Annotated in this window: 209 protein-coding genes, 3 tRNA genes and 7 pseudogenes (1 of these 219 cut by a window edge); 141 read left to right on the forward strand and 78 right to left on the reverse strand. The window is 58.6% G+C overall.

The window, feature by feature from the left end; genetic code table 11:
• The 9 genes and pseudogenes from F568_RS22375 to F568_RS0106630 form a co-directional block, all read left to right on the forward strand.
• A pseudogene (locus F568_RS22375) lies at nt 1-379 on the forward strand (aldehyde dehydrogenase (NADP(+))); the annotation flags it as partial.
• A 398-nt stretch (nt 380-777) separates the two neighbouring features.
• On the forward strand, nt 778-1695 hold the full coding sequence (gene kdgD, locus F568_RS0106595) for a 5-dehydro-4-deoxyglucarate dehydratase (RefSeq protein WP_019017924.1): 918 nt from the start codon (nt 778-780) through the stop codon (nt 1693-1695).
• Nucleotides 1696-1729: 34 nt separating this feature from the next.
• Nucleotides 1730-2731 carry a TRAP transporter substrate-binding protein gene (locus tag F568_RS0106600; protein WP_051087932.1) on the forward strand — a complete coding sequence of 334 codons (1002 nt, stop codon included), beginning with the start codon at nt 1730-1732 and terminating at the stop codon, nt 2729-2731.
• A gap of 66 nt (nt 2732-2797) precedes the next feature.
• Nucleotides 2798-3340, forward strand: a complete 543-nt coding sequence (locus F568_RS0106605) for a TRAP transporter small permease (protein ID WP_026300370.1) — start codon at nt 2798-2800, stop codon at nt 3338-3340.
• A gap of 4 nt (nt 3341-3344) precedes the next feature.
• Nucleotides 3345-4625 carry a TRAP transporter large permease gene (locus F568_RS0106610; protein ID WP_019017927.1) on the forward strand — a complete coding sequence of 427 codons (1281 nt, stop codon included), beginning with the start codon at nt 3345-3347 and terminating at the stop codon, nt 4623-4625.
• A gap of 33 nt (nt 4626-4658) precedes the next feature.
• Nucleotides 4659-5795, forward strand: coding sequence for a mandelate racemase/muconate lactonizing enzyme family protein (locus tag F568_RS0106615; RefSeq protein WP_019017928.1), 1137 nt, complete (start codon nt 4659-4661; stop codon nt 5793-5795).
• Nucleotides 5792-6661 (forward strand): amidohydrolase family protein, encoded by an 870-nt coding sequence (locus F568_RS0106620; protein ID WP_019017929.1) that lies wholly within the window; start codon nt 5792-5794, stop codon nt 6659-6661. The genes F568_RS0106615 and F568_RS0106620 overlap by 4 nt, the downstream gene beginning before the upstream one ends.
• A gap of 54 nt (nt 6662-6715) precedes the next feature.
• Complete coding sequence (locus F568_RS0106625) at nt 6716-7519, forward strand: NAD-dependent epimerase/dehydratase family protein (protein WP_019017930.1); 804 nt, start codon at nt 6716-6718, stop codon at nt 7517-7519.
• A gap of 100 nt (nt 7520-7619) precedes the next feature.
• Nucleotides 7620-8375: a FadR/GntR family transcriptional regulator gene (locus F568_RS0106630; RefSeq protein WP_019017931.1), complete on the forward strand. Its 756-nt coding sequence runs from the start codon at nt 7620-7622 to the stop codon at nt 8373-8375.
• Nucleotides 8376-8417: 42 nt separating this feature from the next.
• Here the strand turns inward: F568_RS0106630 and F568_RS0106635 are convergent, their stop codons facing one another.
• Nucleotides 8418-9362 (reverse strand): AEC family transporter, encoded by a 945-nt coding sequence (locus F568_RS0106635; RefSeq protein ID WP_019017932.1) that lies wholly within the window; start codon nt 9360-9362, stop codon nt 8418-8420.
• Between the two features lie 255 nt (nt 9363-9617).
• Between F568_RS0106635 and F568_RS22380 the strand changes: the two genes are divergently transcribed.
• Nucleotides 9618-10505 (forward strand): alpha/beta fold hydrolase, encoded by an 888-nt coding sequence (locus tag F568_RS22380; protein WP_019017934.1) that lies wholly within the window; start codon nt 9618-9620, stop codon nt 10503-10505.
• Entirely contained in the window at nt 10498-11523 is a 1026-nt protein-coding gene (locus F568_RS22385) for a patatin-like phospholipase family protein (RefSeq protein WP_019017935.1), read from the forward strand. Before F568_RS22380 ends, F568_RS22385 begins: the two co-directional genes overlap by 8 nt.
• A gap of 15 nt (nt 11524-11538) precedes the next feature.
• On the opposite strand, the gene F568_RS0106655 is transcribed toward F568_RS22385, so the two are convergent.
• Complete coding sequence (locus F568_RS0106655; RefSeq protein WP_019017936.1) at nt 11539-12111, reverse strand: Smr/MutS family protein; 573 nt, start codon at nt 12109-12111, stop codon at nt 11539-11541.
• 105 nt (nt 12112-12216) lie between these two features.
• Between F568_RS0106655 and prmB the strand changes: the two genes are divergently transcribed.
• Both prmB and aroC read left to right on the forward strand, forming a co-directional pair.
• Nucleotides 12217-13212, forward strand: coding sequence for a 50S ribosomal protein L3 N(5)-glutamine methyltransferase (gene prmB, locus F568_RS0106660; RefSeq protein WP_051087933.1), 996 nt, complete (start codon nt 12217-12219; stop codon nt 13210-13212).
• A 10-nt stretch (nt 13213-13222) separates the two neighbouring features.
• The gene (gene aroC, locus F568_RS0106665; protein ID WP_019017938.1) at nt 13223-14308 is read left to right on the forward strand and encodes a chorismate synthase; all 1086 of its coding nucleotides are present in this window, start codon (nt 13223-13225) and stop codon (nt 14306-14308) included.
• A gap of 17 nt (nt 14309-14325) precedes the next feature.
• Here aroC and F568_RS0106670 read toward each other — a convergent pair whose 3' ends face one another.
• Nucleotides 14326-14859 (reverse strand): hypothetical protein, encoded by a 534-nt coding sequence (locus tag F568_RS0106670; RefSeq protein ID WP_019017939.1) that lies wholly within the window; start codon nt 14857-14859, stop codon nt 14326-14328.
• Nucleotides 14860-15033: 174 nt separating this feature from the next.
• On the opposite strand from F568_RS0106670, the gene F568_RS0106675 reads away from it, so the two are divergent.
• From F568_RS0106675 to phaC, 3 genes are all read left to right on the forward strand, one after another.
• Nucleotides 15034-15381, forward strand: a complete 348-nt coding sequence (locus tag F568_RS0106675; protein WP_019017940.1) for a hypothetical protein — start codon at nt 15034-15036, stop codon at nt 15379-15381.
• Nucleotides 15382-15536: 155 nt separating this feature from the next.
• The gene (locus tag F568_RS0106680; RefSeq protein ID WP_019017941.1) at nt 15537-16001 is read left to right on the forward strand and encodes a phasin family protein; all 465 of its coding nucleotides are present in this window, start codon (nt 15537-15539) and stop codon (nt 15999-16001) included.
• A gap of 84 nt (nt 16002-16085) precedes the next feature.
• The gene (phaC, locus tag F568_RS22390) at nt 16086-18008 is read left to right on the forward strand and encodes a class I poly(R)-hydroxyalkanoic acid synthase (protein ID WP_019017942.1); all 1923 of its coding nucleotides are present in this window, start codon (nt 16086-16088) and stop codon (nt 18006-18008) included.
• A gap of 40 nt (nt 18009-18048) precedes the next feature.
• On the opposite strand, the gene F568_RS0106690 is transcribed toward phaC, so the two are convergent.
• A complete protein-coding gene (locus F568_RS0106690) occupies nt 18049-18927 on the reverse strand; it encodes a LysR family transcriptional regulator (protein ID WP_026300374.1) in 879 nt (292 codons plus the stop codon).
• A gap of 172 nt (nt 18928-19099) precedes the next feature.
• Here F568_RS0106690 and leuC point away from each other — a divergent pair, with 172 nt between their 5' ends.
• From leuC to F568_RS0106775, 17 genes are all read left to right on the forward strand, one after another.
• On the forward strand, nt 19100-20539 hold the full coding sequence (leuC, locus tag F568_RS0106695) for a 3-isopropylmalate dehydratase large subunit (RefSeq protein WP_019017944.1): 1440 nt from the start codon (nt 19100-19102) through the stop codon (nt 20537-20539).
• 3 nt (nt 20540-20542) lie between these two features.
• Nucleotides 20543-21181 (forward strand): 3-isopropylmalate dehydratase small subunit, encoded by a 639-nt coding sequence (gene leuD, locus F568_RS0106700; RefSeq protein ID WP_019017945.1) that lies wholly within the window; start codon nt 20543-20545, stop codon nt 21179-21181.
• A 125-nt stretch (nt 21182-21306) separates the two neighbouring features.
• Nucleotides 21307-22389: a 3-isopropylmalate dehydrogenase gene (leuB, locus tag F568_RS0106705; RefSeq protein ID WP_019017946.1), complete on the forward strand. Its 1083-nt coding sequence runs from the start codon at nt 21307-21309 to the stop codon at nt 22387-22389.
• 113 nt (nt 22390-22502) lie between these two features.
• On the forward strand, nt 22503-23615 hold the full coding sequence (gene asd, locus F568_RS0106710) for an aspartate-semialdehyde dehydrogenase (protein ID WP_019017947.1): 1113 nt from the start codon (nt 22503-22505) through the stop codon (nt 23613-23615).
• Nucleotides 23616-23800: 185 nt separating this feature from the next.
• Nucleotides 23801-25930 (forward strand): type IV pilus assembly protein FimV, encoded by a 2130-nt coding sequence (locus F568_RS0106715; protein WP_169338659.1) that lies wholly within the window; start codon nt 23801-23803, stop codon nt 25928-25930.
• A 92-nt stretch (nt 25931-26022) separates the two neighbouring features.
• On the forward strand, nt 26023-27015 hold the full coding sequence (truA, locus tag F568_RS22395; protein ID WP_019017949.1) for a tRNA pseudouridine(38-40) synthase TruA: 993 nt from the start codon (nt 26023-26025) through the stop codon (nt 27013-27015).
• Nucleotides 27012-27647 (forward strand): phosphoribosylanthranilate isomerase, encoded by a 636-nt coding sequence (locus tag F568_RS0106725; RefSeq protein ID WP_019017950.1) that lies wholly within the window; start codon nt 27012-27014, stop codon nt 27645-27647. Before truA ends, F568_RS0106725 begins: the two co-directional genes overlap by 4 nt.
• Nucleotides 27648-27675: 28 nt before the next feature.
• On the forward strand, nt 27676-28890 hold the full coding sequence (gene trpB, locus F568_RS0106730) for a tryptophan synthase subunit beta (RefSeq protein ID WP_019017951.1): 1215 nt from the start codon (nt 27676-27678) through the stop codon (nt 28888-28890).
• Nucleotides 28891-28900: 10 nt separating this feature from the next.
• Complete coding sequence (gene trpA, locus F568_RS0106735) at nt 28901-29704, forward strand: tryptophan synthase subunit alpha (protein ID WP_019017952.1); 804 nt, start codon at nt 28901-28903, stop codon at nt 29702-29704.
• Between the two features lie 81 nt (nt 29705-29785).
• Entirely contained in the window at nt 29786-30739 is a 954-nt protein-coding gene (accD, locus tag F568_RS0106740) for an acetyl-CoA carboxylase, carboxyltransferase subunit beta (RefSeq protein ID WP_019017953.1), read from the forward strand.
• Entirely contained in the window at nt 30740-32065 is a 1326-nt protein-coding gene (gene folC / locus F568_RS0106745) for a bifunctional tetrahydrofolate synthase/dihydrofolate synthase (protein ID WP_019017954.1), read from the forward strand. It abuts the gene before it with no gap.
• A complete protein-coding gene (locus tag F568_RS0106750; RefSeq protein ID WP_019017955.1) occupies nt 32062-32724 on the forward strand; it encodes an SPOR domain-containing protein in 663 nt (220 codons plus the stop codon). Before folC ends, F568_RS0106750 begins: the two co-directional genes overlap by 4 nt.
• Nucleotides 32721-33284 (forward strand): CvpA family protein, encoded by a 564-nt coding sequence (locus F568_RS0106755; protein WP_019017956.1) that lies wholly within the window; start codon nt 32721-32723, stop codon nt 33282-33284. Before F568_RS0106750 ends, F568_RS0106755 begins: the two co-directional genes overlap by 4 nt.
• Before the next feature lie 60 nt (nt 33285-33344).
• Nucleotides 33345-34862, forward strand: a complete 1518-nt coding sequence (gene purF / locus F568_RS0106760) for an amidophosphoribosyltransferase (RefSeq protein WP_019017957.1) — start codon at nt 33345-33347, stop codon at nt 34860-34862.
• A 52-nt stretch (nt 34863-34914) separates the two neighbouring features.
• Nucleotides 34915-36117: an O-succinylhomoserine sulfhydrylase gene (locus F568_RS0106765; protein WP_019017958.1), complete on the forward strand. Its 1203-nt coding sequence runs from the start codon at nt 34915-34917 to the stop codon at nt 36115-36117.
• Nucleotides 36118-36323: 206 nt separating this feature from the next.
• Nucleotides 36324-36944: a cytochrome b gene (locus tag F568_RS22400; RefSeq protein ID WP_019017959.1), complete on the forward strand. Its 621-nt coding sequence runs from the start codon at nt 36324-36326 to the stop codon at nt 36942-36944.
• Nucleotides 36944-37528 (forward strand): YceI family protein, encoded by a 585-nt coding sequence (locus tag F568_RS0106775; protein ID WP_019017960.1) that lies wholly within the window; start codon nt 36944-36946, stop codon nt 37526-37528. Before F568_RS22400 ends, F568_RS0106775 begins: the two co-directional genes overlap by 1 nt.
• 64 nt (nt 37529-37592) lie before the next feature.
• Here F568_RS0106775 and F568_RS0106780 read toward each other — a convergent pair whose 3' ends face one another.
• Nucleotides 37593-38756 (reverse strand): NAD(P)/FAD-dependent oxidoreductase, encoded by a 1164-nt coding sequence (locus F568_RS0106780; RefSeq protein WP_083932991.1) that lies wholly within the window; start codon nt 38754-38756, stop codon nt 37593-37595.
• A 145-nt stretch (nt 38757-38901) separates the two neighbouring features.
• On the opposite strand from F568_RS0106780, the gene dkgB reads away from it, so the two are divergent.
• A complete protein-coding gene (gene dkgB, locus F568_RS0106785; protein ID WP_019017962.1) occupies nt 38902-39717 on the forward strand; it encodes a 2,5-didehydrogluconate reductase DkgB in 816 nt (271 codons plus the stop codon).
• A 61-nt stretch (nt 39718-39778) separates the two neighbouring features.
• On the opposite strand, the gene F568_RS0106790 is transcribed toward dkgB, so the two are convergent.
• Entirely contained in the window at nt 39779-40567 is a 789-nt protein-coding gene (locus tag F568_RS0106790) for a 2OG-Fe dioxygenase family protein (protein ID WP_026300375.1), read from the reverse strand.
• A gap of 379 nt (nt 40568-40946) precedes the next feature.
• Here F568_RS0106790 and F568_RS0106795 point away from each other — a divergent pair, with 379 nt between their 5' ends.
• The 3 genes from F568_RS0106795 (at nt 40947) to F568_RS0106805 (ending at nt 45883) form a co-directional block, all read left to right on the forward strand.
• On the forward strand, nt 40947-42860 hold the full coding sequence (locus tag F568_RS0106795; protein ID WP_156817372.1) for a putative bifunctional diguanylate cyclase/phosphodiesterase: 1914 nt from the start codon (nt 40947-40949) through the stop codon (nt 42858-42860).
• Between the two features lie 248 nt (nt 42861-43108).
• Nucleotides 43109-44467, forward strand: coding sequence for an MATE family efflux transporter (locus F568_RS0106800; RefSeq protein ID WP_019017965.1), 1359 nt, complete (start codon nt 43109-43111; stop codon nt 44465-44467).
• Nucleotides 44468-44623: 156 nt separating this feature from the next.
• The gene (locus F568_RS0106805) at nt 44624-45883 is read left to right on the forward strand and encodes a D-amino acid dehydrogenase (RefSeq protein ID WP_019017966.1); all 1260 of its coding nucleotides are present in this window, start codon (nt 44624-44626) and stop codon (nt 45881-45883) included.
• A gap of 77 nt (nt 45884-45960) precedes the next feature.
• Here F568_RS0106805 and F568_RS0106810 read toward each other — a convergent pair whose 3' ends face one another.
• Nucleotides 45961-46956: a TerC family protein gene (locus F568_RS0106810; protein WP_019017967.1), complete on the reverse strand. Its 996-nt coding sequence runs from the start codon at nt 46954-46956 to the stop codon at nt 45961-45963.
• A 498-nt stretch (nt 46957-47454) separates the two neighbouring features.
• Between F568_RS0106810 and F568_RS0106815 the strand changes: the two genes are divergently transcribed.
• Nucleotides 47455-48123: a DUF2238 domain-containing protein gene (locus F568_RS0106815; protein ID WP_019017968.1), complete on the forward strand. Its 669-nt coding sequence runs from the start codon at nt 47455-47457 to the stop codon at nt 48121-48123.
• Between the two features lie 95 nt (nt 48124-48218).
• Nucleotides 48219-48776, forward strand: a complete 558-nt coding sequence (locus F568_RS0106820) for a YqhA family protein (protein WP_026300377.1) — start codon at nt 48219-48221, stop codon at nt 48774-48776.
• A 1050-nt stretch (nt 48777-49826) separates the two neighbouring features.
• On the opposite strand, the gene F568_RS26315 is transcribed toward F568_RS0106820, so the two are convergent.
• Nucleotides 49827-50240 (reverse strand): con-10 family general stress protein, encoded by a 414-nt coding sequence (locus F568_RS26315; protein ID WP_019017970.1) that lies wholly within the window; start codon nt 50238-50240, stop codon nt 49827-49829.
• A gap of 929 nt (nt 50241-51169) precedes the next feature.
• A complete protein-coding gene (locus F568_RS0106830) occupies nt 51170-52090 on the reverse strand; it encodes an alpha/beta fold hydrolase (RefSeq protein WP_019017971.1) in 921 nt (306 codons plus the stop codon).
• A gap of 90 nt (nt 52091-52180) precedes the next feature.
• Between F568_RS0106830 and F568_RS0106835 the strand changes: the two genes are divergently transcribed.
• The gene (locus F568_RS0106835) at nt 52181-52768 is read left to right on the forward strand and encodes a CGNR zinc finger domain-containing protein (protein ID WP_019017972.1); all 588 of its coding nucleotides are present in this window, start codon (nt 52181-52183) and stop codon (nt 52766-52768) included.
• Nucleotides 52769-52875: 107 nt separating this feature from the next.
• On the opposite strand, the gene F568_RS0106840 is transcribed toward F568_RS0106835, so the two are convergent.
• Complete coding sequence (locus F568_RS0106840; protein WP_026300379.1) at nt 52876-53787, reverse strand: LysR family transcriptional regulator; 912 nt, start codon at nt 53785-53787, stop codon at nt 52876-52878.
• Nucleotides 53788-53900: 113 nt separating this feature from the next.
• On the opposite strand from F568_RS0106840, the gene F568_RS0106845 reads away from it, so the two are divergent.
• On the forward strand, nt 53901-54743 hold the full coding sequence (locus F568_RS0106845) for an SDR family oxidoreductase (protein ID WP_019017974.1): 843 nt from the start codon (nt 53901-53903) through the stop codon (nt 54741-54743).
• A 277-nt stretch (nt 54744-55020) separates the two neighbouring features.
• Here the strand turns inward: F568_RS0106845 and F568_RS24865 are convergent.
• Nucleotides 55021-55154 (reverse strand): annotated as a pseudogene (locus F568_RS24865) (IS1380 family transposase); the annotation flags it as partial.
• A gap of 225 nt (nt 55155-55379) precedes the next feature.
• On the opposite strand from F568_RS24865, the pseudogene bla reads away from it, so the two are divergent.
• Nucleotides 55380-56259, forward strand: a pseudogene (gene bla / locus F568_RS22405) (class A beta-lactamase).
• A gap of 468 nt (nt 56260-56727) precedes the next feature.
• Here the strand turns inward: bla and F568_RS0106860 are convergent.
• From F568_RS0106860 to bioB, 6 genes are all read right to left on the reverse strand, one after another.
• Nucleotides 56728-56812: transfer RNA gene (locus tag F568_RS0106860), tRNA-Leu, on the reverse strand.
• Nucleotides 56813-56858: 46 nt separating this feature from the next.
• Entirely contained in the window at nt 56859-57578 is a 720-nt protein-coding gene (gene bioD / locus F568_RS0106865; protein WP_019017976.1) for a dethiobiotin synthase, read from the reverse strand.
• A gap of 3 nt (nt 57579-57581) precedes the next feature.
• Entirely contained in the window at nt 57582-58382 is an 801-nt protein-coding gene (locus F568_RS0106870; protein ID WP_019017977.1) for a methyltransferase domain-containing protein, read from the reverse strand.
• On the reverse strand, nt 58372-59118 hold the full coding sequence (locus tag F568_RS0106875; protein ID WP_019017978.1) for an alpha/beta fold hydrolase: 747 nt from the start codon (nt 59116-59118) through the stop codon (nt 58372-58374). Before F568_RS0106875 ends, F568_RS0106870 begins: the two co-directional genes overlap by 11 nt.
• A complete protein-coding gene (bioF, locus tag F568_RS0106880; protein WP_211213429.1) occupies nt 59115-60305 on the reverse strand; it encodes an 8-amino-7-oxononanoate synthase in 1191 nt (396 codons plus the stop codon). Before bioF ends, F568_RS0106875 begins: the two co-directional genes overlap by 4 nt.
• The gene (gene bioB / locus F568_RS0106885) at nt 60305-61387 is read right to left on the reverse strand and encodes a biotin synthase BioB (protein ID WP_019017980.1); all 1083 of its coding nucleotides are present in this window, start codon (nt 61385-61387) and stop codon (nt 60305-60307) included. Before bioB ends, bioF begins: the two co-directional genes overlap by 1 nt.
• 42 nt (nt 61388-61429) lie before the next feature.
• Here bioB and F568_RS26215 point away from each other — a divergent pair.
• The 3 genes and pseudogenes from F568_RS26215 to F568_RS0106895 form a co-directional block, all read left to right on the forward strand.
• Nucleotides 61430-61651 (forward strand): annotated as a pseudogene (locus F568_RS26215) (double zinc ribbon domain-containing protein); the annotation flags it as partial.
• Nucleotides 61652-61681: 30 nt separating this feature from the next.
• Nucleotides 61682-62176 carry a ComF family protein gene (locus F568_RS22410; protein WP_229804159.1) on the forward strand — a complete coding sequence of 165 codons (495 nt, stop codon included), beginning with the start codon at nt 61682-61684 and terminating at the stop codon, nt 62174-62176.
• A 60-nt stretch (nt 62177-62236) separates the two neighbouring features.
• A complete protein-coding gene (locus tag F568_RS0106895) occupies nt 62237-63229 on the forward strand; it encodes a serine/threonine protein kinase (RefSeq protein ID WP_019017982.1) in 993 nt (330 codons plus the stop codon).
• A gap of 84 nt (nt 63230-63313) precedes the next feature.
• Here the strand turns inward: F568_RS0106895 and F568_RS22415 are convergent, their stop codons facing one another.
• Entirely contained in the window at nt 63314-63886 is a 573-nt protein-coding gene (locus F568_RS22415; protein ID WP_040476039.1) for a TraB/TrbI/VirB10 family type IV secretion system protein, read from the reverse strand.
• Between the two features lie 242 nt (nt 63887-64128).
• Between F568_RS22415 and folE the strand changes: the two genes are divergently transcribed.
• The 4 genes from folE (at nt 64129) to F568_RS0106920 (ending at nt 67299) form a co-directional block, all read left to right on the forward strand.
• Nucleotides 64129-64686 carry a GTP cyclohydrolase I FolE gene (gene folE / locus F568_RS0106905; protein ID WP_019017984.1) on the forward strand — a complete coding sequence of 186 codons (558 nt, stop codon included), beginning with the start codon at nt 64129-64131 and terminating at the stop codon, nt 64684-64686.
• Nucleotides 64687-64705: 19 nt separating this feature from the next.
• A complete protein-coding gene (folX, locus tag F568_RS0106910; RefSeq protein ID WP_019017985.1) occupies nt 64706-65116 on the forward strand; it encodes a dihydroneopterin triphosphate 2'-epimerase in 411 nt (136 codons plus the stop codon).
• A 66-nt stretch (nt 65117-65182) separates the two neighbouring features.
• Entirely contained in the window at nt 65183-65743 is a 561-nt protein-coding gene (locus F568_RS22420) for a DUF4190 domain-containing protein (protein ID WP_019017986.1), read from the forward strand.
• Nucleotides 65744-65841: 98 nt separating this feature from the next.
• Entirely contained in the window at nt 65842-67299 is a 1458-nt protein-coding gene (locus tag F568_RS0106920) for an NAD-dependent succinate-semialdehyde dehydrogenase (RefSeq protein ID WP_019017987.1), read from the forward strand.
• Between the two features lie 86 nt (nt 67300-67385).
• Here F568_RS0106920 and purH read toward each other — a convergent pair whose 3' ends face one another.
• The 7 genes from purH to dsbD (F568_RS0106955) all read right to left on the reverse strand — a co-directional run bounded on the left by purH (nt 67386) and on the right by dsbD (F568_RS0106955) (nt 75583).
• The gene (gene purH, locus F568_RS0106925) at nt 67386-68975 is read right to left on the reverse strand and encodes a bifunctional phosphoribosylaminoimidazolecarboxamide formyltransferase/IMP cyclohydrolase (protein ID WP_019017988.1); all 1590 of its coding nucleotides are present in this window, start codon (nt 68973-68975) and stop codon (nt 67386-67388) included.
• Nucleotides 68976-69071: 96 nt separating this feature from the next.
• A complete protein-coding gene (gene fis, locus F568_RS0106930) occupies nt 69072-69365 on the reverse strand; it encodes a DNA-binding transcriptional regulator Fis (RefSeq protein WP_019017989.1) in 294 nt (97 codons plus the stop codon).
• Nucleotides 69362-70384, reverse strand: coding sequence for a tRNA dihydrouridine synthase DusB (gene dusB, locus F568_RS0106935; protein WP_019017990.1), 1023 nt, complete (start codon nt 70382-70384; stop codon nt 69362-69364). Before dusB ends, fis begins: the two co-directional genes overlap by 4 nt.
• 85 nt (nt 70385-70469) lie before the next feature.
• Complete coding sequence (prmA, locus tag F568_RS0106940) at nt 70470-71384, reverse strand: 50S ribosomal protein L11 methyltransferase (RefSeq protein ID WP_019017991.1); 915 nt, start codon at nt 71382-71384, stop codon at nt 70470-70472.
• Between the two features lie 85 nt (nt 71385-71469).
• A complete protein-coding gene (accC, locus tag F568_RS0106945; RefSeq protein WP_019017992.1) occupies nt 71470-72813 on the reverse strand; it encodes an acetyl-CoA carboxylase biotin carboxylase subunit in 1344 nt (447 codons plus the stop codon).
• 16 nt (nt 72814-72829) lie between these two features.
• Entirely contained in the window at nt 72830-73303 is a 474-nt protein-coding gene (gene accB, locus F568_RS0106950) for an acetyl-CoA carboxylase biotin carboxyl carrier protein (protein WP_019017993.1), read from the reverse strand.
• Between the two features lie 423 nt (nt 73304-73726).
• Nucleotides 73727-75583 carry a protein-disulfide reductase DsbD gene (gene dsbD, locus F568_RS0106955; RefSeq protein ID WP_019017994.1) on the reverse strand — a complete coding sequence of 619 codons (1857 nt, stop codon included), beginning with the start codon at nt 75581-75583 and terminating at the stop codon, nt 73727-73729.
• A 166-nt stretch (nt 75584-75749) separates the two neighbouring features.
• Between dsbD (F568_RS0106955) and F568_RS22425 the strand changes: the two genes are divergently transcribed.
• Complete coding sequence (locus F568_RS22425; RefSeq protein WP_019017995.1) at nt 75750-76961, forward strand: DUF2333 family protein; 1212 nt, start codon at nt 75750-75752, stop codon at nt 76959-76961.
• A 165-nt stretch (nt 76962-77126) separates the two neighbouring features.
• Here the strand turns inward: F568_RS22425 and ppa are convergent, their stop codons facing one another.
• Nucleotides 77127-77657, reverse strand: coding sequence for an inorganic diphosphatase (gene ppa / locus F568_RS0106965; RefSeq protein ID WP_019017996.1), 531 nt, complete (start codon nt 77655-77657; stop codon nt 77127-77129).
• A gap of 147 nt (nt 77658-77804) precedes the next feature.
• Here ppa and F568_RS0106970 point away from each other — a divergent pair, with 147 nt between their 5' ends.
• Nucleotides 77805-79550, forward strand: a complete 1746-nt coding sequence (locus F568_RS0106970; protein ID WP_051087934.1) for a protein kinase domain-containing protein — start codon at nt 77805-77807, stop codon at nt 79548-79550.
• 64 nt (nt 79551-79614) lie between these two features.
• Here the strand turns inward: F568_RS0106970 and F568_RS0106975 are convergent, their stop codons facing one another.
• Nucleotides 79615-80874, reverse strand: coding sequence for a 6-phosphofructokinase (locus F568_RS0106975; RefSeq protein WP_019017998.1), 1260 nt, complete (start codon nt 80872-80874; stop codon nt 79615-79617).
• 246 nt (nt 80875-81120) lie between these two features.
• Between F568_RS0106975 and mpl the strand changes: the two genes are divergently transcribed.
• Genes mpl through F568_RS0106990 form a run of 3 tightly spaced genes read left to right on the forward strand, consistent with a single transcriptional unit; the run spans nt 81121 to nt 83730 of the window.
• Nucleotides 81121-82488 (forward strand): UDP-N-acetylmuramate:L-alanyl-gamma-D-glutamyl-meso-diaminopimelate ligase, encoded by a 1368-nt coding sequence (gene mpl, locus F568_RS0106980; protein WP_019017999.1) that lies wholly within the window; start codon nt 81121-81123, stop codon nt 82486-82488.
• Nucleotides 82481-83110: a flavin prenyltransferase UbiX gene (locus F568_RS0106985; RefSeq protein WP_019018000.1), complete on the forward strand. Its 630-nt coding sequence runs from the start codon at nt 82481-82483 to the stop codon at nt 83108-83110. The genes mpl and F568_RS0106985 overlap by 8 nt, the downstream gene beginning before the upstream one ends.
• Nucleotides 83092-83730, forward strand: coding sequence for a LysE family translocator (locus F568_RS0106990; protein WP_371827859.1), 639 nt, complete (start codon nt 83092-83094; stop codon nt 83728-83730). The genes F568_RS0106985 and F568_RS0106990 overlap by 19 nt, the downstream gene beginning before the upstream one ends.
• A gap of 17 nt (nt 83731-83747) precedes the next feature.
• Here F568_RS0106990 and F568_RS0106995 read toward each other — a convergent pair whose 3' ends face one another.
• Genes F568_RS0106995 through F568_RS0107005 form a run of 3 tightly spaced genes read right to left on the reverse strand, consistent with a single transcriptional unit; the run spans nt 83748 to nt 86943 of the window.
• Complete coding sequence (locus F568_RS0106995) at nt 83748-85139, reverse strand: DedA family protein (RefSeq protein ID WP_019018002.1); 1392 nt, start codon at nt 85137-85139, stop codon at nt 83748-83750.
• Nucleotides 85136-86083 (reverse strand): GGDEF domain-containing protein, encoded by a 948-nt coding sequence (locus tag F568_RS0107000; protein ID WP_019018003.1) that lies wholly within the window; start codon nt 86081-86083, stop codon nt 85136-85138. The genes F568_RS0106995 and F568_RS0107000 overlap by 4 nt, the downstream gene beginning before the upstream one ends.
• Nucleotides 86080-86943, reverse strand: coding sequence for a hypothetical protein (locus F568_RS0107005; RefSeq protein WP_019018004.1), 864 nt, complete (start codon nt 86941-86943; stop codon nt 86080-86082). The genes F568_RS0107000 and F568_RS0107005 overlap by 4 nt, the downstream gene beginning before the upstream one ends.
• 142 nt (nt 86944-87085) lie before the next feature.
• Between F568_RS0107005 and F568_RS0107010 the strand changes: the two genes are divergently transcribed.
• From F568_RS0107010 to lipB, 11 genes are all read left to right on the forward strand, one after another.
• Nucleotides 87086-88372 (forward strand): glutamate-5-semialdehyde dehydrogenase, encoded by a 1287-nt coding sequence (locus tag F568_RS0107010; protein WP_019018005.1) that lies wholly within the window; start codon nt 87086-87088, stop codon nt 88370-88372.
• The gene (gene nadD / locus F568_RS0107015) at nt 88359-89018 is read left to right on the forward strand and encodes a nicotinate-nucleotide adenylyltransferase (protein ID WP_026300381.1); all 660 of its coding nucleotides are present in this window, start codon (nt 88359-88361) and stop codon (nt 89016-89018) included. The genes F568_RS0107010 and nadD overlap by 14 nt, the downstream gene beginning before the upstream one ends.
• Nucleotides 89019-89113: 95 nt before the next feature.
• Nucleotides 89114-89476 (forward strand): ribosome silencing factor, encoded by a 363-nt coding sequence (rsfS, locus tag F568_RS0107020; protein ID WP_019018007.1) that lies wholly within the window; start codon nt 89114-89116, stop codon nt 89474-89476.
• Complete coding sequence (gene rlmH / locus F568_RS0107025; RefSeq protein WP_019018008.1) at nt 89473-89940, forward strand: 23S rRNA (pseudouridine(1915)-N(3))-methyltransferase RlmH; 468 nt, start codon at nt 89473-89475, stop codon at nt 89938-89940. Before rsfS ends, rlmH begins: the two co-directional genes overlap by 4 nt.
• A 58-nt stretch (nt 89941-89998) precedes the next feature.
• Nucleotides 89999-91894: a penicillin-binding protein 2 gene (gene mrdA, locus F568_RS0107030; RefSeq protein WP_019018009.1), complete on the forward strand. Its 1896-nt coding sequence runs from the start codon at nt 89999-90001 to the stop codon at nt 91892-91894.
• The gene (gene rodA / locus F568_RS0107035; RefSeq protein ID WP_019018010.1) at nt 91881-93026 is read left to right on the forward strand and encodes a rod shape-determining protein RodA; all 1146 of its coding nucleotides are present in this window, start codon (nt 91881-91883) and stop codon (nt 93024-93026) included. Before mrdA ends, rodA begins: the two co-directional genes overlap by 14 nt.
• Before the next feature lie 73 nt (nt 93027-93099).
• The gene (mltB, locus tag F568_RS0107040; protein WP_019018011.1) at nt 93100-94131 is read left to right on the forward strand and encodes a lytic murein transglycosylase B; all 1032 of its coding nucleotides are present in this window, start codon (nt 93100-93102) and stop codon (nt 94129-94131) included.
• Nucleotides 94128-95177, forward strand: coding sequence for a septal ring lytic transglycosylase RlpA family protein (locus F568_RS0107045; protein ID WP_019018012.1), 1050 nt, complete (start codon nt 94128-94130; stop codon nt 95175-95177). Before mltB ends, F568_RS0107045 begins: the two co-directional genes overlap by 4 nt.
• 39 nt (nt 95178-95216) lie before the next feature.
• A complete protein-coding gene (locus tag F568_RS0107050) occupies nt 95217-96410 on the forward strand; it encodes a D-alanyl-D-alanine carboxypeptidase family protein (RefSeq protein WP_019018013.1) in 1194 nt (397 codons plus the stop codon).
• Nucleotides 96411-96550: 140 nt separating this feature from the next.
• Nucleotides 96551-96862, forward strand: coding sequence for an HP0495 family protein (locus tag F568_RS0107055; protein ID WP_019018014.1), 312 nt, complete (start codon nt 96551-96553; stop codon nt 96860-96862).
• Nucleotides 96862-97524, forward strand: coding sequence for a lipoyl(octanoyl) transferase LipB (gene lipB, locus F568_RS0107060; RefSeq protein WP_019018015.1), 663 nt, complete (start codon nt 96862-96864; stop codon nt 97522-97524). The genes F568_RS0107055 and lipB overlap by 1 nt, the downstream gene beginning before the upstream one ends.
• A 132-nt stretch (nt 97525-97656) precedes the next feature.
• Here the strand turns inward: lipB and lipA are convergent, their stop codons facing one another.
• Entirely contained in the window at nt 97657-98712 is a 1056-nt protein-coding gene (gene lipA, locus F568_RS0107065; protein WP_019018016.1) for a lipoyl synthase, read from the reverse strand.
• A 187-nt stretch (nt 98713-98899) separates the two neighbouring features.
• A complete protein-coding gene (locus F568_RS0107070) occupies nt 98900-99886 on the reverse strand; it encodes a LysR family transcriptional regulator (RefSeq protein WP_019018017.1) in 987 nt (328 codons plus the stop codon).
• Between the two features lie 169 nt (nt 99887-100055).
• On the opposite strand from F568_RS0107070, the gene F568_RS0107075 reads away from it, so the two are divergent.
• The 4 genes from F568_RS0107075 to F568_RS0107090 all read left to right on the forward strand — a co-directional run bounded on the left by F568_RS0107075 (nt 100056) and on the right by F568_RS0107090 (nt 106845).
• Nucleotides 100056-101471, forward strand: a complete 1416-nt coding sequence (locus F568_RS0107075; protein WP_026300383.1) for an acetyl-CoA carboxylase biotin carboxylase subunit — start codon at nt 100056-100058, stop codon at nt 101469-101471.
• 9 nt (nt 101472-101480) lie between these two features.
• Nucleotides 101481-103298, forward strand: coding sequence for a sodium-extruding oxaloacetate decarboxylase subunit alpha (oadA, locus tag F568_RS0107080; RefSeq protein ID WP_019018019.1), 1818 nt, complete (start codon nt 101481-101483; stop codon nt 103296-103298).
• Between the two features lie 108 nt (nt 103299-103406).
• Complete coding sequence (locus F568_RS0107085) at nt 103407-104063, forward strand: tellurite resistance TerB family protein (protein ID WP_019018020.1); 657 nt, start codon at nt 103407-103409, stop codon at nt 104061-104063.
• Between the two features lie 355 nt (nt 104064-104418).
• Nucleotides 104419-106845 carry a DUF3141 domain-containing protein gene (locus tag F568_RS0107090; RefSeq protein ID WP_019018021.1) on the forward strand — a complete coding sequence of 809 codons (2427 nt, stop codon included), beginning with the start codon at nt 104419-104421 and terminating at the stop codon, nt 106843-106845.
• Between the two features lie 65 nt (nt 106846-106910).
• On the opposite strand, the gene F568_RS0107095 is transcribed toward F568_RS0107090, so the two are convergent.
• A complete protein-coding gene (locus F568_RS0107095) occupies nt 106911-107390 on the reverse strand; it encodes a methylglyoxal synthase (RefSeq protein ID WP_019018022.1) in 480 nt (159 codons plus the stop codon).
• Complete coding sequence (gene pyk / locus F568_RS0107100; RefSeq protein ID WP_019018023.1) at nt 107390-108853, reverse strand: pyruvate kinase; 1464 nt, start codon at nt 108851-108853, stop codon at nt 107390-107392. Before pyk ends, F568_RS0107095 begins: the two co-directional genes overlap by 1 nt.
• A 439-nt stretch (nt 108854-109292) precedes the next feature.
• Here pyk and topA point away from each other — a divergent pair, with 439 nt between their 5' ends.
• The 11 genes from topA (at nt 109293) to thpD (ending at nt 122897) form a co-directional block, all read left to right on the forward strand.
• Nucleotides 109293-111923, forward strand: coding sequence for a type I DNA topoisomerase (topA, locus tag F568_RS0107105; protein ID WP_026300384.1), 2631 nt, complete (start codon nt 109293-109295; stop codon nt 111921-111923).
• Complete coding sequence (locus F568_RS0107110; RefSeq protein ID WP_019018025.1) at nt 111920-112381, forward strand: DUF6586 family protein; 462 nt, start codon at nt 111920-111922, stop codon at nt 112379-112381. Before topA ends, F568_RS0107110 begins: the two co-directional genes overlap by 4 nt.
• Nucleotides 112382-112481: 100 nt before the next feature.
• On the forward strand, nt 112482-112718 hold the full coding sequence (locus tag F568_RS0107115) for a hypothetical protein (RefSeq protein ID WP_040476042.1): 237 nt from the start codon (nt 112482-112484) through the stop codon (nt 112716-112718).
• 61 nt (nt 112719-112779) lie between these two features.
• Nucleotides 112780-113808 (forward strand): methyltransferase domain-containing protein, encoded by a 1029-nt coding sequence (locus F568_RS26220; RefSeq protein ID WP_019018027.1) that lies wholly within the window; start codon nt 112780-112782, stop codon nt 113806-113808.
• 93 nt (nt 113809-113901) lie between these two features.
• Complete coding sequence (locus tag F568_RS0107125) at nt 113902-115014, forward strand: cobalamin-independent methionine synthase II family protein (protein WP_019018028.1); 1113 nt, start codon at nt 113902-113904, stop codon at nt 115012-115014.
• Between the two features lie 209 nt (nt 115015-115223).
• Nucleotides 115224-115757, forward strand: a complete 534-nt coding sequence (locus tag F568_RS0107130) for a LabA-like NYN domain-containing protein (protein ID WP_019018029.1) — start codon at nt 115224-115226, stop codon at nt 115755-115757.
• Between the two features lie 411 nt (nt 115758-116168).
• Nucleotides 116169-117383, forward strand: coding sequence for a thiamine pyrophosphate-dependent dehydrogenase E1 component subunit alpha (locus F568_RS0107135; protein ID WP_019018030.1), 1215 nt, complete (start codon nt 116169-116171; stop codon nt 117381-117383).
• Nucleotides 117376-118353, forward strand: coding sequence for an alpha-ketoacid dehydrogenase subunit beta (locus tag F568_RS0107140; protein ID WP_019018031.1), 978 nt, complete (start codon nt 117376-117378; stop codon nt 118351-118353). Before F568_RS0107135 ends, F568_RS0107140 begins: the two co-directional genes overlap by 8 nt.
• 26 nt (nt 118354-118379) lie before the next feature.
• Nucleotides 118380-120014 carry a dihydrolipoyllysine-residue acetyltransferase gene (locus F568_RS0107145; protein WP_019018032.1) on the forward strand — a complete coding sequence of 545 codons (1635 nt, stop codon included), beginning with the start codon at nt 118380-118382 and terminating at the stop codon, nt 120012-120014.
• Nucleotides 120015-120042: 28 nt separating this feature from the next.
• Nucleotides 120043-121884 (forward strand): protein kinase domain-containing protein, encoded by a 1842-nt coding sequence (locus tag F568_RS0107150; protein WP_019018033.1) that lies wholly within the window; start codon nt 120043-120045, stop codon nt 121882-121884.
• Nucleotides 121885-121985: 101 nt separating this feature from the next.
• The gene (gene thpD, locus F568_RS0107155) at nt 121986-122897 is read left to right on the forward strand and encodes an ectoine hydroxylase (protein WP_019018034.1); all 912 of its coding nucleotides are present in this window, start codon (nt 121986-121988) and stop codon (nt 122895-122897) included.
• Nucleotides 122898-122964: 67 nt separating this feature from the next.
• On the opposite strand, the gene F568_RS0107160 is transcribed toward thpD, so the two are convergent.
• Nucleotides 122965-123984 (reverse strand): potassium channel family protein, encoded by a 1020-nt coding sequence (locus F568_RS0107160; protein WP_019018035.1) that lies wholly within the window; start codon nt 123982-123984, stop codon nt 122965-122967.
• A gap of 130 nt (nt 123985-124114) precedes the next feature.
• Between F568_RS0107160 and F568_RS0107165 the strand changes: the two genes are divergently transcribed.
• On the forward strand, nt 124115-124711 hold the full coding sequence (locus F568_RS0107165; protein ID WP_019018036.1) for a DUF4202 domain-containing protein: 597 nt from the start codon (nt 124115-124117) through the stop codon (nt 124709-124711).
• A gap of 203 nt (nt 124712-124914) precedes the next feature.
• Entirely contained in the window at nt 124915-125367 is a 453-nt protein-coding gene (locus F568_RS0107170) for a PA2171 family ribosome-binding persister protein (protein WP_019018037.1), read from the forward strand.
• A 75-nt stretch (nt 125368-125442) separates the two neighbouring features.
• On the opposite strand, the gene F568_RS0107175 is transcribed toward F568_RS0107170, so the two are convergent.
• Together F568_RS0107175 and fnr are read right to left on the reverse strand one after the other, a co-directional pair.
• The gene (locus F568_RS0107175; protein ID WP_019018038.1) at nt 125443-127113 is read right to left on the reverse strand and encodes an FMN-binding glutamate synthase family protein; all 1671 of its coding nucleotides are present in this window, start codon (nt 127111-127113) and stop codon (nt 125443-125445) included.
• A 115-nt stretch (nt 127114-127228) separates the two neighbouring features.
• The gene (gene fnr, locus F568_RS22430) at nt 127229-127972 is read right to left on the reverse strand and encodes a fumarate/nitrate reduction transcriptional regulator Fnr (RefSeq protein ID WP_019018039.1); all 744 of its coding nucleotides are present in this window, start codon (nt 127970-127972) and stop codon (nt 127229-127231) included.
• A gap of 250 nt (nt 127973-128222) precedes the next feature.
• Between fnr and F568_RS0107185 the strand changes: the two genes are divergently transcribed.
• The 5 genes from F568_RS0107185 (at nt 128223) to ku (F568_RS0107205) (ending at nt 133604) form a co-directional block, all read left to right on the forward strand.
• Nucleotides 128223-128720, forward strand: coding sequence for a ferritin family protein (locus tag F568_RS0107185; RefSeq protein ID WP_019018040.1), 498 nt, complete (start codon nt 128223-128225; stop codon nt 128718-128720).
• Between the two features lie 208 nt (nt 128721-128928).
• Nucleotides 128929-131478 carry a DNA ligase D gene (gene ligD / locus F568_RS0107190; protein ID WP_019018041.1) on the forward strand — a complete coding sequence of 850 codons (2550 nt, stop codon included), beginning with the start codon at nt 128929-128931 and terminating at the stop codon, nt 131476-131478.
• Nucleotides 131479-131494: 16 nt separating this feature from the next.
• Nucleotides 131495-131716, forward strand: a complete 222-nt coding sequence (locus F568_RS0107195) for a hypothetical protein (RefSeq protein ID WP_156817373.1) — start codon at nt 131495-131497, stop codon at nt 131714-131716.
• Nucleotides 131717-131746: 30 nt separating this feature from the next.
• A complete protein-coding gene (ku, locus tag F568_RS0107200; RefSeq protein ID WP_019018043.1) occupies nt 131747-132523 on the forward strand; it encodes a non-homologous end joining protein Ku in 777 nt (258 codons plus the stop codon).
• Complete coding sequence (ku, locus tag F568_RS0107205; RefSeq protein ID WP_019018044.1) at nt 132516-133604, forward strand: non-homologous end joining protein Ku; 1089 nt, start codon at nt 132516-132518, stop codon at nt 133602-133604. Before ku (F568_RS0107200) ends, ku (F568_RS0107205) begins: the two co-directional genes overlap by 8 nt.
• 6 nt (nt 133605-133610) lie before the next feature.
• On the opposite strand, the gene F568_RS0107210 is transcribed toward ku (F568_RS0107205), so the two are convergent.
• On the reverse strand, nt 133611-134012 hold the full coding sequence (locus F568_RS0107210; protein WP_051087936.1) for a TraR/DksA family transcriptional regulator: 402 nt from the start codon (nt 134010-134012) through the stop codon (nt 133611-133613).
• 287 nt (nt 134013-134299) lie between these two features.
• On the opposite strand from F568_RS0107210, the gene F568_RS0107215 reads away from it, so the two are divergent.
• Nucleotides 134300-134866, forward strand: coding sequence for a L,D-transpeptidase family protein (locus F568_RS0107215; protein WP_019018046.1), 567 nt, complete (start codon nt 134300-134302; stop codon nt 134864-134866).
• Between the two features lie 78 nt (nt 134867-134944).
• Nucleotides 134945-135208 (forward strand): Lpp/OprI family alanine-zipper lipoprotein, encoded by a 264-nt coding sequence (locus F568_RS0107220; RefSeq protein WP_019018047.1) that lies wholly within the window; start codon nt 134945-134947, stop codon nt 135206-135208.
• Nucleotides 135209-135321: 113 nt separating this feature from the next.
• Here F568_RS0107220 and F568_RS0107225 read toward each other — a convergent pair whose 3' ends face one another.
• Both F568_RS0107225 and mfd read right to left on the reverse strand, forming a co-directional pair.
• Nucleotides 135322-136362, reverse strand: a complete 1041-nt coding sequence (locus tag F568_RS0107225) for a L,D-transpeptidase family protein (RefSeq protein ID WP_229804156.1) — start codon at nt 136360-136362, stop codon at nt 135322-135324.
• A gap of 163 nt (nt 136363-136525) precedes the next feature.
• On the reverse strand, nt 136526-139975 hold the full coding sequence (mfd, locus tag F568_RS0107230; RefSeq protein WP_019018049.1) for a transcription-repair coupling factor: 3450 nt from the start codon (nt 139973-139975) through the stop codon (nt 136526-136528).
• Nucleotides 139976-140229: 254 nt separating this feature from the next.
• Between mfd and F568_RS0107235 the strand changes: the two genes are divergently transcribed.
• The 10 genes from F568_RS0107235 (at nt 140230) to sthA (ending at nt 150648) form a co-directional block, all read left to right on the forward strand.
• Nucleotides 140230-141690: a glyceraldehyde-3-phosphate dehydrogenase gene (locus F568_RS0107235; protein WP_019018050.1), complete on the forward strand. Its 1461-nt coding sequence runs from the start codon at nt 140230-140232 to the stop codon at nt 141688-141690.
• Between the two features lie 290 nt (nt 141691-141980).
• Entirely contained in the window at nt 141981-143330 is a 1350-nt protein-coding gene (locus F568_RS0107240) for a Na(+)-translocating NADH-quinone reductase subunit A (RefSeq protein ID WP_019018051.1), read from the forward strand.
• Nucleotides 143330-144565, forward strand: a complete 1236-nt coding sequence (locus tag F568_RS0107245) for an NADH:ubiquinone reductase (Na(+)-transporting) subunit B (protein WP_019018052.1) — start codon at nt 143330-143332, stop codon at nt 144563-144565. The genes F568_RS0107240 and F568_RS0107245 overlap by 1 nt, the downstream gene beginning before the upstream one ends.
• Nucleotides 144562-145335 carry a Na(+)-translocating NADH-quinone reductase subunit C gene (locus F568_RS0107250; protein WP_156817374.1) on the forward strand — a complete coding sequence of 258 codons (774 nt, stop codon included), beginning with the start codon at nt 144562-144564 and terminating at the stop codon, nt 145333-145335. Before F568_RS0107245 ends, F568_RS0107250 begins: the two co-directional genes overlap by 4 nt.
• Before the next feature lie 2 nt (nt 145336-145337).
• Entirely contained in the window at nt 145338-146012 is a 675-nt protein-coding gene (locus F568_RS0107255) for an NADH:ubiquinone reductase (Na(+)-transporting) subunit D (RefSeq protein WP_019018054.1), read from the forward strand.
• Nucleotides 146012-146632: an NADH:ubiquinone reductase (Na(+)-transporting) subunit E gene (nqrE, locus tag F568_RS0107260; protein WP_019018055.1), complete on the forward strand. Its 621-nt coding sequence runs from the start codon at nt 146012-146014 to the stop codon at nt 146630-146632. The genes F568_RS0107255 and nqrE overlap by 1 nt, the downstream gene beginning before the upstream one ends.
• Before the next feature lie 24 nt (nt 146633-146656).
• A complete protein-coding gene (gene nqrF, locus F568_RS0107265; RefSeq protein ID WP_019018056.1) occupies nt 146657-147889 on the forward strand; it encodes an NADH:ubiquinone reductase (Na(+)-transporting) subunit F in 1233 nt (410 codons plus the stop codon).
• Nucleotides 147886-148953 carry an FAD:protein FMN transferase gene (locus F568_RS0107270; protein ID WP_019018057.1) on the forward strand — a complete coding sequence of 356 codons (1068 nt, stop codon included), beginning with the start codon at nt 147886-147888 and terminating at the stop codon, nt 148951-148953. Before nqrF ends, F568_RS0107270 begins: the two co-directional genes overlap by 4 nt.
• Nucleotides 148950-149207: a (Na+)-NQR maturation NqrM gene (gene nqrM, locus F568_RS0107275; RefSeq protein WP_019018058.1), complete on the forward strand. Its 258-nt coding sequence runs from the start codon at nt 148950-148952 to the stop codon at nt 149205-149207. The genes F568_RS0107270 and nqrM overlap by 4 nt, the downstream gene beginning before the upstream one ends.
• Nucleotides 149208-149256: 49 nt before the next feature.
• Entirely contained in the window at nt 149257-150648 is a 1392-nt protein-coding gene (gene sthA, locus F568_RS0107280; protein ID WP_019018059.1) for a Si-specific NAD(P)(+) transhydrogenase, read from the forward strand.
• A gap of 83 nt (nt 150649-150731) precedes the next feature.
• On the opposite strand, the gene F568_RS0107285 is transcribed toward sthA, so the two are convergent.
• The 4 genes from F568_RS0107285 to F568_RS0107300 form a co-directional block, all read right to left on the reverse strand.
• Nucleotides 150732-151598: a hypothetical protein gene (locus F568_RS0107285; protein ID WP_019018060.1), complete on the reverse strand. Its 867-nt coding sequence runs from the start codon at nt 151596-151598 to the stop codon at nt 150732-150734.
• Nucleotides 151599-151737: 139 nt separating this feature from the next.
• A complete protein-coding gene (trhO, locus tag F568_RS0107290) occupies nt 151738-152694 on the reverse strand; it encodes an oxygen-dependent tRNA uridine(34) hydroxylase TrhO (protein WP_019018061.1) in 957 nt (318 codons plus the stop codon).
• A gap of 164 nt (nt 152695-152858) precedes the next feature.
• The gene (locus F568_RS0107295) at nt 152859-153758 is read right to left on the reverse strand and encodes a carbon-nitrogen hydrolase (protein ID WP_019018062.1); all 900 of its coding nucleotides are present in this window, start codon (nt 153756-153758) and stop codon (nt 152859-152861) included.
• Nucleotide 153759: 1 nt separating this feature from the next.
• Nucleotides 153760-154827, reverse strand: coding sequence for an agmatine deiminase family protein (locus F568_RS0107300; protein WP_019018063.1), 1068 nt, complete (start codon nt 154825-154827; stop codon nt 153760-153762).
• Between the two features lie 187 nt (nt 154828-155014).
• Between F568_RS0107300 and F568_RS0107305 the strand changes: the two genes are divergently transcribed.
• Both F568_RS0107305 and F568_RS0107310 read left to right on the forward strand, forming a co-directional pair.
• Nucleotides 155015-156256, forward strand: a complete 1242-nt coding sequence (locus F568_RS0107305) for a lipoprotein-releasing ABC transporter permease subunit (RefSeq protein ID WP_019018064.1) — start codon at nt 155015-155017, stop codon at nt 156254-156256.
• A 9-nt stretch (nt 156257-156265) separates the two neighbouring features.
• Nucleotides 156266-156958, forward strand: coding sequence for an ABC transporter ATP-binding protein (locus tag F568_RS0107310; RefSeq protein ID WP_026300390.1), 693 nt, complete (start codon nt 156266-156268; stop codon nt 156956-156958).
• Nucleotides 156959-156967: 9 nt separating this feature from the next.
• Here F568_RS0107310 and F568_RS0107315 read toward each other — a convergent pair whose 3' ends face one another.
• A complete protein-coding gene (locus F568_RS0107315; RefSeq protein ID WP_019018066.1) occupies nt 156968-157573 on the reverse strand; it encodes a DUF2062 domain-containing protein in 606 nt (201 codons plus the stop codon).
• Here F568_RS0107315 and F568_RS0107320 point away from each other — a divergent pair.
• The 3 genes from F568_RS0107320 to F568_RS0107330 all read left to right on the forward strand — a co-directional run bounded on the left by F568_RS0107320 (nt 157572) and on the right by F568_RS0107330 (nt 162227).
• Nucleotides 157572-158444 carry a ComEC/Rec2 family competence protein gene (locus F568_RS0107320; protein ID WP_083932993.1) on the forward strand — a complete coding sequence of 291 codons (873 nt, stop codon included), beginning with the start codon at nt 157572-157574 and terminating at the stop codon, nt 158442-158444. The genes F568_RS0107315 and F568_RS0107320 overlap by 2 nt on opposite strands.
• 187 nt (nt 158445-158631) lie before the next feature.
• Nucleotides 158632-161205, forward strand: a complete 2574-nt coding sequence (locus F568_RS24295; protein ID WP_169338660.1) for a TnsB C-terminal domain-containing protein — start codon at nt 158632-158634, stop codon at nt 161203-161205.
• The gene (locus F568_RS0107330; RefSeq protein WP_019018069.1) at nt 161205-162227 is read left to right on the forward strand and encodes a TniB family NTP-binding protein; all 1023 of its coding nucleotides are present in this window, start codon (nt 161205-161207) and stop codon (nt 162225-162227) included. Before F568_RS24295 ends, F568_RS0107330 begins: the two co-directional genes overlap by 1 nt.
• Nucleotides 162228-162410: 183 nt before the next feature.
• Here F568_RS0107330 and F568_RS0107335 read toward each other — a convergent pair.
• A pseudogene (locus F568_RS0107335) lies at nt 162411-162812 on the reverse strand (transposase); the annotation flags it as partial.
• Nucleotides 162813-163035: 223 nt separating this feature from the next.
• Between F568_RS0107335 and F568_RS0107340 the strand changes: the two are divergent.
• Complete coding sequence (locus tag F568_RS0107340) at nt 163036-163602, forward strand: TetR/AcrR family transcriptional regulator (RefSeq protein WP_019018071.1); 567 nt, start codon at nt 163036-163038, stop codon at nt 163600-163602.
• 178 nt (nt 163603-163780) lie between these two features.
• On the forward strand, nt 163781-164668 hold the full coding sequence (locus F568_RS0107345; protein ID WP_019018072.1) for a DMT family transporter: 888 nt from the start codon (nt 163781-163783) through the stop codon (nt 164666-164668).
• A gap of 225 nt (nt 164669-164893) precedes the next feature.
• On the opposite strand, the gene F568_RS0107350 is transcribed toward F568_RS0107345, so the two are convergent.
• The 4 genes from F568_RS0107350 to F568_RS0107365 all read right to left on the reverse strand — a co-directional run bounded on the left by F568_RS0107350 (nt 164894) and on the right by F568_RS0107365 (nt 166686).
• On the reverse strand, nt 164894-165199 hold the full coding sequence (locus F568_RS0107350; protein ID WP_019018073.1) for a hypothetical protein: 306 nt from the start codon (nt 165197-165199) through the stop codon (nt 164894-164896).
• Between the two features lie 2 nt (nt 165200-165201).
• Nucleotides 165202-165513, reverse strand: a complete 312-nt coding sequence (locus tag F568_RS22440) for an ATP-binding cassette domain-containing protein (protein ID WP_019018074.1) — start codon at nt 165511-165513, stop codon at nt 165202-165204.
• Entirely contained in the window at nt 165507-165872 is a 366-nt protein-coding gene (locus F568_RS25640) for an ABC transporter substrate-binding protein (RefSeq protein ID WP_019018075.1), read from the reverse strand. The genes F568_RS22440 and F568_RS25640 overlap by 7 nt, the downstream gene beginning before the upstream one ends.
• 355 nt (nt 165873-166227) lie before the next feature.
• The gene (locus F568_RS0107365; RefSeq protein ID WP_019018076.1) at nt 166228-166686 is read right to left on the reverse strand and encodes a DUF2892 domain-containing protein; all 459 of its coding nucleotides are present in this window, start codon (nt 166684-166686) and stop codon (nt 166228-166230) included.
• Between the two features lie 265 nt (nt 166687-166951).
• Here F568_RS0107365 and dsbD (F568_RS0107370) point away from each other — a divergent pair, with 265 nt between their 5' ends.
• From dsbD (F568_RS0107370) to dsbG, 3 genes are read left to right on the forward strand one after another with little or no spacing between them, the layout of a single operon-like run.
• Nucleotides 166952-168814, forward strand: a complete 1863-nt coding sequence (dsbD, locus tag F568_RS0107370) for a protein-disulfide reductase DsbD (protein ID WP_019018077.1) — start codon at nt 166952-166954, stop codon at nt 168812-168814.
• Complete coding sequence (locus F568_RS0107375) at nt 168811-169635, forward strand: TlpA family protein disulfide reductase (RefSeq protein ID WP_019018078.1); 825 nt, start codon at nt 168811-168813, stop codon at nt 169633-169635. Before dsbD (F568_RS0107370) ends, F568_RS0107375 begins: the two co-directional genes overlap by 4 nt.
• Before the next feature lie 26 nt (nt 169636-169661).
• Nucleotides 169662-170420 carry a thiol:disulfide interchange protein DsbG gene (dsbG, locus tag F568_RS0107380; protein WP_019018079.1) on the forward strand — a complete coding sequence of 253 codons (759 nt, stop codon included), beginning with the start codon at nt 169662-169664 and terminating at the stop codon, nt 170418-170420.
• Nucleotides 170421-170476: 56 nt separating this feature from the next.
• Here dsbG and F568_RS25385 read toward each other — a convergent pair.
• From F568_RS25385 to F568_RS0107460, 15 genes and pseudogenes are all read right to left on the reverse strand, one after another.
• Nucleotides 170477-170788, reverse strand: a pseudogene (locus F568_RS25385) (c-type cytochrome); the annotation flags it as partial.
• Between the two features lie 37 nt (nt 170789-170825).
• Nucleotides 170826-171032, reverse strand: a complete 207-nt coding sequence (locus F568_RS25390) for a hypothetical protein (RefSeq protein WP_026300392.1) — start codon at nt 171030-171032, stop codon at nt 170826-170828.
• A gap of 172 nt (nt 171033-171204) precedes the next feature.
• Entirely contained in the window at nt 171205-171423 is a 219-nt protein-coding gene (locus F568_RS25395; protein ID WP_019018081.1) for a hypothetical protein, read from the reverse strand.
• A complete protein-coding gene (locus F568_RS0107400; protein WP_211213430.1) occupies nt 171420-172076 on the reverse strand; it encodes a c-type cytochrome in 657 nt (218 codons plus the stop codon). Before F568_RS0107400 ends, F568_RS25395 begins: the two co-directional genes overlap by 4 nt.
• Nucleotides 172077-172170: 94 nt before the next feature.
• Nucleotides 172171-173544 carry an ATP-binding protein gene (locus F568_RS0107405; protein WP_019018083.1) on the reverse strand — a complete coding sequence of 458 codons (1374 nt, stop codon included), beginning with the start codon at nt 173542-173544 and terminating at the stop codon, nt 172171-172173.
• Nucleotides 173541-174242 carry a response regulator transcription factor gene (locus tag F568_RS0107410; protein WP_019018084.1) on the reverse strand — a complete coding sequence of 234 codons (702 nt, stop codon included), beginning with the start codon at nt 174240-174242 and terminating at the stop codon, nt 173541-173543. Before F568_RS0107410 ends, F568_RS0107405 begins: the two co-directional genes overlap by 4 nt.
• Before the next feature lie 403 nt (nt 174243-174645).
• On the reverse strand, nt 174646-175275 hold the full coding sequence (locus tag F568_RS0107415; RefSeq protein ID WP_019018085.1) for a class I SAM-dependent methyltransferase: 630 nt from the start codon (nt 175273-175275) through the stop codon (nt 174646-174648).
• Between the two features lie 485 nt (nt 175276-175760).
• Nucleotides 175761-176258, reverse strand: coding sequence for a Spy/CpxP family protein refolding chaperone (locus tag F568_RS23840; protein WP_019018086.1), 498 nt, complete (start codon nt 176256-176258; stop codon nt 175761-175763).
• Between the two features lie 180 nt (nt 176259-176438).
• Nucleotides 176439-176852 carry a DUF6691 family protein gene (locus tag F568_RS0107425; RefSeq protein WP_026300393.1) on the reverse strand — a complete coding sequence of 138 codons (414 nt, stop codon included), beginning with the start codon at nt 176850-176852 and terminating at the stop codon, nt 176439-176441.
• A gap of 2 nt (nt 176853-176854) precedes the next feature.
• Nucleotides 176855-177310 carry a YeeE/YedE family protein gene (locus F568_RS0107430; protein WP_019018088.1) on the reverse strand — a complete coding sequence of 152 codons (456 nt, stop codon included), beginning with the start codon at nt 177308-177310 and terminating at the stop codon, nt 176855-176857.
• Nucleotides 177311-177329: 19 nt separating this feature from the next.
• Nucleotides 177330-179120, reverse strand: a complete 1791-nt coding sequence (locus tag F568_RS0107435) for a SulP family inorganic anion transporter (protein ID WP_019018089.1) — start codon at nt 179118-179120, stop codon at nt 177330-177332.
• Between the two features lie 5 nt (nt 179121-179125).
• Nucleotides 179126-179566, reverse strand: a complete 441-nt coding sequence (locus tag F568_RS0107440) for a protein tyrosine phosphatase family protein (protein ID WP_019018090.1) — start codon at nt 179564-179566, stop codon at nt 179126-179128.
• A gap of 20 nt (nt 179567-179586) precedes the next feature.
• Complete coding sequence (locus F568_RS0107445) at nt 179587-180498, reverse strand: MBL fold metallo-hydrolase (RefSeq protein WP_019018091.1); 912 nt, start codon at nt 180496-180498, stop codon at nt 179587-179589.
• Between the two features lie 500 nt (nt 180499-180998).
• Nucleotides 180999-181935, reverse strand: a pseudogene (locus tag F568_RS26320) (integrase core domain-containing protein).
• A 38-nt stretch (nt 181936-181973) separates the two neighbouring features.
• Complete coding sequence (locus F568_RS0107460; RefSeq protein ID WP_019018094.1) at nt 181974-182204, reverse strand: helix-turn-helix domain-containing protein; 231 nt, start codon at nt 182202-182204, stop codon at nt 181974-181976.
• 108 nt (nt 182205-182312) lie between these two features.
• Between F568_RS0107460 and F568_RS0107465 the strand changes: the two genes are divergently transcribed.
• The 15 genes from F568_RS0107465 to murB all read left to right on the forward strand — a co-directional run bounded on the left by F568_RS0107465 (nt 182313) and on the right by murB (nt 197751).
• On the forward strand, nt 182313-182906 hold the full coding sequence (locus F568_RS0107465) for a VspR family transcription factor (protein ID WP_019018095.1): 594 nt from the start codon (nt 182313-182315) through the stop codon (nt 182904-182906).
• A complete protein-coding gene (locus tag F568_RS0107470; RefSeq protein ID WP_019018096.1) occupies nt 182903-184282 on the forward strand; it encodes a DEAD/DEAH box helicase in 1380 nt (459 codons plus the stop codon). The genes F568_RS0107465 and F568_RS0107470 overlap by 4 nt, the downstream gene beginning before the upstream one ends.
• 49 nt (nt 184283-184331) lie before the next feature.
• A complete protein-coding gene (locus tag F568_RS24305; protein ID WP_083932995.1) occupies nt 184332-185576 on the forward strand; it encodes a TniQ family protein in 1245 nt (414 codons plus the stop codon).
• A gap of 4 nt (nt 185577-185580) precedes the next feature.
• Nucleotides 185581-187665: a type I-F CRISPR-associated protein Csy2 gene (locus F568_RS24875; RefSeq protein ID WP_156817375.1), complete on the forward strand. Its 2085-nt coding sequence runs from the start codon at nt 185581-185583 to the stop codon at nt 187663-187665.
• 11 nt (nt 187666-187676) lie between these two features.
• Nucleotides 187677-188711 carry a type I-F CRISPR-associated protein Csy3 gene (gene csy3, locus F568_RS0107485; RefSeq protein WP_019018099.1) on the forward strand — a complete coding sequence of 345 codons (1035 nt, stop codon included), beginning with the start codon at nt 187677-187679 and terminating at the stop codon, nt 188709-188711.
• A 17-nt stretch (nt 188712-188728) separates the two neighbouring features.
• Complete coding sequence (gene cas6f, locus F568_RS24310; RefSeq protein WP_083932997.1) at nt 188729-189346, forward strand: type I-F CRISPR-associated endoribonuclease Cas6/Csy4; 618 nt, start codon at nt 188729-188731, stop codon at nt 189344-189346.
• A gap of 487 nt (nt 189347-189833) precedes the next feature.
• Entirely contained in the window at nt 189834-191348 is a 1515-nt protein-coding gene (locus tag F568_RS22465; RefSeq protein ID WP_229804155.1) for a DNA internalization-related competence protein ComEC/Rec2, read from the forward strand.
• A 63-nt stretch (nt 191349-191411) separates the two neighbouring features.
• Nucleotides 191412-192083 (forward strand): MotA/TolQ/ExbB proton channel family protein, encoded by a 672-nt coding sequence (locus F568_RS0107495; RefSeq protein ID WP_019018101.1) that lies wholly within the window; start codon nt 191412-191414, stop codon nt 192081-192083.
• Complete coding sequence (locus tag F568_RS0107500; RefSeq protein WP_019018102.1) at nt 192080-192511, forward strand: ExbD/TolR family protein; 432 nt, start codon at nt 192080-192082, stop codon at nt 192509-192511. Before F568_RS0107495 ends, F568_RS0107500 begins: the two co-directional genes overlap by 4 nt.
• The gene (gene msbA / locus F568_RS0107505) at nt 192508-194250 is read left to right on the forward strand and encodes a lipid A export permease/ATP-binding protein MsbA (RefSeq protein WP_019018103.1); all 1743 of its coding nucleotides are present in this window, start codon (nt 192508-192510) and stop codon (nt 194248-194250) included. The genes F568_RS0107500 and msbA overlap by 4 nt, the downstream gene beginning before the upstream one ends.
• Nucleotides 194247-195260 (forward strand): tetraacyldisaccharide 4'-kinase, encoded by a 1014-nt coding sequence (gene lpxK / locus F568_RS0107510; RefSeq protein WP_019018104.1) that lies wholly within the window; start codon nt 194247-194249, stop codon nt 195258-195260. The genes msbA and lpxK overlap by 4 nt, the downstream gene beginning before the upstream one ends.
• Nucleotides 195253-195486, forward strand: coding sequence for a Trm112 family protein (locus F568_RS0107515; RefSeq protein ID WP_019018105.1), 234 nt, complete (start codon nt 195253-195255; stop codon nt 195484-195486). Before lpxK ends, F568_RS0107515 begins: the two co-directional genes overlap by 8 nt.
• Nucleotides 195483-196262 (forward strand): 3-deoxy-manno-octulosonate cytidylyltransferase, encoded by a 780-nt coding sequence (gene kdsB / locus F568_RS0107520; RefSeq protein WP_019018106.1) that lies wholly within the window; start codon nt 195483-195485, stop codon nt 196260-196262. The genes F568_RS0107515 and kdsB overlap by 4 nt, the downstream gene beginning before the upstream one ends.
• The gene (locus F568_RS0107525; RefSeq protein WP_019018107.1) at nt 196262-196735 is read left to right on the forward strand and encodes a low molecular weight protein-tyrosine-phosphatase; all 474 of its coding nucleotides are present in this window, start codon (nt 196262-196264) and stop codon (nt 196733-196735) included. Before kdsB ends, F568_RS0107525 begins: the two co-directional genes overlap by 1 nt.
• Nucleotides 196732-197751 carry a UDP-N-acetylmuramate dehydrogenase gene (gene murB / locus F568_RS0107530; protein ID WP_019018108.1) on the forward strand — a complete coding sequence of 340 codons (1020 nt, stop codon included), beginning with the start codon at nt 196732-196734 and terminating at the stop codon, nt 197749-197751. Before F568_RS0107525 ends, murB begins: the two co-directional genes overlap by 4 nt.
• Before the next feature lie 74 nt (nt 197752-197825).
• Here the strand turns inward: murB and F568_RS0107535 are convergent.
• The 9 genes from F568_RS0107535 to F568_RS0107575 form a co-directional block, all read right to left on the reverse strand.
• Nucleotides 197826-197902 (reverse strand) — tRNA-Met (locus F568_RS0107535).
• Nucleotides 197903-197969: 67 nt separating this feature from the next.
• Nucleotides 197970-199061, reverse strand: a complete 1092-nt coding sequence (gene ychF / locus F568_RS0107540; RefSeq protein ID WP_019018109.1) for a redox-regulated ATPase YchF — start codon at nt 199059-199061, stop codon at nt 197970-197972.
• A 215-nt stretch (nt 199062-199276) separates the two neighbouring features.
• Nucleotides 199277-199861 carry an aminoacyl-tRNA hydrolase gene (gene pth, locus F568_RS0107545; RefSeq protein ID WP_019018110.1) on the reverse strand — a complete coding sequence of 195 codons (585 nt, stop codon included), beginning with the start codon at nt 199859-199861 and terminating at the stop codon, nt 199277-199279.
• A gap of 38 nt (nt 199862-199899) precedes the next feature.
• Complete coding sequence (locus tag F568_RS0107550; RefSeq protein ID WP_019018111.1) at nt 199900-200541, reverse strand: 50S ribosomal protein L25/general stress protein Ctc; 642 nt, start codon at nt 200539-200541, stop codon at nt 199900-199902.
• A 97-nt stretch (nt 200542-200638) separates the two neighbouring features.
• On the reverse strand, nt 200639-201580 hold the full coding sequence (locus F568_RS0107555; RefSeq protein ID WP_026300395.1) for a ribose-phosphate pyrophosphokinase: 942 nt from the start codon (nt 201578-201580) through the stop codon (nt 200639-200641).
• Nucleotides 201581-201793: 213 nt separating this feature from the next.
• Nucleotides 201794-201868: transfer RNA gene (locus F568_RS0107560), tRNA-Gln, on the reverse strand.
• 75 nt (nt 201869-201943) lie between these two features.
• Nucleotides 201944-202795, reverse strand: coding sequence for a 4-(cytidine 5'-diphospho)-2-C-methyl-D-erythritol kinase (gene ispE / locus F568_RS0107565; protein WP_019018113.1), 852 nt, complete (start codon nt 202793-202795; stop codon nt 201944-201946).
• Nucleotides 202792-203415 (reverse strand): lipoprotein insertase outer membrane protein LolB, encoded by a 624-nt coding sequence (gene lolB, locus F568_RS0107570; RefSeq protein ID WP_019018114.1) that lies wholly within the window; start codon nt 203413-203415, stop codon nt 202792-202794. Before lolB ends, ispE begins: the two co-directional genes overlap by 4 nt.
• Before the next feature lie 42 nt (nt 203416-203457).
• The gene (locus tag F568_RS0107575; RefSeq protein WP_019018115.1) at nt 203458-205176 is read right to left on the reverse strand and encodes a tetratricopeptide repeat protein; all 1719 of its coding nucleotides are present in this window, start codon (nt 205174-205176) and stop codon (nt 203458-203460) included.
• A gap of 239 nt (nt 205177-205415) precedes the next feature.
• Here F568_RS0107575 and hemA point away from each other — a divergent pair, with 239 nt between their 5' ends.
• The 14 genes from hemA (at nt 205416) to F568_RS22470 (ending at nt 220578) form a co-directional block, all read left to right on the forward strand.
• Nucleotides 205416-206690, forward strand: a complete 1275-nt coding sequence (gene hemA / locus F568_RS0107580; protein WP_019018116.1) for a glutamyl-tRNA reductase — start codon at nt 205416-205418, stop codon at nt 206688-206690.
• Between the two features lie 8 nt (nt 206691-206698).
• Complete coding sequence (gene prfA / locus F568_RS0107585) at nt 206699-207784, forward strand: peptide chain release factor 1 (protein ID WP_019018117.1); 1086 nt, start codon at nt 206699-206701, stop codon at nt 207782-207784.
• Nucleotides 207784-208623, forward strand: coding sequence for a peptide chain release factor N(5)-glutamine methyltransferase (gene prmC / locus F568_RS0107590; protein WP_019018118.1), 840 nt, complete (start codon nt 207784-207786; stop codon nt 208621-208623). The genes prfA and prmC overlap by 1 nt, the downstream gene beginning before the upstream one ends.
• A gap of 179 nt (nt 208624-208802) precedes the next feature.
• The gene (locus tag F568_RS0107595; protein ID WP_019018119.1) at nt 208803-209303 is read left to right on the forward strand and encodes an Lrp/AsnC ligand binding domain-containing protein; all 501 of its coding nucleotides are present in this window, start codon (nt 208803-208805) and stop codon (nt 209301-209303) included.
• A 51-nt stretch (nt 209304-209354) separates the two neighbouring features.
• The gene (locus tag F568_RS0107600) at nt 209355-210125 is read left to right on the forward strand and encodes a HesA/MoeB/ThiF family protein (RefSeq protein WP_019018120.1); all 771 of its coding nucleotides are present in this window, start codon (nt 209355-209357) and stop codon (nt 210123-210125) included.
• A gap of 209 nt (nt 210126-210334) precedes the next feature.
• Nucleotides 210335-211627 carry an NAD(P)/FAD-dependent oxidoreductase gene (locus F568_RS0107605; RefSeq protein ID WP_019018121.1) on the forward strand — a complete coding sequence of 431 codons (1293 nt, stop codon included), beginning with the start codon at nt 210335-210337 and terminating at the stop codon, nt 211625-211627.
• Between the two features lie 53 nt (nt 211628-211680).
• Entirely contained in the window at nt 211681-212820 is a 1140-nt protein-coding gene (locus F568_RS0107610; protein WP_026300396.1) for an ABC transporter ATP-binding protein, read from the forward strand.
• Between the two features lie 10 nt (nt 212821-212830).
• Nucleotides 212831-213748 carry an ABC transporter permease gene (locus F568_RS0107615; protein ID WP_019018123.1) on the forward strand — a complete coding sequence of 306 codons (918 nt, stop codon included), beginning with the start codon at nt 212831-212833 and terminating at the stop codon, nt 213746-213748.
• Nucleotides 213745-214542, forward strand: coding sequence for an ABC transporter permease (locus tag F568_RS0107620; protein ID WP_019018124.1), 798 nt, complete (start codon nt 213745-213747; stop codon nt 214540-214542). The genes F568_RS0107615 and F568_RS0107620 overlap by 4 nt, the downstream gene beginning before the upstream one ends.
• Nucleotides 214543-214585: 43 nt before the next feature.
• Entirely contained in the window at nt 214586-215650 is a 1065-nt protein-coding gene (locus F568_RS0107625) for an ABC transporter substrate-binding protein (protein WP_019018125.1), read from the forward strand.
• A gap of 133 nt (nt 215651-215783) precedes the next feature.
• Nucleotides 215784-217145, forward strand: a complete 1362-nt coding sequence (locus F568_RS0107630) for a glutamine synthetase family protein (protein ID WP_019018126.1) — start codon at nt 215784-215786, stop codon at nt 217143-217145.
• Between the two features lie 36 nt (nt 217146-217181).
• Entirely contained in the window at nt 217182-218252 is a 1071-nt protein-coding gene (locus F568_RS0107635; RefSeq protein WP_019018127.1) for an ABC transporter substrate-binding protein, read from the forward strand.
• A 192-nt stretch (nt 218253-218444) separates the two neighbouring features.
• The gene (locus F568_RS0107640) at nt 218445-219734 is read left to right on the forward strand and encodes an NAD(P)/FAD-dependent oxidoreductase (RefSeq protein WP_019018128.1); all 1290 of its coding nucleotides are present in this window, start codon (nt 218445-218447) and stop codon (nt 219732-219734) included.
• Between the two features lie 283 nt (nt 219735-220017).
• Nucleotides 220018-220578, forward strand: coding sequence for a glycine zipper 2TM domain-containing protein (locus F568_RS22470; protein ID WP_019018129.1), 561 nt, complete (start codon nt 220018-220020; stop codon nt 220576-220578).
• Between the two features lie 81 nt (nt 220579-220659).
• On the opposite strand, the gene F568_RS0107650 is transcribed toward F568_RS22470, so the two are convergent.
• Nucleotides 220660-222039 (reverse strand): glutamine synthetase family protein, encoded by a 1380-nt coding sequence (locus F568_RS0107650; protein WP_019018130.1) that lies wholly within the window; start codon nt 222037-222039, stop codon nt 220660-220662.
• A 398-nt stretch (nt 222040-222437) separates the two neighbouring features.
• Between F568_RS0107650 and F568_RS0107660 the strand changes: the two genes are divergently transcribed.
• The 3 genes from F568_RS0107660 (at nt 222438) to F568_RS0107670 (ending at nt 227213) form a co-directional block, all read left to right on the forward strand.
• Complete coding sequence (locus F568_RS0107660) at nt 222438-223832, forward strand: aspartate aminotransferase family protein (RefSeq protein ID WP_019018132.1); 1395 nt, start codon at nt 222438-222440, stop codon at nt 223830-223832.
• Nucleotides 223832-225331, forward strand: a complete 1500-nt coding sequence (locus tag F568_RS0107665) for an aldehyde dehydrogenase (protein WP_019018133.1) — start codon at nt 223832-223834, stop codon at nt 225329-225331. The genes F568_RS0107660 and F568_RS0107665 overlap by 1 nt, the downstream gene beginning before the upstream one ends.
• Nucleotides 225332-225485: 154 nt before the next feature.
• Nucleotides 225486-227213 carry an endo-1,4-beta-xylanase gene (locus tag F568_RS0107670; protein WP_019018134.1) on the forward strand — a complete coding sequence of 576 codons (1728 nt, stop codon included), beginning with the start codon at nt 225486-225488 and terminating at the stop codon, nt 227211-227213.
• 3 nt (nt 227214-227216) lie between these two features.
• Here F568_RS0107670 and F568_RS0107675 read toward each other — a convergent pair whose 3' ends face one another.
• From F568_RS0107675 to gatA, 3 genes are all read right to left on the reverse strand, one after another.
• Entirely contained in the window at nt 227217-227768 is a 552-nt protein-coding gene (locus F568_RS0107675; RefSeq protein ID WP_019018135.1) for a cupin domain-containing protein, read from the reverse strand.
• A gap of 71 nt (nt 227769-227839) precedes the next feature.
• On the reverse strand, nt 227840-229291 hold the full coding sequence (gatB, locus tag F568_RS0107680) for an Asp-tRNA(Asn)/Glu-tRNA(Gln) amidotransferase subunit GatB (RefSeq protein ID WP_019018136.1): 1452 nt from the start codon (nt 229289-229291) through the stop codon (nt 227840-227842).
• Nucleotides 229291-230686 carry the 3' portion of an Asp-tRNA(Asn)/Glu-tRNA(Gln) amidotransferase subunit GatA gene (gene gatA / locus F568_RS0107685; protein ID WP_019018137.1) on the reverse strand. It continues 65 nt past the right edge of the window, so only the last 1396 of its 1461 coding nucleotides appear in the window; its start codon lies off the right edge, out of view; its stop codon occupies nt 229291-229293. Before gatA ends, gatB begins: the two co-directional genes overlap by 1 nt.

Raw genomic sequence — 230686 nt, forward strand, 5'->3', positions numbered from 1 at the left:
GGTCATCGAGTGCAACGACACGGCCGAGGTGAAGCGGGTCGCCGAGCATCTGGAAGGCCAGCTCACCGTCACGTTGCAGATGGACGATGCCGACCTCGACGCGGCGCGTGCGCTGCTGCCGACGCTGGAGCGCAAGGCGGGCCGCGTGCTGGTCAACGGCTGGCCGACCGGGGTCGAGGTGTGCCATGCCATGGTTCACGGCGGGCCGTACCCGGCGACCTCGGACAGCCGCACCACCTCGGTGGGTAGCGCGGCGATCTTCCGCTTCCTGCGCCCGGTGTGCTACCAGGCGCTGCCGGAAGGGCTGCTGCCCGAGCCGCTCAAGGAGAGCAACCCGCTGGGGCTCAAGCGGCTCTATGACGGCAAGCGCGAAGGCTGATTATCGTAGCTGAACGATGAATGACCGAGCCGGCATGGGGCGACCCATGCCGGTTTTTTGTATTCACGATCAGTATCTAAGAACAAGAGTGTGGTTGTTCGCGGCAGTCCTTTTCACAGATATATTTTTATTTTGTTTATAAAAACAATCTCTTGGTGAGGTTTTTCAGTGAGGTTCGCTGTATTCAGACAATATTTGCCTCATATATAAAACGTTATCTTTCCTTGGCTAAAGCGTTATTGGGCTTTGGTGGTATCCACTAATGTCGATATTGCTGGTGGATAAAGAGAGGGCTAGGTTTTATGACATATGATGTATGACATAAGGTTTGCGCTTCGGAGCATCTACGAAGTGTGACGTAAAACTTATCATCTTCGCCAAATAAATAAGGATAACCAGTGAATTTCACCAGAGAGGGTGTCATCAGTGCCATCGGGGATGGCTTGTTGTCGTTTCCCATTACCGATTTTGATACCAGCGGCAACTTCGACGCCGAAAGCTACCGCAAGCGCCTGGAATGGTTCGTCAGCCATGAGATTTCCGCCGTGTTCGTGGCTGGCGGCACCGGCGAGTTCTTCAATCTGAGCCTGGATGAATACCGCGAGATTGTCACTCTGGCCGTTGAGGCGGTGGGAGGTAAGGTGCCGGTCATTGCCAGCGCGGGGCTGAGCGTAGGTGGCGGCCAGGCCTTTGCCAAGGTCGCTGAAGATGCCGGCGCCAACGGTATCCTGCTGATGCCGCCGTACCTGACCGAATGTCCGCAGGCGGGGCTCGTGGAGTACGCCCGCCAGATCTGCGACTCGACAACCATCAACGTCATTTACTACAACCGCGGCAATGGTGTACTCGACGCCGATGCGGTCCAGAAGCTTGCTGATGCCTGCCCTAATCTGATTGGCCTGAAGGACGGCAAAGGGGATATCCAAGCGCTCAACAAGATCGTCAAGACCGTCGGGGATCGCCTGGTCTATGTGGGCGGCGTGCCAACGGCGGAAATCTTCGCCGAAGCGTATCTCGCCATCGGAGTGAATACCTATTCCTCGGCGGTGTTCAATTTCGTGCCTGAGATGGCGCTCAAGTTTTATCGTGAACTTCGCAACGGCAATAAGGAGGTCGTCAAACAAATTACGCAGGAGTTTTTCATTCCCTTCATCAATCTTCGCGATAACTGCAAAGGTTACGCCGTGAGCCTGATCAAGGAGGGCGCCGACATCATCGGTAAGCCTGCGGGAAGTGTACGCTCACCGTTGGTCATGCCGACCAGGGAAGAGCGTCAGGAACTCAAGCAACTCATCGATATCGCCAACCAACTATAAACAGAACAACACTCTTCTTACTGGGAGACATGTCATGAAAAAAACAATGCGCCAAAGCATTTCCAACGGTTTGAAGGTCACTGCGGCGGCCAGCGCACTGACAGTGCTATCGCTGCCTGCATACGCCGAGCAGTGGCGCGGCTGGAACATCCATCCGCCGGGTTACCCCAATTCCGTTGCCCTGGAGAGTTTCGCCAAGGAAGTAGCGGAAAAGACGGAAGGGCGTGTCGAGCCCAAGGTCTATCACAACGCCGTACTCGGCGATCAGCCTGATGCCATCCAGCAGACCCGCAACGGGGCGCTGGACTTCGCCAACTTCAACATGGGCCCGATGGGACCCATCGTACCGGAAACCAACGTGTTGTCGTTGCCGTTCATCTTCAAGAGCGTCGATGACATGCACAAGGTCATGGACGGCGAGATCGGCCAGCGTTTCGCCGATGCACTGGCTGAGAAGGACCTGGTCGCGCTGTCCTGGTTCGATTCAGGCGCACGCAGCCTCTACAACACGCAGCGCCCTGTAGAAACGCCGGCTGATGTCGAGGGGCTAAAAGTCCGTGTCATGAACAACGACCTCTACGTGGACATGATCGATGCGATGGGCGGCAATGCCACGCCGATGTCCTACGGAGAAGTCTATCAGTCACTCAAGACCGGCGTACTCGATGGGGCAGAGAACAATTACCCCTCCTATGAGTCAAGCAACCACTTCGAAATTGCCCCGTATTACTCCCTGACCGAGCACTTGATCCTGCCGGAGTGCCTGTGTATCGCTAAATCCTCATGGGAATCACTCTCTGAGCAGGATCAGGAAATCGTCCGGCAAGCGGCTGTGGCAGCGGCCGAGGAGCAACGTCAATTGTGGGCTGAGCGCTCCAAGGCAAGCCGTGAAAAGGTGCTTTCCGAGGGCGTGAAGATCAATGAAGTTGCCGACAAGTCCGCCTTCCAGGAGAAGATGCAGCCTATCTACGCGGAGTTTGTTAAAGCACATCCGCAGCTCGAGACGCTGGTGAATGATATCCAGGCAGCACAATAACCCTTGAGCGAAATGAACACCCTCATGCCGCTACCGGCATGAGGGTGTTTTGAAAAGGATTCCATCGTGAGTTCCTATTCCGACCAAATGAGTGACCAGAGCGAAGCACAGGCCCCGGCTCGGACAAGGCTGGATAGCGTGCTGGATGGGCTTGCTCAGCTTTGCATCATCGTATCGGGAGTGCTGCTGGTTTTCCTGATCATTTCCTTCGGTTGGCTCGTCTTCGGGCGTTACGTGCTGAACGATACACCGACGTGGGTAGAGCAATCTTCGTTGGTCATCGTCGTATACATCACCTGTCTGGGGGCTGCCGCCGGTGTGCGCAATAACAGCCACCTCAGTATCGACTTCATTCGTGAGGGCCTGCCCAGGCTGCCTCGCGAAATCATGCGCTACATCGCAGATCTTTTCGTCATCGTCTTTGGTGGCTTCATGGCCTGGCAGGGCTGGATCATGGTGATGGACAACCTCACCCGGGCCATTCCCATGATCGGCATTTCCGAAAGTTGGCGAGCTGCACCGCTGGTGGTCTGCGGAGTCCTCATGATCCTGTTCTCCAGCGTCAATGTCATCGAACGCACCATTAGAACGACTCTAGGGAGGAAGTAACGACATGGGGCTAACAATACTCTTTGGCCTGTTCTTCCTGGGGCTCATTGTAGGCGCGCCGGTCGCCTTCGCTGTCGGTCTGGCCGCCGTCGGGGCCTTTCTGTATGAAGGCTTGCCGCTCTTCGTAGCCTTCCAGCGTGTACTTTCGGGAATTTCGGTGTTTTCACTGCTGGCGATTCCCTTCTTTATCTTTGCCGGCGAATTGATGCTGCATGGCGGCATCTCGGATCGCCTGGTCAAGCTGGCTTCCGCTGCCGTTGGCCGCGTACGCGGTGGGCTGGGGATGGTCAACGTCAGCTCTTCCATGCTGTTTGGTGGTATCTCGGGATCCGCCGTGGCTGATGTGTCGGCGCTGGGCTCGATCCTCATTCCCGTAATGAAGGAAAAAGGCTATGACGCCGACTATGCAGTCAACGTCACTGTCACTTCCTCCATCGCGGGGGTAGTCATTCCACCGAGCCACAACATGATTCTCTATGCCGTGGCCGCCGGTGGCGGCATCTCGGTCACCAAGCTGTTCATGGCCGGGATCGTGCCAGGCGTGCTGATGTGCCTGACATTAGCCATTGCGGCCTATCTGGTGGCGGTCAAGCGCGGCTATTCCGGCGAGGCGTTCCCGGGTTGGCATGCCTTGATCATCAGCTTTGCGGCGGCACTGCCTGGCCTGATGACGGCAGTGATCATTGTCGGTGGGGTGCTCTCGGGCATTTTGACGGTGACCGAATCGGGTGCCTTTGGTGCCATCTACGCTATCGTCGTGACGGCGTTGGTTTATCGCCAACTGCGCTGGGAACCCTTCAAGAAGGCGGTTTATCAGTCTGTTAGAACCACGGCACTGGTCATGATTCTGGTGGGCTGCGCGTCGGCATTCTCCTATCTGCTTGCGCTATACAGCGTGCCGGAGCTATTGAGCGATGCGCTTCTTCAGATTTCGGACAATCCGCTCGTCATCCTGTTGTTACTGAACCTGCTTCTGCTGGGGTTGGGCATGGTAATGGACATGGCGGCGCTGATCCTGATCTGTACGCCGATCTTCCTGCCGATTGCCATGCAGTTCGGGATGGACCCGATCCAGTTCGGCATCATCATGATGATGAACCTGGGGCTGGGCCTGTGCACGCCGCCTGTCGGTGCCTGTCTGTTCGTCGGGAGCGTGATCGGCAAGATCAAGATCGAGCAAGCCGTCAAAACCATATGGCCGTTCTATCTGGCCCTGTTCATTGCGCTGATGCTGGTGACCTATGTGCCAGCCATCTCGATGACGCTACCGAACATGATGGACTGATGCTTGAAACGAGCGGACTAAGGACATTCGTAGATGAAGATCGACAAAGTACATACGCATATTCTTGATCATCCACTGGAGACCGCCTTCGAAAGTGCATCGATGCGCTTCGAGCGGCGCCAGCACTGCCTGGTGGAGATCGTCTGCGACGATGGCACGGTAGGTTGGGGCGAGTGCCTGGGCCCGGCGAAGGCGAATGCCTCCGTCGTCGGGATCTATGCCGCCGGGCTGATCGGGCGCAACCCGCTGGAAACCGAGAAACTCTGGCTGGAACTTTACAACCGGCTTCGCGACCAGGGGCAGCGCGGCCTGACGGTCACGGCACTGAGTGGAATCGACATCGCGCTGTGGGACATCAAGGGGAAACATTACGGGGCTTCCATCTCTGAATTGTTAGGCGGACGCTTTCGCAACAGCGTGCGGGCCTATGCTACCGGCTCCTTCCGGCGTGAGGGCGTCGACCGCGTGCAGGACATCGCCGCGGAGGTCAGCGGCTATGCCCGCGAGGGCTTCCATGGCGTCAAGATCAAGATTGGTTTCGATGTCGAGGAAGATCTGCGAGTGATCGCCGCCGTGCGCGAGGCGATCGGCCCCGGTCGGCGGCTTATGATCGATGCCAACCATGGTTATGACCTGCTCGAGGCGCTCGAAGTCGGCAAACGCGCCCAAGCCTACGGGGTCGACTGGTTCGAGGAGCCGGTACTGCCTGAGCAGATCGGCACCTACCGCGCCGTGCGCGAGGGCCAGCCGTTACCCGTGGCTAGCGGTGAGAACTGGCATGGTCGCTACGCCATGCTCGAGCCGTTGTCGACGCGGGCGGTGGACATTGCCCAGCCCGATGTCTGCGGTGTCGGTGGGTTTACCGAGATGCGCCGCGTCGTCGACATGGCGGCGATGTTCGGTGTACGCCTGGTGCCCCATGTCTGGGGCACGGCGGTATGTATCGCAGCCAGCCTTCAGGTCATGGCCGCCTTGCCCCCGAACCCGCCGCGCCGTGAGCCCATAGAGCCGATCATGGAATTCGATCGTACCCATAATCCGTTTCGCCAGGCTGTGGTAAACACGCCGCTGGAGCATGACGGTGGCGTTGTCGCCATTCCCGATGGTCCCGGCCTCGGTATAGAGATCAACCGCGATGCGTTACGGCAATACGCACTGAAGGAGGCATGAGCGTGTCAGATATCCCCGCCAACACACGTCCCCTCGATGGGCCGGCCCCTGTGCTGAAGGCACCGCCGGGAGCAACCGACTGCCACATCCATATCTACTTGCCGGGCTTCGAAGCGCAGCCCGGCGGGCCAGCGATTCCCGAGCTTGCTACGGTGGAAGATTACCGCCAGGTACAGCGGCGCCTGTCGCTGGAGCGTGTCGTCGTCACCCAACCCAACGCCTACCAGCTCGATAACCGAGCGTTGTTGCAGGCGTTGGATATGTTCGGCACGCAAACGGCACGGGGTATTGCCGCCGTCACACCGGATACGCCACAGCATGAGCTCGAGGACTGGCATGCACGCGGCGTACGTGGGGCGCGCATCATGCAGTTGCCGGGTGGCGCCGTGAAGATCGACCGCATGCTGGATGTCGAGCGGGTCATCAAGCCGCTGGGCTGGCACTTGATGGTCCAGTTCAACGGTCGTCATCTCGACGATTACGTGGACGAGCTTCGCAAGATCGAAGGGGAGTACATCATCGATCACATCGGCAAGTTCATGGACCCGGTGCCAGCCGACGACGCGCGGGTCGACGAGATACTGCGCCTGCTCGACAAGGGCAATGCCTGGTTCAAGGTCTGCGCAGGCTATGAGGCCAGCGTGACGGGCGGCCCGCGTTACGAGGACATCGGTGCCATCGCCCGGCGAGTCATTGCGCACGCGCCCGATCGCATCCTGTGGGGGAGCAATTGGCCACACGTGGGCGTGCCACGCTCGCAGTACCCCGACGATGCCGAACAGCTCGATGTGCTGCTGCACTGGGCTGAGCCCGACGTGCAAAAGAAGATTCTCGTCGATAACCCGGCGCGGCTTTACGGGTTCTGAGCCCAAGGTTATTGCCAGCTTCCGACAACAACCCAAAACCACTAGGAGACAATCATGTTGAACCGCTTACTGGTCACAGGCGCTGCTGGGGGTGTCGGCCAGGCTATTCGCCCCTATCTGTCACGCTTGGCCAAAACCGTGCGTCTATCGGATATCGCTGATCTGGGCGAGCCCGCTGCCCATGAAGAGCTGGTGACCTGCGACCTGGCCGATGCCAAGGCCGTTCATGATCTGGTGTCTGGCTGCGACGGGATCATTCACCTGGGGGGCGTCTCGGTCGAAAAACCTTGGAACAGCATCCTCCAGTCCAATATCGTCGGCACGTACAATATGTACGAGTCCGCTCGCCATCTCGGCAAGCCGCGCATTGTCTTCGCCAGTTCCAACCACACCATTGGGTTCTATGAGCGTACCCGCAAACTCGATACCCAAGTACCGCGCCGGCCCGATTCACTCTATGGTGTTTCCAAGTGTTTCGGTGAGGACCTGGCCAGTCTGTATCATGACAAGTTTGGCATCGAGACCCTGAATGTCAGGATCGGGTCGTGCTTTCCCAAGCCCAAGGATCGGCGCATGATGGCGACATGGCTAAGTGTGGAAGACTTCATGCGTCTGATGCAGCGCGCATTTGCTGCGCCCAAACTGGGCTGTACCGTAGTTTATGGGGCGTCGGACAATACCGAAAAATGGTGGGACAATGGCGCTTCGGCGTTTCTGGGCTGGACACCCCAGGATAGCTCCGAGCCGTGGCGTGACGAGGTTGAAGCCGAGGACACGGGGCTGCGACCCGACGATCCGGCGGTCATCTATCAAGGCGGCAAGTTCGTCACCTTTGGCCATCCGGACGATGAGGTATGAGTTCGCAGGCTGCCTTCCAGGCAGCCTGCGCTGATTTCGGCACGTGGCGGCGACGCAGCCACGTGCCGGCCGATGAATGTTTTGGGTAGTGGAAACGGCTATGACAGGTAAACCGGAAAATCTGGCAACAGTGGCACAGTTGAATGTACAGAAGCTCTCACGAGAGGGCAGCCTGTCAGTGCACGTGGCCGACCAATTGGAGACCCTGATCACCAGCGGTGGCATCACGGTCGGTCAGAAACTCCCCACTGAAAACGGGTTGTGCGAGTCATTCGGCGTCAGTCGAACGGTCATCCGCGAGGCCATCACGCACCTCAAGTCCTTGGGGCTGGTTGAAACCCGGCGCGGCGTGGGCACCACGGTGATTCGCACCTCGGCGGTCGAAGCCATGCCCGCTGAGCGGATCAGCCCCACCACGGTCGAGGACATACTGCATGTGCTCGAGCTACGTCTGAACCTCGAGCCGGCGGCGGCCGAACTGGCGGCGCAGCGTCATGACGACGATGATCGGCGCATTCTTCAGGAAAAGCATGACGCCTTCATCCGGGCGCGTGCCGAGAAGACTCAAGCACGCACCGAAGATTACGAGTTTCATTATGCGATTGCGGAGGCGACCAAGAATCCCTTCTTCAAGGCGTTCTACGAGCAACTTAGCCAGAGCGTGATTCCGCGTGCCAAACTGATGAGCATCGAAATCAATACCTCCTCGACGGATAAGTATCTGGCCCGAGTCGAGGAGGAGCACACCTACATTCTCGAGGCGATTCTCGCCCGTGATCCAGCGACAGCCCGCGAGATGATGTATCAGCACCTCAATCGCGCCCGCAACATGTACGCCAAGTTTCAGGAAGCATGACCGGGGGAGGGCGGCCCCATGATCGTCCTGCAAATGACCGGCTCAGATTAGTCCGCTCAGGGTGAGCAAGAATATGCCGAGGCTCACCGTGAGCATGCAGCTGAACGTGGATATTACAATGATGTTGGCGGCCAGCTTGGTGTCGGCATTGGCAGCCTTGGCCATGACGAAACTCACGGCGGCGGTTGGGCTGGCCAGAAAGAGAAACAATGTTCCCAGGGCGGCATCGCGATAACCCAGCATCAATGCGCCCAACACGCCCAGCGCCGGTAGCCAGACAGTCTTCCACAGGCTGGCATCAAGCGCCAGGCGGCTTCCCGCCTTGACCGACTTGACCGATAGCGTCCCACCGATACAGATCAGCGCCAGCGGCAGCGACATGGAGCCGAAATAGTCACCCGACGTCATCAGCCATGACGGTAGAGGAATCTGCCAATAGGCGACAGGAATGGCTATCAGGACGCTAAGTATCAGTGGGTTTTTGGCCAGGTTGCGAAGAATCGATCCGATATCCGACTGAATGCTGGGGCTATAAATGGCCAGCACGATGGCAGACAGGATGTTGTAGATCACGATGATTGCCCCGGCCATGATGCCACCCAGGGACAAGCCGAAATTGCCGTACATGCTGGCGGCCAGTGCCAGACCGACGATACCGCAGTTGCCACGAAAGGCCCCCTGGACAAAGACGCCACGTTCCTCGATGGGGCAACGCCAGATTGCCCAGCCCCAGGCGAGCAGGAAGCTCAGCGTCGAGTAGCCCAGAAAATAGCCGATCAGGCCCGGCTGAAGCATGTCCAGGTCAGCCTTGATGATGCTCAGGAACAGCAGGGTCGGCATGGTTGCCTTGAACACCAGCATCGAGGCTGTAGAGATGAAATGCGCATCGATCCAGCCGATACGTTTCAGGACGATACCGAGAAAGACCATGGCGAAGACCGGCAAGGTCACGTCCAGGGTATGGAGAAAGACGTCCAGCAATGCCATGCGGGGGTGAGCCTCCTAGCGTACCAGCCAGAAGCCGACGGCCAAGGCGGCGATCACCGTCAATAAGAACAGGCCATTGCGAAGGCGGGTATCACGGGGCGGGCGAGGCTTTGGCACGAAAGGATCCTTCTTGGTTATGGCAAGAGAAATTCATACGAGCGTATGATTGGCGATAACGGCCATACATGGTAAACCCGTTAGCCTGCTAGGCCTAGCGTAACCGCCTTGACCACATCGCTGCCGAGGAATGCCGACATGATCACTGCCACTGAACTGACGCTGGCCGAAGGCCGGCTTGCCGCCTTGAGCTGGGGCCATGAAGAGGCCCCGACCTGGCTGGCGCTGCATGGTTGGCTGGACAATGCGGCCAGTTTCTCGCGATTGGCCCCACGATTGGCAGAGCGGTTGGGCATTCGCATCGTTGCGATCGACTTTGCCGGCCATGGCTTGTCTCGGCGCCACCCGGCCGGCGTCGATTATGCCATCTGGGACTATATCCACGACGTGCTCGATGCCTTGTCCTCCCTGGGGATGGAGCGTGCGACGCTGCTTGGACATTCAATGGGCGCAGGAGTGTCCTGCCTGGTCGCGGCCGCCTTGCCCGAGCGAGTCGAACGGTTGGTCCTGATCGACGGCATCGGAACGCTGTACACGCCTGCTGAGGACACCGCCAATCAATTGCGCAAGGGTATTCTGGGACACCGTCGGCGCACCTCATCCGCCCCGCACTATCCGGATGTCGAGACGGCCGTGGCGGTCCGGGTCAGTGGGGGGGTAACCCCCATCGATGCTGCCACGGCGGAGCCGTTGGTCCGGCGCAACCTGGATATCGAGCCAGATGGTACATGCCGGCTGCGCACCGATGGGCGGCTGCTGCGTCCTTCATTGGTGCGTTTCTGTCCCGAGCAGGCGCTGGCTCTGCTGGGTTCCATCGATAGGCCGGTGCTACTGATCGAGGGCGAGCGGGGTATCCTGGCCGAGCGCGATTTCGCGCAGAACGCCCGGTCGGCGATTCGGCACCTGTCGCGACATATCCTGCCCGGCGGCCATCATTTGCATCTGGAGCCTTTAGCTGTTGCTGCGGTGGCCGATACTATTGCCGAGCATGTGGATGCGGGGTTGGTAGGGGAAGAGCATGGCTAAACGCATCGCACTGGTGCTGGGTAGTGGCGGCGCCCGTGGCTACGCTCACATCGGTGTCATCGAAGAAGTCGAGGCGCGGGGGTACGAGGTTATTGCTATCTCCGGTTGCTCGATGGGGGCCGTCATCGGCGGTATTTATTCGGCCGGCCAGCTCGAGAGTTATCGCACCTGGGTCTGCCAGCTCGATTACTTCGATGTACTCAGGTTGGTTGATATCACCTGGAATGCCATGGGGGCGATGCGGGCCGGCAAGGTCATGGGCAAGCTCAAGGAGCTGATCGGGGATATCTGCATCGAGGATCTGCCGATTCCATTGACCACGGTGGCCACCGATCTTACCCGACAGCGTGAGGTATGGTTTCAGAGCGGTTCGCTGCTTCAGGCCATCCGGGCTTCCATTGCCGTGCCCGGCCTCATTACCCCGCTCAGGATCGGCGACCAGATTCTGGTCGACGGTGGGTTGCTCAACCCGCTACCGATTATTCCCACTGTTTCCGCCCATGCCGACCTGATCCTGGCGGTGAACGCGACCGCCCAAACCCATCGGCCTGTCTCGCTCGAGGAGTTGCTTCCCCCCGACGAGGCCGCCGAAGAGCATGCGCGTGAAGCTGCGCTCGAGGCACAGGGCAAGGGAGTCTACGGATGGGTCGGGGGTATGCGCACCCGGGCCCAGCGTATGCTCAACGGAAGCGGGGCGCCTATTGTCCCCGAGGGGAGAGAAGGGGAGACGGAACGACAGCGGGCTACCGAGCGTGCATGGAGCAAACTCGACATCATGCTGGCCTCGTTCGAGATCACCCAGGCGGCCCTGGCCAAGTACAAGATTGCCGGCTATCCGCCGGACGTACTCATCGACATTCCCAAGACGGTATGCGGCGCCTATGAATTTCACCGGGCCGAAGGGCTGATTCGTTTAGGAAGACACTTGGCTTCCCAGGCATTGGATCGTTACGAAGGCAAGGCCGACGGCGGTCAATCTGTCATCAGCGAGCCACCGGTAGGTAAGCCGGCCAACTGATATGGGCTAGGGTGGCTACACCTCCCCCCGTCGACGCAGCAGGACATATATGGCACCAGTGCCGCCATCGATGTCGCGGGCCGAGCAGAAGGCCAGCACCGTCGGCCATTCACGCAGCCAGGCATTGACGTGGCTCTTGATCACCGGGTGGTCGGCCATGCCGGTCCATGCCTTGCCATGCACGACCAGTACACAGCGCATTCGGTTGTCACGGGCTTCGCGCAAAAACTCTTCCAGTTCGTGGCGGGCCTCATCAAGCGTATAGCCATGCAGGTCAAGGCCGGCTTCCCAATCGATCTGGCCGCGCTTCAGGGAGCTGCGCGTGCGGTAGGGCAGATCGGGCACCGCAAAGTCCAATGCCTCGCTGGGCCGGACCGGCTCGACCCGGCCATCACTGGTGCGGCTGGACGGGGTGTCGGGGGAGGCGGCAGTGGCCGCGACGCGACGCTGGGCGAGTCGGCCATCGTCCCGGCGGGGCTTGCCGGGGTCGGCACGATCGCTGGTTAGTCGCCGTACGCCGGCCTCTTCGAGGGCCTGGCGAAACAGGGAGACTTCCTCCTCGTCAGGCGTACCGCGGCGTCGGCTCATGTCGAATCTCTCGGTCGGTTGATGGGGCTCTGGCAGGGAGCGCCCAGTATAGCGACTTGGCAGTGACTGTGAACCGCCGCGCTCGGCGGGTACAATCAGCCCTCCATGTCATTGTCATCTACAGGACGTCGTGTGACCGCTTCCCGACTCGCCGCCGTATCCACGCTCAGTCTCGACGACACGCAGTTAGCTGACGAGCTACTGACCCTGCGAGATTGCCTGCGCTGGGCAACCAGCGAATTTCACACCCAACGCCTGCATTTCGGGCATGGCACGGCGAGCGCCTGGGACGAAGCCGTGGCGCTGGTGCTCGGCGCGTTGCATCTGCCCTGGGATGTCGATCCTTCGGTGCTCGATGCGCGCCTGCTGAACATGGAACGGCAACGCATTGTGGCCCTGGTACGTGAGCGCATCGAGACGCGCCGCCCGCTGCCTTATCTGCTCGGAGAGGCGTTCTTCGCCGGCTACCCCTTCGACGTGGATGAACGCGTACTGATTCCACGCTCGCCGATCTCCGAGTTGATCGAGCATGACTTTGCCGCCTGGTTTCCCGACTTTCCTCCAGCCCGTGTACTCGACATGTGCACCGGCTCGGGGTGCATCGGCATCGCCACGGCCTTGCACATGCCGACGACCGAAGTCGACCTGGTGGATGTCAGTGCCGAGGCCTTGGACGTCGCCAAGGCCAATATCACCCGCCACGATGTCGGGGCGCGTGTACGTGCGGTGCTTTCGGACCTGTTCGACGGCGTGACGGGGCAACACTACGACCTGATCGTCGCCAATCCACCCTACGTGGATGCCCGGGACCTGGCTACCATGCCGGCGGAATTCCAGCATGAACCTGCGCTGGCCCTGGGGGCCGGCAAGGATGGTCTGGACATCGTGCGCCGTCTCCTGCGCGAGGCACGGACCCACCTCAATGACGATGGGGTGCTGATCGTCGAGGTCGGCAATTCGGATCGTCACCTCGAGGCGGCCTTTCCCGAGGTACCGTTCCTGTGGCTGGAGTTCGAGCGTGGTGGACACGGCGTTTTCGCGCTGACCGCGCGGGAACTCGACGAGTACGCGTCTTACTTCACTTCGCCTGAGTCTCTTTGAGGATCGCTGCATGTCCGGCAATACCTTCGGTAAGCTGTTCACTGTAACCACCTTCGGCGAAAGCCATGGCCCGGCGTTGGGCGCCATTGTCGACGGTTGCCCTCCAGGGTTACCGCTGACCGAGGCTGACCTGCAGCACGATCTGGATCGGCGTCGGCCGGGGTCGTCACGTTACACCACGCAGCGTCGTGAGCCGGACGAGGTGCGTATCCTTTCGGGGGTCTTCGAGGGCGTGACTACCGGTACGCCGATCGGACTGTTGATCGAGAATACCGACCAGCGTTCCAAGGACTATTCCGACATCAAGGATCGCTTTCGTCCGGCGCACGCCGACTACACCTACCATCACAAGTACGGACTACGGGATTACCGGGGCGGAGGCCGCTCCAGTGCGCGCGAGACGGCGATGCGTGTCGCCGCCGGGGCGATCGCCAAGAAGTACCTGGCCATGCAGGGAATCCAGGTGCGTGGCTATATGAGCCAGCTCGGGCCCATTGCCATCGAGTTCAAATCCTGGGAGGGCGTCGATGACAATCCCTTCTTCTGTCCCGATCCTGACAGACTCCCCGAACTGGAAGCCTATATGGATCAGCTGCGGCGCGATCAGGACTCGGTCGGAGCCAAGATCACCGTAGTGGCCGAAGGTGTGCCGGTGGGCTTGGGTGAGCCGGTCTTCGACCGGTTGGATGCCGAGTTGGCCCACGGCCTGATGAGCATCAATGCGGTCAAGGGCGTAGAAATCGGTGACGGCTTCTCGAGTGTCGTCCAGCGTGGCAGCGAGCACCGCGACGAGATGTTGCCGGAGGGCTTCCAGTCCAACCATGCCGGCGGTGTGCTTGGCGGTATCAGTTCCGGTCAGCCGATTATCGCGCACTTGGCGCTCAAGCCGACCTCGAGCATCACCCAGCCTGGGCGCTCCATCGACATCGACGGCAATCCGGTCGGGGTGATCACCAAGGGGCGTCATGATCCCTGCGTCGGCATTCGCGCCACACCCATCGCCGAGGCGATGATGGCACTGACCCTGATGGACCATCTTCTACGGCATCGCGCTCAAAACGCCGATGTCTCGGTATCGACGCCGCGCCTGCGTTAACCTTCGAAGCCCTTGGGTCAGTGCCCCTGGCCCTCGGCATGTTGGCGTTCTTCGCGAGTGATTTTTTCGATGTCCACCTGTGGATGGTGGCGGTGGATGAGACTCACGATCTCGTCCTCCTGACTCTCGTGAACGTCGACCATCATGAGGATGGCGCCGCGGCGGATATCGCCGCGATACTTTTTTACCTTGGCATCGGGTACGGAGACGCCGATAAGCGTACTCGCCCACAGCCCGAAAAGCCCACCGAAGACGCCCAGCCCGACGATCATGGCAGTCATGCCCATTGGGCCAGGAATCGCCAGAACCAAGGCAGCGACCAAGCCAATGAACAGGCCTAGAGGCGCGCCGATCATCACACCGCGCTTGGCGGCATCGACAGTGTCGGTCGTCTGCACGAATGTGGCCTTTTTCACCCCGGTATCCTGCCAGGCCTGCGAGTTTCTGGAAGCCACATGGATGTGGCCTTGATCGAGTCCCAAGTCGCTCAACTCCTCGGTAATGTTGGCGGCCGTCTGTGTGTCTGGTGTCAAAAAATAGAGCCGTTGCATCGTGTTCTGCCTTGTAAGCTGTTGTCGGGAAGGGGCACGCTTGATCTGAATCCCAGTGTAGATCGGCATCCGTCAACGCTAAGGCTTGTGACGAAACATCGGCAGGCCTGGAGGGCACCGTGACGGTACCCATTACTGCTACACTCAGGAGACGTTCACTGATCGAGCCCAGCCATGAAAATCCACCTCGAGTTCGACCTGACTCCCGCCGAATTTCGCCAGGCCATGGGGCTGCCCGATGTCGAGTCTTTCCAGCGCGAGTTGATGTCCCGCATCCAGCAACAGATGGAAGCTGGCGTGGAAGGGTATGACCCGTGGAGCCTGATGCAGCCCTTCATGCAGCAGGGCTTGTCCCAGGGTATGACCAACTTTGGCAATTACCAGCAGATGATGCTGGACATGATGCGTCAGGCTGGCACTGGCCGGCGCGCGGAGTCGAGCGAGGAGAGCGATGCCGAGAAAGCGAGCGAAACGCGCCGCTCTAGCGCATCTGCAACATCGCGTCAGTCAAGAAAGAGCTGATAAAGGGCTGGGGCAAGAGTTGTCGAGCTGATTGGTGAATCTACCGGCCTCAGCCATCGTGCTATTGCAACCCTCAGCAAGTGGAAGTAGTCTTTTTGCAGTGCAGCAAAAGCGTATTGCCAACTTCGTGCTTGATCCTCCGGGAGGGATTCGTCATGCAACAGGATCAGTTTTTCAACGCCTTTACCGAGCAGACTCGCAACTTCTTCGAGCCCATGCGCAAGCTGAATGGCTTGATGCTGGACAACATGGAGAAGATGACCCAGTTCCAGCTGGAGTCGATGAAACGCTACAGCCAAATGGGAACCGAGCGCCTGCGTGCCGCGTCGGATATCAAGAATCCCGATGACATGCGCGACTTTGCTGCACGCCAGAGCGAGCTCATGAGCGAATTGTCCCAGCAGATGATGGAAGACGCTCGTGCCATGACCGAGTTGAGCCTTGCCTTCCGTGACGAATTGCAAAAGACCTTTTCCGATGTGAGTCAGCAAGCGATGGATCAGGCCAATTCGACCGCACAGGAAGCCGAGAGCGCGACCAAGGCATCCACCAGTTCACCTTCTTCAAGCAAACCTTCCAGCTCGTCCAATAGCTCACGGGGCGGCAAGAACAATAGTTGATCAGCAAGACCAGCAAGGCCGGCTCTGCCGGTCTTGTCTTGTTTCGTGGGTGCCCTGCAGTTGGGCAGGGCGTCAGGAGGGGATATGCAGTCAGGTTTGCAATTCGGCGTCGGGCCATGGGCCAATGAGGAGTGGGCTGCCAGGTTGGAAACGATCGGGCAGGAATACCAACTGTTAATGCAGGAATTTATTACCCGGGCGCTGCCCGGCGAAGCCGGATCGACTATCTATCAGGATATGCGCGATAACCTGCGTGCAGGCGCTCAAGCATTGGCATTCAAGCCTCAATCCATCTATGGGGCGCAAATGCGTCTCGCACAGGATCAGGCACGGCTCTGGCAGCAAACCCTGCGTGAGGTAGCCGGCGCCGGGGAGCCGGGCAGCCTCATTATCGAGCCGGAACCGACGGACCGGCGTTTCAAGGACGAGGCCTGGCACAATGATCCTTATTACCGCTATATCATGCAGCACTACCTGCTGCTGGTGCGGCTGGTCAATGAACTGATCGAAAGCATTGATAGTCTTCCGACGCAGCAACAGCGCAGCTTGGCGTTTTATGCCCGACAGTACGTCAATGCCATGGCGCCGACCAACTTCGTCACGACTAACCCTGAAGTCATGCGGCTTACCTTGGAAACCAACGGTCAGAACCTGGTCGATGGGTTGAAGCGACTGCGCGAGGATCTGGCCAACTCCGCTGAAGGCATCAATGTGGCCATGACGGACCGGCAGGCGTTCCGCATCGGCGAAAATATTGCCGTAACGCCGGGAGAGGTGGTCTACGAGAACGAATTGATGCAATTGATCCAGTATCGCCCAACTACCGAGCAGGTGTTCAAGACACCGCTATTGGTCGTGCCGCCCTGGATAAATAAGTACTACATTCTGGATCTGCGCCAGGACAATTCGATGATGAAGTGGCTGGTGGACCAGGGCCACACCGTCTTTTTGATCTCCTGGCGAAACCCGGGGGTCGAGCAGAGCGACATCACCTGGGCCGATTACATGCAGATGGGGCCGATCACCGCGATGGAGGCGATCGAACAAGCTTGCGGCGAGAAGTCAGTCAATCTGCTCAGTTATTGTGTGGGCGGCACGTTGACCGCTTCGACGGTGGCTTACCTGACTAGTACCCGGCGAGCACGCAAGGTGCGCTCGGTTACTTACATGGCCACATTGCTGGATTTTCGTGATCCCGGCGAGATCGGCGTGTTCCTCAACGAGACGGTGCTGCAGGGACTCGAACGCCAGATGGAAGCCGATGGCTACCTCGATGGTCGGGTAATGGCGTTCTCGTTCAACCTGCTACGTGAGAACGACCTGTTCTGGTCGTTCTACGTAAACAATTACCTCAAGGGGGAAACCCCGGCAGCTTTCGATCTGCTGTACTGGAATACCGACGGCACCAACCTGCCTGCGGCGACGCACGGCTGGTATCTGCGTAACATGTATCTTGAGAATCGACTGGTCGAGCCTGGAGGTATCGAGCTCGATGGCGTCAAGATAGATTTGCGCAAGATCTCTACGCCCAGCTACTTCATTTCCACTCGCGAAGACCATATCGCCAAATGGCAGTCCACCTATTACGGTACCCAGTTGCCCAAGGGGCCTGTGACCTTCGTACTGGGTGGTTCCGGCCACATTGCCGGTATCGTCAATCCACCGTCGCGCACCAAGTACGGTTACTGGACCAATGACGAGCTGCCCGATACGCACGAAGCGTGGCTGGAAGGCGCGACGCAGAACGAAGGCTCCTGGTGGCCGCACTGGCAGGCCTGGATGACTGACAATGGCTATGTCGATGCCGATAAGCAGGTGCCGGCACGTCAGCCCGGCGAGGGCGAGCTGAAGATCCTTGAGCCGGCCCCCGGGCGCTATGTCAAACAGACCATTCCCGAAGTCCTGGGGCTACTTGAGCGCTCTGCAGATCATGCCGAAACTGCGGCGGGAAGCGAGGCCGAGGTGGCCGAATCCCCTGGGCAGGAGCTCAGCCAGGAAAAACACTAAATTTCCTATGCCAGCCACCCGCACTTCGGTGCGGGTTTTTTTAGTTGCGTTCGATGGCTTGATCCAGCATTTCCATCATTGACCGCGCCGCATTGGAGAGCGTACGGCTCTTGTGCACCAAATAACCCAGCGGGCGCTCAATGGGCCGATGGTCGATGGGCAGCACATGGACCTCGCCATCGATCAGCGATTCCGGCAGCACGCTCCAGCCGAGGCCGATAGCGACCATCATTTTTAGCGTCTCCAGATAGTTCGTCGAGAGAGCTACATTCACCTTCAGGCCGTCACGGGCGAAGGTATCGACGACAATACCACGCGTAAACGTCAGGTGACCGGGCAGCACGGCATCGTAGTCTGACAAGGCCGATAGGGGCAGCGTGCCGTGACCGGCCAATGGATGATCCTTGCCGCAAACGAAGCGCAGGCGGTCGGTCCAGACCGGAACCACCAGCAGTTGCGGGTCGGGCACCGGGGCCAGGGTTACCACAGCGATTTCCAGCTCTCCATCCAGCACACCCTGGTACGCCTGCTCGGAATCCAGAAAGCGCATGTCCATACGCACCTCGGGGTGTGCCTGGGTATAGGCCTTGAGAATAGGCGGCAAGCGATGCAAGCCAATGTGATGGCTGGTTGCCATGGTCAGGCTGCCTCCGAAGCTTCCGGATAGGTTGGCCAGGGCGCGGCGGCTGTCGTCCACCATCACTAGGATCTCCCGGGCGCGCGGCAGCAGCACGCGGCCGGCTTCGGTCAGGCTGACCCGGCGACCGATGCGGTCGAACAGTCGAGCGCCGATCTGGTCTTCCAGAGTGGCGATACGTTTGCTGACGGCGGGCTGAGTCAGATAGAGCTGTTCCGCGGCTAGCGAGAACGAGCCGTGATCGGCGACGGCCAGAAAGGCTTGAAGGCTTTGTGTATCCATGTGGTTTTCCAAGATGTAGACAAAGTTATTATTCCATTTTGGAATCCAAAGGATAAAGAACATGAATTGATTTTATGCGAGGTGGCCCGTAGTCTCCTTCAAGTGACGGCGACCGAGAGCGCCGCAAATACCGGACATGACCGAGCTCAGCCGAGCACGCTGGAGGAAACCCATGGCAGGCCAGACGCTTTACGACAAGTTGTGGTCGCAACATTTGGTCAAGGAGCGCGACGACGGTAGCGCATTGATCTACATCGATCGGCAGCTGCTGCACGAAGTGACGTCACCTCAGGCCTTCGAGGGCCTGCGTCTGGCCGGACGCAAGCCATGGCGGCTGGATGCCAACCTGGCCACGCCTGATCACAACGTACCAACCACCGTGAAAGAACGGGCCGCCGGCAACGCCGGTATCATCGATCCGGTCTCGCTGATCCAGGTTCAGACCTTGGACGATAACTGCGAGTCCTTCGGCATCGAGGAATTCCGCATCAACGACGCCCGTCAGGGTATTGTCCATGTCGTAGGCCCTGAGCAGGGTGCGACCTTGCCGGGCATGACCGTGGTCTGCGGCGACTCGCACACCGCGACCCACGGTGCTTTTGCGGCACTGGCCCATGGCATCGGCACGTCCGAGGTCGAGCACGTGCTCGCCACTCAGTGTCTGATCGCCCAGAAGATGAAGAACATGCGCGTTCGCGTCGAGGGCAAGCTCGGCCTCGGCGTGACCGCCAAGGATATCGTCCTTGCCATCATCGGACGCATCGGCACTGCTGGCGGAACCGGCTATGCCATTGAGTTTGCAGGCAGTGCAATTCGCGACCTGTCGATGGAAGGGCGTATGACCATCTGCAACATGGCCATCGAGGCCGGGGCGCGGGTCGGTCTGGTGGGCGTCGATGACAATACCATTAATTACCTGCGCGAACGTCCGTATGCGCCGTCCGCAGATCATTGGGATGCGGCGGTCGATACGTGGCGCAGCCTGGTTTCCGACGACGATGCGGTGTTCGACAAGGAGGTGGTGCTCGACGCCGCCGAGATCGCACCGCAGGTCACCTGGGGCACCAGCCCCGAGATGGTCGCCTCGGTCGAGGATGTGGTGCCCGACCCGACCGTCATCGGCGACGACACTGTCAAGCGTGGGGTGACCCGGGCGCTGGAATACATGGGGCTGGCGCCCAACCAGAAGATCACTGACATACGGCTCGACAAGGTATTCATCGGCTCGTGCACTAACTCGCGCATCGAGGATCTGCGCGAGGCGGCCAAGGTGGCCAAGGGCAAGAAGGTGGCCGATTCTATCAAGTTGGCGATGGTGGTGCCGGGTTCTGGACTGGTCAAGCGTCAGGCCGAAGCCGAAGGGCTCGACAAGATTTTCCTTGAGGCTGGCTTCGAATGGCGCGAGCCGGGCTGCTCCATGTGTCTGGCGATGAACGCCGACAAGCTTGGTGCCGGCGAGCATTGTGCCTCGACTTCCAACCGCAACTTCGAAGGGCGACAGGGCTACGGTGGACGCACCCACCTGGTAAGCCCGGCCATGGCTGCTGCGGCGGCAATCGCCGGTCACTTCGTCGACGTGCGTCAGTTCGCCCAACAGCCCCAGGAGGCCTGAACCATGCAACAGTTTACCCAGCATCAGGGTCTGGTGGCGCCGCTTGATCGGGCTAACGTCGACACCGACCTGATCATCCCCAAGCAGTTCCTCAAGTCGATCAAGCGCACCGGCTTCGGGCCCAACCTGTTCGATGAGTTGCGTTATCTCGACGAGGGCTATCCGGGACAGGATGCCTCGAAGCGCCCTTTGAACCCCGATTTCGTACTCAATCAGCCTCGCTACCAAGGGGCCAGCGTGTTGCTGGCACGGCGCAATTTTGGCTGTGGCAGTTCGCGCGAGCATGCGCCTTGGGCGCTCGAGGATTTCGGTTTCCGAGTAGTCATCGCGCCCAGCTTTGCCGACATCTTCTACAACAATGCCTTCAAGAACGGCATTCTGCTGATTGCCTTGGACGAGGCGACGGTAGATCGCTTGTTCCAGGAGACCGAGGCCACCGAAGGCTATCGCCTGGAAGTCGATCTTGAAGCGCAGACGGTGACCACGCCCTCAGGTGAGGTGATCCGTTTCGATATCGATGGCTTCCGTAAGCATTGCCTGCTCAACGGTCTCGACGACATCGGCCTGACGTTGCAGGAAGAAGGCGCCATCCGCGAGTTCGAACAACGCCACCGCCAAACTCAGCCGTGGCTATTCCGCTAACTTCATAACCACAACGCTGGACGCAAACCAGGGATGCTTCTTCGAAGCCCGCGCAAGGACAGCGCTTCATTCAAAACGACCGGGCAGACAGACGTGGCCTGCCGGGTCCTGGCCAGAGTAAGCACATGAGCCGCAAAATTCTCGTTCTGCCGGGTGACGGTATCGGCCCGGAAATCACCGCCGAAGCGGTCAAGATCCTTAACGCCTGCCGCGATACCGGCCTGGGCATTACCCTTGAGGACGGGCTCGTGGGTGGCGCCGGTTACGAGGCTTTCGGCGAGCCTCTGCCGGCCGAGACATTGGACAAGGCCAAGGCCGCCGATGCCATCCTGCTCGGTGCCGTCGGTGGCCCGCAGTGGGACAAGCTGGAAGACATCAGCAAACGCCCCGAGAAAGGCTTGCTGGGACTGCGCAAGAATCTCAACCTCTTCGGCAATCTGCGCCCGGCACTGCTTTACCCGCAGCTGGCCGAGGCCTCCAGCCTCAAGCCGGACGTGGTATCGGGGCTCGATATCATGATCGTGCGCGAGCTGACCGGTGGCATCTACTTCGGCCAGCCGCGCGGTATCGAAGAGCGCGATGGTCAGCGCGTTGGCTTCAACACTTATGTCTATTCGGAGTCGGAAATCGAGCGTATCGGTCGCGTCGCCTTCGAGATGGCTAAGAAACGCAGTGGTCGGCTGTGCTCGGTCGACAAGGCCAATGTGCTCGAAGTCACAATGTTGTGGCGTGAGGTCATGGAGCGTCTGTCCGCCGACTATCCGGATGTCGAACTCTCGCACATGTACGTCGACAATGCTGCCATGCAACTGGTACGGGCTCCCAAGCAGTTCGACGTCATCGTCACCGGTAACATGTTCGGTGATATCCTGTCTGATGCTGCGGCCATGCTGACCGGATCGATCGGCATGCTGCCTTCGGCATCGCTTAATGAGAGTGGTCAGGGCATGTACGAGCCCTGCCATGGCAGTGCGCCGGATATTGCCGGAAAAGGGCTGGCGAATCCGCTGGCGACAATTCTTTCCGTGGCGATGATGCTGCGCTATACCCTCAACGAGAGCGCACTTGCCGAGCGCATCGAACGGGCAGTGGGTAGCGTGCTCGACGAGGGGCTGCGTACGGCCGATATCGCCTACGAAGGAACGCGCAAAGTAACTACTACCGAGATGGGTGACGCCGTGCTCGAGGCCTTCCGGGCACAGCGCTGAGCGCCGCGCCGTTGGCCTGGCGTCCAGGCTCGGTCTGATCGCGCCCGTGGCACCCGCGGACGCACACCGGCAGCAAGGCTGTCGGTGACACTTGGAATTCAGGAGGACTTCACATGTTGAAAGTCGGTTTTGTCGGTTGGCGTGGCATGGTGGGCTCGGTGCTCATGCACCGTATGCGCTCGGAGAATGACTTCGCCGGCATCGAGCCGGTGTTCTTCACCACCTCGCAGGTCGGCCAGCCGGGGCCAGACATCGGTGTGGACGTGCCCCCGCTCAAGGATGCCTACGACCAGAACGAACTCAAGTCGCTGGACGTGATCGTGACCTGCCAGGGCGGCGGCTACACCGATGAAGTGTACAAACCGCTGCGCGAGTCTGGCTGGAAGGGATACTGGCTGGATGCAGCCAGCACCTTGCGTATGGCCGACGAGGCGACCATTGTCCTCGATCCGGTCAACCGCCACGTGATCGATGCCCAACTGGCCAAGGGCGCCAGGACTTTCGTAGGCGGCAACTGTACGGTCAGCCTGATGCTGATGGGTCTGGGTGGGCTGTTCGAGGCCGACCTGGTGGAGTGGATGACGTCCATGACTTACCAGGCGGCTTCCGGCTCCGGCGCCAAGCACATGCGCGAACTGCTCACCCAGATGGGTACGCTACGCGACTCCGTTCAGCATGAACTGGACGATCCAGCCAGTGCCATTCTCGATATTGACCGCAAGGTATCCGAGTCGATGCGCGGCGACCGTTTCCCCGTCGAGAACTTCGGTGCGCCGCTGGCTGGTGGCCTACTGCCGTGGATCGACAAGCCCATGGATAATGGCCAGACCCGTGAGGAGTGGAAGGGCAGCGTCGAGACCAACAAGATTCTCGGCCACGGTGCCAACCCGATCCCCATCGATGGGCTCTGCGTGCGTATCGGGGCGATGCGCTCTCACAGCCAGGCCTTTACCATCAAGCTCAAGAAGGACGTACCGCTCGACGAAATCGAGGATCGCCTGGCCAAGCACAATGAGTGGGTCAAGGTGGTACCCAACGAGAAGGAGGCGACCCTGCGTGAGCTCACGCCAGCCGCCGTGTCAGGCACCATGAACGTGCCGGTGGGGCGCCTGCGCAAACTGGCCATGGGCGGCGAATATCTCACCGCCTTTACCGTTGGCGACCAGCTGTTGTGGGGCGCGGCCGAGCCGCTCAAGCGCATGCTGCAGATCCTGCGCGAAAAGTAATCGCTGCGCCGTTACCCATATCAAACGCCTCCCACTCGGGAGGCGTTTTTGTGAGAGCAAATAACGGGTATTCACAGGGCTTTTCGTTTAATGCTTTGGTACGGTTTTATGGTACTTATGTCGGCAAAGTTAATACGAACGCCGCTACGTGGCTACTGATGGCGGCGGGCATGTCAGGGGATAAGATGAGACGCACTGTATCGCTGGCCGTCCTGGCCACGTTGGCGACGGCGAGTCCTGGCTTGCATGCGCTGGGCCTGGCTGAACCCGAGGTAAGGTCCAGCTTGAGCGAGCCGCTGCAGGCTCGTATCGCGATATCCGATCTGGATGGCTTGGACCCCAGCCATCTTCGCGTACGGCTGGCTAATGCCGAGGCGTTCACTCAGGCTGGCTTGTCACGCAGTGCTCTGGCTGAAAGTGTGCAGATGTCTCTCTCTCGGCAAGAGGGGCAGCTGTCGGTCATGCTGAGTACCGACAAGCCGGTCCATGAACCCTATCTCGATCTGCTGCTGGCGCTGGAGTGGCCGAATGGCACGCATCGCCGTCAAGTTACGTTATTGCTCGATCCACCCGGCTATGCCACTACGGCAGCACTCATCGGCAACGGAACAACATCCTCCGAGCAAGTGCCACATATAGCCCAGTCAACCCCGCTGCCATCGGCCTCGCCGATGAGAAGTACAGAGCGCTTGCCTGCCGTTCCAGTTGGACAGGCCCATCGTATCGAGGTCAAGCCCGGTGATACCTTGGGGCGCATTGCTGAACGTGTCTCCCGACCGGCCGGTGTCAGTGTCGAGCAGATGATGATGGCACTGTTCCGCACCAATCAGACGGCATTTCCCGGTGGCAACATCAATAGCCTGCGCGCGGGCGCCGTACTTGAGGTCCCTGCACAGGAGCAACTGCTGGCCGATTCTGCCAGCAACGCACGCCAGCAGGTCATCCAGCAGAATCAGGTCTGGCAATCGGCGGGGCGTGACGATACGGCATCGACGGGGGCGGAGACGCCACGTCTTACGCTGCTTAGCGATGCCGAGTTGGCCGCTGAAGCTGTATCGGCCAGCAGCGAGGTTCGCGATTCAGGACTTCATCAGCCCGATGCGGCTGAGAATGCACAGGCTGAAGCCAGCGCCCCATTGCGTGACGAGGCGGCCCGTCTGGCAGCGCTGGAAGCCAACTGGCAGGCCAGCCGAGCAGCATTGGCGGAGGTACGTGACGAGCGTGACCGCCTGCAGAACGAGATTGCCTCGCTGCGCGAAGATATGGATGCACTCCGTGAGCAGCTCAGCCAGTCGGTAGTTGCCCCTCCGGCGAGAGTGGCTGAGGAACCTGTACAGCCGTTAGCCATTACCTCGCCAACAGCGTCGACTTCCTCGTCGGCGGCCCAGGCAACTGTTACTACGGCATCGTCTGGCGCGCAGGCCAAGACCGGCCTTTGGCAGAGCATCGTCGATCAGGCAACCTTGATCGGTGGGGGCGCCATTGCCCTGTTGTTGATGGTCTGGGTCATCATACGCCGGCGAAGCCAGCGCGAGCCCGATGAGGGTGGAGATTACAGCTTTCAGCAGCCCATGGGCGATAGTGGCGTGCCTGACTTCGTCGAAAAGGTCCCCGCGACAGTCCCCTTGAGTGTCGCCTCGCCATCTGAAAGCGCACCACAGGCCGAGACTATCAACGAGGCCGACATCTTCATCGCCTATGGACGCTACGAGCAGGCGTGTGAGCTGCTGGAGAAAAGCCTGGAAGGTGAGCCTGAGCGACATGATCTCCGGCTCAAGCTCCTGATCGCCTATACCGAGCTGGGCATGCGCGATGCCGCCAAGAAAGAGGCTGCGCATCTCATGGAGCATGCCGACAACGACTGCCGCTCGGAGGCTGTACAGCTCATGGCACGCTTTAAGGATAATGATGACCAGCTCACAGAGGAGAAGGGCACAACGACGTCATTTCTGGTCAGGGGGCGTCAGGGCGGTGGGAAAGATGGCGGTTCTGGAGGCTTCGGCGCGACAGCATCCGAAGACCTGTCGACACGGATTCTGGACGAAACGGTGCATATCGAGGACGCCGTGGACAATGTGTTCGCCGATGTCGAGCGGATCATAGATTATGAGCCGCCCAGCCTCGAGCCGGAGTATGAGCCGCGTCGTGATGAGTTGCAGCAGCCCAGCGTCGATTTTCCCGAATTTACAGAGCGCTCGTCTCTAGGAGGGTTCGATGATGCTGGCTGGGACATCGAAGAAGTGGCATTCGAGCCTCTGAATCTGGATAATGACCAGCCCGCTACCGACACCACGAAGATCAAGCCGGAGCGCTGAACGGGCAACGCCCCGTTAAGCCGCAGCCAAGCGCTGCAGCCAGTCAGCTTGGCGAAGGTGTCGGTCCATCGACTGCGACTGTGATTGAGCCGATGCCCCTGTTCGAGCACCTGGATGACACTTCCCGCCTTACCGGACGCCTGGCCATTGGCGTGGAATATGATGGCAGCGCCTACTGCGGGTGGCAGCGCCTCAAGCATGCCCCTTCAGTGCAGGCCTCGCTGGAAGCAGCGCTCGGTAAGGTGGCTGCTACCTCGGTGCGCGTCCTCTGCAGCGGCCGCACTGATACCGGTGTGCATGCTACGCGTCAGATCGCACATTTCGACGCGCCAGTTGCGCGTACCCAGAAAGCGTGGGTATTCGGTACCAACGCCAACTTGCCTCGCGATATCGCCGTACATTGGTTGGTGCCCGTCGCTGATGATTTTCACGCCCGGTTCAAGGCGCTGGCTCGGCGTTATCGCTACGTCATTCTCAATCAGCCCAGCCGCCCGGTACTGGAGCGCGCCAATGCTACCTGGTGCCGCGAGCCGCTCGATGCCGAGCGCATGCATATAGCGGCCCAGGCGCTGGTCGGCGAGCATGATTTCTCTAGCTTTCGTGCTGCCGGCTGCCAGTCCAGGACGCCGCGACGCCACCTGCACTTCATTACGGTCAACCGCTATGGCCCGCTAGTGGTCATCGACGTGCAGGCCAACGCTTTCCTGCATCACATGATTCGCAACATCGCCGGGGCCTTGGTCGCGGTGGGTAAGGGCGAGCAGGGCCCGGACTACATGGCACAGCTCCTCGCGCTGCGTGATCGCGCCCTGGCCAACGTCACCGCGCCGGGGTGTGGGTTGCATTTCGTCGACTCGCTCTATGATGAGCGATTTGGGTTGCCGCGTGAGCCGCTTGGCCCCAACCTGCTGGCCTTCCTGGGCGAATGGACGGGGGAGCGCCCCCTGCCCGATTGCCCCATGGTGCGCTATCGCCGTGGTCAGCCTGTGGTCGAGCAAGAGCAAGAGCAGGACAGTGGCGAAGACATGAACCCATCCGCCGTACAGCATGAGTTGCCATCGCCGTGTCAGGAGGCCCGCGCATGACCCCAACTTCCTCCTTTCGTACCCGAGTCAAGATTTGTGGCCTGACCCGTGCCGAGGATATCGACGCTGCGGTATCTGCCGGAGCCGATGCCCTGGGGTTTGTGATGTGGCCAGGCAGCCCACGGGTGCTCGACCTGGAACGCTTGGCAGCGCTGTCCGCTCGTGTGCCGGCCTTCGTCACGCGTGTTGGCCTGTTCGTCGATCAGGATCCAGCCTTCGTGCGTGCCTGCGAGGCTCACCTCGATGTGGTGCAGTTCCATGGCGATGAGACGCCTGCCGAGTGTGGGCGGGCGACGCGCCCTTGGGTGAAGGCCCTGCGCATGCGCGGCGACATCGATCTCGAGGCGGCGGCGAGCGATTATGCCGGTGCGAAGGGACTCTTGCTTGACGCCTACAAGCCGGGGGTGCCGGGAGGCACCGGAGAGACTTTCGACTGGTCGCGAATCCCCGCAAGCCTGACAAAACCTGTTATCCTCGCGGGAGGTCTCGACGCATCCAACGTCGGCGAGGCCATCCGCACGGTTCGTCCCTTTGCCGTCGACGTCTCGGGGGGGATCGAGCAGGCCAAGGGGATCAAGGACCCCGACAAGATTCATGCCTTCGTGCGCCAAGTATTCCTCGCTCAAGATTGAGCCCCAGTGACCCGATGAGGTGTCTTTCGTGACCAAGTTCAGCGACCTGACCCGCTTGCCCGACAGTCGCGGCCATTTCGGCCCCTACGGCGGCCGGTTCGTTTCGGAGACCCTGAGCTTCGCGCTGGAAGAGCTGGAGAAGACCTATCAAAGTCTTCGTGACGACCCGGACTTCCAGGCGGAATTCGATTATGACCTGGCCCATTACGTCGGCCGCCCGTCTCCGCTGTATCACGCTGAACGATGGTCCAGTCATCTCGGTGGCGCGCAGATATGGCTCAAGCGCGAAGACCTCAACCATACTGGCGCCCACAAGGTGAATAACACTATTGGCCAGGCTCTACTGGCCAAAAAAGGCGGCAAGCCGCGGGTCATCGCCGAGACCGGCGCCGGCCAGCACGGTGTCGCCACGGCCACGGTTGCAGCCCGACTGGGGTTGAAGTGCGACATTTACATGGGTGCCGAAGACGTTGAACGACAGAAGCTCAACGTCTATCGCATGCATCTGCTGGGGGCCAATGTCATCCCGGTGGAGTCCGGCTCGCGCACACTCAAGGATGCCATGAACGAAGCCCTGCGAGACTGGGTGACCAATGTTGATGACACCTTTTACATCATCGGCACCGTCGCCGGGCCGCATCCGTACCCGATGCTGGTTCGCGACTTTAACGCCGTGGTCGGCCGTGAGGCGCGGCGTCAGTCGCTGGAGCAGATCGGACGTCTGCCCGACGCATTGATCGCCTGCGTGGGCGGCGGCTCCAACGCCATGGGGCTGTTCTATCCCTTCGTCGAGGACGATGATGTTTTGATGTACGGCGTCGAGGCCGGCGGTGACGGCGTCGAGACCGGTCGCCATGCAGCGCCGCTGACCGCCAATGCGCCGCGCGGCGTGCTGCATGGAAACCGCACCTATCTGATGTCCGATGAGGGCGGACAGATCGCCGATACCCATTCCATCTCTGCTGGGCTCGATTACCCCGGTGTCGGGCCGGAGCACGCGCTATGGAAGGATGTCGGGCGTGTGCAGTATGTGGCCGCAAACGACGACAAGGTGCTTGAGGCATTCCGTGAGCTGACGCGTATGGAAGGCATCATGCCGGCGCTTGAGTCCGCGCATGCCCTGGCACATGCCAAGGTCCTGGCCCCGACCATGCGGCCGGACCAGCACATCGTCGTCAACCTTTCCGGTCGGGGCGACAAGGATATTCTGACCGTGGCCAAGATCGACGGCGTTAATTTCTGAGGTGGCAAGAATGAATCGCATTGACCAACGCTTCGCCGCCCTCAAGGAGCAGGGCCGTACCGCACTGATTCCCTACATCACGGCCGGCGACCCGTCTCCGGACTATACCGTGACTTACATGCATGCCCTGGTCGAAGCTGGCGCCGACATTATCGAGCTGGGCATTCCTTTTTCGGACCCCATGGCCGATGGGCCTGTGATCCAGAAGGCCTGTGAGCGAGCACTCAAGTACAACACCCGGCTGTCGCATATCTTTGGCATGGTGCGTGAGTTTCGTCGTCAGGATAGCGAGACCCCGGTGGTATTGATGGGGTATCTCAATCCCATCGAGCGCCTTGGCTACCAAGCCTTTGCCGAGCAGGCCGCGGAATCGGGCGTGGATGGCGTGCTCGTCGTCGACATGCCCCCAGAGGAGGCCGACGAAATCGCGCCGCTGTTCAAGGAGCATCGCCTGCAGTCGATCTTCCTTGTCGCCCCTACCACTTCCGAGGCGCGGGCCGCTACAATATGTGCCCATGGAGAAGGGTACCTGTACTACGTCTCGCTCAAGGGCGTGACTGGCGCGGCGACTCTGGACGTTGAAGCCGTCGATCGGCAGCTCGACGTGCTGCGCAAGCTGACCGGACTGCCGCTCTGTGTAGGCTTCGGTATTCGCGACGGCGCCTCGGCCGCTGCCGTCGGTAAGGTAGCCGATGGCGTTATCGTCGGCAGTGCGCTGGTATCGCGTATTGCGGAGGGTTGTGAACGGCCCGACAGTGTTGCCGAAGAACTCAAAGAGGTACTCGGCGAGATGCGTCAGGCGCTCGATGCCTGACGATGCTTGCCACCTAGAACATTCTCCCGAGGCGCGCCGCCTCGGAATTCCTGACAGCAGCAGAACGGAAATCCTCTGACCATGAGCTGGCTAGACAAGATCGTCCCGTCCATGGGCCGCACCCAGCGCCAGGATCGTCGTACCAGCATCCCCGACGGCCTGTGGCGCAAGTGTCCGAAATGCGACGCGGTGCTCTATCTTCCCGAGCTGGAAAAGCACCACAACGTTTGTCCCAAGTGCGACCATCACCTGCGGCTGACAGCGCGTAAGCGTCTCGACTGGTTTCTTGACTCCGAAGGACGCGAAGAGATCGCTGCCGAGCTGCAACCGGTCGACCGGCTCAAGTTCCGCGATACGAAGAAGTACAAGGATCGTCTGACCTCGGCCCAGAAAGAAACCGACGAGAATGATGCGTTGATCGCCATGCGCGGTACGCTAGATGGTATGCCCGTGGTGGCCGTGGCGTTCGAGTTCACGTTCATGGGCGGTTCCATGGGCGCCGTGGTTGGCGAGAAGTTCGTACGTGCTGCCAGTCTGGCCCTGGAGGAGGGCATTCCGCTGATCTGCTTCGCCGCCTCTGGAGGGGCGCGTATGCAGGAAGCGCTGTTCTCGCTGATGCAGATGGCCAAGACCTCGGCGGCACTAGAACGTTTGAAGCAGGCCGGCATCCCCTACATTTCGGTGCTTACCGATCCGGTTTTCGGCGGTGTCTCGGCATCGCTGGCGATGCTTGGGGATCTCAATGTCGCCGAGCCCAATGCGCTGATCGGTTTCGCGGGGCCGCGTGTCATCGAACAGACCGTGCGCGAGAAATTGCCCGAAGGCTTCCAGCGTAGTGAGTTCCTGCTAGAGCACGGTACCGTGGACATGATCGTTCACCGCAGCGAGATGCGCGAACGTGTGGGTGGCGTATTACGTAAGCTGACCCGCTGGGCACCGGAAGCCGCGCCGGATGCAAAGCCCGAGGCGTCGCCTGACGAAGTGACCGACGAGGTTGCTGTCGACGATGAGCTGCGCGATTACGAACAACGCTGAATGAGCGATGCATCCCTCAAAGATTGGCTGACGCGGCTCGAGCGCCAGCACCCCGTAAGCATCGACCTCGGTCTGGAGCGTGTGGCCGAGGTCGCGTGCCGTATGGGCCTGCTCGATTCGCCGATCGCCAAACGGATAATTACCGTGGCTGGCACCAATGGCAAGGGGTCGACGGTGGCCATGCTCGAGTCGCTGGGGCGTGCCCACGGGCTAAGCACGGCAACTTATACGTCCCCCCATCTACTGCGCTACAACGAGCGGCTGCGCCTTGATGGCGTCGAGGCCGAGGATCGTCTTCTAGTGGATGGGTTCGAGCGTGTCGAAGCGGCGCGCCTCGCCCCTGAGCCGGTCAGCCTGACTTACTTTGAGGCCGGGACTTTGGCGGCTTTCTGGGCCATTGCCCAACGGCGTCCTGAACTGGCCATTCTCGAGGTGGGGCTCGGCGGACGGCTCGATGCTGTTAATGTCATCGATCCCGATGTGGCGGTGATTACCACCATTGCCCAGGATCATGCAGCGTTCCTTGGAACAGATCTCGAACAGATTGGTCGAGAGAAGGCCGGTATCATGCGCCGCATGCGCCCGGTGGTGCTGGGTAGTGAGCGGTTGCCGTCCAGCGTGCGGCAGGTGGCGCTGGCCGTGGGTGCCGGCATACACGGACTGGGTGAGGATTTCCGTCACAGCGACGAAACGGGAGTGGAGGGCAGTTGGGCCTGGGAGGGTAGAGATGGGCATGGCAATCCTACGACCCTAATGCGACTGCCCGACCCGCAACTGCCACGCGACAATGCGGCCAGCGCCCTGCAGGCCCTTTACCTGGCTGATGTAACACTCGATAACGAGGCCTGTCGGCGAGGCTTCGCCGACGTGCAATTGCCTGGGCGAATGCAGTGGCTGGGGAAGTGGTGTCTGGATGTTGCGCATAATCCTCATGCCGCCCATTACCTGGCCTCGCGTCTCGCTCAGCGTGTACCCCCGGCACGCCGCATCGGCTTGCTTGGCATGTTGGGCGACAAGGACGCTACCGGTGTCGTGGCGGCACTGTCACCCCAGGTAGATGGCTGGGTCGCTGTCAGTCTCGAGGGCGAGAGGGCACGTAGCGCATCCGAGTTGGCCGTCTTGCTCGAAAGCCATGGCCAGGCGGTACTGCATCAGGCACCGTCTCCGGCGGCCGGCGCCGAGTGGCTGATGCAGGTGCTTGACGAAGAAGACGAAGCCTTGGTCTGTGGTTCCTTCTTTACGGTCGCCGGGGTTCTTGAGTGGTTCAGTATGCGTAGGGTGGATGCAGCGCACGAACCGGCATCCACCGCGAGGAGGAAGACATGAAATACGGAATGCGCGAACGTATCAGTGGGGCGGTAATCCTCGTCGCGTTGGGCGTCATCTTTATTCCCATGTTGTTTGACGAGCCGCCGTCGCGTGAGGAACAACCCGAGCCGGTGCTGACCATTCAACAGCCGATCGAGGTCGAGCGTGTGCCTGTGGCCGAGCCGGAACGACCGTCGAGCCTGGGTCAGATACAGATGCCCAGCACCTCGAATAACGAGACACAGCAGGCGAATACCCAACCCAAGCCGACCCCGCCTCCGCCAGCAGCGCCCGACGCCGAGCCTGCTGCACCGGCAAAGCCCACAGAGCAGCCAGTGGCCAATCCTTCCACGCGCTCCGATCCGATCGCCGACCTGGCGCGGCAGTCCGAGCAGCGCCAGGGTGAGTCAGAGACCCAAGCGTCGTCCGATACCGCCAGTAGCGGAGAATGGGCGGTTCAGGTCGGCAGTTTTGGGGAGCCCGATAACGCCCAGCGGCTGGAGTCCAAGCTCGATGAGCAGGGCTTCAATGCCTTCCGTCAGCCACGCAGCAACAATCTGACCACTGTTTATGTCGGTCCGTTTGCCAGTTCGGAAGCCGGCGAACAGGCGCGTACGGAACTCAAGGAGAAGGCCAATATCCAAGGGTTGCTCGTGCGCATGAAGGAGGACGAATGACGCTGACCTGGCTGGACTGGGCGTTTCTGGCAGTCCTGGCCATGTCGATGATGGCAGGCTTCATGCGGGGCTTGGTGCGCGAGGCGCTGGGCCTGGGCGCCTGGATCGTGGCGCTGCTGGCATCGCGGGTCTTCGCCCAGCCGATGGCGGACATGCTCGAGGGTTACATCGAGCATCCTGATATCAGGCTGGTTCTGGCCTTTATCTTGGTGATCTTCGTTGTCGTCATGCTGTGCGGCATCGTGATTCGGATGATGCATGCCGCCATCGAGTGGGTGGGCATGGGCTTCTTCAACCGGCTCGCCGGGGCCGGTTTCGGCATACTCCGCGGTGGCGCCATTCTGGTTCTGGCTACGGTGATCATCACGTTAACCCCACTCGTACACCTGCAAGCTTGGCAACAGGCGCAACTACGTCCGAGTTTTGAAGGCCTGCGCGAATGGACGCTCAGTCAAATTGCCGATTGGGAACAACGTGATCCCGAAACGGCAGAGAAGCTACGTTCACTCTCCCTGCCAGTCGAAATTCCCGTCGAAGGCGGGAAAAGCAGTACCCCCTGAGTTATTCAATGCATCGAGCCAGTCTTGGTGCCAGTACCATCGCAAGCGAGGTAAGGCGTAATGTGCGGTATCGTAGGTCTCATGGCCAATCAGCCGGTCAACCAGGCGCTCTATGATGCGCTGACGGTGCTTCAGCATCGGGGGCAGGATGCCGCCGGTATGATGACCTGGCACGAGGGACGCTTCCTGCTGCGCAAGAGCAACGGACTGGTGCGCGATGTGTTCCATACGCGCCACATGACGCGCCTGAAGGGCAACCTGGGCATTGGACATGTGCGCTATCCCACGGCGGGTTCGTCCAGCGAGGCTGAATCGCAGCCGTTCTATGTCAATTCACCCTATGGGCTTGCCCTGGCCCATAACGGCAACCTGACGAACTCCGACCAGCTGAAGCAGGAGCTGTATTCCAGTGACCTGAGACACATCAATACGCGTTCGGATTCCGAGGTGCTGCTCAATGTCTTCGCCCACGAACTGGGTAAGCAGGGGCATCACCTGACCCCCGAGGACATTTTCGATGCCGTACGTCGCGTGCATCGACGCTGCCGGGGTGGTTATGCCGCCGTGGTCATGATCAATGGCTTCGGTATGGTCGCATTCCGCGATCCCCACGGTATTCGTCCGGTGGTTTTCGGTACGCGCGATACCGAAGAAGGCCAGGATGTGATGATCGCCTCCGAGTCGGTCGCATTGGACGTCGGTGGCTTTGAACTGACTCGAGATCTAGCGCCGGGCGAGGCGATCTTCGTCGACATGCGCGGCGAGATCCATACCCAGCAATGTGCCGATCGGCCGGTACTGGCGCCCTGCATCTTCGAGCATGTTTACCTGGCGCGCCCGGACTCCCTTCTGGATGGTGCTTATGTCTACGGCACCCGTATGCAGATGGGCCGCAAGCTTGGCGACCGTATACTGCGCGAATGGCCCGAACATGACATCGACGTGGTTATTCCCATCCCGGATACCTCGCGGACTTCGGCGCTGGAGCTGGCCCAGCATCTTGGCGTGACCTTCCGGGAAGGGTTCATGAAGAACCGCTATATCGGTCGCACGTTCATCATGCCCGGACAGACCCAGCGCAAGAAGTCGGTGCGCCAAAAGCTCAATGCCATCGACATCGAGTTTGCCGGCAAGAACGTGCTGCTGGTCGACGACTCCATCGTACGCGGTACCACCTGCAAGCAGATCATCCAGATGGCTCGCGAGGCCGGGGCCAACAAGGTCTATTTTGCCTCCGCCGCGCCGCCAGTTCGTTACCCGAATGTCTATGGTATCGATATGCCGGTCGCCAAGGAGCTGATCGCGCACGGGCGCAGCGAAGCCGAAGTCGGCGAGTTGATCGGCGCTGATCGGATCTTTTATCAGGATCTGGAAGACCTCAAGGCCGCCTGCCGCGAAGTCAATCCGAAGCTCGAGCGCTTCGATTGCTCGGTATTCGATGGCGAGTACATTACCGGCGACATCGATGACAATTACCTCAACGCGCTCGAGGCAGCGCGCAGCGATGCGGTCAAGGATACTGCCAACACGGCGCATTCCGTGGTCGACCTGCATAACGATGTCGAGGATTATGACTAGGTAACATCGGTGGTCCGTCATGACGGACCACCGTTCTGTTAGGGAGCGAGGCATGCAGCACGACGACTTTTCCGCAGACCCGCTCGCCGGGCTGGCATTGGATACGCTGGCCGTCCGCGCCGGCCATGAGCGAACCGCCGAGCAGGAACACGGCGAACCCATCTTCACCACGTCAAGTTTCGTCTACGGCAGCGCCGCCGAGGCAGCACGCAAGTTCGGTGGCGAAGAACCGGGCAATATCTATTCCCGTTTCACTAACCCCACCGTGCGCATTTTCGAAAAGCGTCTGGCAGCGTTGGAAGGTGGTGAGCGCTGCGTGGCGACAAGCTCGGGCATGGCCGCCATTCTGTCCACGGCATTGGCCCTGTTGGAAGCCGGCGACGAGATCGTTGCTTCGCGCTCGTTGTTCGGCTCGACGGTCAGCCTGTTCAGCAAGTATCTGGGCAAGTTCGGCATTACCACGCGCTATGTGGAGCTGGGTAACCTAGGTGCTTGGGAAGCGGCCATGACCCCGAAGACCAAGCTATTATTTGCCGAGACGCCATCCAACCCGTTGTCCGAAGTGGTGGATATTGAGCAGTTAGCAGCCCTTGCCAAGCGCCACGGTGCTTGGCTGGCCATAGACAACTGCTTCTTGACGCCGGCCTTGCAGCGTCCGCTGGATCTAGGCGCTGATCTGGTCATCCACTCGGCGACCAAATATCTCGATGGACAAGGTCGGGCCATCGGTGGTGCCGTGGTCGGGCGCGACAAGGAGCTTGAGGAGCTGTTCGGTGTGGTGCGCACCTGTGGCCCCTGCATGAGTCCGTTCAATGCCTGGGTATTCCTCAAGGGCCTTGAGACGTTGGGGATTCGCATGAAGGCGCACTGCGAAAACGCCCTTCAATTGGCGCAGTGGCTGGAGGCGCACCCGGCAGTGGAGCGCGTCCACTACAGTGGTCTCGAAAGCCATCCTCAGCATGCCTTGGCCAAGCGCCAGCAGCGGGGGTTCGGTGCGGTGCTGGGTATCGAGGTCAAAGGCGGTCGAGAAGGCGCCTGGTCGGTCATCGATGCCACTCGGCTGTTGTCCATCACCGGCAACCTGGGCGACGTCAAGACTACGATCACTCATCCAGGGACGACGACCCACGGGCGTCTCAACGACGAGCAGAAAGCCGCCGCCGGAATTCGCGAGGGACTGATACGCGTGGCGGTGGGCCTGGAGGATATTGACGATCTCAAGGCAGACTTGGCCCGCGGGCTCGACCGGCTTTGAGCGCACCGGGACGACTGGAACGAGTCTTCTGTATCGAAAGGGCGTGAAGCATTGGGCAATCACTTTGCCTTCGATTGAATCATTTCAGTAAAGAATGTATTTCTCGTTTGCAGGATGCGCTGCACCCGCTGTGTCTTTATGCTGGCGCCATTCCATCGTGGTGATTCGACAAGGCACCACGGTAATGTCGGACAAGGAGAGCGGACATGTGGCGCAACTCGACCCGTGGGTGGGGACTGACCAGCATCGCCATACACTGGTTGAGTGCTGGCACGGTCATCGGGTTGTTCGCGCTGGGCTGGTGGATGACCGGACTCGATTATTATGATGCCTGGTATCAGCGGGCCCCGTGGTGGCACAAGTCCGTGGGTATATTACTGCTGGGGCTGACCATTTTCAGAGTCGTGTGGCGTCTCGTTCAGCCCACGCCCGAATTGAACGGAACACGCATCGAACGCGTGGCCGCCTACCTGGGCCATATTCTTATCTACCTCGTGCTTTTCGTCGTTCTGATTAGTGGTTATATGATTTCCACGGCAGAAGGGCGGGGGGTCGAAGTTTTCGGCTGGTTCAGCGTTCCTGCGCTGGTTTCCGGCTTGCCCGATCAAGCAACGGTGGCTGGCGAGATTCACTGGTATGCCGCATGGGCCCTGATCATTTTGGCGGTCGGCCATGTGCTGGCCTCCTTCAAGCACATGCTGGTCGATCGAAACGACGTCATGCGCCGGATGGTCGATCCTCGTTTGTCCGACGATCGGTTCAAACAAGACAACACTCGGCGTCGCGACGCCGATGCCCGCTTTGCAACCCGAGAAAGGAGTCCATGATGTTCAAGAAGACCGCTATTGCTGCTGCCCTGAGCGCATCCGCCATGGTATCGCTGTCCCAGGCGCAGGCTGCCGAATATGTCATCGATACCGAGGGTCAGCACGCCTTCATCCAGTTCAAGATCAGCCATCTGGGCTATTCGTACATCCTGGGTGACTTCGAGGAGTTCACGGGTAGCTTCAATTACGATCCCGAGAACGTAGCCGATTCCAGTGCCAACCTCACCGTCGACGTCTCCAGCCTGAACACCAACCATGCCGAGCGTGACAAGCATATTCTCAGCGGCGATTTCCTCGATGCCTCCCAGTATCCCGAGGCGACCTTCGAGTCCACTGGCTTCGAATCTACCGGTGACGGTCAAGGCAAACTGACCGGTGACCTCACCTTGCACGGTGTCACCAACGAGATCACCATGGATGTGACCCATATCGGCGGTGGTGAAGATCCCTGGGGTAATTACCGCCAAGGCTTCGAGGGCTCCACCATGCTTGATCTGTCGAATTACGACATCGATATGAGCAAGTTCCCGCCGGTCATGCATGAGCTCGAACTGTACGTAGTATTCGAAGGCATCCGTCAGTAAGCCTGCCGAGTACGTAACGAGGCGCCCTTCGGGGCGCCTTTTTCGTTGAAGGCGGGGCTGGCCCTTATGCTGGGCGGTACTGCTTCATGAAACGGTGATCAAGGCGGCGCTTGGCGATCAGGGCCAGGCGGCCTGCCCACCAGAAGCGACCCCGCATGGCCAGACCGCGGCCGTCGCCCAAGTTGAGAATCGACAGTGCATGGTGCTGGGGCTGGAATGGCTCGAGCGGTGCATCCTGCAGGCGTGCCAACAAGTTATTGAGCAGCACCGGGGCTTGGCGTACACCAAAGACACCCAGTTTGGGATAGGGCGATTTCTTTAGCCAGGCACAATCGCCCACGGCAAAAACCCGGTCATCGTACGGAGTGTGCAGCTCAGGGGTAATTGCCAGACCATGGTGTGGGTGATGCTCGAGGCCCAACTCACCGATTAGTGTTGGCGCGGACAGGCCGGTAGCGACGATGACTTGGTCGACAGGCAAGTGCGTTCCGTCATCGAGCCGAAGCTTGCCTTGTCGGTAGGCCAGCGCGTTGACAGGAAGCTCCAGCTTTAGACCGCGACGTATCAAGCGCCTCGTTATCCAGCGACTGGCGCCCAGCGGTGCTTGGGGCAGTACTCGCCTGTCGGCGCTGACAAGGCTGATATCGAATGTCCGGCCGTAGCGTTCGCTGAGCCCGAGCAGGTTGCAGGCCAGTTCGACCCCAGTGGGGCCGCCGCCGAGTATGGCCAGTCGAGGTAAGGACGCAGAGTCGGCGAGGTAGGACTCCAGCCGCTGCCTCAGTTGCCACAGTGTCTCGATAGGCTTTGCCTGCCAGACGCCCGAGGCCTCTTCGAGCCCCGCAATCGGCGGCATGTCCACGCGGCTACCCAGGTTGAGCGATACCAGATCGTAGGGCAGCCGTTCGCCGCTAGCCAGTTGCAGGTATTGCTCGACACGGTCGATGGCAATGACTCGGTCCTTCACGAAGCGTCCACCTGCGCCTTCGATCAAAGGCTGGGGATCAAGGCGGTCTTCTCTGTCAGGATAATCCCCTCCCAGCATGCCGGTGGCCATGCCGGAGTACCAAAAGTCGCCTGGCGAGATTAGGGTGACATTGGCGCCTGCCTCTTTCAGAACGTCGGCATTGGCGGCGACATGCAGGTGACTATGGCCGGCGCCGACCAGTACGAGATTGACGATATAGGCCATCCTTACGGTTACGTTGACAGCGGTTCGATAGTCTAGCATGGGGCTGACTTCTCGCGACCGACCTCTCGCGTCTGTCGCGACTATGCTGAAACGATATGGGCCAAGGTGCTTGCCGACCCGAAGAGCGGAGACTCCGGCCGGAGGGGCGGCACGCCTACAGCAAGCAACTCAAGGAGCTTTGAACATGGCGCGTACCGATATTTTGCCGAGTTTGGGATTGGGAACCTTTCGCCTGAAGGGCCAGGAGGCGTTCGACTCGGTAACGTCGGCGCTGAAACTGGGCTATCGTCTCATCGATACTGCCCAGATGTATGGCAACGAAGAAGACGTAGGAAGAGCCATTCGCGAGAGCGGTATTCCGCGCGATGAAATATTCATCACTACCAAGGTGTGGTGGGACCGCCTACGGCACGATGACCTGATTGCCTCGCTCGAGGAGAGCAATCGCAAGCTCGGCGTCGAGCAGGTCGATCTGGCCTTGATTCATTGGCCTTCGCCTAATGACGAGGTACCCATTGCGGAGTATATCGGGGCCTTGAACGAGGCGAGGGGCAGGGGACTGGCCACGCGTATCGGGGTATCGAACTTCACTGTCGCACAGATCGATGAGGCGTTGGCAGCCCCTGGAGGCGACCAGATCGTGACCAATCAAGTCGAGGTGCACCCTTTTCTGGCCAATCGCCGTGTCGTGGATCACTGCCAGAGGCAAGGGATGGTAGTGACAGGCTACATGCCACTGGCCGTTGGGAAGGTCATGGACGAGCCCGTTCTCAAGGAGATCGCCGCCGATCATGATGCTACGCCGGCCCAGGTCGCGCTGGCCTGGGTGGCGTCGCGTGATATCGTGGTCATTCCCTCTTCCACCAAGCCGAGTCACCAGGAAGCCAACCTCAAGGCGCTAAACATCGAACTGAGTGCCGACGAGATCCAGCGTATTGACAAGCTCGACGCTGGCGAACGGATCGCCAACCCCGATTTTGCGCCGGAATGGGATGCCTAGACGGCCAACCAGCATCAGAACTTGCGAGGCTGCTCGTTATTGGGCGGCCTCGCTGGGGCTATCAGTCGAAGATGGGGTTGAGTATCGCCTGTGGAAAATGGCGGCGCAGCATGCGGTTCTGAAAGCCATCGGTGAAGCAGCTGTTTATGATCACGATGAAACGTTCGAAGGGGACCCCGGGCGTAGCAGGGCTCAACGTATCGGCACCGTGGAATACCTTGTCGTCACGCAGATGCAGAATCTCGCCGGGTGACATCTCGCAAGCGGCGAGCGGCTGGGTGCCTTGCTTGTCTCGATAAACATGGTTCGTTCCGCCACTGATATTCTCGCGGTTCAGCACCAGGATGCTCAGATATTTGCAGCCATCGGCATGGATGCCCTGGCCCTGCAGCGGGTCCTGGGCGGCCCAGCCTCGGATGCCGCTGATCTGAACGAGAATCGGTTCCCGCGTGCCGATCCCCCACAGGTGTGCCCAGGCACGGACGAAAGCCTTGAAATCGCTGCGTTCGACAAGGGTCGATTCCAGCGGTGAATACCAGCGTAGTTTGTCGGCCATGCTCTGCGCGTCGTTGAAGCGACCTCCCTGCGCCATGGGACACGTGCCGAGGGGTTCGACATGACCCGTGTCGTTAAGATGTAACCAGCTCATGCGCTTCCAGCGTGCATTGACATAGGGGTCGCGGGGAACCCGAGGAAGAAACGCTCTCCAGGCCGCAATATCGATGCGATCACCGATATGGGTCCGGCTCCAATGTTGTTGTTGGATATCGTCCCTGACACCGGAATTCCAATACCCCCGGTTAACGTCGAAGATAGGTTTTGCCGTTACTGCCAAGTTGTCGAGCGCCATGTTGTGATCCTCGTCCTGCGGTATCTTTCCGGGTACCGCTTGGGTTTGCAGACGTGGTATAGATGAAGGTTTATTGATATATGAAACAATCAGGCGTCATGATTATTCATGGCGTTATTTTTATTCATGGCGAATAAGGAAATCTTGCTCATTTGCCTAGCGCCTCGATCAAGGTCGTCTCTCGTGCTGTGAGTTGAAAGGCACAGGAAATGGGTAAGGCAACCTGGCGAGAAACAATCAGGCGTTGGACTGACCAGGGGTGCAGCGTATGGATGACTCGGATGGTGCAGGCTTCAGGTATAGCATACGAAAAGCTGGCTGGCGCCATGCTCGACGTGCTGAGGAGTCCTGTAACAAGACTGCCAGGCAGGGCCAGCGCATGAGGAAAGGACGTCACTTCGGGCAGTCTCCGTGGTTGACGCTGGGTTTGCTTGGCGTGGCGCTGTTGTGCCTGGGCCTGTTGCTGTGGCCAGGTGTTGGTGTCGCCTGGGCGCGTGAACTGGCGCTCGTCGCTTCGCTGGCTATCCTGGCTGTCGCGTATCGACTGGCACGAAATACCGACTTGGCTGCAATTCAGGACCTCCGCCAAGCTCAGCAACGCTACAGCGAGAGCGAGCAGCGCTTTCGCTATCTTCTCGAGAGCCTGCCCAAGGTTGCCGTGCAGGGTTACGATAGCCAGCGTAAGGTCATCTATTGGAACGAGGCCAGTGCGCGCCTTTACGGTTACCGCAGCGATGAGGCGATCGGCCGGCATCTCGAAGATCTGCTCATCCCGGCAGCGATGCGTAATGAAATGATTGCCGCACATCTTGCCTGGGTAGAGCAGGGCCTGGAGATTGAGGCCGGCGAGCTTGAATTGCTCCACAAGTCAGGGGCGACGGTGAGCGTCTTCTCGCACCATGTCATGCTTGGCGAGCACACCGATAACCCGCTGATGTTCTGCGTCGATGTTGATCTGTCCGAGGAAAAGCAGGCACGACGCGACCTGGAGTTTCTGACGCGCTTCGATGCGCTGACCCATTTGCCAAACCGACAGCATTTCGAAGCCGAACTGAGCGAGTGCCTGACCGCAAGCAGGTACCATGGTGAGCATGTGGCACTGGTGTTCATCGATATCGATCGTTTCGCTGAAATCAACGATGCGCAAGGCTTCGACAAGGGGGATGCCCTACTGCGGATGATGGCACGTCGCCTCCAGCATCGTCAGCACAATGCCGCCTTGGTGTCCCGCTTTGGCAGCGACGAGTTTGTCATGGCCTTCCCTCGCCTGGGCCTGGACAGCGATGCCCTGGTACGGGTGGAACAGCTGTTAAAAGATGTGCAATACCCTTTTGTCCTCGAGGGGCAGGAAGTACATGTGACGGCCAGCGTTGGGGTGAGTCTGTTTCCAGGCAACGGGCGGACGGCGCACGAGTTGATCCGCAATGCGGAAGTGGCCAAGAACCGCGCCAAGCAGAACGGACGCAATGGCTATTGCTTCTTCAGTCAGCAGTTGCACGACGATCTGCTGCGGCGCCACCGGCTGGCCGAGCGTCTGCGCGGTGCGCTCCGCAATGATGAGTTTGTTCTGCATTATCAACCTCAGGTGGCGGCTCACAACGCTCGAATCGAGAGCTTCGAAGCCCTGCTGCGCTGGTATCCCAGTCAGGGAGACCCGATCTCACCGGCCGAATTCATTCCAGTCGCCGAGCAATCGAATCTTATCCATCGGCTGGGCGACTGGGTCATTCACGAAGTATGCCGGCAGCAGGCCGAATGGAGAGACCGCGGGTTGGGTGGGCGACGCATCGACATCAACCTGTCAGGTAAGCAGATCACCCAGCTGGGCGTCTTCAGGCACATTGAGGAGTGCATGATGGAGCATGACCTGACGACCCGGGACATTGGCATTGAACTTACCGAGAACGTCCTCATTCAGGCTGATTCCAAAGTGCTCGAGCACCTGCGCCGGCTGTACCATGAGGGAATGAAAATTGCTATCGACGACTTCGGTACCGGCTACTCCTCCTTGAGCTATCTGAAGACTTTTCCGATCACGTCGATAAAAATCGATAGTACTTTCGTGCGCGATGCCCCCACGGATCCCAGTGACCGGGCGATCATGGAGGCCACCGTCTTCATTGGCCACCGATTGGGGCTGGAAGTCGTTGCCGAGGGCGTGGAGAACCGGGCGCAGCTCGAGCTGGTCAGGGAGATAGGCTGCGACCTGGTACAGGGCTACCATTTCTTCAAGCCTATGGCAGCAGACGAGGTTGCTGGCCTGCTCAGGAGCCATGTGGATGCCGGCAGGTAGTCGGCGAGCTTACGGTACATCAGCGTAGCGTCTAACGGCATGGCCCAGGCCCGACGCGCTGCAAAGCGACCTGTTCAGCCGTCAGGCGCGGCAGGGTGGTCACGATTCATCTCGAGCCTGACCAGGTAGGAAGCTATAGAGGGCCGGGCCCAACGTTCCTCCCACAACGCGTTAAGTATTCGGTATCCTTGCCGGTTTGATCCCCTATCCTGTGCCATGCAGTAAGACGAACCGGTCTTGGAGATAGCTTGAACGCATCCCGCTCATCCCTGAAGCGCCAGCTCTGGCAACAGACCTGGCCAATGGCGCTTGGCGTGCTTTCCCTACTGGGATTTCAGCTCGTCGATAGCGCCTTTATTGCCCGGCTGGGTACCGCCCCTCTGGCGGCTCAATCGTTTACCTTTCCAATGTCTTTTTTGATCATCGGCGTGCAGGTCGGCATCGGTATTGCCATCGCTGCGCTGATCGCCCGCGCGTTGGGAGCGGGAGAGGAGGCAAGGGCGCGTCGCCTGGGCAGCCTGGTGATGATTGGTGGGAGCTTGCTGATTGCCGGGCTGTGTATCGCTCTATGGCTATGGCAAACGCCCATCTTTCGCCAATTGGGTGCGGACGATGCCATCCTGCCGCTGATTCGCCGCTACTGGGGTCCCCAGTTGTTGGCCTCGTGGGTCGGGGCCGTACTCTATTTTGGCTACAGTCTGTTCAGGGCGCATGGCGATACCCGCCTACCGGGCAAGATGATGGTACTGACCAGCTTGATCAACTTGGCGCTCGATCCGCTGTTGATCTTTGGCATCGGCGACTGGGCAGGGCTGGGCCTGCCCGGAGCTGCCTGGGCCACTACGCTGGCGTTTGCGACAGGGTTGGGAGTCCTGGCCTGGCGCCTGCGGCAGACCGACTGGTTGTCGACGCAAGGCTTGATCGAAGAGGCTCGGACCTCGACCCGGCCCTTCATGGGCATTGCGGGGCCGGCCATGATCAGCCAATTGATGCCTCCGCTGGCCGCCATGCTGGCCACGGCTATTGTTGCCGACCTGGGAGAAACTGCCGTGGCCGCCTGGGGATTGGCCAGCAGGCTTGAGACTGTCTCTTTAATGGTGGTGCTGGCACTGACCATGTCGTTACCGCCGTGGCTGGCACGTTGTTATGGCGGCGGCGACTGGAGACAAATTCGCCGTCTCATGACCTTGGCGATGAAGGTGGTGGTCGTTTGGCAGTTGGGGCTCGGCGTGGCGCTGGCACTATTGGCGCCGTGGATTGCCAGCTTGCTGGCAGGCAATCCTGACGTACGCACCGAACTGGCAGTCCTGATTCGCGGATTACTGCCCAGCTATGCCCTGCTGGGCATTTGCATGCTCGTGGTTTCCGCCTCCAATGCCCTGGGATGGCCGTTGCGTGCCATGGTCATGTCCTGTGTGCGGCTGTTCGCTTGTTACCTCCCGTGTTTGTGGCTGGGAGCGCAATGGGGTGGTGTTCCCGGTATCGCCATCGGCGCGGCAATTGGTAATGCTCTGGCGGGCATCGTGGCTTGGGGGGGGTATCGTCGCTCCATAGGGAATGCAGGAAGGGTAGAGAAATCCTCTGAAAAACCAATCATGCGTATATAAATATTTTGATTATGGCATTAATTAAAGGTTATCTATTATATATATCGAATGATTTTAGAGTAATTATCTAGCAGGACGCGTTTAGACTCGTTTCCCATTGGTGACCAACACCAGACTCGAACGACCAACAGCAATAAATCGCCGAGGGAGACGACAATGAAAATTTTGGTATTGGGAAGTGGCGTTGTGGGCGTAGCCAGCGCCTACTATCTGGCCCGGCAGGGCCATGAGGTTACGGTAGTGGATCGCCAGCCATCGCCAGCGATGGAAACCAGCTACGGCAATGCTGGCCAAGTCTCCTTTGGCTTCTCGTCGCCTTGGGCAGCGCCAGGTATCCCTCAGAAGGCGGTGAAATGGATGTTTCAGGAGCATGCGCCGCTCAAGATCCAACCGCGCCTGGATCCGACGATGGCGCGCTTCATGATGCAGATGTTCAACAATTGCACTGCCGAGCGTTACGCTATCAATAAAGAGCGCATGGTTCGGGTTGCCGAGTACAGCCGTGCCTGTATCAACGCTCTACGCGACGAGACCGGTATCCGCTACGAGGATCGGCAGCGCGGCCTGCTACAGCTTTTCCGCTACGACAGCCAAGTCGAGGCTGTGGGAAAGGACATGAAGGTACTCGAACAGTGCGGCGTACGTCACCACCTGCTTAACACTGACGAGATCCAGCAGGTCGAGCCGGCGTTGGCGCGTGTGCCAGGCAAGTTTGTCGGCGGGCTGCATCTCCCCGATGACCAGACTGGCGACTGCCACCTATTCACCAATCGCCTGGCTGATTACTGTCGCGAGCAGTTGGGTGTCGAGTTCCGTTTCAATACCGCCATTCAGCGTATTCGTCGCCAGGGTGATCGCATCGAAGGGGTAATGACCTCGGCCGGAGAAATGACCGCCGACGCTTATGTGGTCTGTCTGGGCAGCTATTCACCTTCCCTGGTCAAGGATCTCGACCTGCATCTGCCGATCTACCCGGTTAAGGGCTACAGCTTGACGGTTCCAGTGATCGATGACGGTGGGGCGCCGCAGTCGACGGTGATGGATGAGACCTTTAAGGTGGCCATCTCGCGCTTCGACAACCGCATCCGTGTGGGGGGTACCGCCGAATTGGCGTCCTACGATTTGAGTCTGCTCGAAAAACGTCGGGCTACCATCAGCATGGTAGTACGCGACGTGTTCCCCGAGGGAGGCGATGTAGCACAGGCTGAATTCTGGACCGGCCTGCGCCCGATGACCCCTGACTCCACGCCAATTATCGGTGGGACCAAATATTCCAACCTATGGCTCAACACCGGTCACGGCACCTTGGGCTGGACGATGAGTTGCGGTAGCGGTCAACTACTTGCCGACCTGGTCGCCGGGCATCAGCCGGCTATCGATCCCGATGGCCTGGATATCCGCCGCTATGCTGCGTGATTGGTACCAGTGACGTAAGGTGGCTCGCCAGCACAGGCTGACAACAGCCTGTGCTGTATTGTTTGCGAGACGGTTTGTCAGTGCTCGCTGGGGCGGGCCATATGTGTCCTGAGCAGGCTGGCTACCGTGGTGACTACCAGCGTTCCGATTATGATCGTCATCGATAGCCAGATAGGAATCTCCGGCGTCCAGTGGATCGGTTCACCGCCATGGATAAAGGCAAGATTGTTGGTGTGCAACGCCTCTAGGATCAGCTTGACCCCGATGAACCCGAGGATGACCGAGAGCCCGAGCCCAAGGTAGACCAGCCTATCCAACAACCCGCCTAACAGAAAATAGAGCTGTAACAGGCCGAGCAGTGCAAAGGCATTGGTCGTGAAGACGATATAGGGTTCCTTTGTCAGGCCGTAGATGGCAGGAATCGAGTCCAGTGCGAACAGCAGGTCAGTGAATCCCAAGGCAAGGATAACGAAGAATAGCGGTGTGGCCAGTCGCTTGGCGTCGATGCGAGCAAACAGCCGGTTGCCATGATAATCCGGGGTGGCCGGAAACCAGCGATGCGCCCAGCGCTCTATGCGTGTCGGCTGGTTGGGTTCGTCAGTATCATGCTTGCCGCGAAAGTGGTCTCTTGCCAAGTGAACGGCGGTATATATCAGAAAGGCGCCGAACACGTAGAAGACCCAACTGAACTGGGCGATAGCGGCAGCCCCCAAGGCGATGAAGATACCACGCATGACCAGGGCAATAGCGATACCGATCAGCAGCACCTTTTGCTGGTAGATCCGCGGCACCGCGAAGCGGGCCATGATGATCACGAACACGAATAGGTTGTCGACCGACAAACTCTTTTCGGTGATGAAGCCCGCGAAGTACTCAGAGCCGTACTGGGGCCCCCATACTAGCCACAGCCCCAGCCCGAATAACATGGCGAGCGTGATGAAGAACACGGACCAGCCGGCCGCTTCCTTCATTGTGGGCTCGTGAGGCTTGCGAGCGTGAAAGGCGAAATCAAACAGAAACAGGGCAACAATGGCGGCGATAGTCGCCAGCCACACCCAGGTAGGAACGCTCATAGGGAGTCTCTCCGGTAGACAAGATGTTACCGAAAGTCTCTTCCGTATCGGCGAACGATACTGCTACCCCCGGGACTTTTGTCCGTGCTGACGATGGTAGCGTTGGCTGGGCATGCGTGACGCTCCAACCAAGGAATACTCCCTTTCAAGTCGCTGCATTGTGCATGGAGAAAGTCTGCTGCGCAATGAGGCCGCTCGCTTCATACATCTTCCCTGATGAACATGACGGTAATGTCTTACATCAATAGTTAACCTAGGTGGGCTTACAAAACCGTAAGGTGTGCGATATTGGCTTCGTTGAGCCGGGATGGCTCACTAGGGATCACGAGTAGGGATGCTCGCCCAAGGATGGGATTTACGTTAGGTTCCGCTTTACCTTTCCTGCGTTGTATCCTTTCGCTGAGCGTGATGTCGTCTGGCCGCGTCTCAGTAGAAGTGGCATATCCATTCAATGCGTGCCTATGCTGTGACTTCATGGCTCGTTCCGGGAGTGGCTGGATGCGGGGAACACAACCGCACCGATGGGTTACGCACGCTTTGCAGCTATGCCTCGTCGCTGAGGCTTTATTTGCCCTGTTTCATCAACACTGGTATCTGGCTGTACTCAGCCTGTTGGTCGTGCTCATCACCTTCTTTCCCGTTCTGTTTGAGCGCCAGTTCCATATTCGTACACCTCCTCCGCTTCAACTTTTGATCTTGGGTTTCGTGATTGCATCGCTTTTCCTGGGTGAGGGGAGAGGGTTCTATTCGCGTTTCTGGTGGTGGGATATCGTCCTGCATACCATAGCCGGTGGCCTGTTCAGTGCAGTGGGTTTCCTGCTGGCCTATGGAACCAATGGGATAGTACGCATCAGGGAATCGACCATGGTGCCGGGCTTCGTCGCGTTGTTCGCAATAATGTTTTCGCTTGGCATGAGCGTTATCTGGGAAATCTTCGAATTCGGTATGGATAGGCTGTTCGATACAAATATGCAGCGTGCCATGTTGAACGATCCCTCCGGCCTGACAGACACCATGTGGGATTTAATCATGAATGCCCTCGGCGCCCTGATGGTCTCCGTCCTGGGTTGGCGCTGCGTGAAGTATGCCAAGCAAGGTGTTTTCCTAAAGGATTGGATCGATACCTTCATCGAGCGTAACCCCAGACTATTCAAGAAGTCGCGTTAAGCCTTAGGCACTGACGCAGTCATCGAGTGAGTAGGCACGATATGCCTCTTTATGCTGTAGTGATGCCAACTATTTCACAACTGCAGCGAGTCATCATGTCCGAACCGGCAAAGCATCCACCTTCCGAAAGACCGGCACAGAGCAGGCTGGAACGTAGTTGGGAGCGCTTCCTTTGGAGCTCCCGCTTTCTCGTCATGGCAGCGGTCGTCCCTAGCTTGATTGGCGCGGTGGTGCTGTTCATCATCGGTACGCTCGACATCTTGGGGATCGTGCGCGATGCCGTAGCGTATTATCTGCTCGGGAGTGGACAGGACATTCACGAAACGGTGGTTCCCAGCATCGTCATGGCCGTAGATATCTATTTGATTGCCATCGTGCTGTTGATCTTCGGTCTGGGTGTCTATCGGCTTTTCGTATCGCCGATCGAACAGGCAGAAGATTACGCACCACGCCATCCCTTCAATGTCGACTCATTTGATCAATTGAAAGACAAGATTGCCCGTGTGGTTATCTTGGCCGTCATCATCGAATTCTTCCGTGCAGTGGTTGATATTGGGTTTCAAACTCCTTTGGATGCGATCTATCTCGCTTTGTCGGTGTTGGCGCTGGCGATAGCTATTTACCTGATGAGCCTGACTCATAAGAGAGAGTGAGTTCCTCAATGTGTGCATGTAAGTATTTCCTTACAAAACACCGGCTATGGCTAACGTAGAAATTAATGTAATGAATGGCGATAATGTCGTTATGGGACAGACTGCCAGTCGTGGACAAGGCAATCCCATAAGGAAACCGGTGAAAGATTCGCTCAATGTACCAAGGACGTGTGAGCAGGAGGCTCGCGGATGAAGAGAAGAGAGCTTTGCCGCCCAGTCTTTTCAGGCCGGGCTTATTTTGTTATTTGCTTGCTAAATCAGGCGTTAGCCTTGGTTTGCTCTGGTGGTTTTGTTTGCATAAAAAAACCCGGCGTTAAGCCGGGAGAGGAACGAGAACGAAAATGCCTGAATACGTTGGCACCAGAAAATAGATAACTCATGCAACGCATAAACTTAATCTAGCGGAAGCTGCAAATTAGTTAGTTGTTTTTTGTTTATTTGCGTAATTTTTTTGATACCCTTATGTATGGACTGAAGTCGCCTAGGCAGCGTAACGATCAGCTGAGTGATTAACTTGGCGCATAAATTGGATGAGCTCCGGTTATGGTCAGTCTGCTATCTGCTGCGCAGCGCCTCGTCGGCAGGGCAGCGCATATGCTTGCCTTGGCCTACATGCCATGTCAGCGATCTCTTACATGCGTTCCTAACGCAGGTTAGATAATCTTTCGCCTAAAATAGGCACAGTGACTCACGTAGACATGGAAATGTCGCAATGGAACCCGGGCAAGGATGCCTGATGAACCAAGGATGCATGAGCAGGAAGGCTCATGAGTGGGCAGCAGGAAGCATCACGCCGCGCAAAGCCCGGCCTTCACAGGCCGGGCTTTATTACGCCTGCTGTCCTGAAATCGTCTACACCATGAGCCCCATGATTGCTGGCAGACTACGTAGCTTTCTGGTTTACCTTGGGTAGCTGCTAATGTGTGAGTCTCGCTGACGTAGAAGGGGAACTGCTAGAAACAACTACTGCCAACGACCTTAGCCGTTGGCAGTGATGGGAATCCATTCCCCAGATATCGGTCTCTCCGAAGACCCTTCTCTCATGGAGGGTTAGGTATTGCGACCTCCGCCGTGACTGTGCTCACCGCCTTTCTTACCGGCTTCTGAAGCTTTCTCACGATCGTTTGCGAAGTTGCCGCCACTCTGCTGACCACCTTTCTGTCCAGCCTCAGAGGCTTTCTCGGGGTCATTGGCGAAGTTACCACCGCTATTTTGTCCGCCCTTTTGGCCAGCTTCAGAGGCCTTTTCAGGGTCATTCGCGAAGTTGCCACCACTATTCTGACCACCTTTATGGCCAATATCCTCGTAAAACTCCTTTCCATGAGTTTCCGAAGTGGCTTCACCACCTTTGTGGCCAATGTCTTCGTAAAATTCTTTGTCATGAGTGTTAGAAGTGGTCTCACCGCCTTTCTTGCCAGCTTCATTTACGCTCATGTTGCTTTGGTTGCGTTTATCGTCTGCCATTGGAAAACTCCTTCTTCCTTCGTGCTAAATGCAATATAAGCAAACGTAAGCATATATTGCTTAACGCCATATACCAAAGACGTATTGATACTGTAGGAAGGGTGGAAATCCTTAGCAAGTTAAAAAAGGTTTGTGATTAGGTACTTTTGTATATATGCCTCAGCGGCCTGTCGACCAAGAAAGGTTATAATCGTAAGATACTGAAAATATAGTATAAAATAGTTTTTCAAAGCCGGTTCGCTAATTGGACATGAAACATGCCCTATCCATCCTGTTCCGGCGATGTTGAAATAATTTGTTATTTATTGATTAAGGTATTGGCATTCGTCATTGTTGCGTAGGCGTAATCGCAAAGTGAAATAGCCACCTGTGTTGCCTACCAGAGCTCCGTTCTCCTGAAGTGGTGACTCAAGCATGGAGCTCCTACCATAGGCCTTGGTCGTCTCGCACTCAGACGAACCTGCGAGTACTTTGCTCATCGGGTTTAGCGTCGGCCTTGGCTGGTGATGCTATCTGCGGTGCTGATCAACATCGCTGCGGGTGATATGGCCGGCATGGACTGCGTACGCGGTCGTCACGCATATACGATGCTTCTTACTTTTTTGAGGCGGGCTGAGGGAGCCCAAGGATGCTTGGGTGAGGCTAAGACAGCGACAAACAAAATTTGGTGCGGATGGGGAGACGCGAACCATATAAACAAATCAATGTGTTATAAGATTTAATGGAGTTGGGCATACATATAGGCATACAAGCGGCTAGCCGCTGGGCCTCGAAAGCAGGGGGGCGACACTGTCGCCTTTGTAGGCGTTTTTGTCGCCCCCCTTAGGCGTACCTGACGACCTTTCTGCGGCTGATGAGCACAGCTGACCTTCCGCGAGAGCAGCCGGGTATTGAGATGAGGCCTTTAGTCAGCTTAACCCCGGGACCTGTTACTTCACGTTCTTGTCAAGGAACTGACGAATAACAGGAACAATTTCATTGCTATGGGTCTCTAGCGCGAAATGGCCGGTGTCATAGAAACGGATATCAGCCTCTGGGATATCTCGTTTCCATGCTTGGGCTCCGGGTGGCACAAAGAAAGGATCATTCTTTCCCCAAACGGCCAACAGCGGCGGTTGATGGGCGCGGAAGTACTGTTGGAACTCCGGATACATCGCCACGTTAGAGGCGTAGTCCAGAACCAGGTCGAGTTGAATGTCGGCATTTCCAGGCCTTGATATTTGAAGCCCCTCCAGAGTGTAGCCGTCTGGTGAGACGGAACTTTTATCCGTTACACCTTCGAGGTACTGCCATTTGATAGATGCAGGCGTTGTGAAATCATGCAGCGCCTCGCGGTTCTCCTGCGTGGGTTCGCGCCAGTACGCCTGGATGGGCGCCCAGTCTTCCCCCAACCCTTCTTCATAGGCGTTCCCGTTCTGAGAAATAATGGCGGTGACCCGGGTAGGGTGTGACACAGCTAGACGCCATCCTACCGGCGCACCGTAATCGTGAACCACGAGGGCATAGGTATCGAGCCTGAGCTGCTCTGCGAACTGCCCGATGGTCATCGCTAGTTGGCTAAAGGTGTAAGCGTACTCATCACGTGCCGGCGCTTCTGTGAATCCAAAGGCAGGCAGGTCTGGCGCAATTACATGGTATCGGTCGGCAAGTTCTGGTATGAGATCGCGGAACATGAATGAGGACGCGGCAAACCCGTGTAGCAGCAGCACTGCCGGCGCGCTGGGGTTCCCAGCCTCACGATAGAAGATATTTACATCATCCACTTGTTCGTATCGGTAGTGAACCTGGTTGGCCGCAACTGCTGTGGTCGGCTCGGCTGCTGCGATTGATTTGGTTGAGGTCACGACCATTCTCCTGTGTAACCTATGAAATGTGTTTTTGAAGGTTACGCAGTATTCCGGTAACCTGTCAAAAACAGTTTTGCGGTTACTGGTTCGCTCATGACTTCGACAAGCCCCATTCCATCGGACGTGCTCTTCCTCGGAGGCAACCTCGCCCTTGACTTCATCAACAGCGAGTACCGGGTCGGTGACAGGCATCACGACTGCTTTAACGACAACGAAAGCGTGGTGACCTGGCTGAAGATGGCGGGGCAGTTACCCGAGGCGTCTGATGAAAAGGCGCCCGGGGGGCTGCTAACCCTTGCGCGTGAGCTGCGCGAGCATGCGAGGGCCGTAATCCATGCCGCAATGGCCGGGGTTCCGCCAGATCTTGCACTGGTCAATCACGTGCTGGAGGCGGGCCATCCCATACGGGAGATAGAATGGGATGATGCAAGTCGCGCTTTCAGAATCGTCACCCGCCTGCGTTATCGCGATCCGGCAAGCTTGCTTGAGCCGGTGGCTGGATCGTTAGCAAGCTTGCTTACAAGCGGCAAGCTCGAATTCGTACGGCAATGCGAGGCCCATGACTGCGTCCTGCTCTTTCATGACCTGACCAAATCGCATCGCCGCCGCTGGTGTAGCATGGCAACGTGCGGCAATCGCATGAAGGTTGCCGCTTTTCGTTCCCGAAAGAATACGGAGTAGCGCTCATTCTGCGCCACACCCTCTTACCACTGCGTTTCCCGTTGCGTCCGCATCCTAAGAGACGCTTACCTGGACACCCATCTATTTCGTACACTGACTCCGGAGCCTTACTGAGCTGGGTGTCCAGTTAGTGTTATTTTCAACTCATCGATAAATGCTCTGAGCCCTGCCGGCACATGACGATGACCGGAATAATAGAGACAAAGGCCGGGAATCGGCGGACACCAATCGTCGAGCAAGGTGATCAATTCGCCGCGCTCGAGCCGGTCACGCACAACGTGTTCGGCGAGATAGGCAACCCCCAGACCGCGGGCAGCCGCATCCGCCATCAGGCCGGGATGATCGAGCGTCAGTACTCCCGGTACATCGATGACCTTTTCCTGCCCACGACGCTCGAACTCCCAGCGATAGCGCTTGCCGCTCGGCATTCGCTGTCGAATACAGGCGTGATTCTGAAGCTCTTCCGGTGTTTTCGGCGAGCCATGCTGTGCAACGTAGCCCGGTGAGGCGACGCTGATGAACCGGGTGTCTCCCCCGAAAGGGATCGCAATCATGTCCTGCGGAACGGATTCCGCCAGTCTAACCCCTGCATCGAAGCCCGCCTCGACGATATCTATCAACCGCCCCTCGGTGACCAGATCCAGGCTCACCTCCGGATAACGCGCGAGAAAACTCGGTACGATGCTTTCCAGCAATACGCGCGCCGCAATTTCGCTGGCATTGATACGCAGTTCACCACTGGGGCGACCGCGCTCGTCATCGATAGCTTCCAGCGCTGTGTTGAAGTCCTGCAGCACGGGCTGCATTCGTGCGATCAAGCGTTCCCCTGCCTGAGTCGGCGAGACACTGCGAGTCGTGCGGTGAAGCAAACGCACGCCCAGTTCCTGCTCCAGGGTTCGCATCTGATGACTCAGCGTCGAGGGCGACAAACCCAACTCATCGGCTGCACGCCGAAAGCTGCCATAACCGGCGATCAGGGTCAGCGCCTGGATATCATCCAGGCTTGGCTTTCTATTCATGGTCATACTTCACTAATTCATGCAACATTACCCCAATAGTAACAGCAATCTTAGCGCGTCAGGATAAGAGCCATCATCGCGATGGGGCGATGATCAACCACAGGAGGTTTGCCATGACTCAGGCAACGCAAAAAACATGGTTCATCACTGGCGCATCCAGCGGGCTTGGTCGAGCAATGACCGAGCAACTGCTTGAACGTGGCGATTGCGTCGCTGCGACGCTGCGCAGACCCGAGCGTCTCGATGAATTGAAAACCCGCTATGGCGACAGGCTCTGGGTGGCGGCGATGGATGTCACCGATACGGCTGCGATTCGAGCGACGGTTGGGGGGGCCTTCGCTGAGCTCGGCAGAATCGATGTGGTGGTTAGTAATGCTGGCTATGGCTTGTTCGGCGCAGGAGAGGAGCTGACCGATGAGCAGATTCACCACCAGCTCGAGACCAACCTGATCGGTTCGATCCAGCTCATCCGCGCGGTATTGCCTCATCTACGCGAGCAGGGCGGTGGTCGCATCATTCAGGTGTCGTCGGAAGGCGGGCAGATTGCCTATCCCAATTTCAGTCTCTATCACGCCAGCAAATGGGGAATCGAAGGTTTCGTCGAGTCGGTCGCTCAGGAAGTGGCATCGTTTGGTATCGCCATCACACTCGCCGAGCCCGGACCCACCGCCACTAACTTCGCTGCCGGTCTGGTCAGCCCTGCGCCGATGGCCGTTTACGACAAGACTCCGGCAGGTGATGTACGTCGTGCCGTGGCCAATGGCACGTTCGGCGGGCTCAGCGATAGTGACAAGGTCGCTCGGGCAATGATCGATAGCGTCGACTTTGTGCCAGCGCCGAAGCGTCAGGTCTATGGGAGCGAGGCTTGGCAGCGGATCGGCGACGCCTATCGTGAACGTCTGGCTGACCTAGTGTCGCAGCGCACCGTCGCAGCTTCCACCGATGCGGACGCTTGATGAGTTCGCGGCTGTATTGACTCCCGCGCCTGTTCAGCAAGATGCCGGACAGGCGCTTACCTGGACACCCATCTATTTCGTACTGTCAAGGCACTGATTCTGGCGTGTCTTCCTGAGATGGGTGATGAGATGGACGCCTCCCCTCCCGAATCGGCGCCAGTTGCGCCAAACTTGAAGGGTGTAGTTCAAGTCGAAGGAAACAGGAGATGTCCACCATGGATATTAAGATTCTCGGCATTGACTTGGCAAAGAATGTCTTCCAGCTCTGCGCACTCAGCTTACCCGGCTGGTCGCCATACACCGGGATATCGGTGCCATCGAAATCCAGCACGATCTTCTCTAGCGGCTCGTTGTGCTGCGTAATAAATGGTGCCAGAGCAGCTCATGAGCCTTAACCATGACTTTCCGGTTATCAACAAACAAAAGGTTATATAGAGGGTATGCAGTGATACTGGTCGTGACGACCGTTTTGTCAGTTTGGACTTCACGCTCAACTCCTCGAAGCACGTTGACTTGGCGGGGGCTTGGGCTTAGGTTTGACGGGATTTAATGAAAAATATTTGGTCGCCGACTTGATGGTCGTCGGGGCTCATATACAACTGTTATCCAGTTCCAGAGACAGGTCCTGAAAAATCCATGAGAATACACTCAATCAAAGCGGTTTTAACTTTTTTCCTTGCGTTATTGCCATCAATCGCACCTGCTGACGTTAACAATTCTGTTGTTGCAGCTTTAGATCGAATCGGCAATGAACTTGATGCTCGTGTGGGCTTTTCCGCTCAATGATCTGGAGACTGGGCAGCGCTGGGAGTATCAAGCCGACCAGAGATTTGCACTGTCTAGTACTTTTAAAACTCTCGCTTGTGCCGAATTACTGCACCGAGTTGATAAAGGGGAAGCGGAGTTAAACAGCGAAGTAAGCTTTTCGGAGTCAGATTTGGTGACCTATTCTCCGGTCACTGAAAAATTCGCTGGCCGTCAAGCAATGACCCTTTCTGAGTTGTGTGAGGCAGCCCTGACTATGAGCGATAACACAGCCGCGAATATGATTTTGCGAGCTCTGGGTGGGCCTGAGTCAATTACGAACTTCGCCAAGTTCCTAGGGGACGATTCAACCCGGCTTGATCGCTGGGAAACGGAACTTAATGAGGCGCAACCAGGCGACCGCAAGGATACAACAACTCCAAACGCGATGGTGAGTAATATTCAGAGATTGCTGTTGGGCGACGTGTTGTCGGTAGAGTCCAGAGGCCAACTCCGCAACTGGCTTGAAAGAAATCAGGTAGCGGACGGACTTTTTCGGGCCGCTGTACCTGAAGACTGGGTTGTTGCAGATAGAACCGGGGCTGGTGGTTTCGGATCGCGGTCAATAACGGCCGTAATGTGGCCACCGGAGCGCCAGCCTATTGTTGTAGCTCTGTATATTACAGAAACTGAATCTTCCTTCTCAGAGCGAAATGACGCGATCGCAGAAATAGGTGCAGCAATAGCGAAGGCGGTGGCTCTAGGAAATTGAAGCATAACCAGTGGTTGCTAGGGACTGCGTTGCGCTGCGTTCCATGCAGCCCTAGCCTGAACTTCTCATAGTCGGTCATGGACCTTCCGATTCTCTCTTTGACCCAAGTACTCAGGCCGGGGGGGCGCCGAACCCAAGTGGCTAAGCGGGCGCGACCATAGAAATCGGTATGGAGCTGATCTGGTTGGGCGACGCCTGCCAATGCTTCCCCTATGGCATTCCTGCGTCTTTGGAGCGCGCTGTCGGATGCTGAACCAGTAGAGCTGACAAGATGTATGCTCCGCCTTAAGTGCCAGGATAACTAATGAGCTGCTGGATCGCATAAAAGTGGGTAGGCATACATATCGGCAACGGGTATATGTGCCCGTATGAAGATATTCATCAGGGTAGAATCAACCTACAAAGCGCGCAGTTATGGGCTTTGCGGGGCATATGAGGGCATACAGGAGGATATGAGAAAATACAAGTTGGTGCGGATGGGGAGACTCGAACTCCCACGCCTTGCGGCACTGGAACCTAAATCCAGCGTGTCTACCAATTCCACCACATCCGCATCAGAGGGCAGGAATCGCCGTATTTTACGGACCGATTCGGCCAAGTCAATCGCTAACCTCAAGTTTATACAGATATTCGGCTGCCTTGTTGGCCTTGGCCTGTAGCGCAGCCAGGTCGCTCTCTTCCGCTGACGCTTCGCCTAGCCAAGGAATGACACCCAGGCAGGGAGCGTCCAGGCAGTGATGTAATGTTGCCAGATTAGCGTCGTAATCACGCATGCCAGGGTCGATTCGGGTTGCCACCCAGCCTGCCACGTGCAGGCCGTCGGCGCGGATGGCCTCCAGCGTGAGTCGAGCATGACTGATACAGCCCAGGCGCATGCCGACCACAAGGATGACCGGCCATCCAAGCCGAACCGCCAAGCCACTCAGGTCCTCCGATTCGTTAAGCGGGACGCGCCAGCCTCCCGCGCCTTCGATGAGTATGATATCCCGCGGTGATGCGTTCAGTGTTCCGCGTATCTTGGTCTCGATCTCATCGAGACGTAGCCGCAGGCCTGCGCGATGGGCAGCAAGATGAGGAGCGATGGGCGGTTCCAGAGCTACCGGATTCACGACCGAGTACTCGACCTGAGGAGAAGAGGCCGCCTGGAGCAGCAAGGCATCAATATTGCGCAGCGTATCGCCGTCACGCTCACAACCGGCCGCGACTGGCTTGAGGCCAAGCGTGGTATGTCCCAGGCGACGTGCTCTGGTGAGCAGCGCGGCACTGACAAGTGTCTTGCCGGCATCGGTATCGGTACCGGTCACGAAATAATGTTTCATGGATTATCCGGGCTTGTGGAGTTCCAAGGTCAGGCGCTGATAGGTGACGGGCAGACCGGCCGGCTGGCGCAGCGTCTCATAGCGTCGCTTGGCGATAGCGATGTCGCGACGTGTCAACGCCGGGCCACCGTGGGCGACCTGGGCGCCGATCCCTTTGATCGAGGCCATGACGGCGGTGAGATCGGGGTAGTAAAAGCGTTCGGCAGCTTGCTCCAAATGAATCTCGAAGCCGGCCTGACGCGCAGCAAAGCGCACATGGCGAGAGTTGGCGAAGCGCTCCACGGCGGCAGGCCGATCTGGGTGCGACCAGGCGTAGGCGATTTCGCCTAGAGTGCCCGGGGCCAAGGTGTTGATCAGGGCACAACCGCCTGGAGCAAGAATGCGATGAATTTCATCAAACACTCCCGGCAAGTCATGGCACCACTGGAGAGCCAGGTTGGAAAACACTAACTCGATGCATTGACTAGCCAATGGCAAGGATAGGGCGTCGCCACATACCCATCGGCCCTGAATTCCGTATCGGCGGTGAGCTTCATCTAGCATACCGCGGGCTAGATCGACGCCGATGGCCTGCGCTCCATAGTGGTGGGACAGTTGTGCCGTCCAGTGGCCAGGACCGCAACCCAGATCAAGCACCGTGGCGGCTCGCTCGGGTAAACGCTGCCAGAGTATGGTGCCCATGGCATGCTGGGCCTGGGCACGATCCTCGTAGGTCGTTGCCGCCCGACTGAAGGCGTGACCGACGCGCCGTCGCCATTCAAGGGTATCGCTGCCGGGTATCGCCCGGGCGTGTTCAGCCTGCATGCAACACCTCTGACAAAGATCGACCCGAGGTAGGCTCATTCGCAATTTGGGCCAGGATGCGGGCCAAGCGTGCCGGAGCGGAAAGATGTGGGCAGTGTCCGCAATCGGCCAGGCGGATGATCGGCTGGCATCGATTCGTCGCTGGCAACAGCGGATCGTTGTCGCCATGTACGTAGATGACAGGGCAATCCGCTCGTTCCAGCACTGCATGCAGATCGAGACATGCAAGTTGCTCCAGGCCGCCTGCCAACGTGGCAGTATCTGCCGGCATCCGGTTGCCAAGCAGGGCATCAAGGCATTGACGGGCATGGCGTGGTGACGGCTCGCCGCTGGCTTGCCAATGGAGAAAATGCTGCCAGGTACGCTGCGGATCGCGCGCAAAGGCACGACGAAACGTCTCGATTTCCTGTTGGCTGATCCCGCCGTGGATGTGGTCCACGAAGCGAGGTATCGCGCCGAGCATGACCAGGGCTTGCGGTGCTGGCAGCCGAGTCTGCAGGGCGGCAGCAAGCATGCCCCCCAGAGACCAGCCGACCCAGATCGCGTCGGCAGGCAAGTTGTCACGCATGGCATGGGCCAGGGCATCGAGATCAGTCGGGTCTACCAGCGGTGAGCGCTGCCCATAGCCGGGCCAGTCCGGGCTGGAAATGCGCAGGTGTGATGGCCAATGAGGTGCCAGGCGTTGCCACAGGCGGGCATCTATGCCCCAACCCGAGAGCAGGACAATCTGTGTCATGTTGCCGGCGCCTCTTCGAAGGGAGCAGTGACAGCCAGTCGTGCCAGGGCGTCGAGCAGGGCATCGATCTGTGCCTGGGTGTGTGCTGCCGAGAGAGTAACGCGTAGGCGTGCCTGTCCCTTGGGTACGGTAGGTTCGCGGATAGCGCCGACCAGAAAGCCGCTTTCACGTAGGGAACGCCCCCAGTGCATGACGCGCTGGCTATCGCGCAGCAGCACGGGCTGAATCGGGGACAGTGAGGAAATGAGCGGAAGTCCGAGCTGGTCGGCACCGCTACGCCAGTAGCGGATGTTCTCGTAAAGGCGGTGTCTGCGCTCGGGCTCCTGATCAAGGATGTCAAGCGCACGCAGGGTGGCGCAGGCAACGCCGGGAGGCTGGGCGGTGGTATAGATATAAGGGCGGGCGAATTGAATGAGGGCTTCTATCAGGTCACCTTCGCCAGCTACGAAGGCACCCGCGCTGCCTAGCGCCTTGCCCAGGGTGCCTACCAGCACGGGAACCTGGTCCGGTCCGAATCGAGGGCCGACGCAACCGCTGCCATTCTCGCCGATCACCCCGATGCCGTGGGCGTCGTCGATCATCAGACAGGCATCGAAGCGCGTGCAAGTCGTCGCCAGCGATGCGATATCTGCGATGTCGCCGTCCATGCTGAATACCCCATCACTGACGACCAGGCGCGGAACGTCGCTGCGCGATCTCGCCAGGAGACGCTCCAGGTCGTCATAGTCCCGATGGTGAAAGCGCCGTGAACGGGCCTCGCCAACGTGGGTGCCATCGAGCAAGGAGGCGTGGTTGAGTCGGTCGTGATAGACCTGCATGCCGTCGGTACAAAGCATTTGCAGAGTACCGAGGTTGGCCATGTAACCGGTGGAGAACAGCAGTGCCCGTGGACGCCCGGTCAGCGCGGCCAGGCGCTCTTCAAGGATATGGTGGGCTTCCAGATGACCGCTGACCAAGTGAGAGGCACCGCTGCCGGCGCCATAGCGCCGTGCGCCTTCCGCTTGAGCCTCGGCCAACCGCGGATCTCGGGCCAGGCCGAGGTAGTCGTTGCCGGCGAAGTCACACAACGTTTGTCGCCCGTCGCTGACCCGCTGGTCGGGCAGGAGGGAAAGGGGCAGACGTTGCCGCCATAGTCTTCGTTCACGCTGTTGGCGGAGTCGCCGCTCTATCTGCTGTCGCCACATCATCAGTTCACGCTGGCGGCATCGTAGAACAGGGCATCGTCCGTGTGGCGGCGGGCCATGGCATCATCCAGTAGCGCTTGCTGAGCGGCATCGTCACGGCATGTCTCGATGCGTTCGGGATGCAGGCCGAGCCGGGCGAACAGGGCGCGGTCGCGTTCCACCTGAGGATTCTCGGTGGTCAGTAGCTTGTCACCGTAGAAGATCGAGTTGGCGCCGGCCAGAAAGGCCAAGGCCTGGGTGGCATCGTCCATCTGTTCGCGGCCGGCGGACAACCGGACATGACTTCTCGGCATCAAAATGCGTGCCACGGCGATGGCGCGGACGAAGTCGAGTGGGTCAAGATCCTCAACATTTTCCAACGGCGTGCCGGGCACCTTGACCAACATATTGATCGGGACAGATTCAGGATGCGGGTCGAGGCGCGCCAGTTGCTGCAGCAGACCGGCACGATCACGCGGGGCCTCGCCCATGCCGAGGATACCACCGCTGCAAACCTTCATACCCGCTTGACGCACATGGCCGAGTGTATCGAGGCGATCGGCATAGGTTCGGGTGGTAATGATGTCGCCATAGAATTCGGGCGAGGTGTCGAGGTTGTGGTTGTAATAATCGAGTCCCGCATCGGCCAAACGCTCGGCCTGGTTCCCATCGAGCATGCCTAGTGTCATGCAGGTCTCCAGCCCTAACGACTTGACCTGGCGCACCATTTCCAGCACCACGTCGAGATCGCGCTGTCGAGGGCTACGCCAGGCTGCGCCCATGCAGAATCGGCTGGCACCGGCCGCCTTGGCGGCACGCGCCTGTTCGACCACTTTCTCGATCTCGAGCAGCTTCTCCTTGTCCAGTCCGGTATTGTAGTGGCCCGACTGGGGACAATATTTACAGTCTTCTGGGCAGGCTCCGGTCTTGATCGATAGCAGGGTCGAGACCTGGACGGCGTTGGCATCAAAGTGCATGCGGTGTACCTGCTGGGCCTGGAAGAGCAGGTCATTGAAAGGCAGCTCGAATAACGCTTGGATCTCGTCGAGCGTCCAGTCGTGGCGAGGAGGCGAGGCGGCATTGAAAGACGGGCTGGCCTGAGGCATGTCAGATCTCTTAGGCTAGTGAACCAAGGGGCGACTTAAAAGTTGACTTCGATCATAGAGGTAATCGGTGCTCTGTCAACCAAGGGTACAGCCAAAGTTGACAGATGGTTTCGCCGTTCGCTGCCTGGTCCTTGTGTCTTTTGCCTTGCAACAGCGTTGCCCGGGCGGGCGTGGTGCCGGTCATGCCTGGGCTCACTGCCCTGGAACATGCGGGCCTGTCGCCAGTGCGCCGAGCCTCTTCCAGCCGACGGTAATGCGCACTGCGGGCGCTGTCTCAGTCGGCCACCGGCCTTCGTGCAGACACACGCAGGATTGCGCTACGAGGGCGAGATCGTTGCACTTATGCATCGCTTCAAATTTTCCGGAGAGCCCCGGGCCGGGGTGGTGTTGGCGTCGCTCATGCTTGAAACATTGAACGCTCTTCCAGCCAACGAGATGCCACAAACTCTGATAGGCCTGCCCCGTCATTCGTGGCGGGCGCGTGAGTTCGGCTTCGATCAGACCCTATGGTTAACACGCTATCTCTCGCGCCATCTGGGTATCGCCGAAGTGAACGCGCATCGAGTACGACATACTCCCACCCAGCGGGGACTTGATCGCCAGGCTCGGCAGCGTAATTTGCGCAATGCATTTCGAATCGATTCGCCGCTGAGCGGACGGGTAGTCGTTGTAGATGACATCATGACAACCGGAGCCTCGCTGGACGCGCTGGCACGCGCTTGCCTGGTGGCAGGCGCCGGCGAGGTGCAGGCATGGGCGATAGCTCGAACGCCGTCTTCATCCATCTGAGCTCTGCCGGTAACCGGTGAGTCTGCTAGCATGCAGCCACCGATGAACCAAGGAACCGCCATGGCTGCCAACCATCACCCCTTCGAGAGCCTGACGCCGCAGCGAATCGTTGAAGCCGTCGAAGCGCTGGGCATGTGGTTGCCCGGTGAACCTTTTGCATTGAATAGCTATGAGAACCGGGTCTTTCTGATCAGCGATGATGAGCGGCGGCGTTGGGTCGTGAAGTTTTACCGTCCAGACCGGTGGAGCGAAGCGCAGATTCGTGAGGAGCATGCCTTCCTGACCGAGTTGACCGCAGCCGGGGTACCTGTGGCGGCCCCTTGGAAGGATGCTCAAGGCGAGACCCTGCATGAGGCGTACGGCTTTCGTTTTGCACTGTTCCCCCATGTACCAGGACAGGCGCCGGAGCTGGAAAACCCCGAGCACCTCTATGCTCTGGGCGAATTGATCGGGCGCCTTCATGCAGTCTCGGTGTGTCACGATTTCTCGGCGCGTCCGCGCCTGGACCCTGAGGTCCTCGTTACGCAAAGTCGAGAGCAGGTCATGGCGGGGGCGTGGCTCAACCGTCGGCAACGGCAGAGTTATGCGAAGATCAGCGAGGCCCTGCAGAAACTGCTAACCGAACATGCCTGGCCAGTGAGTGCCGAGATCCGGGCCCATGGAGACTGCCATTTGGGCAATATTCTCGGTCGCGATCAGGATTTTACCTTGGTCGACTTCGACGATTGCTGCATGGCGCCTGCCGTGCAGGACTTATGGATGATGTTAACAGCCCAGAACGATCAGGAATTGCAAATGCAGTTGAGCGAACTGATCGAGGGCTATGAGCAGTATCGGGATTTCGATCGGCGACAGCTCGAGTGGATCGAACCGTTACGTGCGCTGCGGCTGATGCGTCACAGTGCCTGGCTGGTCGCTCGCTGGGAGGATCCCGCCTTTCCCCGCGCGTTTCCTTGGGTGGCTAGTGAGGATTACTGGGATCAGCATATTCGCACGCTGGAACAGCAGCGGGGGATTCTCGATGACTCCCAGCGATGGCTGGCCAGCGATTGAGAGCGGATATCGGTTTTATAAGCAACAGGGCAGTCCCACACGCAGGGCGGCCCTGTTGACGACTTTCAAAATGGCGATGTCGAATTATTCACCGGCAGGTGCGGAACCGTTGGCCGGAAGGTTACTGGCTTCGCCTTGCTCATCGGCATGACGCCGTCGCTTGTTGATCTCCGCCGACGGGTTGCTCTGTGCATCGAGCTGCAGGGAGCGACCCAGGCTCAACTGGAAGGTATGGTCCGGGGCGATTACGGCCAATGAGCATTGACCGTCCTGGCTCTCGTGACAGACATCCAAGCCGAAACCGCCGTCGCGTTCATAGGCGGCAGCGGACAGCTCGCCGCTGAAGACGTCGGGCTGGCTATCTTCAGTCTCGACGCAGGTCACTGACTGCGTGGTCAGGCGAACCCGGTCGTCGGTAAGTTGGGCATTGGCGGTGATCAGGCAATGTTTCGGCAGTTGGTACGACACCGAAGACTGCACGTGCGACACCGGACGCAGCAAGATGTTGTTCTTCTCGGATGAGGTGCGGTCGAGGGTAACGCTATCAATCAACTGGACCTCGACACGGGCATCGGCAGGTAGCCTGAGCGTGTCCTGCGCAGCCAGCACCGGCATGGTCATGACCGCCAACAGCAGATAGACGAAAGGTTTCAACATGGCTTGGTCTCGGCAGGCATTGGCACCCGCCAGTGGCGGGAACATGACGTGTGCAAACTCTAGCACAGTGCAGGGCGTCTAGTAGCCGCGCCAGCGTGACGAGATGTCGCGAGGCATGACGTCAAGTGCAGAGCCACTGCGCGAAGTGCGGGAGTGCGGTAGAATCCGCTCACCAGGGAAACATACCGTGACAATAACTCGAATGCACTATGCCTACGGGCAACGAGACATAGGTTGAACCGATGACTGAAGAACTCGCCAACCATTACCGGGAGATCATTGCTGGCTTGGGTGAAGACCCCAGCCGCGAGGGACTTCGCGATACGCCCAAACGCGCCGCCAAGGCCATGCAGTTCCTGACCCGGGGCTATAGTCAGTCTCTCGAGGCGCTGGTCAATGGCGCGGTCTTCGCCTCCGAGACCGACGAGATGGTATTGGTCAAAGACATTGAGCTTTACTCAATGTGCGAACACCATCTGCTGCCTTTCATCGGCAAGTGCCATATTGCCTACATGCCACACGGCAAGGTACTGGGACTGTCGAAATTTGCGCGTATCGTCGATATGTATGCCCGGCGCATGCAGATCCAGGAAAACCTGACCCGCGAAATTGCTGAGGCGATCCAACAGGTGACGGGGGCTCATGGCGTGGCCGTGGTGATCGAAGCCAAGCACATGTGCATGATGATGCGTGGCGTCGAGAAACAGAACTCGAGCATGACGACCTCGGTCATGCTGGGTGCCTTCCGTGACAATCAGACCACCCGTCAGGAATTTCTGATGCTGGTCAATGGTCGCTGATCGACATGGAGGAACCGAGATGCCACTGCATGCCCTTAACGAGCAGCACCTAGACCACGATCTTGCCTCGATACGTATCAAGAATCTGCGTCTACGCACATTCATTGGTATAAAGGAAGAAGAGATCAAGAATCGTCAGGACGTGATCATCAATGTGGTGATCCGTTACCGGGCCGCTGGCGCGGTGCAGTTCAATCACATCGACCAGGCGCTCAACTATCGTACCATCACCAAGCACATCATTTCGCACGTCGAGGATGGGCGCTTCCAGTTGCTGGAGCGCATGACCCGGGAGGTGCTCGACATCGTCATGTCGTATCCTCAGGTGCTGACCGCCCAGGTCGAGATCGATAAGCCGCATGCCTTACGCTTTGCCGATTCGGTGTCGATCACGCTGTCCGAGACCCGCGGGGATCATGCGGCGGTTTGACGGGTTGGTTTTGCAAGGATAAACCTCTTAGCATTGGCATGTAGATTCAGCCAGCGGAGTGCGGCCTTGGACGGCAAGATCACCGATTTCGACGATGATGCGCAGCAGGGGACCATCGTGACTCGCGATGGCCAATGCTATACCTTTTCGCTCGCCGAATGGCGGGGCCGTGGGTTGCCCGGGCCCGATGTTCTGGTTCGTTTCGATGTGCGTGACTCTCACGCCGTTCAGGTCATTAATCTTCCCGAGAAACAGCGCCGTGCCTCAGGGCACGTGCCGGCAACCGATCATGCGCATGCCGCCAGCGATGCCGAGCTGGCCGGTGAATACGAGGAAGGCGTCGGTCGGCGATATTCAAGTTGGGCGCTGGCTGCCATTATCGTGGCTATCCTTGGTCTTTTCTTCGATGTCCTGGCACCTTTACTGGGGCTGGTGGCCGCCATCCTGGCCGTGCTAGGGCTACGCCACATCCGGCGCCAACCGCAACATTACCGAGGCAGGGGGGTCTGCTGGGCGGCGATTGTCCTGGCATTGATCGTTGCTACGCTATCCTTGCTGCTGGAGCCGCTGCCAGCGACATCCCTGTCCCACTTGCTAGCCGTGCCCGGCCATGAGCAAACCGGGTGACATACCGCCAAATGCGGTTGGCGTTCGTCCTGCGTCGATGATCGCCAGCCGGCTCCGTGCGGCAACCGCCGTTGTCGCCTTCATGGAAGGAGAACATCATGGAATCCTTGCAAGATTGCCCGCTGTTTCGTCCGTTTGCCTACATCGACGGTAGTTGGGTCGCGGCAGACAGTGGCGAACAGATCGATGTCGTCAATCCGGCGACCGGCGAGGTCATTGGCCAGGTCCCTCGTCTGGGCCGGGCCGAGACCGAGCGCGCCATCGAAGCCGCAGATGTCGCCCTTCCCGCCTGGCGAGCACTGACAGCCCAGGAGCGCGCCGATGTGCTGATGAAATGGCACGACCTGATGCATGAGCATCAAGACGAGCTGGCGCTGATCATGACCTTGGAGCAGGGCAAGCCGCTAAAGGAGGCGGCCGGAGAGATCGCCTACGCAGCCAGCTTTTTGCGCTGGTTTGCCGAGGAGGCGCGTCGGGTGTACGGCGAGACCATCCCTGCATCGAAAAATAACCAGCGAATCCTGGTGACCAAGCAGCCTGTCGGGGTCGTCGGGGCCATTACGCCCTGGAACTTCCCGGCGGCCATGATTACTCGTAAGGTTGGTGCTGCACTCGCTGCAGGCTGCCCGATTGTGGTCAAACCTGCCAGCCAGACACCGTTCTCGGCAACTGCCCTGGCTCTGCTGGCCGAGCGCGCCGGCGTGCCGCGCGGTGTATTCAACGTCGTACCTGGGCGGGCAAGTGAAATTGCCTCTGCGCTGACCGAATCATCAATTGTGCGCAAGATTACCTTTACCGGGTCTACCGAGGTCGGGCGCAAGCTGATGCAGCAGGCGGCCGAGCATATCCAGAAGATCTCCTTGGAACTGGGCGGCAATGCGCCGTTCATCGTTTTCGAGGACTCCGACCTGGATGCGGCCGTGGAAGGCGCCATGGCGTCGAAGTTCCGCAACGGTGGGCAGACCTGCGTATGTGTCAACCGCTTCCTGGTCCAGTCCAGCGTGGTCAACGCCTTCTGCGAGAAGCTGGCCGCAGCCATGAACAGCGAGTTGCATGTCGGTGATGGCACCGAGGAAGGCGTCAACATCGGTCCGCTGATCGACCAGGATGGTGTCGAGAAGGTCAGCCGGCACATTCGCGATGCCGTGGACAAGGGGGCCGAGCTGCTGCTGGGTGGTCACCCACATCCGCTGGGTGGCAACTTCTTCACGCCGACGCTAATAAACGATGCCAAGCCCAACATGCTTGTCGCCCAGGAAGAGACGTTCGGTCCGTTGTCGGCGGTGTTCCCCTTCGACGATGAAGAGGATGCCGTGGCGATGGCCAATGACACGCCCTTCGGCTTGGCCGCCTACTTCTATTCAAGGGACCTGAGCCGCGTGTGGCGCGTCTCGGAAGCGCTCGAGTACGGCATTATCGGTATCAATACCGGACTGATCTCTAACGCTGCCGCACCCTTCGGTGGTGTCAAGGAATCCGGCCTGGGACGCGAAGGCGGGCATCAAGGGCTTGAGGAGTTTATGGAAACCAAGTATCTCTGCATCGACCTTGGATGAGGGAAACGAGCTTCGCAGCAATGTTTTGCCAAGCGCTAAAACAAGCAGGGCGGCCAATTGGCCGCCCTGCTTGTATCTGGTTTCGTTCAATGCTTGAAATGGCGCATCCCCGTGAACACCATGGCGACTCCCGCTTCATTGGCGGCGTCGATCACTTCCTGGTCGCGCATCGAGCCACCCGGTTGGATGACTGCGCTGATCCCGGCAGCGGCGGCGGCGTCAATACCATCGCGGAACGGGAAGAAAGCATCGGAGGCCATCACTGAACCGGGCACTTCGAGGCCCTCATCGGCAGCCTTGATGCCGGCAATCTTTGCTGAGTAGACGCGGCTCATCTGGCCGGCACCGACACCGATGGTCTGGCCGTGTTTGGCATAGACGATGGCATTGGACTTGACGTACTTGGCGACTTTCCAGGCGAAGCTCAGATCGTACATTTCCTGTTCGCTCGGCGCGCGTTCGGTGACGACCTGGAGTTCATCGCGACCGACCATGCCCAGGTCGCGATCCTGCACCAGCAGGCCGCCAGTGACACGCTTGAAGTCATGCGCTTGCTCGCGCTCGCCGGGCCAATGGTTGCCGGCGTCGAGCAGACGAACGTTCTTTTTCTCGGCCACAATGGCAGCAGCTTCGTCACTGACTCCCGGCGCGATGATCACTTCGACGAACTGGCGGTCGATGATAGCTCGCGCGGTGTCGGCATCCAGCGGCCGGTTGAAGGCAATGATGCCGCCAAAGGCACTGGTGGGGTCGGTGGCGAACGCCTTGTCGTAGGCGTCCAAGGGGGTGTCCGCCACAGCCACGCCGCAGGGGTTGGCGTGCTTGACGATCACGCAGGCGGTATCGGAGAACGCCTTGACGCATTCGAAGGCAGCATCGGTATCCGCCACGTTGTTGTAGGAGAGTTCCTTGCCTTGGCGCTGCACGGCTGTAGCGACGCTGGCCTCGCTGGCATTCGCCTCGACATAGAACGCTGCCTGCTGGTGCGGATTCTCGCCGTAGCGCATTGACTGCTTCTTGTGAAACTGCACATTGTAGGTGCGCGGGAAGCCCGGTTCGCCGTCCTCGACACGTTGGCCCAGGTAGTCGGCGATGGCTGCATCGTAGCCGGCAGTATGCTCGAATGCCTTGACTGCCAGGTCGAAGCGCAGGGTGTGATTGACCGTACCATCTGATGAAGCCATGGCGTCGAGTATCCGTTGATAATCGCCATTATCGACCACGATGGTGGTGTGGGCGTGGTTCTTGGCGCATGCACGTACCATGGTCGGGCCACCGATATCGATGTTCTCGATGGCATCCTCCAGCGTGCAGTCGGGGCGCGCCACGGTGGCGGCAAACGGATAGAGATTGACTACGACCATGTCGACTGGATCGATGCCATGCTCGGCCATTACCGCATCGTCCTGCCCGCGCCGGCCAAGAATGCCGCCGTGAATCTTGGGGTGCAGCGTCTTGACGCGTCCATCCATGATTTCGGGAAAACCGGTATGCTCGGAGACTTCGGTGACTGCAATGCCGTTCTCCATGAGCAGGCGGTAGGTCCCGCCGGTGGATAGCAGCGCCACGCCGCGATGCGCAAGCTCGCGTGCGAAGTCGACAATGCCGGTCTTGTCGGACACGCTGATCAGCGCACGCCGTACCGGCAGGGAGGACGGTGAGGAATGTTCGGCCATGATGCTCCACTCTACTTGCTAAGGGTCGCCCGGTGGCGGGGCGACGGCGTGAAATGCGTCAAGGGGAGCCGTAGGTGGCTCCCCTGGATGGTCGGGTCAGATCAGGTCGTACTGCTTGAGTTTCTTGCGCAACGTGCCGCGATTGAGGCCCAGCATGTCGGCAGCGCGGGTCTGGTTGCCGCCGGCATGTGCCATCACGGCACTGAGTAATGGTGCCTCGACTTCGGCCATGACCATACCATACAGGTCGGTGACCATTTCGCCGTCGAGATGGGCGAAGTAACGTTGTATGGCGTCATCGACAGCTTCGCGAAGCGTCTGCCCACGGGGTAGGCCGGCGGGAGTGTCGAGCGCCTCCTGATCGGTGGTGAAGGATTGCCTGCTGGTCATGCTGCGCTGATCCCATCGCTCGCCGGATGCGTGGTCCGGTCAAAAATTTCGTCGACGAATTGAAGTTGTGCGCCCACTGTCTCCAGGCTGTTGAAGCGTGCCCGCAAGGGCTTGGCATCTTCGCGAGTGCCCAGATACCAACCGATATGCTTGCGTGCGATGCGCACACCCATATGTTCCCCATAAAACGCATGTAACGCTTTCAGGTGGTCGCTCATTACCCGCTGTCGCTCGTCGTGGGAGGGCTCGGGCAGCGTTTCGCCTGTGCTCAGGTAATGATCGATCTCACGGAAGATCCAAGGATTGCCCTGAGCGCCACGTCCTACCATCACGGCATCCGCACCAGTATAGTCGAGGACCTCGGCTGCTTTCTTGGCGGATGTGATATCGCCATTGGCGAAAACGGGAATTCTCACCGAGGCCTTGATGCTGGCGATGGTGTCGTACTCTGCAGAGCCGGAGTAACGCTGCTCTCGGGTACGTCCATGGACCGCCAAGGCGCGGATACCCGCGTCTTCGGCCAGGCGGGCGACACGCGGGCCGTTGATACTACGCTCGCACCAGCCGGTACGAATTTTTAGCGTCACGGGAATGTCGACCGCCGCGACTACGGCATCGAGAATCTCTGCTACCAGCCGCTCGTCGCGAAGCAGGGCCGAGCCAGCCGCCTTGTTGCAGACCTTCTTGGCTGGGCAACCCATGTTTATATCGATGATCTGAGCGCCCTGTTCGGCATTCATGCGGGCCGCTTCGGCCAGCATGTCGGGATCGCCCCCGGCGATCTGCACCGAACGCGGGCCAGGCTCGCCACTATGATCGAGGCGTGAACGCGACTTCCGGGTGTGCCATAGGCTAGGGTCGGACGTGACCATTTCGGACACCACCAAGCCAGCGCCTAGCTTACGACAAAGCTGGCGAAAAGGGCGATCGGTCACGCCGGCCATGGGCGCCAGAATTACCCGATTAGGGAGCTGGTAAGGGCCAATAGCGGGTGGTTCGACGCAGGCGGTAGCTGGCATCGTGATTCGTAGTCTCGTCTCAAGGGGGGAGTATGATACCGGCCGCAACGAGCTTATTGAAGGGCGGGCGATATCAACGTTGCCGTTACTGGGCAGGGCGTAGGCCCGTGAGGCGTACCCAGCCGTCACGCTCGACCGGATCATCCATGCGCAACCCCTGAGCAAGGTAAGCATCGAAAACGGTGTCAGCCTGATTGGCGAGGATGCCCGACAGGGCCAGACGACCGCCTGGGGCGATCTGGCCGGTAATACTCGGCGCGAGCTCGACCAACGGCCCTGCGAGAATGTTGGCGACGACGACGCTGTACTGGCCGGCGTCAAGCTGCTCGGGGAGGCATAGCGCAAGCGCTTCGTCGGCAATGCCGTTGCGTGCGGCATTGTCACGACTGGCGGTCAGTGCCTGTGGGTCGATGTCGGTACCCACCGCGTGAGCGGCGCCAAGCTTGAGTGCGGCGATGGCTAAAATCCCTGAACCGCAACCGAAGTCGAGGATCGTTTGTTTATGGAGCAGCCCTTCGTTGGCCAGCTCGTCGAGCCACTCCAGACAAAGTGCTGTGGTGGGATGCGTGCCGGTACCGAAAGCTAGACCCGGATCGAGCAGCAGGTTGACGGCGTCGGGGTCCGGTGCGTCATGCCAGCTGGGAACGATCCACAGTCGCTTGCCCATCCGCAGCGGTGTGAAGCCATCCATCCACTCTCGCTCCCAATCTCTGTCGGCAAGCAGCTCGTACTCGATCTCTGGACACGGTTCATCGGGAATTTCCGCGGCCCAGGCTTGGCGCACCCGATCCAGCATGGGTTCGACATCTTCCAGGTCATCGTAGAGTCCGGTCAGTACGGTCTCGTTCCAGAGGGGGGTGGTGCCGCGCTCGGGTTCGAAGACCGGCTCGTCGTGAGCGTCCTGCAGGGTAATTGCCGAGGCGCCCTCTGCCGCAAGCAGCTCCTCGAGCGTGTCGGCCTGCTCAGGCGCAATGTGGGCTTTCAGTTGCAACCAAGGCATGGGATTCTCCAGCACGCGTGTAAACGAAAGAAAAAGGGGCAATAACGCCCCTTTCGCCAATGGCTCTGTCATCTATCCGGCAGGATCAGCCGCCGAGCTTCTTCTCAAGGTAATGGATGTTTACGCCGCCTTCCTGAAAATTGCTGTCGCGGACTAGATCCTTCTGCAAGTCGATATTGGACTTGATCCCTTCCACCAACAATTCATCAAGAGCGTTGCGCATGCGGTTCAGGGCCACGTCGCGGTTCTCACCCCAAGTGATCAGCTTACCGATCAGCGAGTCGTAGTGAGGAGGGACGGTATAGCCCGTGTACAGATGCGAATCCATGCGTACACCCAGTCCGCCTGGGGCATGGAACAGCGTCACCTTGCCGGGGGAGGGCATGAAGGTACGCGAATCCTCGGCATTGATACGGCATTCAAAGGCATGGCCGTTGAGCTTGACATCCTCTTGCCGGATCGTCAGCGGCATGCCGGACGCGATACGCAACTGTTCCTTGACGATATCCACGCCGGTCACCATCTCGGTGACGGGGTGCTCGACCTGAACGCGAGTGTTCATCTCGATGAAGAAGAACTGGCCGTCCTCATAAAGGAACTCGAAGGTACCGGCGCCGCGGTAGTTGATCTCGATACAGGCGTCGGTACAGGCCTTGAGCACGCGGGCGCGGGCTTCCGGGTCGATGTGCGGAGCCGGGGCTTCTTCCAGGACCTTCTGGTGGCGGCGTTGCAGCGAACAATCACGATCGTAGAGGTGGATGGCGTTTCCTTGGCCATCGGCAAGCACCTGCACCTCGACGTGGCGAGGCTTTTCCAGGAACTTCTCCATGTACACCGTGCCGTCGCCGAAGGCGGCATTGGCCTCGGAGCGGGTCACGCTGATCGAGGAGAGTAGGTGGGCCTCGCTGTGGACCACACGCATGCCACGTCCACCACCACCGGCTGCCGCCTTGATGATGACCGGGTAACCGATGCGACGGGCCGTGGCCAGCACCGCCTCGTCGTTATCTTCGGGCAGCGGGCCGTCGGAGCCGGGCACGGTGGGTACCCCTGCCTGCTTCATGGCCTCGATCGCGCTGACCTTGTCGCCCATCAGGCGAATGGTCTCGGCACGTGGGCCGATGAAGACGAAGCCGGAGCGCTCGACCTGTTCGGCGAAGTTGGCATTCTCGGATAGAAAGCCATAGCCCGGGTGGATGGCGCTGGCATCAGTCACCTCGGCGGCACTGATCAGCGCCGGAATATTGAGGTAGGACTGGGCCGAGGAGGCCGGGCCGATGCAGACCGCTTCGTCGGCCAGGCGCACGTGCATCAGCTCACGGTCGGCCTTGGAGTGTACGGCGACGGTACGAATGCCCAGTTCCTTGCAGGCACGCAGGATGCGCAGTGCGATCTCGCCGCGGTTGGCGATAAGTACCTTATCCAACATGGCGTTGTCCATTCGTTCAAGAAATGATCAGCATCGGCTGGTCGAATTCGACCGGTTCACCGTCCTCGACAAGGATGGCCTCGATCACGCCGTCCTGGTCGGCTTCGATCTGGTTCATCATCTTCATCGCTTCGACGATGCACACCGTCTCACCCTTCTTGACGCTCTGGCCAACTTCGATGAACGGCTTGGAGCCCGGCGCCGGGGCACGATAGAAGGTGCCCACCATGGGCGAGGTCACGGCATGCCCGGTCGGTTGGGCCGGCGCCGGGGCTTCACTCGGTTCGGCAGTCGGTGCGCCTGGAGCGTGCTGTGGCATCTGGGGCGCGCTGGGCATGCCCCAGCCTTGATGCATGGGCATCGGTTGGGCCTGGACCCCGTTGGGATGGCGGCTGATACGTACCGACTCCTCGCCTTCCTGGATCTCGATTTCGCTGATGTTGGATTCTTCCAGAAGCTCGATCAGTTTCTTGACCTTGCGGATATCCATGTTGATGTCTCTTGAGTGTGAGTGTGGCGTAATGCGATAGCTATCGAGAGCGGCCGTGGGGGGCGCAGCGCGATTCCCGGAACAAGATTCGTCATTGTCATGGCTGGAGCCGTCGAGGCCGCTGTCGAGCCCACTGAAACGGATGGCCGCACCGGTCTGCGTACCACGCGATGCGGGATACCGGGCCAGTGCAGGTTGGGAAGCGTTGACGATGCGTATATGCCAGCCATAGAGGTCTATTAGGGCGCTGTTAACCTGTTCAAACTCTGATTAGATCCCGGCAGAAAGCGGCAAGATCCCGCCTGTGGGCGCCTTAAAAGCTAATGGAGGCGAAGTGTGACGAAAAACGGACATGTTGTCTAGTTGCATCACGGAGCCGGTGCCGAGAGTAACCGAACGATGTTCGAATTGAGCCTAGACGTTTCAGCCGGTTCGTGCGAATTGGCTACGAATGCGTTCAAGATGAGTGGCAAAGGTCGGTGCGTCGACTTCGCCCTGAATGCGTGCCCGGGCAAGCTCTTCGTTATCGGAGAAGAACAGCAGGCTGGGCGGGCCAAACAGGCCGAACCGGTCGAGTAGCGCGCGGCTATCCGCGTTAGTGTCGGTAATATCGGCCTGAATCAGGTGAAATCCGGCCAATTGACTGGCCACGGCCGGGGCGGGAAACACATCGCGTTCCATGATTTTGCAGGAAACACACCATTCGGCCGTGACGTTGACGAACGCAGGTTGGCCCTGTCGGGCAGCGATTTCCAGTTCGCTTTCGAGTTGTGCAAGTGTCGTTACCCGGGTAAATACCGGCCCCTGCTCGACGCCGCCGGCACTGCCGAGGCTGGCCAAGGGGCGCAGTGGATTCTCGCCTCCCTGGGCGGCGCCCAGCACCAAGGCAACTCCCCAGGCGAGCAAGACGATGCTGGCGGCTTGCCGTACGCGTGGCCAACCTTGGCGTTGGTTGAAGGTCAGTGCGCCCAGGGCCAGTGACGTACCGATGACTAGAGCTCCCCACAGGACGAGGCTGACCGGGCCCGGTAGCAGGCGTTCGATGAGCCACACGGCGATGGCCAACAGCAGCACGCCGAAGGCGGCCTTGACGCCATTGAGCCAGGCGCCTGAACGGGGGAGCAGCGAGGGGCCGAACGTGCCCACAAATAGCAGGGGGACCCCCATGCCCAGCGCCAGGGCGAATAGCGCGGCTCCGCCCATGAGGATATTGCCGGTGGTCGAGATGAAGACCAGTGCGCCTGCCAATGGCGCCGACACGCAGGGAGACACGACGATGACCGACAGTGCCCCGGCCAGGGCCAGGCCAGGCGCCCCACTGCGTTGCAATCGGGCCTGCCAAGCATCGACGCGATTGGCCAGCGCGGGTGCCACTCGCAGGTCGAAGACGCCAAACATGGCCAAGGCGAATAACACGAATAACGCGGCAAATGGAACCAGAACCCAAGGCGACTGCAGGTGTGCTTGCAGGTTGAGGCCGGCCCCGAACAGACCCATCAGGACGCCAGCCATGGCATAGGTAACGGTCATGCCCGCCACGTAGCTGGTCGATAATGCCAGGGCTCGGCGGCGTCCTGCCTGCTGACCGACGATGATCGAGGACAGGATAGGGATCATCGGTAAAACGCAGGGCGTGAAGGTCAGTCCCAAGCCTGCCAGGAAGAACAGGCCGAGAACGGTTAAAGGGGCAAGGTCGGTAAGCAGGCTGCGGTAATGTGCATCTTCGCTGAGTGGTGCTGCAGCAATGCCAGGGTCAGACGCGGTAGCCGTTGTGTCGCTCTGACGTGCAGGTGTAGTTCCGATGTTGGCGACGTCTTGAAAGGCGGCCGGCGGCGAGCCGGGAAAGGCGCTAAGCTCGATGCTCTCGGGTGGGTAGCATAAACCGGCATCGGCGCAGCCCTGAAAGGTCACGGCGATATCGAGGCTATCCTCGGGCTGTCCCGTGTAGGGGACCGTCAGGGCAACCTGATCGTAAAAGACGTAGACGTCGCCCAGAAATTCGTCGCTCTTGAATTGGCCCGGCGGCAGTTGGATTTCGCCCAGTTCGACACCGGGCTCCAGGCTCTCGATGCTGAAACGATGCCGGTAAAGATAGTAATTCTCGGCGTTGACGAAGCCGACATGCAAACGCCCTTCCTCACGCCAGGCGGTGGCCTGGAACGCCTCGTGAACGGGAAGGAACGCCTGCTCCTTGGATTGCTCGTCGAACCAGCCGGCCTGGGTCGTGGTCGTGAACAGCAACAGAAATAGTGAGACGAGCAGGGCGGGCAGACGTGTCATCGACTCCGGTTTCCTTGAGCGGGGCTGTGCGCTGCATGCGACCATCGGCTTGCTGACGAGTTCCTTAGGCAGGCTAACTGCGGTACGGGCGCATCGAAACGTGCATGATAGGATACCCTTCTCAAGGAACCAATCATCAACTGTCACGCTCAAGGACGTCGCGCATATGGCAATGTTTCGCAACCGCAAACGTCGGACCGAAGTGCTGGAACGCCCGGAGTACGGCTGGATATGGAAGCCTTTGCTGGTACTGCTAGTGATCTATCTGGTCGTTTGCATTGGTCTGGGCATCTGGTGGAGCCTGCGGCCGGATAGCTTCGATATCCAGCAGGCGGTTGTCGAATGGCGAGGCGATGAGACGCAAGCGCCGCTTCCGCGAGGCGTGGCCTTTTCCTCGGCCTTGACCGCCTCGGTCGATACCCTGCTCGACAAGCCGGGCGGATTGCTGCGCAATGATGTGGCACCACCGGGAGTGTGGCTCGACAATATGCCCAGTTGGGAACTGGGTGTGCTGAGTCAGGCACGCCTGACGGTACCGGCGCTGGCAGCCATGAGCAATGGTAATGCCGCGTTGCTGACCGATGCCGAAACAGCGCTGGATACTGACAGTGAGGCCTGGATTCATCCCTCTGCGGAGAAGCGATATGCATTAGCGGTCGCGCTGTTGCATGACTTCACCAACAACCTGAGTGGCAGTAGCGCCCTGACGAACCGTGGCGATGCCTTGGCTCAATGGCTACGCAGTGAGGCGGATCGATTCGAAGCCATGACACGTCGCTTGTCGGCGAGCATCGACGACCCAGAGGCGTTGCGTGAACTGGGTGTCGACGAGTCTGAATTGCCGGAGGCCACACCCTGGTACCGTATCGATAACATTTTCTTTGAGGCCCGCGGTGAGGCTTGGGCGCTGATGCATTACCTGCGAGGCCTGCGCCAGGATTATGCCCCGCTCTTCGAGCAGGCTGGGGCAATGGCCGGGCTGGAGCGCATGATTGCCGAACTGGAAATGGCGCTGCGTCCGCTATGGAGTCCAATGGTGTTGAACGGCTCGGGCTTTGGGATTTTCGCCAACCACTCACTGATCCTGGCCAACTACACCATGGGCCTTAGTGATCAGGCCCGGCGTCTCGCTGACAGCGTCGAGGGGGTTGAGATCAGCAGCCCGCGCGCGCAACCCAGCGCTTCTCAGCCGTCCCCCGACACGTCGCAGGAGAACGCCACGGCGCCGGCGCAAGTTGACGGTGCAGAAGAGACAGGTGATTCGAAGATGACTCAGGGTGGTAGCCTCCAAAGTGGAGCGGGCTCTCAAGCTGACGAGAGCGTATCTTCGGAAAAGGAACAGGGTGATGCCGGCGCAACACCTCAGTCTGCCGGGTAAGCGCTGCAACCGGCCGCTTCGGATTCTCAAGAGTCGCAGCACTGAAAGAGTCTCAGGATGACTCGGTTGAATAAAGAAGGGCCGCCCTTTCAAGGGCGGCCCTTCTTGTGAAGCGTGTCTTTAGAACTCCCGCACTCTGGCGCGGCTGCGGAAGGTAAGTCAGGCTTACTGGTCCTGATAGGCTGCCGCGGCCTTCTCGATAGCCTTGCGTGCGGCATCGGCGCCATCCCAGGACTCTACCTTCACCCATTTGCCTTTTTCGAGATCCTTGTAGTTCTCGAAGAAGTGGGCGATCTGCTGGCGCAGCAGCTCCGGCAGGTCGGTGACTTCGTTGACCTCGTCGTACAGGGCGGTCAACTTCTGGTGAGGTACGCAAACCAGCTTGGCGTCTTCGCCAGCTTCGTCAGTCATGTTGAGGATACCCACCGGACGTGCACGGATGACGCTGCCGGGCTGGACCGGATACGGCGTGACCACCAGAGCGTCGAGGGGGTCGCCATCATCGGCCAGCGTGTTGGGAATGAAACCATAATTGGCCGGATAAAACATGGGGGTGGCCATGAAGCGATCCACTAGGAGGGCATCCATGTCCTTGTCGATCTCATACTTGATCGGCGCATGATTGGCAGGGATCTCGATCGCGACGTACACGTCGTTGGGGAGGTCCTTGCCTGCGGGGATCTGGTTGAAGCTCATTATCGAGTCCTTGCGGTTGGCCATGAAAGCGAAAATTCGCCGAATTATACGAACTGCCCTTGACGATTACCAATCGTAGGCACGCACTGGCATGTTATCCAATAGGCGATAGGCTGCGACTGGCGTCAAGGGTATCATGGTTGGCTAATGCGCAATCCGAGGGGGAGAGTCATCTTGGTGGAGCAAGCCTTGTCCTTGAGCTACGGTCAGGCCTTCGTGGCCCCGGAGCGCCGCCGACATCGCAGTTCCATGTCGGTTCAGGTCCCCGAGGGAAATACCCTGCGTAGCAAGGGAGTTTGTGCCCTGATCAGTGATTCGACCTGGCGCAATGCCATTGCCAAGCAGGCGGGCGATCTCAGTGTCCGCGGTTTCCTCGCCGATTACTATTCGACACCCGAGCATTGGGATACTAAGACGTCTGCGACCCGTGTCCTACGGGCCCTTAACAGCTGGAGTTATAGTCAGAGCAGCTATATCGAGGGTGGCAGTTACGTCAGTTCGATGTCGGCAATGGTGCTCCGTGACCGGGATGCACACCTCTTCCACATGGGCGATACGCTGGTGTTTCGCTTGCGTGGCGCCGAGTTCGAGCAGCTGACACGCGATCACGTGACCGACCTGGGTGGCTACCGCTACCCATCCCGGGCGTTAGGCCTGGACGGGAACCTGGACATCGATTACGCACGTATGTCGCTCAAGCAGGGCGATCTGTTCCTGTTCACCACGCGCGCCGTACGTGGCACGCTGATGCCGTCGGATTACGTGCAGTTGATACGCTCCGATGTCAGCGACCTTGATGCCGCCTGCGAGCGCCTCGCGGAAGCGGCCCAGGCGCGTGCCGCCGAGCGTGGCTACGGTGCCGACCAGTTCTGCTTCCAGCTGGTGCGAATCGACCGCCTGCCCGAGGAGGAGCCCGACCGTCCTCTGCGGCATTATGGCAATTTGCCGGTTCCCCCCGAACTGAATGTCGGTGACCGCCTCGATGGCCTGGAGGTTCAGGCGGTCCTGTCGAAAACGGCCCAGGCACGTGTCTATCGCATGCGTGACTTGCGCAGCGAACGGGAGATGGTCCTCAAGGCACCGAGTCCCGAGCTGTCGAGCCGTAATGCCTACCTGGAGCATTTTATGCTGCAGCAATGGGTCGTCGAACGTGTCAGTTCCACCTTTGTGGCCAAGGTCGTGGAGCTTACACGGCCGCGACAGCACCTGTATTACCTGATGGAGCATGTTGAGGGCACGACATTGACGGAGTGGGTGCACAGGCACCCGCAGGCGAGCCTGGCACAGCGCCTGGATATCGCGCGTCAGTTAGCCAAGGCGGTTCAGGCACTACACCGGCGTGATGTGCTTCACCAGCAAATCCACCCCGATAACGTGCTCATCGATGCGCATGGCCAAGTGGTGCTCGCCGACTTCAGCGCCTGTCATCTGCGTGAGGTGGATGGCCACAAGAAAGCAAGAGAGCTGGCGCGTCAGGTAGGGCTCAGTGAACACAGCGCACCGGAGTATGCTCTGGATACCGAAGTGGGGCGGCGCAGCGACCAATATGCTTTGGCATCGACGATCTACTGGATGTTGACCGGTAGCCTGCCCTATGAGCAGGCGCCGAATCAGTTGCGCAGCCACACCGATCTAGAGCAGATGAACTACCGTAGTGCGCGTACCCGCAACCCCGAGGTGAGCAGTGACCTTGACGATGCCCTGCGACGAGCGCTGGATCCTCAGCGAGCGTTACGTTTCCGTCGTCTCGCCGAGTTCGCCTATGCTCTGCGTGAACCGCGCAAGTCGGCGCGAGACGGGACGACTCGCTCCCGGCGCGAACCGGCCATCTTCTGGCAGGGAGTTGCCGGTATCCTGTTGCTGCTGTTGGTAGTGTCCTGGTTGCTGAGATAACCCCAAACACACTTTCGCCTCGGCGATGGAGGCCGAGGCGAAAGCAGTAAAGCGTCTTGGTGCCTTACAGCTCGAAAGCCGGCAGCTTGCGTTCTACTCGAGCCAGCTTCAGCTTGGCCACCTTGGGCAGACCGTTCTCGAATGGCGGAAAGTCCTCGCCCTGAATCAGCGGTGTCAGGTAGCGACGACAGGCCTCGGTGATGCCGAAACCATCCTCACGAATGAAGTCGCGCGGCATGAACTTTTCCTGGTTGGCGACCTCCGCCAACGGCGCCGCCTCGATGCTCCACTCATAAGGGCTGTCGCTGACCCGCTTGATGGCGGGCATCATGGCGTTTTTACCTTCGAGCGCCAGCTCCACGGCCTTCTTGCCGACTGCATAGGATTGCTCGACATCGGTCTTCGAAGCCAGGTGGCGCGCGGCGCGCTGCAGGTAGTCGGCCACCGCCCAGTGGTACTTGTAACCCAGATCCTGCTTGATCATGCCGGCCAGAGTCGGGGCAACGCCGCCCAGCTGACGATGACCAAAGGCATCGGTGTTGCCGGCGTCGGCCAGGAAGGTGCCGTCCTCATAGCGGGCACCCTCGGACACCACGATCACACAATAACCATACTTCTTGACGGCTTCTTCGACCCGGGCCATGACCGCGGCGCGGTCGAAGGCGATTTCGGGGAAGATGACCATATGCGGTGGTTCGCCCTCACCGCTTCCGGCCAGGGCGCCGGCGGCAGCGATCCAACCGGCATGGCGACCCATCACCTCGAGAACGAATACCTTGGTCGAAGTGGCACACATGGAGGCGATGTCGAGCGCGGCCTCGCGGGTTGAGGTGGCGATGTACTTGGCCACGCTACCGAAGCCCGGCGAGTTGTCGGTGATAGGCAGGTCGTTATCGACGGTCTTGGGTACGTGGATCGCCGTTAGCGGATACCCGAGCTTCTCGGAAAGCTGGGAAACCTTGAGGCAGGTATCGGCGCTGTCACCTCCACCATTATAGAAAAAGTAGCGAATATCATGGGCCTTGAACACCTCGATCAGCCGCTCGTACTGGGCACGGTGAGTCTCGATGTCTTTCAGCTTGTAACGGCACGAGCCAAAGGCGCCTCCTGGGGTGTGGCGCAGCGCGGCAATGGCGTCGTCGGATTCCTGGGAAACATCGATCAGGTCCTCGGTAAGGGCACCGATGATGCCGCTACGGCCGGCATACACCTTGCCGATGCGATCCGACTCGCGGCGGCATGTTTCGATCACGCCGCAAGCGCTGGCATTGATGACCGCTGTGACGCCACCGGACTGGGCATAGAAGGCATTGTACTTTGCCATGAGGGCTTCCTTTGCTCCTGGATTTTTTACTTAGAAAAGAAGGGGATTTGGGGCTTATGATAGCCGAAAGCGATACATGCTGCACGGCAGCAGCAAGCGTGATAGGCCTGGTTGCTGGTGGCTGTGTTGCCGGCCATGCTAGTCTCACGCGTTTGTAACCGTGCCGTTCAGGCCGAGGCATTGTCGTCACCTTCGGCGCCTGGCGCAACGCACGATGACGCTCGGATCTATAAGGCGAGAGGCCTCATGCACGTCCATATCCTTGGTATCTGTGGCACCTTCATGGGCAGCTTGGCGCTGTTGGCTCGAGAACTGGGTCACCACGTCAGCGGCTCCGATGCCAACGTCTACCCGCCGATGAGCACGCAACTCGAAGCGGCGGGCATAACCCTCTGCGACGGTTACCGGGCAGCCAATCTCGAGCCACGACCCGACCTTGTGGTCATCGGCAACGCCCTGTCGCGTGGCAACGCCGAAGTCGAGGCCGTGCTCGATACCAAACTGCCGTATATCTCGGGCCCCCAGTGGCTGGCCGAGCACGTCCTGCCGGGGCGGCAGGTGCTGGCGGTGGCCGGAACCCACGGCAAGACCACTACGGCCAGCCTGCTGGCCTGGTTGCTGGAGTCGGCGGGGCTGGCGCCGGGGTTTCTGATCGGGGGCGTACCGCGCAATTTTGGTATCTCGGCTCGCCTGGGAAGTGAGCAGGCGCCCTTCGTGGTCGAGGCCGATGAATATGACACCGCGTTCTTCGACAAGCGCTCCAAGTTCGTTCACTACCGTCCCGACGTGGCTGTGCTCAACAATCTCGAATTCGATCACGCCGATATCTTCCCTGACCTGACGGCGATAGAGCGCCAGTTCCACCACTTGGTGCGTACGATACCTGGCCAGGGGCAGTTGCTGGTAGCCGATGAAGAACCGGCGCTTGATCGTGTGCTGGACATGGGGTGTTGGTCGCAGGTAGGGCGCTTTGGTGGCAGCGAGGACAGCGACTGGCGTTTCATCCTGGAGCGTGACGACGCCAGTCGTTTCCGGGTGATTCATGGGAGCGAGGACGCTGTAGTCGACTGGGCTCTGACCGGTGAGCATAACGCGCGTAACGCACTGGCGGCGCTGGCAGCCGCGGCAGCCTGTGGCGTAGACCTGGCGCGGGGCTGTGCGGCACTGGCACGCTTCGAGACACCGCGTCGGCGCCAGGAGATCCGTGGCGAGGTGGCTGGCATCCAGATAATCGACGATTTCGCCCATCATCCCACGGCCATTGCAACTACTTTGAAAGGGCTGCGTGCCGCTACGCCGCTGGGCAGGCTCCTGACCGTCATCGAACCGCGCTCCAATACCATGCGTCTTGGCACGTTGAAGGATCGCCTGGCTGCCTGCGTGTCGGATGCCGATATCGTGTGGTGGTATCAGCCCCCTGGGCTCGATTGGTCGCTGGATGGCATCCTGGCGGCGAGCCCGGTCCCGGCCAGTCGTATCGAGGATATCGATGCGTTGGTCGATGCCGTGGTGAGTCAGGCGCGTCGCAACGATCGCATCGTTGTCATGTCCAATGGCGGCTTCGGTGGCATTCACGACAAGCTGCTGGCTGCGCTGGAGCGTCGGTATGGCTGATACACCTGCAGGCTTTGCTGCGCCGGTGACCGTTGCCATGACCGGGGCGTCGGGGGCCCAGTACGGGTTGCGTCTGATCGAGTGTCTGGTGGCCGCCAATCATGAGGTATGGGTAATGATATCCAAGGCGGCGCACATGGTCATCGCCACCGAGACCGACGAGCAGTTGCCCGCGCAACCGGCCCGGCTGGTCGAGGCATTGAGTGGTCGCTGTGCGGCTGCGCCTGGCCAGATCCGCTGCTTCGGTCGCGAGGATTGGATGGCTCCTGTTGCGTCGGGCTCTGGCGCGCCGGCCTCGATGGTCATTTGCCCATGTTCCACCGGCACACTGTCGGCCGTGGCGACGGGCGCCAGCAACAACCTCATTGAGCGGGCCGCAGATGTCGCGCTCAAGGAGCGTCGCCAACTGATCCTGGTGCCACGCGAGACGCCATTTTCGGCCATACACCTGGAGCATATGCTCAAGTTGAGTCAGTTGGGTGCAGTCATCCTGCCGGCAGCGCCAGGGTTCTATCACCGCCCCGACAGCGTCGCGGCGATGATTGATTTCATCGTGGCGCGGATCCTTAACCAGTTGGGAATCGATCATCAACTCATGCCACGATGGGGAGAACCGGTGTGATCAATCTGTCGCTGCTGTCTGTATTCATTCCCACGTTCTTCCTGGTCTCGCTGACTCCAGGCATGTGCATGACGTTGTCGATGGTGCTGGGCATGACCGTCGGAGTGCGTCGGGCACTTTGGATGATGGCTGGCGAGCTCGTCGGTGTGGGGTTGGTGGCAGTGGCCGCCGGTGCCGGCGTGGCGACACTAATGCTGCGCCAGCCCGAGCTCTTTATGGCTTTCAAATGGTTGGGCGGCGCCTATCTGGCTTATCTAGGCATCATGATGTGGCGCTCACGTGGACGTATGGCGATCCCTACCGAGCCGCGTGAAAGTACCTCAGTGTCACGTACCCAACTGCTGACCCAGGGCTTTGTCACGGCGGTAGCCAATCCCAAGGGCTGGGCCTTTTTCATTGCGCTGTTGCCGCCGTTCCTCGATGCCTCGCTGCCGCTGGCCTCGCAGCTGGCGATCCTCGTCGCCATGATCCTGACCCTGGAATTCTTCTGTCTGCTGCTATATGCCGGTGGCGGGCGCACCGCGAGTCATCTGCTGGCCAGGGGCGGCAGTGTGCGTCTGCTCAACCGCATCGCGGGGACATTGATGATCGGCGTCGGTGTGTGGCTCGCATTGGGATGATGGGGGCTGATGGCCAGCTAGGCTGGTGGAAGCCAGACGATACGCGCCATACCCAGCATCAACGAGGCAAGGCCCAGGGGAATCCAGGGCGGCCGTGCCGGAGGCTGTACCGCAAAGAAGTGGTAGCTGACGCGAATGAAGGCGCAGAGCGTCAGGCCTAGCAGGGCACCTCCCACCAAACCGCTGAACCAAGCAATGTCGAGCAACAGGCAAGCCAGACCCATGGCTAGGCTGACAAGAATGGCGATCCAATAGGCAATAGCTCGAAAACGTGACGCCAATGTTTCCGAGACATAGGCCGCCATTAGCCCGCTCAGCACAACCGAAGCTGAGATCAGTTCGCTGGGATAGTCTATCGTCGAGGTGTCGAGGGTTGTGCCTAAAGACAACTGTCTGAACAGGGCATTGGCCAGCGTGATGGCGCCGAGGCCTCCCAGTAAATGCAGCAGAGCGGCAATCTGCCCACGCAGCAGTAGCCAGAGTATCCATGGCAAAGCCAGTACCGTTCTACCCAGCACATCGCCGGCCTCGGCCAGCCACGCTGCCAACTGAAGCAGCAGGGGGCCGGAGAAGGCATCAATGAATCCCTGCAGTTGATGGTCGATGGTCAGAGGGGGGCCTTGATCCAGCGCCCATAAGGTCCAACCGCTCAGTGCTGTCAGGCTGATCAGCAACAGGACCAGTGAAGCCAGGGGAAACTCGCCGCCCGGATAGGAGAGGCGCAGAGTGTGCCAGAGCCGCCGCCGCCAGCCGCTCTGACTGGCGAAGTAGGCGAGGCGACGATAGATTCTACCTTCACGTGCCAACTGGTGGCGCAGCAGGGAAAAGGCTAGTGCGAGTACGATAACAATGGCGGCCAGCAGGATAAGCCAACGATCGCTGCCCGGAGGCAGGGTCAAAAACTGTTGCCAGGTGCGCCCCAGCAGGTAGCCGGGAAGCACATAGGCCGGTGCCCATATTAGAGCAGAGCCTACATTGGACCAGGCGAAGGTGATCGGCGACATGCGCATCATTCCCGCGATCATCGGCACAATGGGGCGCACCGGACCGACGAAACGCCCGATGAGTACCGACAATATGCCATAGCGCTGAAAGAAGCGTGCACCTCGGGACAACCACTCGGGATGCTGCTTGAACGGCCAGAGAGCCGGAATACGCTCACGCTGGGTGTAGCCGAGCAGGAAGCTGGCGCCATCGCCGATTACAGCGCCGACAAAGGCAAAGAGCAGGACCAGGGGTATCGACAGGTCGTAATGACCGGCCAGCGAGGCAGCAGCAGTCATCAGGACGACACCGGGAATTACCAGGCCGACCACCGCCAAGGACTCGGTCAGTGCTATCACGAGAATGACGACAAGCAGCCAGCCTGGCGAGGGAGCCAGGCCATAAAGCCAGCTCCCGAGATTCAAGGCGAGGGCTCCATCAGTTTGAGGCCGGCCGTGAGCAGCCGCTGTTCGAAATGAGTTGTGGTTTCTCCCGGATGAAGATAGCAAGCATGGATCCGGGCCTGTATCGCGCCAGTCTCGGCAAATACCTCACGGTTCAGGGCGCGCATCACACGGTCGCGGACAATAAGGGCGCCAGCCTCACCGGTATCCGGCAGCAGCAGCCAGAACAGGGTGGGCTGGTGCCGGCCGAGCAGGTCGTGGTGACGACAGCTCTCACGGATGGTCTGGCATACCCGAGCCAATAGCGTATGCAGCAGGACAGGACCGAACTGTTCATCTGCCATTTCCAGTTGTGGCAGGTGAATTACCAGCGCCGCCATGGGACGACGCATGGCGCGGGCGCGATCGACTTCCGCGGTGAGTCGTTCGGTAATGACTTTACGGGAAAGCGCATCACATTGAGCGTCGCTGGGCTCTGTGGCGCGCAGCATCGCTGCACGACGGTGTCGCATCCAACCGGGCAGCGTGCCAAAGCCGACCAGGGCGAGGTAATACAGACCTGTCTCGAATAGCGGTAGGTCGGTGCCTAGCAGGGCTAGCCAGACGGGCATCAGCGTCAGATTCAGGAGCAGCGCCGAGCCCAGAGGCAGCAGTAGAAGCGTGAGCACCGGCGGCAGGCCCATCCACAGTAGGGCGAGCTCCTGACGGGGGAGTTCCATGGCAATCAGCAGATAACAGCTGATCAGGGCCAGATAGGCTGAAAGGTGGCGGTAGTCGTGGTTGGCGAAGCGCAGGAAGATGGCACCTGACAGCAGCACGGACATCGAGGCGGGCACCAGGATGTCATTGTAGGCACCCATTAGGTAATGCCAGATCGCATAAGCGGCCAGCAAGACGGCGCCAATGGCATAAACCAGTACGAACAGAAACGATGGCCAGCGTTGGCCTTTCGTACGCGGCTTCACTTGTTTTCCTCAAGAACGATGACCGGCTTTTCCTGACGTTCCAGGGCGGCCAGTTGGGTTTCCAGCGACAATGCAGGGGCGAGCGTAATGAATCGCGCCTGAAAGGGAGATGGCAGGCTGGCGAGCAGCGTATTCCGGCGCAGGGTCGCTTCCTTGGCATTACGATTGATAAGCAGCGCGGCCAGAGTTTGTCCGTCGGCCTGATAACAGGACTCGTAACTGCGGGTACTGGCGATCAATGCCTCGGCCAGTGCCGGTTGGCAATTGCTTGGGGAGCGTAGCAGTAATAGTTCCCCGTGACTGCCCTCACGCTCACAGCGCATCGTTTCCAGGTTCAGGTCGGATTTTAGCTGGGCGCCCGACCAAAGCAGTAGGTGTTCCAGCAATCGGGTACGGCTCGATACGCCGCGCCAGAGCGTCAGTAGGCCCAGATGGCGTGCCAAGCCCAGCAGCATCAGGGCGACCAGCAGGAGACCGGTGAGGATGCTCTCTGCCGTCATGCCGGTAAGATGCGACACCTGCCACAGGCATGAGGCAGCCAGAGCGCTGTGCAACAGCATCAGTAACACCGGTTGCGGCATGGCGATGACTGCGGCCCATCCCCATAGCCACATGGCATGCCGTTCAGGGGAGAGCCATAGCAGCGACGTCAGCAGTAGCGCGAGGAAGGTGGGGGCGGCGGTATCGGGCAGGGCGGGTAGCCGACGATAGCCCACGCCGACACTGCCTATGCCTAGGCCGCACAAGATCAGGACCACCCGGGACAGGGTATCCTGGGGTGTCAGGGCCAGAAGCAGTATGGCCGTGGCCGTAAGCAGCAATGTGAGCCGATAGAGCCCTTCTTTGAACTTGCTCTCCATAGTAACTTACTATTGTTCCCCCTTTCGAATAGCGCACACTTTACGATACCTATCCTGTCTCCGACGATACGTATCTTCGGGTTTCACTGAAATAACGCTCCCTGACCACGCAACTGGTGGGGATGGCATGGAGTTTTCCCGGATGTCACGACACGCATTGGCTACCCCCGGCGACGATATCGGCGCCTACATGGAACAGCTCGGTGATGCGGCACGCCAGGCAAGTGCGGCCATGCGCCGCATCGATACCGGACGCAAGAATGCTGCTCTGCTAGCCATGGCTCGTCAGATCGAAGCGGAGCGACCGGCACTGATCGATGCCAATGCCCGTGACCTCGAACGCGGCCGGGCATCGGGCCTGGATGACGCACTGCTGGATCGGTTGGCACTGACCCAAGGCCGCATCGACGCCATGGTCGAAGGGCTTAAGCAGGTTGCTGCTCTCCCGGATCCGGTCGGCGAAATCGATGGGCTGCACTCGCGGCCGAGCGGCATACAGGTTGGCCAGATGCGTGTCCCGTTGGGCGTCATCGGCATCATCTACGAGTCGCGGCCCAACGTCACGGTCGAGGCGGCCAGCCTATGTCTCAAGTCTGGTAATGCCTGTATTCTACGGGGAGGCTCGGAAGCGCGCGAAAGCAACGCGGCAATTGCTGCCTGCATAGCCCGTGGCCTGGCCGAGGCCGGCTTACCGGAAGCGGCAGTTCAGGTCGTGGCGACAACCGATAGGGAAGCAGTGGGCTACCTGATAAGCATGCCAGAATACGTGGATGTAATCATTCCGCGTGGTGGCAAATCCCTGATCGAACGAATTTCCCGCGAGGCCAAGGTGCCGGTCATCAAGCATCTCGATGGCGTCTGTCATGTCTATGTGGATGCCAGTGCGGATCTCGGTAAGGCGCTGGCAATTGCAGTCAATGCCAAGACCCACCGCTACGGCACCTGCAATACGATGGAAACCCTGCTTATCGATGCCCCCGTTGCTGCCGGATTGCTGCCCAAGCTGGCGGCGGCCTATGCCGAGCATGACGTCGAACTGCGTGGCTGCGAGCGTACCCGTGAGGTGTTGCCGGGCGTGACGGCAGCCAGTGAGGATGACTGGTATGCAGAATATCTGGCCCCGGTATTGGCGGTGCGCATCGTCAATGGAGTCGATGAGGCAATCGCTCATATCGAGCGCTACGGCTCTCATCACACTGATGCCATTGTCACCGAATCCTATACATTGTCGCGCCGCTTCCTGGCGGAAGTCGATTCCAGTTCGGTGATGGTCAATGCATCGACGCGCTTTGCGGATGGGTTTGAGTACGGTCTGGGTGCGGAAATCGGTATTTCAACCAATAAGCTGCACGCTCGTGGGCCTGTGGGGCTGGAAGGGCTAACGACGCGTAAATATGTCGTGCTGGGTGATGGGCATGTCCGCGACTGAGTTTCGGCACGCCAGGGTTGCCATGCTGGGAGGAACTTTTGATCCTGTGCACCTCGGGCATCTACGTAGCGCTGTGGAACTTTACGAGGCTTTGAAACTCGATAAAGTGCTCATGGTGCCAGCCCGTGTGCCGCCGCACCGCGAGGCGCCGGGGGTAAGTGCCGCCGATCGGCTGGCGATGCTTGAGGCGGGCATCGGCGACACGTCCGGCCTGGTGGCCGATGGCCGTGAGTTGCTACGTGAAGGGCCATCTTACAGCGTCGACACGCTGGCCCAGTTGCGGGTGGAGCTCGGCGAGTCGGCACGTCTGGTCATGGTGGTCGGGCACGACGCTTTTCTCAAGCTGGCCGAATGGCATGCGCCCGAGCGATTATTTGATTTCGCCCACGTGGTGGTGATCGAGCGACCGGGACATGCTGCCGAGTTACCCGTGGCGCTGCGGGAGCTGTTGGCTGGGAGAGAGGTGGAGGATGCCGAGGCCTTGTTCGCCCAACCCGCGGGCGGTGTCCTGCGTCTGGCGCTGCCCAGTCGCATGGCCATTTCTGCTACCGAGGTGCGCCAGCGCCTGAGTGACGGCCAAAGCATCCGCTATCTAGTGCCCGAAAGGGTGGAAAGCTTCATTCAAACACGCAATCTTTACCGTTAACGGTGGCTATCGAGGTAAAATGCCAGGACGTAGTTGTACCTGGCTATTGGCTCCGGTAATCGCTACGTGTAGCCGTAAGTCAATCATGAGGAGCTATGCACATCGAATCGCTCAAGACCTTGGCGGTAGATGCCCTTGAGGAGCTCAAGGGACAGGATATCGCCGAACTCGACGTCTCGGCGTTGACCAGTGTCACCGACACCATGCTGGTGGCCAGTGGGACGTCGACACGCCATGTGGCCGCCTTGGCCGATAATGTGATGGATAGGGCCAAGGAGGCCGGTGTCCGTCCGCTGGGTGTCGAGGGGCATGCCGGCGCGGACTGGGTGCTCATCGATCTGGGGGATGTCGTGGTTCACGTCATGATGCCCGATGCCCGCCGTCTCTATGATCTCGAACGCCTGTGGGCCGATCTGCCCAGCGATGTCGAGCAGGAGGCGCGCGGGGGCCAGGCATGAAAATTCGCCTGCTCGCCGTAGGCAACCGTATGCCCGCCTGGGTTGAGCAAGGGGTCGAGGAGTACCGCAAGCGCTTGCCGCGCGACTTTGCGCTGGAGATTATCGAGATCGCACCCGGTAACCGCGGCAAGAACACCGACGTGGCTCGCGCTGTGGCCCAGGAAGGCCAACGCATGCGCGAGCGTCTGCGTGGTAATGAACGCCTCGTTGCCTTGGAAGTCCAAGGGCAGTCCTGGAGTACCGAGCGTCTGGCGAGCGAGGCAGATCGTTGGCGGCATGCCGGTACTGACGTTGCCCTGCTAGTGGGCGGCCCGGATGGCCTCGAGCCTGGGTTGTCCGCCAGTGCGGACCAGCGCTGGTCGCTGTCTCCCCTGACACTGCCTCATCCGTTGGTGCGGTTGGTGCTGGCCGAGCAGGTCTATCGTGCCTGGACGCTTTTGGTTGGACATCCCTATCACCGTTGAATTCTGATGTATACGTCTGTCCTTTTTCCCAAGCACGAGTCTGAGATGTTCTTCCTGCATGCGTAAACGCCGTGAGACCCTAAAGGACACTGAGCAGGAAGTTCGCGTCTTTCGTAACCGTTCACTGCTGGCTGCCTTGGTGGTGGTGCTGATGACAGGCGGGCTAGTGACCCGCCTTGTCTATCTGCAAGTGGTTCAGCATGACATCTATATCACTCGATCGGACAAGAACCGCGTACGCGTCGAGCCGTTACCGCCGACTCGTGGCCTGCTGCTGGATCGCAACGGTATGCTGCTGGCCGAAAACCGGCCGACTTACAACCTGACCATTGTGCCCGAGCGGGTCGGTGATCTGGAGGAGACGCTGCAGTTACTGGTAGATATCCTTGAGTTGCCCGAGGATCAGGTCGCGGTATTCAAGGAGCGTTCGCGTCAGCGTCAGCGCCCATTCCAGCCTGCCTTGCTGATGAGCGAGCTCAACGAAAAGCAGATTGCCCAGTTGGCCATCAACCGTTTTCGTTTGCCCGGCATCGAGGTCGAGGCGCAACTGCTGCGTTACTACCCGGATACCGACATCATGTCGCATGTGGTCGGCTATGTGGGGCGCATCAATGCCGAAGAGCTGGCGAATCTCGACAAGGGCGACTATGCGGGGACTCACTTCATCGGCAAGACCGGCGTGGAAAAAGAATATGAGGCAGTCCTGCATGGCGAGGCCGGTCTGCGCAAGGTCGAAACCAACGCCCGCGGTCGTGTCCTGAGGGAGCTGGGGCGCACCGATCCCTCACCCGGCAAGGACATTGTGCTGTCTATTGACAAGCGCCTGCAGAAGCTCGCCTATCAGTTGCTGGACGGGCGGCGTGGCTCGATCGTGGCCATCCAGCCGAAGACCGGTGAAATTCTTGCCATGGTGTCGTCGCCGGGATTCAATTCCAACCTGTTCGTGACCGGAATCAGTTACCAGGATTACCGGGGGCTGCAGAACGATCCCGACCTGCCGCTGTATAATCGGTCGATTCGTGGACAGTACCCGCCGGCATCCACAGTCAAGCCTTATGTGGCGTTGGCGGGGCTCGAGAATGGCGTCACTACACCCACTAAGACCGTCTACGACCCGGGCTTTTACAAACTGCCGGGATTTGACCGGCGTTACCATAACTGGTTGCGCTGGGGGCATGGGCGAGTCGACATGCGCCGTGCCATTGTGGTTTCCAACGACACGTATTTCTATAACCTGGCCCATGACCTGGGGATCGATCGTCTGGCGTCTTTCATGAATCGGTTTGGTTTCGGCGAGGAGACCAGCTACGACGTTTATGGCGCAGCCAGTGGCCTGATGCCTTCCAGTGAGTGGAAGCGTGAGCGTCACGGGCAGGTCTGGTTCCCTGGTGAAACCCTGTCGGTGGGTATCGGTCAGGGTTACTGGCTGGCCACGCCGTTGCAAATGGCAACGGCCATGTCAGTACTGGCGAACCGCGGTGAGTGGGTTACGCCGCACTTGGCCAAGCAAATCGACGGCGAAGCGGTCAAACCACCCAAGCTGAAGGAGGATATTGAGCTATCCAACGAGCAGTGGTGGAATCTTGTCAACGGCGCCTTGGAAGACGTCATGACCGGAAGCGAAGGAACAGCACGCCGCTCCGGTCAAAACCTGGCCTATCGCATGGCCGGCAAATCGGGGACTGCACAGGTTTTCACGCTTTCGAACGATGAGCGTTATAACGCGGCGGAGCTCGAGGAGCGCCTGCACGATCATGCGCTGTTCACCGCGTTCGCACCCATCGAGGATCCTAAGATCGCCTTGGCCGTGATTATCGAGAATGCCGGGGGTGGTAGTAGCCACGCAGCACCTCTGGCGCGTCAACTGCTGGACGCCTGGCTGTTACCGCACGATGAAAGCCTGGAAGCGGCAGCCGAAGCCACCGAGGAGCACGAGATTCATGAAACCGAATGAGTCGGCCCTGCTCCAGGCCAGCCGTGGACGCGCGATGAAGCGACGCCGTAGCGTGTGGGAGCGGATCCACATTGACCCCTGGTTGCTGGGCCTGCTGCTGGTGCTGTTGGTAAGCGGCCTGGTCGTGCTGTATAGCGCCAGCGGACAGAACCTGGCCGTGGTTGAGGGCCAAATGATGCGCTTCGGGGTAGCGCTGTCAGCGATGGTGATACTGGCGCAACTGTCTCCGACTACCCTATATCGCTGGTCGCTGCCGTTATACCTTGCTGGGCTGGCCATGTTGATCGCCGTGGAGATTATGGGGGACATAGGCATGGGGGCACAGCGTTGGCTGGTGATTCCCGGCGTGGTGCGTTTCCAGCCGTCGGAGCTGATGAAGCTGGCGATGCCGATGATGATTGCCGCTTACCTTCATCGCCGGCCACTGCCGCCGGGACTCAAGGACATTTTGGTATGTGGGATAATCTTGGCTGTGCCGGTCGTGCTGATCGCCAAGCAGCCGGACCTTGGAACGTCATTGCTGGTTGCCAGCGCCGCTATCTTCGTGTTGTTGATGGCCGGGCTCTCCTGGCGTTTGATTGGGTTTCTCGCCCTGTTGGCTGCAGCCGCACTGCCATTGTTGTGGCTCAACATGCACACTTACCAGCGTCAGCGGGTACTCACTTTTCTGAATCCAGAAAGCGATCCGCTGGGGGCAGGTTGGAACATCATTCAGTCGACCACGGCGATTGGCAGCGGCGGTATCAGCGGCAAGGGGTGGACGCAGGGCACACAGTCACAACTGGAGTTCCTGCCTGAGCGGCATACCGATTTCATTGTTGCCGTGCTGGGCGAAGAGTTCGGCCTGATTGGTATGCTGCTGATCCTGATTCTTTACTTGATGATTGTGATGCGAGGACTGATCATCGCCAATCGCGCTCAGGACACTTATGGGCGCCTTGTGGCTGGCAGTATCACGCTGACATTCTTCATCTATCTGTTCGTGAATGTCGGAATGGTCAGTGGCATCCTGCCTGTGGTGGGCGTGCCGTTGCCGCTGGTCAGCTTCGGGGGTACCTCCAGCGTGACCTTGCTGGCCGGTTTCGGTATTCTCATGTCGATTCACAGCCATCGTCGCCTGCTGCCACGTTAGCCGGCTTCCGGCGGCACTCGCGACCACGGTGTCAGAGATAGCGAATGCGCATTTTCAGGGGAGTCGCAAGACGATGAGGGGAGCCTTTGGTCAGGCAAAGCGGGCCCTTGCCACGCTCGTGTCGGGTAGCATGTTGCTGGCGGTGCCGGCATTCGGTGCCGAAAGTTTCGACCCGGGCAGCCATGAGGGCGCACGCGCCCTAGTCGACGAGCTAGCTTCCCAAGGGGTGGATCGCGACTGGTTGGAACTGGCGCTGAGTCGTGCCGAGTATCGCCCGGCGGTACTTGAGGCCATGTCGGGTGCTGCAGAACGTCGCCTGCGCTGGGATGAGTACCGCAATATCTTTATCAAGCCCGAGCGTATCGAGGCCGGTGTAAGTTTCATTGAGGCTCACCGTGAGGCTTTTGAGCGGGCCGAAGCCCAATACGGCGTGCCTCCGGAAATAATTGCCGCGATAATTGGCGTGGAAACCTTCTATGGGAGACATACCGGCAGCCATCGCGTCATCGACTCGCTGGCCACGCTGGCCTTCCACCACCCGCGCCGCGGAACGTTCTTCCGTGGCGAGCTGGCTGCGTTTCTGGAAATTACCAGCGAGCAGCAGGTCGATCCGTTGACCCTCGATGGTTCCTACGCGGGTGCCATGGGCTATCCGCAGTTCATCCCGACCAGCTACCAGGCGTATGCTGTCGACTTCGACGATGATGGCATGCGTGACTTGTGGCACAACCCGGTCGATGCGATCGGTAGTGTCGGCAATTATTTTGCTCGTCATGGCTGGACAGCTGGTCAACCGGTGGTTTCCGAGGCTACGGGGCCTGCCACCCAGCCCGAAGGTATCGCCTTTAATCGCACCGAAAAGCCCTATGTCTCGCTCGCCTCTCTGGCCGGGCAGGGTATTGAGCCTGTCGGCAGCGCGCAGGGGATGAGTGAGACCACCCAGGTCATTCCCGTGGCATTGGACTTTGCCGATGGCAAGCTGGAGTATCGCCTCGGTCACCATAATTTCTACGTCATCACCCGTTACAACCATAGTCATCTTTATGCCATGGCCGTCACCACGCTGGCCGAGCGTATCCGTGCAGCCATGGAGGGAGAGTCATGAACTCTCGTTTGCTGGGAGTGGGAATAGTCGTCTCGCTGTTGGCTGGTTGTGCTGGTGGAGGTGGCGGTTACCAAGGCGGACAGGAAGGTGGGGCCAAGAGTAGCGGTGGCGGCCGTTACGCCATGGATAGCGATGCCTATCCGGATCTGCCGCCTGATGTGTCCAACGTGCCGGATGCCGTGCCTCGTGTCGAGCCGTTGTCACGCAGCGGCAACCGTTCGACTTACGAAGTCTGGGGCAAGACGTATCATGTGTTGCCCAGCGCCGAGGGTTACGAGCAGGGAGGGAAGGCCTCCTGGTATGGTGAAAAGTTCCACGGCTATGCCACAGCCAGTGGTGAGATCTATGACATGTACAAGATGTCGGCCGCGCATCGCTCGTTGCCTCTGCCGACCTATGCGCGTGTCACCAATGTCGATAACAATCGCTCGGTGATCGTCAAGGTCAACGATCGAGGCCCCTTTCATGATGACCGTCTCATCGACTTATCCTATGCCGCTGCCGCTCGTCTGGGCATCCTGCGCAACGGCACCGGTCATGTGCGTGTCGAGGCCATCGACCCCGTGGTTTGGCAGGCCAACCAGAAACGTCAGCAGAAGCAGACATCGCCATCGAACTCGTCGGCCTCAAGGCTTGCCCAGGCTACACCGCCGGCCAATCATTCTCCGTCGGGCATGTCACAGGCTAGTTCCGCCAGTGCTAGCGCTGCCAGCGTGGCGCCGGCAGGCACAGCCGCTGCGTCCGGCAGCGCCCAGCCGGCGAGTACTGCCGCCCAGCCGGCAGCCCGCCAGACCGATACCGCCGGCGCGTCGCCAAGTCAGCAAGTCTATCTGCAAGTCGCGGCCCTCGGCTCGGCATCCGGCGCTCAGGCTCTGCGCGACCGTTTGCAGAACGAACTGGACAGCCCGGTGCGCATCGATAGCGACGAGCGATTACATCGTGTCCAGGTTGGCCCGGTTCGAGACTCCCTCGAACTCGAGGCATTACGCAGTGAACTGCGTCGCGTGGGATACGCGCAATCCTTTACCATTACAACCAGCGACTGAGCTGATCATCGTTCATCGACCCGAACCACGAGAAACCCCATGAGATTGCCTGCTTTACCGTTCCTGTCCTGGCGTCTACTTCCTGCCGTGGTCACGGCTTGTGCATTGTTCATCCAGCCTGTCCAGGCCCAGGAGACGACGCTTCCGGATACCATGATTCCTTCGCCGCCGGCGTTGAATGCTACATCATGGATATTGATGGATGCCAACAGCGGCGAAGTGCTTGTCGAGCACGATGCCGATCAGCCATTGCCGCCAGCCAGCCTGACAAAAATGATGACGGCCTACCTGGTCGAGCATGAGATCGATGCTGGCAATATTTCCCCCGACGACATGGTGAACATCAGCGAGAATGCCTGGCGTACCGGCGGGTCCCGCATGTTTATCCGTGAAGGAACACAGGTCAGTGTCTCCGACCTGCTCAAAGGCGTGGTTATCCAGTCGGGCAACGATGCGAGTGTGGCGCTGGCTGAGCATATCGCCGGGGGCGAATCGTCCTTCGCCGATCTGATGAATCAGCAGGCCAAGCGAATGGGCATGCATAACAGCCACTTCGTCAACGCTACCGGGTTACCTCACGAGAACCATTATGCGTCGGCACAAGATCTGGCAATCCTGGCCAAGCACATCATTCAGGATTTTCCCGGCCACTATCAGATCTATTCCGAAAAGTATTTTACCTACAACGATATTCGCCAGCCCAACCGCAATCGCCTGCTGTGGCGCGACCCCACAGTCGATGGCTTGAAGACGGGGCATACCGATGAAGCCGGTTATTGTTTGGTAGCCTCGGCCAAGAAGGGCGACATGCGCCTGATTGCCGTAGTGATGGGAACCAATTCCGACGAAGCCCGGGCTCAGGAAACCCAGAAGTTGCTGAGCTATGGCTTCCGCTTCTTCGAAACCTTCAAGCTCTACGAGCAGGGGGCCGTGCTCAACGAGCCTCGCGTATGGGGGGGGAGCAAGGACAACGTTCGGGTCGGGGTTGGCGAAGCTCTCTATCTTACCGTGCCCCAGGGCAAGCGTGACCAGATGACGGCGCAGCTCAACATTCAGGAGTCTATCAAGGCTCCGATTCAAGCCGGCGAGCAGCTCGGTACCCTGCAGATCAGCCTGGGCGAGGAGCGCGTCAAGGAGCAGCCACTCATTGCGTTGGAAGCGGTGGAAGACGGAGGCTTCTTCAAGCGTATCTGGGACATGGTGCTGCAATTCTTCACTGGCCTGTTCGACTGAATGAAGGCGGCCAGTGGCCTAGACCGCTGGCCGTTGAGTCTTACCAAGACGGGCGTCGTTTCCCACCGATGAAGCCGGTCTTGGTAAGAGGCGCATAGGTTGAGTAGAATACTCGGAAATGCCATTTGCCGAGTGATCCTATGACCGACAAGTCGCTGCGGGACCTCCGCATGTCGGGCTCGCCGTCGGCGCCACAGGCGCCCAAGGTTGAGTTTCCCTGTGATTATCCCATCAAGATCGTGGGCGACGCCGCTCACGATTTCCAGACCGTCGTGATCGACGTGGTCGAAGCGCATTCTCCGGGCTTCGACCGGGAAAGTGTGCGCGTCGTCGATAGCCGTAATGGCAAGTTTCAGTCGGTGCGTGTCACCATTACCGCCACCGGTAACGATCAGTTGCGTGCTCTGTTCGCCTCGCTCAAGGCCACCGGGCGCGTCCATATGGTGCTGTGATGGAGCGTGAGGGCGGGATGCCGCCAGTCTATTTACATCGATTGGGGCGCCGTCCCTATACCCCTGTCTGGCATGCCATGCGCGAACTCACCGATACCCGCAATGCCCAGACGCCTGACCAGTTCTGGCTGGTGGAGCACGAGCCGGTATTCACCCAGGGACAGGCTGGTAAGCCGGAGCATTTGCTCATGCCTGGTGATATCCCGGTAGTGGCTACCGACCGGGGTGGACAAGTGACTTACCATGGGCCGGGGCAGGTGGTGCTGTATCCGCTTCTCGATGTGCGGCGGGCAGGGCTAGGTGTCCGTGACCTGGTTAGCGCCTTGGAGCAGTCTGTGATCACTTTGCTTGCCGAGCATGGAGTGACGGCACATGCCCGTCCCGATGCGCCGGGAGTCTATGTGGCGGATGCCAAGATCGCATCTCTCGGGTTGCGGATTCGGCGCGGCGCCAGCTTTCATGGCGTGGCGCTCAATGTCGATGTCGACCTGTCGCCATTCTCGCGGATCAACCCCTGTGGCTATGCCGGCATGGCCATGACACGGCTCGTCGATCTTGTCGATGACTGCCCCGACACCGATAAGGTGTCCCTGCAGTTGGCCGAGTGTTTGGTTCGGGAACTGGGGCGGGAACTTGTACTGGACGGCTCCGTCTGCGTATAAGCGGTATCACTGCCTTCGTTTTTTCATCGCCTCGATGGAAGCTATACGGCCTCCACCGGCTCAGTGAGCCGGTGGAGGCCGTTGTGATGCGTTATCGAGTGTGGCTTGAAGGTGGTCTGTGGTGTTGTGCAATTAGCCGACGTTGATGGCTGCGATGCGGTTCGGATCAGTCTCTTGGCCGGGTACCTTGGCGGGGGCGGCCAGGCCGAGGTTGTTTTTCTCGAATACTCGGTCGGCCCGGTAGCTGGAGCGAACCAGAGGGCCGGACGGCACTTCCATGAAGCCCTTTTCCAGGCCCAGCACGCGATAGCGCTCGAACTCCTCCGGGGTGACCCAGCGCTCCACCGGCAGGTGATTACGAGTGGGCTGTAGATACTGACCCAGCGTGACGATGTCTACGCCGATGGCGCGCAAGTCATCGAAGGTTGTCAGGATTTCTTCTTCCGTCTCGCCGAGCCCCAGCATCAAACTGGTTTTAGTGATTACCTCGGGGCGATGCCGCTTGGCATGGGCCAGGACGTCGAGCGTCTTGCGATAGCCGGCGCGAGGGTCGCGCACGCGCTGGGTCAGGCGCTCCACGGTCTCAACGTTCTGGGCGAACACCTCGAGACCGGAGTCGACGACCCGTTCGATGGCGCTGGGGACGCCGTCGAAATCGGGTGTCAGGGCCTCTACCGCCACTTCAGGCGTGCGCGCCTTGATGGCGCGGATGCAATCGGCGTAGTGACCGGCGCCGCCGTCCGGGAGATCATCGCGGTCTACGGAAGTGAGTACCACATAGCGCAGCCCCATGAGTTCCACTGACTTGGCGGTGTTTGCCGGCTCCTCGACATCGAGCCAGCCCCGAGGATTGCCGGTATCGACGGCGCAGAAACGGCAGGCCCGGGTGCATACCGAACCCATCAGCATGATGGTGGCGGTACCATTGCTCCAGCATTCGCCCATGTTCGGACAGTGGGACTCGGCGCAAACAGTGCTGAGCCGATGCTCGGCCACGTTCCTCTTCACGGCGTCGAAGCGCTCGCCTCCGGGAATCCGAGCGCGTAGCCACTGAGGCTTGCGCCCGGTGACGCCGCCGTCGTCCTCGACTCGACTGCGCACTTTCATGCCGTCCTTGATGGCGGCTATGCCATGGTCATTGCGGTATTTTTCGCCGCTGGAGACGCGTTTGGAAGGGGTGTCGCTCATAGCTGTGAGCCTCTCTGCTCGCCGGCCGATGACGCCGAGACTGCGCTGCCACGGAGCCGCCGGGAGCGCGTCGGTCGGCGTTTCCAGGCAGCCTGGCACGTCGAATAATGCGTGTATCTCAGCGCATAAAATACCACAGGACACGCTATTCTGGACAGGCCGCCCAAGGGGGCAGAAACGGCGCCGGTCAGTGATCGGCCATGGGCAGGCAGACGAAACTAGGTCCCGGTGCGGGCTCCAGTGGCGCCTTGAAATGCGCGTTGAGTTCGGGCAGCAGTTCGCGCACGAAGCGCAGGAACAACTCGGTAACCGGGGTCGGGTAACGATCCTTGGGGTAGACGGTGCACCATGAACGCCTGAGCGGAAAGCCGGGCAGGTGCGGCGAGGCCAGCAGACCGGCTGCCAGCTCCAGCTGTACGGCCAGGCGGGGAAGAACCGCTACGCCGAGATGCGCCATGACACCTTGTTTGATAGCTTCGTTGGTACCCAATTCAATGGTATGTGCCAGTGACACACGCTCGCGAGCCACAAATTCCTCGAAGGCGGTTCGTGTTCCTGAGCCTGGCTCGCGCATCAGTACATAATGACGGGCGAAGTCTTCCAGTGATGCGGATTCGGCGGTGAGCAGGGGGTGCCCGGGCCATACGACGGGAATCATTTCGTTATCGAGGATAGGCATGAAGGCCAGGTTGGCGTCGTCGGGCACCATTCCCATGATGACCAGATCGTCACGGCGCTCGGCGAGCCGCTCCAAAGCCTGCCCACGGTTGCATACGCGCAGGCGAATCTGGACTTCCGGATAGCGGGCCCGAAAGCGCGCCAGAATGTGGGGTACCACGTACTGTGCAGTGGACACGGCCGCAAGGTTGAGCTCACCGCGAATGGTCCCGGCCAGTTCGGACAGTTCCATCTGCAGGCTGGAAACCTGGCCAAAGATGGACTGCACCGAGGCAGCCAGAGCATCAGCCGCCGGCAGGACATGAAGGGTTTTACCGGCGTACTTGAATAGTGGTTGTTCCAGCGCCTGTTCCAACTGGCGTATCTGTGCACTGACGGCCGGCTGTGTCAGGCCGAGCTGCTCGGCCGCCCGGGAATACGACTGCTGGCGATACACGGCCTGAAAGACCTGCAGTTGTCGAAAGGTCAGACGGTTGAGCAGATGGGGTCGAGACATAGTTACCCGCCTAGGTATAAGCCACACCTTATAGGTTGGCAAAAAAATATCAATTTTTCTATTGGTGTGTCCCCGGGTAGCGTAAAAGTTACACCTAGCGCGGTCATGGAGGCGGGCTATCCGGCCAGTTTTTCCCATGCCCGTTATCGACGCAACCCTGGGGGCAGCCGTGTTCCAGAAACTGCTGATTGCCAACCGCGGCGAAATCGCGGTGCGTATCGTGCGTGCGTGCGCCGAGATGGGCATACGCTCCGTAGCCATCTACACCGAGCCGGACCGTTTCGCCTTGCACGTCAAGCGTGCCGATGAGGCGCACTTCGTGGGAGACGACCCGCTGGCAGGTTACCTGGATCCGAGGCGTATCGTCGATCTGGCGCGTGAGACCGGATGTGACGCCATCCATCCTGGTTACGGTTTCCTGTCGGAAAATGCCGACTTCGCCCGTATCTGCAGTGAAGCAGGTATCGCCTTCATCGGTCCGGATGCTTCAGTTATTGCCAGGATGGGCGACAAGACGGCCGCGCGTGGTGCCATGCAGGCGGCCGGCGTACCGGTCACTCCCGGCTCGAAGGGCAACCTGAAAGATGCCGATGTGGCGCTGGCGCTGGCCGAGCGCATCGGTTATCCCGTCATGCTCAAGGCCACTTCCGGCGGCGGCGGTCGCGGCATCCGGCGTTGCGATACGCCCGACCAGTTGCGCCAGGCCTGGGATCGGGTGGTATCCGAGGCAACCAAGGCCTTCGGCAATGCCGATGTGTTCATGGAGAAATGTATCGTCGACCCTCACCATATCGAGGTGCAGGTGCTGGCGGATCGCCATGGCAACGTCATTCATCTCTTCGAGCGTGACTGCTCGATCCAGCGTCGCAACCAGAAGCTGATCGAGATTGCTCCTAGCCCCCAGCTCACCCCGGAGCAACGGGCCTATGTCGGCGAACTGGCGGTACGCGCCGCCGAGGCAGTCGGCTACGAGAACGCGGGCACCGTAGAGTTCCTCGTCAAGGGCAACGAAATCTATTTTATGGAGATGAACACCCGGGTCCAGGTGGAGCATACCATCACCGAGGCCATTACAGGGGTGGATATCGTCCGCGAGCAGATTCGTATCGCTGCTGGCAAGAAACTGGCTTTCCGGCAGGAAGACATTCGTCATCATGGCTTCTCGATTCAATTCCGTATCAACGCCGAAGATCCCAAGAACGACTTTCTGCCCTCATTCGGGCGCATCACGCGCTATTACGCTCCCGGTGGCCCCGGCGTGCGCACCGACACGGCCATTTATACCGGCTACACGATCCCGCCCTACTTCGATTCGATGTGTCTCAAGCTGATCGTCTGGGGGCTGACCTGGGAGGAGACGCTGGACCGAGGTATCCGGGCGCTCAACGACATGCGCCTCCAAGGGGTCAAGACCACGGCGCCTTACTACCAGGAGATCCTGCGCCATCCCGAGTTTCGTAGCGGGTCCTTCAATACCGGGTTCGTGCTGGCCCACCCCGAACTGCTCAATTACTCGGTGAAACGCAATCCCGAAGAGTTGGCCCTGGCCATTGCCGCCGCCATCGCCGCCCACGCCGGACTATAAGGAGCTTCCATGCAACAGACTCAACCTTCACGGGTTCATGTAACCGATGTGGTTCTGCGCGACGGTCACCAGTCGCTGATCGCGACTCGTCTGCGCACCGAGGACATGTTACCGATCTGCGCGAAGCTTGATGCCATTGGCTATCACTCTCTAGAGGTCTGGGGTGGGGCGACCTTCGATGCCTGCGTGCGCTTTCTCAAGGAGGATCCGTGGGCTCGCCTGCGCGAGCTTAGGGAGGCGCTGCCCAGCACGCCGCTGCAGATGCTGTTGCGCGGCCAGAACCTGCTCGGCTATCGCCACTATGCCGATGATGTCGTGGAGCGATTCATTGCCAAGTCAGCCGATAACGGCATCGATATCTTCCGCGTCTTCGATGCGTTGAACGATCTTCGCAACATGGAAACAGCAATGCGGGCGATCAAGGCCAGTGGCAAGCATGCCCAGGGTACCCTGTGCTATACGGTAAGCCCGGTGCATACGCTGGATATGTTCGTCGACCAGGCCAGGCAAATGGTCGATATGGGTGCCGACTCGATCGCCATCAAGGATATGGCTGGCCTGCTGACTCCTTATGCCACCGGTGAGCTGGTCTCGGCCTTGTCGGAAGCGGTCGATGTGCCGATTCACCTACATGCGCATGCGACCTCGGGGCTTTCATCGCTATGCCATCTCAAGGCCGTCGAGGCGGGATGTCGGCATATCGATACCTGTATCTCGGCCTTTGCTGGCGGTACCAGTCATCCTTCCACTGAGTCGATGGCGGCGGCGTTTGTAGGCACTGATTACGATACCGGCCTGAATCTCGAGGCGCTCAAGGAGGTCGGGGATTATTTTCGAGAGGTACGCAAGAAGTACGCTGCCTTCGAGAGCGAGTTCACTCGCGAAGATGTCTCGGTTCAGATCAATCAGGTGCCGGGCGGCATGATGTCCAATCTGGCCAATCAGCTCAAGGAGCAGAATGCACTATCGCAGATCCGTGAGGTTTTCGACGAGATCCCGCGGGTGCGTGCCGATCTGGGCTACCCACCGCTGGTCACGCCGACCTCGCAGATCGTCGGCACTCAGGCAGTCATGAACGTGCTCACCGGTGAGCGCTACAAGGCCATCACAAACGAGGTCAAGCGCTACCTGCAAGGAGGGTATGGTAAGCCGCCGGCCGAAGTGGACGAGGGTGTGCGGCGTCGCGCCATCGGTAACGCGCCGGTCGAGGAAGGGCGGCCGGCCGATCGGCTTTCGCCGGAAATGCAGCGTTTGTATTCAGATATTGGCGAACTGGCTAAAAGTGAAGAAGACGTGCTCACGTTTGCCATGTTCCCTGAGCTGGGGCGTGAATTCCTGCAGCAGCGGCGCGACGGAACGTTGTCCCCAGAGCCGCTGCCGAGCGTGACTGAAGCCAGCGGGCGTCCGGTGTCCGAGGGCACGCCGACCGAATTCATCATTGATGTCCACGGCGAATCTTACGAGGTTCAGATTACCGGTGTCGGAAGCAATAAGGGCGGCAAGCGTCAGGTCTACCTGACGCTTGATGGCATGCCCGAGGAGGTCGTCTTCGAGGCCAGGGATGCTTACGTCGGTGGTGCAGCCTCGGGGCGTGCCCAGGCTACGTCGGCGGGCCATGTCACCACGTCCATGCCCGGTAATATCGTCGATGTGCTGGTGGCGGTAGGGGACAGCGTCAAGGCCGGCCAGGCCGTGCTGATTACCGAGGCCATGAAGATGGAAACCGAAGTTCAGGCGCGAGTGAACGGGACTGTCCAGGCCATCTACGTGGCCAAGGGGGATCGGGTTACGCCCGGCGAGGTACTGGTTGAGATAGAAGAGTTGTAGGACGCGACACGTTTCTTCTACGTTAGCTAGCCCGGCCTCGTGCCGGGCTTTTGTTTTCGTCTGCATTGCCTATGCTGACTGCATGTATTTCTTGAGGGAGAGCGAGCGATGAACGCCAAAGGCATGCTTGAGGAGCTGATGAAACAGGCAAGTCATGGCACTAGTCAGGCCAAGCGAGGCGGTGTCGACATCGGCAAGCTTTTCAGCAGCAATGCGCTGGGCCTGCTGGTGGGAACCAAGCGCGGGCGCAAGATGGGTGGAAAGGCGCTCAAATACGGTGTCATCGCCGGCGTGGGCATGCTGGCCTGGAAGGCTTGGCAGCGGAGGCAGGCAACACAGACTGAAGCGGCTGCATATGAGGCGGCGGTCGAGGATGAGCCGCCCTTTGAACGCCTGCAGGATGATGTCGCCAAGGAGCGTCGTAGCCAATTGATCCTCAGGGCCATGATCGCCGCGGCCTGCTCGGACGGGCATCTCGACGAGGTCGAGCGAACCCAGTTGGGCGAGCAGATCGAAGCCATGGGAGCTGATGCCGAATTGCGGGCCTGGGCCGCACAGCAGATGCTATCGCCGCCGAGTGTGACGGAACTGGCCTTGGAGGCCGATTCCGGCCAAGCTGCCCGAGAAATGTATCTGGCGAGTGCCGCCATCGTTGATGACCAGAATCCCGCCGAACGAGCCTGGCTCGATGAGCTGGCCGCCGCGTTGAAGCTGGACGAGAGCGTCGTCAGGGAGCTGGAGCTGCAGGCGGCGGCCGTTAACTGAGCGGATCAGGATTCGCTACGCAGTGTGGCGCTGATCTTGTGTAGCGCCAAAACCGCGCTCGAATCCTTGTTCCTCATCCAGGCATATGCCGACCGTGGCCTTGAGTTCTCTATCAAACAGATGTCGGCATCATGGCTAGATGGTCCCGCCCGGTGTGCCGAGCAGCCGGGTGGGTAAATTGACGCCGCCCAAACCGCCCAGAGGGGCGCCTGGCCGAAATCCTTTCAGCAACTTGTATCCAAGCACTCCAGATACCGTGCCAGCAAGTGACTCTTTATGAATTGAACGCTGCAAACTTCGTTTGATGGCGTTACTCTATCTTGCAGTGCAGCATTCATCCTTATGGAGTCGTGCCATGTTTCCCGTTTTTGCCTCGTTCGCCGAAGCCACCGGCGCATTCTGGGATCCGATGGGTGTGGGGCGAGCCGCGATCGATTATTGGCGGGACAGCTGCGAGCGCAGTGTGCTCTACCTCGATGTCATGCGTCAGCGTGGTAACCAGTATCTGGAGCATATGGAGCAGACCAAGCCCAATGTGCTGGGCTTCGATGCGGAAGTGCTGATGGATGGGCGCACGCTACCGAATCCGGTCAATTACGAGCTGATGCGCATCGTTCCGCCCCAAGGGATCGAGATTAACGAGGGTATGCGTCCCTTCGTCGTTGTCGATCCCAGGGCAGGCCATGGGCCGGGGATCGGCGGGTTCAAGCCCGACAGCGAGATCGGTGTGGCGCTGCGGGCGGGCCATCCCTGCTATTTCATCGGTTTCCTGCCTTTTCCCGTACCGGGGCAGACCGTAGAAGACGTCGTCGAAGCCGAGGTGGCATTTCTCAAGCATGTCATCGATCGCCATCCCGAAACGGTCGAAAAGCCCATGGTGGTAGGTAACTGCCAGGCCGGCTGGCAGCTCATGATGGCGGCGGCTCTGGAGCCCGAGTGCTTTGGCCCCATCCTTGTTGCCGGTGCGCCGCTCTCCTACTGGGCAGGGGAGCGAGGCAAGGCGCCGATGCGCTATTCGGGCGGACTGCTGGGGGGAAGTTGGGTAACGGCGCTGGCCGGCGACCTTGGGCACGGCCATTTCGATGGCGCCCTGTTGGTTCAGAACTTCGAAAAGCTCAATCCCGCGAACACCTTATGGACCAAGCAATACCGTCTTTATGCCAACGTGGATACCGAAGCCCGTCGCTACCTGGAATTCGAGCGCTGGTGGGGTGGACATGTAGTACTCAACGCCGAAGAAATCCAGTACATCGTCGACAACCTGTTCATCGGTAACCGTCTGAGTACGGCGCAGATGATGACCCGGGACGGACGGCGCATCGATCTGCGCAATGTACGTTCGCCGATCGTTGTGTTCTGTTCCAAGGGGGATGACATTACGCCACCGCCCCAAGCATTGGGCTGGATTGGTGATCTATACGATAGCGTCGACGATATCATCGCCAACGAGCAGACCATTGTCTATTGTGTCCACGATACTACCGGCCATCTCGGCATCTTCGTATCGGGCAGTGTGTCCCGGAAGGAGCACACCGAATTCACGGCCAATATGGACTATATCGATATCCTGCCGCCTGGCCTCTATGAGACCAAGGTAACCGAGAAACCGGCCTCAGCAGCCAATCCCGACCTCATCGATGGGGATTATTTACTCGAGTTCAGCCCGCGTAATCTCGATGATATCAACGATATCGTACAGAACATGCCGGAGGATGAGCGGCGCTTTGCCACTGTGGCGCGCATCTCCGATATCAATCTAGGTCTATATCGTCGTTATTGGCGGCCCTGGCTGCAGGCGGTAATGACACCTGAAGCGGCACGCTGGATCCGCCGCATGCATCCGATCCGCCTGGGTTACAAATTGCTGTCGGATCGCAATCCACTGACGGTACCTCTGCCCGTCATGGCCGAGGCCGTCAAGGCCAATCGCCATCCGGTCGGGGCGAACAATCCGTTCCGGGTCGCCGAAGGCATGGTCTCGGATCAGATAGAGCACGCTCTGGAAGGGTATCGGGAAGTCCGCGATTCGTTCTCCGAGAAACTGTTCATGCAGTTATACGGTCAGCCCTGGCTGCAAATCATGGCGGGGCTTGGCGCGGCGGAGGGGCGTATACTGCCCAACCCGGGAGCGCAGCCCGAACATCGTCGTTTCATCGCTCAGCGGCAACAGGAAGTGCAGGCGTCGGTCGAGCTTGGTAATAGTCATCATGCAGTCATGCGCACGCTGATCTTTGTTCTGGGAGGCGCTCCGACAACTGATGAGCGCAACTTCCAGCGCCTGAAGGCCACACGTGCCGAGATCGAGCCGAACCTCGATTTAACTAGCTTCAAGGCATTGGTCCGCGATCAGTTCTTCATCCTCAAGCATGACAGTTATGCTGCGCTCGAGGCGCTTCCTAAGTTATTGACTGGGGAGAGTGCCAAGGCCATCGATGCACACTTTGCGCATATAGAGCAGGTGGTCTCGGCCAGCGGGCCGCTGGACGAAAAGAGTCAGTCTCGCCTGGCACTGGTCAGGAGTCTGTTCGACAAGGCCAAGCCCGAAGAGAAGGACGGTGGTGGGGAGCGTGGCCGTAATGACGCAACGCTTGAACCTAAGGCGTTACAGGCGACGGCGCCAGATACAAAAGTGACGCAAGCAGAGGCGTCAGCCGTCACGGAACGTACGAAGGCTGAGCCAGCTCCCTTGTCAGATGCTGCGCCTGGAACGGAAAAAAACAGACGTCAGACATCGCAGCGCCGTGAGAACAAAACGCCTCCTTCCGGTTCCTCTACGACCTGATGGCGGTCACGCTACTATAAAAACGCCGCCATCAAGGGCGGCGTTCTCATGCAAATAACCAAGGCTTATGGCTGGGTGCGTGCAGCCACCCAGTCGCCCGCGTCGGGAATCGCCATGGTGTATTCTTCGGCGAGGTAGGGCGAGCTGATTAGAAAATCTGCACTGGCCGCATTGCAAGCGACCGGAATGTTCCATAGCGCTGCCAGGCGCAGTAGAGCCTTGACGTCCGGGTCGTGTGGCATGGGAGCAAACGGGTCCCAAAAGAACACCAGCAGATCCAGGCGCTGCTCCGTGATACGTGCGCCGATCTGTTGATCGCCACCCAGTGGGCCGCTCATCATCCCTTCTACACTCAGGCCAAGCGTGGCCGCGACACGCTTGGCCGTCGTGCCGGTGCCGACCAGATCATGTTGGCCCAGCGTTTCCTGCCAGCGACCGGCCCACTCCAGAAGTTCGTCTTTCTTGCCATCGTGGGCGATCAGGGCAATACGCTTGCGCTGGGGCAGTGTTCGCTGGGACTTTCGCGTTGGCCTCTGTTCGCTCATTACACGTTTTCCACCTTGATGATTTTCATCGTGTTGGTGCCGCCATGTGCATTCATGTGGTCGCCGCGGGTCAGGATGATATGGTCGCCTATCTCGGCCAGACCCCGCTTGACCATCACTTCGATAGCGTGTTGGTTGAGTTCGAGGGGGTTCATGCCGCTAGTATCGAAGGGCAGCGAGACCACGCCACGGTAGAGCGCCATGCGACGCTGGGCGGCGGGGCTGTGGGCGAGGCCGACAATGGGAAGGCCCGAGCGGATGCGCGAGGCAATCAGCGGTGTGTAACCGGTAGAGGTCATGCAGGCGATGGCCGCTACGCCGTCGAGGTGATTGGCGGCGTACATCGCCGACAGCGCCACGGTCTCGTCGATTCGAGAGAAGTCCTCGTGGATGCGGTGCTTCGATTCCTGAATGCTGCGCTCGCGCTCGGCGCCCAAGCACAAACGAACCATGGCTTCGACAGTCTCCACCGGGTAATCGCCTGCGGCGGTCTCTGCGGACAGCATGACGGCATCGGTGCCATCGAGCACGGCATTGGCCACATCGAATACCTCGGCGCGGGTCGGCAGCGGCGCCTGGATCATCGATTCCATCATTTGTGTGGCGGTGATTACCGCACGGTTGAGACTGCGCGCGCGCTGGATGATGCGCTTTTGCACGCCGATCAGCTGGGCATCGCCGATTTCCACACCAAGGTCGCCGCGGGCTACCATCACCGCTTCGGACGCGCGGATGATGTCATCCAGCGTTTGCTCGTCGGCCACCGCCTCGGCGCGTTCGATCTTGGCCACCAAGCCGATGTGCTTGCCGGCTTCGCCAAGCAGGTCCCGGGCCAGCTGCATATCGGCAGCACTACGCGGAAACGATACCGCAAGGTAGTCGACCCCGATATCGACGGCAGTCTTCAGGTCTTCGCGATCCTTGTCGGTGAGGGCTGCGGCAGAAAGTCCGCCCCCTTGCTTGTTGATGCCCTTGTTGTTGGATAGCTTGCCGCCGACGCGAACGGTAGTGTGCACTCGTGGCGGTTCGACGCGATCGACCACCAGCTCGAGTCGGCCGTCGTCGAGCAGCAGGACGTCGCCAGCCTTGACGTCTTCTGCCAGTGACTTGTAATCGCAGCCGACCTGGGTGGCATCGCCGGCGTCACGGTCGAGCGAAACGTCGAGAATGAATTTCTGTTCTTCGGCGAGTGTGACCGAGCCCTCGGCGAAGCGAGCGATACGAATCTTGGGCCCCTGCAGATCGCCCAGGGCAGCGACGGTGCGTCCGTGACGCTCGGCGGCCTCGCGTACAGCCTGCAGACGACGACGATGGTCATCGGCACTGCCGTGCGAGAAGTTCAGGCGCACCACGTCGACCCCGGCCTGTATCAGCTCGTCGAGGACCCCGTCGCGATCACTGGCGGGGCCAAGGGTGGCGACAATCTTGGTGCGACGGATGGGGGCATGTACAGGGCCGTGCATGAGGGACTCCTTCTTGCCTATATAAAAGTGGGCAGCGTTTGGCTCATGGGCGCTCGGCTACCCGTCATTGTCGTACAAAAGTCATGTAGTCATTTTACTACATGATACAGCATGCAGATGGCTATCGAAAAACGTCACCCTGATTCAAGTCACAGAGTCAGCGGACGATGTAACAACACGATGAAACGACAAGGCAATTCTGGCATTTGGACAAGTCCTGTCTTGCATGGTCATATCGGGCGCGTCTAGTGTCACTGAGAGCCCGCACTCGCCAGGCGATTACGATTACCCTGGAGTTACCTCCGATGTCTTGCGCAGCCCATAGGCGTTAACTGGCGCAAACCGGATGGCTGGGGTAGGGTAGGCGCATTTTTCCGTCTCACCGATGGACAGGCCGCCGATGGCTGACATCGGCCTCGAAGAAAGATTTTGGAGCACTATGGGCAAGTCACTGGTGATCGTCGAGTCGCCGGCCAAGGCCAAGACGATCAATAAATACCTCGGCAATGACTTCGTCGTGAAGTCGAGCGTAGGTCATATCCGCGACCTGCCGACCAGCGGCTCGGGCAAGAATGCCAGCGATCCCAAGGAGCGCGCTCGCCAGGCGGCCGCCACACGCAAGATGTCGCCCGAGGAGAAGGCGGCTTACAAGAAACGCAAGTCATGGGATCAACTGGTCCGGCGCATGGGTATCGACCCCGAGCACGGCTGGAAAGCCAACTACGAGATCCTGCCGGGCAAGGAAAAGGTTGTGGCTGAGTTGGCCAAGTTGGCTGAGAAGGCCGACGCCATATACCTTGCCACCGACTTGGACCGCGAGGGAGAAGCCATTGCCTGGCACCTCAAGGAGACCATTGGCGGCGATGATCAACGCTACAAGCGTGTGGTCTTCAACGAGATCACCAAGAACGCCATCAAGGAGGCGTTCAAGTCGCCCGGCAACCTCAACGTTCCTCGCGTCGAGGCGCAGCAATCTCGGCGTTTCCTGGATAGGGTCGTGGGCTTCATGCTCTCGCCATTACTATGGAACAAGGTCGCGCGCGGCCTGTCCGCCGGTCGCGTACAGTCGGTGGCGGTGCGATTGATCGTCGAGCGCGAACGCGAGATTCGTGCCTTCGTTCCCGAGGAGTTCTGGGACGTCCATGCCGACCTGGTCAGCCCTGAAGGTGAGCCGGTACGTTTCGAACTGGTGCGTCAGGACGGCAAGCCGTTCCGACCGACCTCTGAGACCGAGACCATGGATCGCATTGCCGGTCTGAAACAGGCGGCATTGGCTATCACCGCGCGCGAGGAAAAGCCCACGCGTTCCAAGCCGAATGCGCCGTTCATCACTTCGACTTTGCAACAGGCTGCCAGTGGCCGGTTGGGGTTCTCGGTCAAGAAGACCATGACCTTGGCCCAGCGGCTCTACGAGGCGGGCTACATTACCTACATGCGTACCGATTCCACCAACCTGTCGCAGGATGCGGTGAACGGTGCGCGCGATTACATCGAGAGTGAGTTCGGCAAGCGTTACCTGCCGGAAACGCCCAATCGCTATAGCAGCAAGGAGGGGGCGCAGGAAGCTCACGAGGCGATCCGGCCCTCCGAAGTGACCCGTACCGCCAGCGACCTGGCGGGAATGGAGCGTGATGCGGAACGCCTCTATGACCTGATCTGGCGTCAATTCGTGGCGTGCCAGATGCCGCCGGCGGAATATCTGTCGACCACGTTGACCGTGCAAGCCGATGGCTATGAACTGCGTGCCAAGGGCCGCGTCCTCAAGTTCGACGGCTATACCCGCGTACTCAAGGTCACCGGCAAGAAGGACGAGGACCAGACCTTGCCGGATCTGGCCGAGGGCACGAAAATGGCGCTGGATCGGCTCGATCCACAGCAGCACTTCACCAAGCCGCCGGCCCGCTTCACCGAGGCGAGTCTGGTCAAGGAGTTGGAAAAGCGTGGTATTGGCCGGCCATCGACCTATGCTTCGATCATTTCCACGATCCAGGACCGGGGTTACGTCAAGCTCGAGAACCGGCGTTTCTATGCCGAGAAGCTCGGCGACATCGTCACCGATCGACTTTCCGAGTCGTTCAGTGATCTGATGGATTACGGTTTCACGGCACGCATGGAAGATAGCCTTGATGAGGTGGCCGAAGGCGAGCGCGACTGGCGCGGCCTGCTCGACGAGTTCTATGCCGAGTTTCGCGCCAAGTTGGAGCGCGCCGAAGGTGAGGAGGGCATGCGCCCCAACCAGCCGGTGCCCACCGACATTGACTGCCCGAGTTGCGGGCGCGAAATGCAGATCCGCACCGCCTCGACAGGTGTATTCCTGGGTTGCTCTGGCTACAACCTGCCGCCCAAGGAGCGTTGCAAGACTACCATCGACCTGATTCCGGGCGACGAAGCAGTGGCCGCCGATGCCGGTGAGGATGCCGAAACCGATGCACTGCGTGCCAAGCGCCGCTGCCCTCAGTGCGGCACGGCGATGGATAGCTACCTGATCGACGAGACCCGCAAACTGCATATCTGCGGCAACAGTCCCGATTGTGACGGGTATGAGGTCGAGCATGGGCGCTTCAAACTCAAGGGCTACGAAGGCCCGACCATCGAGTGTGACAAGTGCGGTAGCGACATGCAGCTGAAGACTGGTCGTTTCGGCAAGTATTTCGGATGTACCAACGAGAGTTGCAAGAATACCCGCAAGTTGCTCAGGAATGGCGAAGTTGCGCCGCCCAAGATGGATCCGATCCCCATGCCGGAGCTGGCTTGTCAGAAAGTCGATGATCATTACGTTCTACGTGACGGGGCCAGCGGGTTGTTCCTGGCTGCCAGCCAGTTCCCCAAGAATCGAGAGACGCGTGCTCCCTTGGTCGAGGAACTCAAGGCACATGCCAAGGAGCTACCCGAGAAATATCATTTCCTGCTCGACGCCCCGAGCAAGGATCCCGATGGTCGTCCTGCCCAGATCCGCTTCGCGCGTAAGACCAAGAGTCAGTACGTCATGACCGAAGAGGACGGCAAGGCCACCGGCTGGAAGGCCACCTACGATGATGGCCGTTGGCATATCGAGGACAAGCGAAAATGACGCCGAGAAGCCGAACCAATCAGCTGTTGTATCAGGCGGAACTGCTGCTCAGCCAGCCCTCCGGAAATGACGAGCATGCCGCCTCTCGCCGCATGGCTAGTGAAGAAGGGGCGCTGGCGCTGCTGGAGTTGGCCCTGAACGCAGCACTGCGCGAGTTGACGGAGCATGCTCGGTTGGCGCGACATGACTGGCGTGAATTGCTGAGTAATGGCAGCGAAGCCATTGCCGAAGTCCGGCGGTTGCACGAGCTGAAGGAAGCATCCGATAGCTGGCTGTCGATTCTGACGGCGCGCATCGAGGCGTTACACAGCGTCGACGGAGCGGCACGTCGGGAGAGCGGGGGGGACACATTGATTGTTGCCGCCGATCGCCAGGCGTTGGTCGATGAGTTGCGCTGGTGCCTACGTGAGTTCAAGTCAGCGCTGAGTGAACTGCGCGAAACAAGTGTCGAATGGTGACGCCTTTCCGATCGGGGTGGTAACCTAAGAGAAAATAACGACCATGGCGAACCGCTATGGTCGTTTTTCATTACACGGTTCTCGACTAGCCGAGGTATTTGTGTCCGAGACAGCTATATTGGAAATCGTTGAGCTCGCCGATGGCGAGATCGTGTTACGTCCTGCCGAAGGCGAGGGCCAGCCATTGCTGAGTATCCGTATCTCGGATGAGGCGGCCGATCTGCTGCGTCATAGCCGTTTCGAGGTGGCCCGTGAAATGATCGATCATGCCATTACACGAACCACACTGTGGGAAGGGGACGAGGAGGAGACCGAGATCCCCGACACGGTGCACTGACTACTGGCACTTTGCCACTTGCCTTGCTATACCGGCGTCATAATCGTATCAGGACGCCCCCATGGATGACTTCGCCGGTACTCCCGAACCGCCTTACTACGCGGTGATCTTTACCAGCTCGCTGTCCAGCAATACTGATGGCTATGCCGAGACGGCTCGGCGCATGGTTGAGTTGGCCGCCCGTCAGCCGGGCTATCTGGGCCTGGAATCGGCCCGGGAGGGCGGCTTGGGAATTACCGTTTCCTATTGGCGTGACGAAGGCTCGATACGTGCCTGGAAAGCTGACCTCGAACACCAGAAAGCCCAGCGTCAGGGGCGTGATGTTTGGTATCGAGGCTACGCCACACGCGTCGCCCGGGTCGAACGCAGTTATGGCGTTTTGCCCACTCAGCAGAACGAGTCATGTTTGGCGCCTTCAGGCCCGATCGAGCGGCAACGTGACAGCTGGGAGCGCAATGCGCCAGCATGGATACGCAGCGTGCGCGACGGATGCATTGCCAGTCGGCAAGTGACTGACAGGGCCATGATCGATGCCGTCCTATCCCGCCAGCCCCGCCGTGTTCTCGATCTGGGGTGCGGCGAAGGTTGGTTGTGCCGCTCCCTGGCCGATCAAGGCATTGAATGTATCGGGATCGATGCCAGTCGGGAACTGGTCGAGGCAGCACGCGAACAGGGAGGCGGCCGATTCGTCGAACTGGACTATGCCTCATTGTCCAGGCTGATGGAGGAGACCGGAGAGACGAGGTTCGATATCGTCGTGGCCAACTTCTCGTTGCTTGATGACGCGCTCGAAGCCACGCTGGATCGAATCATTCCGGCACTGGCGTCGCACGGTCAATTGCTTATCCAGACGCTGCATCCGTGGGCGTTGCAGGAAGGCCAAGCTTACCGCAGTGGTTGGCGCGACGAGGATTTTCGTAGCCATTCGGTCGACTTTTCAACTTCCATGCCGTGGTTCTACCGTACCATGAGTGACTGGGTGAGTTGCCTGGCACGTGCCGGCTTCAGCCTAACGGAAGTCATCGAACCTGCCTGTCCCGAGTCAGGCAGACCACTGTCATTGCTGATGGCATGTCGAGTCGCACAATGAGTAACGTTCATGCCAGCGTGAAGCATACTCGTTGGTCTTATCATGAGTGGCTAGGCATAGTGTCGAGACTTTACTTGCCAAGCGAGACCAGCCATGACCCGACCCCATGCCCCCTTTCGTGCTGATACGGTAGGCAGTCTGCTGCGCAGTGACGAGCTCAAGCTGGCTCGCCGGCGCAGACAGGCCGGCGATATCGATGCGCAAGCGCTGCGTGACGTCGAGGATCGAGAAATCCGGCGCATCGTGAAGCAACAGGAAGATATTGGTCTCGAGGCAGTAACCGACGGCGAATTCCGCCGAGCCTGGTGGCATTTCGATTTCCTGGAAAATCTAAGCGGCGTCGAGGGTTACCAGGCCGAGCAGGGCATCCAGTTCCAGGGCCGTGCGACCCCGGCACGTGGCGTGCGCGTGATTGATAGGCTCGGCTTCGACCCGAAGCATCCCATGCTTGATGACTTTCGGTTTCTGCATGACTCGGTGTCTTCGGCTATTCCCAAGATGACCATTCCCAGCCCGAGTGTGCTGCATTTCCGGGGGGGACGCAGAAACATCGATTCGAGTATTTATCCTACCCTGGACGCCTTCTTCGCCGACCTGGCGGATACCTACCGCGATGCCGTTAAAGCCTTCTACGATGCCGGCTGCCGCTATCTTCAGCTCGACGATACTGTCTGGGCCTATCTCTGCTCGCAGAAGGAGTTGGACGCAGCACGCTCGCGGGGCGATGATCCCGACCATCTACAGCGCATCTATGCTGAAGTGCTCAATCATGCTTTGGCTGATCGGCCCAAGGATCTTTACGTCAGCCTGCATGTCTGTCGGGGGAACTTTCGTTCTACCTGGATCAGCGAGGGAGGTTATGAGCCGGTGGCCGAGACCCTGCTCGGTCAGGTCGATGTCGATGCCTACTTCCTCGAGTACGATACCGAGCGTGCCGGTGGTTTCGAACCGCTGCGTTTCCTGCCGGAAGGACACAAGCAAGCCGTGCTTGGCCTGGTGACGACCAAGACCGGTGCTCTGGAGCCCGCCGAGGAAATCAAAAAACGCATCGAGGAAGCTCAGCGCTTCGTTGCCCTCGACCAGCTTTGCCTGAGCCCTCAGTGCGGTTTCGCTTCCACCGAAGAAGGCAATCTGCTCAGCGAAGAAGAGCAGTGGGACAAATTGCGTCTGGTGGTCGCTACTTCCCAATCCATATGGAGTCGTTAACAGCGCCGACCAACCTCAAAAGAGCGATCATATTTTACCGATGACGCGTATGCTCAAGGTTCAGTCTTACGGACCTTGTCCCAATGGAGTTTGGCATCGGTTACGAAATTGATTACGGGTATCCCCAGCCGGCGCCAACGATCCCATGGCCCACATCGACTATACGTGGACGAGAATACCGTCATGCTTTCTGGTAAGAGGTCGCTTCAATGAGCCAAGACGGCACGAACTACCGATCCAGGGTTGCTTCCGATGTGGAGCGAGTGGTCATTCTTGTCGATGTACAGAACGTCTATTACACGACGAAACAGATATTTGGCCGACACTTCGATTACAACGCCTTCTGGAAACAAGTCACTGATGAGAGGGAGGTCGTCGCTGCCGTGGCTTATGCCATCGCGCGTGACGACGTCAAGCAGCGTCAGTTTCAAAACATACTTCGTGGTATCGGCTTCGAGGTAAAGCTCAAGCCCTACCTGCAACGCAGCGATGGCTCGACCAAGGGAGACTGGGATGTGGGCATCACGCTGGATGCCATCCGTTTTGCCGAACAGGTGGACCGAATCATCTTGGTCTCGGGCGATGGTGACTTCGATCTACTCGCCCAGCGAGCACGTCACCGTTATGGCGTAGCCTTCGATGTCTACGGCGTCGCCGAGCTGACTGCCCGTTCTCTGAGGCTTGCAGCCAGCAAGTTCTTTGCAATTGACGAGGCATTATTGCTCGCAGGGAGCCGAGACTAACGATTCGCCCAGCTATCGAGCCCTCTGGGAGTGCTGCAAGGCTTGAATCTTGACCATGACGTAGCCAGGCCAGCAGGATCCGTTGGCCCCAAGATGTTTCAGCCTGCTGTATATCTTGCAGCCCGGCCACGCACTCTGAATCTCATTTCTTCCCATGAAGGGTGGCCAAGGCCTCCCTTCGCCGTTTATAGACTAACGTTGCAGGCCGCAATGGCTGACGTGACGGCGCAGGTTCTCTATCTTACGTTAACGTAAACCTGCGATTTTCCGCATACGGCTGCCGAAGACCTCGGCGTGCTCGTAAGGCGGAAGATGCGGCGGCGACACCGCCGGCGGGTGACTGAAATCAGGCACCCACAAGGTGTCACAGCGTCTCTCCCTACCCGGGACACGAGAACGAGGAAGAACATCATGACCACAACAACAACGGCGCCTGTCGTTCATGCCCTGGCGTTCATGAACGGTGACGAATTCCGTATCCCCGTCTTCACGTTGCTCAAGCGCGACGGTACACCCTACAAGCACGCCAAGTTGCCTGACCTCGACGAGGCCAAGGCACTGCGTATCTATCGTGCAATGCTGTTCACCCGCGTGCTCGACGAGCGCATGCTGGCCGCCCAACGCCAGGGGCGATTGAGCTTCTATATGCAGTGTACCGGCGAGGAGGCCACCATCATCGGCAGCGCCGCAGCGCTCGATGATGAAGACATGATCATGGCCCAGTATCGTGAGCAGGGGGCGCTGGCCTACCGTGGCTTCGGCGTCGACGAATTCATGAACCAACTGTTCGGCAACGAGCTCGATCTTGGCAAGGGACGCCAGATGCCGGTGCACTATGGTTCGAAAGACCTGCATTACATGACCATATCCTCGCCGTTGGCGACCCAGATCCCGCAGGCCACGGGCTATGCCTATGGCCAGAAAATGTCGGGACTCGGCCACTGTACGCTGACCGTGTTCGGCGAAGGTGCTGCCTCGGAGGGTGACTTTCACGCCGCATTGAACATGGCCTCGGTACATCAGGTGCCGGTGATCTTCCTGTGCCGTAATAACGGGTATGCCATCTCCACGCCGGCCCATGAACAGTTCTCTGCCGACGGTATCGCGCCGCGAGCCTTTGGCTACCGCATGAAGGTCGTACGCGTCGACGGCAACGACATCCTTGCCGTTTACCAGGCGACCCGAGAGGCGCGTAGCTGGGCGGTGGAAAATAACCGGCCGGTGTTGATCGAGGCCATGACCTACCGCCTGGCGGCGCATTCGTCGTCGGATGACCCTTCCGGCTACCGCAGCCGCAAGGAGGAAGAGGCCTGGCGTGACAAGGACCCGGTGCTGCGCATGCGTCTGTGGCTTGAGAAACAAGGCTGGTGGTCTGAGGAGGACGAGAAGCGCGAGCAGGAGACACGGCGACGCGAGGTGCTGGAAGCCATGAAGCGTGCCGAGAAGCGACCGCCACCGCCGTTGGAAAGCCTGGTTGCGGATGTCTATGACCAGGTGCCGCCGCTGCTGGCCGAGCAGTTCGACAAGCTCAAGGCACATGTCCGCAAGTACCCCGAATCTTATCCGAAAGGGGCCAGAAGCCTGAATGCAGATAGCCAGGGTAGCGGAGGTGGCGAGCATGCCTAACATGAACATGTTGCAGGCCATCAATAATGCGCTCGACATTGCCATGGCTGCCGACGAAAAGGTGATCTGCTTCGGCGAGGATGTAGGTATCTTCGGCGGCGTGTTCCGGGCGACCAGCCATTTACAGGAAAAATACGGCAGGGCGCGCTGTTTCAATACGCCGCTGGTCGAGCAGGGCATCATCGGGTTCGCCAACGGTCTGGCGGCCCAGGGGTCGACGCCGGTCGCCGAAATCCAGTTTGCCGACTACATCTTCCCGGCCTTCGATCAGATCGTCAACGAGGCGGCCAAATTCCGCTATCGCTCGGGTGACCTGTTCAATGTCGGCGGACTCACTATTCGCACCCCTTATGGCGGGGGTATCTCCGGCGGGCTCTACCATTCACAGTCTCCGGAAGCCTATTTCGCCCACACGCCAGGCCTCAAGGTCGTGGTGCCACGCAACCCCCACCAGGCCAAGGGCCTGCTGCTAGGGGCGATTCGTGACCCCAACCCGGTGCTGTTCTTCGAGCCAAAGCGCCTTTACCGGGCCTCTACCGGCGAAGTGCCGGAGGGAGACTATCAGCTGCCGCTAGGCCAGGCCGAGATCGTCAAGGAAGGCAACGACCTTACCCTGCTGGCTTGGGGGGCGCAGATGGAAATAGCCGAGAAGGCCGCCGACCTTGCCGGAAAGGAAGGAATCTCCTGCGAGATCATCGACCTACGTACCATCGTGCCTTGGGACATCGACACCGTGGTCGAGTCGGTCCTCAAGACCGGAAGGCTCATTGTCACACATGAAGCGCCGCTGACCGGTGGGTTCGCCGGTGAAATCGCCGCCACCATCCAGGAGCGCTGCTTTCTTTATCTGGAATCGCCCATCGCCCGGGTAACCGGGCTGGACACGCCTTTTCCTCTGACGCTGGAAAAGGAGTACATGCCGGATCACCTCAAGATATTCGAGGCGATCAAGCAGAGCATGACCTTTTAGGCACGGGACGATTTCAGGAGTGGACCATGAGCGATTTCATACTGCCGGACATCGGCGAAGGCATCGTCGAATGCGAGTTGGTCAAATGGCTGATCAGCGAAGGCGACATCATCGAAGAGGACCAGCCGGTGGCCGAGGTAATGACCGACAAGGCGCTGGTCGAGATCCCCGCACCGCATCGGGGGCGCGTGACGCGGCTCTATTACAAGGAGGGCGAGACTGCCAAGGTGCATGCCCCTCTGTTCGCTGTCGAGGAAGATAATGGCGAAGCTCAGGCAGGCCCGAATGCCGCGGCCCGAAACATGGACACCCCTCGGTCGGAAACCGATGCCGAGACTGCCGCTCCAGTAGCCGAGATGAACGAGGGCCAAGGCGAGGCCAGTGAAGACTTCATATTGCCGGATATCGGCGAAGGCATCGTCGAGTGCGAGGTGGTGACCTGGCGCGTACGTGAAGGCGAAGAGATCGCGGAAGACCAGCCAGTGGTTGATGTGATGACCGACAAGGCGCTGGTCGAGATCACTGCTCCCGAGGCGGGGCGTATCGTCCGGCTCTACTACCGCGAGCAGGAAAGCGCGCGCGTGCATGCGCCGTTGTTCGCCTTCGTGCCGCGCGACCGGGCAGTACAGGCGCAGGAGGTCAGCGCTTCCCAGTCCTCCCCTTCTGCGGAGAGCCGGCCCGAGGCAGCCGAGCCTCAGCCGGCCACGAGGCCCACCGATAGCGCTGGCGGCAAAGGCGCTTACGGACGCACGCCTGCCAGCCCGGCCGTGCGCCGGCTAGTGCGTGAGCTCGGCGTGCGACTCGATGATATTCCTGGTTCCGGCAAGGACGGGCGCGTTCTCAAGGCTGATATCCTGGCCTGGCAGAAGCGTGGCGGTAACGCATCATCAAATGAGCCTGCCAGTAGGCAGAGCGATGTGGCAAAAACGCCGTCAGAAAGGGCGTTCGCATCGAACGAGGTGCGCGTCGAGCCGCTACGCGGCATGCAGGCTGTCATGGCCCGGCGTATGGTCGAGTCGGCCACCTCCATTCCGCATTTTCACTATGGTGACGAAATCGATGTCACCGAGCTGCTGGCGCTGCGCGAGCGGCTCAAGGTGCATGCCGAGCAGGAGGGCGCTCGCCTGACGCTGATGCCGCTGATCATGAAGGCGATGGCCTTGGCCATCAGGGCGTATCCGGTGCTTAACAGCCGTCTCGGCGGGAATGACGATGAGATTCACTACCTGCCTCATTGCAACATCGGTATGGCGGTGGACGGCAAGTCCGGCCTGGTCGTGCCCAACGTCAAACGGGTCGAGCAACGGAGCCTGCTGGAGATCGCCCGTGAGGTCGAGCGCCTGACCCTGGCGGCACGCGAGGGCCGGGTTGCCCAGGAGGATCTGCGCGATGGCACCATCAGCGTCTCTAATATTGGCGCGCTGGGCGGCACCTATGCCGCACCGATCATCAACGCGCCGGAAGTGGCCATCGTCGCCCTGGGTCGGGTCCAACACTTGCCACGCTTCGATGCGGCGGGCAACGTGGTGTCGCGGGCAATCATGACCATTACGTGGGCGGGTGACCATCGCCTTATCGATGGCGGGACCATTGCGCGCTTCTGCAACCTTTGGAAGCGCTACCTGCAAGCGCCGCAGGAGATGCTTTTACACCTTGCCTGACACAGGTTGGGCCTGACGGGGCGATGTCGTGAGCCAGGAGCGTCTTGAGCAGTTCTACATCCCGGAAGAGCAGTCGGTCTATTTGCTCAGTCATGACGATGCGCGCAAGCTCAAGGACTGGGTGGCATTGTGTAAATCGCAGCTTGAGCAGCTCGGCTATCGTGACATCGAGCTGATCGGCAAGGGCGCCTACGGATTCGTCTTTGCAGGAACCACGGCGCTTGGCGACGAGTATGTGTTCAAGTTCACACGCATTACCTTGCCGCAGCAGGTTCAGGATCGCCTCGAGGAAGAGGCGTTCATGCTCGAGCAGGTTGATCATCCCCGGGTACCGCGCCTGATCGCCTTTCAGCGCGTACGTCGCCAGGCGATCCTGGTCATGGAGCGGGCACCCGGGGCCAACCTCGAAGTATTCTCGTTGCGTCATGGGCGGCTGTCGCCTCGGTTGGTCGTGCATATTGCCGCCCAACTCGCCGATATCCTGCGCAGCCTGCGCCGCGAGGCCGGCCCGGCCGGAAAACCAGTCGTTCATGGCGATATCAAGCCCTCCAACCTTGTCTTCGACCCACATACCGAGCGTGTGGCATTGATCGACTGGGGCTCGTCGGTGTTCGCCCAGCTCGACGCCAACCAGCAGTTCGTCTCGACCAACGTCATGGAACTGACGTCAGACGACCTGCAGCAGACCAATGCACGGCTCGGTGATGTCTATTTTATCGGTGAGGAGCAGCTCAACGGCCATTTGTCATCACCGCGTTTCGATGAGCAGGGCGTGGCCGGCACGCTTTACGCGCTAGCCTCGGCGCAGTCGTGCCGCTTCGGCCATCGGACGATTCCCGCCACGGCGCTGGGGCTCCCCGTGGAGTTTGCTCGAGTACTGGATGCCATGCTCGATCCCGACCCGCAGGTACGGGCCCGAGCCGGGGACTATTTTGTGAACCATATGCCCCGCATGGCACGCACGGTGATGATCGAACTCGGCGACAAGCCCGAGACGCCTATGGTCCCCGTCTGGGTCAAGCCCAGCCAGCGAGAGATCGATACCGTGGTCTACAGCTCGCGCAAATCTTTCCTGCGCGAGGAAGGGGGGCAGGACACCCTTCGGGCCGTCAACGACGTGCAGCTCGACCGATACTACAAAAATTTCATGCAGGGGATGGGCGAGACCGAAAAGGCCTTTCTGGTTGCTGTCAGTCGCTTGGGCAAATATCCGGTGGTAGGTGGGTTAGCAGTACGCTGGGAGACCGACGGAGTGTATATCGATACGGTATTCAACCTGCACGACAGGACACTCAAAACGGCCTTTGTTGCGGCGGTCAACAACATGGTCCATCTGGCACGGGGAATCTACCGGCGTGGCGTCTTCAAGAGCTGCCTGTTCAACGCCCGCGATACCCTGCATATCGATCGCGAGGAGCCTGAAGCGCCATTCATGCCTGATCGGGGTACGGCGATTCCCTACGAAGTAAGCGCTGCGCCGGATCTGGAGGATCGTACCCGCGTGCATTCCTACTTCGAGGATGGGCCCGACCCCGAGGAGTTTCTACAGTTGCCCGACGAGATCATGCGCTGCCTGGAAACGCTCAACGGCATCCACCATACCGGGCTGATCATCTTCGAGGCATTGCCCACTCACCTCAAGATACACAGCTACTACCGCCTGCTGGATCCAGCTCGGGAAGCCGAATTTCGGGATAGCTTGAGTGCCATGCTGGCTGCCGTGCCGCTCATCCGGGGGCTTGGTGTCTCTGGGTACATGAAGATGCCTTACAAGGATACGCGCACCTTCTCACATATCGAGCGCTTGCCCGACCGCTTCTATCCACGCGATCCCCGCACTGAGGCGGCTAACAGGCCGATAGTATCCTGAAGATATATACATACCGTAACGAAGCGGCATTGCTACTGGAGGCCATGGTCGCTACCTTGGAGTAGTTTGGAGACGCGCCGCAGACTAATGGAGGAGTTTGCATGAAAGAAACACAGGATCTATTCCCCACGCGCCTAGAGCGAAAGCTAGGCATGTTCGAACGTATCGATCCAGTGGTTCACAGCGAGGGAGCGCAGCGTACGAACGGTCCCTTGAGCGAGGACGAGGTCAACGAATTCGAGCGCAAGGGCTTTCTGTCTTTCGAGGGATTTTTCGACAAGACGGAAATGGAAGCCTTCATCCAGGAGCTTCGCGATTACGAGGATGATGAGGATCTAAAGCTATCCGAAGGCACCATTCTTGAACCCGGCCGCCAGGAAATCCGTTCGATCTTCGGTATCCACGAAATCTCCGAACGCTTCAGCCGTCTGACCCGCGATCCGCGCCTGCTGGCCATGGTTCAGCAACTGCTGGGTGGCGATGTGTACATTCACCAGTCGCGCATCAATTATAAGCCTGGCTTCAAGGGCAAGGGCTTCGACTGGCATTCGGATTTTGAGACTTGGCACAGCGAGGATGGCATGCCGCGCATGCGCTCGCTGAGTTGTTCGATCATCCTGACGGAGAATGGCGAATTCAATGGGCCGTTGATGCTGATTCCCGGTTCGCACAATTATTTCGTTCCCTGTGTGGGCCGTACGCCGGAGAACAACTACAAGGAGTCGCTGAAGAGTCAGGATGTCGGGGTCCCTGATAACAGCAGCCTGCGTCAGTTGATGCTCGAAGGCGATATCGAGGCACCCAAGGGGCCGGCCGGCTCGCTGGTGATGTTCGAGTGCAACACCATGCATGGCTCGAATATCAACATGTCCTGCTGGCCGCGCAGCAATCTGTTTTTTGTCTACAACAGTGTCGAAAACACGTTGCACGATCCCTACTGCGGCAACAGGCCTCGCCCGGAATTCCTGGCCAATCGCTCGGACTGGGGTCCGCTCAAGCCGGAAGACTCCTGAGCAAAGATTGAAATCATGATTGAAAGGCACCCTGAAGGGTGCCTTTTTTCTTGACTGGCCAGAAATGCTAGGTCTTCTTGGGAGGATGCCAGACGTCACGCCATTCCCAGCCATCCTTCTGGATATAGGCGAGCAACAGCTTCTGCTGATCGAGCGACTCAAGATAGGCCTGGAGTTCACTGGGTGACTTGTCGAATCCCGGCAATTTGGCAAACTCGGTCAGATCGGGAATGTCAGGCATGTCTTTTTTCGGTGTAATGAAGGCACTACCCAGTGTGATCATAAATTGCTCCAAGGTGTGCTGAGCGGAGACCAGCTGTGAGCGTGTTGAAGGTGATAGCGTCGAGCAGCCATAGCAAGCCAGCGTCAAGGCGTGATAAAGACGTGTCAGGGCCAGGGGAAGCGCAGTGTCGCTATGGACGCTGTGAAAATAATGGAGAATGGGAAATGCTAGGTGCTGTTGTCCTACGGTATTGATCGCCTGCTGTAAGTGCAGGACCTGCAGGCTCAGGCTCTGGTATTCGCCTTCATCAGTGCTGGACTCGAGGATCTGGTAGGGAGTCTGTCCCATGGCGCTGATGTTGAGCGCCAGCTGGCGTTTTTGTGTCACTGAAGAGATCACGTTGAGCATGTAGGTGACCGTCAGCGTGAACAGGAAGAAACCGTTGGCGGCGGCAATCGTTGCTGGCATCCTCCAGTCGGCGTCGCCGGGCACGAAATCACCGTAACCGAGTGTGGTGACCGTGTATCCCGTAAAGTAAGCGCGTTCGATCAGGGTCGCCGGCGCCGAGGTCGAGGCATTCACCACCGCCTCAAAGGTGCTGCAGAACAGCAGGAACCAGCCGGCCCAAGTCAGCACTAGCCAGGTGATTACTAGCATCAAGGAGAACCACATCCCGGCGGAGGCCAGTATGTGGTGCTTATGCCGACTCTGCGGCAGACGAATCAGAAGCGACCATAGCAGGCTCAATATCCGGTTGGTCAGTGGTCCTGCCTGGGTCGCGGAGAGTGTGGTGCGTATGGCATCGTAGCTGGTGATCAGCACGAGCAAAGCACCTAAGATGCCAATGAAATTGTTGCCTATCATTCAAGTCTCCTTTCTTGGACGCCATGTGCTGTGGCATGGCTGCGCCGAAATCCGTGGCGCTAAGGATTATTGCCGTACGGTATTGTCTATCTACGCAGAAACTTAGAACCCAGCGGAGGAAAGTCCAATCGTGACTGGTCAGAGCGAGCGCTTCAACGAGGCCATCGAACGGCTTGATACCCTGCATGGCGATGATCCGAGGATCGAGCGGGTCGATGGCACAGACATCCCTCACGAGCTGCTGTATGCCCAACGCATGAGTGCCTGGCTGGAGCGTGTGGCACCGGCGGCGCCTGAGACGTTGCGTTTGGCGGTGAGGGCCCAACACCTACAGCGCTGGCGGATTCCGCGTGACGATTATCCGCGTGATCGGCCTGGATACCTCACTTGGCGGCGCGACTTGGGGCGGCGCCAGGCTGAACAGGCTGCTGAAGTACTGCGAAACGTCGGCTATGACGAAGATGAATGCGCCCAGGTGGCGCGTTGGATTCGCAAGGAAGGCCTGCGGCGCGATCCCAACACCCAGGCGCTGGAGGATACGGCTTGTCTAGTATTTTTGGAATACTACCTGGCCGATTTCGCCAAGGAACATGACGAGGACAAGCTGATTCGTATCGTGCAGAAGACGTGGAAAAAGATGTCGCCGCGAGGCCATGAACTGGCATTGTCGATTTCGCTGTCCGAGCCCGAGAAGCGGCTGGTGGAGAAGGCGCTGGCCTCGGCCTGAAAAAACCAGGGGAACCAGTACCTGCAGGTAGATTGGCAATGGCTAATCCAGTCATCACCGGTTTGACAGCGTTGCGCGTGAGGCTACGTTGAAATGGCAAGCCAAGCGATGCCATGGATGGCACCACGGTGCATCAAACACTCCGCAGCCTCCATGCGTAACGATGACCCGACCGATAATGACTGTTAGGAGGTAACCTTTCGATGAACGCCCTCGAACTGCTCAAGGAAGACCATGACAAGGTGCGTGACCTGCTCAGCCAACTGACCAATACCACCGAACGCGCAGAGAAGAAACGTCCCGAACTGTTGGCCAAAATCGAGAAGGAGGTGATGGTACACAGCAAGATCGAGGAAGAGATCTTCTACCCCGCCTTCAAGAAGGCCAGCGGCAAACAGAATGACCGGATGTATTACGAGGCTCAGGAGGAGCACCACGCTGTCAACGACTTGGTACTACCGGACCTCAAGGCAGCTGACCCGACTGGCACTGAATTTTCTGGCCGGGCCAAGGTAGTCAAGGAGCTTCTCGAACATCATATCGATGAGGAAGAGGAGGAGATGTTCGAACAGGCGCGCAAGACCATGTCGGAGCGCGAGCTGGAAGCCCTGGGTGAGCAGATGTTGGCACGCAAGAAGGAGTTGATGGCTGCCTGACGCTCGGTACATGAGCACGCAGGCCCTGGCAACGTTGGGTTGCCAGGGCTTTTTTATGGTTTTTCTAGGGATCGGTCAGCGTAGCTTGGTAGCGCGGAGTTCCTGAATCGAGACCGGAGGATGGAAGGTGTCCGGTTGGGCCGCCTGCCAGTATTCACGGAACACGGCGTGTTCGGGAACGCTATGCAGCAGCTCGTCGGGCTCGAGGAATGGGAACAGTGACGCGAAAGAGCGTATCTCGGTCTTGGAAACGCGCCGCAGGATGTGTTCGGGGCCCAGTTCGCTGGTGTCCTTCAGCCCGGCGGCAGCCAGCATTTCAGCCAACGCTTTCAACGTGTTGTCGTGAAAATGGAACACACGCTGAGTCTTGTCGGGCACATCTAGCTTCTTGCCCCGCCGCTTGTCCTGTGTCGCGACTCCGCTAGGGCAGCGGTCGGTATGGCAGGTCATGGCTTGTATGCAACCTAGCGCGAACATATAGCCGCGCGCGGCATTGCACCAGTCCGCTCCCAAAGCAATGGTGCGAGCAATGTCGAAGGCGGAAACGATCTTGCCGGCGGCGCCGATATGGATCTTGTCGCGCAGGCCGGCACCGACCAGTGTGTTGTGTACCAGCAGCAATGCCTCGGTCAGTGGCATGCCGAGCCGGTTGATGAATTCCAGCGGTGCCGCGCCTGTACCACCCTCACCGCCGTCGACGATGATGAAGTCCGGGCGTTGACTCGTTTCAAGCATGGCCTTGACCAGGCCGAACCACTCCCAGGGGTGGCCAATGGTCAACTTGATTCCCACCGGTTTACCACCGGAAAGCTCACGTAGACGCCCGATGAAACCCATCATTTCCAGCGGTGTCGTAAAGGCCGAGTGAGAGTAGGGCGAGATCACGTCCTTGCCGACCGGCACACCGCGAGTAGTGGCAATCTCGGGCGTAACCTTGGCCGCCGGCAGAATACCGCCATGGCCGGGTTTGGCCCCCTGGCTGAGCTTGATCTCGATCATCTTGACCTGCTCAAGCGTGGCGCCCTCGACAAAGCGCTCCTCGCTGAATGTGCCGTCTTCATTGCGACAGCCAAAGTAGCCTGAACCGATCTCCCAGACCAGGTCGCCGCCTTGACGGTGATAAGGCGAGATCGCACCTTCGCCGGTATCGTGATAGAACCTGCCCCGCTTGGCGCCCGCGTTAAGGGCGGTGATGGCATTTGCCGACAGCGAGCCGAAGCTCATCGCCGATATGTTGAAGATGCTTGCCGAATAGGGTTTGGCACAATCCTTCCCGATAGTGATACGGAAGTCGTGAGAGTCGATCCGCGTCGGCTTGAGAGAGGGGCTGATCCACTCATAGCCTTCGGCGTACATGTCCTGCACCGAGCCGAACGCTTTCTTGTCCAGCACGTTCTTGGCCCGCTGATAAACCAGCGAGCGTTGTTCTCGAGAGTACGGGGTCTGCTCGGTATCCGACTGAATGAAGTACTGGCGAATCTCGGGGCCAATCGATTCCAGAAAGTACCGGAAGTGCGCCAGGATCGGATAGTTGCGGCTGACCGTATGCCGGCGTTGGTAGCGGTCATAGGTACCTAGCGCCGCCAGTAGGCCGAACGGCAATGCGGCCCAGCCCCAGGCTGACTCGAATAGCATGGCCAGCACTGAGGCGGCGAGACCGAGCAGGCTAAGGAAGTAGACGGCATAGCGTAACGGAGGTCGTGAGTGAAGCGACGTCAGGCGGGAAGGTCCTGAGGATGATGGCATGAACAGCTGCGCTCCTTGCGACGAAACATGAGTCGGCCGAAACCGACCGGGTTGTCGCATTGTAACGACAGTCATGCGGGCACTTCCATTTTACTCGCCCTGCGTCGCCAAGAGGTCAGCAGCGCCCGTTACTATCGGCGAGGCGGGTCAGCGTCTCCAGATCATGAATATGAAATTCTCGGCCTCGAGAAGTGATCAGGCCCTGTTGCTGGAAACGGCCCAGCAGACGACTGACCGTTTCCACCGCCAGGCCCAGATAGCTGCCAATATCGCCACGCGACATGGCCAGGTTGAAGCAGTAGGGGGAGTAGCCGCGGCGTCGAAAGCGTAGTGACATGGCGACAAAGAAGGTGGCCAGACGGACGTCCGATGTCTTGCGCAGCAACAGGTGCATCAACAGGCGCTCGTTCTGCAGCTCCTTGCTCATGCACTGGAACAGGTAGTTGCGCAGTTCGGGGCTATGGCATGAAACCTCCTCGAGTCGATCGAAGGGCAGCTCGAAGACCGTCGTGGTTTCCAGGGCAATGGCGTTACCGGAATAGCGCTGATCGCCGATAGCGTCGAGGCCGACAATCTCGCCCGGCAGAAAGAAACTGGTGACCTGTTCTTCCCGATTATCGGTCGTCGTGATCTGTTTCAGGCTGCCGGAATGGATCACGTACAGGCTCTTGAACGGCATGCCCTGCAGGTAGAGAGCGTCTCGTTTGCGCAGCGGAGCGTTGCGCTTGGCAACCACGCCGAACTTTTCGAGCGTCTCCGAACACAGAGTGAACGGCAGGCAAAGCGAACTCAGCCGACAGGCATGGTTGTCTAGGTTGTGCTGTCGAGCAAATCGCAACACGGGGCGCGGTGTTGTCATGGTTCGCCTCCACCATTGTGCGGTTAGCCTTGAGTATGGACGAGTTTTTAAGGCGCGGGTACCGCTTCGGCCATCGGTATGACCTGCTTGGTCATTGTGAATGAAGCGGGCCGTGAAGTGACAATAGTCAAAGTTTTGTCATGACATAGCCTGTACAGTGCGCGCCAACGGGCCTTCGGACCAACAACGAGAAAGTTAGGGCGTCGTGCCGCCGGATAGGCCGGCCAGGCGTGCCATGACGGAGACAGGAATGCAGCGCATCTACAACATGACGACGACAGTGAGCCTTCTTCCCGAAGAATTGCTCGTCGCGGCATATGCCCACGAGACCCGAGAAGAAGAGCGTTATCGGATGCTGGCGCTTCGTTTTTTACCGTTCGATGCGGTGGCCAGTCGTCTGCTACAGATGCTCGCCGATGAAAGCGAGCAGCGCCTGGAAGCTCTGCTGTGTGTTGCTGAGCGTCTAGAGTGCGCTGAGTTCCCCGTCAGGCCGGACATGGGCGGAACGGTGGTAAAGGAACGCCATTTTTTCATCGTCAATGAGCGAATGGCTGTTCAGATGCTGGCCCAGACGCTGGTCGACGAACATCGCTCGCTGTCGTTCTATCGTCAGCTGGCGGACGCTAATGCTACGCCGCAGATTCATAAGTTACTGGCGGGTTTCATTCAACAGAAACAGGCCCAGATACGTGTGCTAGAGGAATCGCAGAACCATGAGTTGGTAAGCGGGGTTCGCTATATCGCCTGACCCGGCTACGTTCGGCCGCGTATATTGCAGTTCTTGAAAAGCCCTTCTGACGCCCGTCGGTTCTCCGACGGGCGTCTTGCTTTGCTAACCATGGCGGTCGGTTGGCGGGCTGGCGGGGCTTGACTAGGCTTAAAGGCATCGGAACAGCATGGCGAAGCAGCGTTTTCAGTCACTTGCGTTCAAGACACGGACTTCAGGAACGAGGGCGATGGAAAAGCTTGGGGAATACCGACGCAAGCGCAATTTCCAGCGGACGAGCGAGCCAGCTGGAGAAGCCCCGCGTGGCGGTCAGGCTGCGGGCCAGCTGTTCGTAATCCACAAGCATGCCGCCAGCCACGACCATTTCGACCTGCGACTCGAGCAGGATGGCGTACTGAGGAGTTGGGCGCTGCCCAAGGGGCCAAGTCTTGAGCCAGGTGAAAAGCGCCTTGCCGTCGAGGTCGAGGACCACCCGCTGGAATATGCCGACTTCGAAGGCGTCATTCCCGAGAAGTCTTATGGCGGCGGCACGTCGATGCTTTGGGATCGTGGACGCTGGACTGTAAAAGGCAAGCTGGCCGAGGATCGTATCGATTTCGAACTTGATGGCGAGAAGCTGCGTGGGGCCTGGACACTGGCACGCATGACCGGGCAACGCGAGAAAAGCGACCGCAACTGGCTATTAATCAAGCGTCGCGAGGATGCAGGTGCGTCGATAGCGGCGCCCTCCGACGAGGATCGCAGTGTTGCCACCGGGCGTACCATGCAGGAAATTGCCGAGGACCGGGATACGCTATGGACGCAGGAAGGTGCCGTCAGTGAGGCGCCGCCACTGCCCGATCCGCAGGGCTTGCAAGGCGCTCGAAGACAACCCATCTCGGGCGAGGTGAGCCCTCAGCTTGCCACGCTGGTCCGGCAGGCGCCGGAGGGTAAGGACTGGATACACGAAATCAAGTTCGATGGCTATCGTGTCATGGCGCGCCTGGAAAAGGGCGATGTACGCCTGATTACGCGCAATAACAAGGACTGGACGCATCGCTTTCCCGAGCTGGCGCGAGTGGTAGCTCAGTTACCCGTAACCAATGCGCTTCTCGATGGCGAAGTGGTGTCGTTAGCTCAGGACGGCATAAGCAGCTTTCGCCGGCTTCAGGAGGCGTTGAGTTCCGGGCACACGGCGGGCCTGATTTATCAGGCTTTCGATCTGCTCCATCTCGAGGGCCGCGATTTAAGAGATGTGATGCTTGTCGAGCGCAAGTCCGCGTTGGCTCAGCTGCTCGAGTCGGCTGGTCTCAACGGGCACAGTAGCGTGCGCTATGCCGACCACATCGAGGCCCAGGGGAGAGCCTTCTTTGATCAAGCCTGTCGTTTGGGGTTGGAAGGCATCATCAGTAAACGCGCTGAAAGCCACTACCTGAGTACCCGCAGCAAGGACTGGGTCAAGACGAAGTGCGCCAATCACGAAGAATTTGTGGTTGGCGGCTATACCGATCCCAGTGGCTCACGAAGCGGCTTCGGGTCGCTGCTGATGGGCGCCTTCGATTCCGACGGCCGGCTGGAGTATGCCGGTAGGGTCGGGACCGGATTCAATGCCCGCCTTCTCGATACGCTCAGTGCGCAACTGGAGGCGCAGGAGACGTCGACGTCGCCCTTCAATAGCCCAGTGCCTGATGTGCGCAGCGTACATTGGGTCCGTCCCGAAATGGTGATCGAAGTGGAGTTCACCGAACGGACACGGGATGGCCGGTTGCGGCACCCTGCCTTTCGAGGGCTGCGCGAAGATCGCAATCCGGAGGAAATCCGCGTGAGTTCCAACAAGCCACTCTCGGCCACACCGCCCAAGTCCGGTGGCGCCCCCGCGTCCAAAGCCAAAACGCGCAGCGACGAAAGTCGTGTACTCGGTATTCGCCTGACCCACCCCGATCGTGTGCTCTATCCCGAACAGGGGCTGACCAAGCTCGGTTTGGCGCGTTTCTACGAGGAGATCCAAGATTGGATTTTGCCGCGTCTGGCCCGCCGCCCACTGTCGCTGGTGCGCTGTCCCGAGGGGCGCACCAGTGAGTGCTTCTTCCAGAAACACCCGCGTGTCGCCATTCCTGCCAGCGTGCCACGTATCGATATCGAGGAGAAATCGGGGCGCTCGCAATATCTCTACGTGGAGAGTGCGGCCGACCTGGTCGCCTTGGTCCAGGCGGGGGCGCTGGAAATCCACCCATGGGGCAGTCGCGTCGAGGACATTGAGCGGCCCGATAATCTGGTGTTCGATCTGGACCCTGCGCCGGGCGTGGCCTGGCAGGAGATCCTGCGTATCGCCGGAACCTTACGCGAACGCCTGGAGTCGCTCGGCCTGGGCGCATTCGTGCGTACGACCGGGGGCAAGGGACTCCATGTCGTCGTGCCGATCACACCCAGCGCGACCTGGGACGAGGCCAAGGCCTTCGCCAAGACGGTGGCACAGCAGCATGTCCAGGATGACCCTAAGCGCTTGACCATCAATATGGCCAAAAGTAAGCGTGAGGGTCGTATTTTCATCGATTACCTGCGCAACGGTCGGGGGGCCACGGCGGTGGCGTCCTACTCCGTGCGGGCGAGGGAAAACGCACCGGTCTGCGTCCCCGTGCGTTGGGATGAGCTAAACGCGGCGCTACGCGCCGACCGATACACGACCGAGAATCTGAAACGACGCCTTGCAGCACTTCGCGAGGACCCTTGGGCCGGCTACGCCGAGGCTGCGCGTCCGATCGGCAAGGACTTGCTCAATGCTGTGGGCCTTACGCGATGACTCGAAGGAGGATGCCTTGAGCCGCGACGAAACAGAAACGCCATGGTGGCTGGAGCCCGGTCCCGAGACCTGCCAGCACTGTCAGGGCACGTTTCATTACGAGGCGGGCTACCATTGTTTTCAATGCGATAGCCCGATCTGCCCGGTTTGCGTGGTGGAACTTCATGAAACGCGCCAGGTGAGCTGCCCTGATTGTCATGCACAGGCCGATATCTCGAATGACGAGCAAAGCGGCTAACCGCTAAACGGCTAGATACAGGAGAAGGCAATGGCTGCCAGAGCGATGTGGAAGGGCGTGGTTCGCTTCGGGGAGGTAAACGTCCCGGTGAAGCTCTATTCGGCCGTTCAGGATCGCAGCGTGCACTTCCGTCTGCTACATGGCAAGGATCGATCCCCCGTCAAGCAGGCCATGGTCAACCCTGAAACCGATGAGACCGTGCCGTACAGCGATACCCAGCGTGCCTATCGCACCGACGAAGGTAGTCTGGTGGTGCTGGACAATGCCGAACTTGAAGCGCTGGAGCCGGAACAGAGTCGCGATATCGAAGTGATCAGCTTCCTGCCGCCCGAGGAGATAGACCATCGCTGGTACAGCCGGCCTTATTACCTGGGACCTGACGGTGCGGAGGAGGAATATTTCGCCCTGATCGAGGCGCTTGAGCACAGTGGCCGCGAAGGCTTGGCGCGCTGGGTCATGCGAAAGAAGGCGTACATTGGCGCCCTGCGCCTTCATGAAGGCTACCCCATGCTCATGTCGCTGCGCCACGATGAAGAAGTGGTGTCGCTGGATACCCTGAATCCTCCTGGCGGTGCACGTCTCGACCACAAGGAGCTGGACATGGCCCAGCAACTCATCGGCATGCTCGAGGCGCCCTTCGAGCCCGAGCAGTATCATGACGAGTACCGCGAGCGGGTAATGTCGCTGATCGAGGCCAAGCAGCGTGGCGAGAGCGTCAAGGTGACTCCGATTCGACGGCCCGAGCCATCGGACGATGTCACCTCGGCATTGGAAGCCAGTCTGAAGGGAGGGCGCAAGCGTGCCTAGCAAGCAGCGGAAGGACCAGGACACTCATGAGGCTCGCGTTAGCGGACCTCGCCCGTTCTGGTCGGGCACCATCACATTCGGGCTGGTCAGCCTGCCTGTAGGGCTTTATCCGGCAAACCGTTCCAAGTCAGTGTCGCTGCGCATGATCGACAAGGATGGTACGCCTCTGGCTCGGCGTTACTTTTGCGAAAAGGAAGAACGCCCGCTGCGCAACGACGAGTTGGTGCGTGGCTACGAGGTCGAAAAGAATGAGTTCATCGTCGTCGAAGATAAGGAGCTCGACGCCCTGGCGCCTGAAAAGTCCCAAGAAATCGATCTCAAGCGCTTCGTTAACGTGACCGACATTGATCCCATGTATTTCGAGCGAGCCTATTTCCTGACGCCCGACAAGGGAATCACCAAAGCCTACCGACTACTGGCCAAGAGCATGGAGGACTCCCAGCGGGCCGGTATTGCCACTTTCGTGATGCGCGGCAAGGAGTACCTGGTGGCGATCTTGGCCGAGAAGGGCATCCTGCGGGCCGAGACGCTGCGTTTCAATGATGAAGTCCGCACGCCCGAGAGTGTCGGACTGCCTGAGACACAGCCAGCGGAAAGCCGTCGTGTCAAGAGCATCAATAAGGCCATCGAGTCACTGTCATCCGATACCCTTGAGCGCAGTGAGTTGGAGGATTGGCATAGCCGCAAGATCATGGATCGGGTCAAGGAAAAGCTCGACAAGGGGGAAGGGGTCATTGATATCGATCCCAAGGAGGAAGACGAAGCCGAGCAGGGCGGCGAGGTAGTCGATCTCATGCAGATACTGAAGCAGAGCCTTGAACAGGGGCAAACTTCAACCGAGGGGACAGCGACTCGCCGCAGTGACTCGGGGGATCGCAAGTCGCAGAAGAAAGCGACCGCTGCCCGGCGCCAGTGTACGCCCGGTAGCAAGGGCAAGAAACGGGCCGGAGCGCCGGCGCAAGACGAACTGGCCGAAATGTCCCGCAACGAACTCTATGAGCGGGCACAGGCACTCGATATTCCGGGAAGGAGCAGCATGAGCAAGGAGCAGCTTATTCGTGCCATTGAGCGGGCGGCCTGAGTACACTCAATGACGCTTACGCTCGATGCGTGATTGTACCGCTTGGGTGTATTCCGTCGCAGGGTCCAGCAGCAACCGCTTGAGGCCGATGGCCTCGCCACTTTCCAGGCAATAGCCGTAGTCATCGTGACGTAGACGTTCGATGGCGGCATCGATGCGCCTGAGCCGCTTGGTATCACGCTCAGCTTGTCTGAGCAGGAAAGTCTGGTTGCCTTCTGCCACGGCACGGTCCATTGCGTCTCCCCAGCAGCGACGCCCTGCGATGCCGGTCTGGGCTTCGTTCAGGCGTGCCTGGGTTTCGTGACGCAAGCGTTGCAGGTAATCCATGAAGAAGGCTCGCTGCTCCTCATTCATGTAGGCGCTTTCAGGCATGCTGAGCAGGTACTCTTTATCGATCGTCGCTGTCATGAGGCGTTAGCGCTGGGACGTTTGTTACCCGTAACAAAAAAGAGCACCGGCAGCCAAGGCGGAGGACATGTTGCGGTTTCATGGTGTTCCTTGCCAGACTGACATTTAGGTTACTAAACCGATTCTAGTCCGTTTCCTTGAAAAGCAGCTTGGCCTATTAGCGAATGTTTTTCCATTTGCCGAGGCAAATCCGTGAAATACATGCGTGCAGAGCATGACGCAGGGGGCTCGAATATCGGACAATGGTGCCGGCCGAGATGACCTGTTACCGGAAGGTGCCATTACCGATGAGGCGAAAACTGCTGCTTGTAATGTCGTTGAGTTTGTGTCTGGTAATGCTAGCCTCTGGGCTACATGCTGCCGAGGAATCACAGGAGGTATGGCTGCTGGTAGACGATAAAACCTCGACTCTGCATATCTATCGTGGTGATAAGGAGATCGAACGGTTCTCTCCGATATCGCTAGGGCGAGGGGGGGCTAAGCGCCTGCGTTTGAGTGGCAGCCGGGCGACACCGACCGGGGAATTCAAAATAAATTGGATCAATGAAGATAGCCGCTTCCATATCTTCCTGGGTCTCGATTATCCTACGCTCGCTCATGCGCGCGAAGCTCATAAGGCGGGCATGTTGAGTGAACCCGAGTTCTATGATTATCTTACGTATTATCGCCTGCATGGTTCTCCACCACAGGACACCGTGTTGGGCGGTAGCATCGGGATACATGGTCTCGGTGAAGCTGACCCGAACGTTCATCAGCGTTTTCACTGGACGGATGGCTGCGTGGCAGTTACGAACGACCAGATCGAGAAGTTGGCGAAACTAGTACGGCTTGGCACAAAGGTAATCATCCGCTAGGTTACTAGCTGGAAGTAGCATTAGGCCTGCCTGTGCAGGAAATGTAAGTCAACCAAGGAAGACCTCAAGGAGAACCGCATGAAAAAAACCAGCACCATGCTCAAGCTCGCAGCTGCAACTCTGGCCATGGGCGTTATGGCTGGCTGTGCATCACAAGCTAGCGAAGAGCAGAGCGGTCAGATGAGCCAGGCGCAAACGGAAGCCAACGAGACCCGCAGCATGGCTCGTGAAGCGCTTACCACAGCGCAGCAGGCCCAGCGCACTGCACAGCAGGCTCTGCAGCTCGCCCAGCAGAACCGTCAGGAAATGGATCGCATGTTCGAGCGTTCCATGCGCAAGTAATCGATTGATGGCGGCATCCTTCGGGGTGCCGTTGTCGGTTCGATACCAAGAAAGCCCTGCCTAGGCAGGGCTTTCCGCGTTTCTGTTATCGGTACAGGAAGACAGAGAAGTCGTTAGACGTCGTCTTCGACCAGGGTGGTTTCCAACTGGCTATAGAGCGCTTCATGGAGTTCCAGCCAGTCGTAAAGGGTGTTGGGCTTTTCGACGATGGGTATGTCGATGGGCGCCTTGACCAACAGCAGGGATTCGGGAATACCGCTGGGGTTTTCCACCTGGGCGCGCAGCTTGGCGTAATCGACCGGGTATTTCTTTCCTTTGACGGCCACCGATACGACGTCCAGCGCATTCGTGATGCGGCTGGCCGGGGTGTCCTCCGATTCTTCCAGCGACGGATAATTCTGTACGAATAGCGTGCCTTCTTCCGTCCAGCCGAGCTTGAAAGGTTCGTTGATCAGGCGCACCTGAGTACCGACCGGCACTCGGGGGAACAGTCGGGTAATATCCTCGTTCAGCATGCGAATGCAACCATGAGTGACGCGCATGCCGACGCCGAGAGGCTTGTTCGTACCGTGGATCAGGTAGCTCGGAATGCCCAGCCGCATGGCGTACGGGCCCAAGGGATTTTCCGGACCGGGGGGTACGACGCTCGGCAGCATGTCGCCCTGCTCGGCATGCTCCTTTCTGATCGATGCGGGCGGATACCAGGCAGGATCCTTGGTCTTTGCGGTGATCCGGGTTTCACCCAGCGGTGTCTTCCAGTCCATGCGACCCACACTGACTGGGTAGGTCTCCACGATGGAGGGCTCACCCTTCGCCGCTTTGGGATAGTAGTAAAGCCGCATCTCGGCGATATTGACGACGATACCCTCCCGCGGGCCCGGGGGCAGGATGAAACGTGAGGGAATCACCACTTCAGTGCCTTCGCCGGGTATCCAGACGCTGACGTCGGGGTTGGCCCGGCGAATTTCCTCGTAGCCAACGCCATAGCGATGGCCGATGGAGAAAAGCGTGTCCTCTTGTGAGGCCTTGACCACCTGAACTTCCCCAACCACATCGCCTTTCGCTGGCAGGCGGTAGTGGCCTGTGGGCATGGGAGCCTCGGCCTCGACGGCCTCGGCCAGAGCAGGCTCCTGCGCCATGAGAGCCGGCGGCATCGCCAGCATTCCTACGGCCAACCAAAGCATACTTGCTTGCTTCACTCGCATCTGACGCGACCTATTCATTCCTCGAATCCGGCGGAGTGCCGGAAATTCGAGTATATTCCTGCGTAACGCCCTACGACACAATGCCTGGCCGCAATAATTTCCCTGCGCCGGCTCACGCCGCCTTGGCCTTGCGGTTGAGCGTGTCAAGCAGCGCCTCAACAGCCCCGAAGCGCGCCTCCTCGCCGGCCATGTCCATCTCGAAACGCAGGATTTCGGCACCTTCGAGCCGGTAATGTTCGGGATCGCGTTGTATTAGGTTGACCAGGGTCATTGGGTCGACGGCGGGACTGGTCCCGAAGATGACGCGGCCGCGCTCGGGGCCTGCCTCGAGACGCACGATTCCGAGTCGCTCCGCTCGCTGGCGCAGCCGGGTCTGGCGGAACAGGGTCTTGACCGGGGCTGGCAGCAGGCCGAAGCGATCGATCATCTCCACTTGCAATTCCCTGAGCTCCGCTTCGTCCGCGGCGTTACTGATGCGCTTGTACATGATCAGGCGTTGCTGAACGTCATGCAGATAGTCGTCTGGAATCAATGCCGGCAAGTTGAGGCTGACTTCTACCCCCTCGTCCAGTGGCGCTTCGATGTTGGGCGTTTTACCGGCGCGGATCGCTTTCACCGCACGATCGAGCATCTGCATGTAGAGGCTGTAGCCGATGGTTTCCATCTGGCCGCTTTGCTCGTCACCTAGAAGCTCACCCGCACCTCGGATTTCCATGTCATGGCTGGCCAGGGTAAAGCCGGCACCCAGGTCCTCGGCCTGGCCGATGGCTTCCAGGCGCTTGATGGCATCCTTGGTAATCGCCTTGGGTGGGGGAGTGAGTAGATAGGCATACGCCTGGTGATGGCTGCGCCCGACACGGCCACGCAGTTGGTGCAACTGGGCCAGCCCGAACTTGTCGGCACGCTCGATGAGAATGGTGTTGGCGCTGGGCACGTCGATGCCGGTTTCGATGATCGTCGAACACACCAGCACGTTATAACGCTTGTGGTAGAACTCCGACATGATACGTTCCAGCGAGCGCTCCGGGAGCTGGCCGTGGGCCACGGCGACACGAGCTTCAGGAACCAGGTCGCGCACTTTCTGGGCGGCCATTTCGATGCTCTTGACCTCGTTGTGCAGGAAGTAAACCTGCCCCCCGCGCAATATTTCACGCAGGATGGCTTCCTTGATCACGGGTTCGTTGCGTTGCTGGACGAAGGTCTTTACCGGCAGGCGACGTGCCGGTGGGGTGGCGATGATCGACAGGTCGCGGATGCCGCTCATGGCCATGTTCAGCGTACGCGGGATTGGCGTGGCGGTCAGCGTCAGGATGTCCACCTCGGCACGCAGACTTTTGAGTCGTTCCTTCTGCGCCACACCGAAACGGTGCTCCTCATCGATGATCAATAAGCCCATGTTGGGAAACTTCATCGACTTTGACAGCAGCTTGTGGGTGCCGATAACGATGTCGGCACGGCCTTCTTCGATGCGCTTCTGGGTGTCTGACTGTCCCTTGCCGCCGGTAAAGCGCGAGATAAGCTCGATCTGTACGGCGGTGTCAGCGAAACGGTCTCGAAAGTTATCGTAGTGCTGTTGGGCAAGCAGAGTGGTAGGAACCAGTACCACCACCTGCCGGCCCGAGTGCACGGCAAGGAACGCGGCACGCATGGCGACTTCGGTCTTGCCGAACCCGACATCGCCACATACCACCCGATCCATGGGGCGCGGCGCGGTCATATCGCCGATTACTGCATGAATGGCAGCTCGCTGGTCGGGCGTTTCCTCGAATGGGAAATTAGCTGCAAAGCGCTGATACTCCTCGCCGGGAGGGTCACAGGCAAAGCCTTCTCGTGCTTCTCGGCGCGCATACACGTCGAGAAGTTCGGCAGCGGTGTCTCGAATCTTCTCGGCGGCTTTCTTCTTCGCCTTGTCCCAGGTATCGGAACCCAATTTGTGCAGGGGGGCTAGCTCGTCACTGGCACCGGCATAGCGTGAAATCAGGTGCAGGCTATCGACGGGGACGTAGAGTTTGGCGCCATTGGCATATTCCAGCGCCACGAACTCAGCGGCCTGGCCGCCGGCCTCCAGCGTCTCGAGCCCCTGATAGCGCCCCACGCCATGGGCTTGGTGGACGACAGGCGCACCGGGGCGAAGCTCGGACAGGTGGCGGACCGCCAACTCATTGTCGTCGGTGGCTTTCTCACGACGCCGGGTCTGGCGGACCACTTCACCGTACAGTTCGGTCTCGGTAATGATGGCCAGCGCGGGATCGCCAAGCCATAGGCCCTCGTCGAGTTCGCCCTCGGTAATTGCCAGTCGCGAGTCCCCATTGAGAAACGACGACCAGTCATCGGTATGTGGCAGGTCGAGGTGCAGCACGCCGAGGGTTTCTTCCAGCGCCTCGCGCCGTCCCCGCGACTCGGCGACAAATAGCACACGCATGTCGCGATGAGATGTCAGGAACTCCCCGAGACGGGCCAGTGGTTTCTGGGCTCGGGCATTGATGGCAACCCGTGGCGGAGCCTGAGTGGAGGGATGACGTGCGTGCGGGTGGCCTTCATCCTTGACTAGCTCGACTCGGGGCCTGGCCTTGATGGCTGCGAAGACATCGGGTACCGGAATGAACGCACGAGCGGGTGGGAGCAAAGGCCGGGTCGGGTCAACACCGAGGTTCTCGTAGCGGCTCTCGATCGCAGCCCAGTGATGTTCCGCAGCCTCGAAGACGCCGGGTAACAGGGCAACACGGGTGTCGTCGACCAAATGATCGAACAGCGACGCAGTTTCCTCGAAGAACAGGGGCAGGTACTGTTCGAGCCCCGGCGAGGGGATCCCCTTGAGCGCGTCGTTGTAGAGCGGTGACTGGCGCGGATCTACGTCGAACAATGTCTCGAAGCCTTCGCGGAAGCAGGCGATGGCGGAACGCGACAGTGAGTACTCATGAGCTGGGAGCAGCTCGATGCTCTCCACCTTGTCCTGACTGCGTTGGGTATCGGGATCAAAGTGGCGTAGCGTATCGATCTCGTCATCGAACAGGTCAATGCGCAGTGGTGCGCTGCTGCCCATGGGGTACAAGTCGATGATTGCGCCACGCAAGGCATACTCACCGGGCTCATAGACGGTTTCCACAGCGCGATAGCCGGCTCGGGACAGGGTTTCCCGGAATCCTTCCCGGTCGAGTGTCATGCCGACCGACAGGGTCAGCACACGACCGGCAATGTACTCGCTGGGAGGCAGGCGCTGCATCAGGGTATTGATTGGCACCAGTACGATACCGTCATGGGTATCCTGTAAGCGACGTAGGGTGCGCAGACGCTCGGAAACGATATCCTGATGCGGTGAAAAGCTGTCGTAAGGCAGGGTTTCCCAGTCCGGGAAGGGCAACACCGGCACCTTGGCAAAGAACCGCAAGGCGTTCTCCAGGCGCTGGGCCGAGGCAGTGTCCGGCGTGACGATCAGTAGCGGCGCAGCGTCGGCCAGGCGGGCCAGCGCCAGGGCCGTCGCTGCGCTGTGCGGGGCCTGCCAGTAGAGCGTATCGCGCGTTCCGGTCGGGCTGGGCGGGGCCAGCGGGGAAAAGTTCGACATTGGCGTCTTCAAGCAAAGGGTGGAAGTCTTGCATGAATGATAACAGGCGCGGCGCGGGACGAGAAAAACGGCGAAAGGCGGAGGCTGTTCGTTACTTTTGACACCGATGCTGGAAAAACGGTTTGTAGTCAACCCTCGATTTCTGTAGTGGTCTTACAACCATTGCGACCATACAGCAATTGCGCTTGCCTGCGCTTGGCAAGGATAATGAACACGAAAATTCATTCGCGATTCCGTAAGGAAGGGAGTAGTACGTGAGTCAGGAAAAGCTCGACGCTCATTTTCAGGAATGGCAGGACAATGAAGCTGTCGCCGAGGAAATGATTCCCCTGCTCGGCAAGCTGTACCGCAAGTATAATGTCGTGCCTTCCCTCTATGGTCGTTCGCTGATCAACCGGTCAGTAATCCGTATTCTCAAGAATCATCGCTACGTAAAGAGAGTCGAGGGCACCGAGCTTTCCGTTCGCGATACCTTTCCGCTGGTCAAGACAATGACCGAGCTCGATCTTGGGCCGGCTCACATTGATCTGGGCAAGCTCGCCGTCGCTTTCAAGAAAAGCGGCCGCAACGATGTCGAGGCCTATCTGCGCGAGGAGCTCGCGGAGATCGTTGGCAAGCATGGTGAAAACGGCATGGGCGGTGAGCCCAAGGATGTCGTGCTTTACGGCTTCGGGCGTATCGGCCGTATCCTGGCGCGTATCCTGGTCGAGAAAGCCGGGGGGGGGAACCTGCTGCGCCTGCGTGCCATCGTGGTGCGGGGCGACGGCAGTGGCGACGATCTCGAAAAGCGTGCCAGCCTTCTGCGCCGTGATTCCATTCATGGACCGTTTGCCGGCTCGATCAGGGTCGATCATGAAAATAACGCGATCATCGCCAACGGCAACTACATCCAGGTAATCAACGCCAGTTCACCCAGCGACGTCGACTACACTGCCTATGGTATCGATAATGCCATTGTTGTCGACAACACGGGTAAGTGGCGTGATGAAGAGGGGCTTTCCCAGCATCTGGCCTGCAAGGGCGTCGCCAAGGCGCTGCTCACGGCGCCGGGCAAGGGCAGCCTCAAGAACATCGTTTATGGCATCAACCACCGTGACATCGGTGACGAGGATCGCATTATCTCTGCGGCCTCGTGTACGACGAACGCCATTGTCCCCGTTCTCAAGGCTATCAACGATGAGTACGGCATCGAACATGGCCACATGGAAACGGTGCACTCCTATACCAACGACCAGAATCTGATCGATAACTACCATAAAGGCGATCGCCGCGGTCGCAGCGCGCCGCTGAACATGGTCTTGACCGAAACCGGGGCTGCCAAGGCTGTCGCCAAGGCCCTGCCCGAGCTGGGTGGTAAGCTGACAGGCAATGCCATTCGCGTGCCGACGCCCAACGTCTCCATGGCGATTCTCAACCTCAACCTGGAAAAGGCTGCAGACACAGAGAGCGTCAATAACTATCTACGTGATATGGCGCTACACTCCTCGATGCAGAAGCAGATCGATTATGTCGATTCGCCCGAGGTGGTGTCATCCGACTTCGTTGGTAACCGCCATGCGGGTATCGTTGATGCCAAGGCCACCATCGTCGACGGCAAGAACGCTGTTCTGTACGTGTGGTACGACAACGAGTTCGGTTACAGCTGCCAGGTAGTTCGTATTCTGCAGTACATGTCTAATGTGCACTTTCTCTACCTGCCTCGTACTCGCGACTGAATGACCCTCTCCGCCATGCCGGCTCGACCGGCATGGCATTTTTTGCCTTCCCGTCTCAATGCCGACCTTCGGTCAGGTAGTCTTTCGATCCCCGTCTCTTTATAATAGTCGCGATTTATTGGTGCGATCCGTCTGGCCGCGGGTCGAGCAAGACAACCTTCTGATAAGAAAAGAATCGAGCACCGTGACGCCAACTGATACGTGAATGCCATCGCGTGGGTCAGGCTCGTCATTGCCGTGCATCGAACCCCTTTCCTTTTGAAAATCAGATCCGATAACTGGGCGAGACTATGATCGAAGTCAAACGAGGCCTGGATCTCCCTATCGCCGGGGCACCGGACCAGCGCGTCGAAGATGCGCGCTCGGTACGCCATGTGGCGATCCTGGGACCCGATTACGTCGGTATGAAACCGACGATGGAGGTCCGGGAAGGGGACAGGGTGAAGCTGGGTCAAGTGCTGTTCACCGACAAGAAGATCCCCGGAGTGCGCTTCACCGCGCCGGGCGCCGGCGAGGTGGTTGCGATCAATCGCGGTGAGAAGCGCGTACTGCTGTCGGTAGTAATCAAGCTTGATGATCAGGAAGACGCAGTCGAGTTCACTGCGCACGATAGTAATTCCATAGCGAGCCTGGATCGACAGGTCGTCGTCGATCAGTTGGTTGAGTCGGGTCTATGGACGGCTCTGCGGACTCGGCCTTTTTCACGCACGCCTGCGCTGGATGCTGTGCCGGCGGACATTTTCGTGACCGCTATTGATACGCACCCGCTGTCCGCCGATCCTGCCGTCATCATCAACGACGCACCTGATGCTTTCGCTAACGGACTCAAGGTACTCAAACGCCTGACGCCGGGTAAAGTCTTCCTGTGCAAGGCGCCCGAGGCCGATCTGCCCGGTGGCGATGTCGATGGGGTGCAGGTCGAATCCTTCAAGGGGCTGCATCCGGCGGGCCTCGTTGGTACGCATATCCATTATCTGTCGCCGGTCAGCCTGAAAAAGCAGGTCTGGCATCTGGGATATCAGGATGTCATCGCGATTGGCAAACTGTTCACCGAGGGTCGCCTGGATATGACGCGTGTCGTCGCTGTGGGTGGGCCGCGCGCCAAGCAGCCACGCCTGCTGCGTACGCGTATCGGGGCGAGCAGCACCGAACTGCTTGAGGGCGAGGTCAGCCAGCCGGAAGAGACCCGCATCGTTTCCGGGTCAGTTTTCGGCGGCACTACGGCAGAGGGATCGCGCCGTTTCTTGGGCCGCTTTCATAACCAGTTCTCGCTGATCGAGGAAAGCAACAAGCGTGCGTTCATGGGCTGGCTTTCGCCCGGACGCAACCGTCACTCGGTCATGGGTATCTACGTGTCCCGCTTCCTCGGCTTGAATGACTACAAGCCGGACACCTCGACCAACGGCTCCGAGCGCGCCATGGTCCCGATTGGTGCCTATGAGGAGGTCATGCCGCTGGATATCCTGCCCACGCAGTTGCTGCGATCGTTGATCGTTGGCGACATCGAGAACGCCATGTTGCTCGGTTGCCTTGAGCTGGATGAGGAAGACGTCGCGCTGTGTACCTATGTGTGTCCCGCCAAGTACGAGTACGGTCCCATCCTGCGTGACAACCTCACCATGATCGAGAAAGAGGCCTGATGATGGGTATTCGCAAGACACTCGACAATCTCGAGCCACACTTTCACAAGGGTGGCAAGTACGAGAAGTTCTACGCCCTCTATGAGGCCGTGGACACGATCTTCTATGCGCCGCCCGACGTCACCAAGGGGACGGCTCATGTGCGTGACGGGATCGACCTGAAGCGCATCATGATTACAGTGTGGTTGTGCACCTTCCCTGCGATGTTTTTTGGTATGTACAACGCCGGGCTGCAAGCCAACATGGCGATCGATAACGGCTACGGTGCACTGGGCGGCTGGCGCGAAGCCGTAACGCTGGCCCTCTCCGGTGGCCATGATCCGGGCAGCATCTGGGCCAATCTCGTGCACGGGGCGACGTACTTCCTGCCTATTTATCTGGTGACTTTCGTCGTCGGCGGTTTCTGGGAAGTGCTTTTTGCCGTCAAACGCGGTCACGAGGTCAATGAAGGCTTCTTCGTCACCTCTGTGCTGTTTGCCTTGATTTTGCCGCCGACGATTCCTCTCTGGCAAGTCGCGCTGGGGATCACTTTCGGTGTGGTAATCGGCAAGGAAATCTTCGGTGGCACCGGTAAGAACTTCCTCAATCCGGCATTGACGGGGCGTGCGTTCCTGTACTTCGCTTACCCGGCCCAGATCTCTGGTGATGCAGTGTGGGTTGCCGCGGATGGTTACACTGGGGCGACGCCTCTATCAATGGTCGTCACTGATGGAATGGCCGGCTTGACCGACCAGTACAGCTGGATGGATGCCTTCCTGGGCTTTCTGCCGGGTTCGGTCGGAGAGACATCCGCCTTGGCCATTCTAATTGGTGCCGTGGTGCTACTGCTGACCCGCATTGCCTCCTGGCGCATCATGTTGGGGGTTTTCCTGGGCGTCGTGGGTACGGCCATGCTCTTCAACGCCGTTGGTTCAGAAACGAATCCGATGTTCGAGTTGCCCTGGTACTGGCATATGGTCATTGGCGGCCTGGCGTTCGGCCTGGTGTTCATGGCTACCGATCCGGTGTCGGCATCGATGACCAACAAGGGCAAGCTGATCTTCGGCATCCTGATCGGGGTGATGACCGTACTGATCCGTGTCGTTAATCCGGCCTTCCCGGAAGGCATCATGCTGGCGATCCTGTTTGCAAACCTGTTTGCGCCGCTGATCGATCACTTCATCGTGCAGGCCAACATCAAGCGTCGCCAGAAACGTGAAGCGGCCTTCAACCCCGTTACCGAGGAGACCGCCTGATGGCTAGCAACAATTCCATCAAGAAGACGCTCACGGTCGCGCTCGCGCTGTGCATCGTCTGTTCGGTCGTCGTTTCCACTGCAGCAGTGGTGCTGCGTCCGGTCCAGGTGCTGAACCAGGAGCTCGACCGCAAAAGCAATATTCTGGAAGTCGCTCAGCTATATCAGCCGGGTGTCGACATCAACGAGCAGTTCGCCCAGCAAATCACGCCGCGTGTCGTGAACCTGGACACTGGCGAATATGCTGAAGAACTCGATCCCGTGACCTACAACCAGTTCGATGCAGCCAAGGATCCCGCCACCTCGCGGACACTGTCCGGCGATGATCCGGCGGGCCTGGGTCGCCTGGAAAACTACGCCACGGTCTATCTGGTGGGAGATGCCGATAATCCCGAGCAAATCATCCTGCCGATCCGTGGCCAGGGTCTGTGGGGCTTGATGCGCGGATTCCTGGCGCTGGAAGGAGATGGAAACACTATCGTCGGCCTTTCCTACTACGACCACTCCGAAACGCCAGGGCTTGGCGGTGAAGTGGACAATCCCCGCTGGAAGTCCCAATGGCAGGGCAAGAAGGTCTATGCTGACAACCCGATGCAGCCGATGATCCAGCTGGTGAAGGGTGGAGCTGACTCCGAATACGAGGCAGACGCCTTGTCCGGTGCCACCCTGACCAGTCGCGGGGTGACCAACATGCTGCAATTCTGGCTGAGCGAGATGGGCTTCGCCGATTATCTCGCCCGGTTTCATGACAATTCGCAAGGAGGAGCGTGAGCATGGCCTCTGATACTCCCAAAAGCGTCGTCTTTTCGCCGGTATTCAAGAACAATCCCATCGCCTTGCAGGTACTGGGCATCTGTTCAGCGCTGGCGGTGACAAATTCCTTGAGCGTATCGCTGGTCATGGGGCTGGCGGTTATCGCGGTGACCTCGTTCTCGAATCTGTTCGTCTCGTTGATCCGTAATCATATTCCCTCCTCGATTCGTATCATCGTGCAGATGACCATCATCGCCTCGTTGGTTATCGTGGTTGACCAGTTGCTCAAGGCGTTTGCCTATGAAATGTCCAAGCAACTTTCGGTCTTCGTGGGTCTGATCATCACCAACTGTATCGTCATGGGGCGTGCGGAAGGCTATGCCATGCAGAATGGCCCGATGATGAGTTTCCTGGATGGTGTCGGGAACGGCCTGGGTTACGCCGTCATTCTGTTGTTTGTTGGTTTCGTACGTGAGTTGCTGGGGTCAGGTAGCCTGTTCGGGCTTACGATCCTCCCGGCTGTCCAGAATGGTGGCTGGTACGTGCCCAATGGCCTGATGCTGCTGCCTCCTTCGGCATTCTTCGTTATCGGGCTGCTGATCTGGATTTTGCGTTCCTTCCACCCCGATCAGGTCGAGAAGACCGAGTACCGGATCGTTGCCAATAGCAAGACCAAGATCAAGGAGACCGCGTAATGTTCGAGCATTATCTGAGCCTGTTCGTTCAGGCCGTGTTCGTCGAGAACATGGCGCTGGCCTTCTTCCTTGGCATGTGTACGTTCCTGGCGGTTTCAAAGAAGGTCTCCTCGGCGATTGGTCTGGGGATCGCCGTCATCGTGGTACTCGCCATCACGGTGCCAGCCAATAATCTCATCTTGCATTACCTGCTTCGTGAGGGCGCGCTGACCTGGACCGGTCTTGAAGGTGCCGAGAACATCGATCTGTCTTTCCTTGGCTATCTCTCCTATATCGGTGTGATTGCCGCCATGGTGCAGATCCTCGAGATGTTTCTCGATAAGTTCGTACCCGCTCTCTATAACGCGCTGGGTGTATTCCTGCCGCTGATTACGGTCAACTGCGCGATATTGGGCTCGGTGCTGTTTATGGTTCAGCGCGATTACCAGTTCGGCGAGTCCGTGATCTACGGGGTCGGCTGTGGTGTCGGCTGGGCCTTGGCAATCACCGCACTGGCGGGGATCCGCGAGAAGCTCAAATACAGTGACGTTCCGGCCGGGTTGCAAGGTCTGGGTATTACGTTCATCACCGTGGGGCTGATGTCGCTGGGCTTCATGTCCTTCTCCGGCGTTCAGCTGTAAGCCAACGGGAATAGGAAAACCGACATGGTTGATACATCCATCATCTTGCTCGGCGTCGTCATGTTCACCGTGGTCATTCTTGGCCTGGTTGGGGTGATTTTGGCGGCGCGGAGCCGACTCGTCAGCAGTGGCGATGTCACCATCGAAATCAATGACGATCCCGATAGCACCATGACCACGCAGGCGGGGGGCAAGCTGCTGCAGACCCTGGCCGCCAATGGCATCTTTCTGTCCTCCGCTTGTGGCGGTGGGGGCTCCTGTGCCCAGTGCAAGTGTCGTGTCACCGAGGGGGGAGGATCTATCCTGCCAACCGAGGAGTCCCACTTCACCATGCGTGAGAAAAAGGAGGGCTGGCGCCTTTCCTGTCAGGTTCCGGTGAAGCAGGACATGAAAATCGAGGTGCCGGAGGAGGTTTTCGGCGTCAAGAAATGGGAATGTGAGGTTATCAAGAACCCCAACGTCGCCACGTTCATCAAGGAGCTCAATCTCAAACTGCCCGAAGGCGAGGAAGTGGCCTTCCGTGCCGGGGGCTATGTGCAGCTGGTGGCACCGCCCTATGACGTCAAGTTCTCTGACTTCGATATCGAAGAGGAGTACCGTGGCGATTGGGAGAAATTCGGGCTATTCAATATTTCCCATAAGAATGACGAGGAAGTCATCCGCGCCTACTCGATGGCCAACTATCCGGAAGAGAAGGGCATCCTCAAGTTCAACATTCGTATTGCCACGCCGCCGCCGAATACCGACCATCCGCCGGGCTTGATGTCGACTTACGTGTTTGGCCTCAAGCCTGGCGACAAGGTGACCGTGATGGGGCCGTTCGGTGAGTTCTTTGCCAAGGACACCGATGCCGAGATGGTCTTCATTGGTGGTGGTGCAGGCATGGCGCCGATGCGCAGCCACATCTTCGATCAGCTCAAGCGGCTAGGTTCCAAGCGCAAGATGTCGTTCTGGTACGGGGCGCGCTCCTGGCGTGAGACGTTTTACAACGAGGAGTATGACCAGCTTGCCGAGGAGTTCGACAACTTCGAATGGCATCTGGCGTTGTCCGACCCGCAGCCGGAGGATAATTGGGAAGGGCCGACCGGCTTCATTCACAACGTTCTCTACGACATGTACCTGAAGGACCATCCCGCACCGGAGGATTGTGAATACTATATGTGCGGTCCGCCCATGATGAACGCATCGGTTATCAAGATGCTGACCGATCTAGGGGTCGAGCCCGAGAACATCATGCTGGATGACTTCGGCGGATGATGGTGCCGCTTCTATGCACTGCAGCAAGGCCGGCTCCGAGAGGGCTGGCCTTGTTGTTGGTGGCCTGCCTTCTGTTACTCTCGGGGTGTAAAAACGCTCCCGAGGCACATCGTTTCCAGGGGCCCGTGTTCGGTACCGGCTACCACGTGACGCTCTATGCAAGCCTGAGCAAGGCAGGCTATGCCGAGCTCGACGCTGGTATCCAGGCCGAGCTCGAGCGTGTCGACGAGCTCATGTCGACTTACCGCGAGGATTCCGAGCTTTCACGCCTGAATCGTTATCCGGTCGGAGTGCCGTTCTTTCTGTCATCTCCCACCGCCGAAGTGATACGCGAATCGCTACGTATCGCGCGGCTCTCTAACGATGCCTTTGATGTCACCGTCGGGCCTGCCGTCAATCTGTGGGGCTTTGGTCCAGAAGGGCGGCCCGATCGTGTGCCGGATGCCGAGATACTGGCCAGCGCTCTGGCGCGTGTCGATATCCATGCGTTAAAGCTTGAGGATGGACACCTTATCAAGACCAAGCCGGTCTATATCGACCTGTCGGGGATTGCCAAGGGCTACGCGACCGATCGTGTAGCTGACTATCTGGAATCCTGGGGTATCGAGGACTACCTGGTCGAGATCGGCGGAGAGATCCGTACCCAGGGAAAGAAGCCTGACGGCACGCCTTGGCGTATTGCGGTGGAGAAGCCGGTGTCCAGCGAACGCAGCGTCCAGAAGATCATCGATCTGGGTAGCGCCGCCGTGGCAACCTCGGGAGATTATCGCAACTACTTCGAAAGTGATGGTATCCGCTATTCGCATACCATTGATCCTAGAACCGGCAAGCCGATAACCAATCGTGTCGCGTCGGTCACGGTTATCACCGAGCGCTGTATGACCGCCGATGCGCTAGCTACGGCCTTTACCGTGATGGGGGCTCAGGCCGGCCTGGAAATGGCTGAGCGTGAAAACATACCGGTGTATTTCGTTGTCAGAGGTGAAGACGGGTTCGATATCCGAATGAGCCCAGCCTTCGAGAATTATCTCGAAGGCACTGTGCAAGAGGGGAAAGACCCATGACTATCTGGATTCTGGCATTCGCGTTCATTCTGTTCATGGTCGCGGCCATGTCGATCGGTGTCCTGTTGGGGCGTAAGCCTATCGCGGGTTCTTGCGGTGGGCTCAACCGGCTCGGACTCAAGCAGGGCTGCGATATCTGTGGCGGTAAGGACGAGATCTGCGAAGAAGAGAACCGCAAGCGCAACGCTACACGCGTCCGTGAGGAGGACGAGCGGCGCGGTGCGGACCTGGGATACGACGCTACCCGACGCTGAACCGAGGGGCGATATAACGCAAGCGGAGCGAGAGGAGTCAACGACGCTAATGGCAGTTCATAATTACGACGTGGTAGTCATTGGTACAGGGCCGGCTGGTGAAAGTGCGGCCATCAACGCGGCCAAACACGGCAAGCGGGTAGCGATCGTCGAGAAGCAGCCGGCTGTAGGGGGAAACTGCACCCATTGGGGCACGATTCCATCCAAGGCGCTTCGACACCAGGTCAAGCAGATCATGCAGTTCAACACTAACCGCATGTTCCGCGATATCGGCGAGCCGCGCTGGTTCTCGTTTGCCAAGGTGCTCGAGCGCTCCCGTGTGACGATTGAGCAACAGGTCGAGATGCGTACGACCTTCTATGCTCGCAACCGTATCGACCTTTTCTTCGGCGTTGCCCGCTTCAAGGATGAGCATACTGTGGTTGTGCGTGACAATCACGAGGGGGCCGAGGAACTGTGCGCCCAGAAAATCGTGATTGCCACCGGCTCGCGTCCTTACCGGCCCGGCGATGTAAACTTCCGCCATCCGCGTATCTACTGCTCCGATACCATACTCGGCCTCTCGCATACCCCGCGTACCCTCATCATTTACGGGGCCGGTGTCATTGGCTCCGAGTATGCCTCCATCTTCTCTGGATTAGGTGTCAAGGTCGACCTCATCGATACCCGTGACCGCCTGTTGTCATTTCTGGATGACGAGATCAGTGATGCTCTGTCCTATCACTTGCGCCAGCATGGGGTCCTGGTTCGTCACAATGAGGAATACGAGCGAGTCGAAGGCGACGAAGCTGGTGTCGTTGTGCACCTGAAATCCGGCAAGAAGCTGCGTGCCGATGCCTTCCTGTGGGCGAATGGGCGTACCGGGAATACCGATGAACTAGGCCTTGAAAACATCGGTCTGGAAGCCAACGGGCGTGGCCAACTGCAAGTCGACGAGCATTATCGAACGGCCATTCCACACGTCTATGCCGTAGGGGACGTCATTGGCTGGCCCAGCCTGGCGAGTGCTGCCTATGATCAAGGACGCAATGCCAGCGCCGATCTGCTCGACGAGGAGTTCCGTTTCGTTGAGGACATTCCTACGGGTATCTACACCATTCCCGAGATCAGCTCTGTGGGCAAGACCGAGCGTGAGCTGACTGAGGCCAAAGTACCCTATGAAGTGGCGCAGGCCTTTTTCAAGGATACCGCGCGAGCCCAGATTACCGGCGATACTGTGGGGATGCTAAAGATCCTGTTTCATCGCGATACGTTGGAGATCCTTGGTATCCACTGCTTCGGCGACCAGGCTTCCGAAATCGTCCACATCGGCCAAGCGATCATGCAGCAAAAAGGCGAGGCCAATAGCCTGAAGTATTTCATTCATACCACTTTCAACTATCCGACCATGGCGGAGGCCTACCGCGTCGCCGCCCAGAACGGTCTCAACCGATTGTTCTGACCTCCCTGATGGACCCGGTACGAGACCGGGTCCATCTCGTTGCGTCCTGCCTCGCCAATATCCGTTAATCTCAAGCAAATGTCTCAGGCCGACCTGTAGCGGTAGACCCTCAGGCTAGGTAGAAAAGCCTCGTCTTCGAGCTTCTCGTCGCTTCGGCGGGCGCGTGTTCGTCCGGACGGAGGCTTGGGGAGCGGCTGATTGTGGTTGGGCAGGCGGCCATCTGTGGTGGGAATGAACAATGGCAGCGGCAGGTTCATGGCTCGGCGGAGTCGCCCATCAGGCAGGGGATCCTGAAAGAACAGGTTGGCACGCATCACTGGAGCCTGCCGTTGGACTTGGGCCAAGGGTTCGCCATCGGGGATACCGGCAAGACGACGCAGCTGAATGCGTATATGAGGCGCGTCGCTGTTCAATGCCAGCAACTTGCGCTCGGCCTCGCGTACGCTAAGACGCTTGATGGAGCGACCGCTGGTATACCAGGCCAGACGAACCCTGGCCAGCGGGGCATCAGCCACTGGCAGATGCCGCCAACACTGCTTGAGATGCAAGCGTGCCAAGCCCTGACCGCGTAAATGGTCGTGCAGTGCGGGGTGGCGGAAGGGAAGGACCGCCTTGATCTCGGGTATCAAGTCAGCTGCCTGTTCGCGAATCTGAGCAAGTACCTCGGCAAAGCGATCCTTGGCTGCATTGGTCTCGCTAACGGCGTCCAGCAGCGTTTCGTTGGCGGCAATCAGACCCACATAGCTGCGCGTGGCGCGCCCATCCTGGCCATCCTCGTACCAGAAGTCGAGCAGGACACGGCGTAGCCATGCTGCATCGGGGTGTGGCGTGTCCAATGCCCAAGCGGCATTAGCTGTCTCGTCATAGCGGGCTAACAGAGCTTCGATGCTCTGGATCACATGGTCGAAAGCCGCTTCGAGCTCGGCCAGTAATCGGTACTGTACGTCCATGCTCCCCTCCCTTTTTTATACCGTTACCCTGGCAGGACTTGGCAATATTGCAGTATTGCACTGGAACCATGCAAGCAAGAACACGCTGCTATGGGAATGGCAAGAGCCGGACGGCGCCCACTGGGGCGCCGTCAAAAGCTCATGCGTTGCTTTCTTCCGAAAGCTTAGCTATCTGGCGAGGATCATGTCCGATGGGGTGAGGCTGGTTGCGTGCACGCGCCAGTTCGATCTGGCGTTGGCGTTCACGCGCGCTGGCACGCGTCTTTTCGGGAAGTGAATCCCAGCAATGCGGACAGCTGACCCCCGGTGAGTAGTGTTCCGATTGCCGATCCTCGACGGAAATCGGTCGACGGCAGGCGTGACACTGGTCGAACTCGCCCTCGGAGAGGTCATGGCGGACGGTGACGCGGTTATCGAACACAAAGCATTCGCCACGCCACAATGATTCGTTTTCGGGAACCTTCTCCAGATAGTTGAGAATGCCCCCCTTGAGGTGATAGACCTCCTCGAAGCCTTCATTGAGCATATAGCTTGAGGCTTTCTCACAACGTATGCCGCCGGTACAGAACATGGCGACCTTCTTGTGGCGGGTCGGGTCGTAGTGCTTCCTGACGTACTCTGGAAATTCGCGGAAGGAGCGGGTTCTTGGGTCCACGGCGCCTTCGAATGAGCCGATCTCTACCTCGTAATCGTTACGCGTGTCGATCACGAGGACCTCGGGGTCGCTGATGATAGCGTTCCACTCCTGCGGCTCGACGTAAGTACCTACCCGTTGGTTAGGATCGACATCAGGCACACCTATGGTAACGATCTCGCGCTTGAGCTTGACCTTGGTACGGTAGAACGGATGGGTGTCGCTGTAAGACTCCTTGTGGTCGAGTTCCGCGAAGCGGTCATCCGCTTTCAACCAGGCCAGCAAGGCATCGATGCTTTCTCGGGTTCCCGATACGGTGCCATTGATGCCTTCCTCGGCCAGTAGCAGAGTGCCCTTGATATCATGGGCCTTGAGCGTTTCGAGTAGCGGTTCGCGCAGGGATTCGTAGTCAGGCAGGGACACGAACTTATAAAGCGCCGCCACGATGATGGTTTGGGTCATGCAGAGTCTCCAGTAGGTCGCCCGCGTAAAGGGCGGACCGGAACGGTCAATCGATTGCGGGACGTATTTTACGCCAAACGCCGGCGGCTTTCATGCCAGTGAGGAAGGAAGAAACGAGACAGGCCCGCATGTGCGGACCTGTGGAGGGGGATGCGAAGCGGGTCTCAGCGGTCGCGGTAGCGTTTGGTCAGGTCACCGTAGGCGTCGATGCGACGATCGCGCAGATAGGGCCACATGCGGCGTACGTGTTCGCTGCGGCTCATGTCGAGTTCGACCAGTAGACGCTCGGGTTCGTCACCAGCGTGGGCCAGGAACTCACCCTGAGGGCCACAGATAAAACTGCCACCCCAGAAGTTGATCCCCTCACTCACATTGCTGTGATCAGGCTCGAAGCCGACGCGGTTGGCCACCATCACCGGCAGTCCATTGGCAACCCCATGGGCGCGCTGGACAGTGGTCCAAGCCTCCTTCTGGCGTCCCTTTTCGGGCAGGTCATCGGGTGGATGCCAGCCGATGGCCGTCGGGTAGAGCAGGATCTCGGCCCCGGCCAGTGCCATCAGACGTGCAGCTTCAGGATACCACTGGTCCCAGCAGACCAGGACGCCCAAGCGACCCACGGACGTGTCGATAGGCTCGAAGCCTTGCTCGGCATCGGCATCGCCGGGGGTGAAATAGAACTTCTCATAGAAGCCCGGGTCGTCGGGGATGTGCATCTTGCGGTAATGTCCGACGCGACCGCGGCCGCGGTCGAGCACGATCGCAGTATTATGATAAATACCCGCCGCACGACGTTCGAAGATCGAGCCAACCAGCACGATGTCGAGCTCGCGAGCGAGGTCGGCCAAGCGAGTGGCAGTGGGGCCATCAAGCGGCTCGGCCAGATCGAAAAGCTCGGCATCCTCGCATTGGCAGAAGTAATGCGTGGCGTGCAATTCCTGAAGCAGTACCAATTCCGCACCACGCTCGGCCAGCTCGCGAATGCCGGCTTCACTCTCATCCAGGCTGCGCTGCTTGTCCGGCCATGCGGCTTGCTGGACCAGGCCAACCTTGAGGGTCTTGCTCATCTCAACGCTCCTCGTCGTCTTGCGGGGTCCCGGACGCTGCCAGGGTGCCACGCGGTAACTGCATCGTCAGGCAGTGTAGGCTGCCATGTTGACGTATGACACTGCGACAGTCGATGGGAACGATGTCGCGGTCGGGAAATGCATCGGCCAGCGTCCTGATCGCTCGGGCGTCTGCGGCATCGGCATAAGTCGGGACCAGCACGGCGCCGTTGATGATCAGGAAGTTGGCGTAGGTCGCCGGTAGGCGATGGCCGTCCTCGGGATCGAAGCACGGCTTCGGCCAGGGCAGGGCAACCAGGCGATAGGGCGCCCCGTTAGACTGTCGTAGCGCCAGAAGTTCCTCTTCCATGGCGGCCAATGCGGGATAATGTGGATCGTCGCGATCGTCGCAGCGTACGTAAGCAATGGTCTGCGGATCGCAGAAGCGTGCCAAGGTATCGATGTGACTGTCCGTGTCGTCACCCTCGAGATGGCCGTGCTTTAGCCACAACACGCGATCGACGCCGAAATCCGCCCGCAGGCGCGTCTCGACCTCGTCGCGCGAAAGCTGCGAGTTGCGGTTGTCGTTGAGCAGACAGGCTTCTGTGGTTAGCAGTGTGCCCTGTCCATCGGTCTCGATGCCGCCACCTTCCAGCACCATGTCGCGTGATTCCACCGCGGTACCGAATGTGCCGTTAGCCGCGAGGCGCTGGGTCAGAGCATTGTCGCGCTGGGCCGGGAACTTGCCACCCCAGCCAGTGAATGTGTAGTCGAGCAGCACGACCTTGCCGTCGCGCTCCACGCCGATGGGGCCATGATCGCGGGCCCAGGTGTCATCGGCCGGCGCTTCGACCATCCGTACCCGGTCGGCAGGAATACCGAGGTTGGCAAAGGTATCTGCCAAGCGTTCACGGGTGGACTGGTCAGGGACCGTGATCAACACGTCCTGATAGCGGGCAATGGCGACCACCATGGCTTCGAGCGTAGCTTCGATGCGTTCGAGCTGAGGCGCCCAGTCGCTTTCGCGGGTCGGCCAGGTGAGCTGGATGGCATCCTGAGGGTGCCATTCGGGGAACAGACGCTGTGACATGGCGGTCTCCATAAGGCCAGTCGTTTACCGCACCGCTGCTTGGGGATCTACTCCGTCAGCATCGCAGTGGGCCGCGGCATTGTAGTGACCGGCGCGTAACATGCAAGTCCTTTTGAATCGTCACCCGGCGATGCGCCAGAGCGCGAAAAACCGTACCATGGCCACTCGCCGATAAGGAACCGAATTGATGCTGGATCGCCTACCCTTTCTGATCGGGCTGCGCTACGTGCGCGCCAAACGACGTAATCACTTCATCTCCTTCATTTCGTTCACTTCCATGCTGGGGCTCACTCTTGGCGTGGCTGTGCTCATTCTAGTGCTGTCGGTAATGAACGGCTTCGATCATGAGCTTCGCTCGCGGGTGCTGGGCATGGTGCCGCATACGCGCATCGAGCAGCCCTCGGGCATGACAGATTGGAAGCCGGTGGCCGAACGCCTGATGCAGCGTGAGCATGTCGTGGGTGCGGCGCCCTATGTGCAGCAGCAGGGCATGTTCTCGGTGAGCGGCCGAAACGAAGGTGGCCTGGTCTACGGCATCGTGCCGGAGTATGAGCGGCGTGTGTCGATCATCGAAAATCACATGCAGCAGGGTAGTCTCGATTCCCTCGAGCCCGGCTCATGGAATATCGTGATGGGCGAACTGCTTGCGCGAAATCTCGGCGTCGGGGTCGGCGATAAGGTCACGCTGCTTGTGCCCGAGGCTTCCATCACGCCGGCCGGCGTCTTCCCGCGTCTCAAGCGATTCAATGTGAGCGGAATCTTCAAAGTCGGAGCGGACATCGATGCCAGTCTCGCCTACGCCAGCATCGAGGACATGCAGACCCTGGCTCGCATGGGCGACTCCGTGGGTGGCTTGCGCCTGGAGCTCGATGACCTGTTCCTGGCTAATCAGATCACTCGCGAGATCATCAATGACTTGGGTCACGGCTACCGAGGGATGGATTGGACCTACACCCATGGCAACCTGTTCCAGGCGATCCAGATGGAGAAACGCATGATCGGCCTGCTGCTGATGGTGATCGTGGCCGTGGCGGCATTCAACATCGTCTCGACCCTGGTAATGGTGGTTACCGACAAGCACGCCGATATTGCCATTCTTCGCACTATCGGTGCCCGTCCTCGGTCGATCATGGGCATCTTCATCGTGCAAGGGCTGACCATCGGCATCATCGGTATTGTTATCGGGGTCATCCTGGGCATTGTCCTTGCCTTGACGGTTTCGGACATCATTGCCTGGTTTGAAGTCGCTACCGGCATTCAGTTTCTGGATCCCAATGTCTATTTCATCAGTTACCTACCGTCGCGGCTCAATCTCAGCGATGTCGGCGTCATCGTGGTCGCTGCCTTTGCACTGAGTTTTTTATCCACCTTATATCCGGCCTGGCGCGCGGCGCGCATCCAGCCGGCCGAAGTGCTGCGTTACGAGTAAGGGCCCGACATGACTGAACAGACCAGACAAACAATGCTCGAATGCCGGGCACTGACACGCATTTATCGCGAGGGTCCGCAGGACGTCACCGTGCTGGACGACCTTGAGCTCGAGGTTGGCGCGGGAGAGCGTGTCGCCATCGTCGGTAGCTCCGGTTCGGGCAAGACCACGTTGCTTAACCTGTTGGGAGGGCTCGACCGCCCTACGTCCGGCACGGTGACTATCGCCGGCCAGACGCTGTCGACGCTGGGCGACACCGCGCTAGGCGACTTTCGTAATCGCCACATTGGCTTCGTGTACCAGTTTCACCATCTGCTGGCCGAATTCACGGCTTGCGAGAACGCGGCGCTGCCACTGATCGTGCGCGGCCAGAAACGCCGCGAGGCCGAGCGGCGGGCCATGGAAATTCTCGACCGGGTGGGGATGGCCAAGCGCGGCCACCACAAGCCCGGCGAGCTGTCCGGAGGCGAGCGCCAGCGGGTGGCGATTGCCCGGGCATTGATTACTGATCCGAGTCTCATGTTGATGGATGAGCCGACGGGTAACCTTGATCAGGCAACGGCATCCACAATCCTCGGGTTAATGGATGAGCTGTCGGCCTCCAGCGCTTGCGCCTTTGTGATCGTGACTCACGACTCGGCACTGGCACGGCATCAGGATCGGGTGCTTCGGCTCGATGGGGGCAGGCTGGCCGCTTCCTGAGTTCGGTTCTCACTCTTCCGGGCGGTCGGCGTCGGCCTCCGGGGCGGGCGACTTATTGGCAGAATCAGTATCGATGGGCGAGGGTGTTTGCTTGCGTGCCTGCTGGCGCCGCCGTGCACGGCGGCGCCAGCTACGCGAGACATTCCAGCGCCAGATCAGGCGAATCAGAGCATTTCCGGCCAAGCCGAGAACGACGGCGGAAACCAGCGAGCCGAGCAGCAAGGCCGGCAGGGCTTCCACCATGCGTTCTGCGATCCATTGGGTGCTGATCCGGTCCGGTACCTGACTTGCTGGGATATCGAGCAACCATGCGCCGAGCCGGTAGTTACAGTAGAAGATCGGCGGCATTGTCAGTGGATTGGTCAGCCAGACCAGGCCAACCGATAGTGGCAGATTGCAGCGCAGTACCCAAGCGCCGAAGGCTGCCAGCAGCATCTGGAAGGGAATAGGCAGCAGCGCGCAGAACAGGCCAACCATGAAGGCGTTGCCCACCGAGCGACGGGTGAGCACCCACAGCGAGGCATCGCCAACGATATGGCTGATGAAGCGCAGCGAGCGTGTACGCTTCAGCGTTTCCGGGTGGGGCATGTAGCGCTGGATAAGGCGGCGCGGCATGGCGTTGCTCGCTGGTTCGAATCCGCATCATTATCCACACATGGCCGCCAACGTGCCACGGCTGGCCAGTCATGCGACAAGGAATGTGTCTATGGGGCTGGTAGCGCCACTGGCCATTGCGGCACTGCTCGGTGCCTGCATGGGGGCTTGGGCGCCCGCCGGAGCGTTTGGCGTGGTGGCGGCAATACTGCTGATTTGTCTGGCTGCCTCCCGTTACCTTGCCATTTTGTTGATCGCTGCTGCGTCGTTCAGTGCCGGTCAGGTCCTGATCGCGCGTGGTGCTGCCTTACCTGTAGGTCTCTCCGGCGAGGATCTGGCCGTGACGGGACGTATCCTGGCCCTGAGTGACGAGGGGCGTTTCCAGCGCGCACGTATAATGGTGGCGTCGTGTCTACCCCTGAAGTCAGGCCGCGTATCTTGCGAGAGGTTGAGACACGTCAGGGTCAGCTGGTATGACGCACCCGCTCTGGCAGTAGGCGAGCGCTGGGCGCTGACGCTGCGCTTGCGCCCACCAGCCGGGTTCGCCAACCCGGATACCTTCGATTACGGGGCCTGGCTGTGGCGCGAGGGCATTGATGCCACCGGCTACGTTCGTAACGCTCCGCCGCCGCAGCGCCTGGCCAATGCCAGGCCTGGCATTCGCGTGCTGGCTCTTGGGTTTCTTGAGGCGCATGCGCCGGAGGGAATGGCTCGGCGTTGGCTGGCGGCGCTGACGCTGGGGGCAGGCGAGCGCCTCGATGATAGTGTTTGGGCGTTGCTCAATGCCAGCGGGACAACCCACTTGGTGGTTATTTCTGGTCTGCATGTTGGCTTGGCGGCCACCTTCGTGCTGCTCTTGGCACGCGGTCTGGCGCGGTGTAGATTCCGGTAATTAATTGCAAAAATTCTAAATTTAATTGCAAATTTGCAAAAGTACATAGCATAGACTATTTGTTTAGTAAATTTACTTTCGTTATACCCTTGAAATATTTTACGCACAACAAGATTGGCGAAAGAAAGCATTGAGATTTGAAGCATATGGATAATAAGTAAATGCTATGCTATTAAGGTGCTTTGTTATGTATAAGAGAAAAATAAAAGCATCTCCTGTAAAGGATTTATATAAAGTGCCAAGCCATAAGAATGGTTCGGTGATGCTAGTAGAGTCATGGCTGGAAAGGAATGCTTGCTACTACCTTGAATACAGTACTAGTGTTGAGGGTTATGAATCTCAGCCTTATGGTTTTTATTATTCCTATAAAGGGAAGATTTTTCCATATACTCCTGATTTTAGAGTAATTGATTATATAAGAGGCGATTTTTATATAGAAGTAAAAAGTAGCATCTCGTTAAATGAGGGCCCTTTAACAGAAGATTTTTTCAACCGTTTTGAAAGTAAAGTTGCGGCTGCAAAGAAGCTGGGATATGAGCTTTTATTGGTGACGGATAGACAATTAAATGCGGCCCCGTTAATCGATAACCTAAAGCTTTTAAGGCGGTATTCAGGCTATGGAGAATCTACCCCAGAGCACGCTGATGTTCTTGCGGCGGTCAGGTCGGCGGAAAAAGTATCAATTGGAGAAATAGTCAAAAACTTAGGGATGGACTATGACTCAGTATTTGATATCGTTCTAGGTTATATTGCTAGACATGAGTTGTTCATAAATCTTATGAAGTTAGATATCAGTGCTGATTCAATCGTTTCGTATAAAGAATTATCTTCAGAGGATGGAGGGCTGAATTCGTCACCTTGTGATGAGTTTGAGGAATTTTTTAAAGTTAATACAAGGCGCCCGAGAAACAAGTTTTTTTGTATCGATAATTTTAATGAGCTGGGCAACGGAAATAAAGAATGTGAGTGCTTGCTAGAAGAAAAACCTTTCAATGATGATCTCAGGAAAGTGGCGGTAAAAAGATTGCAGTACATTAAATATATAGAAAAAAATATAAGAGGTGGCTGGACCAAGAAAAATATTGAACCATTGTTGGAAGAGATTCGTAAGAGCGTTTCTGAACCAGTGCCAAGCTGGAGGACACTGGTTTATTGGAGAGAAAGGTATCTGAGCGCTGAAGGAGGAATAGGCTCTTTGATACCAAAGTTTCACCATAGGGGAAGACGCGAAGATAGAACTAGTCATGAAGAGTTAGAATGTTTCAATAGGTCGGTCGACGAAAAATTCCTAAGGTTAGAAAGGTTAAGCGTAATAAAGTGCTATAGATATTATTTATCCCTAGTTGCGAAACTTAATTGCACGCTAGAGTCATCTGCTCAGATAGGCCCTGTGTCTTTAAGTGCCTATTATGCCAGAATAAAAAAACTACCCCAGTATGATGTAGTAGCTGCTAGATTTGGAAAACAATTTGCTGATAAACAATTTAGAGTCGTGGGGTCACACGTTCCACTTACGAGAGTGATGGAGCGTGTAGAGATGGATCACACTAAGTTGGATGTTTTTCTGATTGACGATAGCTTGGATGTCATATTGGGGCGGCCTTACTTAACAGCAATGATTGATTCTTACAGTGGTTGTATAGTAGGCATCTATCTTAGCTTTTCTCCTCCTAGCTATTTGTCGGTAAGTAGCTGCCTTTTTAACGCATTGAGGAATAAAGAATCAGTTCTTTCAAACTATGAGGAGGTGGAAGGGGAGTGGCCATGTGAAGGTAAAATCGAAACTTTGGTTGTAGATAACGGCAAGGAATTCTGGAGTAAAAATATGGAGTTCGCATGTGCTTCTTTATCTACCGAAGTTCAGTACAACCCTGTAAGGCAGCCTTGGTTAAAACCTAAAGTCGAGCGTATATTTAAAACCATTAATTCAGATTTTGTACATACAGTGCCTGGTACATGCTTTTCCAATGTTGCGGAAAAGAAAGAATATAACCCCGAAAAGCACGCTGTGATGAGGTTTTCGGATTTTATGGAGGCGCTACACATATGGATTGTTGATATTTATCATTGCAGTCCTGGTTTAAAGTGCTCGTTTCCCCCTATCTATAGATGGATGGAAAGCGTGAAAGATAGGCCTATTAAAAAGTATGAAAAAAGCGAAGAAAAAAAACTTAAAGTTGAGCTCGGGGTGACTGAGTTTCTGAAGCTTCAGCAATCAGGGGTAGAGTTTAGAGGTGTAAGATATACTAATAAAGAACTGGTTGAGTTCATGAAAGAAAGAAAGGTGGGGGATAAAGGTAAAAAAGTGTTAGTGAAAATAGATCCTCATGATATTACAAGTGTTTATATTTATAATGATATTAGCAATAAGTATTTTAAGGTTGATTCAGTTTCCCCGTCCGGATATATGCGGGGCCTTTCGCTTTTCGAACATGAGGTATGCCGGAGGTATGTAACAAGACTTCTACATAAGATTGTAGATGATAGCTCTCTTATGCGGGCTCGGGAAAGAATTCATCGAAAAATTGATAATGCAGTTAGGTCAGGCGATAAGCTTAAAAAGGGCTATAGGAAGGTTGTTGGGAGTGCTGTGGCAGCAAGGTTTAGCGGGATAAGTAGCGATAACCAGAGGTCATTAATAGATATAAATAAAGAAGAGCAAGAAATTAAGTTGTTAACTGAAAATGATAAGAGTTTGTCAAAAAATGAGGGCGAAGACTCGATCATTGGGAGGAATTGGGATGATGTGGAGCCCTACTGATGAGCGATGATCAAGATGTGATAGCCAAAAAATTAGCGAGCTTCCATGACTGTTTTGTGCCTTGTAAAGCAATTAATGAGGTAATTAATGATTTTGCTGAACTGCGTGATAAATGGAGGTTTGGTGGAGAGCAAGAATGCATGTTAATAACGGGTGAATCAGGTTCGGGGAAAACTTTTGCAGTAAAGGAATATATGAAATCCTGTCTCCCTTTCCGCGAAGGTGATATTGTCAATACTCCTGTGTTGTTTAGTAGGATACCAAGTGATGTATCATTAAAAAACACAATGCTCGAGTTGCTTGGAGATTTAGGGCAGTTTGGGATGTCCTATAGGGAAGGTAGGAGTGGTAATTCCAGTCTTACTGAAAGTCTTATAAATCTATTAGGTAAGTGTAAAGTCCAGCTAGTTATTATTGATGAGTTTCAGGAGTTGTTGGAGTTTAAGACAAGGAAGGAGGTGCAAAGAATAGCTAACAGGTTAAAGCTGATTAACGATAAAGCTAATATTCCTATAGTTTTAATGGGCACTCCTATATGTTTGGCTATTGCAAAAGAGCCGCAATGGTCTTCAAGGTTGATTAGGAGAAGGAATATTCCTTATTTTAGTATTAAGGATGAATGTGATGACGCAGAGTTTGTGGGCGTTTTAAAAGGCCTCGCGAATAGAATGCCTTTTCGTGAACCTCCTGAACTACATAGAGACGAGATGCGTCTGCCTCTCTTTGCAGCATGCAAAGGAGAAATGAGGCATTTGAAAAGGATATTGGAAAATGCTCTTAGCTTGTGCTTAAAGGAAGGAGGTGACTGCCTTAAAATTAATCATTTATCCAAAGCCTATGAGAAAGTAAGCAAAGGGAGGGCGTATAACCCGTTTAATGTAAAAAATATTTCTGATATAAAGCTTGAGTTTGTTGAAAAAGGATCAGGGTATAAATATAGCTCTGATGGAGGTGAGATTGTTCCAGAAAATTTGGAGTATAGCAAACCTTTGTCTATAGCCGAAGTTATACGAAGAAAATAACGCAAATTGCTAATGTTGGGTCTCATTCGAAGCATAACCCCGGTGATTGTCCCCGTGCCCTTGGCAGGCGTAAGTTTTACCATGATATGAGTGTGTTCTTGCTCAACAGCAGTGGATGAGTCGCCCCGGGTCTTCTAGACACCCGCAACGCCTGTGAAGTGAGTGGTGCAGTGAGGCCGCCAGCAGCAGCGCCGCCAGGGCTTCCTGGTAGTCGCCGGTGGAGATCCCCTTCAGGTAGAGCCAAGGGTTCAGCTCCTCGATGCTGCGAGCTCGCTTCAGTTAGGGCGGCAGCAGGCTGCTGTTGAAGCGAGCATCACCGCCGCTGCGGTCACGCACCTTGGGCACCTGCACACTTACATCGCCGATTCCGGTCTGGATCGTGCGCTCGGGCAGGTAGCCGTTGCGGACCACTGCCTGGCGGCCATCGCCGAGACGCTGGTCGACATACTGCGCCAGAAAGGTGGCCAGTTCGGCCTCGATGGCCTTGGCGATCAGGTCACGAGCGCCTTGGCGCAACAGCTCGTGCAGTGGGTCAGTGATCTGTGGTTCTGATTGTGAAAGAGCCTGGAGGGTAGAATTGGCCATGGCGTATCCATTCCGTGTTGATTGTGATCTGGCGAGATCAATCAACAGGATACGCCACCTTTCCTATCTCCTCCCGTACACCAGAAGTCACCATAGCTCGCGGGTAGCCATCTCCGACGTAATCTGCTCCCCCGTGAGCGCGGCGAGGGTTTGTGCGGATCTTGTTTGACATTGCAAGGTTGTCCGTATTTATATAGGTCGTTCTATATAGGAGTGACCATTGATGCCAGCCTCCAAGCGCGACCAGCTGCTCGCCACAGCCGAGCGACTTTTCTATGAGCAGGGATTCCACGCCACCGGTATCGACCGCATCGTGGCTGACGCTGGAGTGGTGCGCATGACGCTCTACAACCACTTCACTTCCAAGGAAGCTTTGATCATGGCCGTACTGCAGGCCCGCCATGAACGCTTCATAGCTAGCCTCGATGCGGCTGCAACCTCGGCTTCGCCAGGCAACATGACACGGGCCATTATCGAAGCGCATGGCCGCTGGCTGGAACACTACAGCCAATATGGCTGCATCATGGTCAAGGCGATGGGCGAGTTCGCCGAGCACAGCACCGAGATTCATGCCTTGGCGGTGGCCGCTAAGACCGACCTGTTGGCACGCCTCGAGGCCGCCGTAACACGGGACAAGCTGGGCCATCACGACGGCTTGGCGCGACGTCTCTTTGTAGTACTGGAAGGCAGCAATACGACAGTGGCTCTGTTTGGCATACAGACGGCCCTGCTCGACACTCGGGCAGTGACCGACGCCCTGCTTGCAGCGGCCCGGAGCAGGACCTCATGAAGCCCCGTCAGCGCTCGGGCAGGGGCGGGTCCTTTTTGTTACGCCTCTAATCGTACAGTGAATGTCGCTTTTAGGGTTCCCACACTGTCCCCTATAGCGGAGATGGTCAGCGGCTTGCGTGGCAGTGCGATATTCACCGCCCCCAACCGTTTGGTTTCAAGATAAAAGCGAGGTCAAAATGGTAGGTGCGAGTACAGCTTTCGTGGCGCTGGCGGCTCTTTTCTGGGGGTTATCTGGTGGTATCGGCGGAATCCTTATGGCCGATGGCTGGGACGCGTTCGTGGTTTCATTCTACCGGGGTGCGATCGGGCTGCTGTGCGTCCTCGTTTGGCTAATGCTGCGTCCACACGGTAGTGGACTGGCAAATCGCCGGCTATGGTTCTGGTCAGTCATTGCCGGCGTCGGCGTAGCAGGTAACTTTTCGTTCTATTTCCTGAGCATCGCGCACGGCAGCGTTGCGGTTGCTGCTACGCTGATGTATTGCGCACCAGTGTTCGTATATCTCGTGTCATTCGCTTTAAAGCTGGAAAAACCGACCCCGCTGAAGTGGGCCGCGATCGCGGTGGTAATGCTTGGTATCATGTTGCTTACGCAAATTTACGACGTCGGTGCGAGCGGCGTTACGGCGATTGGTGCAGGCGCCGGTCTGCTTGCCGGACTGTCCTACGCGATATTCATTTTCGGATTCAAGTATGCAGCACCACACGGTAGCCCGCAGGCTATTCTCTCAATAGCGTTTGTGGTGCTTGCCACCATCCTTATCTGGCCGAGCGATGCCGGCCAAACAGTTTCAGCTCTGAGCACACCGGATTGGCCGCTGTTCGCAGTGCTGGGTGTGCTCGGCGCAGGCTTGTCTTTCGTTCTTTATATTATCGGCCTGGAACATACTGCCCCGGCCGTGGCCTCGATTGTGGCAATGGTCGAACCGGTTACCGCGACGCTGTTCGGTGTCGTGGTGTTAAGCGAAAACCTAGTGGGTCCGCAAATTCTGGGTATGGGACTGATATTAGTCACAGTGACCGCGCTGAGCGTATATACGAGCTCTGGACGGCCAACTGCCGGATAGAACCACTAGCTGATTAGCATTAGTGACCTTTTCCCAGAAACCGGTCCATCACCAATGTGAGGTTTCCGCTACGTTTACTCTGATAGCAGAAGATCTCGCGATGAAGCGTAACCGACATACCGAAGAGCGGCGTGAGGTGAAGCACCTGGTGACAGATGGCCAGATTTTACCCCGTCGATGTCGATCAGGCAGCTGCGGCGGGATTTATGCAGCATTTCCTAAGGCTCAAGCGCGAATGTAGGCCCAGCCTTTGGTCTGGAGTTCGGCGAGGGTGACCACCGCCGCCTCGATCTCGACGAGCTCGCGGGTATTGTCGAGGCCCTGAGCCGAGAGTGAATTGCGACATAGCCGCAGCAGCGGATCAGCGGCATCGGGGATGGCCAAGGCGGCGGACACGGCGGCATTGGCGATAATCAATACCTCGGCATCGGGCCGGGCATTGCGCAAGTTGGCGGCATTACGTCGGGCGCGGGTCAGCGCCTCGGCCGAGGGCGCGTGAAGCAGGACATGAAGCTCCCTGAGTGGGGCCATGGTCAGTGGTTGCCGATGCTCGCCTCGACTTGCTGTACCAAGGGCGTGAAATCGGGATGGTCGCGGCGCTCGTCCAGCGGCAGCGGGACTTCGAAGGTCTCCACCACGCCGGCGGGCCGGTTGGGAGCGGCCTCGGTGCCGACCAGTTCCTGCTGGAGTCGCCGTCGGGTGATGGCGTCCAGCGCCGAGAAGGGCTCGTCCATGAACAGCACCCGCGGACTAACGGCGAGCGCCCGAGCGATGCCGACCCGCTGCTGCTGCCCTCCCGAGAGAGTGCGGGGCCAGCGTTCAGCGAACTCGTCCAGTCCTACCAATGCCAGCGGTTCCAAGGCGCGACGGCGGCGCTCGGCTCTTCAACGAAATCCCGCACATGGGCTGCGGCGCGTTTGGGGTCTTCGACGAGCATCTTGGTGGCCTGCAGGTGCAGTGCCATTAATTCCTGCATCGCCTCGGGATGTTCCTGCAGAGCGCCTTCGCAAGCGGCCAGCACAGCGCCAGGCTGACCCGGTAACATAGCATCGGCGCGGGCCACCACGCGGGCCCCGTCGTTACGCTGCTGCACGGTGGTGAGGATCGGCTCGAGAATCGAGGCGGCATCCACGGCACCCGCGAGCAGCGCCTGCTGGACACGATTGGCGCCCATGGCAACGATTTCCACCGCCTCCAGACCCACACCCAGACTCGATCAGCCAGAAACGCAGTACGGTGTCCGACACCGAGCCCTGGGGGAAAGTGGCGATCTTTGGCTTGCGGCCCTCTGTCTCGGTGAAGCTGGCGATCGCTTTTGCCGCATCATTGTTGGCACGTTCGAAATGGCCCGCCCCCTATTTTGTGTTCCTTGCCCATCACTCCTCCTTGAGTTCGTGCCGTTTTGGTCGAGACTCTTACGGGTAAAATGCCAATTTTCAGAGTTGCCGTGTGCTGGGCTCCAGCCATGGCTGTATGCAACGCATCTCGATCAATATCGCGTCTCACAGTGAGCGGCACGGTGCGAGTTGTACACCCTCCCGAAACATGCGCTCAGCAGATCAACGTACCATCATGAGAGCTTTGCTGGCTCGCTCGTGAGCACTGGCTGTTCCGGAGGCTGGCAAACCACCAAAATCCCCTCGCAGCGCCTTGAGCGCGTAGCGTTCCTGATCGATTTCCTTTGAGGTGCGTATCCCACGTCTGCGGAAAAAGATAATCGGGGGGCACCATCCCTGCAGAGCATGTTGCAGTAAAAAGCCTGTCACGGCAGCCGGTAGCAAAAGCCAGCGTTTATCGTGTGTCGCTCCGAGGGTGATACCGGCCAAACTGAGCGCTGCTGCATTCGCTTCCAGGGTGCGTTCGATATCCCAATCGTGGTCCAACTCATGCAATCGCCGCTCGATCTCGTGAGGGTTTTCAGCGAAGTAAGCGACATTCTCTTCTGTTTGCTGGCGTATATGCCGGTTTACGCTATCAGCTGTATTACGCTCCACCCGTGATGTCGTGGAAGGCAGCATATCAATCTCCTTGGTTTTCGAATGGCTTAAAACCCACCCTATTGCAACAAGTATGAGGAACTAGCATATGCATAGAACTCAACCAGAAGGTAGCTGACAGCCCCTATGAGAGAAGGGCAGGAATAAAAAAGGCACGAAAAGACAAGCAACTTAACAGCCCTTTTTTCCTGACACGCGACGGCCAACCCCTGAGAAAGCCGAGTAACTAACGTTGAGTTAATCCAGGCCTGACACACTGGCGCTTTCGCGTGTTCAGGAGAGCTTTATGCCGGTCCGCTTGCTAACTATCGCCATTGCTCGATGGGTCGGGCAGTTGCTGCTCCTGGCATGCCTGTCTTTCACGGCATCTGCGGCAGAGGGCTTTCTCCCGGTCGAGGATGCCTTCAAGCTGACCTCCGAGCAGCGCAATGGCGAGGTGGTCCCGCGCTGGGAGATCGCTCCGGGGTACTACCTGTATCGGCATCGCCTGGACTTTGCGGGCGAGCCGGTGGATATCATCGCTCCGGAACTCCCCGAAGGTACGCCGATCAGCGACGAATACTTTGGCGACTCGCAGGTTTACTATCAGGCCTTGCAGGTCAGTATCGATCCGGGGCAAGCCCGTCGACTCAAATTGACCTGGCAGGGCTGCGCCGAAGACGGACTGTGCTACGCGCCCCAACACCGAACACTCGAACTCGAGCCTTCGCCGCCCTCACGCAGCGCTCTGGACGCCATCAGTGAGACACCGTCTCTGTCTGGGCAGGCGAGCCTGCCTCAGGGTGCGCCGGCCATTGAGGCGCCAGATCGCATCGAGACTTCACTAGGGGAAGATCAGCGCCTGGCGGCCCAGCTGGCCGATGCGCATGCGGGCTGGATGCTGGCAGCCTTCTTCGGCATGGGGTTATTGCTCGTCTTCACGCCCTGTGTGCTACCCATGTTGCCGATCCTCTCCAGCCTGGTAGTGGGCAGCGGGGCTGGGGCCAGGCGAGGCTTCTTGCTATCGCTGGCCTTCGTCGTGCCCATGGCACTGACCTATGCCGTGCTCGGTGTCGCAGCGGCCCAGGCCGGCGCCAATCTACAGGCCCTGCTGCAGACGCCATGGGTGCTCGGTGCCTTCGCCTTGCTGTTCGTCGTGTTTGCCCTGGCCATGTTCGGCCTCTTCGAACTCCACCTCCCCAGTATGGTGCGACAGCGCCTCGATCGCCTGCAGTCCCGGCAGCAGGGGGGGACCTTGGGCGGGGCGGCAATCATGGGTGTGCTTTCGGCGCTGCTGGTCGGGCCATGCATGACTGCACCGCTAGCCGGTGCCCTGCTCTATATCGCAGACACTGGTGATGCCCTGCTGGGCGGGGCGGCGCTGCTCATGCTGGGGTTGGGCATGGGCACGCCGCTGCTGCTGGTCGGTGCGCTGGGAGCCCGGTTGCTGCCGCGCCCGGGGCCTTGGATGGTGCGTGTGAAAGCCCTGTTCGGCTTCGTCCTGCTGGGAATGGCTATCTGGTTCCTGGCGCGTGTGGTTCCCGGGCCGATCGAACTCGGGCTATGGGGCACCTGGCTGCTCGGCGTGGCCGTGGCACTTTGGTATGCAAGCCACAAGGCAACGCCCGCGGTTGGCCACCCGATGATCAAGACGGTGGGTCTAGCCGTGGGGATATGGGGTGCGGCGATGCTCTTGGGTGCCGCTGGCGGAAGCACGAATCCTTTCCGGCCGCTCGCTGACCTGCAGGCAGGCTCAGTTGTCCAGGGCGCTGCCGAACAGGACTTCATGGCACGCTTCGACAAGGTCGAAAACCTCGCGTCCTTGAACCGGCGGATTGAGCAGGCTAGCCAGCAGGGCCAGTGGACCCTCGTCGATGTGTATGCCGAGTGGTGCGTGTCCTGCAAGGTCATTGAAAATGAGGTCTTCGGCAACCCTCGCGTACAGGCTCGACTCGAGACGATGCAGTTGCTGCGTCCCGACGTGACCGCCAACGATGCCACGGACCGGGAATTGCTCGACGCTTACGGCATCCTCGGTCCGCCTACCCTGATGCTCTTTGGGCCTGAGGGAAAAGAACGACGGGCGCAACGTATCGTTGGGGAGATCACCTCTGAGGCTTTCCTTGAAAGGCTCGAGCAGGCTGGCCAGTCCCGCGAGGAGACCCTATGACCGCCCTGTCACAGAGCTTTTCCCTGGGTCCCATTGGCCTGACGTTAAACCAACTGTTGATTATCTTGGCGCTGGCGATGGCCCTGTTGACCAACACGCTGGTTGGAATGCGCTATCGCAACTCGGCAGCCAGTGTCCTCTACGACATCCTGTTCGTCGGCGTCATCGCGGCTCGCCTGATCTTCGTTCTTCGGCATCAGGACGATTATGACAGCGTCTGGGCCATGCTTGACATTCGCGACGGCGGCTTTGATCCGCTCGGCGGTGCGATCGTCGCCTCCGTCTATACCGCTTGGCGATTGTGGCGCGTCCCCGAGCAGCGTCCTGCACTAGCCAGTGCACTGATTGCCGGCATCGCCACTTGGGGGCTTGCAGCCGGTAGCTATGTCCTCATGGATAGCCGGGCCCGGTCACTGCCGGAGGTGGAGCTGACCACACTGCAGTACTCCCCGATCACGCTGAGTCAACTGGTCGACCAGCAGGCAGGCCAACCCATGGTCGTCAATCTCTGGGCAACCTGGTGCCCGCCCTGCCGGCGAGAAATGCCCGTGCTGCAAGCCGCCCAGCAAGCGGCAGAGGACGTGACCTTCGTCTTCGTGAACCAGGGAGAGCATGCTCCCACGATCAATCAGTTCATTGAGCACGAAGCCCTGGATCTCAACAACGTGCTTCTCGACCCGGGACAGGCCTTGGGGCAGGCCGTCGGCTCCCAGGTCATGCCCACCACCTTGTTCTACGACGCGCAAGGCCGGCTTCAGGATACCCATTTCGGTGAGCTTTCCCGAGCCAGCCTGGCTGCCAAGCTCGAACCGCTTCGTTAATCCCTCCCTGCAAGGAAATGTGTGTAATGAAAAAGTGTTCTCTGTACCGTCCCTTGGCTCTACTGGCAGTGACATGGCCGTTATCGGCGATGGCAGAAGACTGGCCCGCGCCGCTCCAGGCGCTAGAAAAGCAGGGCCTGACGATTCATGAGCGTTTCGAGGCGCCTGCCGGATTGACCGGTTACGCCGCGAGCGTCCAGGGCCGTGAGCTGGCTGCCTACGTCACCCAGGATGAAAAGTATGCCCTCGTCGGGACGCTGGTCGATGCGCAAGGCAACGACCTGACCACGGATCGGCTCTATGAACTGGTCAAGAAGCCTCAGGATGAAGAGCTATGGAAAAGCCTGGCCGACTCGGCCTGGATTGCCGACGGTGACGATGATGCCGAGCGAATCATCTATACATTCACCGATCCCAACTGCCCCTACTGCAAAAAGTTCTGGGATCAGACTCGCCCCTGGGTCGAGGCTGGCAAGGTTCAGATGCGCCATATCATGGTCGGTATCCTCAAGCAGGACAGCCCTATCAAGGCGCTATCGCTGCTGGCCACCGATGACCCTGCCGCAGCACTGGCTGCCCATCAGCGCGGCAATGAGATCTCGATCTTCGAGGAGTATCCGCGGGATTACGAGGATGCTTTGGCCGAAAACCATCAGTTGATGCAATCCTTGGGACTTGGGGCGACCCCGAGCACGCTCTATCAACACGATGGCAAATTGTCCGTGATGCAGGGCGTACCGCCCGCTGACATGCTGGAAACCATCATGGGCTCGCCAGCTCCCTGACCCAGGGCAGCCAGCCGGCTGGCTGCCCTATGCCTCAACGAACGGAGAGGAACTGACTATTCGACCGAGCCCGGGTTGGCGCCGTAGTTGTCATGATCGCCAAGACGCTGGCCCTCGATAACGTCGCTGTAATAGCCGGAGTGCTGATGGAAGGGATGGACGGTGGTTTCCAAGGACTCCATACCACGACGACGCGGATCCTGAGGGCGTTCATGACTGTTGATGAAGGCGGCGATATCCCAGGCATCCTCGTCGCTCAGCGAATAGGGCTTGCCCAAGGGCATGTTGGCCTTGATGAAAGCTGCTGCCGTATTTACCCGGTGCATGCCGGCTCCCCAGTTATAGGCCCCATCGCCCCACAGCGGCGGAAAGACCTGACGGTCGCCGACCTTCTGACCGGCTCCGTCAGGGCCATGGCAGACGGCACATTACTCGGCATGGGCGCTCTGGATCGTAGCCGCCCAGAGGTGTTTCCAGCTTGGCATAGCCGCGACCGGGCATGGCCTGGTTGACGGGGGCGCCGGTGGCTAGCCAATGGAAGTAGGTTTCCAGCGCCACCAGCGGCTCGCTACCGGTCTCGGGGGAATACCGTTCATGGAATACGTGAAACACCCTTGGATACGCTCGGCCAGGGTGTTCACCTTGTCGTTCTTGCCCCGGTAGGCCGGATACATGCCGAAGGCGGCCCACTTGGGCGCCGAATTGACCATGCGCCCGGCGTCCAGGTGGCAATTGCTGCAGTTCTGCTCGTTGAATACATGGATGCCGCGTAATTGCTGAGTATCTACGAAAAGCTCGCGCTCTTGCGTACCATGTCGCCATACTGGTTGTCGGGAATCGTGCTCTCCAGCGGTGGCTGAAAGACGGCATCCCCGGAGGGGGCCGGAGGCAACGGCACCTGATAATCCCGTTCGGGTTGCGCGTCCTGCGCGCCAACCGACAGGGTGACGTTGGCCAGCATGACGCCCATGGCCAGTCGAAAAGACTTGGGTAGATTCTTCATGGCGTCTCCTCCTGACCGGCAGCGGCGTGTGAAGACAGCTGTTCGGGCAATGTTGCGTAGTAGGCGGTAATCAGGCCGAACTGTTCTTCGCTGAGGCGTTCGGCGATGCCTTGCATCAGGCCGTTGGGATCGTTGCTTCGGGTGCCGTTGCGCCAGGCGTTGAGCTGGGCCGCCATATAACTGGCGTGTTGGCCGGCCAAGGGAGGGAAGATGTCGCGCACGCCTTGACCATTGGGGCCATGGCACTGGTTGCAGGCGGGGATGGTGTTTTCCCAGTCGCCACGCTCGGCAAGCCATTCTGCCGTATTCTCGGGTGCTGCCGCCTGATACGCCGTCGGCAGGTTCGGCCCTTCCAGGCTGGCGTAATACGCCGAGACTGCCTGGATATCCTCGTCACTCAGCGCCAAGGCGAACGGTTGCATCATTGGGTTCTGGCGTGTGCCATCACGGTAGCTGCGTAGTTGATGGCTGAGATAGTCAGCTGGCAGGCCCGCCAGCCGAGGAAAGCCGACGGCGGCGTTGCCTTCGCCTTGCGGGCCATGACAGCTCAGGCAGGCTACCGCGCCTTGGCCGTTGCCTTGTTGTGAGATTGCCTGGCCTTGCTGAATGGCATCGGTCCAAGCGGGTAGGGTGGCGCATGTGCCCCACACCACGAGCAGGCTCGATAGCTGCCTGGTTCTCCTGTTCGTCTTCGTGCTCCGGTCGTTGTCCCGTCATGGCTGGCAATGCCGCCCGGGATGTTTGTGGTCATTGATGGGGCGCTATGGGAACGCCCCATGTCACATCAGGTCGATCACTCCACTGACGTGTTTCTTCCACTATGGGAAACCAAAGCTGCGCCACGAGACCCTGGGGCGCGTTGTGCGCGAAGCTCAGCCGGCCCGAGAAACGTTCGGCAATGGCCGAAACGATCGCCAGGCCCAGACCGCTGCCATGCCCTGTGCCGTGACGCCAGAAACGCTCGGCCAGCTTTGGCAGGTCTCGATCATCTACCCCAGGTCCCTGGTCCTTGATTTCGATAGTCAGACCCGAGCCGGACTGGCTGAAGGACACATGGACCGAGCCTGGATCGGGGCTGAAACGACGAGCGTTCTCCAGCAAGTTACGTAGTGCCATGACAACCAGCTCATGAGGTACCGGCAAATAGAAGGTCTCGCTAGGCCAGGTGATGGAGAATGTGGCTTGTGCGTCCTCGCCCAGCATGAGAAGGGCTTCTAGGGCGGCGCTTCGAGCCAGGCAATTGGCCTGCCAGGAATCATCGAGGCCGTTTTCCAGGCGTGCCAGCATCAGTAGTTGTTCCAAGGTGCCTTGTAGTCGGGAAACCCCTTTCTCCGCCTGGGCCAAGGCAAATCGTGACGCCTCGCCATGCTGACGGCTGGCGACTTGCAAGTGGGTCTTGATGGCTGTCAGCGGGGTGCGAAGCTCATGGGCGGCATCATTGGTAAAGCGTTGTTCGCGTACGAAGGCCTGTTGCACGCGGCTCAGCAGGGCATTTAGCGTCGCAACCAGCGGGCGCAGCTCGGATGGAAGATCAGGGACCTCGATCGGTGACAGGACCTCCGGGTGACGTTGGGCCAGAGCTTGCTTCAGACGAGAAAGCGGACGAAGCCCGCGTAGAATGCCTAGCCATAGCGCCGCCAGGCTGCCGATCAGGGCAAAAAGGAAAGGGATGATGGCGACCATCAACACATCGTTCAACAGGATGTTGCGCTCATCGACGCGGTCAGCCGTCGTGATAGTCAGGCTGTTACGCTGATATGTAAAAACGCGCCACTTGACGCCTTCAACGGTGCGATAGCTATGCCCAGGCTGGCGAGGTGTCAGTACCCCACCCAAGTCCGTGTGGGTCTGGGCAATGATTTCGCCGCTAGGGGAATTGACCTGGCAGGCCAACCCCTCGATAGGAGGGATGGAGAGGCGATGGGGTTCGGCCTGTTGCCAGACCTCAGCTGGTAATTGCGAGACCAGTCCGGCGACCATGCGCGCGGACTGCGCCAAGCGTTGATCCAAGGTATGTTCGATTTGTCGGTGCAGATCTCGGAGCAACCAGACGGCGGTCACTCCCCAAAGCAGAGTCAGGGTAATGCCCAAGGTCCAGAGCAGGCGTTTGCGTAGGCTCACCCGTCTGTTCCTACCGTGTTTCTGCGTAGCTCGACCGAGTCGGGACTGCCAAGCCGAAACCCCAAACCACGGACGGTCTCGATAATGCCTTTGCCCAGTTTTCTGCGCAGATGGAAAATATGCACGTTAAGCGCATTGCTTTCTACGTCTTCGCTCAATCCATACAGTTGATCCTTGAGATGATCGACCGTGAGTATGGTTCGGGGGGATTGGAGAAAGGCTTCCAGTAGAGTCACCTCTCGTCGCTGCAAGGGAACGTGGTGGCCTGCTACGGTAACCTCTCGCGCTAGTGGGTCGAAGCATAACGGGCCGTGCTCGACCAGTGGCCGCGCCCGGCCCGCGGCTCGGCGAATCAGCGCATGTAACCGGGCCACTAACTCATCCAGGTCGAAGGGTTTGAGAAGATAATCATCGGCGCCACCCTGAAGACCGGCGACCCGATCGCAGACTGCGTCGCGAGCTGTAAGAATCAGGATGGGGGTAATAACCCCCGATGAACGCCACTCTTTCAGCAGCCCCATGCCGTCACCATCGGGAAGGCCGAGATCCAGAATGGCGACATCGCTGGAAACGGAAGCCATCGCCATGCGTGCCTCAACAAACGTCGAGGCTTGGTCAACCACGAAGTCATGGGATTCGAGCCCCGCCTGGATGCCCGATGCCACTAGGTCATCGTCTTCGATCAATAGAACATGCATATGGGCTTCCTTTGAATAAGACGACTATCGCCTCGCTACATTAAGTCAGCATTAATTCGCGCTTTGCACAGCGACTGGGTAGGCTACTACGGCAAAGTGAAGAAAGACTCTTTATCACAGCGAGAGGCGGGACTTGCGAGACACTTGTGCCGGCCCGAAATTTCACTATCGTTGTGGCAATCGCGCCGGTGGCCGGAGCCTATGCCTCGCGTTTGCCTCGCTGCGTCCTGCCGGTAGATCTGGACCTGCTACGCGCGTCTGCGCCACGCGAGCCTGTTGCTCACTATCGTCCAGATGATGATCAATTCGGCCGTCTCGACGGCATCGTCCACGTCATGGGGCAGCCCAGCCCAATCAGACCAGTCGTTTCATTTCGGATATCCGGAATAAATGGTTGATGTTACTAACCAGCTTCACGCTTTCTAAGTGTGAAATGGGCATAAAGGAACTGCTGAGCTTGCCCTCCCGGCGTTCGGTGCTCTTCGAGATTGCTGCTGATCAGGTCGAAGTGGGGCCCTAAATGCTCGCATAGCGATTGAGGATCGTGGCGGACTACTTCCAGCCCACTGCACTGACGAGGCCCTTCTGGCCCGAAGATAGCCATTATAAGATGTCCATTGGGAGCTAGGCTGCGTAGCGCTTGACGGACATAGGCAGCACGTTGTTTTGGCTCGACGAGGAAGTGGAAGACAGCACGGTCATGCCAGACGGTATAACGCTGTTCGGGAAGGATCGCCTGGGTGATATCCTCCACGAGCCACTCCACTGTGTTGGCAACAGCTCCTAAGCGCTGCTGTGCTACTTTGATCGCCTTATGTGATATGTCCAGAACGCTGACATGCTGATAACCGAGCATTAGCAGATCATCAACCAACGTAGACTCACCGCCGCCCACATCAATGATAGCGGCGCTTCGATCCGATGCTGCCTCTTCGATGAGCTTAACCGACTCCTCAAGATGCGGACGATACCAACTTACTTCATCCGGTGCCTTCTCACCGTACACAGCTTCCCAGTGAGTCTTGGCTGACATAGCTTCCTCATATAGGGCAGACTGCCTTCGACTTGACTGATTAGGACCACCGTGAGCTACACGGGCGCTTTATCAAGCTATCGGAAGTTAGAGCAATAGGGGGCTCGATCAACCAGTTAATCTGGCACCCATAAATTTGAGCCACCACACCAGTCCCGATCCCCGCGCCATTCCGCCGCTTGTCGTATTGTGTATTGCTTAGTCCTCAATAAATTCAGAGTGTTCCTCGCAAGCAAAAACAAGGCTGACGCTGCTGTGAGTTGCTCAATCCAATTTGGATGGGTCTGTCGCACACCCGTAACCTGGCAGAAGTCCAGTATGGCTTTCGAGGCTGAACAGACATCTATCCCGGCATAGCAGGGACGAGAACACTTAGTCACGATTACCTTTAAGTTGTCTTAAGCGATAACCTTGTACGCTGCAAAGATTGCGGCAACAAGCAAGGAGCGGCACCCATTAACAATGACTGACGAGCTTGGTAACCTTTATTGAGACGCGTCCTGTTGGAGTTGCTTGCGTTGTTCCTCGGTCAGGATATTCTGCATCTCATTGTGCATCCGAACCTTGTCGGCCATCGATTCACCTTGAAGCTCGGCCATGCGGGTATAAAGCTTTTTTATCTGTTCGGGATCGGAACTCTGCTTTTGCATTTCAGCCATCATCTCATCGCGCAGGTCCATGGTTTCTCTCATGCGCTCAAATTGCGCAGCGCGATATTTCTTCCTGATTTCGCGCATACTTCTTTGCTGCTCCTCGTCCAGCAGCGATTGCATGCCACCCATACTGCCGATCATTGGGCAGGGCATCATGCTTCCCTGGCCGCCCATCATGCCCTGGCCGCCCATCATGCCCTGGCCACCCATCATGCCCTGGCCGCCGCTCATCATTCCTTGGTCACCATCCGCCGACTGTTGCGCCTGAACCGAGCTGACAGCGAGACCGAGAGATGAAGCAAGTAGTAGTGAATGCCATAGTTTGCTCACGATGCATCTCCTTCCATTCAGTATGTTGAGTCAGGTAACGGCCATACGGCGCAAATACCCCGTTTTCGACAGGCTAGGAAAGCTTCGGGACGCTTGCCATGATTTCTGGCAGGCGGGAGCTGTTTAGTTTTCTTCGCCCCAGTGCCGTGCTCCATGCGTTAAGCCAGGGTGACCTCCCTATCAATGGCTACCTGAGAACCGCTTTGCCAGCCACCACCCGCCGATCATCGCCAGTAGCATGGCTATGAGGGGAGCGGTCAGCCCAGCGAAAGAGGCGAACGCCGGTCCGGGGCAATAGCCGGACAATCCCCAACCGACGCCGAACAGTGCCGCCCCGCCAATCAGCCTTGCATCCAGATCGCGCCGAGTGGGCAGCTGGAAGGCCTGAGCAAACAGCGGTTGCGAGCGACGCAATACAAGCCGATAACCGATGAAGGTCGTGACCACGGCGCCACCCAGGACAAACATTAGCGTCGGATCCCAGTCGCCAAAGATATCCAGAAAGTTGAGGACCCGTGTTGGGTCGGTCATGCCGCCGATCGCCAGCCCCAACCCGAACAGCAACCCGGCGAGATAACCCATCAGTGTTTTCATGTTCACCCCCCTAATAAATGGCGCATGATAAAGACGGTCGCCATGGCAACTCCCAGGAAAGTCAGGGTGGCGACCAGCGAGCGGGGGGATAGCCGGGCCAAGCCACACACACCATGACCACTGGTACAACCACTGCCGATGCCTGTACCAACGCCGACCAGGAGGCCCGCGATCACCATTAACCCAACACCGCCCGCCGGTGCGCCGATGACCTCGTCAGGGGCATCAGCAACATTGCCTAGTTCCCCACCCAGCAGTATGAGCACCATAGGCCCGCTAACCAGGCCCAGCAAGAAAGCCAGCCGCCAGGCTGAATCACCCCGGGGCCGCTCCAGCAGTAGCCCTGAGAGAATGCCACTGACACCGGAAATGCGTCCTAGTGACCCCATCAGCCAGACGGCAGACAGGCCGATAAGGATGCCGCCCAGTAACCCTGAAAGACTTGCCCCTATATCCACGTGTCGCTCCATGAAACCATTAGCTTTTTGAAAAATGGTGAATGATCCTGTTTGGCATCGCGTGTTTGCCAACCTCGGGTGTGCTCAACTCGGCAGGTCTTGCCCCGTGCAGGGCGTACCAGGCGTCGAACGTGCTCAGGTACACCTCGCCACTGAGGTTGCGTAGAAAGGCCGTGTTCTGCAGTCGATCCATCACCGGACCCTTGACTTCACTAAGGTGCAATTCAACATCTGCATCACGCAGGCGAGCGTTGACCGCCTCCAGGCTATCGAGTGCCGAAGCGTCAACCAGGTTGACGGCTTGGCAGGCCAGGACCAGGTGACGTAATTTCGGCTGGTTAGCAGCCAACTCGAGAACGGTGTCTTCCAGATAGCGGGAGTTGGCAAAGTAAAGACTTTCATCGATACGTAGAATTGCCAGTCGCTCATCAACTTCAACACGGTGGCGTTCAATGTTCCGGAAATGCTCGCTTTCAGGAACTCGTCCGACCAGTGCCGTATGAGGGCGGCTGGTACGGTACAGATGAATGATCAACGACAAGCCCACCCCCGCCAGAATTCCACTTTCTACGCCGTAGAACAGCGTAATCAGGATGGTTGCCAGCATGGCCATAAAGTCATTGCGAGAATACGCCCAGGTTCGCCTGATAGCACTGAGGTCAATGAGCGTCACAACGGCGACGATGATCGTTGCTGCCAGCGTCGCCAAGGGAAGGTAGGCAATTAATGGTGTCAGGGTTAGGCTGGCCAGGGCAATCCCCGCTGCAGTAAATGCACCGGCTGCTGGCGTTTCGGCTCCGGCATCGTAGTTGACTACCGAGCGCGAGAAGCCACCGGTGACGGGCATGCCACCGGTCACTGACGCCGCCAGGTTAGAAGCACCTAGACCGATGAGTTCCTGGTCGGGATCGATCCGCTGACGGCGTTTTGCCGCCAAGGTCTGGCCCACCGACACCGATTCGACAAAGCCCACGATACTGATCAGCAACGCTCCGACAAACAAGTCCCGCCAGACAGCAAGGTCCATGTTGGGCAGAGCGATGGGCGGCAGACTGGCGGGAACCTGTCCCACCACGGCCACACCTTGCTGGTTGAGCTGGAGTGCCCAAGTCAGGCCGACCGTGACGGCGACAGCCAGGATCGGTGCGGCTTTGGTCAACAGTTTGGCTGGCCGGTCAGGTATGCCTAACCTGGCCAGCCCAGATCTTAGCCAGCGTCGTGCCGCGTATAAGAACAGCAGAGTGCCTGCACCGAGTGAAAGAGTTCGCCAGTGCACATTCGGTAGATTACTGATGAGCCCATGTGTCAGATCGAGGAGGGTATGTCCTGAGGCTTCGATACCTAGCAGGTGCTTTAGCTGACTGGCTGCAATAATGATTGCCGACGCCGTCATGAACCCCGAAATCACGGGATGGCTTAAAAAATTGGCCAGCAGGCCCAGGCGGGCAATTCCCATCACAACGAGAATTAGCCCCGATAGCATGGCTAGTACCAGTACGACGCCCTGATAAGCCAAGTCACCTTGGCCCGCCACTTGCCCCGCCACCGTCGCTGTCATTAACGCAATGATCGCCACCGGCCCCACTGACAGCGTCCGGCTAGTGCCGAAGACCGCATAGACCAGCAGCGGAGCAATACTGGCGTAAAGGCCGACCTGAGCAGGCAGGCCCGCCAGCATGGCATAGGCCAGCGACTGCGGAATGAGCAGGACGGTAACGATCAGCGCGGCAAGCAGGTCATTGACCAACGTGTCACGCCCGTAACCAGGCAGCCACTGCATAATGGGGAGATAGCGGCGCAGACGTGACATGCTGTTTAGCGTCCTGACTTCGCCTGGTTTGCCTGCTGCTCGAGACGCTCACGTAGGGGCTCCAGATCGTAGCCGGCGGATTGGGCAGCCTCGATGAGCTCCGGAACGGGGCGATGCGCTGCTTGTGACAGAGCCCAAAGATGCGCAACGCGCTTGCCCGAACGGCAGAAGCCAAGAACGGGGCTAGGGGAACTATTCAATACGTGGGCGAAGCTCTCGATATCAGCTTGGGAATATTCACCCGGCTTGACCGGAACTTCATGCCAGGCCATGCCCAAAGATTCCGCCTTGGCTTTCAGAGCATCAGGATCCGGCTGGTCTTCGCTTTCGCCCCGTGGCCGGTTGGAGAGGATCGTGCCAAACCCCTGAGAAGCAAGCTGCTCAAGCTCACTGATTTGGGGCTGCGCAGTTACGCTCAATCGGTCATCAAGTGGTTTGATATCCATGATTTCCTCACTTCGCTCAATTAGTTGCGTGCTTCATCCCAAGCGGCGCCGGGTAGCGCATCAAGCGGGATCTTAAGATAACGCCGGCCGTTAGCCTCCGGTTCCGGCAAGTCGCCGCCACGAATGTTGACCTGTAGGGACGGCAGGATCAGCTTCGGCATGGGCAACCCAGCATCCCGTTCGTTGCGCATGGCCACGTAGCCTTCGAGGGTCTGACCGTTACAGAGGTGGATGTTGGTCTCGCGCTGGCAGCGTACGGTGCTTTCCCACTCCGGTTCGCGACCGCCGGGCATGTAATCATGCCCCGTAAAAAGCCGGGTATCGTCTGGTAGCGCTAGAATGGCTTGGATGGAGTCCCAAAGCTTGTGCGCATTGCCCCCGGGAAAGTCGGCACGTGCCGTCCCGCCGTCAGGCTGGAACAATGTGTCGTGAACAAAGGCGGCGTCCCCTACCACATATGTGATCGAGGCCAGTGTGTGCCCCGGTGAGAACATTACGCGGCCCTCGATCTCCCCGACTCTGAACGTGTCATCTTCGCTGAACAGGTGATCCCACTGACGGCCATCAGCCGGAAAGTCAGGCCAGTGATAGAGGTCTTTCCACAGCGCCTGGACTTTCGTGACATAGCTTCCAATTGCCGTGGGTGCTCCGGTCTTTTCTTTCAGGTACTGCGCCGCTGAGAAATGGTCGGCATGAGGATGGGTGTCGAGAATCCACTCCACCTCTAATTGCTGAGTTGCCACGTAGTCCAGTAGCTCGTCGGCATGGTGCGTTGCGGTGGCTCCAGACTTTTCATCAAAGTCCAGAACCGGGTCGATGATCGCACAGCGTCGGGTCGTTGGGTCGCTGACCACATACTGCACACTTGAAGTTCGTGTTTCATAGAAGCCAGCCACGTCTGGCTTGCCAGGTGAGTGTCGAAAGGTTTGCATGAGTCCTCTTCAGAAGCTTTGATTTGGTTACTAGGATAGCTAAAAAAAGAATAAGGTGAAGCCTCTTGGACCAAGCGACACAAATCATCAAGAGAATTTACTGAATCGCCACCTACCGCTTCAGACGGTTTGGTGGAGTGGGGCACTATTACTGCCGCAGGCACAGCTACAGTGAGGCCAAAAGACGAAGCGAGGCATGGATTGGGGACAACAAGGTGTTGGTATAACGACGCACGAATAATGGTTTTGGAGCCGCCGATATCGCATGGGCCTTCTAACCCATGAGGGCGATCCTCGGCTTCGGGTTGGAGTCGTTTCTGTACGTGCCGGTGTACGCGGGGAATGTGCTCAGCACGATCAACTTCCTACGCGACTTGCCCGTCTTCGACGAGGTGGCGACAACTACTGGCCAGATCCATGCAGCCGCACTCGCTTCCAAGGGCGAGATTTCCTGAGCATCACCGGGGGGTGATTTTCAAGGATGACACTGTTCTCTAAACCTAACTGTGTGGTCCCGAAGAGTAATGGTTTGGATCGTCATAAAACCTTTCGTGCTTTTTCTGCCATAGCTCAAGAATTAATCCAATTGGTGTTTTGCCCTTGCGCGCCCTAAGTGGCCGGGCACTGTTATAGGTCTATAGGTAATTATTCAGGTGAGACTGAAGCTGACTCAGAGAGGTGTAATGGAATGCTCGGGTTGTTGCATCCTTGATGGTGCGGTTCATCCGTTCCACCTGTTCGTTGGTCCTAGGGGGGAAGGGCTTCATCAGCCGATGCTCGATGCCGTGGCGGTAACAGGCGACATCGAAGGTATGCGGCTTGTAAGCCTCTGTCCCGGCCTTCTTTGCGAACTGCACTCCATTGCCTGTCTGCACCGTATGGACGTGGTAAGGCAGGGCCTGCAGCGTGTCTTCGAGAAAGTCGGCGGCGATTTGCTTCGTCATTTGTCGATACAGCTGGGTATGAACGAACTTGGAGGTGCGGTCCACGGAGACGAACAGATAGGCCTTGCTCTCACCTGTGCGGACTTCACTGATATCCATGTGCAGGTACCCGACCGGGTAACGCGTGAACGGCTTTTGCTCGCGTTTCTGGTCGCCAGCCCTTGGCAACTGACTGATGCCGTGACGCTGGTAGAGCCGATGCAGGCTTGAGCGGGTTAGTGAGAGAATTTCTCACTGAAGCGCACGAAGGCAGTCATCGAGGGGGAACAGGGTCTTCTGCCGAAAGGTCGGCAGCGGCTTCCTCCAGGCGTCAGCGACGTGGAGCGAGGGGCCCTGGGGCCCTCCGGGTGTCTTGTAGGGTATCGCGGTTGCGCCACTTGCTTACGGTCTTGGGGTTGATGCCGTAGCGGCGGCTCAGCGTCGCGGCCGACTCCGTCAATCGCTGGATTTCTGCTCGGATGGGGTGCGTGGTCGTGGCGCGTTTATGAAAAATCTATGCCTATGTAGCGCCTCGTGTGGAATCCTATGGAATCAAGACGCCGGTAGGTTCGATGGATCAGGCAAGAAATCGCAAGGGTGGCAGTCAAGTGCACCAGCGATCCGGTAGAGCTTCTGTATGGTCAGGTTGACCTCTCCCCGCTCGATTCGACCCATATAGCTTCTATCAATCTCACAAAGCAGCGATAGCTTGTCCTGCGATATCCGTCGACTCTTCCGGATTTGGCGAATGTTCTGTCCCAATGCAGTCGCAAGCGGATCCATAGTTGCCTCGTGATTTCAAGGCGAAACTATGCTGCGTTGCGGTCTTAACGGCCACGGACTATAATCCGCATTTTGCGATCGCTATGGCTTTCCCATCTCAGGTGCTGCATGAAATCTCGACCCTTTCCGCTCGATCAGCGCCTTCACGACCTGCTTATGCAGGAGGGTTACGCTGCCTTCACCATCCCACAGCTGCGAGATGCTTACGCGGAGCAGATCAGGGAATTCAAATTCGATATCAAGGACTTGAGAAGATACCTATACGGCTATATCAATCGCATGATCCGAAGTGGCTGGGTTGAGCGGGACGCTGAGCGGCGTGCGCATGGTCAGGTATACCACATGCGGGAGAAGCCTAAAGGACTGAGAGTCAAACTGATCTCTCCGGGCTTTGAAGCTAAGCTTTATATCAACGAGCCGAAAGCCACACATGCCTTGTCTTCAGGCAGGCAGAAAAATTCAATTAAGCAAGATCCCAACCCGGTTGCAGGCCTTGCAGCTCAATGCAAGGAAACCCAGCTGGATATGCTAAGTAGCTTGGGCGAGGCGGAGAAATATAAGAGCCTGATGGTGGAACTGCCCCAGATCGCTGACGCGTTGGAAGCGGAATACCTCGATGCTCGTCATCGCAGCTCTCGTCTCTTGGGACAGCTTCGTGCTCTGGAAAAAACGCTGCAGACCCTGCAAGGGAATGGCACATGAAGCTACGCCAGTGGCAAAGCCGCTGTATTGATCAGGCCGTACTGCAACTGAGTCCGCAGTCTCCCCATTTTTTCTGCCAGGCTACACCAGCAGCGGGCAAGACGCGCATGGCTGCCGGGTTGGCGTTGGCCTTACTCAAGGCTGGCCGAATCGACTTGGTGATCTGTTTTGCTCCTTCTCGACAAATCGTTGCAGGGATCCAGAGCACCTTTGCTGATGTGCTGGGCAGGCGGCTGGATGGAGCCATAGGTGCCGTCGGAGCAACCTATACCTACCAGGCCATGCCATTTCTTGATGCTTCATTCTGGCAATTGCTTGATCAGTACCGGGTATTAGCAGTCTTTGTTGAAATCCATCACTGCGCAGGTGGTGATCCTGTAATAAGCAACCGATGGGGGCAGGAGATCCTCCAGCGGGTGCAGGATCGAGCGACCTATACACTAGCATTGTCCGGAACGCCTTGGCGCTCTGATGAGCGTTGTATTGCTCTGGCCCGCTATTCAGATCCACATGGGACGCTGGTTTGCGATTATAGCTATGGGCTGGAGGCGGCCGTCAGGGATGGCGCTTGTCGGTCGCCTCGGATTGTGTTGCTGGATAATCAGCAGGTCAGACTGGAGCTGCAGGAGAGTCAGGCCAGGGAAACGAAAGAGTTTGGCAGTGTGGGCTGCCTGTTGCGTGAGTCTCCGGTCACCTATGAGGATTTGTTGCACCATGAAGATATCATGGTGCGGCTACTGAATCTTGCGTTAAAAAAGCTGACAGAGGTTCGAAGCCACGTAGCCGATGCGGGCGGGCTGGTAGTGGCCACGGATGTTGAACATGCACACCTCATCGCCAGCTATCTAGCAAGAATGGGGGAGGACAGCATGATCGTTACTTACCGGTCGCCTGATGCCCAGAAACGTATCGAAATCTTCCGCCATGGCAAGACAAAATGGATTATCTCGGTTGGCATGATCAGCGAGGGGACCGACATCCCACGTTTGCAGGTATGCTGCTATCTGAGTCGCATCAGGACAGAAATGTATTTTCGTCAAGTTCTGGGGCGGATTTTAAGAAGGCGGCAAGACAATGATAACCATGCTTGGTTATATGCGCTTGCCGAGCCGATGATAAAACGCTTTGCAAAAAGAATAGCAGACGATTTGCCAAGTGATTTGGCGGTGCTGTCCAAAGTAAAAGAAGAAAAATACAAGCCGGAAGAAAATCCAGGTCAGGCTAACCATGAAGCTTCCCATCAGCTGCGTTACAGCTCACGTTTAGAGGGGGAGAGGCATGAGAAAAATGGAGAGGCGTCCTCCAGCCCTTCAGTGGTGTGGATGGAGGTGTACTTCTCTCAGCAGTACCGGCAGCAACTGTTGGCGGTTTACTGAAAGGTGATGGTTAAAGGATTACTGTGTTGATCAATAACAAGGGATAGGCATGGAAGACATGCAATTACTGGTTAGGCCAAAGCCATTCCTTGACGAGTCATTAGAGAGTTATTTGCTGCGCTTGGCTGAAGCCAATTTCATTGAATCGTATCGATTGTTGAGTGGAGCCGTCAAGGAGTGGTTGCTAGAGCAGGACCATGAGGCAGGCGGGGCCTTTCCATTGGATTTGGCAACTGCGAATATTTGGCATGCACGTCAGAGCAGTAGCTTTCGTATTCGTGCATTTTCACTCTTAGAGAAGCTAACAGATAACGAAGACCTTCCGCTATTAGCGCTCTCTCTGAGGCATTCAGCCGCAGATTTCTGCGGAGGTTATCGTGCATTGGCACGAGGCGGCGTTCATATCCCACGCTGCTTTATACGGAAGTCGACTATTCCTGTTTGTCCTCTTTGCCTTTCCGAAAATATCTATATTCCACAGGCATGGCATTATCAAGCCTACACCGCATGTGTAAGGCATGGAGTAAAACTGATAGATAAATGCCCGAGCTGTGGCGAGTCATTGTCGTATCTTGAAAGCGAAATGATAGGGAGTTGTCGATGCGGATACGATTTGTCTCTAGCGCAAACTATTCAGGCGGATGAAAAAAACATATTGCTTGGCAAGTTAATTACCTGCGAAGAAACCGAGTTCCCTGGTCCATTAGGATACATGTCATCTATCTCTATAAGAAATGCTGCGTTGCTTTATTATTGCATCATAAGCTCAGTAAACGTGGAGGACGAGCTAGAGGTATATGAGTCGCTTCTGTTGGCCATGGATTTTTATGCAAGCTGGCCGTTTCGGTTCAAAGAAATTCTTTCTGAAAGCTTTGATAAAGCCAATGAAATACTGATAAGGCCATATAACAAAACGCCCATATCGTTTGCCATAGGATCATGCTTGCCAGCATCGACAATGATAAAAGGAATGAGGCAAGAAGAAAACTTTATTTTAAGCGAGCTGTTTGGCTGTTTAAAGAACATCGTAGAAAACAATCCCAAGTCAAGGGTAGGCAATCGTGGCGATATGCTGCTAACGATTGTAGAAGCCGCCGTGCTGTTACGGACAACCCACGAGCAAATTTACCTGCTCTTGGAAAGCGGATACCTCAAGGCTGCTGGCCGCATCAAAATACACCAAAAAGTTTCGCCACATGAGCCTACTTTTTATCTTCGCCAGGTGGTTGAACTAGCAGAATCCCGAATGCCGTCTGATTTTGGTGTCGTTGCCACCTACCTTCCTCACCGGTGAAAAAATGCATATTAATGACATCCTTAATATTCAAGACGTGAGGGAGCGCTCAGATTCGCTCAGAAAGTGCTTTTGTCCTTATAGTGAGTTAGTCGATGTAACGGGGAGCGAAGCGTCTGCTGTAATCGTTTTGATAAACTTGTCGGTGAAGAAAGGAATCGTAGAAGACCTTTCCAGCAGGAAATCAGCGCAACAGTTACTGGCTGACAAAAAGCACCTGCTGTCCTGCATTAGAGAAATAGGTTGGCAGCATAGCCACAACCTCAAGCATCCAGACGCAAGGGTTTCTGGTGGACGAATAATGGTGAATCCACCGCTTAACTATGCAGGATATATATCATCCAATGCTTTGGAAAAAGAGTTTGGATGGTCCCATGATTCCAAAACCTACAATACTGCAAAAATGTTCTGCGCAGCCTTTCTATGGAATGGGTGCGTAAATAACCTGTCAATGCTTCTTAGCGAAGGATACACGGTATGGCGAGATGCTGTACGGTCCCTTGGGTTGAAAGGAAAAAAATTTGAAGAGTTGGTAGGCGCTATTAATAAGTGCATTGCATATCCTTTACTTCCTAATGAGGTAAGCCAGTTTTCCCCTCAGGTACGCTTCTTTTATCAAGGAGATTACGTGGCGGTAACGCCAGTAGTTTCTCATGCCATGATGGTCTATATTCAACGGCTTGTAAGAAGAAAAGTATGTTCCTCTGTTGGGTTAGGCTTTCCCCGTCCTGCGTCTATTGGTGACTTGGCAGGGTCTGTGGGAGGGCACATCAATGCATTGTACTATCCCCCTCGCCTCAAAAGGCAAGCTAATGGTGGCCTATCAGAGGCAAGGGTTCATGCCATAATGCAAGGTAAGCACTTTTTCTATAAAAGTTGCCTCTCTGATGATGGTTTTCTAGCTGCATGTGAGGTTCTGGTAAATGCGAAGCGCTTTTCAACTGATCGGGTAAGGCGACAAGAGAAGAGGCATGCAGCTTCTAAGATAAAAAGCACGTTGAGAGAATGGTTGTCCCCAGCTTACGAATGGCGAGAAATTTTCAAAGGAAAAATTGAAGGTTCTTCCTTTAAGCTGTTAGATAGCCTCGAATGGCGAATCTCCTCACTAGAAGGCAATCCACCGCCGGCCCTTGTGCGAGAATTGAATATTGTCCTAAATGACCAACTGGGTAGCTATTCTAAAGCAAGGCGGTTTGCATACCATCATGAGTTGATGATGCCTTTCAAGGCAATCCTGAGGGGCAGTTTAAAGGCGAGTGGCTTTAGAGAGGAACTGGTATCCAAGTCGAACTGGGACGAAGGTGGTCGTGGCTTATATATTTATCTGAAAAACATCCAAGTTTACGATGCTTTGGCAATGGCCAACCCTTACCTCTGCGGGATCCCTTCTTTAACTGCCTTGTGGGGACTAACCAAAGAATACGAAATTAAATTAAAAGCACTGTCACATACCTCTTTGAAATTTGATGGGGTGGCATGGTTTCTGCGTGAGTATCAGGAACGGGGTGACATAAAGATTCCTGCCCCAACCAAGCTGGCAAGGGAGCCCGGCAGGCTGATGCGGTCCGGGCTGCTGCCTGCTCGGTTCTGTGACATGGTGATGGATGTAGTCATTCGAGTAAGTGATCCTGACATTGAGCTAGCGGCGATTGAGCCTCACCTGTTACAGGCAGCATGCCCGGGTCGATTTGCAGGAGGCGTGTTGCATCCCCCCGGGCTGCGAGACGAACGTCATTGGTGTCAGGTAGCGGAGGGTAATGGTTTATTTAAGCAGTTGCGGCGATTACCGCGTAGTGGGCGCTGGGTAACTCCTGGATCTATGCAGTCTGACAGCCTGTTTGAAACTTTAGAACTGTGTAATAAATTCAGTGATTTAAGGCCTGTATCGGCAGGGTATGCATTGCTAGAAGATCCCATTGGGCGGGCGGGAAGCGTGATGGAACAACATGCTTTTGCTGAGTCACTGATTAGCCTGGCACATCTGGTCTCGCCGATCGTATATCGTTGGGAAGGGTGGAAGGCGTTTACGCAGCAGGCGTTTTGGGGGATGCGTCCAGAAAACCGCGCTATGCTGATGTCAAAAGCCTAGGAGTAGACTGTGTGATCGAACTCGCTAGAAACCTTAGCTATCGCAGATCGTTGTCACCAGGAAAAGCCGTCTTTTTTTATAAAACGAAGGATAGCGAGTTTGAGCCGCTGGAGGCTGAGAGCAGCCGGTTGCGTGGTGTCAAGGCCTCGTTTTCTGAAGCCTATGACGGAGAAGGCAAAACCAAAAATGATGATGCAGTAGGAAAGCTGCCATTTGGCAATCCGATCTTCATCGAATCCTGTTTTGTGCCTCCGCTAATTGAACACATGTATTGTCGTTTTTCCCTCCGTGCTGAGTCAAATGTAATGCAGCCTCTGGTGTGCAGCGATTTAGCATTAGCAGACCACCTTAAGGCTTTGGCGATACAATATCGAGATTCGGGTGGATTCGATGAGTTGGCTAGACGTTATTCCAAAAATCTTATGCGTGGGACTTGGTTGTGGCATAATCAACGTGCGAGAGACATAGAGATTTCAATAAGCGTGTCGGACTATGACGATGTTTTAACCGTCAGTAATCTTAAGCAGCAAGGCAATGACCCCTTGTGTTGGGATGAAAATTCTCAGGCGGTGCACAGAATCCTTTCTTCTGGGATGAGTCGTGCCTTTTATGATCCTCAAAAATATTGGTTTGCAGATATCACAGCTAAAGTTAGAGTTGAATTTTGCCAAGAAATATTTCCTAGCCAAGTTTTCGTAGATAAGGAGGGGTTAAAAGATAGCCCCACTAAGCAGTTTGCTAAAGTGGCAACTAGTGATGGGCGTGCAGCAGTATGTTTTACCTCGAAAAAAGTTGGCGCCGCCCTGCAGATGATCGATAATTGGTGGGAAGAAGGCGCTGAAAAACTGCTTAGGGTAAGCGAGTATGGTGCTGATAGAGAGTTTCTGATTGCTAGAAGAAACCCCTCCACGGGAAAAGATTTCTACTCAATTTTATATGATTCTGAAAATTTATTGAAAGATTCTGTAGAGAATGAGATCTGTCCCGATTACCATTATCTTATGGCAGTGCTTACCAAGGGTGGCATGTTTCAGAAGGGTAAATAAAGCTAAGGCGGGGGTTTATGTCGATATACTACTTTTCAGTTCACTACCTGCCTGCTAATCCAGATGTTAGGCTGTTATCAGGACGCTGTATTACAGCGCTTCACTACTACCTCTTAAATAACGAGCCTTATAATGTAGGGGTTTCATTTCCGTCATGGACAGATGAGACCATGGGTGAAGAAATAGCGTTTGTGTGCGAGGCGCGGAAGAAGCTTGAGGAATTCAGAAGGTGCAAATACTTTGCCGTAATGGAGCGGGAAAGATTGTTTGCTGTAACTGATGTCAACGTAGTTAACGAGCAGCAAGCCGCCGAGGCTAGATTTGTACGCAATCAAGAGGTCAAAAAAGCTTTTCCTGGTGAGATGCGTAGACGCCTCGTAAGGGCTAAGAAAAGAGCTGAAGAACGCGGGGAGATATTTGATCCCAGAAAGCTAGCTAAACCAAGAGAGTTTGGTTTTTTTCATTCGTCATTCTTGGGGAGTAGTAGTACAGGTCAGTCATTTTTATTGCATATTCAAAGAGAGATAGTTGTTTCTTCCCGACGAGCGGAATATGGTAGCAAGTTGTTTAACTCATATGGTCTTGCCACTACGCAAACCTATCGTGGCTCAGTGCCCGTAAGATTATACAGCTAGCGTGGAAAGTGGATGAGTGCCAGTGCCCTTTTTATTTTGATACCTATATTTCCTTAGTTTTCAATTGGTTACAGCATCGCCAAGAAAGAGAGTTAAAAGGCGAGTTGAGAGCTAAGAGATTGATAGCTATTCTTTTATTTGAGCTTAGCTCTAGTGCACTGCCGCATAGGCAGCCAAAAAGGCGTACCGATCGATCGCCATGAAACGGTTACGTGTGAACTGCCGCATAGGCAGCCAAAAATACTCACTTGATAGTCATATCTGGACTTCACGTATGAACTGCCGTAAGGCAGCTTAAACCCTCACTGCTCAGTGAGGGTTTTTTGTAAACTTACTAAAATGACTAGAGCCTACTGCTACCTAGTAGAAAATTATGCAACGTTATGCTGCATTTTTATGCAAGTTTATGTTGAAATTCCACCTATAACTTTCTGATTTTTAAAACACAGCTATGCAGCTTTATGCTGCAAACGACACGCGCCTGACCATGCCTCGACGCTGGCGAATGGTGACTTGGCCATGGTGGAGCGCCGCCGGGGCGGCTGTCGGATATGCATGGCTAGCCGGTCTCGAGCCACCAGCCATGCGCGCCATGATCATGACGCTGGTTGGGCTGTGGGTCGCCAGCGGTCGACATGCACCGGGGCCATGGCAGGGGTGGTGGCTGGCATTGGCAATCGTACTGCTGATCGATCCGCTCGCGTTGTGGCGTCCGGGATTGTGGCTCTCCTTCATCGCCGTAGGGTTGTTGATTCTGGCCTGGCAGGGGCGGCCGAGGCCGCACGGAGCGGGGGCCTGGCTGAGGGCATTGCTGCGGACTCAATGCGTGCTGGCGCCGCTGATGGCGGCTGCTGTGCTGATTGCGTTCGATCGTCTGGCGCCGGTGGCTCCGCTGGTCAATCTCGTTGCGGTGCCGTTGGTAGGCAGTGTCATGGTGCCGCTGGGCCTTACAGGCTGGTTGCTAGCCTGGTGGCCTCCCTTGGCGGAAATCTGCTGGATTCTGTTTGGTTGGCTGGCGCAAGGTGTCCATGAACTATTATCGGCTGCGGTAAACGTAGCGCCGCTATGGCAGCCGGCGCCCTGGCAAACGTTGCCGCTGGCGCTGTTGCTAGCTTTCCTGGCGTTGCTCTGGGTCTTGCCGGGGCTAAGCATGGCGCCACGTTGGGTAGGCAGTGCCATGCTAACCTTGCTCGGGATGGCTGTGGTGCCTCCAAGCCTACCTGAAGGCCGCCTGAGCGTGCGTCTATACGACGTCGGCCAAGGACAGTTGATCGAGTTGCGGACCTCCCGGCATCGCCTGCTTTATGACACCGGGCCGCGCTTCGGTTCCGGATTCATGCCGCTGTCTACCCTCTGGCCGGCTGGGCAGCACTTCGATGGTGTCATCGTAAGCCATGCTGACACGGATCATGCCGGAGGTATTGACGCCTTGCGCCACGATCACGCTGTGGCTCGCTGGTGGTCACCGGGGGTCGAATCGCTGAATGTACCTGTCACGCCGTGTCGTGCCGGGCAACGATGGCAGTGGGATGAGGTCGAGTTTCGCTTCCTCTGGCCGTTGGCTGATCCGGCGGCGTTACCGGACAATGATCGATCCTGTGTGCTGCTGGTGAGCGCCGGCGAACAGCGTCTACTCATCATGGGGGATACCGGCACCGACGTGGAAGCGGCCTTGCTCGCCCGGGTGACTGACGAAGTGGATGTGTTGGTGGCTGGGCATCACGGCAGCCGCACCAGCTCCTCGCTTGCCTGGGTGACTGCCACACGCCCATCGGCAGTGCTGTTCAGTGCTGGGCGCGGCAATCGGCACGGTCACCCTCACGCCGAGGTCGTCAGGCGCTTTCACCGGACCGGTGGCTGCCTGTGGAACACTGCCCATGACGGGGCGTTGACGTTCATGCTTGGCGGGCCACATGGCTTCCAGGTAATTCCACAACGATCGCCTCCCGGCCTGGGGGGCGGTGTCGATCCTGCCTGCCATGCGATAGAATCGCTACCTTGAAGGCCGGTCACAATGGTTGACGCTGTAGTGCAGGCTGGATCGACTGATCAGGAGACATGACGAATGGGCGTGCTCGACGCTTTAGTGGCTGGCGGGCTGTTAATGCTGCCTATCCTGGGCTGCTCGCTGGTGGCCACGGCCATTATCATCGAGCGCTTGTGGAGTCTGCGTGCATCGCGAATTGCCCCGCCGGGGTTGGGCGAGCAGGTTTGTGAGCTCATCCACAAGGGGCAGGTCAATCTCAACTGGCTGGAAAATCACTCCCCGCTGGGGTCGATTTTGTCAGCTGGGCTGCGCAATGTCCGGTTGGGGCACGAGCAGGTCCGCTCGCGTCTACAGGAAGCCGCGTCCGCGGTGATTCACGACATGGAGCGCTACCTCAGTCCACTGGGCACCATCGCGTCGATCACGCCGCTGATCGGTCTGCTGGGAACCGTCGTGGGCATGATCAAGGTCTTTACCGTGATCGTAGCTGCCAACGGCGTCGAGCGCACGGCCGATCTCGCCGGCGGGATCTCCCAGGCCCTGGTGACCACTGCCGCTGGCCTGACTGTGGCGATTCCGGCGTTGATGTTCCACCGCTACTTCCAGCGCCGAGTCGAAGAGCTGACGGTACGCATGGAGGAACAGGCGGGACAGGTGGTCGAATACCTGGCGCACCACAACGGCGAGCTGACTCTGGCCGAACGTCACGATGCTCAGGCGCGGCCCGCTTCGTGGGAGAAACGGACATGAAGTTCGTTCGGCCACGGCGTGATCAGGTAGAAGTCAATCTGACGCCGCTCATCGATGTGGTGTTTCTGCTGTTGATCTTCTTCATGGTATCGACGACCTTCGAAACGCGACAGGCGCTGGAGTTGACCTTGCCGGAGAGTCAGGCTGGAGCGCCGGTCGAGCAACAGCCGGTCTCGCTATCGGTGGATTCCTCAGGTGTCTATCGCCTGGGAGAGCAATCTTTGACATCGGTCCAGGCGCTGCATGATGCGCTGACCAGTCAGGTCGATGCAGCCCGGGAGCATGGCCTGGTAATCGAGGCCGATGCGACCACGGCTCATGCCGATGTGGTTGCCGCTCTGGATCAAGCGGCCCTGCTGGGGATCCAGCGCGTACGTATCGCCACACGGCAGGGAGTACAAATTCATGAACGAGCGGAGTCGCCGTGACCCAAGCAACCAGCTGGACTCTCTATCGTCGCCTGCTTGGCTATGTCAGACCGTATTGGAAGTGGTTTGCGGCGGCGATTCTTGGTTATGCCATCTACGCGGCTTCTAGTACAGCGTTGGCCGAGATGATGAAGCGCCTGATCGATGGCATTCAGGATCCTGGAGCGGACTTTCGTCTGTTCCTGCCGCTTTTCGTTATCGGCATGTTCGCCGCTCGGGGTGTGGGTACGTTCCTGGGCACTTACTGCATGAGTAATGTGGCGCGCAACGTGGTGCATGACCTGCGTTGCGAGGTCTTTAACCACATGTTGCATCTGTCGGGTAAATTCTTCGACTCGCACTCCAGCGGCCACCTGATTTCCCGTGTCACCTACCATGTCGAGCAGGTGACAGGCGCAGCCACCAAGTCGGTCACCATCCTGTTGCGCGAGGGGCTGTTCGTCCTCGGGCTGCTTAGTTACCTATTGTGGACCAACTGGCTGTTGACCCTGGTTTTTCTGACCGTTACACCGCTGATCGGCTGGGTAGTGAGTGTCGCCAGCAAGCGTTTTCGCAAGCTGTCACGACGCATCCAGACGTCGATGGGCGACGTAACCCACGTCGCCTCGGAAGCGCTGACGGGGTATCGCGTGGTTCGTACTCACGGCGCCGAAGAATACGAAAAGCGTCGCTTTGCCAAGGCCAGTAACTACAACCGTGAGCAGAGCATGAAAGAGGCGCTGACCAAGGCCACCAGTACGCCCATCATTCAGTTGCTCATCGCCGTGGCTCTGGCTGGTCTGGTGTGGCTGGCCATGGCCCCTGAGCTGATGGACAACATGACCGCGGGCGAATTCGTGGGCTTCATTACGGCAGCGTCCCTGATGGCCAAGCCCATCAAGCAGCTTACCGAGATCAATAGCGAGATCCAGAAGGGTCTAGCCGCCTCGCAGGAGTTGTTCGGCTTGCTTGAGGTCCCGCGCGAGAAGGACGAAGGTACACGCATGCCCGACGGCTTGAAGGGGCGGGTGGCCTTCGAGGGGGTGCGCTTCGCCTATGATGAGGATCAGCCCGAAGTGCTCAAGGGAATCGATCTCAGGGTCGAGCCGGGCGAAATGGTCGCCATTGTAGGACGCTCCGGAAGTGGCAAGTCGACTCTGGTGGGTCTGTTACCACGCTTCTACCATCCGACGGCGGGCCGCATCGTCATCGATGATATCGACATCGAAGAGTATCGATTGTCTCCGTTGCGCCAGCAGATTGCCCTGGTTTCTCAGCAGGTAACATTATTCAATGCCACAATCGCCGAAAATATTGCCTATGGTGTGCCCCAAGCCAGTCATGAGCGAATCGAGGCGGCTGCACGGTCAGCCTATGCCAGCGAATTTATCGAGCGTATGCCAAATGGCTACAACACTGTGATTGGGGATAACGGCGTGATGCTCTCCGGCGGCCAGCGTCAGCGTCTGGCGATTGCCAGGGCTATCTTCAAGAACGCGCCGATTCTGGTGCTTGACGAAGCCACCTCGGCTCTGGACACCGAATCCGAACGCTATATCCAGAAGGCGCTCGAAGAAGTCTGTCGTGGTCGGACCACCTTCGTGATCGCGCATCGGCTTTCGACCATTGAGCGTGCCGACAAGATTGTTGTGATGGAGCAGGGACAGGTCGTGGAAAGTGGTACCCATGCTACGCTACTTGAGCGTGAGGGCGCCTACGCCGCGCTCTACCGTCTCCAATTCCAGGAGGACACCGCGTGAGCCGTTGGGTAGATGCCTGGTATCGCGATGCCGCTTGGCTTCATGCGCTACGTCCTCTCGAGCATATTTATCGTGGCGCAGTCGCGCGTCGCGATGCGGCCTACCGAGGTGGGCGCAAGGCAGTCTGGCAGGCGCCCGTTCCGGTCATCGTGGTTGGCAACATAACCCTTGGCGGGACCGGCAAGTCGCCCTTGGTCGCTTGGCTAGGACGCTGGCTGAGTGAGCGCGGCTGGCGGCCGGGCATCATCTCGCGCGGTTATGGTGGGCAGGCGCCGGGCTATCCTTTTTATGTCAAAGACGATGCCGAGGTGGCGCATGCCGGCGACGAGCCGCTCATGCTGGCCCAGCAGACAGGGCTGCCCGTAGTGGTCGATCCTGACCGGCCGCGCGGGGCGCGACGACTGATCGATGCCGGCTGCGATATCCTGCTTTCAGATGATGGCTTACAGCATTTGGCGCTCGGTCGGGATATCGAGATGGTGGTGGTCGATGGCCAGCGTGGCTTTGGCAATGGGCGCTGCCTCCCAGCCGGGCCGCTGCGCGAGCCGACCACGAGGCTTTCGAGCGTCGATGCCGTAATCGTGAATGGGGAGGCCTCCGGCGCGTTGCCTGTCGATGGTTATCATATGCGTCTGCAGCCGTCGCATTGGCGTCATCTTACCGACGGGGTCTGCTACCCGGCGGAAAGGCTGCCTTTTTCCGGCCGTGTACATGCGCTGGCAGGGATCGGCCATCCGTCACGCTTTTTCGGCACGCTTTCGGCGCTGAACGTGGAATTCGATGCTCATCCGCTACCGGATCATCATCGCTTTTCTGCCAACGATTTACGCTTTACCGATAACCGTCCTGTCGTCATGACGGCCAAGGACGCCGTGAAATGTCGCCCCTTCGCCAATGAGCGATGCTGGGCGCTGGATGTCGAAGCCCGTCCCGAGCCGGCCTTCGTCGACTGGCTTTGTCAGCGGCTCGAGGCGCTTAGACCCGTGCAACGTGAGGTACAAGATGGATAAGGAATTGCTGGCCATGTTGGTTTGTCCGCTGTGTCAGGGCAAACTCAAGTACGACCGTGAACACGGTGAACTCAAGTGCCACTTCGATGGACTGGCCTATCCCATTCGCGACGACATCCCCGTAATGCTTGAGGAAGAGGCTCGGGTCATGGATGTCGACGAGAAACTGAAGAGCTCACCAGGCCGGATGCCGAACCAGCCGGGAGCCGGGAATTCCTTGTCATGACCGGGTTCGTGGTCGTCATTCCTGCGCGATACGGCTCCAGCCGGTTGCCCGGCAAGCCGTTGATGGAGATTGCCGGCCAGCCGATGGTGGCGCACGTCTGGCAACGGGCTTCGGAGAGTGCCGCATCACGTATCGTCGTGGCAACCGATGACGTGCGTATCCTCGAGGCAGTCGAGGCATTCGGCGGCGAAGCCATCCTGACCCGAGCGGACCATCCTTCCGGTACCGATCGTTTGGCCGAGGTGGCACGCCACTTGAACCTGGATGGCGACACTGTCGTCGTCAATGTTCAAGGTGACGAGCCGTTGTTGCCGGCTACCTTGATCGATCAGGTAGCCATGCGTCTGGAGGAGGATCCGGACGCCTCGATTGCGACACTGGCTGAGCCGATCGGCGATGTCGATACCCTGTTCAATCCCAATGTAGTCAAGGTCGTGCGCGATGTTCGTGGCCGTGCGCTGTACTTTTCACGTGCCCCTATACCCTGGGATCGCGACGCCTTCAGAGCGCGACCGGAACTGCTCGATACCGATGCCTGGCTGCGTCATGTCGGGCTCTACGCCTACCGTGCCAGTTTCCTGGCCGACTATATCGACTGGCCACCCAGCCCACTGGAGCAGCTCGAACAACTCGAGCAGTTACGTGCCTTGCACCATGGTCACCGCATCCAGGTCGCCTTGAGCGCCGAACCGCATCCGGCAGGCGTAGACACGGAGGAGGATCTAGTCAGGGTGCGTCAGATTATCGATAGCTATGCGACGGGAGAGAAAAGGTGATGCGGGTTCTGTTCGTCTGCCTTGGCAATATTTGCCGCTCACCCTCCGCCGAGGGAGTATTTCGGGCGCATCTGGCCAGGTCCGGGCTGGCTGATCGCGTCGAGATCGATTCCTGTGGCGTCGGTGACTGGCATGTCGGCAAGGGGCCTGATCCGCGGGCGCTAGAAGCGGCTCGCCGACGCGGTATCGATATCTCATCACTACGTGCCCGTCAGCTTGCGCCCAGCGATTATCAGGCCTTCGATTACATCCTGGCCATGGATCATGACAACCTGGCTGCGATTCAGCAGGGACGGCCGACGGATTGTCGGGCCCACATCGGCCTGTTTCTGGAGTTTGCCGGTGAGCATGACCGCGCCGTGCCTGATCCCTATTACGGGGGAGAGCAGGGTTTCGAGGAGGTATTGGACCTGATCGAAGCAGCCAGTGAAGGCTTGATCGAGGAACTTCGTCAGCGGCTGTCCCATCTATGATCCGTCGTGATGTTGATCTGCAACAGGCCAATACGTTGGGCCTGCCTTGCCGTGCCGAGTGCTTCCTGGCGAGCGATAGCCTCACGGAAATTCGTGACGCCTTGCGCCAGGCCGCCGAGCGCGACTGGTCGCTGACGGTTCTGGGAGGGGGCAGTAACTTAGTGCTACACCCCATATTGCCGGGTTTGGTATTGCAGCCGACATTCTCCGACTTTCGCTTGGAGGATATTGGCCGTGACGAAGTCCGTGTGCATGTCGGGGCGGGGGTGGATTGGCCACGTCTAGTCGTTGCTCTGGCCGAAAACGGACTCTGGGGCACAGAGAATCTAGCCCTCATTCCCGGTCACGCCGGGGCCGCTCCCATCCAGAATATTGGCGCCTATGGAGTGGAACTCGCCGATGTTCTCGAGGAAGTGCATCTTCTGGACAGAGAAGGGGAAGCGTATCGGCTACGCCGGGACGAATGTGCCTTCGGCTATCGTGACAGCATCTTCAAGCATGAATTGGAAAATCGTGTCGTCATCACTCGGCTAGTGCTACGCCTCAGCCGCCAGCCGAAGCCAAAACTCGATTATGGCGACCTGTCGTCGCGTATTTCGTCGGCCTCTCCTGACGCACTGGCGGTGGTCGACGCGGTAAGTGCCATGCGTCGCGAAAAACTTCCGGACCCCCGCCAAGTAGGCAACGCCGGTAGCTTCTTCAAGAACCCTGCTGTGGATTCCTGCGACGCTCAACGGCTTCTAGCGCTTTATCCGCAGATGCCACATTTCCCGCTACTCGATGGTCGAGTCAAGCTGGCTGCGGGATGGCTGATTGATCAGTGCGGTCTGAAAGGGCTGCGCGATGGCCATGTGGGGGTGCATGATCGGCAGGCGCTGGTTCTGGTGCATCATGGGGGTGGCAATGCCGCAGAGCTCTTGGCCCTGGCCGAGAGAGTGGCGAACTCTGTGCAAGAGCGCTTCGGTGTGACGCTGGAACGTGAACCTCGGCTTATGGGAAGACAGGCCCCATCGTAGACAAGAACCCCATATCACCAGGCGCAAACAAAAAGCCCGTCAGGCATGCCTGGCGGGCTTTTTTGGATTCGCTGTGGTGGCTACGCCCTGATTCGAACAGGGGACCCCATCATTATGAGTGATGTGCTCTAACCAGCTGAGCTACGTAGCCGTCCAACGGGGGCGAATGTTACGCGTAACCGGCTGAAACGTCAACCTTTACGTTATCTTGCATCGCCTCAGACATTGAAGCGGAAGTGAATCACGTCGCCATCCTTTACAACATAGTCTTTGCCTTCCAGGCGCCACTTGCCGGCATCCTTGGCAGCTTGCTCTCCCCCCAGGGAGACGAAATCGTCATAGCTGACCACTTCGGCGCGAATGAAGCCCTTCTGAAAGTCGGTGTGAATCACACCGGCAGCTTCCGGTGCGGTGGCGCCGACCTTGACCGTCCAGGCGCGGACTTCCTTGACCCCGGCGGTGAAGTAAGTCTGCAGACCGAGAAGGGCATAGCCTGCACGAATCACGCGGTCGAGGCCGGGTTCTTCCATGCCCATTTCATCAAGGAACATGCTGCGCTCCTCGTCCTCGAGTTCAGCGATCTCGGCCTCCAGCTGGTTGCATACCGGCACCACGACCGCGTTCTCCTCGGCGGCTATCTCACGCACGGTTTCCAGGTAAGGGTTGTCCTCGAAGCCGTCCTCGTTGACATTGGCGATGTACATGGTCGGCTTCAATGTCAGAAAACCATAACTCTTGACCTGGCGCTTCTCTTCCTCGCTGAGCCCGAAGCTGCGCAGCGGCAAGCCTTCAGCCAGGTGCGGCTGGATGCGGTCCAGAATCGCCTTGGTGGTAATGGCATCCTTGTCGCCTCCCTTGACCACGCGGGCAAGACGCTGGGCGGCGCGCTCAACCGTGTCCAGGTCGGCAAGCGCCAGTTCCATGTTGATAATCTCGATATCGGCGCGGGGGTCGACCTGATTGGCAACATGGATGACGTTGTCATTGTCGAAGCAGCGCACGACATGGGCAATGGCATCGGTCTCGCGGATATTGGCGAGAAACTGGTTGCCCAGCCCTTCGCCTTTGGAAGCGCCTTCCACCAGGCCAGCGATGTCCACGAACTCCATTGTCGTAGGCACGACTTTCTCAGGCTTGACGAGTTCGGTCAGCTTTTCGAGGCGCGGGTCAGGCATCGGTACAATGCCGGTATTGGGCTCGATGGTGCAAAACGGGAAATTCTCCGCGTCGATACCGGACTTAGTCAGTGCATTGAAGAGCGTGGACTTGCCGACGTTAGGGAGGCCGACGATGCCGCAATTGAAACCCATGATATGTTCCCGAAATTAGAAGCCTTAAAGAGAATGGCGGCATTTTACGCCATGAGTATAACCTTCACTAGCCAATGGCTAGGTGAGCAGGGGGATTAGGCGAGTTATGACCAAGTCGGGGCGGAGCCGAGGAGAATGGTTGAAGCAAAGAGATTAACCGAGGCGAGACAGGTGTATCGCCGTGATTTGGCTGTATGGCCTTGCGAAGCCATTCTTCAGCTTTTGAAGCTGTGCAGGCGATTCATCGCTTTCGCCCAGTCCCCATTGAGAGCATCGGGGAGGGTGGTCAGGCATTCGTCGATGCCGGCATCGATAGCTTGACGTTCCATCTTGCCAGGACGTCCGAGCACATAATTGGTCACCAACTTGGCATCGCCAGGGTGGCCGATACCGATGCGCAGACGATGGAAAGCGTTGTTGTTGCCCAAGGCGCGTATGGTGTCGCGTAGGCCGTTGTGGCCGCCGTGGCCGCCGCCTTGCTTGAAGCGAGCCGTGCCCGGCGCGATGTCCAGCTCGTCATGGGCGACAAGCAGCTCCTCCGGTAACAGCTTGAAGAACTGGCAGAGGGCGGCGACAGCCCCGCCGCTGCGATTCATGAAGGTGGTCGGGTTGAGCAAGTGCAGCTCATGACCGGCGAAATTGACCTTGGCATAAAGCCCCAGGAATTTCTTCTCCACCCGCAGGGGGGCGAGGGTGTCGCGCACAATGGCTTCCACTAGCCAGGCGCCCGCGTTATGCCGGGTGTCTTCGTACTCGGCCCCAGGGTTGCCCAGGCCGATGATCGCTTTCACTTGGCTCATGCGAACGCCTTGCTGTGGTTGGCCTCGAAGGTAGCCGATTACTCGGCGTTGCCTTCCCCTTCCTCACCGCTTGCAGCACTCTCGTCGTCACCAGTAGCGACGGTCGGACGTGTCAGGCTGACGACACCGGTATCGTGGCCTTCGCCATGAGTCAGTTCGACCAGGGCAACGCCTGTCGGTAGCTTGAGGTCCGTCAGGTGCAGAGTGTCACCCACTTCGAGACCGCTGACGTCGACTTCCAGATATTCAGGAAGGTTTTTCGGCAGGCAGCTGATCTGAACTTCGTTAACGAGTACGTGCAGAACGCCGGACTTGTCCTTGACGCTCTGGTTGTTTTCCTCGCCAGTGACGTGAAGCGGTACGTTCAGTGTCATCTCGTGGGTAGCATCGACACGCATGAAGTCAGCGTGTGTGACCAGTGCCTTATAGGGATGGCGCTGCAGATCACGGATGATGACCTGTTCGGTATTGCCTTCGACATCGATGTTGATCAGCGAGGAAAAGAACGCTTCGTCTTCGATGGCTTTGTAGAACGCAGCCTTGTCGATAGTGATCGGCTGTGGGGCCTTCTCGCCACCGTAGATGATAGCAGCGACTTGCTCGTTCGCACGACGCAGGCGGCGGCTCGCACCTTTCCCCAGGTCGTGGCGAACATTGGCTGTAAGTTTATAATCGGACATGGTGTAACCTCTCAGGGTTGAAATAAGGAATCGGCACCGCCCGCGACCAAGCGATGCCGACTCCGGAAGCGCCTCACGGCGCACTTATCCGGCGATGTTAATGGAACATCGCGCTAACGGATTCTTCGTTGCTGACGCGACGGATCGCCTCGGCGATGAGTCCCGCCACGCTGAGCTGACGGATCTTGCCGCTACGGCGAGCCAGTTCGGACAGCGGAATGGTATCGGCCACGACGAGTTCGTCAAGCACCGAACCGGAAATATTGTCTACTGCAGGGCCGGAAAGGATCGCGTGCGTAGCGTAGGCGACGACGCGATTGGCACCGTGGTCCTTGAGCGCTTCGGCGGCCTTGCATAACGTGCCCGCCGTATCAACCATATCGTCGACGACTACACAGGTACGGCCTTCGATTTCGCCAATAATGTGCATGACCTGGGCCTGATTGGCCTGCGGGCGGCGCTTGTCGATAATCGCTAGATCGACGTTGAGCTGCTTGGCGATAGCGCGTGCACGAACCACGCCACCAACGTCAGGGGACACGACGACAAGGTTTTCATAGTTCTGACGCTCGATGTCGTCGAGCAGAATCGGTGAGCCATAGACGTTATCCACCGGCACATCGAAGAACCCTTGAATCTGGTCAGCGTGCAGGTCCATGGTCATTACGCGGTCGACCCCGGCTTTGACCATCATGTCGGCCACGACCTTGGCCGAAATCGGTACGCGGGCCGAGCGAACCCGACGATCCTGACGTGCATAACCGAAGTAGGGCACTACGGCAGTGATTCGTGCAGCGGAGGCACGGCGCAGTGCATCCACCATCAGAATCAGTTCCATCAGGTTATCGTTGGTCGGGGCGCAGGTGGACTGCAGAATGAAAACGTCCTTGCCGCGAACGTTCTCGTTGATTTCGACCGCGATTTCGCCATCGCTGAACTGGCCGACCGTAGCATGGCCCAGCCGGTTGTCGAGGCACTCGGCTACCTTGCGGGCAAGTTCGGGATTGGCGTTCCCGGCGAAAACCATCAATTTAGACACGCGCAGCCACCTTTGGAGTCTGGGAGCCCATTTGACGCCACTCTGATCGCTTGCGAAAAAAAACCATCCATTATCTCTGGCCCGGTGATCGCTAGCGTCACGCCGGTAGCAGAGTATGCCGGATGCCTCTTCCCTCGCTACGACCGGTCACGCCCAACAGACGCCTGGGGGATCTCGAGAGGGAATTTTCTAGTATGCAGCCGTGCAGGGAAATGGCTGGGGTACCAGGATTCGAACCTGGGAATGGCGGTACCAGAAACCGCTGCCTTACCACTTGGCTATACCCCAGCAACCGTTGCCCTTCACTGTCGCCCGGTGCCGATCTGGCATCACGTCGCGATTGCCTGGGTCGCTGTTAATCGCTCAAAACAGCCCCAGTGCCTGATGGAGGGGAGACGTATTGCAGCCGTGTGCCATAAAGGCGGTCCACCCGCTGCGAACGCGGCCCAATATACTAGAAGCCTCGTCTTCGCTCGTCAAACGGCAGAATACGCAAGCGCCTGTTCCGGTCAGTAAGGTCGGTGCCAACCCGCTCAGCCAGCCCAGGGCATCGTTGACCTCTGGGTATAGTTGACGGACTACCGGCTCACAGTCGTTGCGCCAGGCTTCCGGCCCCTCCTGCAGTGCGCGCGCCATACTAATTGGGGGGGTGTTCCGTGTCAATTGCGGCGCACCGAATACACGCGGAGTCGACACCTCGATGCCGGGATGGATAACCACGAACCAGGGCGTGTCGAGGGACACCGGTGTGAGGCGTTCGCCGATGCCTTCGGCCCAGGCGGCGCGCCCTCTGACGAAGACCGGGACATCGGCCCCTAATTGCAGACCCAGCTCGGCGAGGCGTTCCAGGCCCAGCTCGAGTCCCCATAGTCGGTCGAGGGCCAGCAGGGTGGTGGCTGCATCGGAGCTACCACCACCCAGGCCGCCGCCCATCGGTAAACGTTTCTGTAATTGGATGTCGGCACCGAGTGGGCGTTGGCTGTAGGGTTGCAGCAGACGCGCCGCGCGTACGATCAGGTTGTCTTCATCGACGACACCGGAAAGGCTCGGTGACAGTGTTACCTGGTTGTCCTCACGTACCTGAAACGTCAGGGTGTCACCATGGTCGAGGAACTGAAACAGGGTTTGCAGCTCATGGTAGCCGTCGTCACGGCGCCCGGTGATATGCAGCATCCGGTTGAGCTTGGCCGGGGCTGGCAGGGTGAGTGCCGTCACGCGTCCGTGCCTGTGTCGATGGGGTGCCATTCGTTGACAACCAGGGTGGCGCGGAAGTCGTCTATGGTCATTACTAGGCGCCGGGGTAGCCAGAGCCCACCGCTGAGCTCGGGTTCCCAGGTCCAGTCGCGATAGTTGATGGTCCAGCCTGCCTGGCGTAGCTGGGTGGGAAAACCTTGATCATCGGTTGTTGTCTGGTGCGGCAGGATGTAAGCCGGCAGACCGCGTACCCAGCGGTCGAGAGCGGAGACCGGTAAGGCCCAGCCAAGCTGGTCCTCCATGAGTTGCTCTGCCGTCTCGGCTTCGAAACGCCCGTCGCTGGTGGTCAGGGTCACGCCCTGAGCGCTGCTTTCCAGTACGCTGCGGCCGGCACCGAAGGGGCCGCTAATCAATATTCGGTAATCGAACCCGGTCTGCATCCAGTCCAGATTGGCGCTTACGGCATCCTGAGGGGTGCGCAGGCCTACCTTGCCGGCCAGCCGCCACGCATCGAGGGCCTCCACGCGGTCGCGCTGCTCACTCCAGGCAACCTGATTGCGGGGAACGTCGGGGGTTGGTGTCTGACTGGCGCAGCCGCTCAGAAGGGCCAGGCAGAACAGTAGTGCCGTGAATCTCTTCATGTATCTCGTCTCTCGTCTCTCGTCTCGGTGAGCGGGATAGTCTCACTGCTCAGGGGCGAGCTCGGGAATCCGCTTCAGCAATTCGTTGATGCGGGGGCGATCGGTCTCGCGCTGCATGGCCTCGGCAATCACGTTACGGGCCGCTTGCTGTTGCCCTAGCCGCCAGAGTACTTCGGCAAGGTGGGCGGCGACTTCCTGATCCGGCTGACCCTGGTAGGCCTGGCGCAGCAGGGGCAGGGCGCGCTGGTCGTCGCCGAGCTTATGATAGGCCCAGCCCAGGCTGTCGAGGATCGCCGGGCTGTCCGGCTCGATGTCATGGGCGCGCTGGATGAGTTCCATGCCTTCTTCGTGGCGCTCGGTCACATCGACCAGGGTATAGCCCAGCGCATTGAGTGCCATGGCATTGTCGGGTTCGAGTTCGATGACGTGACGCAGATCCTGCTCCATCGCAGCGATATCGCCCAGGTCGTAGTGACGCATGGCGCGAATGAGGCGTAGCTGAGTGTCATCGGGATGCTCACGCAATTGCTTGTCCAGTAGTTGCAGGGCGGCATCCTCGAGCCCCAACTCATCGAGCAGGTCGGTTTCCAGCGCTGCCAGTTGTGTACGCATGTCGGGATGGCGCAGACGCTCTATACGCAGAAAATCGCGGGCATCGAGTAGCCGGTCAGCCTCGATTAGTGCTCGTGCGGCATGCAGGCGCGCCTGGAGGAAGCCATCACCAGGGGGGACCTGACGGTAATAAAGTAGCGCATTGTCGACTTCACCTTCGCGTTCGGCGGCATTGCCAAGCAGGATATAGGCCAGCGCGGGTGGAGCATCATCCTCAATCAGCGGAAGGACGAGGCGGCGTGCCGGTGCGGGGTGGCCCTCGTCCAGATAGAGTTGTGCCAAGGCAAGGCGCAGGTCGGTGGCATCGGGGTGACGCGCCACGAGAGCGTCGATGCGGGCTTCTGCGGCATCGACATCGCCAAGCCGGAGCTGGGACTGTGCCAGCAGCAACACGAAGCGGCTGTCCTCGGGAGAGATTTCCAGTCCGCGGCGAGCTGCTTCGCGGGCCTCGCTCAAACGGCCCGTTTCCAGGGCCAGGCGAGCCCGGGTCAGCCACAGGGCGGGCAGGTCGGGGTTAACGGCTTCCAGCGTATCCAGACGACTGCCCGCCAGGCGAGTTTCGCCAGCGGCGGCTTCCAGGATCGCCGTGGCGAGCAAGGCGTCATCCTGACGGGGATGCTCGTTAAGAAAGCGGCGCAAGGGTGCTAATAATGGGTCGATGGCAACGCCGGCCTCGATAGCCGCTTCGGCAAAGGCAGCCAGCTCGCCTTGGCCGCCTTGCTCTGCCAGGGCCAGGCGTTGTTCAAGGCTGGCCTGCCAGTCTCCACGTTCCATGGCGATAGCTGCCATCAGGCGCGCCGGAGCCTCGGCGCTGGGAGCCAGCTCACGCCAGCGCTGTGCTGCATCGGCTAGAAGCTGAGGGTCGTTGCTGTAGCGGGCAGCGAGCACGGCACGCTCGGCCAGGACAGGAGAGTCGTAACGCTCGGCGCTGTCCAGGTAGCCTTGGGTGGCACGAGTAAAGTCGCCGCGCTGGCCGGCAAGCTCGGCTGTCAGAAGGGTCGCCAGGCCCTGGGCGTCGAGTCCGCGCCCCACGGGCGGGGCCGATGCCATGGGGTCGTTGATGAGGGTTCGTGAAGAACCGGTGGCGGGACCCTGGCAACCGGTAAGCAGGGCAACGGCCAGGGCCGTCATAACCAAGCGTGCGCGCATGCCATCCTCGTTCGAGCTGAGAGCACTTGCCGGTCATCCCTGCCGGCATGTTTGCTGTTCAGCATACCGGCTTGCTTCCTCGCGGCAAAGCGGCGAGCGGTGCATCCCCACGTTGCGGGCTGGTGTGGTAAACTGTGCCGCCCGAATCCCTCATGGCGTGTTGCGCATGCGTGCGCTACTCGCTACCCGGGTTATCTTACGCCGCACGGACTCCATGGCCCGATGTTGAAGATGCTCCAATGACGCTTCTCGCCCTGGGAATCAATCATAAGACTGCTGCTGTCGAGGTGCGCGAGCAGGTCGCGTTCACTCCTGGTCAGCTGGAGTCGGCTCTCACGGAACTCAAGCACCTGCCCAGCGTGCGTGAGGCAGCCGTGCTGTCGACCTGTAACCGCACTGAGCTGTACTGTGTGACCGAACCGGACGGCGAGAAAACGATTCTCGACTGGCTGGGGCGGTTTCATGGTCTGGCCGTCGAACAGCTCACTCAATGTGCCTACCACTATATGGACGAGGCGGCCGCCAAACACCTCATGCGGGTGGCGTCGGGGCTGGATTCCATGGTCCTCGGCGAACCGCAAATTCTTGGCCAGATCAAGGATGCGTACCAGCAGGCCCGTAGTCTCAAGGGGCTGGGTGGGGAGCTGGAGCGCTTGTTCCAGCATACGTTTGCCGTCGCCAAGCAGGTGCGCACCGAAACCGGCATTGGCGAGAATCCGGTATCCGTGGCCTATGCCGCGGTCAGCCTGGCAAGTCGCATCTTCGCCGACTTCTCGCGCTCTCGGGCATTGCTTATCGGCGCGGGGGAGACCATCGAGCTGGTGGCTCGCCACCTTCGCGAAGCGGGTATCCAGGAATTGATCGTTGCCAACCGCACCATGGAGCGCGCCGAGCGGCTGGCTGGCGAGTTCGGGGGCAAGGCCATCACCCTTGGTGACATTCCTCAGGCCCTGGAACGTGCCGACATCGTTATCGCCTCGACCGCATCACCGCTTCCGATGCTGGGTAAGGGAATGGTCGAGCGCGCGCTCAAGGTGCGTCGTCGTCGGCCCATCTTCATGGTAGACATTGCGGTGCCTCGGGATATCGAACCGCAGGTTGGCGAGCTCGATGATGTCTTCCTCTATACCGTCGACGATCTGCAGGAAGTGATCGAGGAGAATCGGCGGCATCGTCAGGTAGCGGCGAACCAGGCCGAGGAACTGATCGCCCTGGGGGTGGAGCACTGGCTTCATGAACGTCGGGTTCGCGGAGCCGGTGATCTCATTCGTCGCTATCGCGAACAGGGCGAGGCGCTGCGCAAGGCGTCCGAGGAACAAGCCATTGCCCAACTGGCACGTGGCGAAGACCCCGAGAAAGTCATCCGCCGGTTGACCCAGCAGCTCACCAACAAGTTGCTGCATGGCCCGACCCTGCGCCTGCGCGAAGCGTCGGGCGCCGAGCGTCACGACATTATCGAGGCGGCCGAGACCCTGTTGCTCGATCCGGCTGCGCCGTCCCAGGACTCCCAATAGGACTCTGAATGAAAGCGTCATTGCGTCAACGTCTGGAAAGCCTGCAGGAGCGCTTCGAGGAGCTCGCCGCTCTGCTGGCCGAGCCTGAGGTCATCTCCGATCAGGCACGCTTTCGCGATTATTCGCGGGAATACGCCGAACTCGACGAACTCGTCGAGGCTTGGCGCGCCTATTGCGCCACCGAAGGCGACATCGAGGCGGCCGAGCAGATGTGCGACGATAGCGATGCCGACATGCGCGAAATGGCCGAGACGGAGCTCTACGAGGGGCGTGAGCGTCTCGAGGTGCTGGAGGAGCGACTCAAGAAGTTATTGGTCCCCAAGGATCCGGACGATCACCGTAACGTGTTCCTCGAGATACGTGCCGGAACCGGTGGTGATGAGGCGTCGCTGTTTGCTGGCGACTTGTTTCGCATGTACTCGCGCTATGCCGAAAAGCTGGGCTGGAAGATCGAGGTGGTTAGCGCCAGCCATGGTGAGCAGGGAGGCTACAAGGAAATCATCGCTCGCATACGTGGGGAAGGCGTCTACGCCCGGCTCAAGTTCGAATCCGGCGCCCACCGCGTGCAGCGTGTACCGGCTACCGAATCGCAGGGGCGCATTCACACCTCGGCCTGCACCGTGGCAGTGATGCCCGAAGTTGATGAGGTCGGCGATGTGGATATCAATCCTAACGACCTGCGTGTCGATACCTTCCGCTCCAGCGGGGCGGGCGGACAGCACGTCAATACCACCGATTCTGCGATTCGCATCACGCATTTGCCGACAGGGGTAGTCGTCGAATGTCAGGAAGAGCGCAGTCAGCACAAGAACCGTGCCAAGGCGATGTCGCTGCTGGCGTCGCGGCTGAAGCAATCGGCCATCGATAGCCAGCGCCAGCAGCAGGCCGATACGCGCCGCTCGCTGGTTGGCTCGGGAGATCGCAGTGAGCGCATCCGTACCTACAATTTCCCCCAGGGGCGGCTCACCGACCACAGGATCAATCTGACGCTCTACAAGCTCGGCGAGGTGATGGGAGGCGAACTGGACGAAGTGGTAGAGCCGTTGATCAACGAATACCAGGCCGAGCGGCTCGCGGCACTTCAGGAAGGCTGATGCGAATCGACTTGCTGCTGGCCGATGCGACGCAGCGCTTGACACTGGCGGGGTCTGCATCACCCCGTCTGGATGCCGAGATCTTGCTTGGTCATGCGCTGGAGCGGAACCGGACTTGGCTCTACACCTGGAGTGACCGCGTTGTCACGGCGGCTGAGCAGGCACGTTTCGAAACGCTGCTGGCAGCGCGAGAAGCCGGGCAGCCGGTAGCCTACTTGACCGGCGAGCGTGAATTCTGGGGTCTCTCCTTATACGTTGGCAGGTCGACCCTGATACCTCGTCCCGATACGGAGAGCCTCGTCGAGGCGGCGCTGGACAAGGCGGCATCCGGACATGGTCGCGCACTCGATCTGGGCACGGGTACTGGGGCAGTTGCCCTGGCATTCGCCAGTGAGCGCCCTGGATGGCATGTGGTAGGGGTCGATCGAGTCCCCGATGCCGTGGCGTTGGCGCGCCGCAATGCGAAGCGGCTGGGACTCACCAATGCCGTCTTCCTGGAGAGCGACTGGTTTGCCGCACTCTCGGGGGAACGATTCGACCTGATTCTCTCCAATCCGCCTTATCTGGCGGCTGACGACCCGCATCTCGACCAGGGAGATGTCCGTTTCGAGCCTCACTCGGCACTGGTGGCCGACGATCAAGGCTTGGCCGATCTCCATCACTTATGTTTGACCGCCAAGGCGCATCTCGCTTCTGGGGGCTGGCTACTTTTCGAGCACGGTATGGCCCAGGACAGCGCGGTTCGTGAGGCGTTGCGCCAGGCTGGGTATGATGAGGTACAAACGTGCAACGACCTGGGGGGGCGCCCCCGGGTTACGCTTGCCAGATTGACGCTATGAATGCTGCATGGAAAGGCGTAGCTGGAGTCCTGTAGAGCGAGTGTGGTAATACTAAAGCCACAAACGACAAATCTGCTGTCTACTTGTGGTGAACCGTCCCTATAGGCCATCTTGCCGCTGGATTCGGCCTGATTTGCAGAGGATTATGCTGTCACCGCTCGTTCGGGAATATTACTATAATGAAAGCCAAGACTCGCTCGCTGGACCGTATTGATCTAAAGATCCTGCGCTGCCTGCAGGAAAACGCTCGTATTTCCTACGTTGACCTGGCATCGCAGGTCGGCCTGTCCACTACGCCTTGCCTGGAACGTGTCAAGCGTTTGGAGCGGGCTGGCATCATCCGCGGCTACAAGGCCGTTCTCGATCCTACCGCCCTCAAGGCTAATCTGCTGGTATTCGTCGAAATCAGTCTTGAGACCCAGTCTCCGGCCGTGTTCGATGAGTTCCGCCGTGCCGTGGCCAAGCTGCCACAGATTCAGGAATGCCACTTGGTCTCTGGGCAGTTCGATTACATCCTCAAATGCCGCATTCCTGAAATGTCCGCCTACCGCCAGCTGTTGGGGGACGTCGTACTGACCCTGCCCGGTGTTAAGGAATCGAAGAGCTACGTGGTGATGGAAGAGGTTAAGGAAGAGTTTTCATTGCATGTCCCGGATATCGATGAGTTCGACGGCAAGTGACACCTTGCCTGCAGTAAGTAACTGGGCATGCTCGGGTAATAAAGGATGGTTATGAACGACGATGCCCTGTTGCGCTACAGCCGGCAGATCATGCTCGATCAGATCGATATCGACGGGCAGGAACGTTTGCTGGCCAGTCATGCCCTGATCATCGGTGCTGGAGGCCTGGGCTCGCCGGTAGCACTGTATCTCGCTGCCGCTGGGGTGGGGCGGATGACATTGGTGGACGACGATATCGTCGAACTTTCCAACCTGCAGCGCCAGATCGCCCATGGCCAGGCTGATCTGGGACGACACAAGGCCACCTCCGCGGCCGAATCGGCACAGGCGCTCAATCCGTACTGCCATGTGACGGCAAGAACCGAGCGGATGGGCATCGAGGCGCTGATGCTTGCTATGCGCGACGCCGACGTGGTGATTGACTGTACCGATCGCTTTTCGAGTCGCTACGCGATCAATCGCGCCAGCCTGCAGACGGGGACGCCGTTGGTGTCGGGAGCGGCGATACGCTTTTCAGGGCAATTGGCCATTTTCGATCCGCGTGACGCTTCCAGCCCATGCTATGCCTGCCTCTATCCTCCTGACGAGCGAGGAGAGCAGGCCGACGAAGAACTGCGCTGTGCCGAGAATGGGGTTGTGGCCCCCTTGGTGGGAGTAATCGGCACCTTCCAGGCGTTGGAAGCGCTCAAGTTATTGTCCGGAGCCGGTCACCCTCACCGGGGGCTCTCGACATTCGATGGGCTGAGCGGTGAGTGGCGTCGTTTCAATGTGCCACGCGATCCGGCCTGCCCTGTGTGTGCGAGTGCTCGCCCTGCGGCATGACCACGCCGGTTCATGCGCCGATATCAGATCGGCGCAGTGACGTTGCTTTGTGCTCCCCCAGGTTTCCTTTTTTGTTGTTATTGAATACTTGACAAGTTGTGTCGATATGGTGTCAGACTAATGGCATAAGCCGTGGATTTCCTCGTTTCCATGGTGAAATAATTCAACAACTATGTTGGCTGTAAACGGCTTTCAACAAGGAAACCCGCATGACTGTCGCTGCCCAACTGCGCCGTCCCTCCTCGTACTACAATGCCAGTGTAGCGGTCCGCCTCGCGCCGACGACGCCATTGGCCGGCGAGGTTCAGACCGATATCTGCGTAGTGGGGGGCGGCATTACTGGTTGTTCGGCGGCGCTGCACTTGGCCGAACGAGGCTACCGCGTGGTGCTGCTGGAAGCCGGGGAGATCGGCTTCGGTGCTTCGGGACGTAGCGGTGGACAGATCCTGCCGGGACTGGGAACTGGCCTTGATGTCGTAGAAAAAGCGCTCGGACGCGAGCGCGCCCGCGCAATCTGGGAAATGAGCCGGGAGTCGGTGCGCCTGACCGCAGATTTAATCCAGCGACACGATATTCCCTGTGATCTGACCTGGGGATATCTGCATGCGGCAGTCAAGCCGCGCCACGTCAAGGAGTTGCGTGCTTTTCAGGACGTGATGGCTCGTCACTACGATTATCCCTCGCTGAGCTTTATCGAGGGCGAGGCGTTACGCGAGCACGTGGCTACCGATGCCTATCCCGCAGCGCTCCACGATGCTGAGGGAGGGCACCTGCATCCGCTCAATTACACGCTGGGGCTGGCGTTGGCGGCGCAACGGGCCGGAGTGATTATTCACGAGCACAGCGCGGCTGTACATATCGAGCGCGGCCGCCCGGCACGGGTCGATACGGCACATGGCAGCGTCAGCGCGGAGTTCGTGGTTCTGGGAACCAATGCCTACGTGAATGGCTTGGTGCCTGAACTCCAAGGACGCATCATGCGGGCGGCCAATTACATCGTAGCTACGGAACCATTGAGCGAGGCACAGGCGGCCCAAGTGCTGCCCCGCAACGATGCGCTGTCCGATGCCAACTTCGTTCTCGATTATTACCGTCTCTCTGCCGACAGGCGCCTGCTCTACGGTGGCGAAGTCAGCTACAACGGACGCGAGCCACGTACGCTCAAGGCGCGCATGGATGCCAAGATCGCGCACCTCTTTCCTGCCTTGCGCGGCGTTTCCATTGACTATCGCTGGGGTGGCGACGTCGCCATCACATTGAACCGGGCACCGGACTTCGGTCGCCTGGATGCCAACCTCTTCTATGCCCAGGGCTACTCCGGCCATGGCATGTCCTTGGCCGGCCTGGCCGGCAAGCTGCTCAGTGATGCCATTGCGGGGCAGGCCGAGCGTTTCGATGTGTTTGCCTCCATGCCGCACCGGTTGTTTCCGGGCGGTCGCTGGTTGCGCACGCCATTGTTGGTGCTGGCTACAAACTTCTATAAATTACGCGACCGGTTGTAACCGCGACGGCACCGACTTCCGAAACACCACGACAAGAACGGGAGAATCGTGCGATGACTAACCCTATGCCGGCCCCCGAGGTCGAATATTCCGACCCGCTGGACGACACACGCGAGAGGGACGACGCAATGCCCCGAGAGGCCTCGTCAATTGAATTGAAAGGCCTGCGTAAGCAGTTTGGTAAGGACATGGTCGCGCTGGATGGCGTTGACCTGACTATTGAAGCAGGGGAATTCTTTACCTTGCTGGGGCCGTCGGGATGCGGCAAGACCACTTTGTTGAGGATTCTTGCCGGTCTGGAGGATCCCGACGACGGCAAGCTATTGATCGGAGGCAAGGACGTCACTGATATCCCGCCCCATCGCCGCAGCGTCAACACCGTCTTCCAATCCTACGCCCTATTTCCCCATCTTTCGGTTCGCGACAATCTTGCCTTTGGCCTGCGTATGCGGGGAGAGTCGGTGGCCGAGCGCCAACGCAAGGTGGCCGAAGTGGCGGAATTCATTCAACTGGGCTCGCTAGTGGAGCGACGTGTCGACCAGCTATCAGGAGGTCAGCGTCAGCGTATCGCCTTGGCCCGAGCCCTGGTCTGTGAGCCCAACGTGCTGCTGCTGGACGAGCCATTGTCGGCCCTCGACGCCGGTCTGCGTGGCCAGCTTCAGGTGGAATTGCAGCGCATCCAGAAGCGTCTCGGCATGACTTTCGTATTCGTGACCCACGATCAGGATGAAGCGATGGTGATGTCGGATCGCATCGCAGTTCTCGACAGCGGCATCATCCAGCAAGTGGGTACGCCCAGCGAAGTCTATGAACACCCGGTCAATGCATTCGTTGCCCGGTTCATGGGGCACGACAACCTGTTCGCTATCCAGCGTAGCGCCGATAACTGGGTTGATACGGACCTGGGCCGCCTGCAACTCGATGCCGCCCAGCAGCGTGCGGAACAGCAGGGGTGGTTGCTCATTCGGCCCGAGACACTGGAACTGGGGGGCGAAGTGCCGCCGGGGTACAACCGGCTCGAAGGAATCGTCAAGGAGCGCCTTTATCGAGGCAGCCGCATCGAGTATCGCTTGGAGATCAACGGCGTAAACCTGATGGTCGTGACCAGCAACTTGGGGCAGCGGCTGCATGCGGTCGGCGACAAGGTCACGGTTAGCGTCTGCCCCGAGGACCTGGTCCGGGTCGCTGCCTAGGAGATTTCGAATGGCGGATATGAGCTTGGTGGTACGTGGCCGCGCCGTGGTCAGCGAAACGCGCCATTTGCTGTTTAGCGTGATGCCTGGCGCCGTATGGATCATCGTGTTTCTGGTTCTGCCCAGTGTCTACCTGATGGCCGTAGCCTTCATGACCAATGGGCCCTATGGCCAGCCCCAGATGCCCTTGTCGCTGGAGTCTTTCCGACAACTGGCGGGGTTCGGCTTCCTTGGCTGGAGCCCCGGCAACCTCTATACCTTGTTACGCTCGTTGTGGCAGACCCTGCTTTCTACCGTACTGGTGGTGATCGTGGCCTATCCGATCGCCTATTACATTACCACCTGTCGTGAGAAATGGCGCCCGATCATGCTGCTGGTGGTAGTGGTTCCATCGTGGACCAACCAGGTCATCCGTACCTTCGGTTGGATGAACCTGCTGGCGCCAGGCACGCCGCTATCCGATGCCGCCCAGGCGCTGGGGCTGATCGCGCCCAACATGGGACTCTACCCCTCCAATTTCGCGGTCACGTTGGGGTTGGTCTACAACTTTCTGCCGTTCATGGTGCTGCCTTTATATGCCGCATTCGAAAAGCTCGACACGGCACAGGTCCAGGCAGCCCAGGACTTGTATGCCTCCCCGGTGCGCGCCTTTTGGCATGCGGTATTCCCCCAGACCCTGCCAGGCCTGTTGGCGGGTACGGTGCTGGTGGCGATTCCGGCCTTCGGCATGTATGTGATTCCCGAATTGCTTGGAGGTGGCAAGGGCATGATGCTGGGCAACCTGGTGGCCAACCAGTTCGCGGGTAGTGCCAACTGGCCGTTGGGCGCCGCCGGCGCGATTCTGATGCTTATCGCTACGTTCGCCGGGTTATTTGCCATGCGTCGTATCGGCAAGCGTCTAGGGGGCGGTGAGGAGGTGGTGATATGAAAAAACGTACCTTGCAGAGGGGCCTGTCCACGTTCTGGTGGGTGACTATCGTTTTTCTCTACCTGCCGCTACTGGTGGTGATGCTGTTCTCGTTCAATGCCTCCAACAGCGCTGCCAATTTTACCGGGTTCTCGTTGCGCTGGTATGAGCGTCTACTGGGCAACGAGCAGATCATTTCAGCATTCTGGAACAGCTTGGTGCTGGCCATCGTATCCTCGGTGATGGCCTTGGTGATCGGTTGCCTGATCGGCTATGGCATGTATCGCCATCGCCACCGCAAGCTGGGTTGGCTGATCGTGCTGATCTATCTGCCGATCGTGCTGCCGGATATCGTATTTGGCATCTCGGAGATGGCGTTCTTCGTGTCGATCCATCGTCATACCGGCCTGTTGCAGCCGGGATTGGGCACGATGATCATCGCCCATGTGACGTTCCAGATCCCGTTCGTGGCGTTGATCGTTTACTCGCGGCTGGTGGGGCTCGATGCGACCCTGTTCGAGGCGGCCAAGGATCTGTATGCCACGCCATTCAAGCGTGCCGTACATTTCCTAATGCCGACCCTCAAGCCGGCGTTGATTTCGGCTTTCTTCCTGTCGTTCACGCTATCGATCGATGACTTCGTGATCAGCTTCTTTACGGCTGGGCCGGAAAGCGCCACCTTGCCCATCTATATCTGGGGGGCGATCAAGAAAGGTGTGTCGCCCGAGATCAATGCCATTGCCACGTTAATGATCGGCGCCGTAGCTATCGCCGCCGTGCTCAGTTTGATGTTCAATCGAAAGGGGCGCTATTAGGCGCCTGTTATACCCGAGAAAGGGACCGAAGGAGAGCGTTACGATGACAACAATCACCACACGAATCGTTGCTGCACTCGGTGGCCTTGTACTGGCCGGCGGGGCGTATGCCGAAGAGGGCAAACTGTACCTGTTCAACTGGACCGAGTACATGGACCCGGAAATCATCGAGGCATTCGAAGAGAAATACGATGTCGAAGTCGTCCAGAACTATTTCAACTCCCTGCCCGAAATGCTGGCCAAGCTGAATGCCGGCGGCATGTCGCAGTACGACATTATCGTACCGTCGAACTACTATGTGCCTCGCCTGATCGAGACGGGACTGGTCCAGCCGCTGGACCATGACAAATTGACGAACCTCGACAATCTCAAAGACCGGTTCCGCGATCCCTCCTTCGATCCCGGGAACAAATACAGTGCGGCTTACCAATGGGGGACCACGGGCATCATCTACAATAGCGACACTTTCCCCGACGGCCCCAAGAGCTGGTCGCTGATGTTCGATCCCGAAGTCAATCCCAGCTATCCGTTCGCGCTGATGGGCGATGGCCAGGTCAGTACCGGCGCTGCCTGTGCGTACCTTGGTCATGGCTACGACTGCACCGGTGTCGATGCATGGAAGGAATCTGCCAAGCTGCTCATCGATACCAAGAATCGCGGTAACTTTAGTGGTTTCGTCGATGGTACGCCGTCACTGCAGCAGCTGGCGCGAGGTGTCACCCATGTTGCGCTGAGCTATAACGGCGATTACATGAATTTCAAGAACGAAGACCCGGAATCCTTCGGCAACATCGAGTTCATGATTCCCAACGAGGGCACCGAGATGTGGGTGGATTCGATGATGATTCCCGCCGAGGCTCCCAATCCCGACCTGGCTCACAAATTCATCGACTTTATTCTCGATGCCAAGGTGGGCGCACAGCTATCCAACTACAACTATTACTCCAGCCCCAACGCTGCTGCCGAGCCCTATCTGGACGAGGTGCTGACCAAGCCGCCAGTCCAGCCCACCGAGGAAGACATGGCTCGTCTGAAATTCACTCCCAGTCTCAAAGGCCAGGAGCTGCAGACGTTCAATCAATTGTGGAACGAAGTGCAGGCACGATGATCGCTCTGCGGGCCGGCCCAGCCGGCCCGCTGCCGAGTTAATGGGGCTAGTGGTTGTCGTCGGGTGCGCCTCCCTACGTGCCTGTACATGTCAAAGGACGGTAACCGCGCGACAAGCCTTCAAGGAAATAGGTATGAGTAACAGTGCAAGCCATGAACTGAGTGAATGGTTCAAACAACATGGCATCACCGAAGTGGAGTGTCTGGTCTCTGACCTGACCGGGATCCTCAAGGGCAAGATCATGCCCGCCAGCAAATATCTCAATGGCGGACGGCCGCGTCTGCCGGATTCGATCTTTATCCAGACGGTCACCGGGGGGTACCCGGATGACGAGGACATCCGGTTCTGGAATCCGGCAGAATTGGACATGCAGCTGATTCCCGATCCGAATGCGGTCTATCTCGTGCCTTGGGCAGACGATCCCACTGCCCAGATCATTCATGATTGCTACTACCTGACCGGTGAGCCAGTCGAGCTATCGCCACGTAGTGTGCTCAAGCGAGTGCTCGAACTCTACAAAGCGCGGGGCTGGAAGCCGGTTGTCGCGCCCGAGGTGGAGTTCTACCTGGTCAAGACCAATACGGACTCCGACTATCCGCTGGAACCTCCCATTGGCCGTACGGGGCGTCAGGAAAGCAGTCGCCAGTCGTTCTCCATCGATGCTGTCAACGAATTCGATCCGTTGTTCGAGGAGATGTATGACTACTGCGAAGCGATGGACCTGGATATCGATACATTGATCCACGAGGAAGGGGCCGGCCAGATGGAGGTTAACTTCCAGCACGGCGATCCGTTGATGCTGGCCGACCAAGTGGTGATGTTCAAACGAACGCTGCGTGAAACCGCGCTACGGCACGGCATGTATGCGACGTTCATGGCCAAGCCGATGGCCAACGAGCCTGGAAGCTCGATGCATATCCACCAGAGCCTGATCGGCGACAGCGGCACGAACCTGTTTGCCGGCGAGGATGGGCAGGCCAGCCGCCTGTTCCATCACTACATAGGTGGGTTGCAGCAATACCTGCCCGCAGCGATGCCGTTCTTCGCGCCAAACGTCAACTCCTACCGCCGATTGATGCGCAGTGAGACCAGTGGCTCGGCGCCGGTCAACACGGAGTGGGGCTATGACAACCGTACGGTAGGCTTGCGCGTGCCGGTGGGCGCGCCCGAAGCGATGCGGGTCGAGAATCGTCTGGGGGGTGCCGATGCCAACCCCTACCTGGCAATGGCCGCCTCGCTGGCCTGCGGCTACCTGGGCATGATCAGCCAACTGGATCCGCGCCCGCCGATGGTTGGCTCTGCCTGGTCGGCAGGCAATAAACTCCCTGACGATATCGGGCCGGCGCTGGATGCTCTGCGGGAATGCCCTGCGCTATCCGATCTACTCGGCGAACGCTTCGTCAACAGCTACCTGGCGGTCAAGCGTGCCGAGCATACCGCCTATTTTCGTGTCATCAGTTCGTGGGAGCGCGAGCATCTGTTACTGAGGGTGTGAGCGGTTTATTGAATATAGCCAAACAAGGATCTGTTCATGTCTCATCGCTTTCTGCTTGCCACTGCCGGACTGGGGTTGTCGATACTGACCATGCCGGTTGCTGCTCAACAACAGCTGAATCTTTTCAACTGGTCGGACTACATAGATCCGGCCTTGATCGAGGCGTTTGAGGACGAGACCGGCATTGATGTGGTGCTAAATTACTACAACTCGAATGCCGAGATGTTTTCAAAGCTTACCGCCGGGGGCGATGCCCAGTATGACGTGATCGTACCGTCAGGGTATTTCATGCCGCGGTTGATTGGGGCAGGTCTGGTCCAGCCACTGGCTGCCGAGGGTGAGTCCTTGCCCGGACGCGAGGCGATTCTGGAAGAGTTCAAGACACCCGATTACGATCCGGAGGGGCGCTACACCGTGCCTTACCTGTGGGGTATGACGGGCATTGCCTACAATACCGAGACGTGGCCGGATCCCCAGCCAAGCTGGGCGCTGTTATACGATCCCGAGGTCAACGACGCGCAGCCGTTTGCCCTGCTGAAGGGGGATGCACAGTTTACCTTCGGCACGGCTTGTGCCTATCTGGGGTACGGCTTCGATTGTGTGGGCAAGGAACCCTGGATCGAGGCGGCCAGGCTAGTCAGTGAAACACGTCAGCGCGACAACTTCGTCGGTTTCGTTGATGCTACGGCGACCATCGAGCAGTTGGCACGCGGTACCATCCAGGCGGGTGTGGCCTACAACGGCGATCTAGCTAACAAGCTGGCCGAGTCATCCGAGACTTATGGCAAGATCGGGTTCTTCATTCCCGAGGAGGGGTCGCAGCGCTGGGTCGACGTGTTGGCGATCCCGGCCCGTGCGCCACACCCCGAGGCGGCGAAGACCTTCATCAAGTATATGTTGCGCCCCGACGTGGCAGCGCAGCTTGCCAACTACAATCGCTATACCACGCCCAACAAGGAAGCCTTGGCGCTGGTCGATCCTGCCCTGCGCGAGCCGCCCGTCATGCCCGATACGCAGACACGTCAGCGCCTGGTTTCCACGCCATCGGTGAGTGGCGATACCTTGCAGCTCCTTCAGCAGTTGTGGAACGAAGCGCAGAGTCGCTAGTTTGCACTGAACCTGCATCACGCTTATCACGGCCGGGCATCGTCCCGGCCGTTGATGTTGACTTTTAAACCTTGAGCGCTTTCAGGTCGTGTGTTGCAGATCGGATACCGCGTTTCTTGATCGTCCGGGTTCGGGTCGCGTAGTATCGTGCTTGCCTGTTGAATAAAATAAACATCGCTCCGGAGATAAGACATGTCCCAGCCCGGCACCGCGCATGTCGCGTCCTATTACGCCGCTTCCGCCAATTCCTATTCTGAGCGCCCTGCGCTGCAAGAAGACATTCGATGTGATGTTTGCGTGGTCGGCGCCGGTTTCACGGGCATCTCTGCTGCGCTGCATCTGGCGGAAAAGGGGTATCGCGTCGTTGTGCTGGAAGCGGCCCGCATCGGTTTTGGCGCGTCAGGGCGCAACGGTGGTCAGATCGTCAATAGTTACAGTCGTGACATGGACGTGATCGAATCCCGCTATGGCAGGGAGACGGCTCGTGCCTTGGGCGACATGGCCTTTGAGGGCAACCGTATCATCCGCGAGCGTATCGCTCGCTACGCGATTGCCTGCGATCTCAAGGAGGGCAACCTGTTTGCCGCCTGCAACGCCAAGCAGATGAAAGCATTGGTCGAACACAAGGCACTATGGGAGCGTTTCGGCAACGAGCACCTGGAATTGCTCGAAGGCCGAGCCTACCGAAGTGAGATTGGTAGCGATCGTTATGTCGGAGCCTTGCTCGACCATTCAGGAGGGCATCTCCATCCGCTCAATCTGGTGCTGGGTCAGGCCGCTGCCTTGGAGTCACTTGGTGGCAAGGTCTACGAACAGACACCAGTAACCTCGATCGAACACGGCGAGCCGGCGCGCCTGCACACTCCGAATGGGGTAGTCGTGGCGGAGCGCGTGGTGTTGGCCGGCAACGCATACATGAAAGACCTGACGCCCCAGCTTGAGGGGAAGTCGATGCCTGCCAGCACCCAAGTCGTCACCACCGAGCCGCTGGATGAAGCCACTGCCCGGGATATTCTGCCGACCGATCGCGCTGTGGAAGACTGCAACTACTTGCTCGACTACTACCGTTTGTCTGCAGATCGCCGGCTCATCTATGGTGGCGGTGTCAGTTACGGTGGCCAGGATCCGAACAGTATCGAGAAAGTGATCCGCCCCAAGCTGGAAACCACCTTTCCTCAGCTTAAAGGCGTCAGGGTCGACTATGCCTGGAGCGGGACCTTCCTGTTGACGCTCAACCGCTTGCCTCAATTCGGGCGTATCAATACCAATGTCTACTATGCCCAAGGCTACTCCGGCCATGGCGTGACCTGCTCGCACCTGGCGGGCCGCTTGATTGCCGAGGTGATGGAAGGGCAGGGTGAACGCTTCGACGCATTTGCCGGGCTGCCGCACTTGCCGTTTCCGGGGGGACGGGCGCTAAGTGTACCGCTGACCACGCTGGGAGCGTGGTACTACCGCGTACGTGATGCGCTAGGGGTGTAGCCAGCATTGTCCTCATGGTATGACTGAGTTAGTCATTCAGGCACACGCTGCGAAATTAGCAAAAAGTATGGAAACGCTGTTTCGTAACTTTTCTTTGCGACTTGCCTGCGCCATATTACTCCTTGTCTCACACGCTTACGTCACTGCTTGAGCCGGTGGTGACTCAGCCACACATCGCCCGGTGCGCTCATGTCCCGAGACATGACGCTCTGCAGCCGTACGATTTTTCGGCGGCGTCCTGACCATGACGTTAGTCAGCTAGAAGAACAGGAGGCGAACTACTATGAGCAAATCTATCGTTATTGGCAGTACCTTATCAGTGCTGGGCTTGGGCGGGCTGGCATTTGGAGCCTACCAGATCCAGAACGTCGAGCAGGGGCCACAGTACGCCGACATCATCAATGTCGAGCGCATTACTGAAAGTGTCGAAACGCCCCGCGAGGTTTGCGAAGAGGTGACCGTGACTCGACAGCGTCCGGTTCAGGATTCCAATCGCATTGCTGGTACGGCTATCGGAGCGATAGTGGGCGGTGTCCTGGGTAACCAGGTCGGTGGTGGCAGCGGCAAGAAGATCGCGACCGCGGCCGGTGCTGTGGCCGGAGGTTTTGCCGGGCGCGAGGTACAGGGCCGTATGCAGCAGGGCGACACCTACACCACGACAGAGCAGCGCTGCCACACGGTCACCGATACTCAGCAGAAACTCATCGGTTACGATGTCGAGTATCGTGTCGGTGGCGAAGCGTACCGGACTCAACTCGATGAGGCGCCCGAAGGTAGCCGCGTACCCCTGATGAATGGTCAGCCACAATGGCACCTTGCGGCTCAGGCCGTGAAAACGACATGATCAATGCTAACCATCAACCCGCAAGGCATTCTAAAGGCTCCGCTTTTGCGGGGCCTTGCCTTTTGCACGCCGCTACCTCAATCAGACGTGGCGAAGATACCAGTCGTATTCCAGTGTGCTGACGGTACGCATGGTCTCGGCACGCTCGGCAAGCCGGTTGGCGTGGTAAACGTGATGGAAGTCGCGGCCCAGGGCCTCAGCGAGCACGTCACATGCCTCGAACAGGTCGAGTGCCTGCTGCCAGCTATTGGTCAGGCTTGGTTCGAGTTGCTCGTAGGCATTGCCCTCGATGGGCTCCGGCGGTGTCAGCTCGTTTTTGATGCCATGCAGCACCGAGGCTAGCAAGGTGGCTAGCAGCAGGTAAGGGTTGGTGTCGGCGCCTGCCACCCTGTGCTCGATACGCCGTGCGGCATTGGGGCCCGAGGGAATACGCACGGCAACGGAGCGGTTGTCGTAGCCCCAGGAGGGGGCCATCGGCACGTACAGGCCGGGCTGAAAACGCCGGTATGAATTGAAGTTGGGAGCGAAGATGGCCATGGAACCCGGCATCAGCTCCAACATGCCGGCAACGGCCTGTCGTAGCTGCGGCGTGCCGAGTGGGTCCTCGTCGTCACTCGCGAAGACATTGCGCCCCTGGGTGTCGACGAGACTGATATGGACATGCGCCCCACTGCCGGCCTCATCGCCGTAGGGCTTGGCCATGAATGTGGCCTCGAAGCCATGATTGAGGGCCACGCCCTTGATCAGTCGCTTGAGCAGGACGGCGCTATCCCCGGCACGTAGCGCATCCGCGCAGTGGAGCAGGTTGATCTCGAACTGTCCCGGAGCGCATTCCTTGAGTGCCGTATCCAGCGGCAGGTCCTGTTCCACCGCGGCCTGGTGAATCTCTTCGAGAAAATCGGCGTATTCGTCGAGCTCATTTATCGAGTAGAGCTGGCTCTGGGTCGCACGTTCGCCGGTGCCGGGCGAGCAGGGCGGCTGGGCCAGGCCCAGATCATCACGGCGCCTGTCGACCAGATAAAATTCCAGCTCCATCGCTACGACTGGTGTCAGCCCTCTGGCCTTGAATTCATCGAGTACCCTACGTAGCACTTGGCGTGGGTCGGCGAAGAACGGCTGGCCGTCGATCTCTTCCATGGTCATCAGCAGTTGGGCCTGACGACCCTCGCGCAGCCAGGGGGTTGGCTTGAGCGATCCCGCAATCGGACGACAGACGCGATCACCATCCCCCGTGGACAGACCCAGGCCGGTTTCTTCGATGGTGTTGCCGTTAATGTCCAGCGCGAACAGTGAAGCAGGCAGGTTGATGCCGTTGCGGTAGGCCTTGATCAGGTTGTCGCGAGGAATGCGCTTGCCTCGCAGTACACCATTGAGGTCACTGATCAGCAGATCGAAGCTCTCGATATCGGGATGCTGCTCGAGAAAGGCCCTGGCTTCGGTCTGGGCAGTTGCGGACGTCATGATGTGAACCCTTTGTGCTGATGATTGTTGTCCATGCCTGCCATCTTTCCGTCGGTCGAAATTGTTGTCAAATTTTTTACGCCACAAGTTCGATCAATGAATATTGTACATTAAGTAAGGTAAGGTATTTTGTCAGTTTTCATGAGGAATAAAGGCATAAATGACAAATCCTCGGATCGCCTTGGCAAGATTTTTCAAGAGCGTTATGTTGAGAATAATAAAACATTTATAAATGGCTTCTAAGGGAAGGGTCCATGCAGCAGCACCCCTTGGTAGGTGTGATCGCCTGCCGACGCCAGATCGAGGAGCATTCGCTATGTACCGCTCTCTTCATGGGCGCGCCGCGGCCTGCCAATCGCATGTAGCGTGCTGACCCGCGCCAACAAGGAGGAACAGCAATGAATCAACCGCAGACCGGCGAGCTGCAGGCGCTGGACCGGGCCCATCACTTGCATCCGTTTACTGACTTTAAGGCGCTTGGCGAGGAAGGTAGTCGTATCATCACCCATGCCGAGGGGATTTATATTTACGACAGCGAGGGCCAGCGCATCCTTGATGGCATGGCCGGCCTGTGGTGCGTCAACCTGGGCTACGGACGGCAGGAACTGGTCGATGCCGCCACCGAGCAAATGCGCCAGCTTCCGTACTATAACAATTTCTTCAAGACGACCCATGAACCTGCGGTTCGCCTGGCCGAAAAGCTCTGCCAGCTGGCACCCAGTGACATCAACCGGGTGTTCTTCACCGGCTCCGGCTCGGAAGCCAATGATACCGTGCTACGCATGGTGCGTCGTTACTGGGCGATCAAGGGCAGGCCACGCAAGCGGGTGGTGATTGCGCGGGAGAATGCCTATCACGGCTCAACCATTGCCGGTATGAGTCTGGGCGGCATGGCTCCGATGCATGCCCAGGGTGGACCGTGCGTGCCGGGTATCGAGCATATCCGCCAACCATACTGGTTCGGTGAAGGGCGTGACCAGTCACCGACAGCGTTCGGTCAGGAATGTGCTGCTGCGCTGGAAGCGAAGATTCTCGAGCTAGGCGAAGACAATGTGGCGGCATTCATTGCCGAGCCTGTCCAGGGCGCTGGCGGGGCGATCATTCCGCCCGACAGCTATTGGCCGGCGATCAAGGCGGTGCTGGCCAGGCACGATATTCTGTTGGTAGTCGATGAAGTGATCTGCGGTTTCGGCCGACTGGGCGAGTGGTTTGGCAGCCAGCACTACGCTCTCCAACCTGACCTGATGCCCATCGCCAAGGGACTGTCGTCGGGCTACCTGCCGATCGGCGGTGTGCTGGTTGGCGACCGTGTCGCCGAGGCCCTGATCGAGGAAGGCGGCGAGTTCTTCCATGGCTTTACCTATTCCGGGCATCCAACGTGCGCCGCCGTGGCATTAAGGAACCTGGAACTCATGGAGCGTGAGGGCGTTATCCAGCACGTTCGCGAAGATGTGGGGCCCTATCTGGCCAAGCGCTGGTCTGAACTGGCTGAGCACCCTATCGTCGGTGAGGCACGTAGCCTGGGTCTGATCGGTTCGCTGGAACTGGTTGCCGACAAGGCAAATGGCGAGCGTTTCGATAAGTCGCTTGCAGCTGGCAACCTGTGTCGTGATTTGTGTTTTCAGCACGGTCTGGTCATACGCTCGGTAGGCGACACCATGATTGTTTCGCCGCCGCTGGTCATGACACGCGAGCAGATTGACGAGCTGGTTGCCCTGGCGCGCCAAGCGCTGGACGACACGGCGCGTCACTTGGGTATAACTTCGATCAATTCATCCAAGGGAGACAGATAATGACAGCCTCCATGACCCATGCCGACTGGCAGGCCTTGGCCGGTAAACTTCAATTCGAGACCCGTGCTTTCATCGGGCAGCGCTTCGTCGAAGCCACCAGTGGCGAGCGCTTCCCGGTCATTAATCCGGCCACTGGCGAAACATTGGCTGAAGTGGTCAGTTGCGACAACGCTGACGTCGAGCTTGCTGTACGTCACGCTCGTGAGGCGTTTAGCCGCGGCGAGTGGTCGCGATTGGCGCCGGGCCAGCGCAAGCGGACCATGCTTCGTCTGGCCGAGCTGATGGAAGCACACAAGAATGAGCTGGCACTACTCGATACGTTGGATATGGGCAAGCCGATTTCCAGTTCGCTGGGCGACATGGCGGGAGCGATCGGCTGCATCCGCTACAACGCCGAGACCATCGACAAGGTTTACGGCGAGGTGGCGCCCACCGGCGAGGACAGCCTCGGTTTGGTACTGCGCGAGCCGCTCGGCGTGGTTGGCTCGATCGTTCCGTGGAACTTCCCGATGATGATGACCGCCTGGAAGATCGGCCCGGCGCTGGCTGCTGGCAATAGTGTCATTCTCAAGCCATCGGAAAAATCGCCGCTGTCTGCCCTGCGTCTGGCGCAACTGGCCCAGGAGGCAGGTCTACCCGAAGGCGTATTCCAGGTCGTGCCTGGCTTCGGTCACACTGCAGGTAAAGCATTGGCGCTGTCGATGGACGTCGACTGTTTGTCGTTTACCGGCTCCACCGGGGTCGGCAAGCAACTCATGCAGTATGCCGGCCAGTCCAACCTCAAGCGCGTCTATCTGGAGTGCGGCGGCAAGAGCCCCAACCTGGTGTTTGCCGATTGCAAGGATCTCAATGCCGTAGCGCGCCATGCCGCCGAGGCGATCTTTCACAATCAGGGTGAGGTATGCATCGCCGGTTCGCGCCTGTTGGTCGAGAATTCGATTCGCGAGGCGTTCGTCGAGCGTGTGCTGGCGCATGTAGAGAGCATGCAGCCGGGTGATCCGCTCGATCCGGCCAGCTTCATGGGGGCGATCGTCGACGAGGTGCAGCACAAGCGCATTCTCGATTACATCAATCAAGGCGTCGAGGAAGGAGCGCGTCTGCGCGCCGGCGGCCAGGCAGTCAGTCCGATCATGGGTGGCTACTACGTGGCCCCGACGGTATTCGACGGCGTAACACCGCAGATGACCATCGGCCGCGAGGAGATTTTCGGCCCGGTGCTGGCAGTGTTCGGCTTCGATCGCGAGGAGGAAGCCATCGCGCTGGCCAACGACAGCGAGTATGGCCTGGCTGCTGGGCTATGGAGCCAGGACATCGATCGCATCATGCGGGTGTCGCGGCGCCTGCACTCCGGCCAGGTATTCGTCAATAACTGGGCGGGCGGCGACATGACGGTGCCGTTCGGTGGGGTCAAGCAGTCGGGCAACGGGCGCGATAAGTCGCACCACTCGCTGGAAGAGTATTCAGAACTCAAGACGGTATGGATGTCGCTTTCCACGTAAGCCTGGCTAGTGAATGGCCAGCGGATGAGTTACCTCATCCTTTGCCGCCTCGTCAGGCTTCCTGATGGGGCCGGCTTTTAGATGAAATATATCAGGAGTTTGAAACGCCACAAGTTGGCTACCATCGAGACGCCATCCCGTTCTCGAGGTCGCTATGCCGTCTATTCTGTTCCGCCGCTTAACTCTGCGTCTTGCCGGGGCCATCGCTATGGCCTGTGCTGCTCTGGTGTCTTCGCTTCCGATTGCGGCCGACAGTGATAAAATCGATTGGCGCACAACTTACGAGCTTCTCGCTTATGACTGGACACATCTGGCTGGAGCCGAACTGACCGAGGCGGGCGTTTTGATCGAGGGCCTGGGGCGTGGCATCGTTCCGCCATCCGATGCCGCTGATGATCCGGTCGTACCTAACCCGCCCATCAATCTGCGGGGTCCGGTAGTGCATGCCAAAGGCGATTTTTCCTTGGACGCTCTCCTGAAATTCAAGGGGGACGCCGGGGGTTACGTAACTTTCTATGGCGACTTGCCACTCAATCAGGACGAATGGCGCCAGGAAGGAAAGTCCGTCACGCTGGGAGTATTCAAGCAGCGGTTGATCGTCGAGATCCAGAACGGTATCGGTGACTACCAGCGCCATGAGTATCCGATAGCCAATATGAAACAGGTCGGACTGGGGATGGCTCGTGTCCGGGGACGGTTGGCCATACTGGCTGATGGCCAAAGGATGGCGAATCTTCCGGATCCCGGGATTTTCTCGTCGGGCAAGATCATCTTCGGGGCACATGCCGAGGTGGACCATTCCTTCATTCTGGCCAGTCTCGTTGCTTCGCCAATAACGCCAGGCTCACGATTGGATGTCGTCGACACAGAGTTACCTTTCGTTGAGCCGGACCCGGCTGCGTTGCGTCGCCTGTCCGAGCGTTACTATCCCCATCTGCATATCGGCACTGCGGTATCGACGATTCCTCTGCTCAGTGACGCTCAGTATGCCCGTGTACTGGCGCAGAATTACAACATGGTCACCCCAGAAAACGCCATGAAGTTTCAGTTCATCCACCCGCAGCCGGACCGCTATGCCTTCGCCGATGCCGATGCCATCGTGGACTTTGCCGAGCGTAACGACATGGCAGTGCATGGGCATACCCTCGTGTGGGGCGAGGCACTGCCGCGCTGGGTGACCGAGGCAGCGTTTACCGATGCCCAGATTCAGCGGCTACTGGCTGACCATATTGCTACCGTAGTGGGGCGCTACAAGGGAAGAGTTGCATCCTGGGACGTAATCAATGAACCGCTTCAGCCGTTTGCGCCGACGCTACGTACCGATTCGCCCTGGTATCGGGCCATGGGGGAAGACTATATCGAGTTCGCTCTGCGCGAAGCACACCGCGCCGATCCCGCAGCACTGCTGTATATCAATGAGTTTGCGTGCGAAGAGCGCAATGCCAAGTCCGATGGCCTGTATCGACTGGCCAGGCGCCTGCTCGAGCGGGGCGTTCCCCTGCACGGCATCGGTTTCCAGCTGCATGAGGACTTGACCGATGAACACAAGCCCATCAGTGCCGAGGCCTTTCGTGAGAATGTCCAGCGCTTCATCGAGCTAGGGCTGGAAGTGCGTATTTCCGAAATGGACGTCAACCTGCATCAGCACGATTCGCCCGAGCGGCTACAGGCGCAGGCCAGGTACTACCGGTCGATGCTGGAACTGGCTGCCGATCTGCCGGCCTTCAGCGGGTTCTCCACCTGGGGCTTCACCGATCACTATTCGTCGCTTCAGGCCTGGTGGGAACCCGAGGGCTTCGGTAATGGCTTGCCTTTCGACGCGAAGATCATGCCCAAGCCCGCCTACGACGCGCTACGCCAGGCACTGGTTCGGCGTCACTAGGGGTCAGAAGGACTTGGCGGGCGTGCAGCACGATACCAGCTTGCAGGCCGCCTTGCCGGGGTTGCGAAAGCGGTGGGGAACGTTGGTATTGAAATAGTAGGCCTCGCCGGGGCCGAGAAGGCGGCTATCGGCGCCGATGGTGATCTCTATCTCCCCCTCGAGAATAACGCCGGCTTCCTCGCCGCGGTGGGCGATCATCTCGCGGCCGGTGTCGGCGCCTGCCTCATAGGTTTCGATCATGAACGAGAGTGCGCGTGTGTCGCGGTTGGCACCGACCAGTTGGTATATCACGTCGCCGCTGCCGATATCGGGCAGCTCGTCGGCACGGTAGAACACCTGATTGCGGTTCTCCAGCTCCATGGTGAAGAAATCGCCGACACTGATGGGAATGGCGTCGAGAATTTTCTTCAACGAGCTGACTGAGGGGCTGACCTTGTTCTGCTCGATCAGCGACAGGCTGGAGTGTGTCACTCCGCAACGCTTGGCCAGCTCACGCTGGGAGATGCCTCGTAGGGTGCGTAGCGCGCGCAGGCGTGGGCCAACATCATCGGACATCCGCTAAACCTCGTGACCTAGGGACGTGAATCTGGACAGAAAGGCCCGGGGAAAACCCCGGACCTGTCGGGTCATGCTTGATCGAGCTTCTGCTTGAGCAAGGCATTGACCTGTTGCGGGTTGGCAGTGCCGCGAGAGGCCTTCATTACCTGACCCACGAAGTAGCCGATCATCTTGCCGCGCTTGGCCTCATCGGCCTCGACATACTGGGCAACCTGAACCGGACTGTCGGCGATGACTTGGTCGATCATGGCCTCGATTGCGCCTGTGTCGGTGACCTGCTTGAGACCCTTGGCCTCGATGATTTCGTCAGCGGTGGCGCCTTCGCCGTTCCATAGCGCCATGAACACCTGCTTGGCGGCCTTGCCGTTGATGGTCTCGTCACTAACGCGACAAATCAGACCGCCGAGCTGCGCAGCCGAGACCGGGCTATCGACGATATCCAGATTTTCACGATTGAGCTGACCGGCGAGCTCGCCCTGAACCCAGTTGGCAGCCAGTTTGGCATCGTTGCAGCTATCCTTGACCGCCTCGAAGTACTCGGCCATGGGACGGGTGGATGACAATATGCTGGCATCGTAGGCCGACAGGCCAAGCTCATTCTCGAAACGGGCACGCTTCTCGGCTGGCAGTTCCGGCAGGCTTTCCCGAAGATGTTCGACATAGGCCTGATCGAGAACCACCGGCAGCAGATCGGGACAGGGGAAATAACGATAATCGTTGGCTTCCTCCTTGGTGCGCATGCTACGTGTCTCGTCAGCCTCGGGATCGTAAAGACGGGTTTCCTGAACGACCTTGCCCCCATCTTCGATCAACTCGATCTGTCGTTCTATCTCGTAGGCAATGGCTTTCTCGACGAAGCGGAACGAGTTGACGTTCTTGATCTCGGCGCGAGTTCCTAGCGTCTCCTGGCCTTTCGGACGTACCGAGACGTTGACGTCGCACCGCATCGAACCTTCCGCCATGTTGCCGTCGGAGATGCCCAGGTAAGTGACGATGGAATGCAGCGCTTTGATATAGGCGACCGCTTCCTTGGCCGAGCCCATGTCCGGCTCGGAGACAATCTCAAGAAGCGGCGTGCCGGCGCGGTTGAGGTCAATGCCGGTCATGCCATGGAAGTCCTCGTGCAGGGACTTGCCTGCGTCTTCCTCAAGGTGGGCATGATGCACACGGACACGCTTGGTCGTGCCGTCATCCAGGGCAATCTCGACCTCACCCGGCCCGACGATCGGGTGATACATCTGGCTGGTCTGGTAGCCCTTGGGCAGGTCGGGGTAGAAATAATTCTTGCGATCGAAGATTGAGGTCTCGGGGATCTCGGCATTGATGCCCAGGCCGAACTGTACCGCCATCGCCACGGCGGCTTCATTGAGCACTGGCAAGACGCCGGGCAAGCCGAGGTCAACGGCACAGGCCTGTGTGTTAGGCTCGGCACCGAAGGCCGTGGAGGCGCCAGAAAAGATTTTCGACTGGGTAGCGAGCTGGACGTGAACTTCCAGCCCGATCACGGCTTCCCACTGCATTATGCGTTCTCCTTGCCGAAGGCGGGCTGGCGACGATGCCAGTCTGTCGCCTGCTGGAACTGATGGGCGACGTTGAGCAATTGTTGCTCGGCAAAGTGCGGCCCGAGAATCTGCAGGCCCACGGGGCGATTGCCCACGAAGCCGGCCGGCACGCTGATGCCGGGGATACCCGCGAGGTTAATGGCGATGGTGTAAATGTCCTGCAAATACATCGAGACCGGGTCCTTCTTGGCGCCCAGGTCGAAGGCCGGTGTCGGCGAAGCCGGGCCCATCAGTACATCGACATCCTCGAAGGCATCGAGGAAGTCCTGACGGATCAGGCGCCGGACCTGCTGTGCCTTCTTGTAGTAGGCGTCGAAGAAGCCTTCGGACAGGGTATGAGTGCCGATCAGGATGCGTCGTTTAACTTCCTCGCCAAAGCCCTCTGCACGCGATCGCTTATAGAGATCGATCAGGTCGGCGGGGTTCTCGCAGCGATGGCCGAAGCGCACGCCATCGTAGCGGGACAGGTTCGACGAGGCTTCTGCCGGTGCGATGACGTAGTAGGCAGGAATCGCCAGGTCGGTATGCGGCAGGCTGACTTCGCGGATCGACGCGCCCATTGATTCGTAGACTTTGATAGCGTCGCGCACGGCGGTTTCGACCTCAGGATCGAGGCCATCGCCGAAGTACTCCTTGGGCAGACCGATCTTGAGGCCGGACAGGGATGCCTCGAGCTCGTCTCGGTAGTCCGGCACGCCGCGTGCCACGCTGGTAGAGTCGCGCAGGTCGTGGCCGGCAATCGTGCCGAGCAGCAGGGCGCAGTCTTCGGCGCTGCGGGCCATGGGGCCCGCCTGATCGAGGCTCGATGCATAAGCCACCATGCCGTAGCGGGACACGCGGCCATAAGTCGGCTTGAGGCCGGTGATGCCGCAAAAGGCCGCCGGTTGACGGATCGAACCGCCCGTGTCAGTGCCCAGAGCAGCCGGAACCAGGCCGGCGGCGACGGCAGCGGCGCTACCGCCGGAGCTACCACCGGGCACGGCTGACAGATCCCAGGGGTTCTTCACCGGGCCATAGAAGCTGTTCTCGTTGGATGAGCCCATCGCGAACTCGTCCATATTGGTCTTGCCAAGACTGATGGTGCCGGCTGCTGCGAGCTTTTCGACCACGGTGGCATCGTAGGGTGAAACGAAAGTGTCGAGCATCTTCGAGCCGCAGCTGGTGCGCACGCCTTGGGTACAGAAGATGTCTTTCAGCGCCAGCGGCAGGCCGGTGAGAGGGCCGGCGTCGCCCTTGGCGCGGGCGGCATCGGCGGCATCGGCTGCGCTGAGTGCCTGGTCTGCGGTAACAGTGATGAAACTGTTGAGTTCGCCATCGAGTCGCTCGATGCGCCCCAGAAGCGACTCGGTCAAT

It is taken from the genome of Modicisalibacter luteus DSM 23508 (assembly GCF_000378505.1).
Taxonomy (GTDB): Bacteria; Pseudomonadota; Gammaproteobacteria; order Pseudomonadales; family Halomonadaceae; genus Modicisalibacter; species Modicisalibacter luteus.

Excerpts from the sequence above, each read along its gene's own strand:
- F568_RS0106600 (WP_051087932.1), top strand. The coding sequence starts at position 1,730 with ATGAAAAAAACAATGCGCCAAAGCATTTCCAACGGTTTGAAGGTCACT.
- F568_RS0106610 (WP_019017927.1), top strand. The coding sequence starts at position 3,345 with ATGGGGCTAACAATACTCTTTGGCCTGTTCTTCCTGGGGCTCATTGTA.
- F568_RS0106615 (WP_019017928.1), top strand. The coding sequence starts at position 4,659 with ATGAAGATCGACAAAGTACATACGCATATTCTTGATCATCCACTGGAG.
- F568_RS0106620 (WP_019017929.1), top strand. The coding sequence starts at position 5,792 with ATGAGCGTGTCAGATATCCCCGCCAACACACGTCCCCTCGATGGGCCG.
- F568_RS0106625 (WP_019017930.1), top strand. The coding sequence starts at position 6,716 with ATGTTGAACCGCTTACTGGTCACAGGCGCTGCTGGGGGTGTCGGCCAG.
- F568_RS0106630 (WP_019017931.1), top strand. The coding sequence starts at position 7,620 with ATGACAGGTAAACCGGAAAATCTGGCAACAGTGGCACAGTTGAATGTA.
- F568_RS0106635 (WP_019017932.1), bottom strand. The coding sequence starts at position 9,362 with ATGGCATTGCTGGACGTCTTTCTCCATACCCTGGACGTGACCTTGCCG.
- F568_RS22380 (WP_019017934.1), top strand. The coding sequence starts at position 9,618 with ATGATCACTGCCACTGAACTGACGCTGGCCGAAGGCCGGCTTGCCGCC.
- F568_RS22385 (WP_019017935.1), top strand. The coding sequence starts at position 10,498 with ATGGCTAAACGCATCGCACTGGTGCTGGGTAGTGGCGGCGCCCGTGGC.
- F568_RS0106655 (WP_019017936.1), bottom strand. The coding sequence starts at position 12,111 with ATGAGCCGACGCCGCGGTACGCCTGACGAGGAGGAAGTCTCCCTGTTT.
- prmB (WP_051087933.1), top strand. The coding sequence starts at position 12,217 with ATGTCATTGTCATCTACAGGACGTCGTGTGACCGCTTCCCGACTCGCC.
- aroC (WP_019017938.1), top strand. The coding sequence starts at position 13,223 with ATGTCCGGCAATACCTTCGGTAAGCTGTTCACTGTAACCACCTTCGGC.
- F568_RS0106670 (WP_019017939.1), bottom strand. The coding sequence starts at position 14,859 with ATGCAACGGCTCTATTTTTTGACACCAGACACACAGACGGCCGCCAAC.
- F568_RS0106675 (WP_019017940.1), top strand. The coding sequence starts at position 15,034 with ATGAAAATCCACCTCGAGTTCGACCTGACTCCCGCCGAATTTCGCCAG.
- F568_RS0106680 (WP_019017941.1), top strand. The coding sequence starts at position 15,537 with ATGCAACAGGATCAGTTTTTCAACGCCTTTACCGAGCAGACTCGCAAC.
- phaC (WP_019017942.1), top strand. The coding sequence starts at position 16,086 with ATGCAGTCAGGTTTGCAATTCGGCGTCGGGCCATGGGCCAATGAGGAG.
- F568_RS0106690 (WP_026300374.1), bottom strand. The coding sequence starts at position 18,927 with ATGGATACACAAAGCCTTCAAGCCTTTCTGGCCGTCGCCGATCACGGC.
- leuC (WP_019017944.1), top strand. The coding sequence starts at position 19,100 with ATGGCAGGCCAGACGCTTTACGACAAGTTGTGGTCGCAACATTTGGTC.
- leuD (WP_019017945.1), top strand. The coding sequence starts at position 20,543 with ATGCAACAGTTTACCCAGCATCAGGGTCTGGTGGCGCCGCTTGATCGG.
- leuB (WP_019017946.1), top strand. The coding sequence starts at position 21,307 with ATGAGCCGCAAAATTCTCGTTCTGCCGGGTGACGGTATCGGCCCGGAA.
- asd (WP_019017947.1), top strand. The coding sequence starts at position 22,503 with ATGTTGAAAGTCGGTTTTGTCGGTTGGCGTGGCATGGTGGGCTCGGTG.
- F568_RS0106715 (WP_169338659.1), top strand. The coding sequence starts at position 23,801 with ATGAGACGCACTGTATCGCTGGCCGTCCTGGCCACGTTGGCGACGGCG.
- truA (WP_019017949.1), top strand. The coding sequence starts at position 26,023 with ATGCCCCTGTTCGAGCACCTGGATGACACTTCCCGCCTTACCGGACGC.
- F568_RS0106725 (WP_019017950.1), top strand. The coding sequence starts at position 27,012 with ATGACCCCAACTTCCTCCTTTCGTACCCGAGTCAAGATTTGTGGCCTG.
- trpA (WP_019017952.1), top strand. The coding sequence starts at position 28,901 with ATGAATCGCATTGACCAACGCTTCGCCGCCCTCAAGGAGCAGGGCCGT.
- accD (WP_019017953.1), top strand. The coding sequence starts at position 29,786 with ATGAGCTGGCTAGACAAGATCGTCCCGTCCATGGGCCGCACCCAGCGC.
- folC (WP_019017954.1), top strand. The coding sequence starts at position 30,740 with ATGAGCGATGCATCCCTCAAAGATTGGCTGACGCGGCTCGAGCGCCAG.
- F568_RS0106750 (WP_019017955.1), top strand. The coding sequence starts at position 32,062 with ATGAAATACGGAATGCGCGAACGTATCAGTGGGGCGGTAATCCTCGTC.
- F568_RS0106755 (WP_019017956.1), top strand. The coding sequence starts at position 32,721 with ATGACGCTGACCTGGCTGGACTGGGCGTTTCTGGCAGTCCTGGCCATG.
- purF (WP_019017957.1), top strand. The coding sequence starts at position 33,345 with ATGTGCGGTATCGTAGGTCTCATGGCCAATCAGCCGGTCAACCAGGCG.
- F568_RS0106765 (WP_019017958.1), top strand. The coding sequence starts at position 34,915 with ATGCAGCACGACGACTTTTCCGCAGACCCGCTCGCCGGGCTGGCATTG.
- F568_RS22400 (WP_019017959.1), top strand. The coding sequence starts at position 36,324 with ATGTGGCGCAACTCGACCCGTGGGTGGGGACTGACCAGCATCGCCATA.
- F568_RS0106775 (WP_019017960.1), top strand. The coding sequence starts at position 36,944 with ATGTTCAAGAAGACCGCTATTGCTGCTGCCCTGAGCGCATCCGCCATG.
- F568_RS0106780 (WP_083932991.1), bottom strand. The coding sequence starts at position 38,756 with ATGCTAGACTATCGAACCGCTGTCAACGTAACCGTAAGGATGGCCTAT.
- dkgB (WP_019017962.1), top strand. The coding sequence starts at position 38,902 with ATGGCGCGTACCGATATTTTGCCGAGTTTGGGATTGGGAACCTTTCGC.
- F568_RS0106790 (WP_026300375.1), bottom strand. The coding sequence starts at position 40,567 with ATGGCGCTCGACAACTTGGCAGTAACGGCAAAACCTATCTTCGACGTT.
- F568_RS0106795 (WP_156817372.1), top strand. The coding sequence starts at position 40,947 with ATGAGGAAAGGACGTCACTTCGGGCAGTCTCCGTGGTTGACGCTGGGT.
- F568_RS0106805 (WP_019017966.1), top strand. The coding sequence starts at position 44,624 with ATGAAAATTTTGGTATTGGGAAGTGGCGTTGTGGGCGTAGCCAGCGCC.
- F568_RS0106810 (WP_019017967.1), bottom strand. The coding sequence starts at position 46,956 with ATGAGCGTTCCTACCTGGGTGTGGCTGGCGACTATCGCCGCCATTGTT.
- F568_RS0106815 (WP_019017968.1), top strand. The coding sequence starts at position 47,455 with ATGCGGGGAACACAACCGCACCGATGGGTTACGCACGCTTTGCAGCTA.
- F568_RS0106820 (WP_026300377.1), top strand. The coding sequence starts at position 48,219 with ATGTCCGAACCGGCAAAGCATCCACCTTCCGAAAGACCGGCACAGAGC.
- F568_RS26315 (WP_019017970.1), bottom strand. The coding sequence starts at position 50,240 with ATGGCAGACGATAAACGCAACCAAAGCAACATGAGCGTAAATGAAGCT.
- F568_RS0106830 (WP_019017971.1), bottom strand. The coding sequence starts at position 52,090 with ATGGTCGTGACCTCAACCAAATCAATCGCAGCAGCCGAGCCGACCACA.
- F568_RS0106835 (WP_019017972.1), top strand. The coding sequence starts at position 52,181 with ATGACTTCGACAAGCCCCATTCCATCGGACGTGCTCTTCCTCGGAGGC.
- F568_RS0106840 (WP_026300379.1), bottom strand. The coding sequence starts at position 53,787 with ATGAATAGAAAGCCAAGCCTGGATGATATCCAGGCGCTGACCCTGATC.
- F568_RS0106845 (WP_019017974.1), top strand. The coding sequence starts at position 53,901 with ATGACTCAGGCAACGCAAAAAACATGGTTCATCACTGGCGCATCCAGC.
- bioD (WP_019017976.1), bottom strand. The coding sequence starts at position 57,578 with ATGAAACATTATTTCGTGACCGGTACCGATACCGATGCCGGCAAGACA.
- F568_RS0106870 (WP_019017977.1), bottom strand. The coding sequence starts at position 58,382 with ATGCAGGCTGAACACGCCCGGGCGATACCCGGCAGCGATACCCTTGAA.
- F568_RS0106875 (WP_019017978.1), bottom strand. The coding sequence starts at position 59,118 with ATGACACAGATTGTCCTGCTCTCGGGTTGGGGCATAGATGCCCGCCTG.
- bioF (WP_211213429.1), bottom strand. The coding sequence starts at position 60,305 with ATGATGTGGCGACAGCAGATAGAGCGGCGACTCCGCCAACAGCGTGAA.
- bioB (WP_019017980.1), bottom strand. The coding sequence starts at position 61,387 with ATGCCTCAGGCCAGCCCGTCTTTCAATGCCGCCTCGCCTCCTCGCCAC.
- F568_RS0106895 (WP_019017982.1), top strand. The coding sequence starts at position 62,237 with ATGGCTGCCAACCATCACCCCTTCGAGAGCCTGACGCCGCAGCGAATC.
- F568_RS22415 (WP_040476039.1), bottom strand. The coding sequence starts at position 63,886 with ATGTTGAAACCTTTCGTCTATCTGCTGTTGGCGGTCATGACCATGCCG.
- folE (WP_019017984.1), top strand. The coding sequence starts at position 64,129 with ATGACTGAAGAACTCGCCAACCATTACCGGGAGATCATTGCTGGCTTG.
- folX (WP_019017985.1), top strand. The coding sequence starts at position 64,706 with ATGCCACTGCATGCCCTTAACGAGCAGCACCTAGACCACGATCTTGCC.
- F568_RS0106920 (WP_019017987.1), top strand. The coding sequence starts at position 65,842 with ATGGAATCCTTGCAAGATTGCCCGCTGTTTCGTCCGTTTGCCTACATC.
- purH (WP_019017988.1), bottom strand. The coding sequence starts at position 68,975 with ATGGCCGAACATTCCTCACCGTCCTCCCTGCCGGTACGGCGTGCGCTG.
- fis (WP_019017989.1), bottom strand. The coding sequence starts at position 69,365 with ATGACCAGCAGGCAATCCTTCACCACCGATCAGGAGGCGCTCGACACT.
- dusB (WP_019017990.1), bottom strand. The coding sequence starts at position 70,384 with ATGCCAGCTACCGCCTGCGTCGAACCACCCGCTATTGGCCCTTACCAG.
- prmA (WP_019017991.1), bottom strand. The coding sequence starts at position 71,384 with ATGCCTTGGTTGCAACTGAAAGCCCACATTGCGCCTGAGCAGGCCGAC.
- accC (WP_019017992.1), bottom strand. The coding sequence starts at position 72,813 with ATGTTGGATAAGGTACTTATCGCCAACCGCGGCGAGATCGCACTGCGC.
- accB (WP_019017993.1), bottom strand. The coding sequence starts at position 73,303 with ATGGATATCCGCAAGGTCAAGAAACTGATCGAGCTTCTGGAAGAATCC.
- dsbD (WP_019017994.1), bottom strand. The coding sequence starts at position 75,583 with ATGACACGTCTGCCCGCCCTGCTCGTCTCACTATTTCTGTTGCTGTTC.
- F568_RS22425 (WP_019017995.1), top strand. The coding sequence starts at position 75,750 with ATGGCAATGTTTCGCAACCGCAAACGTCGGACCGAAGTGCTGGAACGC.
- ppa (WP_019017996.1), bottom strand. The coding sequence starts at position 77,657 with ATGAGCTTCAACCAGATCCCCGCAGGCAAGGACCTCCCCAACGACGTG.
- F568_RS0106970 (WP_051087934.1), top strand. The coding sequence starts at position 77,805 with ATGCGCAATCCGAGGGGGAGAGTCATCTTGGTGGAGCAAGCCTTGTCC.
- F568_RS0106975 (WP_019017998.1), bottom strand. The coding sequence starts at position 80,874 with ATGGCAAAGTACAATGCCTTCTATGCCCAGTCCGGTGGCGTCACAGCG.
- mpl (WP_019017999.1), top strand. The coding sequence starts at position 81,121 with ATGCACGTCCATATCCTTGGTATCTGTGGCACCTTCATGGGCAGCTTG.
- F568_RS0106985 (WP_019018000.1), top strand. The coding sequence starts at position 82,481 with ATGGCTGATACACCTGCAGGCTTTGCTGCGCCGGTGACCGTTGCCATG.
- F568_RS0106990 (WP_371827859.1), top strand. The coding sequence starts at position 83,092 with ATGGGGAGAACCGGTGTGATCAATCTGTCGCTGCTGTCTGTATTCATT.
- F568_RS0107005 (WP_019018004.1), bottom strand. The coding sequence starts at position 86,943 with ATGGAGAGCAAGTTCAAAGAAGGGCTCTATCGGCTCACATTGCTGCTT.
- F568_RS0107010 (WP_019018005.1), top strand. The coding sequence starts at position 87,086 with ATGTCACGACACGCATTGGCTACCCCCGGCGACGATATCGGCGCCTAC.
- nadD (WP_026300381.1), top strand. The coding sequence starts at position 88,359 with ATGTCCGCGACTGAGTTTCGGCACGCCAGGGTTGCCATGCTGGGAGGA.
- rsfS (WP_019018007.1), top strand. The coding sequence starts at position 89,114 with ATGCACATCGAATCGCTCAAGACCTTGGCGGTAGATGCCCTTGAGGAG.
- rlmH (WP_019018008.1), top strand. The coding sequence starts at position 89,473 with ATGAAAATTCGCCTGCTCGCCGTAGGCAACCGTATGCCCGCCTGGGTT.
- mrdA (WP_019018009.1), top strand. The coding sequence starts at position 89,999 with ATGCGTAAACGCCGTGAGACCCTAAAGGACACTGAGCAGGAAGTTCGC.
- rodA (WP_019018010.1), top strand. The coding sequence starts at position 91,881 with ATGAAACCGAATGAGTCGGCCCTGCTCCAGGCCAGCCGTGGACGCGCG.
- mltB (WP_019018011.1), top strand. The coding sequence starts at position 93,100 with ATGAGGGGAGCCTTTGGTCAGGCAAAGCGGGCCCTTGCCACGCTCGTG.
- F568_RS0107045 (WP_019018012.1), top strand. The coding sequence starts at position 94,128 with ATGAACTCTCGTTTGCTGGGAGTGGGAATAGTCGTCTCGCTGTTGGCT.
- F568_RS0107050 (WP_019018013.1), top strand. The coding sequence starts at position 95,217 with ATGAGATTGCCTGCTTTACCGTTCCTGTCCTGGCGTCTACTTCCTGCC.
- F568_RS0107055 (WP_019018014.1), top strand. The coding sequence starts at position 96,551 with ATGACCGACAAGTCGCTGCGGGACCTCCGCATGTCGGGCTCGCCGTCG.
- lipB (WP_019018015.1), top strand. The coding sequence starts at position 96,862 with ATGGAGCGTGAGGGCGGGATGCCGCCAGTCTATTTACATCGATTGGGG.
- lipA (WP_019018016.1), bottom strand. The coding sequence starts at position 98,712 with ATGAGCGACACCCCTTCCAAACGCGTCTCCAGCGGCGAAAAATACCGC.
- F568_RS0107070 (WP_019018017.1), bottom strand. The coding sequence starts at position 99,886 with ATGTCTCGACCCCATCTGCTCAACCGTCTGACCTTTCGACAACTGCAG.
- oadA (WP_019018019.1), top strand. The coding sequence starts at position 101,481 with ATGCAACAGACTCAACCTTCACGGGTTCATGTAACCGATGTGGTTCTG.
- F568_RS0107085 (WP_019018020.1), top strand. The coding sequence starts at position 103,407 with ATGAACGCCAAAGGCATGCTTGAGGAGCTGATGAAACAGGCAAGTCAT.
- F568_RS0107090 (WP_019018021.1), top strand. The coding sequence starts at position 104,419 with ATGTTTCCCGTTTTTGCCTCGTTCGCCGAAGCCACCGGCGCATTCTGG.
- F568_RS0107095 (WP_019018022.1), bottom strand. The coding sequence starts at position 107,390 with ATGAGCGAACAGAGGCCAACGCGAAAGTCCCAGCGAACACTGCCCCAG.
- pyk (WP_019018023.1), bottom strand. The coding sequence starts at position 108,853 with ATGCACGGCCCTGTACATGCCCCCATCCGTCGCACCAAGATTGTCGCC.
- topA (WP_026300384.1), top strand. The coding sequence starts at position 109,293 with ATGGGCAAGTCACTGGTGATCGTCGAGTCGCCGGCCAAGGCCAAGACG.
- F568_RS0107110 (WP_019018025.1), top strand. The coding sequence starts at position 111,920 with ATGACGCCGAGAAGCCGAACCAATCAGCTGTTGTATCAGGCGGAACTG.
- F568_RS26220 (WP_019018027.1), top strand. The coding sequence starts at position 112,780 with ATGGATGACTTCGCCGGTACTCCCGAACCGCCTTACTACGCGGTGATC.
- F568_RS0107125 (WP_019018028.1), top strand. The coding sequence starts at position 113,902 with ATGACCCGACCCCATGCCCCCTTTCGTGCTGATACGGTAGGCAGTCTG.
- F568_RS0107130 (WP_019018029.1), top strand. The coding sequence starts at position 115,224 with ATGAGCCAAGACGGCACGAACTACCGATCCAGGGTTGCTTCCGATGTG.
- F568_RS0107135 (WP_019018030.1), top strand. The coding sequence starts at position 116,169 with ATGACCACAACAACAACGGCGCCTGTCGTTCATGCCCTGGCGTTCATG.
- F568_RS0107140 (WP_019018031.1), top strand. The coding sequence starts at position 117,376 with ATGCCTAACATGAACATGTTGCAGGCCATCAATAATGCGCTCGACATT.
- F568_RS0107145 (WP_019018032.1), top strand. The coding sequence starts at position 118,380 with ATGAGCGATTTCATACTGCCGGACATCGGCGAAGGCATCGTCGAATGC.
- thpD (WP_019018034.1), top strand. The coding sequence starts at position 121,986 with ATGAAAGAAACACAGGATCTATTCCCCACGCGCCTAGAGCGAAAGCTA.
- F568_RS0107160 (WP_019018035.1), bottom strand. The coding sequence starts at position 123,984 with ATGATAGGCAACAATTTCATTGGCATCTTAGGTGCTTTGCTCGTGCTG.
- F568_RS0107170 (WP_019018037.1), top strand. The coding sequence starts at position 124,915 with ATGAACGCCCTCGAACTGCTCAAGGAAGACCATGACAAGGTGCGTGAC.
- F568_RS0107175 (WP_019018038.1), bottom strand. The coding sequence starts at position 127,113 with ATGCCATCATCCTCAGGACCTTCCCGCCTGACGTCGCTTCACTCACGA.
- fnr (WP_019018039.1), bottom strand. The coding sequence starts at position 127,972 with ATGACAACACCGCGCCCCGTGTTGCGATTTGCTCGACAGCACAACCTA.
- F568_RS0107185 (WP_019018040.1), top strand. The coding sequence starts at position 128,223 with ATGCAGCGCATCTACAACATGACGACGACAGTGAGCCTTCTTCCCGAA.
- ligD (WP_019018041.1), top strand. The coding sequence starts at position 128,929 with ATGGAAAAGCTTGGGGAATACCGACGCAAGCGCAATTTCCAGCGGACG.
- ku (WP_019018043.1), top strand. The coding sequence starts at position 131,747 with ATGGCTGCCAGAGCGATGTGGAAGGGCGTGGTTCGCTTCGGGGAGGTA.
- F568_RS0107210 (WP_051087936.1), bottom strand. The coding sequence starts at position 134,012 with ATGACAGCGACGATCGATAAAGAGTACCTGCTCAGCATGCCTGAAAGC.
- F568_RS0107215 (WP_019018046.1), top strand. The coding sequence starts at position 134,300 with ATGAGGCGAAAACTGCTGCTTGTAATGTCGTTGAGTTTGTGTCTGGTA.
- F568_RS0107220 (WP_019018047.1), top strand. The coding sequence starts at position 134,945 with ATGAAAAAAACCAGCACCATGCTCAAGCTCGCAGCTGCAACTCTGGCC.
- F568_RS0107225 (WP_229804156.1), bottom strand. The coding sequence starts at position 136,362 with ATGCCGCCGGCTCTCATGGCGCAGGAGCCTGCTCTGGCCGAGGCCGTC.
- mfd (WP_019018049.1), bottom strand. The coding sequence starts at position 139,975 with ATGTCGAACTTTTCCCCGCTGGCCCCGCCCAGCCCGACCGGAACGCGC.
- F568_RS0107240 (WP_019018051.1), top strand. The coding sequence starts at position 141,981 with ATGATCGAAGTCAAACGAGGCCTGGATCTCCCTATCGCCGGGGCACCG.
- F568_RS0107245 (WP_019018052.1), top strand. The coding sequence starts at position 143,330 with ATGATGGGTATTCGCAAGACACTCGACAATCTCGAGCCACACTTTCAC.
- F568_RS0107255 (WP_019018054.1), top strand. The coding sequence starts at position 145,338 with ATGGCCTCTGATACTCCCAAAAGCGTCGTCTTTTCGCCGGTATTCAAG.
- nqrE (WP_019018055.1), top strand. The coding sequence starts at position 146,012 with ATGTTCGAGCATTATCTGAGCCTGTTCGTTCAGGCCGTGTTCGTCGAG.
- nqrF (WP_019018056.1), top strand. The coding sequence starts at position 146,657 with ATGGTTGATACATCCATCATCTTGCTCGGCGTCGTCATGTTCACCGTG.
- F568_RS0107270 (WP_019018057.1), top strand. The coding sequence starts at position 147,886 with ATGATGGTGCCGCTTCTATGCACTGCAGCAAGGCCGGCTCCGAGAGGG.
- nqrM (WP_019018058.1), top strand. The coding sequence starts at position 148,950 with ATGACTATCTGGATTCTGGCATTCGCGTTCATTCTGTTCATGGTCGCG.
- sthA (WP_019018059.1), top strand. The coding sequence starts at position 149,257 with ATGGCAGTTCATAATTACGACGTGGTAGTCATTGGTACAGGGCCGGCT.
- F568_RS0107285 (WP_019018060.1), bottom strand. The coding sequence starts at position 151,598 with ATGGACGTACAGTACCGATTACTGGCCGAGCTCGAAGCGGCTTTCGAC.
- trhO (WP_019018061.1), bottom strand. The coding sequence starts at position 152,694 with ATGACCCAAACCATCATCGTGGCGGCGCTTTATAAGTTCGTGTCCCTG.
- F568_RS0107295 (WP_019018062.1), bottom strand. The coding sequence starts at position 153,758 with ATGAGCAAGACCCTCAAGGTTGGCCTGGTCCAGCAAGCCGCATGGCCG.
- F568_RS0107300 (WP_019018063.1), bottom strand. The coding sequence starts at position 154,827 with ATGTCACAGCGTCTGTTCCCCGAATGGCACCCTCAGGATGCCATCCAG.
- F568_RS0107305 (WP_019018064.1), top strand. The coding sequence starts at position 155,015 with ATGCTGGATCGCCTACCCTTTCTGATCGGGCTGCGCTACGTGCGCGCC.
- F568_RS0107310 (WP_026300390.1), top strand. The coding sequence starts at position 156,266 with ATGACTGAACAGACCAGACAAACAATGCTCGAATGCCGGGCACTGACA.
- F568_RS0107320 (WP_083932993.1), top strand. The coding sequence starts at position 157,572 with ATGGCGTTGCTCGCTGGTTCGAATCCGCATCATTATCCACACATGGCC.
- F568_RS0107315 (WP_019018066.1), bottom strand. The coding sequence starts at position 157,573 with ATGCCGCGCCGCCTTATCCAGCGCTACATGCCCCACCCGGAAACGCTG.
- F568_RS24295 (WP_169338660.1), top strand. The coding sequence starts at position 158,632 with ATGTATAAGAGAAAAATAAAAGCATCTCCTGTAAAGGATTTATATAAA.
- F568_RS0107330 (WP_019018069.1), top strand. The coding sequence starts at position 161,205 with ATGAGCGATGATCAAGATGTGATAGCCAAAAAATTAGCGAGCTTCCAT.
- F568_RS0107340 (WP_019018071.1), top strand. The coding sequence starts at position 163,036 with ATGCCAGCCTCCAAGCGCGACCAGCTGCTCGCCACAGCCGAGCGACTT.
- F568_RS0107345 (WP_019018072.1), top strand. The coding sequence starts at position 163,781 with ATGGTAGGTGCGAGTACAGCTTTCGTGGCGCTGGCGGCTCTTTTCTGG.
- F568_RS0107350 (WP_019018073.1), bottom strand. The coding sequence starts at position 165,199 with ATGGCCCCACTCAGGGAGCTTCATGTCCTGCTTCACGCGCCCTCGGCC.
- F568_RS0107365 (WP_019018076.1), bottom strand. The coding sequence starts at position 166,686 with ATGCTGCCTTCCACGACATCACGGGTGGAGCGTAATACAGCTGATAGC.
- dsbD (WP_019018077.1), top strand. The coding sequence starts at position 166,952 with ATGCCGGTCCGCTTGCTAACTATCGCCATTGCTCGATGGGTCGGGCAG.
- F568_RS0107375 (WP_019018078.1), top strand. The coding sequence starts at position 168,811 with ATGACCGCCCTGTCACAGAGCTTTTCCCTGGGTCCCATTGGCCTGACG.
- dsbG (WP_019018079.1), top strand. The coding sequence starts at position 169,662 with ATGAAAAAGTGTTCTCTGTACCGTCCCTTGGCTCTACTGGCAGTGACA.
- F568_RS25395 (WP_019018081.1), bottom strand. The coding sequence starts at position 171,423 with ATGAAGAATCTACCCAAGTCTTTTCGACTGGCCATGGGCGTCATGCTG.
- F568_RS0107410 (WP_019018084.1), bottom strand. The coding sequence starts at position 174,242 with ATGCATGTTCTATTGATCGAAGACGATGACCTAGTGGCATCGGGCATC.
- F568_RS0107415 (WP_019018085.1), bottom strand. The coding sequence starts at position 175,275 with ATGTCAGCCAAGACTCACTGGGAAGCTGTGTACGGTGAGAAGGCACCG.
- F568_RS0107425 (WP_026300393.1), bottom strand. The coding sequence starts at position 176,852 with ATGAAAACACTGATGGGTTATCTCGCCGGGTTGCTGTTCGGGTTGGGG.
- F568_RS0107435 (WP_019018089.1), bottom strand. The coding sequence starts at position 179,120 with ATGTCACGTCTGCGCCGCTATCTCCCCATTATGCAGTGGCTGCCTGGT.
- F568_RS0107440 (WP_019018090.1), bottom strand. The coding sequence starts at position 179,566 with ATGGATATCAAACCACTTGATGACCGATTGAGCGTAACTGCGCAGCCC.
- F568_RS0107445 (WP_019018091.1), bottom strand. The coding sequence starts at position 180,498 with ATGCAAACCTTTCGACACTCACCTGGCAAGCCAGACGTGGCTGGCTTC.
- F568_RS0107460 (WP_019018094.1), bottom strand. The coding sequence starts at position 182,204 with ATGGATCCGCTTGCGACTGCATTGGGACAGAACATTCGCCAAATCCGG.
- F568_RS0107465 (WP_019018095.1), top strand. The coding sequence starts at position 182,313 with ATGAAATCTCGACCCTTTCCGCTCGATCAGCGCCTTCACGACCTGCTT.
- F568_RS0107470 (WP_019018096.1), top strand. The coding sequence starts at position 182,903 with ATGAAGCTACGCCAGTGGCAAAGCCGCTGTATTGATCAGGCCGTACTG.
- F568_RS24305 (WP_083932995.1), top strand. The coding sequence starts at position 184,332 with ATGGAAGACATGCAATTACTGGTTAGGCCAAAGCCATTCCTTGACGAG.
- F568_RS24875 (WP_156817375.1), top strand. The coding sequence starts at position 185,581 with ATGCATATTAATGACATCCTTAATATTCAAGACGTGAGGGAGCGCTCA.
- cas6f (WP_083932997.1), top strand. The coding sequence starts at position 188,729 with ATGTCGATATACTACTTTTCAGTTCACTACCTGCCTGCTAATCCAGAT.
- F568_RS22465 (WP_229804155.1), top strand. The coding sequence starts at position 189,834 with ATGCCTCGACGCTGGCGAATGGTGACTTGGCCATGGTGGAGCGCCGCC.
- F568_RS0107495 (WP_019018101.1), top strand. The coding sequence starts at position 191,412 with ATGGGCGTGCTCGACGCTTTAGTGGCTGGCGGGCTGTTAATGCTGCCT.
- F568_RS0107500 (WP_019018102.1), top strand. The coding sequence starts at position 192,080 with ATGAAGTTCGTTCGGCCACGGCGTGATCAGGTAGAAGTCAATCTGACG.
- F568_RS0107515 (WP_019018105.1), top strand. The coding sequence starts at position 195,253 with ATGGATAAGGAATTGCTGGCCATGTTGGTTTGTCCGCTGTGTCAGGGC.
- kdsB (WP_019018106.1), top strand. The coding sequence starts at position 195,483 with ATGACCGGGTTCGTGGTCGTCATTCCTGCGCGATACGGCTCCAGCCGG.
- F568_RS0107525 (WP_019018107.1), top strand. The coding sequence starts at position 196,262 with ATGCGGGTTCTGTTCGTCTGCCTTGGCAATATTTGCCGCTCACCCTCC.
- murB (WP_019018108.1), top strand. The coding sequence starts at position 196,732 with ATGATCCGTCGTGATGTTGATCTGCAACAGGCCAATACGTTGGGCCTG.
- ychF (WP_019018109.1), bottom strand. The coding sequence starts at position 199,061 with ATGGGTTTCAATTGCGGCATCGTCGGCCTCCCTAACGTCGGCAAGTCC.
- pth (WP_019018110.1), bottom strand. The coding sequence starts at position 199,861 with ATGAGCCAAGTGAAAGCGATCATCGGCCTGGGCAACCCTGGGGCCGAG.
- F568_RS0107550 (WP_019018111.1), bottom strand. The coding sequence starts at position 200,541 with ATGTCCGATTATAAACTTACAGCCAATGTTCGCCACGACCTGGGGAAA.
- lolB (WP_019018114.1), bottom strand. The coding sequence starts at position 203,415 with ATGAAGAGATTCACGGCACTACTGTTCTGCCTGGCCCTTCTGAGCGGC.
- F568_RS0107575 (WP_019018115.1), bottom strand. The coding sequence starts at position 205,176 with ATGCGCGCACGCTTGGTTATGACGGCCCTGGCCGTTGCCCTGCTTACC.
- hemA (WP_019018116.1), top strand. The coding sequence starts at position 205,416 with ATGACGCTTCTCGCCCTGGGAATCAATCATAAGACTGCTGCTGTCGAG.
- prfA (WP_019018117.1), top strand. The coding sequence starts at position 206,699 with ATGAAAGCGTCATTGCGTCAACGTCTGGAAAGCCTGCAGGAGCGCTTC.
- prmC (WP_019018118.1), top strand. The coding sequence starts at position 207,784 with ATGCGAATCGACTTGCTGCTGGCCGATGCGACGCAGCGCTTGACACTG.
- F568_RS0107595 (WP_019018119.1), top strand. The coding sequence starts at position 208,803 with ATGAAAGCCAAGACTCGCTCGCTGGACCGTATTGATCTAAAGATCCTG.
- F568_RS0107600 (WP_019018120.1), top strand. The coding sequence starts at position 209,355 with ATGAACGACGATGCCCTGTTGCGCTACAGCCGGCAGATCATGCTCGAT.
- F568_RS0107605 (WP_019018121.1), top strand. The coding sequence starts at position 210,335 with ATGACTGTCGCTGCCCAACTGCGCCGTCCCTCCTCGTACTACAATGCC.
- F568_RS0107610 (WP_026300396.1), top strand. The coding sequence starts at position 211,681 with ATGACTAACCCTATGCCGGCCCCCGAGGTCGAATATTCCGACCCGCTG.
- F568_RS0107615 (WP_019018123.1), top strand. The coding sequence starts at position 212,831 with ATGGCGGATATGAGCTTGGTGGTACGTGGCCGCGCCGTGGTCAGCGAA.
- F568_RS0107620 (WP_019018124.1), top strand. The coding sequence starts at position 213,745 with ATGAAAAAACGTACCTTGCAGAGGGGCCTGTCCACGTTCTGGTGGGTG.
- F568_RS0107625 (WP_019018125.1), top strand. The coding sequence starts at position 214,586 with ATGACAACAATCACCACACGAATCGTTGCTGCACTCGGTGGCCTTGTA.
- F568_RS0107630 (WP_019018126.1), top strand. The coding sequence starts at position 215,784 with ATGAGTAACAGTGCAAGCCATGAACTGAGTGAATGGTTCAAACAACAT.
- F568_RS0107635 (WP_019018127.1), top strand. The coding sequence starts at position 217,182 with ATGTCTCATCGCTTTCTGCTTGCCACTGCCGGACTGGGGTTGTCGATA.
- F568_RS0107640 (WP_019018128.1), top strand. The coding sequence starts at position 218,445 with ATGTCCCAGCCCGGCACCGCGCATGTCGCGTCCTATTACGCCGCTTCC.
- F568_RS22470 (WP_019018129.1), top strand. The coding sequence starts at position 220,018 with ATGAGCAAATCTATCGTTATTGGCAGTACCTTATCAGTGCTGGGCTTG.
- F568_RS0107650 (WP_019018130.1), bottom strand. The coding sequence starts at position 222,039 with ATGACGTCCGCAACTGCCCAGACCGAAGCCAGGGCCTTTCTCGAGCAG.
- F568_RS0107660 (WP_019018132.1), top strand. The coding sequence starts at position 222,438 with ATGAATCAACCGCAGACCGGCGAGCTGCAGGCGCTGGACCGGGCCCAT.
- F568_RS0107665 (WP_019018133.1), top strand. The coding sequence starts at position 223,832 with ATGACAGCCTCCATGACCCATGCCGACTGGCAGGCCTTGGCCGGTAAA.
- F568_RS0107670 (WP_019018134.1), top strand. The coding sequence starts at position 225,486 with ATGCCGTCTATTCTGTTCCGCCGCTTAACTCTGCGTCTTGCCGGGGCC.
- F568_RS0107675 (WP_019018135.1), bottom strand. The coding sequence starts at position 227,768 with ATGTCCGATGATGTTGGCCCACGCCTGCGCGCGCTACGCACCCTACGA.
- gatB (WP_019018136.1), bottom strand. The coding sequence starts at position 229,291 with ATGCAGTGGGAAGCCGTGATCGGGCTGGAAGTTCACGTCCAGCTCGCT.